Raw genomic sequence first — 225,850 nt, 5'->3', positions numbered from 1 at the left:
TCGCGTTCAGCGACTGGGCAAGGACAAGGCGACTACCGTCGGGGGCGACGTCGCGGATCAGGTAGTGGTCCTGGCCGTTGGTCAGCATCCGGGGCGGGGCGGAGCCATCGAGCGGTGCGCACCAGACGTTTTCCGTCTCGGACACGCCGGACATGCACCAGAAGGCCCATTTGCCGTCGGCGCTGGCGTGGATGTTGGAGAGCTGCGGGACAGCGGCCCAGAGGCTGGCAAGGTCGGTCATGGGGCATCCGTGAAATGGCAGGCGGCGAGGCGGCCGGGGGCGACCTCCCGCAACTCGGGTCTGGTAGAGCGGCACAGGTCCGCGGCCTTGGGGCAGCGGCTGGCGAAGACGCAGCCGGGGGGCGGGTTGAGGACCGAGGGCAGCTCTCCGGGTAGAGCCGTGCCGATGCGGCCCTTTTCCCGGCGCGGATCGGGTTCGGGGACGGCCTGCATCAGGGCCTGCGAATAGGGGTGCAGCGGTCGGGCGTAGAAGGGACTGCGCGGGGCGTGCTCGACGACGCGGCCAAGGCACATCACCATGAGGTCGTGGCTGATGTGGCGCACGACGGCGAGGTTGTGCGAGATGAAGACAAGGGCGAGGCCCATCTTTTCCTGCAGGTCCATCAGAAGGTTGATGACCTGCGCCTGAATCGACACGTCCAAGGCCGAAACGGGTTCGTCGCAGATGATGAGCTTTGGCTTGCCGACCAGCGCGCGGGCGATGCCGACGCGCTGCGCCTGGCCACCGGACAGCTCATGCGGGTAGCGGTCGGCGAAATCGGCGGAGAGGCCGACAAGGCGCAGGGCCTCCACCGCCCTTTCGCGGGCTTCGCGGCGAGAGAGGCCGGGCTCGAAGGTCGCGAGCGGGCGGCTGACGATGCGGGCGAGGGTCATGCAGGGATCAAGGGCGGCGACCGGGTCCTGGAAGATGATCTGCATCTCGGACCGGCGTTGCCGCAGGTTCGGGATCGTCGCCATGTCCTGACCCTGCCAAAGGACCTGTCCCGCCGTGGGTTCGATCAACCGCAGAAGCGCGCGGCCGAGGGTGGACTTGCCGCAGCCGGATTCGCCGACGACGCCGAGGGTGCGCCCTGGCTCCAGCGTGAAGGAGACGTCATGGACAATGGGTAGCACGCGCGGGCCGGAGAGGAGGCTGCCGCCCGGGACTTTGTAGCCAACGTCAAGATTGCGGACCTCCAGCAGGGTCATTGCGCACCTGTCAGATGGCAGGCGGCGCGGTGGAAGGGGGACAGGTCGCGCAAGGCGGGGCGTTCGGTGGCGCAGTGGGGCAGGCGGACCTCGCAGCGGTCGACAAAGGGGCAACCGCTGACGGTGCCGCCCGACCGGGGCGTGCCGGGGATGGTGCCAAGCCGCGGGGTCAGCGCGGTTTCCAGCCGGGGCATCGCGGCCAGAAGCCCGCGGGTGTAGGGATGAACAGGGGCGTCGTAGAGGGTCTCGGCGCGGGCTTCCTCCATCACGCGGCCACCGTACAGGACCACCACCCGGTCGCAAAGCCGCGCCACGACGCCGAGGTCGTGGGTGACGAGGATGATCGCCGTACCCGTCTCGCGCCCCAGTTCGGCCATCAGGTCGAGAACCTGCGCCTGGATGGTGACGTCAAGGGCTGTGGTCGGTTCATCGGCGAGGAGGAGTTTCGGTTTGGCCAAGAGCGCCATCGCGATCATCACGCGCTGGCGCATGCCGCCGGAGAATTCGTGCGGGTAGCGGCGGGCGCGGGCGGCGGCGTCGGGGATGCGGACGCGGTCGAGCATCCGCACCGCCTCTGCCCCTGCTTGCGCCTTGGAAAGGCCCTTGTGGACGATCAGTCCCTCGGCCAGCTGGTCGCCCACGCGCATGTAGGGGTTTAGGCTGGTCATCGGGTCCTGGAAGATCATCGACAGAGCGTCGCCGCGCACCCGGTCGAGGTCGCGGGGGGGCAGCGTCAGAAGGTCCTGGCCCTGGAACAGCACCTGACCTTCGGCCCGACCGTTCGCGGCCAGAAGGCCCATCATCGCATAAAGGATTTGGCTTTTGCCCGAACCGCTTTCTCCGACAATGCCCATGACTTCGCCGGGGGCGAGGTCCAGCGACACTCTGTCCACCGCCGTCGTTTCGCCCTGCGGCAGGCGGAAGCGGACGGTGAGGTCCCGTATGGACAGAAGGCTATCGGTCATTGGGATCAAAGGCGTCACGCAAGCCATCGGCGATGAAGTTGAGGCAGAGGAGGACCACGGCCAGAAGGCCACCCGGCAGCAGGAGAAGCCGCAGGTCGGTATCCATTGCCGACGTACCGGCCTGGATCAGGTTCCCCCAGCTTGCCTGCGGTTCCTTGATGCCGATGCCGAGGAAGGAGAGAAACGACTCGGACAGGATCACCTCGGGCACGAGGAGCGAGCCGTAGACGAGGACGGTGGACATGCAGTTCGGCACGATATGCTGCAGGACGATGGCCGGGCCGGTCATGCCCCCGGCGCGGGCGGCCTGCACGAACTCGCGCTGGGCCAGCGACTGGGCTTGCGCGCGGACGATTACGGCGGGGGTCAGCCAGAGGGTGAAGACGATGGCGGCGAACAGGGCCAGGGTGCCGCCGCCCAAGAGGATGCTGAGGAGGATGACGAGGATCACGTAAGGAAAGCCGTAGAGGATCTCGACCAGCCGCATCATAACCCCGTCGGTGCGACCGCCCACATAGCCCGCGATGGCCCCGTACAGGACGCCGATCACGCCCGCGACCAGCGCACCGAGAAAGCCGATGGTGAGGGAGACCTGCCCGCCTTCCAGCACCCGGACCAGAAGGTCGCGCCCGAAGTCGTCGGTGCCGAAAAGATGGGGCCAAGTGAGCTCGGCCGGGGCCGAGATGAAGTCGAAATCTGCGTCCTCTCCCGTGAAGGGGAAGGCGTAGGGGCCAAGGAAGCAAAGCGCGACGATCAGCGCCAGCACCACGACCGAGACCATCGCCAGCCGGTTCTGCCGGAAGCGCCGCAGTTGCAGCTGGAACGTGGACGCACTGCGGGCAGGGGCGAGATCAACGCTCATTCCGGATCCTCGGGTCAAGGATTGCGCGGACGACGTCGGTGGCGATGTTGAAGAGGATGAGCATCCCGCCGTAGAGGAGGGTAATGCCCATCACCAAGGGATAGTCGCGGTTCAGGGCAGCGTCCACGAAGTGCCGGCCGATGCCGGGGACGGCGAAGATCGTCTCGATCAGGATCGACCCGGTGATGATCGCGGCGGTGGCGGGGCCCAGGTAGGCGATGACCGGGAGAAGTGCTCCGGTCAAGGTATGGCGCCAGAGGGTGCGACGCCAGCCGATGCCCTTGGCGCGCGCGGTGCGGACGTAGTTTTCGCGCAACGTCTCGATCATCGACGCGCGTGTCAGGCGGCTGATGTAGGCGATGTTGGGCAGGGCGAGGACGACCACCGGCAGGACCAGCGACCGCCAGGTTCCATCCCAGCCGCCGATGGGCAGCCATCCCAGCCTCAGACCGAAAATCACCTGCATCACCGGGCCGATCACGAAAATCGGGATGGCGATGCCCACAACCCCCACCGTGCCCGCCACGTAGTCGGTCATGCCGTTTCGCCGCAGCGCCCCGGCTATGCCAAGGGCTACGCCGACCAGCGAGGCGACGACGATGGCCCAGAAGCCGATGGTCAGCGAATAGGGCAGACCGCTGGCGATGAGGTCGTTCACCGAGTAGTCGCGGTGCCGGGTGGACGGCCCGAGGTCCAGCCGCAACACGCCCCAGACAAAGCGGGCGAACTGCTGCCAGAGCGGTTCATCCAGATGGAAGGCCGCCTCGATGTTGGCCTGCACTTCGGGGCTGATCTTGCGGTTGCGGGAAAACGGCCCGCCGGGGGCAAGGCGCATGACGAAGAAGGTCAGCGTGACCAATGCGGCCAGTGTCCATGCTCCGTACCAGAGCCTGCGCCCGACGAACCGCAGCATGTCAGGGTGCGAGCGTCAGGAACTGGCTGTTGATGTAGTCGGTGACCGAGGGCGTGTAGCCGCCGACCTTCGGGCTGACCAGACGACGCAAGGGCTCCTTGGCGATGGGCGCAAAGATCACGTCATCCAGCAGGATCTTCTCGGCCTTTGCGAGTTCGGCATTCCGGCTGGCGGCATCCGGCATCGTCGCCGCCACATCCATCTGCGCGTCATATTCTGGCTTCACCCAGTTGTAGCCGGGTTCAGCACTGGGGCGCATGTAGGCAAGGAAGGTCTCGGCCCCGGCGAAGTCGCCCACGAGGTTGTCGGCGAAGACGTCCCAGGTGCCCGCGTAGAAGGCATCAAGCCAGGCCTTGCGCTCCATCGGTTCGACTGTCGCCTCGACACCCAGCACTTGCTTCCACATCAGGGACACGCCCTGCGCCAGGCGCACGCGGTCTTCGGCGACGGTCGTCACGATGGTCAGCTTCAACGGGTTGTCCGGCCCGTATCCGGCGGCGGCCATCAGTTCTTTCGCCTTGGTCTCGCGCTCTTCCTGGCTCAGCTCGAACCCGGGCATCATCGGCCCCTCGTAGGCCGGATCGAAGCCGCCCGCATAGGAATAGGCCGGGATCGCGCCACCCTTCACGATCTTTTCCTGCAGAAGCTCGCGGTTGATCGCCATCGACAGCGCGGTGCGGACGTTGATGTCCTGCAGTTCCGGCTTGGTCAGGTTGAAGCTGTAGTAGGTCGTTTCGGTCGAGGGCGTGATGAAGACCTGATCCGGCATCGAGGCCTTCACCTCTTCGATCTGGTTGACCGGGATGTCATAGGTGATGTCGATCTCGCCGGCCTGGAACCGCTTGAACTCGGTCGAGACGTCCTCGGTGACGTGATACTTTACCGTCTCGATGGCCACGTTCGCCGCATCCCAGTAGTTCGGGTTCTTTTTCAAGAGCACATGGCTTTGCGGGACGACTTCGGCAAAGACGTAGGCGCCGTTTGACACCACCTTGGCCGGGTCCACGAAGCCCGCCGCGCCGTTTGCCGCGTAGGATGGACCGTGCAGGGGCGGGATCTGGAAGGCGCCCATGATGTTCAGGATATGGGGTGCGGGCGTCTCAAGTTCGATCACCACCGTCCGGTCGTCCGGGGCAGTCACGCCAAGCCCGCTGGCATCCTTGGTCTCGCCATTCGCGATCGCTTCGGCGCCTTTGATCTTCACCACCGAGTAGAAGTAATAGCCCTTCTCGCTGACCGTATCCGGGTTCAACGTGCGCAGGACAGAGTCGACGAATTCCTGTGCCTTGATCGGGTCGCCGTTCGACCACTTCAGCCCCTCGCGCAGCGTGAAGGTATAGGTCTTGCCGTCCTCGCTGGCGGTCCAGCTTTCGGCAGCGCCCGGTTGCACACCGCCACCCAGGCCGTAGGTCACCAGGCCTTCGTAGGCATCCATCATGATCCAGCCCGCGGCGGCATCGAAATTCACCTGCGGGTCAAGCGAGGACCATTCGCTGCCGATCCCCCGATCCAGCACTCCGTCTGCCAGTGCCGGGGTCACAGCCAAAGCCAGCGCCATGGTCGCACCGGCCAGCCAGCGCGACATCCTTCCTGCCTTACCGATCATCTCGCGTCACTCCCTGTTCTGGTTGGTTCAGTTGGACAGCAGGTTGCCCTGCCGCCGGATTTCCTTGCCCGCCACATGGCAGAGGCCTTGCCCTTTCAAGCAGCTGGTCCAAAGCTCTTGCCGAAAGAGAAGCCCCGTCGTTGGAGCGGTGATCTCCACCCGCTGCCGGGACGCCGCGTCGGTGACGTGGCCCAGCACCTGGCCTTCGGTCACGCGGTCGCCGGGTTGCGTCACCCAGCTGACAATTCCGCCAATGGGGGCCATGTATTCTACGGCCCCGGCGAGCGGCAGTTCTTCCGCCGGACCATGCGCCGGAGCAGGGCCGTCCGTCAGCGCGCCGACGGCTGCAAGGAAGGCCATCAGGCCTTCGGCATCCTGCGCGGCAGTCGTGTCGTCAACGTCCAGCTGCCCGCGATATTCCAGCGTGGTCGAGAAGCAAGGTTGCGGCACCGCATCGCCGTAGCGGTCGCGCAGCGCTCTCCAAGGGGCGGTATGCGCCTCGTCGAAGGCGTTGCCGCCCGAGACATCCTCGATCAATGCAAGGGTCGATCCGGTGCAGCGGCCGAGAAGGTCAGTGATGTCGGGGCGTGCCGTCGAGGCATAGAAGTGCATCACCGCCCGATGGTCGCAGTGGAGATCCAGCACGATGTCGGCGTCATGCGAGACCTCCATAAGCCGGATGCGAAGCTCATCCACCTCGGTCTCGATCTTGGCCTCGGCCAGGGCTTGCGCAAAGGCCGCCCGGATGATCCGAGCATTCGCCGCAGGGTCGGGTCCCAGCTTCCCTTCCAGCGCATCACCTGCAAGCGCCGCCAGATCGGGATAGCCGCGGTTGAAGTTGTTTGCGCCTTCAAGGTCGCGCCGCCCGACGGGTTTGTGCAGCAGCCATTCGGACAAGCCGATGGGATTGGCAAGCGGGACGACGATGACATGCCCGGCGACGCGTCCCTCCGCCTCGGCCTGATCCAGCAGGTTCATCAGGTGGAACAGTGTCAGCGGACCGGGCATCTCGTCGGCATGAAGACCGCCCTGAAGGTAGACTTTGGGCCTGGCCCCTTCGCGCCCCCAGTGGTAGCGGGTCAGGGTCCGCGTTGTGCCTGGACTTGGCCCGCTCAAGGGCACGGATTCGACTCTCATGCACACCTCTGGCCGGGCGGGGCCAATTCACCAAAGCTTGCTGCGGCCTTGTGGCTCAAGTCAACTCTCCCGTGCCGGGTGAGGGGGCGCGTCAGATATGGTCACGCGGAATCTCCTCGGCCCATGTCTTGCGGGCGATTTCGTGCCCGTTTTCGAGGATGACGGTTTCGGCCCACAGGTGAAAATGCATTTCATCGCAAGTCATCCTGCTGCGGCTTTCGTGGGTGAAGACCCCGTCCGCGCGGGTCTGCACCACGCGATAGGCGGTTTCCATCGTGGCGCTAAGCGGGTCGCCTTCGGTGATCAGGTACCGCGCGTGGCCATCGCTGGCCTGGCGGATGCCGATGTCCGGGAACTCGTGGTCGTAGCACCATCGCGGGAAGTCCACGATGATCCGTCCCGACAACAGGTCGCGCGTCACCCGGCGCGGATGGGCGGGGGTGACTGGGTGGTGGATGACCGGGCTGTCCGGGGCCATTTCGGGCGGGTCGAAAGCGCGCAAAGTGTCGTCCTCCGGGCGGGGAGGGCGGACGGGCAGCGTCAGGTGGGTTGCGGCAAGGTCGACGGTCAGCGTCGCCAGCGCGGGCGAGGGCCAGGCAATGGGCCAGTAGACCGAGGAGAGCGACAGCCCGATCCGGTGGCCAGCCGGGAAGCTGTGTGCGATGTCGTCAAGTTCGACGACCACATCGACCGGCTGGCCCGGGAGCAGCGCCTGCGGCCGGTCGTGGCCAAGGTGATGCGTCAGGTTCAGGACGCCCAGCGTGACCCGTGTCGAGGACCCATCCGGCGCGATGTCGTTCAGCCGCACGGCAACCAGGGCCAGTGGTTTGTCGGAAGCGACGCGCAGGTGCAGCCGTGCCGCGCCAAGGATTTCGATGGGTTCGGGCAAAGGTTCGGTTGTCCAGACCAGCGACCCGCCGTCATCCTCGCGCTGGTCGGTGGGCCAGTCGGCCTCATCGCCGTAGCGCCCGATCTCGCCAGCAGCGGCACCCACCCAGAGGGGGGAGCAGATGCGCGCCGCGCCCGGTTGCGGAGTTTCGGACAGCCCGCCCGGGCCGGGAAAGAGCCGCCAGTCGCGGATGCGGGGGCTGGGCCATGTGTCCTCGCCAACCCAGCGACCGGGGCGGTGGGTGTAGCAGGTCCGGGGTGGCACAGAGTCCTGCATCCAGACCCGCAGGGCCGGTTCGTCCATGATCCCGACATTGCGACCTTTCATCCAGTGGTCACACCAGCGGATCACCTCCTGCAGCCAGCCAATGGCCGGGCCGACTGTCACATCCATCGGGAAGGAATGGGCCCAGGGCCCGATAAGGCCGCGGCATTCTTCGGGACCAAGGCCCGCCAGCAGGCGCGGAACGGCTTCGGAGTAGTTGTCGGCCCAGCCCGAGACGGCGTAGACCGGGACCTTGATCGCTGCGAAATCCTCGCAGACTGACCCGTGCCGCCAATAACCGTCGCGGCGCTGATGGTGCATCCAGATCAGGCCCCAGGGCCGGTTCGCCTCGATGCGTTGCAGCCAGAGGTCGCGCCAGGCCGCGCCGTGCAAGGCAGGGTCGGGCGGCAGGTCCATCCCCGCGACCATCGTCCCCGACCAGTCCAAGTTGTCCTTGGACAGACAACCGCCGATGTAGTGGACGTCCGTGGCATAGCGGTCGTCGGTGAAGCCCACGGCGATCACCGTCTTCAGTGCCGGGGGCTGGCGGGCCGCGATCTGCAAGCCATTGAAGCCGCCCCAGCTGATCCCGATCGTCGCCACCTGCCCGTCGCACCAGTCTTGCGCGGCGATCCAGGCGATGACGTCGCAGCCATCCGCCAGTTCGATTTCAGAGTATTCGTCGTGGATAAGCCCCTCGCTTTCGCCGCAGCCCCGGATGTCGACCCGCAGGCAGGCATAGCCGTGACCCGCCAGGTACATGTGCATTCCCTGGTCGCGCGACCGGGTCCCATCATGCTTGCGGTAGGGCAGGTATTCCAGGATCGCGGGATGCCGCCCTTCGGCCGGACGCCACAGCTTTGCTGCCAGCCGCGTGCCATCCGGCAGGGGAATCCACAGGTTTTCGACAACCTCGACGGGATGCGGGAAATCGCTGCGGATCAGGGGCATCTACTTGCTTCCCTTTTGGCCATCCCGGTCGATTCGGGCAGTTTTTTCTGTCCGCCCGCGGTTACTATACAAATGTTCAACAAGCTGGCTATCCCCGTTTGCCGGGTTCGACGTCTGGGTGTTCACAACTTTGACTTTTCAGTCAGTCAGTTTTGTGCTCTCGTAATCGTGAGACCTGATACCGGGTGAAGCTGAGGGGAGTGGCATGATCAGGGTTGTAGCGGCGGCAGCGGCAATCGCTGCCTTGGGCGCGGGTAGCGCGGGTGGCGCGGTGGCACAGGACTTCACTGTCTACGGCGGGGCCGAGCTTGAGTTCACCTTCGATGAGTTCGGGCCGGATACGGGAACAGGGACCTATCTGTCGGGCTACATTGAACTGGAAAGCCGCGGCTTCTATGCGGGCCTCTGGGGACAGGTCGCGGATGACGACACGCTGAACGAGGTGGATATCTACCTCGGCTACCGGAACGAGCTGGCGTCCGGGTTGTCTTATGACTTCGGCTACACGCGATACATCTATCCGAACGCCGGCGGGGATTGCTGTGGCGAGTTGACAGCGAGTCTGGGCGTTCCGATTGGCGACAAGCTGAGCACGTCGCTGGACCTAGCCTATGATCCCGACGCCTCGTTGGGCAATGCCTATCTCGGAGTGGCCTACCAGGCGACCGACACGTTTGGACTGTCAGCCAACTATGGCGTCTACGAGGTCGCCGATGCCCCGTCGGAACAGGAGTGGGACTTCGGTGTCACCTACTCGTTTACCGACGAAGCGGCGGTCGACCTGCGCTATTATGATGGGTCGGAGTATGTCGACAGCTACATCGGGTTAAGCGTAACCTTCGATACGACGATCTTCGAGCCCTGAGGGGGTTGATCTTCCGCCAGTGCAGACCGCTGACGGCAGACATCTTCCTTCAGCGGGTCGAAACCTCCGGCCCGGCGATGTGGACGGCCAGCAGGCAGCCGTTCGGCGTGTAGGAGTGGTGTTCGGTCCCATCGCGGTAGAACACAAGGTCGCCGGGCTTCAAGATGCGACCATCGTCTTCGATCAACTCGCCCTCCAGGATCAGGAACTGTTCGTGCCCGTTGTGGATGTGGCGGCGCGTCGTCATGCCGGGCGGCATGCGGTAGACGTGGAACCCCTCACCTAGCGGCATGTCGGTGTCGAGCTGCAGGATGTCATCGCCGAAGGCCTGGCCATCGGGGTAGACGAAGGGGCGGTATTCGGCGTCGTGGATGTTGGCGATCTTGCGATCTTGGTCTGAGAAGGTCATGGGCGGTCTCCGTCATGGTCGGGCAGGGGAAGGTTGCGGTCGGTGAGGAAAGGGTCCGGCGGCAGGCGGTCATGTGCAGCTGCCACGCGGTAGGCCTCAAGCTGGGCAGAGGACAGCCTGCCCTCCACAAAAAGCGCCATAGCGCGGGCATAGCGGTCGCGGCCCGAGCCCTTGGGGCCAAGCGGAATGCCCAGAAGCGCGGTCATCCGTTCGCCCGGAAGGCCAGGCGTTCGTCGGCGAGCCTGCGCGCCTCGGCCCGGTTCATCACGATCCCGGCGATGACGACGCAGAGCCCCACGGTCACGACCATCAGTGTGGCCAGCGCGTTGATGTCGGGCGTGACGCCAAGTTTGACCTTGGACCAGATCAGGAGGGGCAGGGTGGTGGACCCGGGACCAGTGGTGAAGGAGGTGATCACCACATCGTCCAGCGAAATGGTGAAGGCCAGAAGCCAGCCTGACAGGATAGCGGGAGAAATCACCGGCAAAGTGATGTCGAACAGCACCTGCCAGGGCTTGGAGCCGAGGTCCATTGCGGCCTCTTCGATCGTGCGGTCGAACTGCAGGAGGCGGGCCTGGACAATGGTTGTGACGAAGACCATGGAAAAAGTGATGTGTGCCAGCGTGATCGTGGTGAAGCCGCGCTGCGATGGCCAGCCGATCCACTGCGCCAGAAGCAGGAAGAAGATCAGCGACGAGACGCCGGTGATGACCTCGGGCATGATAAGGGGCGCCGTCGTCAGGCCGCTGAACAGCGTCCGGCCCCGGAACTTTCCCATCCGGACCAGGGCAATGGCCGCCATCGTGCCCAGGATCGTCGCGATGGAGGCCGAGACCAGCGCGATCTTCAGCGACAGGATCAGCGCGTCGATCACCTGGGTGTTGGACCACAGGGACATATACCACTTTGTCGAGAACCCGCCCCAGACGGTGGCCAGCCGCGAGGCGTTGAAGGAATAGACGATCATCGACAGGATGGGCACATAGAAGAAGGCAAACCCGAAACCGAGGACCGTCAGAAGGAAGACCGGGCGACGGTTCATTTCAACCCCTCCGCCCGGGCCTGGTAGTGGTTGTAGGCCATGGTCGGGATGACCATGATCGCCAAAAGCGCCACCGCGACCGAGGATGCCATCGGCCAGTCCCGCGCCTGACTGAACTGGTCCGAGATGACGCGCCCGATCATCGGCGACGCGGCATCGCCGACGAGGGTAGGGATGACCAGCTCTCCCGCCGCCGGGATGAACACCAGAAGGCCCCCCGCGATGATCCCGGGAATCGATTGCGGCAGGGTCACGTCGAGGAACACCTGCCACGGGCGCGATCCTAGGTCGAGCGCGGCTTCGTCCAGCGTGGGGTCGAGGCGTTCGAGGCTCGCATACAAGGGCAGGATCATGAAGGGCAGATAAGTGTAGACCATCACCAGGATGACGGCGAAGTTCGAATGCATCATCGGGATCGACTTCACCGCCCAGTCGATGGGGACGACCCAGTTCCACAGGTCGGTCAGACCGGTATTGAACCAGCTCGACTTGCCCATCAGTCCCATCCAAGCATAGACCCGCAAGAGGAATGAGGTCCAGAAGGGCAGGATCACCAGCATCAGCAGGATGTTGCGCCAACTGCGCGACACGCGGGTCAGGGCAAGCGCCATCGGGTAGCCGATGAGAAGGCAGAACACTGTCGCCAGCGCCGCATTGCCCAGCGAGATCAGGAACGCCCGCACATACAGCGCGTCGCCGAAGATGCGCGCATATCCGTCGAAGTTGATCCAAGGATGCTCGCCGCCGAACGAAAATGGGGGCGCGGTCGGTGTCTTGGTCGCGACCGACATGGCGACGACGATCAGGAAAGGCAGCAGGAAGAAGAGGACCAGCCACAGGTAGGGCAGGCCGACGATCAGATCGGCCCAGCCGCGCCGGTCGAACCATGCTTTCAGGGCCGCCACCTCAGGCCTCCAGCACGATGGCCGAGGCCGGATCAAACGACAGCCAGACCCGGTCGTCCCAATCGGCGACCCGCGCGCCCTCGTCCCCGCGGCGGGCGTTCACCGCATGCGCTTGCACCAAGGCACCCGAGGGTAGGGTGATCCGGTAAAGGCTGTCCTTGCCGAAATACGCGAGGTCCTTGACCACCCCTTCCACCGCATTCGTCCCCGGCGCGGGCAGCTTCGAGATCACGATCTTCTCAGGCCGCAGCGCCAGCGTCACCTTCTGCCCTTCGCCCACCGAAGGCACATCCCGCGCCAGAACTTCCGTCCCGAAATCAGGAATGTGCAGCCGCAGCAGGCCGTCGGTGCGGCCCCTTACTTCGGCCTCGAAGCTGGTGATCGACCCGATGAAGGACGCCACGAAGCGGTTCGTCGGGAATTCGTAGATTTCCGTCGGGCTGCCTACCTGTCGAACTTCGCCCCGGTCCATCACCGCGATCCGGTCGGCCAGCGTCATTGCCTCTTCCTGGTCATGCGTGACCACGATGAAGGTGACGCCAGTGCGTTCCTGGATCGACATCAGTTCGAACTGCGTGTGCTCGCGCAGCTTCTTGTCCAAGGCCGCCAGCGGCTCGTCCAGCAACAGCAACTTCGGCTGCCGCGCGAGCGCCCGGGCCAGCGCTACTCGCTGCCGTTGCCCGCCCGAAATCTGGTGCGGCTTCCGCGCCGCGAAAGGGGTCAGTTGCACCAGGTCCAGCATCTCGCGCACCCTTGCCGCGCGGTCGGTCTTGGATATCGCCTCGTGCTTCAAGCCATAGGCGATGTTGGCTTCGACCGTCATGTGCGGGAACAGGGCATAGGACTGGAACATCATGTGGACGGGGCGCTCCCACGGCGGGACGCCGGCCATGTCCTTCCCGTCCAGGTAGATGCGCCCGGTCGAGGGTTTCTCAAACCCCGCGAGCATCCGCAGAAGCGTCGTTTTCCCACAGCCCGACCCGCCCAGAAGCGCGAAGATCTCGCCCCTTGAGACCGACAGCGACACATCCCGGACCGCCTGGAACGACCCAAAGGTCTTTGAGACGCCCTCGATCCGCAGAAAGGCGTCGTCAGCCACCGGTCTTGATCTCGGTCCAGATGCGGTTCAGCTGCTCTTCCTGTTCAGGTGTCTGTGGCTTGGGCGTGTAGAGGCGCGACAGGGTCTCAGCATCCGGGTAGACGGCCGGATCGCCCGAGATCGCCGGATCGACCAGCGGCGTCGCGGCCTTGTTGGCATTGGCGTAGCCGATGAAGTCCGTGCACTTGGCGATGACGTCCGGGCGCAAAAGGAAGTCGATGAACTTGTAGCCGTTGTCGACGTTGGCCGCGTCCGACGGCATCGACCACAGGTCGAACCAGGCCGGAGCCCCCGTCTTTGGCACGAAATATGCAAAGTCGATCTCGATACCGGCCTCAGCCGCACGGGCCTTGGCCACGCCATAGTCGCCTGACCAGCTGTTCACTGCGCAGACCTCGCCATTCGGCAGCGTGGTCATGTAGTTGGTGTTGTCAAAGGTAGTGATGTAGTCGCGGATTGGCGCGACCAGGTCGACGATCTTGCGATAGTCCGCCTCGGTCGCGGTGTCGCTGTCGATGCCCAGATAGCGCAGCGCCATGTAGCCGAAATCCGTGGGGCTATCGAGGATCGAGAGACCGCATTCGGCCAGCTTCGCTGCGTTCTCGGGCTTGAAGATCGTGTCCAGCGATTCCAGGTCGGCATCGGGCAGAAGCTCATTTACCAGGCCGCGGTTGTAAGTGATCCCGACTGATCCCCAGGTATAGGGCGCGCCATGTTCGTGTCCGGGATCGAAGCCTTCGACGATTTTCAGGATATCGGGGTCGAGGTTGGCCCAACCCGGAAGCTTGGCCCGGTCAAGCTTTTGGTAGACCCCCGCCTTGACCATCATCGGCAATGTCAGCCCGGACTGCAGCACCACGTCATAGCCCGTCGCCCCCGCCAGCATCTTGGCCTGCGCCTCCTCGCTGCTGGCATACATGTCGTAGACCACCTCGATCCCGGTCTCGGCGGTGAAGTCAGCCAGTGTCGTCTCGCCGATGTAATCGGCCCAGTTGTAGACGAAGACGGTGCCGCCCTGTGCCCAGGAGGGGCGGACCCAGGGGGCCGATAGGCCGGCACCAAGGCCGAGAAGCGCAGAGCGGCGGGTCAGTCGCATGTGTCTTCCTCCATTCGTCGCGCCACAGCCGGGCGCCAAGGTCAAAGTGAACCCGGTATCAGCCTTGGTCCAGCAGTTCGGCATTTAGGCGGGCGATTTCCGCTTCGGGCGGTGCATCGGCAAGTCGCATCACCGGGATAAGGTCGCGCAAGCGATCGTGGTGGGCGCGCAGCCCGTATTCCAGGTCCGACAGATGGAACCCGTCGAAGGCACGGCTGGCCATGGACTCGTTCGACCAGATCGTCAGCTGCTGATCCTCGGCCGAAGTCTCCCGGTCAATCCGCTGCGCCAGATAGCGTGCCAGCCGCTGCTGCCGTGTCTCATCCGGATAGCGATAAAGCCGCCCGGTCAGCCGGGTGCGACCGGCTGACAGCGGGATCTCGTGATAGAACTGCGCGCCTTCCGGAGTGAAGGCGAAGACTGTCGCAGGGAACAGGCCATAATAGGTCCAGGCCTTTTGAAGATGCGGCAGAAGCCATGGGGGGTCCTCACTGAACCTGACATAGTTCCTGACTGACCACGTCCGCCCCGGCTTGTCGCCGAACGCACCGCGCGAGAAGTTGATGCCGTCGGCCAACTGGTGATCTAGGTAGTCCCGGCCGTAAAGGTCCTGCAGGCCGGGATGGGCCAGCGGCACGTGGTAGCCCTCGTTGTCCACGTCGCGCACCGACTTCCAGTTCACCGGCAGTTCCGTGATCCAGCGCGACGGGCCGTCCGAGACCAACTCGGCGCTGCGGTATGACGCGAAATCCGCGGCGAAGGGGGCCAGAAGGTCGGCAACCGGCGGCTGCGGACCGGGCTCGAAGCGCAGGAAGATGAAGCCGTGGAAAATTTCCATCTCAATGGGCTTCAATCCGAACCGCTCACGGTCAAGCTCGCCGAAGCTTTCCGGCCGCGCCGCGCCGCGCAGGCTACCGTCCAGATTGTAGACCCAGCCATGGAAAGGGCAGACGATCGCCCCGCGGCAACTGCCTTGCGCCCCGTCAACAACCCGCGCGCCCCGGTGGCGGCAGAGGTTGTGGAAGGCCCGCACATCGCCGTCCTGGCCGCGCATCACGACCGCGCGTTCGCCCAGGATATCGAAGGACAGCCAGTCGCCGGGGTTCGGCAAGTCCCCGATATGGCCGACAACCTGCCAATGGGTCAGGAAAACGCTTGACCGCTCCAGCGCGAAGACCGCATCGGAATGATAGGTCCAAGCAGGAAGACCACTGCGCTCCCATGTGTTAGGAATGGCTTGCGTCGGAAAAGGCAACTGGATGCTCATGCCCGAAGTCCCCATACGGTCCCGCCGGATCGTCGCCTCTTGGAAAGCCGCTCCGGTCTGGCTACAACTATACGCTAACGACTGACTGAACTGTCAATCAGTTTTCATTCACGCAGGTGGACCGCTTTGGAAGAGACGATGGACAAGCCCCGGCGCACGCTTGCGCGCGACCAGCGGCGACAGCAGGTGATCGAGGCGACCCTGACGGTCATCGCGACCCGTGGGCTGGCGCGGCTGACCCTTACCGACGTCGCCCGTGAGGCTGGGATCAGCCACGGGCTGGTCCTGTTCCATTTCGACAGCAAGGAAAATCTTCTGTCGGACGTGCTGGCCTATCTTGCGGACGAGTATCAGAGGAACTGGGAAAGCGCAGTCCTCGCAGCGGGTCCCAAGGCCGCAGACCAACTGTTGGCGATGATCGAGGCCGACTTCCATCCTGCCGTCACAACCCCGGCCCGTCTCGCCGCCTGGTGTGCGTTCTGGGGCGAGGCGCAAAGCCGACCGGCATACCAGGAGATCTGCGGCGCACGGGACGCAGCCCAGATTGCGCGAATGGAAGGGCTTTGCGCGGCCGTGGTAAAGGATGGCGACTACGCGTTGGACCCGATCCATTGCGCCAGGATCTTGCGACTGGTCATCGAGGGAATCTGGCTGGACATGATGACGTCCGAAAGCCCTTATTCGTCCGAGGAGGGACGACGCACCGTCCAAACCGCGCTTTCGCTGTGCTTTCCGGGGCATTTCGCGGGGCCAACTGATTCCGGGCGCCAGTAGAATTACGCTGATGCGAACCTCCGAACATGCGTCTGACGTCTTCGGGTGTCCGAGCCATTGTGCCCGAACAATTATCCGCACCATCAGGCCGATGGCCAGATGAATTGGCAATCGGTTGACCTTGGTCCTCGTTTGAAGCCGGATTGCATCCAGGTGCTACTTTGTGAAGGACCCGATACCGGGGCCAAAAAACGCAGAGAATTGCACCGAGAAACTTCTTGGATTTCTTGGTGAAAAATTGCGGAGGGGATGGGCCTGAAATCCAATTTTCTCCACCCGCGATGCGCGACAGGTCTCTGGTAACCTGGGAAGTCTGCGTGAGTTCAAGTGCAGGGTCTCTCGCCCGCAAACCATGGAGAGGCTCAAAAAGAGGGTGCAGGAAGTAACCACAGACCGTAACAAATGAAGCGATAGTCGGCTCATCCCCCCTGGATCAGGGCTTCCGGAAAGACGTAGCGTTCGTCGCCGATGCGGATCGTGAACTCATCGCCAGATTTCTCGTGGCTCAGCGGCAGGTCGGCGTTTGTCGAGACCGGTGCTCCGCCTTCGAACAGGATCTGGCGTTCCTGGCCGTTTCCAAGTGCGATCCAGAGGCCGGCATTGCCAGGGCCATCGCGCACCACGCCGAAGGGACAGGTCCGCATCGCCTCTCCCGGTGCGATGGCGCAGTTGACGAGGCCGGTCGCGTCGAAGGGCGTGCCGTTGCCGACCGGGCCACCCTGGGGCACAGTCGGCATCGCGGGCGCCGCGGCCTCCACCAGGAACTTCCCGGCCACCCAGCCCGAGACACCCGAGCCGTCTACCCGGACACTGCACCAGCGCGTGCCCCGGGTCAGGCGGCAGCCGCGGTTCTGCATGACCTCGCCATTCTGCGCTTTGCCGACGACCGGAAAGCGCGTGTCGGGGCCGGACCGGATATTCAAGGCCCCTGCGCTCAGGCCTGCCACCTTCCACCAATCGGGCCCCCCCGCCAATCCATCGGCGAAATCGCCGCCCGAAAGGCCGATCCCCAGCGCATAGTCCGCGCCTTCGTCGCGCCGCGCGGCGTTGCGCATCAGGTAAACACGAACAATGTAGACGCCTGCCGCCGGGATCGGGATGTCGGCGACATTGCCGGACGTCGAGCCGATGAAGATCGCCTCATCCGATCCCCGGGGAAGAACGTTGAAATACAGGCTGTCATTCGTGGTCGAGACATCGACCGAAAGTCGCTGTCCTGCCTCGGCCGTGACGAGATAGTCGATGGTTTCGTCGCCCCAAATGGTCCCGCGGAACACCGTTCCGCTGGCTGCGGCGGCGGCTGCAACCGTCTCGGTCCGGGGGCTCTGGGCGAGACTGGCCGTGGCAAGTCCGATGGCCACGGTAGACCCAGCCAGGACTGACAAGAGGATGCGGGCGTGAGACATTTCGAGCTCTCTCCTTCCGGGATAACCGGCAGATGTGGACCGCGAGTATTCCGCCGAAGGGTCCGTAGCACTATCCGAAAGGCGAAGGGGACGCAGGGGGCGAGGCGCTGGTCAGTAGCGGCCGGGTTTCGCGTTGCGGATATTGGACCGCGCCAGTGCCGCTAGGCTAGGACCGTGTGGCGGACGAATGCGCCGCGTGTGCACTCGGGATCTAGGGAAGACAGCCATGAACAAACGCCTCGCGCTCGCCTTGCTGGCCTTCGTCTGCTGGCTGGCGATCACGATCGTCGTCGGGAACATCGCCAACGGGGGTGAAACCGATCTTGGGGAAGGGGTGCAGAGAGGCATCGGCTGGGCGTGGCTCGCTGCCGGCGGGTTCATCCTGGCCGTGGTCTTGTGGCAGGGCTGGCACGACGTCGCGCTGAATTGCTGGCCGGAAGCAAGGGCGTGGCGACTGACCTGGTTGCCGATGATCTATATCGTCATCGCCTTGGGTGTCTCGATCTTCTTTAGTCTGCCACCGGCAATGACCTTGCTGATCATCCTATTCAACACGCTGCTGGTCGGGTTTTCAGAGGAACTGATGCTGCGCGGCGCGCTGCTACAAGGGTTCCGTCACACTGTGTCGATCTTGCCCGCGGTCCTGCTGACCTCGGTCGCCTTCGGTGCGATGCATAGCCTGAACGTCTTTGTGACGGGCAACCTGTGGGCGGCGCTGCTGCAATCCTGCGCGGCTTTCCTGAGCGGCATCGTCTTCATCGCCCTGCGCCTGCGGACAGGCTCGCTCTGGCCGTCAGTCATCGTCCATGCCCTGTGGGATTTCGCGACCTTTACCCTTGGCGCGGCGGTCGGCCATGCCTCATCGCACGGGACCATGCCGGCCGAGGCGGTGACGCCCGCCCCGGGGTCGGGCCTGACGCAGTTCCTGCCGATCCTTCTGGTGCTGCCCAATGCGATCTACGGGCTCTGGCTGATGCGGAACATCAGCCGGACACATGCGAACCCCGAGACCTGACCGTCAGTCCGGCAAATCAAACGCCCGGGTCAGGCGGAAGTTGCCGGACCCGAGCGTCGGTGGCATGGTGTCGGCATCCAGTGCCGTTTCAAAACCGGGGGATGGATAGGCTGCGACGGCGATTGCGCCGTCATCGCTGACCTCGATCCAGGTGAAGCTCTGGGCACTGACCGCAGTCTCCCCAATCAGCTTGCGCGGTCCGCTGCCAAGGGCGGCTTGCGCCACGAACAGTATTCCGCCCGCCTGCCCGCTGTAGAAAGCGTGGTGGTGCCCGGACAACCAGAGGTCCACGTCTGCGCCCTGCGCCAGATCGAACAGGGCGGGATCAGCGAGCACGTCGCCCTCGCGCCCTTGCGAGATCGGCATCAGCGGCAGATGACCGAAAAGGATCACGGCCCGGTGCTGCGCTGCCTGCAACGCAAGGAGGTTGCGCAGCCAGACCATGTCTTCGTCAGGCAGAGGGCCGGACCGGGTTGCATCGATCCCGACCAGAAGGACGCCGTTCACCGACCAGGCCCCGCGGAAAGGCCAATTGTCGCTGTCGAGTGCCGACAGGTCGGGCACCCGGTCGACCCAGGCTTCGGCAAAGGCTGTCCGCTCGGCCTCGAACCCGGGATAGGCCGAGGCATCGTGGTTGCCGGGCGTCGCCAGCAGCGGCAGGCCAGCCCGCGCCAGCGGGTCGCTGACCGTGGCATGGAAGGACGCCCACATCCCTGCAAGCTCGGCCGGCGTGAGCGTCGGCTCCAGGCGTTGGCCTGCCACCATGTCGCCGGTGCTGATGACGAGATCGGGCCGCAGCGTGATGATGCGGTCGATGGCAGCGGAAACCTCCGGCCCGTAATCGGTCGAGCCATAGCTGCCGTTCAGGTCCGAGATCACGGCGATCCGCAGGGATTCCGCTGTTACGGGCTTCGCAAGAACCAGAACCAGCAGGGCAACGGTGAGGCGGCGCACCTTACGGTGCCCCGCAATCGACCGTCTCGGGGGTGGCGGTGCCGGTCAGGATGAAGGTCTCCGGGTCAAGGTCGAACTGGATCGCGCCGGCCTGACATTGCATCCGCAGGGTTGCGGCGGCAAGGAGCGTGTTCTTCACCAGCTGCGCGAACTGGCGCTCGGACAGGCCGAAGGAGGATTTCAGATAAGCGTGCAGAGGACCCTCGGCCTTCAGGTCGGCCTCAAGCGCCATCAGTTGCCGCCAGGTGGCAGCGGGGAAGTGGTGCAGGTCGTCCAGCATGCCGGTGGACTTGGCGAAGTTGGCATACTCCAACCGCGCACCGGCGTCGTTGTCGTTCAGATGGGTCCGCTTAAGCTTCACCGCTCCTTCGGGAAGCGGCTCGGTCTCGTCCCCATGAGCCACTGCCTTGCGCGACTTCAGCGCGCCATTCTCGATCCAATACCAATGCTCGACGTAGTCGATGTTTCCGACGCGGTCCTGCTGCGAAAGGATGAAGTCCAAAAGCGCGATGTTGGTCAGGTCGGTCATCCACGACACGATCTGGCGCGGATCGACGCTTTCAGCCATGTCACGCCGGATCTGCGGGTCCTTCAACGCCTCGGCCACACCCTCGGCGACTGCTTCGGCCAGGGGCTTCTGCGAGCGCAGAGCCAGAAAGGGGGCGGTGCCCTGGAAATCGTAGTTCTGCCCCTCGCCCCAGCCCGAGGCACGCGTGCCGTTCAGTTCGGAATTGTAGCGGCTGCCCTTCGCGCGCAGCATCACGCCGTAAAGCGCCGTGCGGTCGGCGGTGAACAGGTCGTCCGTGGGGCTGTAGCTGTCTGGCTTCTGGTCCGCCTCGACCAGCACCTGCCAGCCGGTCCGGTTCATGTCCGAGGAATGGCTATGGCCCGAGATCGCCACGCCGGGGCGGGCCACTTCGGTCAAGTGCATTTCGCGGTCCATGCTGCGCCAGACGGCGGGGGGCACGCCGATATCAGCGCCGAAGAAGCGCGAGAGGTGATAGTAAAGCAGCGGCGAGGCCGAGAAGGTGCCCGAGGTGCCGCGCGCGTTCATCGTGGGCTTGAACTTCGCCATTTCACCACCGCCCAGCCCCTTTGCTTCCTTGCCCTCGGGGCAGGCCCGCGTCTCGAACGCCTTGCGGTCGCCCGCATAGGGGCCTGTGGAGATGTCATGCACGATCATGCCGGGGCTTGTGCTCCAGGTCTTGGGGCAAAGCGCGACGGTCGGGGCGTAAAGGTCGATGGCGCAGAACTCGGCCTCGGCCGCAAGATCCTCGTCCGAATAAACGGCCCCCGGCATCGGCGTGATGCGCACGCAGCGCTCGGTCACGCCGTTCGGGCTGGTGTAGAGGGTCTCCTGTCCCTGCACGCTGTCATTGGCCTGAGCGGGGGCGATCAGAGAAGCCGCGATCGCAACGGCAAGAAGGGGGCGATGCATGGGACCTCGTTCATTTCGGGCAGATCGCGGCCTGTTGAGCGGCTGTCAGCGTTAGAGAGGGGTCGTGTCGAAGGTATCGAAGTGGTGGTCGATCCAGGCCTCGCAGCCATCGGCGCAGTCGGCGCCGTTGCGGGCTTCGTCCCAATAGGCCTTGGCGCGCTCTTCGCTCCAGCCGCAGAACTGCACCAGCGCCATGGCCGAAATCGCGCCCGAGGAATGCACGCCCCACATGCAATGCACGACCATCGGCCCACGGCCCGGGTTCTTGATGATGTCTTGGATCTCGCGCATCACGTCGGCCGGGCGGGTGGACTTGCCCGGCGAATAGGTCAGCTTGCCCTTGCCACAGGAGGTAGTGCCGTAATCGGTATTCTTGCCGAAATCGATGTAGCGGGCGCTGGAGAACCCGGCTTCACACAGCTCTGTCCGCTGCGTTGAGGACAGACCCGTGCGAGCCTTGTCGCCGCCTTTGAACCCGGCACGATAAAGCACCCCTGACAGGACCGGGCGGAAGAAGGCCATGCCCTCGGCCGGAGAGTGCCCGCGCCCGACCATCTCGGACATCGCCGGGCCGCCCTTGCGCCCGGTGTAGGTGTCGGCCCCTGCCTGGCTGAAAGCGCCGACCAGCAGCAGCGCCACGGCAATAGCGCGAAATCGGGGTGTTCGCATGGGGTCTCTCCCTTCTTTGCAGTTCAATCGTCGGCCAGCAGCGCCCGCCAGATCACCGCGCCGATCGCGGCACCAGCCAGCGGGGCGACCCAGAACAGCCAGAGCTGCGCTAGGGCCGCGCCGTCGGCGAACAGCGCCACTCCGGTCGACCGTGCCGGATTGACCGAGGTGTTGGTGACCGGGATCGAGACGAGGTGGATCAGCGTCAGGCAAAGCCCGATGGCGATGGGGGCGAACCCCGCTGGGGCCGCTTTGGACGTGGCGCCAAGGATCACGATCAGGAAGAAGGCCGTCATCACCACTTCGGTCACCAAGGCCGAGGTAATCCCGAACCCGCCCGGCGAGGCTGCTCCGTAGCCGTTCGAGGCAAAGCCACCCACGCCTGCAAAGTCCGCCTTGCCTGCGACGATGACATAAAGCACGGCCGCCGCCGCAATGGCGCCTGCCAATTGCGCGACCCAGTATGGAACGAGGTTGCGCATCTCGAACCGCCCGGCCAGCGCCAGGCCAAGGCTGACCGCCGGGTTGAAATGCCCGCCTGAGATGCCGCCCACGGCATAGGCCATGGTCAGGACGGTCAGGCCGAAAGCCAACGACACGCCCATGAGGCCGATGCCGACTTCGGGGAAGGCCGCAGCCAGGACGGCGCTGCCGCAGCCCCCAAGGACCAGCCAGAAAGTGCCGAAGGCTTCAGCCGAAAGTTGCCGGATCATGATGACTCCCTGTGATCCAAATTCTCCCAGTGGTCCCGCAGGCAGCGCAGGCCCCGCTCGTGAAGATGACTGTGAGGCCCTACAGCCTGCCGCCGCGCGCCGAGATGACTTCGCCGGTATCGCGCATCACACAGACCAGGTGCTCGTGACCGACGCTGGCTTCGATCTCCCATTCATGTTTGCGGGGTGAGCGGGCCTTGATGATATGCACCGCATGGGTCCCGACCGCGAAGTTCGTGGCCATCAGGTTGGCGCAACCCTTTACCGCCATCGGCGGGGCCTTCTGTTCGGCCGAGGTGTTCTGACGGTGCGCCCGGGCCTTTTCACGTTCCGCATTGCCGGCCTGCCAGCCTTCTGCACAGTCGCGGGTGCTTTCGGTGTAGGCATAGCCATGCAAACCGTCGCGATAGCAGGTCTCGAAATCGCCTGCGTGTTCAGCTGCCGCCGGGGAATACCCGTCTTTGTAGTGGTGCTTGTTGTGCAGCAAGGTCGCGATGCCCAGAAGTGCCGCCGCCGCTGCTACCTTCTCGTCATGGCTCATCTCGGCCTTGGCCGGAGCCATGCCAAGCTGGAGGCACAGGGCCGCGGTTCCGAGCATGGTGAGCGACAGTCTGATCATCGGACAATCCTCCTGTTTGGGGTTTCGGGTCCCGGGCGCCGACGCGCCCGGGAAACTGCGGAAACCGTATTGGCGCCCGCGCGTGCCCACTATCCGCAACACGAAAGCCTTCAATCGATGCCGAGAAGACGCCCCCGCGCATTGAACCGGCAATTGAACTCCTGCGTTGTCACGTTGCTTTGCACGAAGACCTCGAACCCGCGTCCGGCGGGCTGGGCGGGATAGGCGGTCAGCGACCGGATCGGCAGATCGAAGTCCTCGGCCACCGCGGCGCGGCAGGTTTCGGACAAAAGCGCCTGGACGACGCCGCCCCCAGCGGCGGGGGCGCCGGATTCGCGCAGAAAACGACCTGAGGCCCAGCCGGTGAAGCTGCCATCCGCGGCCGAGACTTTGCACCAGCGCGTCCGTCCCTCGCCCACGCAACCGCCGTTGCGCAGGACAGTTCCGTTGGCGACGCGCGCTATCACCCGGTCATTCACGGAAGGACCTTGCCGCACATTCAGCGCATCATTCGCCCCGACGCCGGTCACGGCCCACCAGTCGGGACCGCTGGCCGCCGCGTCCCCACCTCCGGCGGGCGGCTGGGTGGCTGCCCCCCGGCCCTCGATGCTGATCGACAGTCGGTAGTTTGCCGCCTCGCCCCGCCGCGCGGCATTGCGCATCAGGTAGACCTGCACCACCCAGTCCCCGCCCGAGGGCAAGGTAACCGTGGTGATGTTGCCGTTGATCGACCCGTTGTAGATCGCCGTGTCCGACCCGCTGCGGCGAATGTTGAAATAGGCGCTGGCGTTGTCGGTGGTCATCGCCACGGTCATACGCTGCCCGGCCGAGGCGCCGAGGACGTAGTTCACCCCCCGAGAGCCGACGATCCGGTCGCGCAGGACCGTGCCCGTCGCTCCGGCCGCGAAACTGACCCGCTCGGTCCGGTCCTGGGCTGCGGCGGGGCCGGTCCCTGTCAGGCAGACGGCGGCGGCAAGGAAGGCTGCGGTCAGGAGGGGAAAGCGGAAGGGTGGCATCGAGCAGTCTCCGTTCAGAGGATCCGGGGCCTTGGGCCGTTGGACACAGGTGCATCGTCCACCACTTTCCCCGCTGCACTATCCGCATTGCGAAATGCCTTCTGAACAGGCTGGGCATGGCTGCCAGTTCGCCTTTCGGATAGCGCGCAAGGCCAGCTTTCCGCACCTTTGCCGCAGTTCAGAAAGCACGGGGTTCCGGGACCAGAATGACGCGTCTTCTCCGGCTCTTCAGTGGCCTGACCCTGGTCCTGGTCGTCGTCTGGTTTACCGGTGTGGCAGGGGCGCAAACTGCGCCGGGTTTCGATTCTGCTCGGATTGATGCGGTGCTGGGCGCGGCTGAGTTCCTGCTTGACGCCGATGCCTCCCCGGACGCCACCACGCTGGAGGCGCAGCGGGCGAGCGTGGCTGCCCTGCGCGACGATCTGCGTGACTTCAACGCCTCTGACACGCTGGAGGCGCGCGCGCTGCAGGCCCAGCTTGACGCGCTCGGACCCCCTCCGGCCGAGGGCGTCAGCGAAGCTGCCGCCACGGCGGACCGGCGGCGCCAGTTGCTGGAAGCCATCGCCATCACCAATGCCCCGGCCCTTGCCGCCCGCGAAGCCCTGACCCGGGCCGAGGTCATTCTGCAGGAGCTCGACGCCCGGATCACCGCCACGGGAACGCGCGAGTTGCTGCGGCAGTATCCCATGCCGCTGTCCCCCTCCAGCCTTGCCATCGCAGCGGGCGACATCTCGAGTGTGGCGGCCACTGCGCAGGACGGATTGCGCCGGAGCTTCGGCCAGCCGGAGGAGCGGGCTGACCTGATCTCTGCCCTGCCGATTGCGGCGGTGCTGCTGGTCGTGGGCCTGTTCCTTCTGGCCATCGCGCAGCCCTGGCTATCCCGGCGCATGCTTGCGGCGGCGAACGCGGCCCGGTCGACGTGGCAGCGCTTGCTGCTTCTGGCCGGGGCGAATCTGGTGCTTCTGGCCTTGCCCGCCCTGGGCGTCTTTGCCCTGATCCTGATCCTGCCTGTGCTCTATCCGGCATCCCTGCAGTCGACGGGCCTTCTGTCCACCCTCATCTGGGTCGCAGCCATCCTGATCCTTGCCAACTGGCTGTCCGTCACGCTGTTCGCCGCCACCCCGGTCTCTGGCCCCGGAATGTCGCGCCGCGCGGCGACCTTGACCCGGCTTCTCGGTCTTGCCATCGCGCTGGAGCTGATCGCAGAACGCCTGTCGCGCCAAGCCTGGATGAGCGAGACGACGACCGCCGTCCTCTCCCTGCCGGTCGTGGGGCTGTCCGCCTGGCTTTTGTGGCACATGGCGAAGGTCATGCTTGCCTTGCGGGAGGAGAAGGCGGCGACCCAGGCCCATGCGACCGATGCGGGCCTGACGCGCTTCGTCGCCTATGCGGTGCAGGTCCTGGCGCTGCTGGCCGCGGGGCTGGCGGTTCTGGGCTTTGTGAACCTGGCGCGTGCGGTCCTTGTGCCGGTGCTGATGACGCTGGCCCTCCTCGGATTGGCGATCTTTCTGCACCGCGCAATCCTTCGGCTGATTGCCGCACTGACCTCGCACGGGACCGATGACCAGGCGCTGTCCGGCTCCCTCATTCCCATAGGCGTGGTGATCGTGCTGGCGCTGGCCCTGTCGCCGATCCTGGCTGTCATCTGGGGCAGTCGGCCCGAGGACGTGGCTGAGGTCTGGCGCAGTCTGACCGAAGGTGTCGTCGTGGGCGACATGCGGCTTTCACTGGACGGCCTGCTGGTGCTGGTCCTTGTCCTGCTTGCGGGCGTCCTGATCACGCGCTGGCTGCAGCGGGTGCTTCGTCTGACCATCCTGCCCCGCACCCGTCTGGATGCGGGCGCTCAGGCCGCGCTGAACAAGGGCGTAGGCTACCTGGGGATCGTGATCTCGGCACTGGTCGCGGTCTCGGCGGCGGGGTTGAACCTGTCGAACCTTGCCGTGGTGATCGGCGCGCTGTCGGTTGGCATCGGGCTTGGCCTGCAGAACATCGTGTCGAACTTCGTCTCTGGCATCATCCTCCTCGTCGAACGTCCGATCAAGGAAGGCGACCTCATCGAGGTTTCGGGCAAGACCGGCATCGTCCGTAAGATCGCCGTCCGCTCAACCAGGATCGAGACCGCCGACCGCCATGACGTCATCGTGCCGAACCTGGACCTTGTCTCCGGCACCGTCACCAACCTCACGCTGACGACCTCGACAGGGCGGCTGATCCTGCCCATCGGTCTGGCCTATGGCAGCGACGTCCACCGCGCCCGCGACATCATCCTGGACCTTGCCCGAGCACATCCGCTGGTCCTGCGCGACCCCGCGCCGTCGGTCCTGTTCGCCAACCTTGGCGACAGCGCGCTGGAGTTTCAGCTGACCTGCTTTGTCGTAGAAGAGGCGCAATCCGCCGTCATCCGGTCAGACCTCTTGTTTGCCATCCACGCGGGTCTGCAAAAGGCGGGGATCGAGATTCCCTACCTGCAGCGCGACATCCGGCTTCGCGACATCGACGCGCTGGTCAAGGCGCTTGGGTCAAGCCAAAGGACCGCACGTTCGGACTGATGGTGCGGCGGCGCGGGAATTCCCTCCCGCGCCGACCGTCAGGTTCAGCCCTGACCGGAATACATGACCTGGGACACGCGACCGTTGCGGTCGGTGCGGCAGATCCAGGGGGCCTCTGCGCCCGCAACAGACGCCTGCGCGACATTCCCGGCCTCGGATTCCACGACGTCGAAGATTGCCACGTCGCTGATGTTGCGGTTCATCTCGCGCGCGATGGCGGCGCGGCAATTCGTGGCCGTCGTGCCAGTCAGGTTTCCGCCGGTCACGGCGACGGGCTCCATCGGGGTCGTCTCGACGCATGCCGAAAGGCCCAGGAGTGCGAATGTGGCAACGAGGACGAAGGGAGATTTCATGCTTGGCAGCTTTCCTGTTGAGTTATGATCCAGGACGTTGCGACTACACAAAAGCGGCATTGCGCCAAGTTGGCGTTCAACGAGCACCCCTTGCCACTACGCGAAGCCACACTAGCTACACGCCCAGCTTGGGTGGCTCATCGACACTTTAACTCTTTGTTGCATCGCCCTGGCTCCAAAGAAGGCCCGAAACAGTGCAGCTCGGCTATCCGATTTGCGAAAAATGGTGCGGTAGAAGTTTAGACTTTGACCACTGTATCAGTAAGGCCTACGGACATAGCTTATCAGTGTATCCTTGTATGGATCGGAGGAAATGAACATCAGGAAGAGTCCGTAAATGGGATCATCAGCCGCGTTCTATGAGAAGATGCTGCTATCCGGCACTTCAAAAAGCGCGCGCGCAAATTCAGGGCCTGACCCAACCAGCTTTGCTGTGACGTTTGACGATCCTGAAGGGCATGTCTTTTATGAGGCGTTCAGATTTGAACCGGACCATGCCCTCATCAGCCGTGTATCGTCGACCGGATACCAGGCAAAGTGGCGCGACGACGACAATTTTACCTTCGTCTTTCAGCGGGTCGGCCGGTATGATGTTCAGATTGCCGGATTAGACTACGGAATGTCTCAGGGAAGCTTGCTGGCCTACCGCCCGGGCGAGCGACAGTCTCGAATACGGACTGGCAAGGGCGGGCTGCGCAATGGCGCTACACTACAGGTGCCGGTAACCCTGATGAACGCCCTCGCTCAATCCATGGAAACGACGCCGGACAAGGTCCTTTCTGTGGACGGAACAGCTTTGACGGGAGAGGTCGGTCATGCGCTTTCGCGCGTGCTGCCACAGCTTGCCGATGACCTGATGCTGCGCCCGTCCGAGACGCCACCTCCGCGGATGGTTCGTGCAATCAAGCTTCTCGTCGAAGATGTGCTTTGCGAAATGATGGGCAAGATCATCGAGCAGCAGTCATGGCGGCGCGTCTTTCCGGCTTTTCATCGGGTGCGGCAAGCCGAGGAGATCATGCATGCAAACAGCGATGAACCACTGTCCATGCAGGAAATAGCTCAGGTGCTCGGGGTCAGCTTGCGCAGCCTGCAACTGGCTTTTGCCGAAGTCTATGGCGGCCTCAGCCCCCGTGACGTGCTGAACCGGATCCGGCTGGAAAAGGCACGGGCCCGGCTGCTGGCCGCCGATGGCAACGCGCAAGTCACCACCGTTGCGATGGATAGCGGGTTGTTCCACCTCGGTCGCTTTTCGCAGGCCTATGCCCGAGCGTTTGGCGAGAAGCCCAGCGAAACGCTGCTGCGGCGCCGGGTCTCCTAGCCCGGGGGCAAGACCCACTGTGGTTTCAGGCTTTCGATGCAGCCGATAGCAAGGTCAGCGCCGGGTTGTTCGATGAATGCCATGCCGATGTCCTTGGCGCATTGCGAAAAGATCAGCGCGCCGTGGCCTGCCTCCGGGAAACCAAGGGCCCGCGCATTGCCCAAGTTGGCCGCCGTGTCCAGCGCATCGGCCGAGGATGTCTGCGTGTCGTTCAGGCCATAAAGGATCAGCGCCGGGATTGCGCTTTTCACCGGCTCGTGTTGGCCCTCGCGCGGAACGGGCGTGAACAATTCGCACAGGTCGAACATCTGCGCCTGAGAGCCGGTGTTGCGTTTCAGAAACGGAAATTTCACCGAGGCATTGAAGCTCTCGAAGCCTGCGCGCGAATTGAACGGCAAGGATTCCTGACAGGCTACGACGAACAGGTCGATCGCGCCCACCATGTTGCCGAACGCGCCCCTTGCCTGGCCGGACACATCAGCGAAAAACGCGGTCACGTCGGCTTCGGTCATCACATCCAGCACGGCCAGGATGTGCGGCTGGTCCGCGCTGGGAACATGCGTGATGATCAGGTCGCGCAACGCCTGCCGCGATGGTGCAGTCGGGACCAAAGCAGCGACCGCCTTCAGGAAGGCCAGCATGTCGTCTTTCGACCGGGTGCCGACGATCGCCGCCTGCATCATACCGCCCAGCCGACCCGAAAGGTCGCTTGCGCCGGTCGCCCGCGCCTTCAGCGACGCGGCCAGCGCCTGTACCGCGGCAGCCTGTGCTTGATCTTCCCGCGTCTCGTTCGCGGCCATCTCGAACAACATTCCGGCAAGGGTCTGCTGATCCGGGGTCAGTCGGGCGGCAAAGGGGTTCACCCTCTGGGCCGTGCTCGGCTGCGCGTTTGTCGCGCCCGAGATCAGGAGATCCCAGGTTGTCGTCTCGCCCCGGTCCCATTCGGTCAGGATCAGCGGGATCAGCTGGGTTGCATTCGGCAGGCGGCCGAACTGGTTGCGCTTGGCGAAAAGGTCGATCAGCGACTGGATCGTCACCTCTGGCTTGCCGCGCGCAGCCGGGATCGGCGCCTTCTCTAGCTGTTCGGCCACCCGGAACAGCACCGCTTCCAGGTCAGGATAAGCTTTCGCGCAGGCCGCATCTGCTGCGCACTGGTCGAGGACGGCTTGGATGGACTCGACCTCGGGCTTGATGTTCTCGTCATAGACCTTCGCTTGCGGTGGGCTGACACTGTCCAGCACGACCGAACGCACTCCTTCCGGCGCGGACCGCATCACCTCCAGCCCCAAGGTCGTGCCGTAGGAGACGCCGTAGATGTTGTAGTCAGTGTAACCCAGGGCCAGCATCAGCGCCCGGACATCCTGTGCGTTCTGGTAGGTGTTGTAGGCGGTAAGGTCGTTGCCCTTAGCGGCCAGCTCGGCCACGCAATCCTTGAAGAACTCGACCTGCATGTCGTCGGCCGCCGCCGTCGGAACGAGCAGCTCGAAGATGTTGCCGCCCAGTGTGTCGAAGCAGGTCACCATGTCCGAGGAAATCCCCGCCGCCCGCTGGTCGAAGGTCACCACGTCGCGGCGAGTCCGGTAGCCGTCGAACTGGGGATGCACGATGCCGGCAAGCCCCATGATCGCACCGCCGCCCGGACCGCCATGCAAGTAGATCACCGGGTCGGGCACCGGGCTGAGCGTCCGAGCCTTGAGCACCGCAAAGGCAAGGTCGATGCGCGTGCCGTCGGGCTTTGCATGGTCCTCGGGCACGTTTACCCGGCCGCAGATGACTGTGCGGCCCTCGACCTCGGTCGGAGGAACGGCGTTCGGTGGACAGGCATCGAGCGCGAGCGGATAGCGAGGATCGGCTCCACCGGACCGGAGCATCGGAAAGGCGGACAGGTCAGGCTCGCCCGATAGCAACGCAGTCACGACAGCGATGATCTGGTCTGGGGTCATGGGGTCAGTCCTGTCATGAGCAAAGCAGCTAAACTCGCCCCGTGCCCGCCGAAGAGGTCACGGCTGGCACAGAGCGAGGCACTCGTTACGGTTCACAAGCCAGGGTCAGGTCAGTTCATCTCTACCCAGTCCACGATCGACCCTTTGTCCGAAACGGTGCAGGCAACCCGGCGCGCGCTATTCGTTTCCTTCATGATGATCTCATGGAACCCCGGCCGCAGCTTCGAGACCTTCTCTACCTTGACCGGGACGCCCATCATGTCGGTGCAGGCTCGCTGAGCCGTTCGGGGCGCCGAACTCGCCGCCTCGGTGTGGTGGCCGTGGTGACCCTTCATGTTGAGACCAAGGTAGGACCTTTTGCTATCATACTGGCACTCGAACGAGGTGACGTCCGATCCCGAGGCCGGATACTGGCCGTAGACATGGTATTTTCCCCCTGACCGTTCGACCGGAAGGGTCAGCACATCATTCATCATCACGCCCAGTTCCGTGGCGGCAGCTTCGGCGCAATGCGACGCCATCGCCGGTTCGGCAACGATCTTGGCGGTGGCGGGCAGGGCCGCCGACAGGAGTGCGGCAGCAGAGATGGCAAACAGGGTGCGCAAGATGTGGTCTCCTTGATTTCTGGGCTGACGCGGCTCGCGCCCGATGTTCGGACACGACTGACTGAAGGGTGTTTCCGCCCTGGCTGCTTGGCTATCCGCTATGCGAAATCGGGCTGAGAACAGCTTTGCGAACGAGGGTCGCGCAGGGAGCGGGAGTGGACCTGATGTCTCCGACAGATCGCTACAGCAAAACAGTCTCACGACAACAGCGTTCCACCGATCACCACCAGGTCATGTGCAGCGCTGCGCGGTATCTTCGGGAAATGAGCTCCGAGGGCGAAGCACCTAGCTTCAGACTGCCCACGGCCCCAGCAGCGGGATCGTGGGACCACCGGACACATGACGAGCAGACTTGGATCGAGTTCATCCGCTTCAACTCCTGCGGCTCTGACCCCAAGATGACACCGGACCGGGTGCGACCGCTGAGGAAGCTTCTGGAACAGCCCTGAAACGGTGATGGGCGAAATGTCTGCCGTTCCCCGATTTTTCGGGAACACCTAGGAATGCGGCCCCGATACCTATTTGCCTAAGGTCACTCGCATTGAGTGAGCTTGACGCAAGCAAATTTATGCCCGCATTGCGCTACACTGTGTCCGTTGATCCAACCTGCATAGGAAAAGGACCGGTCAGTCCTGCTGAACGATCGCTGAGCCGCGAACCCGTAACAAGCGCGGCGAAGAGAAGCGCGAGAGGACCGACAGATAAGCAGCGCGAGATGGGCGTTCCTTTCAGGGCTGGCACGGTCACTCCAACGGCACGAAGTCGTAGGCGGTTGCACCCTCTCCGAAGGTAAGCACGCAGGTCTCGGACTCGTATGCGATCGGGTAGGTGAAGAGCGGTCCCTCCCAGATGACCCAGCGACCCGGCTGGCGCGGATCAATCCTGAGCTCGCCGGAAAACTCTCCGATGTCGAGGACTAGGCGTCCGCGTTCACGCACAAGCGACACCTCTCCGAGGACCGGCGAGTGGTAGCGACCCTCGGCTGCATGCGCCGACCCGGACGGGATCGGGGCAGCCCCGGCAAGTTCGTTCGCCTGGCGGGTGGCCTCGGTCCGCGCGATCAGGGCACCATCGTGATGGCTTTGGGGTTGCTCGAATAGGATTTCGAGGAACCGTGTCCGAACTGCCCGCACGAAGTCGTTGGCGCGCCCGGCATTGGTCAAGATGACGATCCCGGCGCCGGCTTCGGGCAGGAATGCCAGTTCGCTGGTGAAACCAAAGGTGTTCCCGCCGTGGTGGATCAGCCGCTGGCCGCGCCAAGTCTCGACGAACCAGCCCAGCCCATAGGACATCGAGGCGCTGACCGGAACCTGCGGCGTAGTCAGATGAGCGAAGCTTTCCGGTGCGATCAGTCCGTCAGCAGTGCCAACCGCAAGGAGCGCTTGCAGGTAACGTGCCATGTCTGCGCCCGTGGACCAGTGCGCGCCCGCAGGAGCAACTGGCAGCAATGCAGCCTCGGTCTGGACTTTGAGTCCGCGCCGCTGGCCAGAGCCATGCGGCGCATGGGGCACTGCGTAGTCGCCGTCGGCCTGCACCTCGTCGAAGTCCAGAGTCGAGCGCGTCATGCCCAAAGGTTCGAACACACGCTTGGCCAGTGCCGTTGCATACCCGTCGTCGAGATCGCCCCAACGAGACCCCGCTGCCGCCGCTGCAACCCAACCGCCGGTCGCAACCAGCTGGTTTGAATACTGGAAGGCTTCTCCGAAGGCCGTGAAGAATTCGAAGCTGGCCAGGGAGGCGATCACCGCCTCGGCATCCAGTTCGCGTGCATTGAACAGGAACTCCATGTCACGGCGTGGCACTCCCGAACAGGCGCAGACGAGGTTCTCGACGGTGATCGTCTTCGAGAGCTCGGGATCGGCCACGGCAAAGTCGGGCAGGATGTCCTGCACCGGCTGGTTCCAGTCCAGCAGACCTTCCTCGACCAGCCCTGCCATCAGGAGCGTCGTCATGGACTTGCCGACCGAGCCGATCATCATGCGGGTGTCAGGGGTCACAAGTTCAGTGCCGCCGGCCGACCGAAGGCCGAAACCCTGCACCAGCAGCACTTCGCCATCCTGCACCACGGCCACAACCGCGCCGGGGACATCGAAGAGAACCCGGTTCTCTTCGACGTAGCTGCCAAGCGCCGCCAAGTCGGCGGCATCCAACTGGCTTGGCACAACGCCCGTCAGGTCAATGCCTGCCGCGTCAGTCGGCTGGAAACCCGTTACGGCGATGTTGACCTGGGCTCCACGGCGTTCCAGCGCGGCAAGGGAGCCACGGAGCAGTGTGACGAAGAGCTGGCCATCCAATTCTTCCACCACGGCCTGCCGGAACTGGCCGTCTGCAGGCGGATATACGAAAGCGGTTGCCTTGTCGAAACCCTCTCGCGTGGGCGCCGGCACGATGGTCTGCGGGTCAGGCGCGACCTCACCAGCGGCCCACCAGGCGGAGGTCACTGCGTCGGTCGCTTGCTTGGCGTCGGACATTCCAAACCAGAGGGCAATGTCACCCTCGGGACTGGTCAGTGCAACCAGAGGCCCGGCGGCGTATGTCTGCCAGCCCTCTGGCTTGATCAGGGAGAAACGGCCTTGTGGGTCGGTATACGGGGTCATGCGTGTCTCATCCGCGAGAAGCTGGATTGGCAGAAGATTAAGGGCAACCGCCATCGCGGTCGCCGAGAGAAGAGCGCGGGTCATATGTTGTGCTGCCTGACTTGTGATCACCGCCATGCCATCATCGCGATCCGCGCGGCAACGTCACTGGGTTGGAGCGGGCTATCGCCGTGCGGCGGCAGACCAATATCGATGCGCCGCCGATCGTCCAGATGGTCGATAGCAGCCACGGTCGAACGCCTTGTCGCCCAATCGGCCAGACGGTCGAGAAGAGGAAAGGCCAAGGGCACGCGGAGGCGAGTTCTTGTGAGAGAGGTCATTTCTGATTTCCTTGCGAATGTAATCAGTTGGAAAAGCGGGCGCGAGCTCGAGCCAGCGACAGCGGCTCGGACGCACCTTGCGGCGTGTGCCCATCGGGTATCCCGCGGCCCAGTGCGGTCACGACCGGCAACACGCCGCCCCAGAGCCCGAGTGTATAGTCGCTGGCGTCATCCACGGGCGGCCCACTGCGGACCTTGGCGGATGCGGCCTCGATGGTCAGGGCGATGACGCCGGTGGCCTTGCGTTCCTGGGCGGTCATGGGGCGGATCTCGGCGTAACGTCCCGGCAGAAGATGCTCGGTGATCGCCTTCAGCGCTGCCTCGAACTCCTCCGGCTCCGTCACGGCTCGGCCCTTGCCATGCACCACCGCCGAGCGGTAGTTGACCGAGTGATTGAAGCCCGACCGCGCCGCAACGATGCCATCCACCAGGGTGACGGTCATGGTCAGGGCCGCCTCATCCGCCAGCTTGACGATCCGCGCCTTCGACGCGCCATGCAGCCATATGCAGCCTGGCCCCCGGGCATAGGCCATGGGCATGACCATCGGTCGCTCCTCGGCGATGAAGCCCACATGCCCGACCAAGCCGGAGTCCAGAATCGCGTTGACGGTCGCCTCGTCATAAAGCGCTCGTTTCGGATTTCGGGCCCGGTTGAAGCGGGGATGGTCGGTCATGGCACTTCTCCATCTTTCGGACGGGTGCCTTTTGCCCCATGATCCGGCTCCATGGAGGAGCCAGTCAGAAGGCGTTTCATGGAACCAGCAATCTTTTCGAGCCTCGTCAGGCTGAAGCCGGAGGGACCCGACACTCTGGTTGTGCAACTCTACCGTGGCATTCGCAGTGCTGTGCTAGACCGACGGCTGATCGCAGGCGAAGCCTTGCCCTCGTCCCGAGCCGCCGCAGCGCTGCTTGGCGTTGGGCGCAACACGGTGAATGCGGCCTATGATCTGCTGGTGGCCGAAGGCATGATCGAGGTGCGGCCAGGTGCACAGCCCCGGGTGGCAACGCTGGATCTGGGCAAACCGGGCGGTGTGGCTGATCCCATCCGCCTGTCGGAACGCGCATTGGCGGCCATGGTGCCCCGTCGCCGTGGGCTCTCCGAAGGCCGCCTCGCCCCTGGGTCTCCCGATCCCGCCCTGTTTCCCGCCGATGCTTGGGGTGGCGTCCTACGCCGGGCTGCACGCCACAGGCAGGATGGCGCCGAGGGTTACGCTCATTTCGAAGGACTGCCCGAGCTTCGGAAAGTTCTGGCGGACCAACTTCACCGTCATCGCGGTCTTGTCTTCACGCCGGACGACATCGTCGTAACCCCGGGAACACAGGCGAGCCTGATGATCGCTGCTGCCACCTTCGCGGACCCGGGCGACAGCGCGTTGATCGAAAGCCCGGGATACATCAGCGCCAGGGCAACGTTTCAGGCAGCGGGGCTTAACTGCATGGCTTTGCCGGTGGATGCTCAGGGTGCCAATCCGGCGCTAGCAGACTTCAGCAATGCACGGCTGGTCTATGTCACCCCTTCTACCCAATATCCGACCGGTGTCAGGATGCCGGTGAGCCGTCGGCTTGCGGTGCTGGAAGCCGCGCGAGGCGCAGATTCGATCGTTGTCGAGGACGATTACGACAGCGAGTTCCTGTGGGAAGGCCGGGGCATTGCGGCGCTTGCCGCGCTGCCCGATGCCGGCCATGTCGTGTACCTCGGCAGCGCCGCGAAGAGCCTTTTGCCCGGTCTGCGCATCGGTTGGATCGTCGCGCCCCAAGGGAGCGCAAGCGCAATTCGTGCGGTCCAGCGTCGGCTGGGTCTTGCGGCAAATGTCCATGCACAGGCCGCGCTGGCCGAGTTCATGGCGCAGGGTGCCTATCGCGCGCACATCGGCGCAATTTCGTCGGCCTATCACGACAGGCTCGGGATCGTCGTCTCGGCGCTGACGGGAGCCCTCGGGGACCGGATCAAGCTGTCTCGTCCAGATGGCGGACTCCAGTTGACCGCACTCCTGCCGGAGGTCGCCGATGACGGCCCCTTGCGAGAAAGTCTGAATGCGGATGGTTTCGCGGTGTCGTCGCTCTCGGACTATTTCCTGGACAGACCAGAACAGGGCCTTGTCATCGGCTTCGGCACCGCGACGAGCCGAGATGCGCGTCGCTTCGCCGAAGCACTCGCGCGCCATCTGGACAGTTAAAGGGGATCTTGAGGCCATTCCGGTCCCCCTGAACTGGTCGAGACTGGTTCTTTGCACGGCTGCGCTTCCAGTGCATGAGCCATCGCTGACCTTCAAATCACCGCGAGCACATCGATGAAGAAAGCGAGACAGATTACAGAAGACCGCCAGCGTGCCGTCTGGATTGATCGTCTGCGCGCAGGTCTGATCGTTCTGGTGATCCTCCACCATGCCGCGATCACCTACGGTGCAAGCGGCAGTTGGTTCTTCAAGGCAACCGAGGTGACGAACCTTCCGCTCACCTTTCTTGCCGCCGTAAACCAAGCCTTCTTCATGGGGCTGTTCTTCATGATCTCGGGCGCGTTGGCGCCCACCTCGCTGGAGCGCAAGGGAACAATAGGCTTCCTTGGTGATCGCGCGCTCCGTCTCGGAGTGCCGGTTCTTCTGTTTGGCTTCTTCTTGGGACCGTTGACCGTTGCGCTGGCGAGCGCACCTTTCGGCGAGATCGTCCCGGACACCGTCGATCGCATCCTGCGCGGCAGCTTCATCCTCGGCCCGCTGTGGTTCCCGGCTGCTTTGTTGATCTTCTCGATAATCCTCGCGCTCTGGCCGGTGCTCGGCAGCGCATCCCGACCAGTGCCACCCTTCGCGAACTGGCTCAGTCTTGCGCTGCTCACCGGTCTTTCGGCCTTGCTGATCCGGCAGGTCGTGCCTGTCGGCGCCTCTGTCTCGGGTTTCCAACTTGGCTATTTCGCCTCCTACATCGTGCTTTTCACCGTCGGTGTGCAGGCGGGGCGGAATGGCTGGCTCGACCGTCTGCCCACCCGAAGTCTTTGGCTGGCGATAACGGTCGGTCTTGCCGCGCTGCCGGTGCTGCCCGCGGCGCTGCTGTCTATAGATGCCCCGCGCTTCGAAACAGGTTTCTCCGTTGCGGCCGTCGCCTATGCCTTCTGGGAACCCTTTGTAGCCTTGGGCGCGATCGCTGGGCTGATCTTCTGGAGCCAGCGCCGGGGCAACCGCGCGGCTGCCTTCTGGTCCTGGGCGGCGGCGAACAGCTACGGCGCGTTCATCCTGCACGCGCCGATCCTCGTAGCAGTCAGCCGCGCGCTTGATGCCCACGGCACAGCATATGGTTTGGCCCTGCCGCTGTCCGTTGTCACAACGACACTTATGGCCTTTTGGCTGTCGGCACTGCTGCGCCGGTCCGCGCTGGTGCGGCGTGTGGTCTGACGGGATCATCGGGTGCCTTAGTAGAGGTCGCGCTGCCACTCGGCATAACCACCGTCTTCGGTGGCGGCATTGCGCCGCCCTTCAGCGGCGGCAGCGTGGAAGGCGCCCTTCGGTTGAACGACGGCTCGGGGCCAGGAGCGACCCGGCTCATGCGAAGGGCGGAAAGCGGACCTTTGTCCTTTGTTCGGCCGAGCAAATCGGCACCGGATCTGACCGTCAGGTCGGGAATCGGTCTCGGGTTCGATTGGCAAAGGCCACAAGCGACAGCATGACCGGCACTTCGACCAGCACGCCGACAACGGTGGCCAGTGCGGCACCCGAGTTCAGTCCGAAAAGCCCGATCGCCACAGCGACCGCCAGTTCGAAGAAGTTCGATGTGCCGATCAAGGCGCAGGGCGCAGCCACCTTGTGGGGCAGCTTCCACGCGAACGCCCAGGCATAGCCAAGCGCGAAGATGCCGTAGGACTGGATGATGATCGGCACGGCGATCAAGGCGATCAGCAACGGCTGGGCAATGATGACCGGACCCTGGAAGCCGAACAGCAGCACCACGGTCAACAGCAGACCGAGGACCGATGCCGGTTTGATGCGGGCGGTGAACGCCTCGACCGATCCGCCCCGTGCGAGGAGCGCGCGCCGCGTCAACGCGCCGGCGATCAGCGGGATGACGATATAGAGGACGACCGACAGGATCAGCGTCTCCCACGGCACTTCGATGTCGGTGACACCCAGAAGGAAGGCCACGATCGGTGCGAAAGCCACGACCATGATCAGATCGTTCACCGACACTTGGACAAGCGTGTAGTTCGCGTCGCCTTTGGTCAGCTGGGACCAGACGAAGACCATCGCCGTGCAGGGCGCAGCGCCCAGCAGGATCAGGCCCGCGATGTATTCGGGTGCCTTTGCCGGGTCCATCAGTCCGGCGAAGAGGTGGTTGAAGAACAACACGCCAAGGGCTGCCATGGTGAAGGGCTTGATCAGCCAGTTGATCACAAGCGTGATCACCAGGCCCTTCGGCCGCTGGCCGACCTCTTTCAGTGAGCCGAAGTCGATGGCGATCATCATCGGATAGACCATCGCCCAGATCAGCACGGCCACCACGAGGTTGACCGAGGCGTATTCGAGGCGGGCCAGCGCAGCGAAGACGCCTGGCATCAGGTTGCCCAGCACAAGCCCCGCAAGGATACCCAGGGCCACCCAGAGGGTCAGCCAGCGTTCAAAGAGGCTCATGTCGGGTCCTTGGCTATCGGCAGGGCTTCAGCGCCGTCTCGAACTCCGATTTGACGGATCATCCTGCAAGGATCAAGCTTGCCTGTGCCAAGGTGCCGACAGGTGCAGCGCAAACTGCGGAGGACGAAGTGCACACCCGGCGAAGCGCAATACTGGCGGGAGCGGCCTTCTGCGCGGCGCCGATGGTGCGTGCGCAAAGTGATGCGCCGTTCCGCTTTGCCCTGACGCCGGTCTTTCTGGACAATGACGCTGCGGTGATCTCCGCGCTTCGCACCGCTTTGGGCGAGGCGGTGGGGCGCGAGATCGAACTGGTCCAGCGCCGGACTTATCAGGAGATCACCGGTGCCTTGCTGGATGGGTCGGTCGATGCGGCCTGGACCTGCGGCTATCCCTATCTGCAGCACCGCGATCAGCTCTCGTTGTTGGGGGTGCCAGTCTGGCGGGGCGCGCCGCTTTATCAGTCCTATCTGATCGTCGCTGTAGACGATGCCGCGACCAGTTTGGCCGATCTGCAAGGTGGCGCACATGCCTTTTCAGACCCCGACAGCAATTCCGGCTACCTTGTCACCGCGTCGGACCTGGCACGGATCGGCACGACGCCGGACGGTTACTTTTCCCGCTCGATCTTCACCTACGGGCACCGCAATGTCGTGCGCGCGGTTGCCGGAGGCCTGACCCGGTCGGGCAGTGTCGACGGCTATGTCTGGGAAGTCCTGAACAGTGTCGAGCCCGGCCTGACAGCACGCACGCGTGTGATTTCGCGGTCCGAGGATCTGGGATTTCCGCCCTTCGTCGCGCGCAGCGACCGGATGGACGAGGCCGGGATCATGGCCTGCAGGACTGCCTTGCAGGGCCTGGGAAAGGCAGACAAGGGCCGGGAGGTTCTGCGCCTGCTGTTCCTTGATGCCGTTGTCCCGGCGGACCCGGCGCTGTTCAACGGCATCGCGGCACGCATGGCCGCGCTGGCTGGCGGATGATTGCAATGCTGCGCTTTCGCAACTTGCCAGTGACTGTCCGCGTGCCCCTGATCACAGCCGCGCTGATGATCATCCTTGCCCTGGTCGCCAGCCAGGGTGTTCTGGGCGCGCTTGGCCGGGTGCAGGATGCGCGCCTGTCCGAAACCGCGCGGCTGCATGTCGAAGGCCTGGCGGTCGCGCTGGGTCCTTCCGTCCTGCGGCAGGACGTCTGGGAGGTCTACGACATTCTGGACCGCGCGCGCCAAGCCAGTGACGGACAGCGGCTTTTGCTGACTGTGGTGGCGGATGAACGGGGGCGGGTGCTGGCGGCGACCGATCCCCACCGTGCGCCGGTGGGTGAAGATGCAGCAGAATTCGGCCTCGGCGCCGTGGCCCCCGAGGCGCTGCGGATGACGGGTGATCCCGTTCTGCGGGTCACCTCTCCCCTGCAATATCAGGGGCGAACCATAGGCGGGATCGTCACCGAACTGGATGTGACGGACCTTCTGGCCGAGCGGCGGCAGGTGACGCTGTGGCTTCTGTTCGGCAATGCGCTGGCGACAGGGGTGTTGGCCTTTGGTGGCTGGCTTGCGGTTGCGCGCATCCTTCGGCCGGTCGGCGCGCTCGTGCAGGCGATGGACGCCTCGGGCGGGGCACCGCGCCCGATCCCGACGACCGAGATTCCCCATGGCGACCCTGGCCTCGCGCGGCTGATCGAGACTTACAACCAGATGACCACCGCGGTCGAGGAACGGGCCGAGGCCGAACGCCGTCTCGCTGACCGGGAGCGATTTGTCAGTCTCGGGCGGCTTTCATCGGCCTTGGCGCACGAAGTGAACAACCCGCTGGGCGGTCTCTTGAACGCCGCAGACACGATCCGCACCTACGCCGACCGACCTGATGTCGTGCGCCAGTCCGCCGAACTGATGCAGCGCGGTCTTGGGCACCTGCGCGACGTCACGCGGGCGATGCTGGATCAGAACCGGCTGGACCGCGCCGGGCAACCCTTGCGGCCCGAGGATTTCGAGGACCTGCGGCTGTTGTTCGAGCCCGAGGCGCACAGCCGCAATCTGGCGCTGGAATGGGAGGTGGAGGCAGGCGCCGAGGCCCTTGCCTGCCAACCCGCCGCTCCGGTGCGACAGGTGGCGCTTAACCTTCTCTTGAATGCCGGGGCCGCTGCCGGAAAGGGTGGAGAGGTCGGTCTCAAGGTCAGCAATGGCGGAGACCGGCTGTCAATCGCGGTCAGCAATACGGGCAACGCGATGGGCGACGCTGACCTCAGGCGTCTTCTGGCCTCGGGCCCGCTGCCCCCGGGCGGCGGGGTCGGCCTGCGGTTGGTGCATGACATCGTGTCGGGACTTGGCGGCACGCTGCACCACGACCGGGCGGAAGGGTGGACGATGATCCGCGTTGATCTGCCTGTGACGGGGTCCGGTCATGCTTGAAGGCCGCCGCATCGTTCTGGTCGAGGATGACGAGATCATGGGGGCCTCGCTTCTCCAGCGCCTGACGCTGGAGGGGGCCGAGGTGCAGTGGCACCGCCAAATTGCCCGCGCTTTGCCCGCGATCCGCACGCCGCGAAAAAGTCTGGACGCGGTCATTTGCGACATTCGCCTGCCCGACGGAACGGGGGAAGAGCTTTACGACACTCTGACGCGCACCTCGCATCCGCCGCCCTTCCTGTTCATCACCGGGCAGGGCGGAATCGACCAGGCCGTGCGGCTGATCCGGTCGGGGGCCGCGGACTACATCGCCAAGCCCTTCGACATCGCGGCGTTCCTGATCCGGCTGGCAACCGTCATGCGACCGCGCGCAGATCAGGAGATGCCGCCCGAAACCGGCATCTCAGCCGCCGCCCGCAACGTGGACCGTCAAGTGGCCGAGGCGGCAACCCGCGACACGCCTCTGCTGATCCGGGGCGCTCAGGGGCTGGGGAAGCTGCGGCTGGCGCGTCGCCTCCATGATCTGTCTGAGCGTCGGGCCGCGCCGATCCTCGTCTGCAACGCATTGCGCGACCGCGTTGGCCGAACAGAGCTACAGTCAGCGGTAGCCGAAGTCGGCGAGGGCACTCTTGTGGTGGTCGGGATCGGAGATCTGGAGCCCGCTGCGCAGGACAGTCTGATGGCTGCCCTCAGGGCAGCACAGTTCAGGCTGATTGCCACATTGGGACTGCAAGTCGATGATGTTCCTCATAGCTTGCGGGCCGACCTTCTGTCCCTGTTGCAGTCGCACGAAATCGTCGTTCCCCCCTTGGCGGATCGGCCCGACGACGCGGTCTGGCTGGCGGCCCAACTTTTCCCAGGTCTGAACGCCCGCCGGAAGGTCCCACTGACCGGGATCGCGGCGACGGCGGCGGAGGCGATCCGCGCCCACGGCTGGCCCGGCAACGGCCGCGAGTTGCGTGCCCGGCTGATGCGGGCGGTCGAGGCTGCAGAAGGCGGGATGGTGATGACCGCCGATCTTTTCGCGGAACGCGCAGCAGATGAGGCGATGCGGCCCCTCTCTGAAGTCCGCGATGCTGCCGAAAAGGCGCAGATCATGGCAGCCCTTGACCGGACACAGGGCCAAGTCGGCGAAGCGGCGCGGCTTCTGCGGGTGTCGCGGACGACGCTGTGGGAGAAGATGCAGAAGCTGGGGTTGTAAGCTTGGCCCGTGTTCGGAAATCCGAACGCCCAAAATTCGTGCATGTTTGGAATGGCTTGCTGCGCTGCGGCAGGTGCGGCAACGCAGTCCTGGCTGCACCACCTCTGCGCTAACCTTGGACAAAAGGGAGCCAAGGGAGGTTTAGCCACCATGAAATGCAATCGGTTGGTCGATGTCGGCCGCCGCCAGTTCTTGCGCGGGGGTGTTCTCGGCGCTGCAGGAGCTGCGGCGGCAACGGTCTTGCCTGCGAGGCAGGCTCAGGCGCAGTCGCTCGCCATGCTGGACTATCCGTCCACCAAGCTTGGCAATGTCGCGGACCTGAAGGTGAACGAGCCGATGGACATCGGATATCCGGACGCCGACAGCCCGGGCATCCTCTTGAAGCTGGGCAGCGCCGTCGAAGGCGGGGCCGGACCGGACGGCGACATCGTCGCGTATTCCGTCCTCTGCCCGCACAAGGGCTTCTACATGTCCTACCACGCTGAAGACAAAACCCTGAACTGCCCCGGCCACTTCAGCCGCTTCGACTGTGAAAAGGGCGGCCAGCAGGTCTGGGGCCATGCCACGCAGAACCTGCCGCAGTTCGCGCTGCGGGTGGACGACAAGGGCGACATCTATGCCGAAGGTGCGGACGAGCTGATCTACGGCCGTCTGTCCAACGTGCTGCAAGGGTAAGGGGGCGATCATGGCTTACAAACGCAACATCGACCGCCTGCCGATCATTCCCGCAGGCGCCAAGGAACACAACGTCACCTGCCACTACTGCATCGTCGGCTGTGGCTACAAAGCCTACACCTGGCCCTTGAAGACGCAAGGAAGGGTCGACAGCAACTGGATCGGCGAGGACCTGTCCAAGCAGCAGGGCGCCGAAACCGAGGCGTGGTATGCGCCCTCGATGTACAACGTGGTCAAGCAGAACGGCCAGGACGTGCATCTGGTCATCAAGCCGGACGTGGCTTGCGAGGTGAACTCGGGCCTTGGCTCGGTGCGCGGGGCGCGGATGGCCGAGAACCGGCGGTCCGATATCACCGGCACGCAGGCACAGCGCCTGACCGAGCCGATGGTCTGGCGCTATGGCACCTGGCAGCCGACCAGTTGGGACGATGCGCTGGACCTTGTCGCCCGGGTAACGGCCCGCGTGATCGACAAGGACAACGAGAACGATCTTTACGTCTCGATGTTCGACCATGGCGGCAGCGCTGGCGGCTACGAGAACACCTGGGGCACCGGCAAGCTTTACTTCGGGTCGATGAAGGTGAAGCACTGCCGGATTCACAACCGGCCCGCCTATAACTCCGAAGTGCACAGCACCCGCGACATGGGTGTGGACGAGCTGAACTATTCCTATTCCGACTATCAGGTTGCCGACACGATCATGCTGGTCGGCACCAACCCGATGGAGTGCCAGACCAATCTGTTCCTGAACCATATGGTCAAGGGGATGCAGAACGGGGCGAAGGTGATCGTCGTCGATCCCCGCCGCACCGTGACAGTGGACAGCTGCGAACAGGTGGCCGGGGCCGAAAACGTGCTGCATCTGGCGATTGCCAGCGGCTCGGACCTTGCGCTGTTCAATACCCTCTTCACCTACATCGCCGATCAGGGCTGGGTCGATGCAGACTTCATCGCCAAATCGACCTTCCAGGGCGACGTGGCGGTGCCCGAGGATGCCGCCCATCCGGCCTCGCTGGGGTCATTCGTGGCGGCAAAAGCGGCTTGCAAGATGAGCCTCGCTGATGGTGCAGCCGTCACTGGGCTGACCGAAGCACAGATCATCCAGGCCGCCGAATGGATCGCCAAGCCCAAGGACGATGGCAGCCGTCGCAAGACGGTGACTGGCTATGAGAAGGGCATCATCTGGGGCAACGACAACTACCGTGTCATCGGCGCCCTGGTGAACATCGGCCTTGCAACTGGCAACATCGGGCGTGAAGGCGGCGGCGTCTGCCGTCTGGGTGGCCACCAGGAAGGTTACTTCCGCCCCTCGGACGCGCATGTTGGACGCCCGGCCCCCTACATCGACCAGCTGATCATCGCCGGCGGTGGCAAGGTCCATCACATCTGGGCCAACGACCATTACAAGACCACGCTCAACGCTGCCGAGTTCAAGCGGGTCTACAACCGACGCACCAACATGGTGAAGGAAGCCATGGACGCCCGCGCCGGGGCCACGCGCGAAGAGCTGGTGGATGCCATCGTCGGCGCGATCAACGCGGGCGGGATCTTTTCGGTCAACGTCGACATCATCCACAGCCAGATCGGACAGGCCGCGCATGTGATCCTGCCTGCGGTGGAATCGGGCGAGATGAACCTGACCTCGATGAACGGCGAACGCCGCCTGCGGCTGGTCGAGAAATACATGGATGCCCCCGGCTCGGCCCAGCCCGACTGCATCATCGCCGCCCAGCTGGCCAACCATCTGAAACGTGTCCTGCGCGATGAGGGCCGGACGGACTATGCCGACCAGTTCAAGGGCTTCGACTGGAAGACCGAGGAAGACGCCTTCATGGACGGCTATAACTCGGGCAACCCGGAGGTGACTTACGAACGCCTACGGGCAGCTGGCAACAACGGAGTGCAAGAGCCGGTCAAAGGTTACGAAAACGGCGCCTTGGTCGGGACGAAGCGCCTCTATGAGGACGGCGTCTTCACCCGCCACGGTCGCGAAGACGGCAAGGCGCTGTTCTGCATGGGGTCTTGGCGTGGTCTGCAAGCACCAGGCAAGGCGCAGCAGCAGGCTAACCACCGCTTCCTGATCAACAATGGGCGAGCGAACCTGAACTGGCAGAACTGGTTCCTGGATCAGAAGAACGACTTCGTCATGGACCGCCTGCCCGCGCCCTTCATCCAGATCCATCCCGACGACATGGCAGAACTGGGCCTGAAGCCGGGCGATATGGTCGAGGTGTTCAACGATGTCGGTGCCACACAGGCCCTTGCCTATCCCGAACCTACCGCGCGGAAGAACGAGACCTTCATGGTCTTCGGGGCCCCGAACGGCGCGCAGGGGAACGTGATCAACGCTGGCACCAACGAGCTGATCCTGCCGAACTACAAGCAGACCTGGGCCAACATCCGCAAGATCTCGGATGCGACCCCGGCTGCGGCGCGGGTCTCCTTCAAGTCGTGGGAAGTAGAACTCTGAAGACCAGGCCCGCCCGGTCACTCCGGGCGGGCCTTTCGACGCGGGAGGGAAAGATGCGCATAGCCTATATCAGCCTGCAAGGCAGGGGCCGAACTGACCAGCTGATCGCCGAGGTCGCGGACCGGCTGACCGCCGAAGGTCTGCGGCTCGCCGGAACCGTGCAGTCGAACCACGAACGCCCCAACCGCAAGAAATGCGACATGGACCTGCGGGTCCTGCCCGATGGCCCTGTTGTCCGCATCAGCGAGGACCGGGGCGAATTGGCGCGTGGCTGCATCCTAGACAGTGGTGCGCTCGAACAGACCGTGCATGAAGTCGAACGCAGGCTGGACGGCGCGGACATCCTGATCGTCAACAAGTTCGGCAAGCGCGAGGCCGAGGGCAAGGGGCTTGCCCCGGTGATCGCCGAAGCCCTGCATCGTGGCTTGTCGGTGCTTGTCGGGGTGAACGGACTGAACCTTGCGGCTCTCCTGTCCTTTGCCGAGGAAGACATCCAGGGTCTTCCCACCAGTGCCGAGGCGGTCGCCGACTGGTGCCTTGCGGGCGTGGTCCGTCTGCCAGCCTGAGGCAAGCTCAGGTCAGAGCCAGCAATCTCGGGATACCGACCGGCGGGTCTGCGAGAAAGGGCAGCAGATACAGGCGCTGCGCCAGCCCGCTGCGGATGCGTTCGATCTGAGCCGCCTCGCCCCTGATCCGCCTTTGCAGCAAGGGGTCGGTCGTCCCTGTTTGCGCCAGCGACCTGTTGACCACCCAGGCCCAGGGCTCGATCCTTGCGCGGCGCAAGTCATCCTGCAGGCTGGCCGCTTCGGAGACGGGAGTCGTCTCCGGCAGGGCCACGAGAATGACCTTCGTATAGTCAGGGTCCTGCAGACGCATCAGCGGAGTGACGATCCGGCCCTGAACCGGTCCCATGTCCTGCGTCATCTGACGGTGGTATGCGCCCGTGGCGTCCAGAAGCAGCAGCGTATGCCCGGTCGGCGCGGTGTCCATCACGACAAAGGCCCCCCGCGCCTCGGCCACGATGCGCGAAAAGGCATGGAAGACCGCCACCTCCTCGGTGCAGGGCGAGGCAAGGTCTTCCCGCATCAGCGCGCGGTCGGCCTCGTCCAGATCGCGGCCCTTTGTGGCCATGACCTTTTCAATGTAGCGCGCGGTCTCGATGCTGGGGTCGATCCGGTCCACCACCAGCCCGTCAAGGCTGCCGTCCACCACCAACGAGACATGGGCGGCGGGGTCTGTCGTTGTCAGGTGCACCCGATGCCCGCGCTTCACCAGCCCGACGGCAATCGCGGCAGCCACCGTCGTCTTGCCTACGCCACCCTTGCCCATCACCATCACCAGCCCGCGCCCGGTATTGGCCAGAGCGTCAACCATCATCGACAGGCCGGGTTCATCAAGATCAGCGGAAGCTGTCGGCGTCGCCCCTACCGATGTCTCCTCCCGGAAGAGGGCGCGCAAGGCAGGCAGTCCCACCATGTCAAAAGAACGCAGGGGCACCTCCGTTCTGGGCAACGAGGCAAGGTTCGTCGGCAAGGTCGCAATCACCTCGGCATGGTCACGGGCAAGCCCGTCCGCAACCGCATCACCGTGGGCTGCAGCATGGAAGACTCCATTGACGACAAGCTGCTGGTTGCCCAGCCCAAGCGCCCGCAACTCGTCCGAGGTCCGCGCCGCCTCACGCACGGCACCACGATCCGCTCGTGTCACCAGAATGATGGACGTGGTCGCCGGATCGCCCAGCGTTTTGAGGGCAGTGCGGAAGCGTTCCTCCTGCATCTTCAGCCCGGAATGCGGACCAAGACAGGACGCGCCTCGGTCGTTGCCCTGAAGAAAGCCGGTCCAGGCGCGTGGCAGGCTGAGAAGGCGAAGCGTATGCCCGGTCGGAGCCGTATCGAAGATGACGTGGTCATATTCTGCCGCATCGCCCGCCAGGAGCCCGACGAATTCGTCGAAGGCGGCAATCTCGGTCGTGCAGGCCCCCGAAAGCTGCTCGCGCACAGTGTCCCGCTCCGCCTCGGCAGCACCCGGCCCCAACTGCTCCAGAACCCGGAGCCGATAGTCCTCGGCTGCCTTGTCGGGATCGATGTTCATCGCAGACAGGTTGTGGGCACCGGGGATGGCAGCAGGCTGATCCGACAGTCTCACGCCAAGCATCTCATCCAGGTTCGACGCGGGGTCGGTGCTGACCAACAGCACCCGCTGGCCCTGATCGGCCATGGTCAAGGCAGCAGCACAGCTGAGTGAGGTCTTCCCCACCCCACCCTTGCCTGTGAAGAACAGAAAACGCGTCGGCTGTTGCAGCAGAGTAAGGTCGTTCATTGCCTGTGCCTCGCTAGAGTGGGGGCCAAATGACAGGCCAGCCACATCTCCGCGATGACATGCATCAACATTGGCTCAACTGTGCAACTCTTCTTTCATCTTGGCGGAATGGGAGTGGAGGATTCGCCCGCAGAGGCTCATCGCGAAGCATGCTTGAAGCTGGCTCTCATGCTCCAGGAGGTCAGGCATGCGCCAGCAGGTGCAGTTCGGCGCGACCCGGACGGGAGCGGCGAAGTCGCCATTCAACTTCCAGCGCCAGATGCTGTCGGTGGAAACTCCTTATCTCTCAGCAAACTGTTTGTCCGTGAGGAAGGGGTTCTCGAGTGGGAGGACTTGATTCATGCCAAAGCTACTTCTGGAAAGAGGCGCGAGCATTTCACGCCGATAGGAGTAAATTGTGCAGGAAGACGAATTCGGCCGTTTGGGATCAGCGGAAAACTTCGAGGTTCAAGCACGCTCATGCGTGGTACTCGAAAGCCAAGAACTGTTGTTGGTACTCATGTTTGCAGTCGGAAGTCTTTATCCGAAAACTGAAACAATGCAATCGCTTAAAATGCTTTATGGCGGACAGTGAGTGCGCCATATGGCTTTCGCTTTATCCATAAACTATTGATTATAAAGGATAAAATTTTTCAGCGTTTCCAAAATGTGTCACAAAATGTGTCACGTTTTTCCATGGGAGATCGGCATGCTGCAGCATAGAGGGTGCGGCAACCGTCCGCCATACTTGCATGACTCTTCGCCTGTTGAGACGACGGCAGAGCTCCTCGGGCCGATCATCTGGCAAGGTCGTCAGTGGGCCGTGACCAGCTTTGGACTTGAAGCCCGCGATGGTCGCTATCCGATCAGCGCCCGCCACCTCTCAGAGCTAGCACCCGGCGAACTCGGGCTCATCGCGAACATGTCGATAAAGCCTTGGCTAGACCTGCCCGATTTCGTCGCCGCTCTTGCAGTGGCGCGCATGTTCCACGCGGGCCGCGACCGGGAGTCGGCGGCAATTTTCAAAGCCTTCGCCACCAAGCATGACGTGCCCGGCTTCAACCGTCCCAAGGGAAGGCCGGGGACCTTCTGAAAAGCAAACGGGCGAACCCGCCACAGGTCCGCCCGTCCAATTCAACGACGAAAGAGCAAGTTTCGCCATGCCTAAATCTAGAACATCAGCCGTCGCCGATCAACGCGAAAGGCCAGACCGCAGGGCGGCTATCTTGCGCCTAGTGGGCGAGTCCGATGAACAACCTCGAACCCGCAGACGTGTTCCCGACCGGGAAGAAACCCGCGAGCCGGTGTATCCGGAAGCGATAACCTGGGACCCCCTTCAAGAGTTCAACTCTGCTAGAGTTCCTCCTCGCCTGAAGGTCGATGATGTTCCTAATCATCTTCTCATGATCCCGGGCGTCCTGGGGCAAGCGGTTGACCACTACAACGCTTGCAGTACGACCACCCAACCGCAGTTCGCGGTACAGACAGCTCTCGCGCTTGGGTCGGTAATCTGCGGCCGGTACTGGGTCAGCGACCACGGCAACTACACCTCCCTACAACTCGCCAATCTCGGGCCGACAGGTTGCGGGAAAGAGTACGCAGAGACCTTCATCGGCAACGCCCTGAAAGAAGCTGGACTCGATCTGAGCGGACCACGCGGCTACGCGTCCGAAGCTGCGGTGATGGGGCAACTGGAATGCCAGCCGCGGCATATAGCCGTCGTCGATGAATTTGGCATGTTGATGAACTCCACGCAGAGCGGTGGCAGCACCAACCTAAGAGACGCTCGCAAGATACTCATGTCAGCGACGACCAAGTTGGGGACTCGAATTTCGCCGCAGTCCTATTCGATCAGGGGTCAAAGCAGGGAACAGATCGAAGCTATGCGCAGCGCCCGCGTTGAGCGCCCTGCGATCACCCTTCTTGGCCTGTCGACGGCATCAACGTTCTTTGAAGCACTGTCTCACAGGGACGTGGACTCGGGCTTCCTCAATCGGATCCTTGTCGTCTACAGCGACCTGCCTTTCCGGGTGGAAGAGCCTCGGGTGTGGCGACCTATCCCGACACGCCTCAAGCGATGGATGCGCAACAAGGGCACAGCGCCAGATGACATGATCGGCGACCCGGGCCGGGAAGATCCCTTGGACGTCTGCGAGCCGACGGTTGTGAAGTTCACCGCCGCGGCTCTAGAGCGGCTTCAAGAGATGAAGGCTACCCAAGTCGAATGGCGCAACCATCTCAGGGAACAAGAGCTGGACGGGCAATGGAGCCGCGCGGTTGAACTCGCCATGCGGATTGCCCTGATCGTCGCCTTGTCACTCGATGAAAGGACGGGGGACCGGGAAGGCCACACCTATCAGATTGACGCCCCGGAGCTGAATTGGGCGTGGGATTATGTGAAGTTCTACACCCGGCGCATGGTCGAGCATGTGACCTCTGAGCTAGGGGGCTCAGCACTTATCAAGATTACTGATCACCTGGCGGAGATGATTGCCGAGACGGAAGGCAAGGGCATCACCATGAGTCAGATGTGCAGGCGGTACGCCCCGTTCGACAAGCTGAGTGAGAGAGAGCGCAAGGAAGTAATCGAACGCCTGGCATCGGTACACCAGATCGCAGCGGCTGCACCTGTGAACCCGAAAGGGGGGCGTCCAACCAAGGTGTACGTCGAAGAGAAGTACATTTCAGCACGGAAGAGTCAGCGATGAAGGGGTTATTGCGGGGTTTTTTCAACGTTTCTGCACCTGATTTTCGCAGATACTTGCGCGTAAAAACACATGGATATCAATTACTTAATCGCCAATGCGGGGGTTTCTGTAGTTTCTGCAACGGTTTGCGCCCCCGAGGTCGGGACCGAGTGACTCCGCACACTCATCCGAAAACACAGGCACACAGGGAAGCACTGCAACAACTACATAAACCTACATACATATATACTATATATATGTTTTTATTAAGTTTTTCTCGGGCAGGTTTCTGCAATCGGCCTTCGAAGAAACCCGCACAAACCCGCAGATACCCCCATCAAGCTGGGGACCCCCTTTGCCAGAATGGAATCCGTTCATGAAGCTGAACGTCTACAACGTCGGACCGATAGCGCACCTTGCCTGGAACCCGCCCAAACGGGGCGCACGCCAGTTCATCGATACCCCCGATCGGGCTCAGGTGCCGGTCTACCTTCTGGAGTCCATCCCCCGTGTTGATGGAGCCTTTGATCTTGTGTGGATGGAAGACCTCCCTCGGGTAGCACTGAAGCGCGGCTTTGAACCGGAGATGTTCGCAACCGGGCCTCACCTACGTGCAGCAATGCCATTCGATGATTGGCTGAAGCGCTATCAGCGCACGCGGAGTCTTCTGTGACACACAGAGACACACAGAGACACAAGCAGGCGCCAAGAGGCGTGCCGGGACACCCTACATGGGTCCTTCCCGGTGGGGCGGGTGTCGGGGGGGACATAGACCCCGACTCCTCACGCTTCACAGAATTTTCCAAACATGAATCGGGACTCGAAAATGCGCGACCGTAAGCGTGATCTTGAAGAGCTTGTTGGCATTCGACGCCCGGGCCGTCCCCGAAAACCCGCACCTGAGGCGGGAAGCATTGAAGCCCAGCTTGCAGAAGCCCGACTCCGTCGCACCTTGGCCGATGCAGAGAAGATCGAACAAGAGACCGCGCGCCGCGGCGGTGAACTCTTAGAGGCTGCAGCCGTCGAACGGGCCTGGGCAGGAGTCCTACGCGACGTCCGGGCCGCGATGCTGGCGATACCGGGCCGCATGGCAGCGCACCTGTCGAAGGCTGACGTTGCGCACCTTGACCGTGAAATCCGCTCCACCTTGAAAGGGCTAGTCGAATGAGCGCCCCACTCTCACCGTTGACCGAACCGCCACTAGGGCCGGACGCCGTGTATCTCTTGCGGGTATCATTGTTGAAGCCGGACGGAACGCTAACCGGACCATTCGGGCCATACTCGAACGCGGAAGACGTCAATATTCCGCACTACGGCAGCTTTCTCGACCTCAACGGAAGAGGCATTTACGGCGTTGTCGGCAATACGCACCATCGGGCGTTTAGTATCGTCAATAGACTTGGTGCGGATGTTGTGGCGAGGCGTTATCGCTTTCAGGTTATATCGAGTCTGAAAGACGACATCGAACCTGACAGGACGCACCCTTTCTCAAGAAGCACTAAGCGAGCCTGGGTAATTTTTACTGCTGATGAAGCTCATGCGAGAATGTGTATGCATATTCTCATAAATAAGTTTCCTAGCGCAACGCACGAAATGAGTAAGGAACGCCAGTGGGATCGATACCCTTTTGGCGCACTAAAAAATGACCATTGAAACCGTCCGCCGCAACGCACTTCGCGCGCTTCTGCCGCCCGCCGATCTGCCGCTTGTCGATTGGGTGGAGGAGTCCGTGTTCATCCCGTCCAGTGCCAGCGCAACGCCTGGCAGGATGCGCCTTTGGTCATATCAGAGGGGCATCCTCGACGCGGTAGATGATCCCGAGATTGAGCGTATCACCGTCAGCAAGGGCGCACGCATCGGTTTCACTGCCTTGGGCAACGCGATTGTCGCCTCATTCGTCGCCGTGCAGCCCAGCCCGATCCTGTACATTCAACCGACTGCAGACGACGCCCGAGACTCCAGTGTGGAGTTCGAGTCGATGATGGAGGCGAGTCCTGCCCTTCGCGGCCTTCTGAGCGATGAAGCCGATGAAGCGGGCCGGTCGACCATGATGGCCCGCCGTTTCGCCGGCGGCAGCTTGAAGTTTCTTGCAGCGAAGGCGCCCCGCACCTTGCGTCGGCATTCCGCCCGCGTCGTGTTTGGCGATGAGATCGACGCTTGGGAAGTGAGTGCAGAAGGATCCCCTATCGAACTCGCCACCATGCGAACTCTGACTTTCAGCAACCGGAAACTGATATTCGGCGGGACTCCAATCTTTGATCATGGGGCCGTGACGACGCTCTATGCCCAATCAGATCAGCGCGTATTTGAGCTGCCTTGCCCTGAGTGTGGTGAGTTCCGGGAAATCGCCTGGACGGATATCCGGTGGCCCGAGGGGAAGCCTGAGGAAGCCGCGTGGTGTTGCCCTGGCTGCGGTAGCGTCATTGAGGAGCGGTACAAGCCCCTGATGGTGCAAAAGGGGCGGTGGCGGGCTACAGTGACGGGGCAGCGAGGCCATGCAGGTTTCCGGGTCAATTGCCTGGTGTCGCCTCATCCTAACGCAGCGTGGGGCAAGCTGGCGGCCGAGTTCCTCATTGCGAAGCGAGCGCCCGAGACCCTACAGACCTTCACAAACCTCATTCTCGGGGAACCTTGGCGGACGCAGGGCGATGAGATCGATGACGCGACTTTGAGAGGCAGGGCTGAGCCCTTCAGCTTGGACGCACTGCCGCGCGACGTGCTGTTGATCACCGTCGGAGTCGACTGTCAGGATGACCGGCTAGAGGCCGTCACGCTGGGGCACGCGAAAGATGGAACCGTGTTCACCCTAGATCATCGGACCTTCTGGGGCAGGATCGAGACCGAGACGCCTTGGGCTGAGCTAGACGACCATCTCAAGAGCCGATGGCAGCACCCCGCGGGCGGGACTATAGGCGTCGACGCGGCCGCAGTAGATGAGGGCTCAGGCGGGCATGTCGAGCGCGTGCGGGCGTTTTGCCGCCCTCGCTTCGCCCGGCGCATCGTCAACGTGAAGGGGGTTCCCGGCTTCGCCCGGCCCTTTATGGAGCGTTCGGGCAGCAAGAGCGCGACCCTTTGGCTTGCAGGCGTCGACGCCCTGAAGAGCGCCCTTTTCGCGCGCCTCGACGCGGGGCAGGGCGTCCGCTTCTCTCAAGCCCTTCCGCCCGTTTTCTATGAGCAACTAGTCAGTGAGCGGCGGGTCGTGCGCTATAGCCGGGGAGTGCCGCAAGCACGGTTCGAAAGGATTCCCGGCCGTCGAGCGGAAGCCCTCGACGCCTTCAACTATGCGATGGCAGCGCGGCAGATTATCGGTGGCAATCTAGAACGGCGTGAGGCGGAGGTTTCCAGCCCGGCCGCTCCAACGAAAGCGCCGATCGTCAGTCGGTCTAAGTGGTTGTCAGGGGGCTGAGTATTCACTTGAAGTTCGTCCGTCCCGCCGCAATCTATGTCAATCGAGGAAGTCCCCATGACAGACCCTGAGGATTCTGGCGAGAACTGGATCACCTCCTTGGTGCAAGGAGGGCTACCTCAACTATTGGCAGGTCCCGCAGGTAAGGCGATCAGTAGGCTGGTCGGCGCCGGCGTTGAAATCCCAGCCTCATTCCTAGAAGGGATTGCACAAGGGATCCGTGACAAGTCTGAAGCGCGCAGCGAGATTTCGCGGGCGATAGCTATGCACGCCGCGACTATGGCCACCGCGGATCCTAAAGTGATGGAACGGGCTCTAACATCGATGTTGGATCGTTCGTATAGGGCACAAAAGAACAAAGATGCCGTCGCGGCTGCTGCACTAAAAGACCTCAACGACAGTCCTCCACCCGAAGACAGCGAAGGGCCTTCGGAAGATTGGCTGACAAAATTTGAGAAATATGCGGAGGACGCGTCAGGCGATGACCTCAGGATCATGTTTGGAAAACTGTTAGCTGGTGAAGTAAGGAAACCAGGCTCAATTTCTAGGGCTACTCTGCACTTTGCTTCTGTGCTTGATGGTCAAACCGCAAAGTTAGTCGAACGCGCCCTTCCAGTGTGCATCACTCACGGCATCGCCTTCGTGGACTGCCTAGATCCGAAGATGAACGCTGCAGAAATCGCCTTTGTCGAGCAGTCAGGGTTCTGGAGTTCAGAGAAGACCTTCACATTAAGGTTCGACAATAGGGGAATGAAGCTTCAGTCTATAGATGAAAAAGGCAATGCCTTCGCAATCCGCGGTCAGCCAGATTCGCAAATTAAACTGGATGTTGCGGTACTCTCAAGAGCTGGCTCTGACCTAACGAAGATCATCTCGCTTCCGTTTGACTATCAATCCTTTGCCAACGCTATTCTAGAAAAGCCAGGAGTCACGAACTTCTATTTCGGAAAGGCCGTCTCCTCCGGGAATGGTGTTTCTATCCCGTATCCAACTGAATTATTTAAGCAGTGAGACATCCCGCCACCTGATACAGGAATCCGACCGACCGCGCATCATTAGATGAAGCCGCTTGCTTGATCGCTTCCACCAGGGCGGGAAGATCGCCCGTTTCTCTCGCTGCCTCGATAGCCTTCGCAGCTTCCGCCCGACCTGCCTTGTTTCCGTTCGTCCAGTCCATGTGATTCGCTCCTTTTTGCTGGTGTCAGGATGGCACCTTCGGTCGATCACTACTCGATTCCTTTTAAAGTGATTGGCTCGGACCTGTGTCAGGACGTTTCAGGGTGTATCAGTAGGTGTCTTTCAAGGGGTGACTTGTCACAAATAAAGTGAATAAAAACATACACTTGACTCATGATCCCCTTTCTGGCCCCCTTTTGACACGCCAAAAAGGAAGCCGAACTTGTTCAGCCCCAATGCTGCAATCTGTATTTGCCGGGAACCTTGGGACAACGAATCCGGGGCGCGGCAACGGATTTACGCATATGCAGCCAAGGGCCTTGTGTTGCGGGTGGAAGGCACGGGCCGCGATATCCGCTTTGCCGCGCGCGACCTGGCAGTTATTCGCACCCTTGAAGCTGGACGGGTGAACACCGAAAGGGCCGACACAGAGCTTCTGACTGCAATCAGCGAAGCGATGTACTTTCGCCGCGCACCTGATGGCACGCATCAACCCGGAGCCCCGATCTATTGGGCCGCACGCGCCCTTCTGGACGGTAGCGCAGAGCCTATGGTGAGTGCCGCGCGCATTGTCCTGCCCGATGGCGACAAGCCCGAGTGGAAAGCACTGGTCCACGACTCCGCACAAAGGCCGGATGCACCGAAGGACTTCCAGATCATCGCGCTTTTCGCGATCCCACTGGCACGCCCTTTCTCGCCCGTCTTGCCGTACTTCAACCTTGAGGGCGGCAAATGAAACTCCCCTTTGGCATCACGATCAGCCGCACCGCCGCCGCGCTGGTCAAGCGTTCATTCGACGGCGCGACGGGCGGACGCCGCGGCTTCGGACTTCACCGCTTCGGCCCGATCAACTCGGAAGTCGCTGCAGGGGGCTCCACGCTTCGCAGCCGCGCCCGGCACCTAGCCGTTAACAACCCGCTGATCGCCTCGGGTGTCCGCAACCTTGCAGTTGCTTTGACCGGCGCGGGCATCGTCCCAACAAGCCTCGCCAAGGGCAAACGCCGAAAGGCTCAGATGGCCCTAGCGTGGCAGGCCTTCTGTCGCGTCGCCGATGCTGACGACCGCACCGACTTCAACGGGCTGCAAGCTGCAGTCGCGCGGGGCCTGATCGTCGACGGCGAAGTTTTTACCCAGATCGTCGACGGCGAAGGGGAATTGCCAGCGCTGCGCTTGATCCCACCAGAACACGTCGACGAGTCCATGACGCGCCCTGTCGACGGTGGCGGCTACATCGTGCAGGGCATCGAATTTGACGCCATCGGGCGCCGCGTCGCCTATCACGTCTTCCCGCAGAAGCCGACTGACCTCTTCACCACTTACGCCCCGCCTGTCCGCATCCCCGCGGCAGAGATGCTGCACATCTTCGAACCGGTTGCGGCTGGGCAGGTTCGGGGCGTGTCCTGGTTGGCACCCGTGATCCTGACCGCTTCCGAGTTTGATCAGCTCTGCGATGCCCTGCTTATGGGCGTCAAGGTTGCTGCCATGTTCGCAGGTGTTCTGACCAATCAAAACGACACGACTGCTGAAGACCCGTTTGGCGGTGACGAAGCCCCAAGCATCGAGCCTGGGACAATTCTGAAGATTGCCGGAGGCTGGGACTACAAGACGATCACCCCGCAACAGGCGCAGCAAACGGGCGAGTTCGTCAAAGCCCAGATCAGGCAGCTTGCGGCTGGCCTTGGCGTCCCGTCGCATTGGCTGGACGGTGATCTTACCGGGGCGAACTACAGCTCTCTTCGCGCTGGCCTTCTGCCCGTTCGCGCCCGCTGCGAACAAGTCCAGTACCTCACCATCGTGCCGCAGTTCCTGAATCCCGTCTGGGCAGAAGTCTTCCCGGATGATCAGGATGGGGCAGATTGGCTGCCCCCGGCCTGGCAACAGGTTGACCCGCTCAAACAGGTGCAGGCCGACGCCGCGGAACTTGAGGCGGGGCTCACCAGCCGTCGCAAGCTGATCGCCGCACGGGGCTGGACGCTTGAAGACGTCGACGCCGAACGCGCGGCAGACCCGCTCAAGCCCGCCCCTTCCAAGCCTCAACCCGAGAACAAGGAAGACGACGAATGAGCCGCTTCACCAGATCGGCGACCTTCGCCCCTTCGACCTTCGATGCCCAAGCCCTGACTGTCGAAGCGATTGCCAGCACCTTCGCCGATGTGATCCGCCGCGATGCCCGGGGGCCGTTCATTGAGCGCCTGGACCCCGCAACGCTGGACTTGTCGGGCCTCAATGGCGCCCCGCTCTTGAACTCGCACAAGAGCGGCGACTCCCGTGACGTTGTGGGCGTCGTGACAGGGCATCGCATCGAAGAGGGCAAGCTGATTGTCGGGCTGCGTCTCTCGCAAGCTGCGGATGCCGCACCGACCGTGCAGCGCATCCTTGAACGCACCATTCGCGGACTGTCGATCGGCTATGTCGTCAGTGCGTGGAACGAGACCGTGGAGAACGGCACCCGCGTGAAGACGGCCGCGCGGTGGCGGGTTTCGGAAGTGAGCGCCGTAGCCATCCCTGCGGACGCGGGGGCAACCTTCCGAAACAAGGAATCCACGATGAACGCCGAAGAACTAGCCGCCCTGATGGGCAACCTGTCGCGCCGCATGACGCTGCCAGACGACTTCGCAACCCGCGCCGCCGATCTGCCGCTTGCCGAGGTGTTGGCCCTTGCCGAGGAAGAGGGCGAAGAGATCCAGCCCGAACCGAAACCCAAAAAGCGCACCGCGCCCGTGATCCGGACGGCAACCCCGCAGAACGATGATCCTGCAGTGATCGTGCGCCGTCAGTCGGATGCGCTCATTGCCCGTGCGACCGGAACCGCCGCGCCTGCAGATGCGCAGGAGTATCGCCATCTCTCACTGATGGACTTTGCCCGCGATGCCCTGACACGTTCGGGCACCAGCCATCGCGGCATGTCGAATGACGAGGTGCTGCATCGGGCTGCGCATGGCACGTCGGACTTCCCGCTTGTCGTGTCGAACATGGCCGGGAAGATGGCCCTCGATGCCTACCGTGCAGCCGAGACGCCCCTCAAGCGTCTCTCACGGAAGCGCAGCCTGTCGAACTTCAAGGAGTCGACCTCGATCCGTATGGGCGGCATGGGCCGTCTTGAACCGCTGACTGAGTCCGGTGAGTTCAAGGCTACCAGCCGCGCCGAGAGCGGCGAGAAGATGAAGCTGGGCACGTTCGGACGTCGGTTCGATATTTCGCGCCAACTCATCATCGACGACGACCTCGGGCTCATGAGCGATACAGTTTCTGCCTTGGGTCAAGGTGCAGCCCAAACCGAAGCCGATATCCTGGTCGACCTTCTGCTCAATCCCCCCGTCATGTCCGATGAAGTTGCCGTGTTCCACGCGTCTCGCGGCAACGTGCATGACGTGGTGCTCGCAGCGACTTCGGACGGTTGGGATGGTCTGTCGGAGATGCGCGCCGCCATGCGCAAGGTGACCGATCTGGACGGCAAGACGATCATCGGCGCTGCACCGAAGTTCCTTCTGATCGGCCCTGATCTTGAAGGCGAAGCGGAAAAGCTGATGGCTGCGAACCTGTCGCCGATTGCGCCAGGCGACGTGAACCCCGTTCGGCTGGAAATCCTGGTTGAACCGCGTCTCGCAGACTCCGTCGAGTTCTGGCTTTTTGCCGATCCGGCAACCCGTCCGACGCTGGCACATGCCTACTTGTCGGGCGCGGAAGGCGTCCAGATTCAGCGGCAAGAGGCGTGGAACACCCTCGGGCTTTCCTTCCGGGCCTTCCTCGACTTCGGCGCTGCCTGGTTCGACTGGCGGGGTGCTTCGAAGTCGACGGGCACGGCTCCGGGTTGACGATGGACACGCTGGCCGAAAATCAGCGTCGTCTCGATGAGCTTCGCGCCTTGCGGGCCGATGGCATCAAGAGCCTACGCGACCAGAACGGGGAAGAGATCACCTACAAATCCGACCGCGAACTCGCAGCGGCGATTTCTTCCCTTGAAGCCCACATCGAGCGTGCCCGTGGGGGCCGCTCATCCCAAATCCGCCTTCAGACCTCGAAAGGACTTCTCTGATGCGCAACTACGTTCAACCCGGTGACACGCTCACCATTCCTGCACCCGCTGCCATTGCCTCGGGCGCTGTCGTGATCGCCGACAAGATCATCGGCATTGCGGCCGGCGCGGCTGCCTCTGGCAAGCCCGTCGACGTCGTGACGGTCGGAGTCTTCGAACTTCCGAAGGTGGGTGCGAACGCCTTCACCCTGGGCGCCGACGTGTATTGGGATGCTGAAGACGACCTCGCTACCACAACCGCTTCCGGGAACACGCGCCTGGGCGTCGCCGTTGCCGCGGCTGGTGCAGGCGTCGCAACAGTCAAGGTTCGCCTTACCGGCTTCTGAGAAACCCCCAAAGCGTCCTGATGGTGGGGCGCCAAGGGGAAGGCAGGGCGGCTTTTCCTTCAGATGTGTCGCCATTGCCTTTAGGGGCGCGGAGTTCTGCCAGAGTTCGCCGCGCCCCTTCCTACTTTCAAACCCGTGGACTCAATCATGCAACTGACCATCACGCCCGAAGAGATCCGAGCCGCCCGTGACAAGGTGGCAGAACTCGCGATGGTAAACCCGATGCTCACGCCCGTGTTCGACCGCTTGGACCGAGAGTACGAACTTGCGAAGGCAGGGCGTCATCCTGTCAGCCGCTTGGAAGCTGCCGCCGCGCGTCGCCGTCGCACCCGCGACCTGATCTAGAGCGCAATCTTGAGAAGCTGGGAATGCTTATGCTCCAAAGTCGCGCCATCGCCGTAGCGTTCTCTCCCGATGGCATGCCCGAACAGATCAGCCTTGAATCTCTCGGGCCAGTCCGCCGCAATCATCCGATCTTCAAAGCCGTGCCGCAGTCCGTAGAGCGTATGGTCGGGCGTTTCCAAGAGCCCGTTTTCGGCAAGGAACTTGTTCGCTACAGCGCTGATCGCATCCTTGCCGAAGTACCGGGGGAACAGTTCATCCCGCCCCTTCGGTGCAGTTTCGAGATAGGCTTTCAACGCGTCCAGACTGCAGCCGACAAGCGGGATGGTCCGCGCCGATGCCGCGTTCTTCAACTGCCTGCCCTCGGGTGCAATTGCGATGTAGGGCACCTTTCCTTCAAGGTGGACATGCTTCCGCATCAGACCCGCTATTTCGCTGGGCCGCGCACCCGTGTTGACGCACATCAGGACGATAGTTCGGGCCTCGATGTTGAGCCCGTCCAGCGCGCCGGGCGCGAGGATCTTTTCCTTGATCCACGTCGCACTAAACGCCTTCCGCTGAGCCTTCGGAGTGGCCTTGATGCGCAGCCCGTTCAAGGGCAATGCCAGCTCCAAGCCGAGGGCATCGTTCACCGTCTTGAAGGTGTGGGACAGGTGCGTGAAATCCTTGTTCGCGCTGTTGGCAGACAAGCCTTTCTTGTCGATCTGATCATTCCACCAGTCGCGAAACTTGCGGGCGTCCGCCCGAGAAAGCGCCTTCAGTTCCTTGTCGCCGATGACTGCAACAAAGTTCTCGACTGCCTTCTTGCGGGGATTTTGCCAGCGGCGAACCTGATCCTCTGTCTTGCCCCGGGTCTGGTCGACTGTGATCTTCCAGAATTCTTCCAGCGCCTGCCGAACGGTAAGCCCCGGCTGCACCACACCGCCGAGAAGGGCGTCGCCGATGCTCTGGTTGGGGGCGCCCGCCGCCGTCGCTGGCACCGTCTGGACACGTTGCAGGATATCGGAGAGGGGCAACGCGGCGACCTGATCAACAGGCAGGAAGCTGAAGCCGCGTCGATCGGCGATGGCCCTGGCCGCTTCCCAACGGGCAGACCCGTTCACGTTGTCACCACGCAAGGCAGCTTCCCAACCCTCGATCAGGTGACTCCACATCTGGTCAGCCTTCTGCCGGGCAATCGTCTTGCTGTCGGTATGGAGAGAGAAGGCCACGATTTCTCGCGGTTCGACGTCGCGAAACCGGCGCGGGACGCGCTTGCGCAGATGGTAAGTATTGGCCCGAATGTAGATCGTCATGGGTGCAGAATAGCAACCGATGAGGACACGACAAGGCGCCGTTGTGCACAAAATGTGTCACGAAATGTGTTACAAACGCAAACCAATTCCCCGATATTATCGTTTATTTTCAGTGATTTATGGGGAATTTGGTGGCGGACAGTGAGGGATTCGAACCCTCGAGACGGTTCCCCGCCTACACACTTTCCAGGCGTGCGCCTTCGACCACTCGGCCAACTGTCCGTCGGGCGCTGATACTCCGGCTTTGACCGGCCTTTCAAGGGGCTATCTGGACCGGGTGAAGATTTCGATGGCGCCAGCGTCCTGCCCGCAATCGGTGCAACGTCCTGCTCAGGCCAGGTTGATCGACACGCGGCGGTTCTGGCGGCCCTTTTTCTCGATCTTGCCGATCTCGACGCGGCCGATCTCGCCAGTGTGGCGGACATGGGTTCCGCCGCAGGGCTGCAGATCAATCTGGGCCGCGCCGTCGCTGATCCGGACCAGGCGGACCCGGCCCTGGCCCATCGGCGGGCGGACGGACATCGTCTTGACCAGACCGGGGTTGGCCAGAAGCTCGTCGTCGGTGATCCACTGGTCGCTGACGGTCAGGTTGCGGTCGATCAGGGTGTTCAAAGCCTCCTCCAGCGCGGCCACATCGCCGGGCGGCTCGGGCATGTCGAAGTCGAGCCGACCCTTGTCAGTGGCGATCTGGCCGCCGGTCACCGGCAGCGGGATCACGACCGACAGAAGGTGCAGCGCGGTGTGGACGCGCATGTGGCGGTGGCGACGGCCCCAGTCGATCTGCTGGCGGGCCGGGGCGCCGACCGGGGGCATCGGCATCGGCTCGGCCGGGATCAGGGCGATGCCGCCGTCGACCTTCAGCGCGGTCGCGATCGGCATGCGGGTCCCGGCCCAGTCGAGGACCCCGCTGTCGCCGGGCTGGCCGCCGCTTGTCGCATAGAAGACCGACCGGTCAACGATCAGCCCGCCTTCGGGCGTGTGGCCGATCACGCGGCAATCGGCAGTGGTCAGGTAGGCATCGTCGCGGAACAGAAGTTCGGTCACCGGTCGGCCCCTTTCACATCGGTTGCAGCCACCGCAACGCCGGTCTTGCGGCGGGACACGGGCGCCTTGTCCCGGTCGACCAGGTCGGCGAGCGCGAGGACGGTTTCCGCGGTCTTGACCGGATCAGGCTCGGCCGGCGGGGCAGGGGGCGGCACAATGTGGATGCCCTCTGCAGCCAGGCGTTCGATGATCCGGTGGTACATGTCGCTGCGGACCTGCACCCCGAAGTTCACGTCACGCAGGATCACGCGGATCTCGAAGTTCATCTGCGTCGCGGTATAGCCCATGAAGGCCACCACGGGCGGCGGGTTCAGGATCGCCAGCGGCTGCTCTTCGGCGATTTCCTTCAGGAGCTTTTCCACACGGCGCGTATCCGAGCCCATGGCGACGGCCACCGGCACGATGATCCGGCCTGACAGGTTGAAGCGCGTCCAGTTCGTCACCCGGCCGGTAATCAGGTCGGCGTTCGGCACGATGACGTCGTTGCGGTCGAAGGTCTCGATCCGGGTCGAGCGGACGGAAATGGCACGCACCTTGCCCTGCACGCCGCCGACCTCGATCCAGTCGCCTTCGCTGACCGGACGCTCGACCAGAAGGATGATGCCCGAGATGAAGTTCGACACGATGTTCTGCAGGCCGAAACCGATACCGACCGACAGGGCACCGGCGACGATGGCGAGGCCCGACAGGTCCAGTCCCGCCGCATTGATCGCGATGAGGGCCGCGAGGAAGACGCCGACATAGCCGACGCCCGCCACCAGCGCTGTCTGTCCGCCGGGCTCCATCCTGGTCTTGGGCAGGATCGTCGTGCGCAGCGCGCCCTGGAACAGGCGGGTCAGCATGTAGCCGATCACGAAGACGACGGCGAAGATCAGGAAGTTCGAGGGCGAGATCTTCGTGCCGCCAAACTGATAGCCTTCGGTAAAGCGTGTCCAGAGCTCGGTCAGGTCGGAAAGCCGCGCGCCCCAGATCAGTGAAAGAAGCGGCAGGGCGGCAATGGACAGCGCGAATCCCGCCAGCACCGGCACCAGAGCATCGCGGGCGGTCTCATCCGACTTGGTGATCAGCGCCCAGGCGTCGCCGATCAGGCGTTGCAGGATGAACAGGAAGGCGACCAGCGCGAAGGACATCATTGCGGGATAGATCACCGCCTCGGCCGCCTGGACGTAGCCGAATCCGGCCAGGACCGGTCCGATGATCCCCAGCACCGTCAGGCCGCGCGCCAGCAGCTGGATCAGCCGCAACCCATAGTTTGCAGACTTCTCATCCCCGTCGCGTGTCTTGCGCAAGGTCCTGCCCAGGCGGATCAACAACAGGCCGCCGGTCAGCAAGATCGGGAAAGACATCACCGAGGTTGTCGCATCCGAATAGGCCTGCGCATCCATCGCTGCGGCGCGCAGCATTTCGGCGGCGATCACCAGACCCATCATCACCGACAGGAAGCGCCCCTCGGCCCGTCTCTCGGGCGGCAGGGGCAGCACGGCGTTATCGTCCTGCATGCGCGGGAAGGCGCGCGCGCCGAGCCAGGCCATCGAGAAGATCACCAGTCCGGCAAAGGGCAGCGCCAGCGCGATCAGTGTGCCGGTATCGCCCAGCAAGCCGCTGGCCAGCAGTGCCCAGGACAGGGCCACCACGCCCAGCGTCGGCAGGACAATCCCGCCCAACGAGGCGATGAGCGCCCAGAAATGCCGACCGCGCACCGAGGCGCCGGCCTGCAATCGTTCGGCGAAAAGCTCGATCCAGCGCCGAACGTAGATCACCAGTGCCCCGGCGACGAGCAGGAGCACCAGGATCAGCGGCAGGTTGTCGAACAGCTCCTCCCGCGCCTTCGGGTCGTTCCAGGCTTCCGAAACCTCGTCCCACAGCCGCTGGACCGTGTCGGCAAAGCCGATGGCCGCTTCGGGCCAGTTGCCGGGGTTCAGGGGCGAGGGCCAGAGCTGCAAGAGCTTGTCGGCCTGCCGGTCGCGCAGGGTGCGGTCGATCTCGCGGATCAACCCGTCGGCGCGGCGATAACCTTCCTCGGCCGCAATGCCAGGCGCCTGCAGCTTGACCAGCTGCTGCGCTAGTTCCTGACGGCGGCTTGAAATCTCATCAGCCTCGGTCTCGCCCTCGGCAGGCGCAGGCCCCAGGGCGGCGATCTGTTCGCGGACTGTCGCGATCCGGGCCGAATTCGCATTCTGCGCCGTGAGCAACGCCGCGCGCCACTGCGCCAGATTGCCCCGCATCTCTTCCAGCCGCTCGTCGGGGGTGTTGCGCTCGGCGATTTCCGCCTCGGCCCGACCAGCCATCTGGTCCCAGTCGCCGTAGTTCAGCACCGAGCCGTCGCCGACAATCTGGTCAAGGTCCGGCGGCCCCGCCAGATCCTGCGCCGCCAGCGGACCGGCCGCCAGTGTCAGGATCAGCAGGAACCCCCGGAGAAACCGGATCATGCGTCTTCGTAGACTGGCGGGATCGGCCGGGCGGGACGATCCAGCCAGTCGGGCACCGGCAGGCCCTTTTCGCGCAGGAAGGTCGGGTTGTAGATCTTGGACTGATAGCGGCTGCCATAGTCGCACAGGATCGTCACGATGGTCTTGCCCGGCCCCATCTCCTTGGCCATCCGGACTGCGCCCGCGATGTTGATGCCCGTAGACCCGCCCATGCACAGGCCTTCATCCATCAGAAGGTCGAAGATAATCGGCAGCGCCTCGGCATCGGGGATGCGGTAGCTGAAGTCCGGGGTGAAGCCTTCGAGGTTCGCGGTGATCCGCCCCTGACCGATGCCTTCGGTGATCGAGTTGCCGGGCGCTTCCAGCTTGCCCGTGGTATAGAAGGCATGCAACGCAGCGCCTTCGGGGTCGGCCAGGCCGATCTTCACGCCCTTCGGCTGCAGGGCTGCAGCCACCCCGGCGAGCGTCCCGCCGCTGCCCACGGCGCAAATGAAGCCGTCGACTTTACCACCGGTCTGTTCCCAGATTTCCGGGCCCGTCGTTTCGACATGCGCCTGCCGGTTGGCCACGTTGTCGAATTGGTTGGCCCAGATCGCGCCGTTGGGTTCGGTCTTGGCCAGCGCCTCGGCCAGGCGGCCGGAATAGCGGACGTAGTTGTTCGGGTTGCGATAGGGCGCCGCCGGGACCTGCACCAGCTCGGCCCCCGCCAACCGCAACATGTCCTTCTTCTCCTGGCTCTGCGTCTCGGGGATCACGATCACCGTGCGGAAGCCCATCGACGCGCCCACCAGCGCCAGCCCGATGCCAGTGTTGCCCGCCGTGCCCTCGACAATCGTCCCGCCCGGTTTCAGCAGGCCCTTCGCCACCGCGTCCTTGATGATGTACAGCGCGGCGCGATCCTTGACCGACTGGCCGGGGTTCATGAACTCGGCCTTGCCAAGGATGGTGCAGCCGGTGATTTCCGAGGCCTTCTTCAGCTTGAGAAGCGGCGTGTTCCCGATCGTGTCGGCGAGGTCCTGATGAATGCGCATGGAGAACGGTCCTTCCTTGGTCATCAAGGTGTATGTGCGTCGCCAGGCAAACTCAAGCCACGAGGGGATGGTCCCTCGGTTCGGGTCAGGGACCGTTGCGGGTAGCGCAGGGAAGGGCCTGACATCCAACCTTCTCCACCTTTCCGCAGAAGTCGAGGCCCGTCAATTTCGATGCGGCTCTGCGTCTTTTGCCGATGAGCCCCGGTCACAGTCAACGCTGTGCAGCGAGCTCGGAAACTCTGAGCCTCAGACGGTGCGGACGTTCGGGAGGGTGAAAACGGATTGTGCCAGCAGACATCTTCGGACTAGCATGTTCATGTCAAAAGAGACGCCCGTCAGGTGGCGCAAGACACGACACATAGTTCTGGGAGGAACACCATGATGAAACGCACTTTCGCAGCTGCGCTGACGTCCGCAACCGCGCTGTCGGGCACGGCCGCGCTGGCCGATCTGAACCTATACTGCTCGGCACAAGAAGAATGGTGCCAGATCATGGAGAAAAGCTTCGAGGAGGCGACCGGGATTGACGTGGCGATGACCCGCAAATCCTCGGGTGAGACCTTCGCCCAGATTCAGGCAGAAGCAAGCAACCCGAAAGGCGATGTCTGGTGGGGCGGAACCGGCGACCCGCACCTGCAGGCGGCCGAGGAGGACCTGACGGAGCCCTATGTCAGCCCGATGCGCGACCAGTTGCATCCCTGGGCCATCGCCCAGGCGGAAAGCGCCGGCGACAAGACCATCGGAATCTATTCCGGGGCCCTCGGCTTTGGTTACAACTCGGAAATGCTTGAAAAGGCTGGACTGCCCGCCCCAGCCTGCTGGGAAGACCTGACCAAGCCAGAATACAAGGGCATGGTGCAGATGGCGAACCCGAACTCGTCGGGCACGGCCTATACCACGCTGGCCTCGATGGTGCAGATGTTCGGAGAAGACGGCGGCTTTGACTACATGAAGCGGCTGCATGCCAACATCAACCAGTACACCAAATCCGGCTCTGCCCCGATCAAGGCGGCAGGTCAGGGCGAAACTCTGATCGGAATTGTCTTCATGCACGACGCCGTGGCCACGACCGTCGCAGGCTTTCCCGTTGTTACGGTCGCCCCATGTGAAGGCACCGGCTACGAGATCGGTTCGATGTCGATCATCAAGGGCGCACGCAACATGGACGAGGCCAAGGCATTTTACGACTGGGCGCTGTCCAAGGAAGCTCAGGATCTGGCGTTGCAGGTTAATGCGTTCCAGGTGATGTCGAACGTGGGCGCGACCAAATCGGACAAGGCGCCGGACTTGGCCTCGATCAAGCTGATCGACTATGATTTCAAGAAGTACGGGTCCAGTGACGAACGCAAGCGCCTGTTGTCGAAGTGGGACACCGAAGTGTCGACCCTGCCGCAGTAAGCCCTATTGCGCACAGTCAGCCTTGAGCAGACGACCCACCCGGTCCTGATATTCTGGATCATCGCCGGGTGGGTCGGCTATTGCATCCTGCCGTGGTATGGGGTCGAGGGGTTCTGGTCGTTCGAATGGCTGGTCGATGGTTGGCCGCTGGATGACGATTACGCGCCTGCCGCTGTGCTGGTCGGCGTTGGGCAGAAGCTGTGGCTCGCGCCAATGTTGTTGGCCCTTGCGGCGCCGCTTCTGGTGTTGGGGCGACGCAAGACCGATCCACTGTACGCGCAGGTTCTGATAGCTGCGGGAGGGTTCGGCTTTGCCTGGCTGGTGGCGCAAGGACTTGGCATCGGATTGCGCGGTTTCACCGCCGAATGGCTGACGACCCTGTTCGGCACCCTGGACGACCGACAGTTCGGCATGGGCTATGGCGCGATGGTGACAGCGTCGGCTTTCCTGTTCCTGTTTACTCACGGTATTGCAGCGCGCGGGGCAATCAACGGCGACGTCTTCGTGACATCCGCAATCGGCGGGGTCATTGCGGTCGTAACGATCTTTGTCTTCTTCCCCATCACCAAAATGCTGTTGGCTGCTTTTGCGACCGATGACGGTGGTTACTCGGTCCTGGGTTTTTTCCCCAAATTTTTCGATGACCGCATCTGGGGCTTGGATTGCCTGTCAGGCGGGCGGTGCGGAGTGGCTTGGAATTCGCTGCTGCTTGCGGTGCTGGTCGGTGTCTTGACCACGCTACTTGGCCTGGCCTTTGCGCTGGTGCTGACGCGGTCGGGGTTCCGCTACAAGCGCCTCTTGCGGGCGCTGACTGTCTTGCCGATCATCACGCCGCCGTTCGTGATCGGCTTGGCAATCATTCTGCTTTTCGGTTTGTCCGGCACAGTCACCACCTCTTTGGCCGCGATGTTCGGGGTCGAGGCGACGCGCTGGATCTATGGCCTGCCGGGCATCCTGATCGCGCAGTTGCTGGCCTTTACTCCGATCGCGTTTCTGGTGCTGATCGGCGTGGTTGAAGGCGTCAGTCCGTCGATGGAGGAGGCGGCACAGACCCTGCGCGCCAACCGCTGGCAGACCTTCCGAACCGTCAGCTGGCCCCTGATGCGTCCCGGCCTGGCCAATGCCTTCCTCCTGGGTTTCATCGAAAGCATGGCCGATTTCGGCAACCCGCTGGTGCTGGGCGGCAACTTCGACGTGCTGTCGACCGAGATCTTCTTCGCGATCGTCGGGGCGCAGTATGACCAAAGCCGGGCTGCCATCCTAGCCGTGGTCCTTTTGGGCTTCACGCTTGGGGCGTTCTACCTGCAACGGTTCTGGCTGGGGCGCAAAAGCTATACCACCGTCACGGGCAAGGGCGACGCTGGGGTGCATCCGCCGATGCCGAACGGGCTGGCCTATCCTGTCTATGCCGTGGTGGCGCTTTGGTCGGCATTTACGCTCGTGGTCTACGGGATGATCCTCTACGGGTCCGTCGTCCAGCTTTGGGGTGTCGATGACACGCTGACCTTCAAGCACTATCTGACGGCTTTCCGCATCGACTGGACCGAGGACGGCCTGCGCTGGACTGGATCAGCTTGGGACAGCTTCTGGACCACGATGACGATCGCAACACTGGCCGCCCCCCTGACCGCAGCCATCGGCCTGATCACCGCCTACCTGCTTACCCGGCAAACCTTCGCGGGCAAGCGGGCCTTCGAGTTCGGTACCATGCTGTCCTTCGCGATCCCCGGCACAGTCATCGGCGTGGCCTATATCCTGGCCTTCAACGTACCACCGATCGAGATCACGGGAACCGGCCTGATCCTGGTGATCAGCTTCATCTTCCGCAACATGCCGGTGGGAGTGCGGGCCGGCATCGCCTCGATGAGCCAGCTGGACAAGTCGCTGGACGAAAGCTCGCTGACACTGGGCGCGAACTCGTGGCAGACCTTCCGCGCGGTGATCCTGCCCTTGCTGCGCCCCGCCATCCTTGCCGCGCTGGTCTACAGCTTCGTCCGGGCGATGACCGCGATTTCGGCGGTGATCTTCCTGGTCTCGGCCCGCTATGACATGTCCACAAGCTACATCATCGGGCGAGTGGAAAACAACGACTACGGCTTGGCTATCGCGTATTCCACGGCGCTGATCTTCGTCATGCTGGCTGCCGTGGGCCTACTGCAACTGCTGGTGGGGCGCACTCGGATCGGCAGGCGCACCAGCCATGGGGAAATCCACTAAATGACGGGTATCAACGCCAAGGCCGCCTCGGTCCGGTTCGAGAATGTGTCCAAGGTCTACGGCACCAAGGTGACCGCCGTCGACAACATCAGCCTTGAGGTCAGGGCGGGCACGCTGGTCACCCTGCTGGGGCCGTCCGGCTGTGGCAAGACCACGACCTTGCGGATGATCGCCGGGCTGGAGATGGCGACACGGGGCCGCATCTTCATCGGCGAAAAGGATGTGACAAAGCTGCCCGCCACCGACCGCGATGTTTCGATGGTGTTCCAGAGCTACGCCCTTTTCCCGCACATGACGGTGATGGAAAACGTCAGCTACGGGCTGAAGTTCTCGGGCTTTGACAAGGCGGAAACGAAGGACAAGGCCTTGGCAGGACTGGGGCTGGTCGGCTTGACCGGCTACGGCGATCGGCTGCCGTCGGAACTGTCAGGTGGCCAGCAGCAACGCGTCGCCGTGGCGCGCGCCCTGGTACTGGAACCGCAGGTTTTGCTTTTCGACGAACCACTGTCCAACCTTGATGCCAAGCTGCGTCGTCAGGTCCGGGAAGAAATCCGCGAGATCCAGCAGAACCTCGGCCTTACCGTGGTCTATGTCACCCACGATCAGGAAGAGGCGCTGGCAGTGTCGGACGAAATCGTCGTCATGCGCAATGCTGCGATTGCACAAAAGGGTACGCCGAGAGAGCTTTACGAGGCCCCCGCCGATGCCTTTGTCGCCGACTTCATCGGGGAAGCGAACCTGATCCCGGTGGATATCGTCGCTCTGGACGGTGACACGGCAACGGTCAGGATCGCCGACTATACGCACCGGCTGCCGTCTCGTGGTTTGCCCCAGGGCCCAGCCAAGCTGGCCGTGCGGCCATCGAGGATGCGGCTGGTCGCGGGGGTGGGTGATGGGGTGCCGGCGGTGATCGACAAGGCCACCTACGTTGGCAGCCGGATGGAATACACCGTCACCGCAGCCTTCGGGACGGTCTTTGCGGTGCTCGACGATGTGACCACCCCGTTCCGGATTGGGGATGCCGTCACCATTTCCTTCGCCGCTTCGGGCCCGGTGTTGATCCCGGCCAGTCAGCCGTCATAGGCCGCTTCTGCAAGTGCATGCACCGCGTCAAACACCGCGGCCCCCGCGACGACCACACGGCCGCCATTGGCAATCGCGTCGTCGGCGTTGACCGGCTCGACCCTTCCCCCCGCTTCGGCCACAATCAGATGGCCGGCCAGGAAATCCCAGGCATTCATGTGTTCCTCGACATAGCCAAGGATCCGCCCCGTCGCGACATAGGCCAGCGACAGGCCGCCCGATCCGTTGCGCCAGAACACGGTGCCGGCATCGGTTGCAAGGTTGACCAACGCCTTGATTCCGCCGCTGCGCGTGCGCGCAGAGAATCCAACCCCCAAAGATCCCTCCTGCAAAGAGGTCTTGGCCGTGCAGCGGATTGGCCGGTCGTTACAGAACGCCCCGGCGCCCAGACGCGCGTGATGCATCTCATCATGCACCGGGTCATGCACGACACCGATTACCGTTTGCCCCTGATGAACGCAGGCAATGATCACACACCACTGTGGAATGCCGTTGATGAAGTTCGTGGTGCCGTCGATTGGGTCGATGACCCAAGTATAGCCGCTGGAGCCTGGCCTAGCCTCGTCTTCCTCGCCCACAATCCCGTCATCGGGAAAGGTCTGCGCCAAGGCCGCGCGGACGGCCAGTTCGACATTTCGGTCCGCCTCGGATACGAAATCCTGATGCCCCTTCACGTCGATCGTCAGTTGATCCCACTTGCGGAAGTAGTCCAGCGCCAGTGCCCCTGCCGTGCTGGCAATCTGGCGGGCGGCCGTGTAACGGGCTGCAAGGTCGGTCATTGCGTTTTCCCTATTGAACTTCCGCCGGACCCTACCAGCTTGGACCAGCCATGGGAATTGTTCGCATGAACCTGACCCTATACCGCGCCGCGATCTTCGATCTGGATGGCACGCTGGTCCACAGCGAACCCGCTTGGGAGGCTGCAAAGCGCCGCGTCCTCGACCGTCTTGGGGTTGATGTTCCTCAGGCGACATATGACGCTTTCGTGGGTCGGGGCCTACGCGGCTTTCTGACCGAGGTTCTGGGCCCCGACTTGACCGACGCCCTGCGCACGGAGCTTGCAAACGAGATTGGCGCGGAAGCGGATATCCTCCTGCCGCTTCTGCGCCAGCCCATCCCCGGGGCCGCATCGTCGGTCAATCGGCTGGCCGAAGCGGGTGTTCGTATAGCGGTCTGCTCTTCCTCGCCCCGTCGGCATATCCACGCGGCGCTGTACCAGCTGGGACTTGGGGACCGTATCGCTGCAATTGTGTCTGGCGCTGACTTGCCGCGCGGCAAACCCGACCCGCTGCCCTACTTGGAAACCCTCCGCCTGCTGGGCCTTGATCCTTCCGATGCCTTCGCGGTCGAAGACGCTCTGCCCGGCGTGATTTCGGCCCACGCCGCGGGCCTGAAGGTCATCGCAATCGGCCGCGAATGTGGGAACCCCGGCTTTGCTCCGTATTGCAGCATTCGGGTGCCGGACTATGCAAGCTTTGACCAAATGATCCAGTCTTGATGCGACCTCGCCAACTGCTCTGATAATGCCCAGTCCTTGTGACAGGTGACTGCATGCAAACCACTACCGAACGAGGTACGCGCGCGTGACATGCCTCGGACGGTACCTGACCCATCCCGAAATGATCATTGATCCCGACATTGCGATATCCGAATGGGGGCTTTCCGACCGGGGGCGAACAAGGGTTCAACGGCTCGTCACTAGTGACCTGCTCCGCTGAAACTTCCCCACTCCGAGGTTAGTCGTTTCCTCGACAGAGGAGGCATACGACGAAGCGCAGCAGGTGCAGCGAAGAACAGGTCATTGGCATCCTGAAGGAGCAGCAGGCCGGACTGAGCGCGGTGGAACTCTGCCGCGAGCACGGTGTCAGAGAGGCTGCGCGAGATGCTCGGAAAAACTTCCGAGGCCCGGTTTGAGGAGGTCTGCCGTGAACTCGGCCATTGCCGAGAAGGGCTCTTCCGAGAGGCGCGCCCGTGCCCTCGTCGGGATCGATCCGCTGGTCTATCGGTATCGTTCGACGCGGGGTGACGACGGGGCCCTGCGACACCGCCTGCGCGAGTTGTCCACCGAGCGGCGACGGCTCGGATAGCGGCGCTTGCATATCCTGCTCCGCCGTGAGGGCTTGGAAGCCAATTGGAAGAAGCTCTACCGCATCTATCGAAAAAGGGGAACCGGCGACCGTCCTGAACCCAAGGCATGTCTTCATGAGGCCATCCGATTACCTGTTTCGGAATCAGTCTCGACTAGTGTTAACTCCTGAGGTGGCCGACAAGTCGCGGGAAGGGTCCGATGGGTTTTAGATGCTTGCTTTCTGCCGTTGCAATCGCAATGGGAACAGTGCTTCCCGCCTTGGCGGAGTCAAATGTGACGTCACTCGCCGCAAAGCTGCAGAGCTGGCGTGATGCCTGCAGTGACCCGAACCCGGATTTGGTCATCGGATACCTCGCGGACGCAATGGCGACCGGAAACATCGATGTGCGGAAAGCCTGCCTTCGCCAAGTTCTTGCCAATGACAATGTTGATGTACAAAGCGCTGCCCTTCGGGTCATCGTCGCCGGTCTGCCGGTCATCCGCTTTCGCCTAGGTGAATTGGTGAAGGGTCGGGCAGGCGGGCGGGCAGACGAAATCATCACTTCGTTGCAGCACGGGCTGATCTTTCATGGGTCTGATGGCGACGCTGCATCCGGGACTGCGCAATGGATGCCGCTGGTGCGCAACGCAACGCCGGTCGAGGGGACAGTCGGCACGGTCACCGTCTTTGGCTCTTCGATCCAATGGGCCGGAAAATGCTATTACGACGACCGCAATCTCTTCGACTGTCAGTTGTCCGCTGATCTTGCCGAGGGTGGCACGCTGACAGGGACCTTTACGCTGTGGGACATGCAGTTTCCGGCTTCGGCAAGCCTCTTCGACTGAAGGCAGCTAGGTTTAACGGAGCGAAAGCTCCGAAATGCCGATGACACCCTTTGGAACAAGCGCACGGAACCTGAGTTCCAGCGGGCCTGTGGCTCCGACCCGACAAAGGCTTGGCTTTTGGTTGAGAGGGCAATTGGTGTTCAGAGTTGTCCAGCCCGCGCCCTTGTTGACCTCGATTGACAGACTGGTTGCTGGACCGCAGGACGGATCGGTCCGAAGGCGGATCTCGGACACCCGCACCGAAGCCGTGATCTGAAGAACAAATTCCACCGAACGTTGCCCGGCGGGAGCGGCCGCCTGCCAGCAGCCTCCGGGCGGGATCGAGGAAAGCATCGCCGACCCAGGGCTCGCCGTGGCAAGGAGGCGCGAGATTTCGAACGAAATACTATCAGAGACAGCCTCGGGTTCGGTCGGCGCGACTTTCTGCAGGGACGCCTCGATCACTTCGAATGCGGCCCTGATGCGATCAAAGCGCACCACTCGTGCATGTTCTTCTCCCCCGGGAACTTCCAGAACCATTGCCGCGGGCAGGGCGTTCCCTTCCCAGTCAAGCAGCACGGTTGCTCCGCTTAGACCGCCTTGAAGGAACGCCCGGTCGTCCCGTTGCAGCGGGCGGACCAGGAACAGGCTGCCCCGCGCGTCATCCGTCAAGGACCTGTAGCGTTCGACCCTAAAGGTGACGATCGACGCCTCTTGCATGTAGGTTACGCCAAGATCGACCGATTTGTTCAGCACGTCGACATAGGCCTCGGTCGGCAATCCCAACCGAGACGTGCAATCCCCGGAGGTGCGACCGGCTGTGACCCGCGCGAACGCCAGATCGTCGACGCCTCCAGCCGCTTCCAAGGCACCGGGCACGGCCGAGACGTGGATCGGCACACCGGATTCGCCGCTGCGCCCAGACTGGTCGCGAAACGCGAACGGAGTGCCAGAGGCGGTGGTCTTGTCGCTGACGACATGCCAGGGCAGCACGATCCAACAACTGCCGTCACTGCGGGAACCGAATAGCCAGCCGTTGCCAACCTCTCGATAGGCCGCGCTGACAAAGACGGTCTCGCCCCTTGCCGTCGTTGTCATCAGGGTAAGGACAATAGCCAGAAGCGGGGCAATACGGTTCATCTGCGCTTCTGTTTCTCGGGGATCAGTCCGGCAAGTGCACAGAGCGTCTGCACAAGGAACGAAAAGATCGCGATGCAGGTCAAGATCGAAACCAGAGCTGGGTTGCCGAACGCCCGGGCAACAGCCCCGGCACCGAGGCTTTCTACCTGACTGCCCGCTCCGACACGGTACAATTGAAGCTCGGTCGCCTCCACGGTCACTTCGATGTCCAGCGCCTCGTCTTCGCCTGTTGCCATCACCGTTCCCACAAGAGTGGATTCAACGTTGTTCGTTGCGAGCCTACTACCGCGCGGCACGATGAACTCTGCCCCTGAAATCGGGTAAAGCTCTCCGTCGTCAAGGAGGGTTGCGGTCCGGCCGAAAAGCCGCACGGTAGCGCCGAAGAGCAGTGGCCCAGGGGCACGACGAACGGCGTTTGCTGGAAATCTGTCATCGCCCGTCACCGGCAATCCAGGATTGGCGAGTTCTGCCCCGATTTCGCCCCGGCCAATGATTGGAAACGGTTGATGGTCATTCAGCCGATCCTGCGGAACCAGCAAGACCAGCCGTTGCCCGGACATTCTGCAATCTGGGCGGGACTTCACCGATAGCTCCGGAGTCGGCAACCGGTCGGGTGTGTCGAGGGTGATTTGCAGATGGCTACGGTGCCGCATGTAGGAAACCTTGGTTCCCTTGCGAGGCGCAACCAGCCCGGTGAAGCGGTTATTGGCATCGAGAAATCCCTCGCAGAACGCAGTCGGGTCAATCACTTCTGCATCATGGACCAGGAATTTGGACACCGTGTCCCGCTGGATCTCAAAAGTTATGTAGTTTGAGCGCGCATTGATCAGCGCAAGCGGGACTTGATCAAGGAAGTAGTGCCGCATCGACCAGAAGATCACGGCCGTCAATACCGCAGAGACGGCCACGAAGCCCAGTGGACGTCGGATGCCCCTTATGAAATCGCCGAGCTGGGACGAAAAAGTCATGGCTTGGCGGGTAGCCTGATGGTGTAGGTTTCCGTTTCTACGCCTAGACCGTCGTCAAAGTTGATCAGAAGGGTGCCCTCCATCGGCTCTTGGCCAAGCGTGACATTCAGGCCGCAAATTCTATCGAAGGCAATCCGGGCTTCGTTCTCAGGTGGGATGCACTCCTCCTCGAACGGACCCGCGCCCATCTCCAGCCGCACCGAGACGTTTCGATTGCCGGAATTGGCCATTATTTCAATGCGGGTAGGATTGCCGCCAGGGATCAAGGCAGGAAGCACGACAGCAACATCATCCAGACAGTCTGCGCTGGTTGACAGCGAAGCCACGATTCCAATGTCGGTTTCGTCGAACTGCTGCAGTTGATCGCCCAGTTCGGCAGTGAAGGGCTGCAGACGCAGACGGTCACCGGGGTCCGAGTCTGCTTCATACGGCGTGCGCATCCAGTAGAGCCCGTCGCGGCTGATGGCGCGCACGCAGACGATGCCACCCACGCCTGGATTGACGATCTGGACATCCGCCGCGCGAAAGGGGCGAGAAGTCGCTGCGCCAAGCCGGACACCTACCAGGCGACTGCCGCCAGTCTTTGCAGAGGAGTCGAAGTTTTCATTGACCACCCCGTTCAACGCAGTTGCTACAGGGACCTCCTGCGCGAGAGCAGGAAGCGAGACGAGTGCCACCAGAAAAGTTGGAAGGATTCTGTGCATTCGTTATTCTCCGGACCTCAATCATTTCCTCACATCTACCAGTCTGTCCAGAGGAAGAGCTATGCGCCACTCAAGATGTTCAGTCATGTTCGAACCGTCGTGGACACCCCATTGAAGGCTGCTTCTTGGTTTCAATCCCATCTCTAGACAGGAGAGCGGTCGAAATGGCGAAGTCCTGTCAAAAATGTGCAATAAAAACATAATATTATGCCCGCCCACATAATCGGCATAGTCATGAGGAATGAAGAATACTGGCCTCGACAGGCCACTTCTTGGCCGCCCGGCCCGGTCGTCGGTGCTCCTCCCATCCCGCATAACTCCTTAAAACAACGAGGAAATCCAGCCGCAGCCAGATTGGGAGAACGTTCTCGCGGGGGCGAGTGGCGGAAGCGGTGGGATTCGAACCCACGGTGGAGTTCCCCCCACGCTGGTTTTCAAGACCAGAGCCTTAAACCACTCGGCCACACTTCCTTGCGACCCGGGCCTGGGCAGGGGTCGGCGCGCTGGGCATAACTGGCGCAGCACGATTCTGAAAGGCCGTCCGTAACGCCTGGCGGTGGCGAAATCCGCTGATCGTGAAGGGGCCCTGACTGCTCTACCCTTCCCACCGCTTGCGCAAGGCGGTATGCTAACCGCAAAATCAGGCGTGCCCTGTGGAAAAGCGGCGTTACAGGCCGCGGGCGGACGGGCCCGGACCACGGGGAAATCAGGTGTCAAGCGCGGCGAACAGACCGCGCGTTTCTGAGGGCGGAAGATGGCAAGAGCGGGGCTTCGGTTCACGATTTTCGGTCTGGCGGCAGCGGGCCTCTTGATGGGCTGCGTCGAAGGGGGCGGCAAGGCCAGCCCGGGCGATGGGTCCGGCATCGCGGCCGCGCCCGGCAAGAAGAAGGGCGCCGCGCAGGACGTCGAGGCGCCCGAGGTCTTCCAGACCACGGACAGCGCGCTCTGGGATGGGCGTCCGTCGCTGGGCGGGATCTGGGTCGCCTCGCCCGAAGTGACCAATCCTGAACGCGTCCTGATCTTCAACCCGGCCACTGGAAAGTCGATCACCGGCGCGCTGTTCAAGCGGGAACGCGAGAACCCCGGTCCGCGGCTGCAACTGTCATCGGATGCCGCCGAGGCGCTGGGTATCCTCGCCGGGCAGCCGACCGAGATCCGGGTGACGGCTCTGCGCAAGGCCGAGGAGGCAGCTGCGCCCGAAGCTGACGTTGCCGCTGAAGGGGCTGCCGTGGCGGACGCCGAAGCCGGGGCAACGACAGATCCTGCCAAGAAGGATGAGGGCGAGGCCGCGGCGATTGCCTCGGCGGCGCTGGCTGCTGTCGATGCGGGAAAACCCGCCGCCGACCCTGCCGCAGCGCCCGCGGATCCGGCCGATCCTGCGGCTGCTGCGGTTGCCGGGGCGGCGGTCGCCGCCGATGGCGTCGCTGCGGCGGTCGATGAAAAGCCCAAGCGCAAGACCTGGAAGGAACGCCGGGCCGAGGCCAAGGCCGCGCGTGAGGCGAAGAAACGCGCCGCGGCCGAAGCCGCCGCTGCCGCCTCGGCCGCCGAGGCCGATGCCGCGATGGCGGCGGGGGAAGTCCCGGCTGCGACCGCCGACAGCGCCGCTGTCGCCCCGATCGAATCTGCCCCGCTGGACGCCCGCAACCCGGAGGCGGTCGCCGCAAAGCCCGCGGCCAAGTCCGAGCGCAAGACCGTGGGCGATGCCCCGGCGCCCGCAGCTGCGGCCCCCGCTGAAGCCGCCCCGGCGGTTGCAGGCGGCCCGGTGCGGCCGATCCAGGTCGCCTCGTTCTCGAAAGAGGACAATGCCAAGCGCGCGGCCGAGGCCCTGGCCAAGATCGGCGTAACCGCCACGCCGCAGAAGTCCGAAAAAGGCGGCAAGGCCGTCTGGGGCGTGATCGTCCAGGGCGACGAGGCCATGCTGAAGAAGATCAAGGACGCCGGTTTCGCCGACGCCTATTTCCTGAAATGACCTGGGAACCCGCCCGATGTTGAACCGACTGCGCCCCGTTCTGATCTGTCTTGCCCTGGTTCTGGCCGCCCTTCCGGCCCGCGCCTTCGAGACGGCCGCTTCGGCCGCCTGGGTTTATGACATGACGACGGGGACGGTCCTGATGGACAAGAACGCCGACGAGCCGCTGCCCCCCGCCTCGATGTCCAAGCTCATGACCATCAACATGCTGTTTGAGGCGCTGAAGGACGGCCGCGTGACCATGGACACGCAATTCGCCGTCTCTTCGCGCGCCAAGGCGATGGGTGGCTCGACCATGTTCCTGCAGGAAACCGACCGCCCGACGGTCAGCGACCTGATCCACGGCATGATCGTCAACTCGGGCAACGATGCCTGCGTCGTGGTGGCCGAAGGGCTGGCCGGGACGGAAGAGGCCTTTGCCGCGCAGATGACCGAACGCGGCAAGGCGCTTGGCATGACGGCCTCGACCTTCATCAACTCCAGCGGCTGGCCCGAACCCGGTCACCGGATGTCGATGCGCGACCTTGGTGTTCTGGGCAAGCGGCTCATCGAGGATTTCCCCGAATACTACCCGATCTTCTCGGAATCCGAGTTCAACTTCATGGATCGCGCCCCGGCCAATTCCCGGAACCGCAATCCGCTGCTTGAACTCGGGGTCGGCGCGGATGGTCTCAAGACCGGCCATACGTCCGAGGCGGGCTATGGCCTTGTCGGTTCGGCCAAGCAGGGCGACCGCAGGATAATCTTTGTCATCACCGGCCTGCCCAGCGAACAGGCCCGCGCCGAAGAGGCCGAGCGGATCGTCGGCTGGGCCTTCCGGCAGTTTTCGGAAAAGACCGTCGCCAAGGGCGGTGTGCGGGTGGCCGAGGCCGAAGTGCACCTGGGCGCGGCCGAAACCGTGGGTCTTGTGCCGGCCGAAGACGTGCGCCTGCTGGTGCCTGCCCTTGTCCAGGACAGCGTGACGGCGGAAGTGGTCTACAACGGCCCGCTGATCGCCCCGGTGGTCAAGGGCACCGCCGTGGCCGAACTGATCGTCCATTCCCCCGATCTGCCTGACCGCCGCGTGCCGCTGGTGGCCGAGGCCGACGTCGGCAAGGCCGGTTTTGTCAAGCGCCTGACCACCGCCGCCGGGGCGCTGTATGACCGCTATCTCGGGGCCCCGGCCAGCTGAATGGCCGGGCTGTTCGTCTCTCTGGAAGGCATCGACGGTTCGGGCAAGTCCACGCAGGGCCGCAAGATTGCCGAAACCCTGCGCGCCCGTGGCCATGCGGTCACGCTGACCCGCGAACCCGGTGGCAGTCCCGGCGCCGAGGAAATCCGCCGTCTGGTGCTGGAGGGCGACGTCGACCGCTGGTCGGCCGAGACAGAAATCCTCCTCTTCACCGCCGCCCGCCGTGACCATCTGGAAAAGACCATCCGGCCCGCGCTGGACCGGGGCGAGATCGTCATCACCGACCGCTTCGCCGATTCGACGCGCATCTTTCAGGGCATCACCCGCGGCGACCTGTCGGAAACCGTTGACCGGCTGCACGCCCTGATGATCGGGGTCGAACCCGACCTGACCCTGCTTTTCGACCTTGATCCCGCGCTTGGCCTGTCACGCGCCCATGCCCGCGCCGGAACCGAATTGCGGTTCGAGGACATGGGGCTTGGCTTTCAGGAAAAGGCCCGCGCCGGGTTTCTGGCGCTGGCCGCGCGGCACGCCCGCTTTCGCGTGATCGATGCCGATGGTGATGCAGATACCGTCGCTGCCCGTGTCCTCGCCGCCCTCGCCGTGCATCTGCCAGCGGTCTGAACGCGCGACCTGCTGCCGAAAATTTGTGCAACTGGTCACCCGGCGGGCGCATTCCTTCCGGGAAGGGCTTTTCCCAGCGCTTTGGCTCTGCTCTAGTCGGCTCAGGACCAGCAGGGGGAATGGGTGAGCCAGTTCAACGAGATGTACCAGGGGAGCTCGGTCCGCATGCCCTATGCCCGGCTGCAGGACTGGGTCGCGACGATGCCCGAGGAACTCCGCAGCCTGAAACAGGCCGAAGCCGAGGCCCTGTTCCGCCGCATCGGCATCACCTTCGCGGTCTACGGTGAAGGCGGCGACCCGGACCGGCTGATCCCCTTCGACATGTTCCCTCGCGTCTTTTCCGGCGCCGAATGGTCCAAGCTGGAACGCGGCATCAAGCAGCGCGCCCGCGCCCTGAACGCCTTCCTCGTCGACGTCTATGGTCGGGGAGAGATCATCCGCGCTGGCCGAATTCCCGGTCGCCTCGTCTACCAGAACGAGGCCTACGAAAAGGCCGTCTCCGGGTTCGTGCCGCCGAAGGGTGTCTATTCCCACATCGTCGGAGTCGACATCGTGCGCACCGGACCGGATGAGTTCTACGTCCTGGAAGACAATTGCCGCACGCCCAGCGGAGTCAGCTACATGCTGGAATCCCGCGAGATCATGATGCGGATGTTCCCCGACCTGTTCCGCGAAAACCGGATCGAGCCGGTCGACAACTACTCCGAGAAGCTGCGCCGCACGCTGGCCAGCGTCGCGCCAGCCAAGTGCAAGGGCGAGCCGACGGTGGTGATCCTCACGCCGGGTCATTTCAATTCGGCCTACTACGAACACTCGCTTCTGGCCGACCTGATGGGCGTGGAACTGGTCGAAGGCCAGGACCTCTTTGTCGACGGTGAATACGTCTACATGCGAACGACCGAAGGACCGCAACGCGTCGATGTGATCTACCGCCGCATCGACGACGCCTACCTCGACCCCCTCTGCTTCCGGCCAGATTCCATGCTGGGCATTCCGGGCCTGATGGATGTCTACCGCTCGGGCGGCGTCTCGATCTGTTCCGCACCCGGGGCAGGGGTGGCGGATGACAAGGCGGTCTACACCTATGTCCCCGACATGGTCCGCTTCTACCTTGGCGAGGAGCCGATCCTGCAGAACGTCCCCACCTGGCAATGCGGCCGCGAGGACGACCTGAAGCACGTCCTTGCGAACTTGCCGGAACTGGTGGTCAAGGAAGTCCACGGCTCGGGCGGCTACGGCATGCTGGTCGGGCCCAAGGCCTCGAAAGATGACATCGAACGTTTCCGACTGAAGCTGACCGAGGACCCCGGCAACTATATCGCCCAGCCCACTCTGGCCCTGTCCACTGTCCCTACCTTCGTCGAGGAAGGCGTCGCCCCCCGCCACGTCGACCTGCGGCCCTATTGCCTGGTCGGCGAGCGCATTGAACTCGTCCCCGGCGGCCTGACCCGTGTTGCGCTGAAGGAAGGCTCGCTGGTGGTGAACTCGTCGCAGGGCGGCGGGGTCAAGGATACCTGGGTTCTGGCGGAGTGACAAAATGCTAAGCCGCACCGCCGACAACCTCTACTGGATCGCCCGCTACATGGAGCGCGCCGATACCGTCGCCCGCCTGCTGGAGGTTGGCTCCCGCATCAGCCTGCTTCCCAGCGCCCAGGGCTACCGTAGCGAATGGGACAGCCTGCTGCAGGCCACCGGCATGGCCCATGCCTTCGCGCAGAAATACGGCGACCCGGTGCAGCGCAACATCGAAAGCTTCCTGTTCTTCGACCGCGACAACCCGTCCTCCATTGCCTCCTGCATCACTGCCGCGCGGGAAAACGGCCGCATCGTCCGCACCGCGCTGACCACCCAGGTCTGGGACGCGCTGAACACAGCGTTTCAGGAGCTGCGCCAGCTGGAACGCTCGGCGCGGTCCTCACTGGAACTGTCGCGGCTGACCGACTGGACCATGCGCCACGCCGCGATGCTGCGAGGGGCCATCGACGCGACGCTTCTGCGCGATGACGGCTTCAACTTCCTGAACATCGGCTACTATCTTGAACGCGGCGACAACACCGCGCGCCTGATGGACGTGAAGTACTACGTCCTGCTGCCGCGGGTCGATTTCGTGGGTTCGGGCCTGGATAACTACCAATGGACCACGCTTCTGCGCGCAATGGGGGCGCAGCGGGCCTTCCACTGGGCCTACGGCGGCGATGTCACCGCGATGAAGATCGCCGACTTCCTGATCCGCAACCCGCAGTCACCCCGGTCGCTGGCCACCTGCACGGCCGGCCTCATGAACCACCTCGGCCGCCTTGCCAAGGCTTACGGGCGTGAGACAGAGGCGCAGGACAAGGCCCGCCACCTTGCCAGCGGCATCGAGACCGCGACCGTCGAGGCGATCTTCGACGAAGGCCTGCACGAATTCCTCACCCGCTATATCGCCGAGGCCGCCCAACTGGCCAACGCGATCCATGACTCCTACCTCAGCGGAGAGATGCGCTGATGCGGCTGACCGTCGATCATGTGACCCGCTACCGCTATGACGCGCCGGTCCGGTCCGTCGTGCAAAGCCATCGCCTGACACCATCCAGCTTCTCTGGGCAGAAGCTCATCGACTGGGAGGTCACCGTCTCGGCCGGCATCAAGGGCGCGCGGCATCGCGATGGGGCAGGGGATGTGGTTCAGGGCTGGACCATCGCCGGCCCGGTGGCCGAGGTCACCGTCCATGTCCGCGGCACCGTGGACACCGAGGACCTTGCCGGTGTCCTGCGCGGCCACCGCGAGACGGTCGCGCCGGACTGCTATCTGCGGGAAACCCTGCCGACCCGGATCGACGTTGCGCTGGCAGACCTCGCCTCCAAGGCCTCCGGCCCCGACACCCTCGCCTTGGCTCATGCCCTCTCCGCAGCCGTCTCGGACGCCATCGCCTACCGCCCCGGTGTCACCCATGCCCACACCACCGCCGCCGAGGCGCTGGCCCTTGGTGAAGGCGTCTGCCAGGACCACGCTCATGCCCTTATGGCCTGCGCCCGCAGCCGAGGCATCCCGGCGCGCTATGTCTCGGGCTACCTGTTCGCCGATGCCGATGGCCAGGCACATGAGGCCGCGCATGCCTGGGCCGAACTGCATGTCGCGGGCCTCGGCTGGGTCGGCTTTGACCCCGCCAACCGCTGTTGCCCGGACGCCCGCTACATCCGCCTTGGGTCAGGTTTCGACGCCCAGGACGCCGCCCCGATCCGAGGCATCGCGCGTGGTGGCGGACACGAAGACATGGATGTGACGGTTGCGATCCAGCAGGCGGCCCAATAGGCTGCAGCGCAAACGCGGGCCGGGGACACAAGGCCGCGAATCCGAGGGACGATGAATGACCTACTGCGTGGGCCTCTTGCTGCATGAAGGCATGGTGCTCCTGTCGGACACCCGCACGAACGCGGGGCTCGACAATATCTCGACCTATCGCAAGATGTTCACCTTCGAGGAACCGGGCGAGCGGGTCATCGTCATCATGACCGCCGGAAGCCTGTCCGTGTCGCAGACCACCCTTGCACAGCTGCGCGAGGCGATCGAGGACCCCGAGGCCACGCCGGATACCTCGATCATGCTGGCCCCGACCATGCTGAAGGTTGCCGAGATCGTCGGCGACCGTCTGGCCAAGGTGCGCGAGGAGATCGACCACAAGCTCTCGGCCGCGCAAGGGGCGAGTGCGAGCATGATCGTCGCGGGACAGCGCAAGGGCGGTGCGATGCGGCTGTTCCTGATCTACCCCGAGGGCAACTTCATCGAGGCGACCGAGGACGCCCCCTTCCTGCAGATCGGCGAGCACAAATACGGCAAGCCGATCCTCGACCGGGTGGTGAAGCCGTCTACCAGCCTGTCGGATGCGCAAAAGGCGGTGCTGCTGTCCATGGACTCGACGCTGCGGTCGAACTTGTCGGTGGGGATGCCGCTGGACCTGGCTGTGGTCGAACGTGACGCCTGCAAGGTCACGCTGCGCCGCCGGATCGAGGCAGGCGACCCGCAGTTCCGCGCGATGTCCGAGGCATGGTCCAACGCCCTGCGTGACGGCTTTGCCAAGATCGTGATCTGACGGCCTACAGCGCCTGACCCGCGGCCCAGCCGCTCGACCAGGCCCACTGGAAATTGTAGCCGCCCAGCCAGCCCGTCACGTCGACCACTTCTCCGATGAAATAGAGGCCCGGCACCCCCTTGGCTTCCATCGTCCGCCCGTCCAGTGCCCGGGTGTCAACCCCGCCCAACGTCACCTCAGCCGTGCGATAGCCCTCTGACCCGACCGGGACCAGCCGCCACGCATTGATGCCACCCGCGATCCGGTCGAGCGCAGCGCCTGACAGTTCCGCCATCACGCCGGTGACGCCGGCCGCCTCTTCCAGATGTCGGGCCAGCCGTTCGGGCAGCCAGCGCCCCAGCACCGTGCGCAGCGCGGATTTGCCTTGCGCCGCCTTCGCCGCCCGCAAGCCCGCCGCCAGGTCCTGCCCCGGCACCAGATCGACCACCACCGGATCGCCCTCGCGCCAGTAGGATGACACCTGCAGGATCGCCGGTCCAGACAGCCCGCGATGGGTAAACAGCACCGCTTCGTCGAACCCCGTCCGTCCCGCCGTCACCCGCGCGTTGACCGAAACCCCCGCGAGGGGCCGCATCCAGGCCAGCTCCTGCTCGGCAAAGGTCAGGGGCACCAGCGCGGGCCGGGTCTCGACCACGGGCAGGCCGAACTGTTCGGCCAGCAGATAGCCAAAGCCCGTCGCCCCCATCTTCGGGATCGACTTGCCGCCACTGGCCACCACCACGGTCTTCGTCCGCTGCGGCCCCCGCGCAGTCTCGACCGTAAAGCCCGTGCCCTCGCGCCGCACTTCGCCCACCGCGCAGTCCAGCCACAGCGCGACCCCGGCCCGCTCCATATCGCGGACCAGCATCGCGACCACCTGCGTCGCCGGGCCGTCACAGAACAGCTGCCCCAGCGTCTTCTCGTGCCAGGCAATCCCGGCCGCATCCATCCGCGCGATGAAATCCCACTGCGTGAACCGCTTCAGCGCCGACAGCGCAAAGCGCGGGTTCTGCGACAGGAACCGGTCCGGCGCGATCCCGAGGTTGGTGAAATTGCAGCGTCCCCCGCCCGAGATGCGGATCTTTTCCCCCGGCGCCTTGGCGTGGTCGATGACCAGGACGCGGCGTCCACGCCGCCCCGCCTCGATCGCGGCCATCATGCCGGCGGCGCCAGCGCCCAGAATGATCGCGTCCCATGCCATGCCCTGTCCTAGCTTCGGGTGCCGCGCCCGGCAAGCCGCGAAACGTGACCGAAATTTTCGGCGCGGGGGCCTTGCACGCCCCAATGCCCTTCGCTAAACACCCCCGCACGGTTGGGGCGTCGCCAAGTGGTAAGGCAGCGGTTTTTGGTACCGCCATACCTAGGTTCGAATCCTAGCGCCCCAGCCAACCTTTCCCTGTAGCTGTGACTCACGAACCTGCCGCTCGCGGTCGGGGTCATGGCAGGCTTCAGCTGATCCCCAAGTCAAATTGGCGCTTGTCCACACCTGACGGCGAATTGGCCATTTCAGCGCAGCGGGTTCTCCTTCGCCAGCCTGTCGAACTGCATCAGGCTTTCGACCAGCGCAGGCATCTGATCGAGCAGGATCATGTTCGGCTTGCTGTCTGCGTTTTCCGCGATCCTGGGCAGGGGGTGTCTTCAGAATGCCCCAGAAAGTGCCCCAACGGGTGGTGCGGCTTGCTTGACGGAATGTCAGGCCGGGCTAGTCTCCGTTCACGGGGGATCACAATCATGAAAAGAGAGCTGGCTCTACTAGACTCCGAGGTCTTTTCACGCACGACGGCGATCTTCTCGGCAAAGCGGGCGACCCTGGCCCCGGAAGCGGTCGAAGCCGTGGCAAGCGACATAGTTCGCAGGCTTGCCAGGTCTCCCTCACGGATTCCAGATCTGGATGTCCCGCAGATCAGTGAAGAGAGCGCTGACGCGTTCTGCGACGCACTCATCCTGCCGGATTCCAATACTGCCCTGCGCTTCATTGAGGATCGCCGTGCCGAGGGCATGTCACTTCCCGGCGTGTATCTTGGATACATTTCGGGCGGAGCGCGGCGCCTGGGCGAGCGGTGGGAACGGGACGAGCTGTCCTTCTTCCAGGTCACCTGCGGAACAGGCCACCTCTATGCGCTCATGCGCGCGCTTAGGACGGAGATCCCACTTACTTACCGCAAGTTCGACAACCGTCGCGTTGCTCTCTTTGCAACGGTTCCTGGCGAAGACCACGGCATTGGTATCACTGTAGCCGCAGATCTGTTTCGCGAGGCGGGATGGGAGATCGACCTCGAAACAGGCACTGACCATGAGGAGCTGATCGCTCATGTCGAACAGACCTTGCCGCACATCATCGGATTTTCGTTCAGCACAGAGCAGAGGCTGGATGCTCTGGTTCGTCTGGTCGTAGCGACGCGTATTGTCATACCGGATGCGATTATCGGCGTTGCCCCCTCGTCCAGCATCGGTGCGGAAAGGCTGCATGACCTGGTGGACATCGACCTGGTATTCTCTGACGCACCATCAGCCTTCCGTGAACTCGATCGGCTCATCAGGCTCCGTAGCTGATCCATCTCGCTATCACAGGGATCGCGTGTGGCTTGCCCGCAAGGATGCGATCATGATCTTCGACGCCGCTCTTTTGAAGTCTGATTAGGATTAAGTCTGTCAGACGCGGCGGGTCCCTGTTCGCAGGGAGGCAGAGCACTCATCTCCTGCAGCTGGACCCTGAACTTGGCAGTCGGCGGACTTCCTTCGCCGGACGAGCGAAATTCCGTACAGATGGGGTCTTGCATTATATAGCTTCAAAGCTTTATAGATATACAAATAGAATTGGAGCCTCCCCCATGCCCCGCCTGTCTCCTGCACTGCTCCTCTGCGCCATCCTCGGATCAAGCGTCCTCCCGGTTTCCGCCGACCCTCTCACGCTGGCGCCGGTCACGGTCACCGACTGGAAAGCGGTCTTCGGAACCGTGGAAGCGCGTGATCGCAGTCCGGCCCGGGCGCGGATCGGGGGAACCCTGGTCGAGTTGACGGTGGCCGAGGGTGACGAGGTGACGGCCGGGCAGGTTCTGGCCCGGATCGTCGATGACAAACTCGACTTCCAGCTTGCGGCGCTGTCGGCCCAGCAACAGGCGCTGGCAGCACAGTTGACCAATGCCGAGGCGGACCTGCAGCGCGGCGAGGACCTGTTGAAGAACGGGGTCACCACGACCCAGCGCGTTGATGCCTTGCGGACGCAAGTCGATGTGCTGAAGGGCCAGATCGCCTCGCTCGTGGCGCAAGCTGATGTGGTGGCGCAACAGGCGAAAGAGGGGGTCGTGCTGTCCCCGGTCGCAGGTCGCGTCCTTGACGTGCCGCTGACCAAAGGCGCGGTCCTGATGCCTGGCGAGGTCGTTGCAGTGATCGGTGGCGGCGGCACCTACCTGCGGATCGCAGTGCCGGAACGCCATGCGACGGCACTGCAGACCGGGGATGCGATCCAGGTTTCGGGCGCATCCGGCGACCTGACCGGGACGCTCGCCCGGGTCTATCCGCTGATCGAGGGCGGCCGCGTCGTCGCCGATGTCGAAATCGCGGGCCTGCCCGACACCTTTGTCGGCGCGCGGATGCTAGTGCGTCTGCCGGTGGGGGAACGTGAAGCGCTTCTGGTGCCGAAAGCAGATGTGCTGACCCGGTCGGGTCTGGATTTTGTCAGTGTGCAGGGGGCGGAAGGGCCGGTCCTGCAGTCCATCGTGCCGGGCGTCGTACGGATCGTCGACGGGGTCGAGATGGTCGAGGTCCTCAGCGGTCTGACTGCCGGTGACGTGGTCGTCTCAGCCTCCGAGGTGAGCCATGAGTAAGCATCCGCTCGGACTTGCCGGGGGACTGACAAAGGCGTTCATCGCCTCGGCCCTGACCCCCTTGTTCATCCTCGCGGCATTGGCGGCGGGCGTCGTCGCGCTCATCAGCCTGCCGCGCGAGGAGGAGCCGCAGATTTCGGTCCCCTTGGTCGACATCCATGTGATGGCACAGGGGCTGAAGGCCGAGGACGCGGTCAAGCTGGTGACCGAGCCGCTGGAGGTCATCGTCAAGGGCATCAACGACGTCGAGCATGTCTATTCTTCCACGCGCGACGATGCCGCGATGGTGACCGCGCGGTTCGAGGTCGGCACCCGGTCCGAAGATGCGATCCTGCGGGTGCATGACAAGGTGCGCGCGAACATGGGCGCAATCCCGGTCGGCATCCCCGAACCCCTGATCGTGGGCCGGGGCATCGACGACGTGGCGATCCTGACCCTGACCCTGTCCGCCGAGGACATGACGGCCAACGACCTGACCCGCATCGCCCGCACCTTGCAGACCGAGGTGGCAAAGACCGAAGATGTGGGCCTGACCTACCTTGTCGGCGACGCGCAGGACGCGATCCGGATTGAACCCGACCCGGACCGGCTGGCGCTCTATGGCGTGACGCTGCAACAGCTGGCGGGCAAGGTCGCTCAGGCGAACCGCACGCTGAACACCGGGAAGCTGCGCGATCAGGGCCAGATGGTGGACCTCGTGGCGGGCGAGACGCTGACCGCTCCGGCGGAAGTCGAGCATCTCCTCCTGACCACGCGGGACGGCCGCCCGGTCTATGTCTCGGACGTGGCGACGGTGGCTTATGTCGAGAACTCCAGGGACGCCATCGTCTCGCATCTGGCGAAGGACGGGGCGGGTGGCCCGGCGGTGACGCTGGCGATTGCCAAGCGGGCAGGGGCGAATGCGGTGGTGGTGGCCGAGGCGGTGCTGCACCGGGTCCATGCCCTGGAAGACAAGCTGATCCCCGAAGGCGTGACGGTGACGATCACCCGCGACTACGGCGAGACGGCGAACGAGAAGGCCAATGAACTGCTGTTCCACCTGGGCCTGGCGACGGTGTCGATCATCCTGCTGGTGTGGCTGGCCATCGGCTGGCGCGAGGCGGGCGTGGTCGCCATCGTGATCCCGGTGACGATCCTGCTCACGCTGTTCGCAGCCTGGGTCATGGGCTTCACGCTGAACCGGGTGTCGCTCTTCGCGCTCATCTTCTCCATCGGCATCCTGGTCGATGACGCCATCGTCGTGATCGAGAACATCGACCGCCACTGGGGCATGGACCGCCGCAAGCCGCGGATTCAGGCCGCCATCGAGGCGGTGGCCGAGGTCGGCAACCCGACCATCGTGGCGACGCTGACGGTGGTGGTGGCGCTTCTGCCCATGCTCTTCGTCAGCGGGCTGATGGGCCCCTACATGTCGCCGATCCCGGCCAATGCCAGCGCCGCGATGATCTTTTCCTTCTTCGTCGCGGTCATCATCACGCCCTGGCTGATGGTCAAGATCGCCGGCCGCGCGGATATGCACGACCACGCGCAGGATGACGAATACGGCGGCCATCACGGCGGCTGGCTGGAGCGCAGCTACACGGCGGTGGCAAGGCCGATCCTGAAGTCCAAGGGCCGCAGCCTCGGGTTCCTGCTTGTCACGGCGGCCCTGTCCTTCGGCTCGCTGGCGGCGCTTTATACACGGGACGTGACGGTGAAGTTGCTGCCCTTCGACAACAAGTCAGAGCTGTCGGTGGTAATCGACCTGCCCGAAGGCTCCTCCATCGAGGCGACGGACCGGGTGGCGCGGGATGTGGCGGATGTGGTGATGGGCCTGGAAGAAGTTACTTCCGTGCAGACCTATGCCGGGACGCCCGCGCCGTTCAACTTCAACGGGTTGGTGCGGCACTACTACCTGCGGTCCGAACCGCAGCTGGGCGAGGTTGCGATCAACCTGACGCCGAAGACCGACCGTGACCGCGCAAGCCATGACATCGCGCTTGACCTGCGCGAGCGGCTCGCCGACCTTTCGGTGCCTGCCGGGACCAGCCTGAAGGTGGTGGAGCCGCCGCCCGGGCCGCCGGTGATCTCGACCCTTCTGGCCGAGGTCTATGGACCCGATGCTGAAACTCGGCGCGAAGCGGCGCGTCTCATTCGGCAGGCGTTCGAAGCGGTGCCGTTCATCGTGGACGTGGACGACAGTTTTGGCGAACAGGCGCGGCGGCTGCGGGCGACGATTTCCTCGGACGACCTCGATTTCTATGCCGTGCAGGAGCAGGACGTGTTCGACACGCTGGCTCTTCTGAATGGCGGCCAGACCGTGGGCTACTCCCACCGGGGCGAAGGCCGCCTGCCGATCCCGCTGGTCGTCGGTCGTGACAAGTCGGACCGGGTGCTGGACGAACGCTTCCTGACCACACCCATCCCCGCCAACGCCCTACCTGGCGCGCGCGGCGTGGTCGAACTCGGCGACGTCATCCGCATCGAGGAAGAAGCGGCAAGCTTCCCGATCTTCCGCCACAACGGTCGCGATGCCGAGATGGTCACCGCCGAACTGGCGGGCGCGTTCGAGGCTCCGCTTTACGGGATGCTCGCCGTCGCCGACCAGATCGAACAGATGGACTGGCCCGAAGGCACCAAGCCCGAGATTTCGCTCCACGGTCAGCCCGAGGACGAGGGTAAGGTGACCCTCCTCTGGGACGGCGAATGGGAAGTGACCTTCGTCACCTTCCGCGACATGGGGGCGGCCTTCGGTATTGCACTTCTGGGCATCTACATCCTGGTCGTGGCGCAGTTCGGGTCGTTCAAGCTGCCGCTGGTGATTCTCACGCCGATCCCTTTGACTTTCCTCGGGATCATGCTGGGCCACTGGCTGTTCGGCGCCCCGTTTTCGGCCACGTCAATGATCGGCTTCATTGCGCTGGCCGGGATCATCGTGCGCAACTCAATCCTGCTGGTGGACTTCATCCGCCACGGAAAGGGGGACACGGTGACCGTGGATCTCTTGATCGAGGCCGGGGCGATCCGGTTCAAGCCGATCCTTCTGACCGCCATCGCCGCCATGATCGGCGCGGTGGTGATCCTGGCGGACCCGATCTTCCAGGGTCTCGCGATTTCCCTGCTGTTCGGTCTGCTGAGTTCGACCCTGCTGACCGTCCTTGTCATCCCGGCGATCTACCGCGTGTTCCGCACTGAGGCGGGCACGGCGACAGACGCCACAGCCTGATCAGAGGAGGAGACTGAAATGGCACATGTCGTTGTACTCGGGGCCGGACTTGGCGGCGCCATCATGGCTTACGAGCTGAAGGACCAGCTCAGGCCCGAAGACAAGGTGACGGTGGTCACCAAGGACCCGAAGTATCACTTCGTGCCCTCGAACCCCTGGATTGCCGTCGGCTGGCGCGACCGCGAGGATATCACGGTGGACCTGGCGCCAGTCATGCAGAAGAAGGGGATCGACTTCATCCCGGTGGCCGCCGAAAAGCTGCATGCCGAGGAAAACCGGATCGAGCTGGTCGATGGCAAGTCGGTGGCCTACGACTACCTCGTGATTGCGACAGGGCCGGAACTGGCCTTTGACGAGGTTCCGGGTCTGGGTCCGCATGGCGGCTTCACCCAGTCAATCTGCCATATCGACCATGCCGAGTCGGCGAAGGCGGTATTCGAAAAGCTTCTCGCCAACCCCGGCCCGGTCGTCATCGGCGCGGCACAGGGGGCCAGCTGCTTTGGCCCAGCCTACGAGTTCCTCTTCATCCTGGAAACCGCGCTGCGCCGCGCCAAGATCCGCGACCGGGTGCCGATGACCTTTGTCACCCCCGAGCCTTACGTCGGCCATCTGGGGCTGGACGGGGTAGGGGATACCAAGGGCCTCCTCGAATCCCAGATGCGCGAGAAGCACATCAAGTGGATGACCAACACCCGTATCAAGCGGGTCGAAGACGGCCACATGTTCGTGGAGGAAGTGGGCGAGGATGGTCAGGTCAAGGCCGAAAAGGACCTCCCCTTCGCCTTCTCGATGATGCTGCCCGCCTTCCGGGGCATCAAGCCGGTCGCAGGGATCGAGGGCCTGAGCAATCCGCGCGGCTTCACCATCGTCGACAAGCACCAGCAGAACCCGAAGTACAAGAACGTCTTCGCCGTGGGCGTCTGCGTGGCGATCCCTCCGATGGGGCCGACGCCCGTGCCCTGCGGCGTACCGAAGACCGGGTTCATGATTGAATCGATGGTCACGGCGACCGCCCACAACATCGGCAACATCGTGCGCGGGAAAGAGCCCGACAGCGTCGGCACCTGGAACGCCGTCTGCCTGGCCGACTTCGGCGACGGGGGCATCGCCTTTGTCGCGCAACCGCAGATCCCGCCCCGCAATGTCAACTGGTCGTCCAGCGGGAAATGGGTCCACCTCGCCAAGGCGGGCTTCGAGAAATACTTCATCCGCAAGCTGCGGAAAGGCACCTCGGAGCCCTTCTACGAAAGCCTCGCGCTGAAAGTGCTTGGCATCGACAAGCTTAAAGAAACCACGAAAGGATAAATCATGTCGATCGATACCGCCGTTCTGCGTTTTGCCGGGGTCATGGTGCTTCTCAGCGTGCTCTTGACCGCCTATGTATCTCCCCTGTTCGTCTGGTTCACCGTCTTCATAGGTCTGAACCTGTTGCAATCGTCCTTTACCGGCTTCTGCCCGGCGGCGATGGTGTTCCGGGCGATGGGCGTCAAGAAGGGCTGCGCCTTCGAATGAAACCGGGTGAGTAGGAGCATCTGATGGCCGAGATTCTGGAAGGCTTCGGCGGAACGGCCGCGCAGGCCGCGAAGGCGGTGGCACTCTTGAAGTCGCTGTCGCACGAGGGGCGGCTGCAGATGCTCTGCTGCCTCGTCGATGGCGATCTGAACGTCACCCAACTGGCCGAGGCGCTTGGCACCAGTCCGGTCAGCGTCTCGCAGCAACTGATGCGGCTGCGTGCCGAAGGGATCGTCACCACCCGGCGCGAGGGAAAAAGCGTCTACTACCACCTTGCCAACACCGAAGTGGCCGCGATCGTGGCAGTCCTGCGCGATACCTTCTGCAAACTGCACTAGGTCAGCCCAGGGAAGGCCGCCACCTCGGGGGGCGGATCATGCGTCAGGCTGGTGTCTCCGGAAGGCACCAGCCTGCATGCGTCCAGCAGGATGGCCTGTTCCGGTTCAGGTGCTGTTCCCCGGCACTAGGCCTGCGCGACCTCTAGACCCGCAGCGGGTTCGCCTTGGCCAGCCGGTCGAAGGCCATCAGGCTGTCCACCAGCGCGGGCATCTCGTTCAGCGGGATCATGTTCGGCCCGTCCGACGGCGCGCGGTCGGGGTCCTCATGCGTCTCGATGAAGACGCCCGCGATCCCCAGCGCCACCGCGGCGCGGGCCATGACCGGCGCAAACTCGCGCTGTCCGCCCGACGAATTGCCCTGGCCCCCGGGCTGCTGCACCGAATGGGTGGCGTCCATGATTACCGGCCAGCCGGTCCGTGCCATGATCGGTAGCGCCCGCATGTCGGCGACCAGCGTGTTGTAGCCGAAACTGACCCCGCGCTCGGTCAGAAGGATGCGCTCGTTCCCGGTCGAGGCGACCTTGGCCGCGACGTTCGCCATGTCCCATGGAGCCAGGAACTGGCCCTTCTTCACGTTCACCACCGCCCCGGTCTCGCCAGCGGCCAGCAACAGATCGGTCTGGCGGCACAGGAAGGCCGGGATCTGGATCACGTCGACCACGCCCGCCGCCTCGCGCGCCTGCCCCGCATCATGCACGTCGGTCAGGACCGGCATCCCCATCGCCCGCACCGCGCCCAGGACCTTCAGCCCCGCCTCCACGCCAAGCCCGCGCTTGCCCGTCAGCGAGGTGCGGTTCGCCTTGTCGTAGCTGGCCTTGAACACATACTGCGCGCCCGCGGCCCGGCAGGCCTCGGCCATCTTCCCCGCAATCATCTGGGCATGGTCCAGGCTTTCCAGTTGGCACGGACCCGCGATCACCAGAAGCGGCCGGTCGTTGCCGACGGTCAGCCCGCCAATCGAGACGTCCTTCATGCGCGGGTCCTTACGACGAGACCTGTTCCCGCAGGATCGCGGCGGTCATCGAGACCATGAGGTAAATCCCCAGAAGGATCAACATGGTGACCAGCGTGTTCTCGAAGGCGCGGGGGTATGAAGGTTCGTCGGGCGGGATCGGACTGACCGACAGCGACAGATAGCGGACCTGCCGGTTGGCTTCGACCCTCGCGGTTTCCATCGATTGCAGGGCCTGGGCCAGAAGCATCTGCCGGGTCGTCATGTCCGACTGGGCAATCAGAAGCTCACCCTGAATCTCGGCCAGGCTTGACGCTTCCGCCGAATCCTCGGTCAGGCGCGCGCGCAGCAGCGCGACTTCGCTTTCCAGCGTGGCGATCCGGCGCTTGATCGGTTCCATCCGGGCCTGGTTCGGCTCGGGGTTGGCTTCCATCTGCGCCAGCGACAGGCGTTCCTGGGTGATCTGGTTCTCAAGCCCGCTGATCTGGCCCACGATCAGCCCGACTTCGGTTTCCGAGGAGATGATCTTGAACTTTTCCTGCAGCTTGATCAGCGTTCGCTGCGAGGTCATCAGCGCCTCTTGCGCCGCGTCATATCCGGCCTGCGCATCCCGCATCTGGTCCTCGCGCAGGCGCTGCGTCAGATGATCGACCTGACCTTCGGCGTACTTGATCAGCTGGCGCGACCATTCCGCCGCGATCTGCGGATCGGCGGCCATCACGTCCATCCGGATGACGCCTTCCGTCGTGTCGAACGAGATCTTCAGGTACTTCTTGTAGACCTTGTAGGCCGCCTCCAGCGTCGCATCCTGATCCAGGCGCTGCAGCGGGTCGATCGTTTCCTGCTGGAAATGCTTGCGGAAGCCCAGGTCCTGGTCCAGCCGACCCATCGCCTCGCGCGATTGCAGGTAGCCTTGCACGGCAATCGAATCCTGCGAGGTCGCGAATGCCGTTCCAGAGAACAGCCCGCCCAGCGAACCGCCCGACGAGGCGGGCCCCGCCTGCTGGATCACGAATTCCGAGCGCACCGAATAGATCGGGGTGGCGACCATGTAGAAGTACCAGCCCGCCAGGAAGGTGGGCAGCATGACGAAGGCGAACATCCGGGCTGCCAGCAGCGCCAGACGCCGCCGCCGCCGCCGTGCGATGTCTTTCTGCATCCGCAGGATTTCTGCCGCCTGGTTGACCTCGGCCCGCTGTTCGGTCGAGGGCAGCGCGACAGGTTTCGCGCGCTTTGGCAGTTGCACCGTGTCGCCGGGCAGGCGGGTCAGCTCGCGGCTGCCCTCGCGCGGTGCGGCAGGTTCCACGGGGGGCACTTCGGCCTCGGAACTGACGATCCGCAGCATCGAGGCGCGCGAGAACGGGTCGATCCCGGCCTCGCGCAGCAGGCGGACAGCGTCGTATTCAGATTTCGGGGTGATCTGATGCTTCTGCGCAATCAGAAGCGCGCGGCGCAACTGGCGGCTGGTCAGCCCCTCGGCCGCAATCGCCGCCAGGGCAGCCTCGATCTGTTCCGGCGTTTCGGCCTTGGGGACCGGCTGCTGCACGCCCGACGTGACCGGATCGGCCGCTTCCCCTTGCATGGCCATCGCCGCGGCCGCCTCGGCGCCAGACAGCACGGGCTGACCCGGCTGCGCGCCCGCATCCGTCTCGTCCTGCGGCACGGAAGGACAATCTTCCTCGCGCCGGAAGTCCAGGTTCCCGAAGCCGTCTTCCTCGGTGTCGAACAGCCCAGCACCCGACCCGTCCGCCTGCGACGGCGCAGGCCGTTCCACCCGGCGGATGTGGTAGCGCGCAGCCTTAGGATTGGTAGTCATAAAGACGTTTCGCTTCTTCAAGGGTCTCGAACTGATAGAGCTTGCCGTCCTTCAGCACCGCCGCTGACCGGCAGAACCTTTCCAGCGTCTTGGGTGAGTGCGAGACGATGATGACCGTGGAATTCTTCAGCCGTTCCTGAAGAATGTTCCCGGCCTTGCGGTTGAATTCGACATCCGCCGTGGCGGGCATGCCTTCGTCGATCAGGTAGATGTCGAACTCGATCGACAACAGAAGCGAGAACGAGAACCGGCTGCGCATGCCCGAGGAATAGGTGGCAAGCGGCATCTCGAAATACTCGCCAAGTCCGCAGACCCATCGGCAGAAGCTTTCGACATAGTCGGGGTCAAGGCCGTAGAGGCGGGCGATATAGCGGCAGTTTTCCTTGGCGGAGTGCTTGTTGTTCACGCCGCCCATGAAGCCCAGCGGGAACGACACCCGCGAGGTCTTCCGGATCGTGCCCTCATCGGGTTTTTCCAGGCCCGCCATCATGTTGATGATCGTGGTCTTTCCCGTGCCGTTCGAGGCCAGGATGCCCATCGAATTGCCAAGCTCCACCCGAAACGAGGCGCGGTCAAGGATCACCTTGCGCTGCGTTCCGGTCCAGAACGACTTGGACACATTTCGAAACTCGATCATTGTTGCCTCGGCGCCCCGATGTCAGGCGTCTGCGTCCTGATTACCGGCATATCGTTAACATCCGGTTTGTGGCCTTAAAAGGGCCGCGTCAGGTCGGAACGCGGCGTCGCGCGGGGAACGGCCCATCGCTCACGCATCCGTGCCGGGTGCGCGGGGGCGGGTCAGGAAGGCCAGCGCACCGGCAACAAGGCTGATGGCAAGTCCAAGCCGCGCCGCCTCCTGCATCGCGCCTCCGGGCAACGCGCTGTCCAGTGCAAGGACCGGGACCGTGAAGCCCATCCCCAGGATCAGCGCCACGCGGAGGATGTCGCGCAGGCTGACCCCCTGCGGCAGACGCAGGCCCAAGGCCGCGATCAGCCCGAGGCCCAGGATCAGCATCCCCAGCGGCCGCCCCAGCCACAGCGCGGCCAGTGTGGTCAAGGTGGTCGGCGTAAAGGCCGACAGATCGACCCCGCCCCGCGTCAGGCCGAACAGGAACAGGATCGCCGTCAGGGGCCAGGCCAGCGCATGCGCCAGCCGGTTCAGCGGGTCATGCAGCAGTTCCTCCACCTCGGCAAACAGGCCGAAGCTGCGGTCGGCATGGGCAATGGCCGGGATCACTGGCAACAGCCCAAGCGCCGGCGGCAGGCCCGAGGCCGCCACCCCGATCCAGGACAGAAGCCCCGCCAGCACATAGGGCAGCAACCCTTCGCGCGCCCGGCGATGCGTTTCCGATGCGCCCGCGGGCGGGGCGCGGCCGAACAGCTGCCAGACCGCCAGCGCCGCGACCACCGGCAGACTGAGCCAGGCCAGCCGCAAGGAGACATCCGGATGGGTCAGCCCCGCGATCAGCAGCGCCAGGATGTCCGTCGCGATGGCCAACAGCAAAAGCAGATGCAGCGCCAGATGCCCGCGTGGAAAGATCGCCCGCCCGACCAGATAGCACAGCACGACGTCGGACCCGAGCGGCACCTGCCAGCCCGTCGCAAAGCCTGCCTCCTCGGCGGTCTCGATCAGGCTGCCAACCGTGATCCAGACAAGAGCCGCACCGATCATGCCGCCCAGCGTCATGCCTACCGGCAGTATCGCCTGCCGCCCCCGCAGCGCGCCATGCTCCAGGGTCAGCGCCTCCCACAACTCCTTGCCGATGCTGAACAGGAACAGCGCCATCAGCCCGTCGGACACCAGGTTCATCGGCGTCAGGCTGAAGGGCAGGGGGGCCAGCCAGCCCGGCAGCTCAAGATCGAGCAGCCGCCATTCGATGCTGTCGTAATAGCTGGCCGGGTGCAGGTTCACCCACAGCGTCGCCACAAGGGCGCCACCCAGCAAGGCCTGGGCAAAGCGGGGCACGAATGAGGAGACACGATACATGCGGCAGGTTCCCCCGGGCTCTTGCGGCCATTTGACCCGGAATTCCGTCCCCTGCAATGGCAGCGGCGTGAAACCGTCAGTGATTGCCGCCGACCGCCCGGCAATCCTCGCCGAAAGGGTTCCGCCTTGCACCCCGCCCGGCAAAACGCCAGCCTTCGCCGCATGGACCTTGCCGACGACATCCGTGCCTGCCGCCTCTGCGCCGACCGCTTTGCCGCGACCGCAACCGCCCACGCGCCCCGCCCGGTGGTCTGGTTCCGGCCAGGTGCCCGGATCCTGATTGCGGGCCAGGCCCCCGGGGCGCGGGTGCATGACAGCGGACAGCCCTTCACCGACCGCTCGGGCGACCGCCTCCGCGACTGGACGGGCCTGTCCGAAGCCGAGTTCTACGACCTCTCTCGCGTGGCTATCGTGCCGATGGCCTTCTGCTTTCCGGGCTACGATGCCAAGGGCTCCGATCTTCCCCCGCCGGCGGTCTGCGCCGCGACCTGGCGCAGGCAAGTGATGCAATGCCTCGGACCGATGCCGCTCACACTTCTTGTCGGCGGCGCGGCGATCCGCTGGCATCTGGGCCTGCGCGACGTGACTGCAGCCGTGGCCGATTGGCGCGCCCCGGCCGCGCGCGGCGTCTTTCCCTTGCCGCATCCGTCCTGGCGGAATACGGGGTGGCTGAAACGCAATCCCTGGTTCGCGGCCGAGCATCTCCCGGCCCTGCGCGCCCGCGTGCGGGAGGTGATGGATGTCTGATGTCGTGACCCTGCTGGATGCCGCCTACGCTGCGGTCTCTGCCGACCCCGAGAACGAGGCCCTGCGCCTGCGCTTCTTCGAACGGCTGGCCGATGGCGAGATGGTCATCCTCCTGGAACGGGAGGCGGAAGGCGAGAAGCTTGAGCCGAAAGTCTTCGATCTTGAGGACGGCCCGGTGGTCCTGGTCTTCGACCGCGAGGAGCGGCTGGCGAACTTCACCGGCGGCATCGCCCCCTACGCCGCCTTGCCGGGCAGGGTGATCGCGGGTCTCCTGAAAGGGCAGGGGATCGGCATGGGCGTGAACCTCGGCGTCGCGCCCTCGTCGATGATGCTCCCGCCCGAGGCGATGGACTGGCTGGCCGAGACGCTGGACGAGTCCCCCGAAGAGGTCGAGGCCAAGCCGGTCGAATTCACTGCGCCTGCCGTCCCCGAAGCGGTCATCACCGCGCTGGACGCCAAACTTGCGCGGGCCGGAGGGTTGGCGGCTGCGGCCCTGCTGGCGGGAGTGGTCTACGAAGGCGGTCGACGGGGGCACCTTCTGGCGCTGATCGACGCCGCCAACGGGGCCGAGGGCGCGCTGGCCCGGGCGATGAACGAGGCGCTGGTCTTTTCCGGCATCGAGGCGGGGGAGCTGGACGTGGTCTTCCTGCGCACCGGCGACCCCGCGACCGAAGCGCTCGCCCGTGTGGCCCTGCGCTTCGACCTGCCCGAGCCAGACGTCCAGGACCTTGCCCCAGCCGCGCCTGGGATGGATCCCTCGCGCCCGCCGAAGCTGCGCTAACCAGATTGAGCGCCTTGGGGCGCAAGCCCCTTGTCTCGCCTCTGGCCGTTCCGGCCAACCGGCTCGGGATGCCTCCGGCGGGAGTATTTGCGACATGGGCAAGGCAAAGTGCGTGGGGTAAAATGATACCGTTATCGCAAGCCAATGTTTTTGAATGATTAAATCTTGGTTTCCCTGCTTGACGCTGCACAAGCCTTCGGCGATAAGCCCGCATCCGAGATTCCGGGGGCGCTTGTGCCCCCTTCTTCATTGGGACACACGATGAAAACCTTCACCGCTACTCCGGCGGACATCGAGAAGAAGTGGATCCTGATCGACGCCGAGGGCGTCGTTCTGGGCCGCCTCGCCACGATCGTCGCCAACATCCTGCGCGGCAAGAACAAGCCGACCTTCACCCCCCATATGGACATGGGTGACAACGTCATCGTCATCAACGCCGACAAGGTGCAGATGACCGGCAAGAAGCGCGACGACAAGGTCTACTACTGGCACACCGGCCACCCGGGCGGCATCAAGCAGCGGACCGCGCGTCAGGTGCTGGAAGGCGCCCACCCCGAGCGTGTGGTGGAAAAGGCCGTCGAACGCATGATCACCCGCAACCGTCTGGGCCGTCAGCAGATGACGAACCTGCGCGTCTATGCCGGGGCCGCCCATCCGCATGAAGCACAGCAGCCCACCGTTCTGGACGTCAAGGTCCTGAACCCGAAGAACACCCGGAGCGCGTGATCATGGCCGATATCAAATCTCTCGATGACCTGAAGTCGGCCGTCGGCTCTGCTCCCACCGCCGTGGAAGCTGCCCCCCGCGTTCCGGTCCGTGACAAGCTGGGCCGTTCCTACGCGACCGGCAAGCGCAAGGACGCGGTCGCCCGTGTCTGGGTCAAGCCGGGTTCCGGCAAGGTCGTGGTCAACGGCAAGGAAATGGCGGTCTACTTCGCCCGCCCCGTGCTGCAGATGATCCTGAAGCAGCCGTTCACCGTCGCCAACGTGGAAGGCCAGTTCGACGTCTACGCGACCGTCGCCGGTGGCGGGCTTTCGGGCCAGGCTGGCGCTGTGAAGCACGGCATCTCGAAGGCGCTGCAGTTGTACGAACCCGCCCTGCGCGGTGCTCTGAAAGCCGCAGGCTTCCTGACCCGCGACAGCCGCGTCGTCGAACGGAAGAAGTACGGCAAGCCGAAGGCCCGCCGCTCGTTCCAGTTCTCGAAGCGCTGATCAGCCCTTCTCGACAGTTTCGGAAAACGCGGTACACCAGTGCCGCGTTTTTCATTTTCCGGCCATGATGGGGCAGGGCTGTGCAGTACCGGCGTGAAATCGACGGCCGTCGGGCGCTGGCTGTGGTGCCGGTCATCCTGTTCCATGCCCATGTCCCCTGGCTTTCCGGTGGTTTTGTCGGCGTCGACATCTTCTTTGTCATCTCCGGCTTCCTGATCACCTCGCTTCTGGCAGAAGACCTGTCGTCGGGCCGCTACAGCCTCTCCGCCTTCTACGAACGCCGGGCGCGCCGCATCCTGCCCGCGCTCACCGTCGTGCTGGTCGCCACCCTTCCTGCGGCTTTTCTTCTGCTCCTGCCCTCCCAGATCGAGGACTTCTCGGCCAGCCTTGCTGCCGTGGTCGTCTTCCTGTCCAGCTTCTTCTTTCTCAGCCAGGTCGGCTATTTCTCGCCCGATGCGGAACTGCAGCCGCTCCTGCACACCTGGAGCCTGGCGGTCGAAGAGCAGTACTACCTTCTCTTCCCGCCGCTTCTCGCCCTCTTGTGGCGCAAGGGCAGGCGCGTGATCCTTGCCGCGCTCGCTCTGCTGGCGCTGCTGTCCTTCGGGATCAGCCTCTGGGGCGCGGTCGAGAATCCGGCCCGCAACTTCTTCTTCACCGGCTCCCGCGTGTGGGAGCTTCTGGCAGGCGCCATTGCCGCGCTGGTCTTTCGCTCGGGTCGGTGCGGGGCAACGACGTCCTGGCCCTGACCGGAACTGCCGCGGTAGTCGGCGCCATTGTGCTTTGGGACCCCGCAACCCCAGCGCCCGGGGGCTGGATGCTGATCCCCGTCACCGGGACGGTCCTGATCCTGCTGTTTGCCCAGCCGGAAACCCGCACGGCGCGGATCCTGGCGCTGCCTGTCTTCGTGGGCATCGGGCTGGTCAGCTATTCCGCCTATCTCTGGCACCAGCCGCTTTTTGCCTTCGCGCGCCACGCCTTTGTCGCCGAGCCTCCCGCGCCGGTCATGGCCGGGCTGATCCTCATGACCTTTGCCCTCGCCTGGGCCACCTGGGCCTTCGTCGAGCAACCTTTCCGCCGCAGGACCAACCCCGTGCTGCCGCGCCGCCGCTCGCTCTTCCTGTGCGCCGGGCTGGTCGGCTGCCTGCTGTTTGCCATCGGTGCAGCGTGCAAGTCGACCGACGGCTTCCGCGATCTCTGGCTCCGCGCCTGGCCTGACCGCGCCGCAATCCTGCAGGTGGTCGAGACCGCCCAAACGGTCATGCCGGTCCAGGACGACGGCGCCTGCCGGTTCAATATCGAGGTCGCCGACGCGACCGTCGCCGACCGCATCCGCGCCTGTCACGACCGGCACGGACCGGGCGTTGCGATCCTCGGCGACAGCCACGCCATCGACCTTTTCGGCATCGTCGCCGCCAACCCCGACCGCCCCTTCGTGATTGGCTTTACCAAGCCCTCCTGCCGCCCGGGCACGACCGACCGCGAATGCCCCTACGCCAGCTTCGAAGCCTTCGTGACCGCCAACCCGCAGGCATTCGCCATCGTCCTGTTCGAGATGTCGGGTGCCTATCTCATGACGGGCGAGGATGGCCTCCCCGGCGTGCAGACGGTAATCGAACGAATGCCGCTCGATGCCCGTGTGCCTGACTATCCACTCGCGCTTGACAAGATTGCCCATGCAAGCCGCGCGCTTTCGGACCTCGCGCGCAAGGTCCCTCTGGTCTGGGTCGGCCCCCGCATCGAACCCCAGGTCCAGCTTGAATGGCTGGTGACCCGTGGATGCAGGGCAGGGCTCGCCATACGCGCGGGAACCGAGGCGAACTACCAGCGCCTCGATGCCCACCTCGCCACGGCAAGCCCAGTGCCCTACCTGTCGCAGAATGCCCTGTTCCGGCTGGAATTCCCGCGCGATCTTGGCGGATGCGACGGGCTTCTCTGGAAGGACGGAGACCACTTCAGCGCCCTCGGGGTGGCCGAGATGGCCCGTCGCGCCGACATTGCCGCGGCGGCATTGCAGGCGATAAGGCCCTGACTTCGCCGGAAGCGCAGGCCCGGATGCAACACTGGCAGTGTCCGAGGCGCTTGGACCCGCGCGCCGGACTTGCAATGGCCGGTCCGCGACCCCACGGTGCCGCCAAAGCGCATCAGCCGGACAGGATCATGGACAGCGAAGACGATCACGCCAGCCCGGCAGAGGTATCCAGCGACGGCGTCACCCGCTACAACGTCGGCAACTCCCGGGTTCAGATCGGGCGCTACACCTATGGCACGAAAAAGCTTGCCATCATGCAGTGGCGCGAAGGGGCCAGCCTGACCATAGGGTCCTTCTGCTCGGTTTCGGGCCGGATGGTTGTCTACCTTGGCGGCAATCACCGCGTCGACTGGGGCACCACCTATCCCTTCGGCCATGTCTTCGTCGGCGCCTTCGGAGGACGGGAGATCGTCGGACACCCGCACACCAACGGCGACGTGGTCATCGGCAATGACGTCTGGATCGGGATGAACGTCACCGTCATGTCCGGCGTGACCATCGGGGACGGGGCGGTGATCGCCGCCAACTCCACGGTCGGGAAGTCGGTCGGTCCTTACGAGATCTGGGGCGGAAATCCGGCCCGCCTCATCAAGCCCCGCTTTCCCGAAGACATCGCCCGCCGCCTGCATGCGCTGCGCTGGTGGGACTGCTCCGTCGGCACGATCCGCGAGCTTGCGCCGCTGCTGTCGGTGCCCCCGGACCATCACATTCTCGACCGGCTGGAAGAGATCGTTTCCCGCGATCCGGCAAAAAAAGAGGGGCCGGTTTGACCCGGCCCAGTCAGGGGTAAGAGCGAAGAGTCGCTCGGGGAATGAGGGTCTCAGGATTTCCAGAACGGCTTGGCGCATTCGCTTTCGGCCGTCTGCGAATCCAGGCCGATGTCGCGCAACAGATGCGGGTCCAGCGCGGCCAGCTGAAGGCGCTCGCGCCGCCGCAGGGCCGCGGTGCGGACAACGTCCAGCAGTCGGGCAAGAACATTGCCGCGGCGACGAAGGGGAAGGGCAATCTGGGTCTGGGGCATTTGTGCCTCCTGCGATTTGTATTGATACAATGCCTGTGTTTCGGTAGGAACAATGTAGCGAAGTTCCCGAATGAGTCGCCAGAGGATTATTGTGACTGATACAAGTTGGGCGCCTGATCTGACTCAATTCCCCGGGCCGAAGTATCTGGCTCTGTCGCGCGCCCTGCGTGACGCCATCCGCTCTGGTGACCTTCCAGCCAATTCGCAGCTTCCCACGGTCCGCGATCTGGCCTGGCGCCTGCAGTTGACGCCCGGAACGGTGGCGCGGGCCTATCAGCTGGCCACGCAGGAAGGTCTGCTTGCAGCGACGGTCGGGCGGGGCACCTTTGTAGCGGCACAATCGCCGCGTCTCGGGCCGACCCAGCCGCTTTATACCGAACGCATCACTGGCGGGGCGACCGGCCTTGTCGACCTGCGCGCGCCGCAAGTGCCCGACATGGGCCAGTCCCAGGCCTTCCGGCAGGCGCTGCTGGAAATGGCCGAAGGCACGGGGCAGGGCTGGCTCGACTACACCAGCCAGAGCGGAGAGCTCGCGCTCCGCCGTGAGGTCGTCGGCTGGATGGGCGACCGCATCCTTGGCCCGGTCGGGCCGGATGATGTGGCGCTGACCCATGGCGGGCAGAACGCGATCCACCTGATCTTCGACTGCTGCCTGCGCGGCGAACGCCCCGTCGTCCTGATCGAGGACCTCGCCTATCCCGGCTTCCGCTATGCCGCCCGTGCCGCCCGTGCCGAAGTCGTGCCGGTCGAGATCGACGAACACGGCATCGTGCCAGCCGCGCTCGAGGCCGCCTGCCGTCGCCACGGCGCGCAGGTGCTGTGCCTGACGACCGAAGCGCAGAACCCCACCACTGGCCGGATGCCGGTCAAGCGCCGTCAGGAAATCGCCGAGATCGCCCGCGCCTACGACCTGCAGATTCTCGAAGATGACTGCTATTCCGTCGCCGTCTCCGACATTCCCTCCTTGCGCGCGCTGGCGCCCGAGCGGGTCTGGCTGGTCGGCTCGGTGTCCAAGACCCTCTCGGCGGCGCTGCGGTTTGGCTATGTGATCTGTCCCGCGGGCATGGGCGAGGCGGGGCGGCTGACCGCGCAACACGGCTTCTTCGCTCTGTCGCGCCCGGTGGCCGAAATGATGCTGCGCCTGTTCCAGTCCGGCGATGCCGCCCGCATCCGCGAACGGGTTCAGGCCGAGTTTGCCGCGCGCCAGCAGATCCTGGTGAATCACCTCGGCGCCTTCGATCTTGGTTGGCAGCCCGGTGTACCCTTCGTCTGGCTCCGCCTGCCGCAGGGTTGGCGTGCCTCGACCTTCCTGCGCACCGCCGAAACCCGCGGCGTCCTCGTCCGCTCCGCCGACGAATACGCCCTAGTTCACGGCCGCGCCCCGAACGCCGTCCGCATTGCCATCGCCGCCAGCCTGCCGCGAGACGCCTTTGAAACCGCGATGCGCACCCTGGCCGAACTCCTTGCCCGGCCGCCCTCCGACCTTCTGGTCTGAAATTCCTGACCTGTTGCAAATCAGACTCGCTCACGCGGATTTGCCCGGCGCGGGAGTTGACCCAGGGACACCCCTTGCCGCACCTTCGCGGCACGAGCAGTCAAAAAGAGAGCCCGAAAAATGGGACTTCAACATACCTTCCACGCGCCGCACGGCGGCGCGGATTTTCTTGGTTGGCGCAAGAACCGGCACGGCAGCACGGAAATCGTCTACGATGACGGCGTTGCGCGCCGGATGCTCTGGCGGGTTGCCACCACCGACCCGTCCGAGGCGCGCATCGCCGAAGCGCTCCGCGTCGCAGTCGGCTCGATCCGCGTGGTGCCGACGCTTTACGACGAGCTGAAGAAACGGGCGATCGCCATCGAGCGCGTCGCCACCTGACACCGCATCGGCCCGGGATGCCTTATTCCCGGGCCGATCCGCCTCCAAGGTTGATTCCAGCGCCGTTTGATGACCCTCTTGCCTTGACGAGATCGTCCGGACTAGGTTTGATCAAATCACAAGGCCGCCGAAGCGTGGTCGAACAGGGGGAAATATGGCTGCAACGCCAGGTTCCGAGGCCAGGGCCGGCCTCAAGCTGATCTCACCGACAGCGATCTATGTGATTCTCCTGCTCGCGGTGCCGCTGGCAACCGTGCTCATCTACTCGGTGATGACCGGGGGCAGGGGCAACGTGTCGCTCCCCCTCACCATCGAGAACTACACCGAGCTCGCCTCCAAGTCGGTTTACGGCTACATCCTCCTCAAGTCGCTGCTGGTTGCTCTGACCGTGACCGCGATCACTGTGCTGCTGGCCTATCCGGTGGCCTACTTCGTCAGCTTCCATGTCAAGCCGGAACGGAAAAGCCTCTGGCTGTTCCTGATCACCATCCCGTTCTGGACCAGCTACATCATCCGCGTCAGCCTCTGGTTCGTGATCCTGGGCTACGGCGGCATCGTCGATTCCGCGCTCGCCTCCATCGGCCTGCCGCCCCTGAACATCGCCAGCTACTCGATCCTGTCGATCATCATCGTGCTCGCCCACGCCTACGCACCCTTCGCGGTCCTGCCGATCTTCGTGAGCCTGGAAAAGGTCGACCGCTCGCTCCTCGAGGCCGGGCAGGACCTCGGCGAAAGCCGCTGGGTCACCTTCCTGCGCGTCACGCTGCCGCTGTCGATGCCAGGCGTGATCGCCGCCGCGCTGATCGTCTTCATCCCGACCGTGGGTGACTATGTGACCCCCGAACTTGTCGGCGACGGCAAGGAACCGATGATTGCCAACCTGATCGAAACCCAGCTCCTGAAGCTGCAGAACTTCCCGCAAGGGTCAGCCTTCGCTGTGGTCTCGATGCTGATGGTCGGCATCGTCTCGGTCGTCTTCGTCCTGTGGAACCGCCGCTACATCGGGGGGTCGAAATGAAAGCCCCGTACCTGCGTGCCTTCACGCTCTTCTACCTTCTGTTCCTCTACAGCCCGATCCTGCTGCTCCCGATCTTCGCCTTCAACGACGGCAGGGTTGTGGCCTTCCCGCTGCAGGGCTTCACCACCGCCTGGTTCGCCGAGATGTTCGCCGACCAGAACCTGCGCATCGCCGCCAAGAACAGCCTGGTCATCGCGCTCTCGGTCGCGACGCTCTCCACCGTCCTCGGCATCTTCGCCGCCCGTGCCAGCGTCCGCTACCGCTTCCCGGGCAAGGCGCCGCTGATGGGCCTCATCATGCTGCCCCTCGTCCTGCCCGAGATGATCGTGGCCATGGCGCTCCTCGTCGTCCTGCTGTCGATGGGCATCCCGCTGTCGCTCTTCACCGTGATCGTCGGGCAGGTGCTGATCTGCACCCCCTTCGCCGTGGCGATCCTGACCTCGGCCTTCCAGTCGCTCGACCGCTCGCTGGAAGAGGCGGCGCTGGACCTCGGCGAAACCCCCTGGTCAACCTTCCGCCTGATCGTCCTGCCCTTGGTGATGCCCGGGATCATGGCGAGCTTCCTGATCTGCTTCACCATCTCGTTCGACGAATTCATCATCGCGAACTTCCTCGGCTCGGGCCAACCGATCCTGTCGGTCTACATCTTCGGCCAGTTCCGCTTTCCCGCCAAAGTGCCCTCGATGCTGGCGCTGGGAACCGTGCTTGTCTGTTTCTCGATCATCCTGCTTGGCTTTGCCGAGTACATGCGCCGCCGTGGCATCGCCAAGGCGGGTGGCAAAGATTCCGGAGGCTTCCTGTGACCTTTTCCGATGACCGCCCGACCATGATCGAGTTCAAGGACGTCCACAAATACTACGGCGACTACCACGCCCTGCGTGGGATCAACGGCACGATCAAGGCCGGTGAGTTCTTCTCGCTCCTCGGCCCGTCCGGATGCGGCAAGACCACGCTTCTGCGCACCATCGCGGGGTTCGAGGACATCTCCTCGGGCGTGATCATGATCGACGGCAAGGACATGGCGAATGTTGCCGCCAACGTCCGTCCGACGAACATGGTGTTCCAGTCTTACGCGATCTTCCCGCACATGAGCGTCGAGGAAAACGTAGGCTTCGGCCTTCGCAAGGACCCGCGTTCGAAGGAAGAAAAGGCAAAGGCCGTCGCCGAAGCGCTGGAGATGGTCGGCCTCAAGGGCTACGGCAAGCGTGCCGCCCATGCGCTGTCCGGTGGCCAGCGGCAAAGGGTTGCCCTTGCCCGTGCGCTGATCCTGAAGCCGAAGGTCCTCCTCCTCGACGAACCCCTCTCCGCGCTCGACAAGAAGATGCGCGAACACATGCAGGTTGAACTCATAAAGCTCCAGCGCCAGGTGGGCATCACCTTCATCCTCGTCACCCATGACCAGGAAGAGGCGCTGGTCATGTCCGACCGCATCGCCGTCATGTTCGAGGGCGAGATCGCCCAGTTGGCCGACCCCGAGACGCTCTACCGTCGCCCAGCAACCCGCAAGGTGGCAGACTTCATCGGCACGATGAACTTCATCCCGGCCGAGATCCTGACTGAAGCGGGCGACAAGGTGGAAGTGAACGCCAAGGGCCTCGGACACGTAGCGCTCGACATCGCGCAAGCGCCCGAAAAAACCGGCGAAAGTCCCGTCGTGGGCCTTCGCCCGGAAACGCTGACGCTCCTCTACGATGACCAGAAAGCACCCGAGCGCGAGACGGACGGCGTGATCGACGAAGTGATCTACTTCGGCGACATGACCTATTACGACGTCTATCTCGGCGGCACCGACGTTGAAGTGCGCCTGTCGATGCGCAACGTCCCGGGCCGCCCGGTCCTCGACGTCGGCACCAAGGTCCGCGTCGCCTGGAGCCCCTCGGCCCTGGTCCTGTTCCGGTAAGGCGAACACTCCTCGTTCGACTGCGTCTCCTCGTCGTCGCGCAACGCAGCGAGAAGGGACGCAGTCCCCGACGAGCGGTCTAGTGGCTCTCGTCCTCGGCGCCGGCCATGTAGGCGTCGAAGACCCAGCCCACGGCATTGTCGCCGGACCATTTCTCGACATAGAGCCAGGGCTTGCCTTCGTGCATCCGACGTGCGCTGGCCCGCACGACGGTTCCGTCGCGCAGCGTGGCAAATATCTCGCCGCCGGGTGCGGCGCGGGCATTCAACGGCGTATCGGTCGGATCGGCGACCGTGCAGGGGATCGGTTCGGCTTCCGTCGTATACGGCTCCTCTGGCAGGCCTTCGGTCGCGACCGTGCAGTCCAGATAATTCCCGAAGACCCAGGCGCCCTGGAAATCGGCCTCAAGCTCGCCCGTCTCGAACCGCTCGACAAGCGCCCAGAGCTTGCCGTCGACCTCACGGTGTTCGACAAACAGCAGTTCCGTCCCGTTCTTCGCCGTGCCGACAACCGGGCCGTTGGGCGACAGCCGGATGTTCAAGGGTGTGCCGGTTGGGTCCTTGACCGTGCAGATCGGCGCGCCGCCACAGGCCAGCGCGACGCCTGTCGTGGCAGCAAGGACCAGCGGCAGGCCGATAAGACGCAGGTACATGAGGTCTTTCCCTTGCTGCAGCGGGATCACACCCACAGGATGGGGGTACTCTGGCTGCTGGCATCCGTGTTGTCACCTGAGGACTCCCTGACCCACAGCACTTGTCAGACAAAGCGCAACGCTCGCCCCAGACGTTCCCTCTCCCCTCGGGGGAGATAGTCAGGGTGAGGGGTAAACCCGCTTTCCAGAAGGTTGCGAAATTCTTAACGTCCGCGGCGAAGCCACTGATTTCACAATACGTCTTGTGTTTGTTCACCGTGGACGCTTTCTCACCTGTCCGGTGACAACAACCCCAGCCCGCGCAGATAGATCCCGATCCCGGTTTCCAGCAGGTCCTCCGGCGGCCAGGGTTGCGGCCCCCCGTTCCCCCGCAGGAACAGTTCCACCACCCCGTGGCTGACTGCCCAGACATGGGCCGACACCATGCTCGCCGGCGGTCGCCTTCCCTCTGGCAACCCCCGCACCAGCCCCTCCGCCGCCCGGTCCATCGTCGCCCGCGCCTTTCCCGATACCTGCGCCAGGTCCGGGTGCTTCCCCGGCTGCAGCCCGCTTTCGAACATCGCCTGGTAATGGCCGGGATACTTCCGGGCAAAGGCCAGATAAGCCCGCCCCGTCGCCTCGAAGGCCGCAAGCGGGGACGGCCGCCCTTCATCGTAGGCATACTCCAAGAGCGCAGCGAAGATATCAAACCCCTGCCGCGCGACCTCCGCCAACAGGTCATCCCGCCCAGCGAAATGCCGGTAGACCGCCGCCGGCGTCACATCCGCCGCCTTCGCCGCCTCGGACAGGGTGAAGCCCTGCGGCCCCTTCTCGGCGATCAGCTCCAGCGCCGCCTCGACGAGCGCCTGCCGCAGGTTGCCGTGGTGGTATCCCCGCTTCATGCCCGAAGCTTCGGCCCGCCGCAGATCTTGCCATCGACCTTGCCAATCGCCGCCGCATCCTTCCCGGCATAGTCGACTGACCCAAGGATCGTCTGAATCGCCGCAATCCGCGCGCGTTTCTTGTCGTCGGACAGGATCACCGTCCAGGGCGCCTGCTTGAAATGGGTCCGCTCCATCGTCTCGTCGATGGCCGCGCAGTAGTCATCCCACTTCGCCAGCCCATCCACGTCGATCTGGCTCAGTTTCCACTGCTTCAGAAGGTCGCCCTCGCGGTCAAGGAAACGCTTCAGCTGCTCCGCCCGCCCAACTTCCAGCCATATCTTCCGGAAGATGATCCCTTCGTCGACGATCATCTGCTCGAACTCGGGCAGCTGGCGGAAGAACTTCTCGCGCTGCTCCGGCTTGCAGAAGCCGAACACATGCTCGATCATCGCGCGGTTGTACCAGCTGCGGTCGTAAAGCGCGACCTCGCCCTTGGCCGGAAACCAGTCGACATAGCGCTGGAAATACCACTGCTGGCTTTCCCGCTCGGTCGGCTTGGGCAGGGCCACGACATAGGCCTGGCGGGGGTTCATGTTCTCGGTCACCGCCTTGATCGTCCCGCCCTTGCCCGCCGCATCGCGGCCCTCGAAGACAACGATCAGCCGCTGCCCTGTGGCCTTGATCCCGGCTTGCATCTTCGCAAGCTCGATCTGCAACCCCTCCATCCGGGCGTCATACTCCTTGCCCTTCATCTCCTCCCGGTAGGGGTAGGAGGTAGTCATGATCTCGTCCTTGCCCGCCTTCTCGATCGCCTTGCGCACCTCTTTCGGCGCACCTTCACGGAAATAGCGGCTGATCGCGCCGTCGAAGGGAAGTTGGGTCATGGATCGGTCCTCCTGCCCGGCAGAGTAGAGGGAACGCCGGGCAGAAGGAAGCGGGCACGATCAGCCGGGAGGCGTGACCATGCCGATCCCATGCCGGGCCATGGCAGCCGCGATGGCGGGGAAATCGGGCATTTCGCCGGGGGCCAGCGGGGTATCGCGGCCGATGTCACGGAAGAAGGCGATCATGCTGTCGTCCAGCATCACGAGAAACCGCACCGGCCTGTCGCCTTCATTGGCGTAGTTGTGCGGCTCCATGCTGCTGACGGCGGCGCTTTCGCCGGGGGCCAGCCGGATGGTCGTCACGCCCTCTGGCCCGAAGCTGCGGACGGTAAGCGTGCCCTCGACCACCACGAATAGCTCGGGCGAGGCATGGGTGTGGGGCGGGGTGCCCGAGCCGGGAGGCGCCTCGACTTCGATCAGGTGGTTCGCGGTCCCGGGCAACTGGCCCAGAAAACGCAGGTGGTCGGTGACCACCCAATGGGTCTCAATCCGCTCGCGCGGGGTAATGGTGATCGTCATGATTTGGTCCTTCGGATGTGGATCAGTCCGCGTCGGCGGGGGTGCTGGCGGCAGCGGACAGAAGCCGTTCCAGCGCCCATGCGGCGGTCTGGCCGGCTTCCGCGCCGGTCAGTCCCCCGTAGTCCTTCAGCACCTCCCAGGCGGCGGCGCTGTAAAGCAGATGGGCCAGCGCCTCGATCCGCGCCTTGTCGGCGGCGGGAAGGCTGGCCGTAATCGGCGCGAGGCTGGCCGCAAAGGCCGCCTGACGCCGGGGAAGGTTTGCAAGCCGCATGTCGCGGCCCGCGCGGGAATGAAGACCGGCCCGAACCGCGCCCTCAAGGCTGTCCATCCGGGCGAAACCGTCGCGGATCGCCTTGACCAGCGCGGCAGGGTCACCCGGTGCCACGATGACACCCAGCCGGTCGTTCAGCCACTGGAAGGCAGCCCCCAAGAGCGCCTCGCGTGTTTCGAAATGGCGAAAGACGGTGCGACGTTCGACCCCCGCCGCCTTGGCGATGGCATCCATCGAGGCATCTTCCTCGGTCTGCATCAGTTCGACCGCCGCGGCGAGGATCCGGTCACGGGTCGCCTTCGCCTGCTCTTCGCGGACAGCGGATTTGTAGGGCCGGGGGGAATCAGACATCGTCGCCTCACATTTGATGGCACTGTATGTGACATCAAATTGCAGGGCTGTCAATTGGTGTAACTTACAGTGTCACGAATTTTCGTTGGCGCGGTCGATGGCCTGGATCACATGGTCGGAATGGGAATGATGCGGCATGTGTCCCGCGCCGACGAGCGTCGTGAGACTGGCATTCGGCAGAAGCCGCAGAAGCGGGCGCGAGTGGATGTCGATCGGCACAATAGTGTCGGCGGTGCCATGAACCAGCTCGATCGGCAGGGTTAGCGTGGGGTAGCGCGGCTCCATTGTCACCAGTTCGGCCCGAAGTGCATTGACCTGCGCCGTGTTCGTGGCCAGCGTCTCGCGGCGCAGGGTAAGCGCTGCACCCAGCCAGTCGTCATAGCCTTCGGGAACGGGATCGGGCGCGAAGACCGAGGCGGTGGCCTGTCTGACATAGGCAGCGGGCACAAAGGCCGAGGCAAGGGGGACGGCCACTGCGCGGCCAAGGCGCGTCGAGGTCGCGCGATACCAGATGTCCAGCGTTCCAGGCCACGGCATCGAGGGCGAGCCGACAAGCACCAGCGCGCGGGGTCCGCCATCCAGGGCCCAGGCAAGCGCAACTGCTCCGCCATAGCTTTGCCCCAGGACCACCGGCTCGGCGACCCCAAGCTGTGCAAGCCCGGCCTTGATATGCCGGGCCTGCGACAGAAGGCTCGTCTCTGGCAGAGGGTCGGAATGGCCAAGCCCGGGCCGGTCGACAACGATGACCCGGTAGCGGTCGGTCAACTGGTCGCGCAACGAGAAGGTTAGATCGCGCAGCGAACCACTTGCGCCGTGGATCATGACAAGGTCGGGACCAGTTCCGGCCACTTCGTAGTGCAACTGCAGACCGTCAACCGTCACGAACTGCCCTGTCGGCGGGAAGGCCGCCTCCGCCGCAGCCTCTCGCGCCGAGGCCCGCCAGTGGGTGACACCGGCAAGGCCAAGCGCAGCGATGAGGAGGCTAGTTGCCAATCTGCGAAATGTCATAAGGCGTGGACTGATAGATCTCGTTGATCCAGTTGCCATATAGCAGGTGGGCGTGGCTTCTCCACCGGTTCAGCGGCGGCCGCGCGGGGTTGTCATCCGGGTAGTAGTTCAGGGGCACGTTGATCGGCGTGCCATTGGCCACGTCGCGGTCGTATTCCTGCTTCAGCGTATCGCTGTCGTATTCGAAGTGGTTGAAGATATAAAGCGCCCGGTGCGCTGCATCCTCGACCAGGCAGGGGCCGACCTCGTCCGACCCGAGCAGGGTTTTCAGCCCAGGGGCCGCGTCGATCTCGGCCTGTTTCATCTCGGTCCAGCGGCTGACCGGGATGACGAAATCATCCGAGAACCCCCGCAAGTAGGGCGAGGTCGGGGCCAGGTTCTGGTGGCGGAAGCAGCCGAAGGCCTTGTGGTCCAACATGTGCTTCTGCACGCCGTGGAAATGGTTGATCATCGCCATGCCGCCCCAGCAGACGCCGAAGGTCGACTGCACGTTGGTCTGGGTCCAGTCCATGACCTCGCACAACTCATCCCAATAGGTGACTTCTTCGAACGGCAGATGCTCGATTGGCGCGCCGGTGATAATGAGACCGTCGAACTTCTCGCCCTTCACCGCCTGAAAGGGGCGGTAGAAGGTGGCCATATGCTCGGCGGCGGTGTTCTTCGTCGTGTGTTCCGACATGCGGATCAGGTGCAGGTCGATCTGCAGCGGCGTGGCGCCGATCAGCCGGGCGAACTGGTTTTCCGTCTGGATCTTCTTCGGCATCAGGTTCAACAGCCCGATCCGCAAGGGCCGGATATCCTGGTGCGCGGCGCGGTCGGGGGACATGACCATGACGCCCTCGGACCGCAGCACGTCATAGGCGGGCAGGGTTTCGGGAAGCGTGATTGGCATGGTCGAGGTCCTTGGGCGACTGAGCCGACAGAGCTAGGGGAAATTCGCGGTCTCAGCAAGGCCGGGTGGCTTGCCAGGCCTGCACGGCTCTTGCAGGATCAAGGGAAAGTATGAGGTGCGCATGGGTCGGGTCCTGGTCTTGATGCTGCTGCTGTGCCCTGGGGTCGCCCTGGCGCAGGATGACGACGCGATGGAGGTCCAGCGCTGCGTCTGGCGTTGCCTGGCCGACAGTCCGGGGGCGGAGAGTGCGGAATACCAGCAATGCGTGGCCGCAAGATGCAACGACCCGGTCGCCACCCCAGCACCGCAGCCGGTTGCTCCGCCTGTGGTCCCTGCCGGTCCGCCCTGGGGCAGCGGGGCGACCCAGGACGGGCAGGGCTTCTTCGCCGGCCAGTATGCGGCCGAAACCGACAACTTCCTCTACTACACCTGCGACGCCAGCGGCACGCAGAACCTGCTCCTGACCGGGCAGGTCGAAGGCCCCGCCGCCGTCATTTCGGTGGACATCGACGGGCAGGTGCTGGGCCTGTGGTTCGACGTCTCGGCCGGGGGCTACACCTCGCGGCTAGACCCGGGTTCGCCGCTGCCGGGCCTTATTGCCCTGGCAAGGCGGGTTGAGCTGCGGAATGGCGCGGGCTGGTCGCTTGGGCAGTTCGGCATGGCCGGTGCCCAGGAGGCCATCAGCGCCGCTCGGGCCGCCTGCGGGCTTTAGGCCCGGTCGATGGCGCGGGCCAGAAGCGTATCGAAATCCGCCGCCGTGCTGACCTCTGCCACCTCCTCGGCCGTGACCGTCACGCCCCAGCGGGCCATGGCGGCGTAGCGGGGCTGGCGATGGGCCAGGGCGCGGGCGTAAGTCCAGCGGACAAAATGGTCGGGATCGCAGGTTTCTTCGGAAACATAATGGGTTGCGCGGTATTCCTCCCAGGCCGCATGAAGGAAATGCGGCTGGTAGTACATCGGCTTCGGCGCACGATCAAAGCGGCGCACGAGTTCCGCCGTGTGGGCGTCCGAGCCCTTGATCCAGACCAGAAGCAGCGTGTCTGCCAGTTGCCGCATCACCGGATCTTGCGGATCCTCGGCCTCGACCACTTCGCAGATCGACCCCGAAGTATCGCCGACAAAGTTCGGATAGCCGTATATCTCCTCTGCGCGTTCCATGAACCGTGCCGTATCCAGCGTCGCAGCCACTTCCGCGACCCGATGCTGCTCTTGCCGCTTCATGTATTCGGCAAAGGGCACGCCCCCCTTGGCCGGATCGCCGGGCTTGCCCAGATAGGTCGACAGCGGCGCAAGGTTGTCGAACGTGATGTTCGACGCGATATAGACAGAATCGGTCATCAGAAGCTCACGCAGAAGCGGGACCTTCATCGCCTCGCGCTTGAAGTTGTCGGCGATGTATTCACCCATGTAGCGGGTGCCGATCCGGTAATCGACCGAGTAGTGGAACCAGTCGCCCCGGGCGCGCAAGAGGTTGGAAAGATACGTCTTTCCCAGACCGGACATGCCGAACAGCATGACACGCTTGCGCGGGGCGGCCAGATAGTCGCGGCCAGAAGGATAGATCATCGCGTCACCTCATCGCGCCCCTGTTAGCGCCGGGACGGAGCCTTCACAACGAAAAACCCCGCCCGGGCGAAGGGGCGGGGTGTGTTTGTGGAAGACGATCGGTTCAGAAGGAATAGCCGATCTTGATGCCGACGCCGACCCCGCTGTTGTCGGTGAACACGCCACTGACCGGCGGATTGGTGGTCGCATCGCCAAGATCGACATAGCGGACGCCGCCAGTGATCTTCATGTTGTCCATCGTATAGGTCGCGGCCAGGCCGATGCTTCTCATTCCGTCGGTCGGGCCTAGGTTTCCAGTCGTCGCCCCATCCGGCCGTTCGTAACCAACTGTCACCGCTGCCGACCAGTTCTCATTGAACCGGCGACCGACGCCAAGGTTGTAGGTCACGCGGTCGCTTGCGTAGTCGACAAGGTTGCCAAGCGGCGCCGGATAGGCCGGCGGGTCGATAATGAAGGCCGTCCAGTCAACCCAACGGATCGAGCCGAACAGAAGGGTGTCCTTGGCGATCCCGGTCTGGAACTCCAGGTTGACAGACTGCGGCACCTCGGTGTCGAAGCCCGCCGTAGTCACCCCACCTTCGACCGATTGCAGCGAATGATTGATCGCAGAGTTGTACGTCAGCGCAACCCGGGCGGCGATTTCAGGCTTTTCCCAAGCAACACCCACAACATAGCCCAGTTCGGAGTCGTGGTTGGTGTCCAGGGTGTACCCAAGGAAGGGCAGCGCGACTTCGCCATGCACGGTTTCATAGCGAAGGCCGCCATAAACCGAGACATTGTTGTCAAACTGGTAGCTCAGAAGCGCAGTCAGCGCGCTGGAGGTCAGCTTTGCGGTCGATCCGGCGAGCGGATAGGGCGCCGCGCTGGCCGGATAGTTCACATCCGCGCCGATCGGCTGATCCAGGATCATCGCAAAGGCCATGCGATCGCCGATGTCCATCTTGTAGCCAAGGCTCCAGGAGTTGTAGCCCCCCGCCATGTCGCCCGAGGAAATGATCCCCCCCGGTCCGACACCGCCCGTGACGCTCGGATCAAAGCGTCCAAAACTCAGTTCGGCATAGCGGCCCTGTTCGAACAGGATAGCGACCGACTGCGTTGACCGTTCAACGCCGCCTGCCAGGGCCCCCGTTGCACCTGTGACCACGGCGACTGACGCCATGAGAATTCGTTTCATCCTGGTATCCCTCAACTTGAACCCCCACCCGGGAATTCCCCCTGTAGAAAAGGCTAAGCCCTGCGACATTTTGGGTCAATCAATGACGCCACGTCACGGTTTTGTGACCTCTGCGCCCTGTGGCCGGGACGCCCCACCCCCCAGAGTCAGCCAGATGCCCAGGAAGATTAGCCCCGCGCCAGCAAACAATGCCAGCTCAAGGGGTTCATTGTAGAAGGCTGCCCCGACAACCGCGATGATTGGCAGGCGGGCAAAGTCCACCGGAACCACGACGCTGGCCGGGGCCAGGCTCAGGGCGGTGGTCAGGCACAGATGCGCGGTGATCCCGGCAATGGCGATCAGCACCAGCCAGGGAACGGTGGCGGACGTGGGCAAGATGACCGGGCCATGCAAGACCATCGCCACAGTGCCGAGGATGGCCTGCATGAGCGTCAGCCAGAACAGGATCGAGATGATCGCCTCACCCCGCGTCAGCGCCTTGGTCATCAGGGCGGTGGCCGCAAAGAACACCGCCGCCCCCGCCGCGGCGATGACGCCGGGCTCGACGGTGCCAAAGCCCGGTCGGGCGACAATCAGCACCCCGGCAAACCCCAGCGCCGCCGCCGCCAGCTTGCGTCGGGTCAGCCGCTCGCCCAGGAACACCGGCGACAAGAGGATCACCCAGATCGGCGAGGTGAATTCCAGCGCGAAGACCTGGGCCAGCGGGATCACGGTCACCGCGTAGAACCACAGCGACTGGCCCGAGAAGTGGAAGAGGTTGCGCAGCACATGGCTACCCAGCCTGTCGGTGCGCACCCGGCCCAACTGACGCAGCGCCAGGCCACAGGCCAGCACGATCACCCAGCCGATCATCGACCGGAAGGCGAGGATCTCGAACGTGTCGTGCACGCCTTTGATCTGCCGCGTCGCAATCGCCATGGCGGTAAAGGCGGCAATGGCCCCGGTCATCCAGGCGGCGGCGGCAAGCGGGCGGTTCGGGACGGTCATGGGCGCAAGGTCGCCCCGCGGCCCGGAAATGTCCAGTCCAGCCCCGCGCGCTGCGTCAGTCTCCCTGACCGGGAAGCACCAGAACCTTCACTTCGCCCTGGCGGGCTGGCTCCGCGATGGCGCGCGCCGCATCCCCCAGGCCCACCCGGAGTGAGATCAGCGGCCCGACCTCGACCTGCCCAAGCCGCAGCATGTCGATGGCACGCGACTGGGTGAACGGGTTCAGAAAGCTGTGCAAAACATTGATCTCGCGGAACAAAAGGTCGAACGGCTCGATCCTCACCCTTTCCCCCTTTGGCAGCACACCCAGAACCACGATCCGCCCTCCGGCGCGTGTCACCCGGGGCGCCATTTCCACCGTCTCCGCCACCCCGGCACATTCCAGAACCAGATCGGCCCCACCCGGCAGGATCGCCAGAGCATTTTCCAGCGTCGCTGCGGTTGCCCTGGCCCCCAGTCTCTCGGCCAACTGCCGTTTGTCCGGGTGACGGGTGACCAGCACCACCTCGGCCCCCGCGTTCCGCGCCAGTTGAACCGCCAAAAGCCCGATGACCCCGCCGCCCAGCACCACCACCTTTTCCCCCGGAACCGGCGCGCCGATGTCCAGCCCGTGCAGCGTGCAGGCCAGGGGCTCGGCAAAGGCCGCCGTCTCGGGGTCAAGATCGCCGACCGGCAAGGCGCGATGGGCGGGCAGGGTGGCAAACTCGGAAAAGCCGCCGTTGCGATGGATGCCGATGGCGACGTTCCGCGCGCAGAGGTTCACCCTCCCGCGCAGGCACGCGTCGCAGGTGCCGCAGGCGATGTTCGGGTCGCAAGCGATGCGCGTGCCTATCGGCATCGTGACGCCCTCGCCGACCGCGATCACCTCGCCGCAGAATTCATGCCCCAGGGTCACGGGAGGCGCACAGGGGAACTCGCCCTTAAGCAGGTGCCGGTCGGTCCCGCAGATCCCTGCTGCCAGAACGCGCACCAGAACCTCTCCCGCCTTTGGCTCTGGGTCCGGGACCTCGACCGCGGCGATGTCGCCGACTCCTCGCAACTGAACTGCCCGCATGCGCCCATCCTCCCGTCACCGGCGCGATGATGGCATGGCCGCAGGGCCCTGTCGCCGGGGATATGTGCGCAGGCACACAGGCGTTCGCAGCGCAGCGCGGTTGCCTTGCGCCCATGGCGACCCTACCTCCCGTCAAAGCACTGGAAGGACCCCCCTTGATGAGCCTTGATCTGACCCCGACCCGCCAGCCCGACCATCCCGTCGCGCCGCAGTTTCCGGGCCGCTGGTCACCCCGGTCCTTCACCGACCGCGCCCTGAGCGAGGCCGAGGTGATGTCGCTGCTTGAGGCTGCCCGCTGGGCCCCTTCGGCCTCGAACCACCAACCCTGGCGGCTGGTCTGGGCGCGGCGGGGCGAGGCCGCGTTCGACAGCCTGCATGCCTGCCTGACCGGCAACAACCTGATCTGGACCGGCAAGGCCGCTGCGCTGGTCGTCGTAGCCTCGAAAGACACGATGCTGAACCGCGACGGGGTCGAGGTTCCAAATCGCACCGCCGGTTTCGACACCGGCGCCGCCTGGATGAGCCTGGCGCTGCAGGCGCATGCGATGGGACTGGTCGCCCATGCGATGGGCGGGTTCGACAGGGACCGGCTCGCAGCCGCCGTGCAACTGCCCGCGGGGCACACGCTGCACTGCGCCGTGGCGGTCGGGGAACAGGGCCCGGTCGAGGCGCTGCCGGACGACCTTGCCGCCCGGGAAAAGCCCAGCGGCCGGAAAGCCATGGCCGAAATCGCTCGGCATGGGCGTTTCTGACGGCGGTCAGTCTTCGCGGATTTTGAAATCGCGTTTCAGACCGGCGGTCGCTTCATACCAGACTGAAACTCTCGTCCGGGTCTGATGCGCGGCAAAGGCGGCCTGATCGACAAAGCTTTCGTCCAGCCGCCAGACCAGCGGGTCATCGGTCGGATCGACGTTGAACGTCAGACAGCCCGGTTCGGCCCGGCTAAGCCGGATATGCTCGGGCAAATGCTGCCGGACAAGGTCAGCGTCCTCGACCGTCGAACAGGTCAGGGTTCCGGTGACCCGGATCATTCCAACTCAATCGTCCCGGGCGGCTTCGAGGTGCAGTCGTAGAAGACGCGGTTGACGCCCTTGACCTCGTTGATGATCCTTGTGGCAGTCTCGCCCAGGAAGTCGTGGGTGAACGGGTAATAGTCGGCGGTCATGCCATCCACGCTCGTAACGGCGCGCAGCGCCAGCGCATAGTCATAGGTCCGCCCGTCGCCCATTACCCCCACGGTCCGCATCGGCAGGATCGCGGCGAAGGCCTGCCAGATCTCGTCGTACAGCCCGTGCTTGCGGATCTGATCGATGTAGACCGCATCCGCCCGGCGCAGGATGTCGAGCTTCTCTTTGGTGATCTCGCCGGGGCAGCGGATGGCAAGGCCTGGGCCGGGAAAGGGATGGCGGCCGATGAAGCTGGCCGGCAGGCCCAGTTCGCGGCCAAGGGCGCGGACCTCGTCCTTGAACAGCTCGCGCAGCGGTTCGACCAGCTTCAGCCCCATCTTCTCCGGCAGGCCGCCCACGTTGTGGTGCGACTTGATCGTCACCGACGGCCCGCCGCTGAACGACACGCTTTCGATCACGTCCGGATACAGCGTCCCCTGCGCCAGGAACTTCGCGCCGCCGACCTCGTTCGCGTGCTTCTGGAACACGTCGATGAACAGCTTGCCAATGGTCTTGCGTTTCACCTCGGGGTCGGAAACCCCCTCCAGCGCGCCAAGAAAGAGGTCACTCTCATCGGCATGGATCAGCGGCATGTTGTAATGGTCGCGGAACATGGTCACGACCTGCTCGGCCTCGCCCAGCCGCAGAAGGCCGTGGTCGACGAAGACGCAAGTCAGCTGGTCGCCGATCGCCTCGTGGATCAGCACCGCCGCGACAGAGGAATCCACTCCGCCCGACAGCCCGCAGATCACCTTGGCATCGCCCACCTGTTCGCGGATCTTGCGGATCGCCTCCTCGCGGTAGGCGCCCATCGTCCAGTCGCCCTTGAAGCCCGCCAGCCGAACGAAATTTTCGTACAGCTGTGCGCCTTTTGGGGTGTGGTGCACCTCGGGGTGGAACTGGACAGCGTAGAAATGCCGCTGGGGGTCCGCCGTGATCGCGAAAGGTGCGTTGGGCGAGGTGCCATAAACCGCGAAACCCGGAGCGATCTTCGACACATGATCGCCATGGCTCATCCAGACCTGTTCCTGCGCCTGCGGGCCTGCCTCGGGCGGGAACCAGCCAGCCAGGAAAGGATGCGTCAGGTCCGTGGGCGTCACGAACGCCTTGCCGAATTCCGCCGTGCCATGCCCGCCTTCGACGTGGCCCCCAAGGCAATGCATCATCACCTGCTGACCGTAGCAGATCCCCAGGATCGGGACCCCCAGATCGAAGACGCCCTTGGGCGGCATCGGCGCGTTGTCCCAGTAGACAGAGGCCGGGCCGCCCGAGAAGATCACCGCCTTTGGGCCGAAGGCCTGCAGAAAGGCCTCGTCCACGCGGTTGTAGGGGTGGATTTCGCAGTAGACATTCAGCTCGCGCAGGCGCCGCGCGATCAGCTGCGTCACCTGAGAACCGAAGTCGATGATGAGAAGGCGGTCATGGGCTTGGGTCATGCGCCCGCGTAAGCGATGGGGGCCGGAATCGCAAGGGGGCGGTCGTCAGGATAGGGCGGTCAAAGCAGGGGAAATCAGCGCCGCATCCCGTTCGCGGCGCTGTCGCACGACCTGTTCCAGATGCGCCACCATCGCGCGCAGTCGGGCAGGTGGGCGGGGAAGTCGTCGGGTCAGCAGCGACAGGTCTGGTCCCGGATCAATGTGGTCGGTCAGCACCGGCACCAGCCGACCCGAGGCGATCGGGTCCGCAAGCGCATAGGAGATGTTCTGCATCACGCCCGCTCCGCCCATGCAGGCGGCAATGGCGCTTTCCGAGCTTTCGAACGACAGGCCGGCCCGACCCGGCCGTGGCACATGCCGCCCGTACCGCTGGAAGCGCCAGTCGAGGACCCGTCCTGTCGTCGCGGACAGGATGTCGATCTGGCGGTGCCGGTCGATCTCCTCGATGGTCTGCGGCGCTCCATGCCGGGCGATGTAGTCGGGCGAGGCGACCGTCAGGATCGGGAACCGACCCAGACTGCGCAAGGAAAGGCTGCTGTCGGGCAGGGGGCCGGTGTAGACGAACAGGTCGATGGGCTCGGCGATCATGTCCGGCAGCCGGTCGCGCGAAATGACGCGCAGCGTCAGCGCCGGGTGCCGGTCGAGGAAATCCCCAAGGCTTGGCGACAGGACCAGACGCGCGAAGGCCGCCGGGACCTGCAACGTCAGCGACCCCGTGACCTTGCCCCGTCCCTCGGCAAAGGCTTCGTCCAGCGCGTCGACTTCCGACAGGATGCGGCGCGCGCGGTCCAGGTATTCCTCGCCCGCCTCCGTCAGTGCCATGCGCCGGGTGGTGCGGCGGATCAGTTCCACGCCCAACCGCATTTCCAGCGCCTTGATCGCGGCCGAGGCCATGCCATGCGACAGACCGAAATCGACCGCAGCGCCGGAAAAGCTGCCGCGTTCCACGACCCTGACAAAAAGCCGCATCGTACGAAGCGTGTCCATTGTCTGATCCTGACGGATAGTCTTTTTGAACATTACCCAAAGATCAAAGAATGGCCAGCGGCGTATCAGGGACCCACCGGCACTTGCGCCGGAGATCAAGGAGCCATCATGACGAAGACAGCTTACACTCCCGTCCCCGGTCGCCACGACCTTTACCGCGCCGTCCACCGTGGTCTGCGGCTTGGCCATTGCCAGGTGCTGACCCGGCTGGCCACCACCGACTTCGCCGAACCGGCCGAGGCCCGCGAAGCCATCGGGGCGCTGCGGGGGTATCTCGATCTGGCCTCTGGCCATCTTGCCAGCGAAGAGACCAAGATCCACCCGGCCGTCGCTGCCCGCGACCCCGCCGCCTTGGTCGAAGCCGAGGAAGACCATGCCGACCACTCCCGCGCCTTCGAGGAACTGGAGACCCTGTGCCGTGCGCTTGAGGATGCCGCGGCGGACCAGGCACCTGCCATCGGCGAACGGCTCTATCTCCGCTACGCGCGGTTTCTCGGCGATGACCTCCATCACATGGCCGAAGAGGAAAGCCAGCTACTCGGTGCCCTCCACGCACTTTTCACCGACGAAGAGCTGCAGGGCATCGAAGGCAGCATCGTCACGGCCCTGTCCTGGCCGCGCCTCTGTGGCTACATGGGCCTGATCGTCGGCGCGCTCTGCCACCGCGAACGGGCGGCGATGTTGTCGGCCATGCGCGGGTCGATGCCGTTCGAGGTCTTCTCTGCGCTCTTGACCGAAGCCGTGCGCCCGGCGCTCTCGCCCGAAGACTGGGCGCGTCTGGTTTCGACGGTGCAGCAGGGGAAGGCGGCCTGATCCCACATCCTGCCTGCGGTCTGCCGGAACCAGACCGCGACCGCAGGCAGCAGAAAGCGCCATTTGCGACTGTGGCGCATGTCGGTTTTGGAAAGGATAGGACGGTTTCGGGGGGCGTTGCGCGACCGATTGGCGGCATAAGGACCCCAGACATCTCCCGGAGGCAGACATGAACGAAGTTGCAGGGCGCCGGTCGCGCAGTGGCGGGGGCGCAAGCCGCCGGGCGGAACGCACCGCGATCAGCTTCGAGACCGCGCGCTACATCCAGCGCAACATCCCGAACTTCGAAATCCTGAACGAGGAAGCGCTCCAGATCATCGAGCACAATGCCGAGACGGTGCTGGAAGAGATCGGCGTCAACTTCGTGGAAAACCCCGCCGCCCTGCAGCGCTGGCGCGATGCGGGCGCGGATGTGAAGGGCGAACGCGTCCACATTCCCCGCGGCCTTGCACGCAAGCTGATCTCGACTGCGCCGAAAACCTACACCCAGCACGCTCGGAACCCTGAACGGAACGTCGAAGTCGGCGGGCGCAACCTCGTTCTGGCCCCGGTCTACGGCCCGCCCTTCGTCCGCGACATGGAAGGCGGCCGCCGTTATGCCACGCTGGAGGATTTCCAGAACTTCGTGAAGCTGGGCTACATGTCGAAGTGGCTGCACCATTCCGGCGGCACCGTGTGTGAGCCGACCGACATCCCGGTGAACAAGCGCCACCTCGACATGCTGCTTGCGCACATGACGCTGTCGGACAAGCCCTTCATGGGCTCGGTCACCGAACCCAGTCGCGCGCAGGATTCGGTCGACATGGCCAAGCTTCTGTTCGGCGCAGATTTCGTCGACCAGAACACGGTGATGACCTCGCTCATCAACATCAACTCGCCGATGGTGTTCGATGGGATCATGATGGGCGCGCTGGAGGTCTATGCCGCCAACAATCAGGCCAGCATCGTCTCGCCCTTCATCGTCGGTGGCGCTATGGCCCCGGTGACGGTGGCTGGCACGCTGACCCAGGTCCTGGCGGAAATCCTGGCGGGGGTAAGCTACTCGCAGCTGATCCGTCCCGGCTCGCCGGTGATCGCGGGGGCCTTCGTGACCTCGATCGACATGAACTCGGGCGCGCCGACCTTCGGGACGCCGGAAGCCGCCCATATCACCTATGGCGCAGGCCAGTTGGTGCGGCGGCTTGGGCTGCCCTACCGCTCGGGCGGGTCGTTCTGCGGATCGAAGCTGCCGGACGCTCAGGCCGCCTACGAGACCGCGAACAGCTTGAACATGGCGCTGCTCGCCGGCGTCAACTTCATGCTCCACGCCTGCGGCTGGCTGGAGGGCGGCCTCGTGTCGTCCTACGAAAAGTTCGTGATGGATGCCGACCAGCTTGGCACGCTCCATCACCTTGCGCAGGGCATCCAGATCGACACCAACGGTCAGGCGATGGACGCGATCCGCGAGGTTGGCCCCGGCGGCCACTACCTCGGCTGCGCGCATACCCAGGCGAACTTCAAGTCGGCCTTCTGGCGCTCCGACCTCTTCGACTACAAGCCCTTCGAAACCTGGGCCGAAGAAGGCGCCCGCGACACGCAGACGCTGGCCAATGAACGGGTTCGCAAGCAGTTGGCCGATTACCAGGCCCCCGACCTTGACCCCGGCATCCGGGAATCGCTTGAAGCCTATGTGGCCAAGCGCAAGTCCGAGATGCCGGACGCCTTCATCTGAACAAGAAAAAGGGGCGGATCTTCCGCCCCTTTCCATTTCTTCTGCACTCAGGCCATTTCGCCGCGGCGCAGGAACTGGGCTTCGGCCAGAATCGCGATCAACACCTCGATATGGCGGGCCACCGAATAGGCCGCATCGCCCGCGATCCGCGTGGCCTCCAGCCCCGCCTCCACCGTCATCAGCGATGTCACCGTCTCCTCTGGCGAGCCCGCCCTGTCGACATAACGGCGCAGGTCGCGGTCGCGGCGATAGTCGCTCAGGCCAAAGCGGGCCGCGCGCATCAGAAGCCGGGGGCGGCGCAGGGTGGCAAGCAGGGTGCGACAGTCAGTCATGGGGGATCCTCCGTAGCTGGACGGAGCGATCCTGACCCAATACAACCTGGCGTTGCGCAAACAGCGAAGCAGCGCGCGGAGGTTACCGAAGAGTTTAAGAATTTCGTCGAATTGTTGAGACCAGCCGCAAGCTTAACAAACAGGTAACCATTTCTACCCAAGGTTGCAATTGTCCAAGGCTGGACGGATTGCAGCCGATGTGTGGACAAATACAGGACGACTGAAGTGTCAGAATTGACTGCCGCCAGCCTGCCAGACTGGCTTCCTGCTGCTGTGCGCCATTACCTGGATCATACCGAAGACGGCACATCATTACGGGAGCTGGCACGGCGCGAAGGCCTGCATGCCTCGACCATCCTGCGCCAGGTCCGTCGGTTCGAGAACCGCCGCGAGGACCCGCTGATGGACGAGGCGCTGTCCGCCATCTCTCGACGTGTTCCCCGCCAGTCCGATGCAACAGCCCAGAAGGATGCTCTGCCCATGTCTGTCCACCCGCGCCTTACGCCGCCTGAAGACCAGCCCGAGGTCTGCGACGAACAGGCCCTTGTCCGCGAAGGCATGCGCGTCCTGCGCCGCCTCGCCGAACCCAGCGCCGTGATGGCCATTGCCCCCGATCTCGACAAGGCCGTGGTGATCCGCGAGCTTCCCGACGGGAAAAGCCTGCGCACCGCTGTCCTTGAACGCTCCGTCGCCCATGCCTTTGCGCTGAAGGACTGGGTCGCCTGCCGCAAGCCCGGTCGCGTCTCGACCTATGAGATCACCTCGGCCGGCCGCGCCGCGCTGAAACGCATGGTGGACGAGGAAGACCGCCGCCGTCAGGGCATGGCCGAAGCCGCGACGCCCTTTGGCGACCAGCACCGCGTCTGGGGCGACCGCGAGGTGATGGATGACGCAGGCCCCCGCCGGGTCCGCTACAACATGGCCGAAAGTCCGGTGGCGCTGCTGGGTCGCCGCCGGGACCGCGATGGCAAGCCATTCCTCGAACCCGAACTCGTGGCCGCTGCCGAACGGCTGCGCGAGGACTTCGAACTCGCGCAGATGGGCCCGCGCGTGGCGCAGAACTGGGACCGCTTCCTGACCGGCGGCGACCGGGGCGCGTTCCAGCCCGACAGCGGCCTTGGCGAAGGCCCGTCCACCGCCCGGTCCCGTGTCGCCGCCGCCCTGCGCGATCTGGGGCCGGGCCTCGGCGATGTGGCCTTGCGCTGCTGCTGTTTCCTCGAAGGCCTTGAGGTCGCCGAAAAGCGCATGGGCTGGGCGGCACGCTCGGGCAAGATCGTCCTGCGCATCGCCCTCATGCGCCTGCGGCGACACTACGAGGAGACCTACGGCAAGTCAGGCCCGCTGATCGGTTAGGCTCCGGTTCCGCGGATCATCAGCAAGACCGAAATCGCCGCCAGCCAGACCGAAGCCAGCCGCCGCAGCACGAACAGCGCGCGCGGCTGGCCGACCGCGCCGCGACGCAGGAAGGCCCCCGCAGCGGCCCAGAGCGCGGCCACCAGCACCACCAATCCGGCAAAAAGCGCAAGGTTCAGCACCAGCCGGTCAGGGGACGGCAGCAGCACCAGCCCGAAGATCAGCGCCTTTGGATTCAGTGCCGTCGTGACTAACAGCATCCGCGCGGCCACCGACTGCCCACCCTTTACGGCCGCAAGCGGTTGCCACAGCCTCACCGCCAGCACTGCAACCCAGACGGCAGCTGCAAGCGTGACGGCCTTTTGCAGGCCCGCGTGATCGGACAGGACCACTGCCCCGACCAGGGTCAGCGGCAGGACTGTCAGGAAATACCCTGCAAGCTCGGCCGGAACCAGCCGCATCGCACCCGTCCAGCCCCGCTCTGCCCCCGCCACAAGGACCAGCGAGTTCGTCGGCCCGGGGGTAAGGAGCAGAAGCAGGACAGCAAGGGAAAGCTCGGCTGCGGACATCATCACCTCGAATGGTAGGGCTCTCATGACTGTTCGGAAAGGGTTCTTCCTTGATCCGCATCAAGACCGGGACCGGCAAAAGCGGAAGGGGGGACACCGCAACCGGCATCCCCCCTTCGTCCGGGGCTTCCCCATCCCCGGATCGCGCACCAGGCCTGTGTCAGGCGGCGCGCGTGTCTCCAATCCCGTTCTTCGGCCGAAGAAACCCTTCGACCTCGCCCTGACCCGCATTGCACTGCGCGCAACGGGCTGCGGCGCGGTCTGACCGGCTCGTTCCGTTGCCTTGCGCGTCATTTCGGCTTATCTGAGAGGTAGCCACGCGGTCAGGGGGAAATTTCCGTGCGCGACCTCAAGATTCCCGAAGGACGTCACCCCGAAAAGGCGCATCGCCCGGACAACGCCCAGCCGAAGAAGCCGTCCTGGATCCGGGTCAAGGCCCCCACCTCCGAGGGCTACAAGAAGACCCGCGACATCCTGCGCGAGAAAAAGCTGGTGACCGTCTGTGAAGAGGCCGGCTGCCCGAACGTGGGCGAATGCTGGTCGCAGGGCCACGCCACCATGATGATCATGGGCGAAATCTGCACCCGCGGCTGCACCTTCTGCAACGTGGCCACCGGCAAGCCGCAGACGCTCGACGCCTTTGAACCTGGCCGTGTCGCCCACGCCGTCTCCGAACTCGGCCTATCGCACGTCGTCGTCACCTCGGTCGATCGCGATGACCTTGACGATGGCGGGGCCGATCACTTCGCCCAGACCATCCGCGCGATCCGGCATCGCTCACCGGCAACGACGATCGAAGTCCTGACCCCCGACTTCCTGAAATGCCCGCCCGCGGCGCTGGAAAAGGTGGTCGAGGCGCGGCCCGACGTCTTCAACCACAACCTCGAAACCGTCCCCGGCCTGTATCACGAGGTCCGCCCCGGCGCCCGCTACTTCCACAGCTTGCGTCTTCTGCAACGGGTCAAGGAACTGGATCCGATGATGTTCACCAAGTCTGGCATCATGGTCGGACTTGGCGAAGAACGTCAGGCCGTCCTGCAGGTGATGGACGACATGCGGTCAGCGAAAGTCGATTTCCTGACTATTGGCCAATACCTGCAGCCGACGCCCAAACACCACGCCGTCGCCCGCTTTGTCACGCCCGAGGAGTTCAAGGCCTATGAAACCGCCGCCTGGGGCAAGGGCTTCCTGATGGTCTCGGCCACGCCCCTGACCCGGTCCAGCTACCATGCCGGTGACGACTTCGCCCGGATGCGCGCCGCGCGGCAGGCCGGCAACGGCTGATCGCAACGAAAAAGGGCCGCGCAATGGCGGCCCTTTGATTGCGGATCGGGTTCGGGATCAGAACTTGAAGCCGACACCGATGTCGTAGATTTCGGGCCCGTTGTGGATCTTGCTGCCGCCACCTTCGACGAACAGCCCGTTTTCCATCCCGTAGGTCGCGGACAGCGAATAGATGTCATCCGAATCCTGGATCATCAGCACATCGCCGCGCAGGGTCAGAGACGACATCACGTCATAGGCGCCATAGAACCGCAGCGTATGCGTGGTGTCGGAAGAATCGAGCTGCGTGAAGGCCGCGCCAAGGTCGAAACGCTCTGCATCGTGGAACGCGCCGATCTGCAGCAGGCTGACATTCGGGCCTTCGACATCGGCAAACTCGCCGCTGATGAAGAAGGTCGTCGCGCCAGACTTGTACTGCATCACGCCTTCCAGAATGTCGACGTTGTCGCCGTCATTCAGGTGGTGATAGCCGCCGCCGTAGGTCAGGTTGCCCGAGGTGTTCACATAGGTCAGACCCGGGGTCAGACCATTGTCCTGCGTGCTGGCCAGCGAGGTGAGCGGTCCGCGCAGGAAGCTGGTCTCAAGGTCAAGCACGCGCGAGGACGAGAAGCCGGGCATCGGGTCCAGACGGTCGACCAGCGGGCGCGGTGCACCCACGGCAAACTCGCCCGCGCCCGTCGAGAGGACCAGCGCCGCCCAGTAGTTGGTCAGGTCGGTACCGTCGTCGAGATAGGTCGTGTCCACTGACGCGTCAAAGCCCAGAAGGCCACCTGACCGCCAGCTCATCGAGACATCGCCATCAAAGGCCCAGAGATGCGACGAGGACGAATCAAGGTATTCCAGCTTCACTTCGCCGCCGAAGGAAAGGCCATTGCTGTCCTGGGCCGCGGCGGGAAATGCGGAAAGCGCCAAAAGGGCGGGAACAATCAGTCTGGTCATGTGTGGTATCCGTTCTGCTCGGTTTTTTTATTCTTTTATCGCAAAACCGTGACCAAGGAAAGGCATGACGATCAATATCTTGTGCCGGTAACGCAGTCTTGTGCCCGCCTTCTGCACCGGAACGGGCGGCGTTTCCCCCACCCGCCAGCACTTCGCGATCAGAGCCTACTCCACGCTTGGAACGGCCAGCATGTATTCCGCCACGGCCTGCCGGTCGCTTTCCGGCAACCGGGCCATGTTCTCGACGACATGCGCCATGTGGCCGCCCACGCTGTCATACTCCGGCGTGAACCCGGTCGTCAGGTACTGCACGATGTCCGCCGCCGCCCAGCCCAGCTTGCCCGGCGTGACGTTCGGGATGCGCCCGTCGCCCGAAGGGTTCGGCGCCCCGCCCAGCCAGCGGGAGGTGTCCATCGCGCCCAGCAGATTCCGTGGTGTATGACATTCCCCGCAATGCGCCATCGCCTCGGCGATATAGCGCCCCCGGGCGACGGTGGGCGTCAGGTTGCCGGGCAACACCCAGTCATCCGACAGGAACAGAAGCTTCCAGCCGCCAATGGCCTCGCGGATGTTGAAGGGAAAACCCAGCTCATGCGGCTGGCTTGGGGTCGGGTCGGCGGGCAGAGTCTTCATGAACGCATACAGGTCCGCGACGTCCTGCATCTGCATCTTCGCATAGGACGCATAGGGCAGGGCAGGGTAGTAATGCTCGCCCTCCGGGCTGACGCCGCGCGTGATCGCATTGGCCAGGTCCAGCATCGACCAATTGCCGATGCCCTGCTCGGGGTCCTGGCTGATGTTCGGCGCGATGAAGGTGCCGAAGTCGGACGGAAAGCGTTGCCCGCCCGACAGGACCAGCTGGGCGTCACCCTCGGCCTTGTCCGCCATGTGACAGGACGCGCAGCCCGTGGCCCAGAACACCAGCTCACCCTTGGCCGCATCTCCGGTCAGGTTCGCCACCGCAGCAGCGGCCAGCGGTTTCGGCCGGGCCATGACGTAAAGCCCACCCGCCGCGACCAGCCCAAGAACGACCAGCCAGCGCATGATCCGCATCATTTCTCTCCGTTTTCAACCTGGCGGCGAGCCTATCTGACGAAACGCTCGCGTCCAATCACGGTTTCTGGCGCAGGCTGTCCACCGTCATCCAGTCCGGCCAGCCAAAGAAATACTCGATGCCCGCGATCACCAGACAGATCGCAATGACCCCGAACACCAGCTTGACCCGGCCCTCGGACGGCGGGTTCTGTACCCAGCGCTTGGCGCGCATCAGCCAGTGCAACTGGTTCATGCGTCCCCCGTGAACCGCACCTTGCCGATGTAGGGCAGGTTGCGGTTGCGCTGCGCAAAGTCGATGCCATAGCCCACCACGAACTCGTCGGGGATCTCGAATCCTGTCCAGTCCGCCTTGACTGGCACCTCCCGGCGTGAGGGCTTGTCCAGAAGCGCGCAGACCTTCAGCCGCTTCGGCTCGCGCGCCTGCAGCAGGTGGATGACGTGGTGCAGCGTGAACCCGGTATCGACGATATCCTCGACCAGCAGCACATCCCGCCCTGCGATTTCGCCCCGCAGGTCCTTCAGGATGCGCACTTCGCGGCTGGAATGCATCGAATCCCCGTAGGACGACGCCTCCAGGAAATCGACCTCGACCGGCAGCTCGATCTCACGGACAAGGTCGGCGATGAACACGAACGACCCGCGCAACAGGCCCACGACCACCAGCTTGTCCGTGCCCTTGAAATGCGTCGTGATCTCGCGCGCCAGCGCCTCGACCCGCGCTGCAATCGACTTGGCGCTGATCATCTGGTCGATCACGTAGGCAGGCGCGGGCGGGTGGTCAGGCATCGGCGGCTTCCGGTTGTTGCGACCCCTTCCTAGCCGTCAAAGCCACAGTTGCATAGGCCGTGACATGACGCCCGCTTGATCTTGCGCGCCGGTCGGGCCACATCTCGGGCAAAGAGACACTGATGCCCACCCATTCCGAGACCAAGCGCCTGCCTTACACCGCCCAGCAGATGTACGATCTGGTGGCCGACGTCGCATCCTACCCGAAGTTCCTGCCCTGGAACTCCGCCGCCCGCATCCGGTCGCGCACTCCCGTCGCCGGGGGCGGTGAGCTGATGGAGGCCGACCTCGTCATCAGCTTCAAGGTCTTCCGCGAACGCTTCGGCAGCCGCGTCACCCTCTGGCCCGACGCCCAGAAGATCGACACCGAATACCTCGACGGTCCCTTTCGACACATGCGCTCGAACTGGGCCTTCCGCGATATTCCGGGCGGCTGCGAGGTCGACTTCCACGTCGACTTCGAATTCCGCAACGCGATCCTGCAGGGGATCATCGGCGTGGTCTTCAACGACGCCATGCAGCGCGTCGTCCGCGCCTTTGAACGCCGCGCGGCAGAACTTTACGGCCCCGCGCTGTGAAACTTGCGCGGCAAGCGTAGGGCAGGGCGCCCGCCTGCGTATGTCCCTGAAACAACCGTCGAGGGACCCATGCGCCTGATTGCCTTTCTGCTCGCCCTTTGCCTCGCCCTTCCGGCCGCTGCCGAGACCATCCGCCTCGGTGACCGCTGGTATGACATCGCCCTGCCTCGGAACGCCAAGGGTGCCCCGCTGATTCTTGCGCTGCACGGCGGCGGCGGCGACCCGTCGCAGTTCGCCAGCGCCTCTGGCTTCGGGGCCGCCGCCACGCGGGCGGGCTATGCCGTGGCGTTCCCGGCCGGCAGCGGGCGGCGCGGCGAACGACTGCTCACCTGGAACGGCGGCTACTGCTGCGGCTATGCGCAGCGCGCGGGCGTCGATGACATCGGCTTCCTGAAATCCGTCATCAAGGACGCCCGCGACCGCTATGGTCTTTCTGACCGGGTGTTCCTGACCGGCATGTCGAACGGCTCGGTCATGTCGGAAACCTTTGCCGCGCAAAACCCCGACCTCGTCCGCGCTGTCGCCGGGGTGGCAGGCACAATGGACACCGGCCGCATCAGGGTCGCCGGACCTGTCCCCGCCCTCATCATCCACGGCACGGCCGACACGATGGTTCCCTATGAGGGCGGCAAGGGCGATACCAGCCTCACCCGCACCAACTTTGCCTCGGTCGCCTCCGTCGTCAGCGCCTTCCTTGCGCCCTGGGGCGGCGGGCTTTCGGAAACCACCCGCGAGATCAACCGGAAAGAGGACGGCACCACCGTCATCGTCACCAACTACGCCAAGGGCGACCGCCTGGTCCTGCGGCTGATGACTGTCGAGGGCGGCGCGCACCACTGGCCCGGCGGGCGCAAGGCGCGACTGTCCGAAGGCAAGACGCAGGAGATCGACGCAAACACCGAGATCCTGCGCTTCTTCGATCTTTTCAAGTAGTTACGACGTCAGCTCATAGGCCCGCTCGCCGTGGACCGACAGATCAAGACCATTGGTCTCAGTCTCAAGGTCCACGCGCAGCGGCGTCACCAGCGCGACCAGCTTGACCAGCGCAAAGGTCAGGACCACCGTCCACAGCCCCACCACCGCCAGCCCTCCCAGCTGCGCGGCCCAGGTCCCGGCCCCAAACACCGCGACCATCACTGTGCCGAAAATGCCACCCACGCCGTGGACGGCAAAGACGTCCAGCGTGTCGTCGATCTTCAACCGGGTGCGGATCAGACTGACCGCCTCTTGGCAGAGCACGCCCGCTACCCCGCCGATCACCAGCGCTTCGACCGGCCCGACGAACCCGCTTGCGGGGGTGATCGAGGCCAGCCCCGCGATCGTCCCCGTCACCAGACCCACCAATGAGGCGCGGCCGAACTTGATCCTCTCCCAAAGTGCCCAGGTCAGGCTGGCCGCCGCCGCCGACAGATGCGTCACGGTCAGCGCCATCGCCGCCGTCCCGTTCGCAGCCAAGGCGGACCCCCCGTTGAACCCGAACCAGCCCACCCACAGCATCGCAGCACCAATCATCACCATCCCCGGCTGGTGCGGCGGGGTGGTGCGGTGCTTCCTTGGCCCCAGCACCACCGCGATGACCAGCGCCGCGAGACCTGCCGTCTCGTGCACCACGATCCCGCCCGCAAAGTCCCGCACGCCGGTTGCGCCGAAGATGCCGCCGTCTGCCATCACCCCGCCGCCCCAGATCCAGTGCGCGACCGGCGCATAGACCACCAGCATCCATAGGGCCGAGAACAGAAGCACAAAGCCGAACCCGATCCGCTCGACATAGGCGCCGACGATCAGCGCCGGGGTGATGATCGCGAAGGTCATCTGATAGGCGAAGAACAGAACCTCGGGCAGGGTGCCGGTCAGGCTGTCCACCGTCACCCCGGACAGGAAGGCCTTCCCCAACCCGCCCCACCAGCCACCGGCCTCACCGAAGGCGATGGAGTAGCCTGCCACGAACCACAGGACACTCATCAGGCAGGCTACGGCAAAACAGTGCATGAAGACCGACAGCACGTTCCGCGCCCGCACCAGCCCGCCATAGAACAGCGCCAGACCCGGCAACGTCATGAACAGGACCAGAGCGGTTGCAATCAGGATAAAGGCCGTATCGGCAGCGTTCATGTCCGTCCCCCGGGATGTTTTCCGGCTGTCAAACCGGGATCAACCCGCCCAAGGAAGAAGCAATGCTCCTCAAACCCGCCCGCAAAAGCGGCAATTCCTGAAACGCATAAGAAAAGGGCGAAAAATCGAGCAATTTGCTTAAACGACGGGCGCTTCGCGGATCACGCCATCGCGCGGACCAAAAGCCCCAGCGCATGCTCGGTTGCCGCCTTGCGCACCTTCGCCCGACCCAAAGCGCCGAACTCCACCGTTTCCACCCGCGTCTCCCGGCCGGTGCGCGCGACGCCAAAGCAGACCCGCCCCTCCGGCTTGAACTCTGACCCGCCGGGCCCCGCGATCCCGGTGATCGACACCGCCAGATCAGCCGCCGAATGCGCCAGCGCCCCCTCGGCCATCTCGCGCGCCACCGCTTCCGACACCGCGCCGTGGCCTGCAAGCGTCTCCTCCGACACCCCCAGCATCTCCACCTTCGCGGCATTGGAATAGGTTACGAACCCACGCTCGAAAACGTCCGACGACCCCGCCACATCGGTCAGCGCCGCCGCGACCATGCCGCCCGTGCAGCTTTCCGCCGTGGCGATCCTCAACCCCCAATACCGCGCCTCTGCCAACAGCGCGGCCACATCTATCCCAGCCATGGCTCCACAACCCCATGATAGACGCCCGCCAACCCCATCGAGACGATCCCGGCGAAAAGCCCCGCCAAAAGATCGTCCAGCATCACGCCCGTCGCCCCCTCCATCCGGTCGGCCCGGCCCACGAGCCAGGGCTTCCAGATGTCGAACAGCCGAAACAGCAGGAACGGCGCCACCCATGCGGGCCACGCGCCAAGCAGCAGGTCCGGCACCCCATGCGACCAGAGCGGGATCAGCGTAAAGCTGAGCGCCAGCCACTGACCGGCCACTTCGTCGATCACGACCTCCGACGGGTCCGCGCTCAGCTGTCCTTGCAGAAACTTGGGCAGGGCCAGAAGCCCCGCGATCGTGGCCAGCACGGCGGCAAGCGGCACCAGAAGCGCGCCGCCCGCCTCATAGGCGACAATCGCCAGCACGACCGCGATGGCCGAGGCCCAGGTCCCCGGCGCCGGTCGCAGATGCCCCGCGCCAAAGACTGTGGCGATGGCCCATCTCATGCCTTCACCAGCGTTGCCGTGGCTATCGCCGCGATGCCTTCCTCGCGGCCCGTGAAGCCCAGCCGTTCCGAGGTCGTCGCCTTCACCGACACCCGCCCCGCATCCACCCCCATGATCCGCGCCAATTCCTGTTGCATTGCAATGGCATGCGGCCCGATCTTTGGACGCTCACAAACCAGCGTCACGTCGCAGTTCCCCAGCCGATAGCCCCGTTCCGCAGCCAGCCTGATGGCATGCGCCAGAAAGATATGGCTCGCCGCGCCCTGCCATTGCGGGTCACTGGGAGGGAAATGCCGCCCGACATCCCCCTCGGCCAGCGCGCCATAAATCGCGTCGGTCAAGGCATGCATCCCCACGTCCGCGTCGGAATGGCCCAGCAAGCCCTTCCCATGCGGCACCTTCACCCCGCACAGCCAGACATGATCCCCCTCGCAGAAGGCATGCACGTCATAGCCATTGCCCAACCGCACATCCATCTCACGCCCCTTCAGGATCGCCTCGGCCCGTGCGAAATCGCCGGGAAAGGTCAGCTTCAGATTGGCTTCCTCGCCCTCGACGATCACCACGTCAAGTCCCGCCGCCCGCGCCACCTCCACATCGTCCGCCGCCCCGCCCGGATGCGCAAGATGAGCCTCCAGAATCGGCGCAAACCGAAACGCCTGCGGCGTCTGCGCCCGCCACAGCCCCGCCCGATCCACCGTCCCCGCGACCAGCCCCGCCGCCCCCCGCCACAGCGCATCGGTCACCGCCACCGCCGGTGCCGCCCCGTCATGCGCCTCCAGCGCCACGACCAATCTTTCCACCAGCGCACGAGACACCAGCGGCCGCGCCCCGTCATGGATCAGCACCGCCTCGACCCCGGTCCCCTCCAGCGCCCGCAGCCCCGCCAGCACAGAGGCGTCCCGCGTCGCCCCACCCTCAACCAGCGGCACCCCCAGGGCCTCGGCCCGCGCCCGGTCGTCGGGATGGATCACCAGCAGCACCTGCATCCCCGCAAAGGCCGCAACCGTATGGGCCAGCACGGGTTTGCCCGCCAGCAACTGCCATTGCTTCGGAACCTCGCCGCCCATGCGGCTTCCGCGACCGGCGGCAACGATGAGGACGGCTGTGCGCATGACGGCTCCTTTCCCTTCTGCCTAGTCCAGCCCGACCTGCATGACAATCTGGCGCTCTCACCCATCGGATGCCTAAAATTTGTGCATCGCATGTTTTTCAGTCATAATCGCCCCGCGCTGCCTTGGTCCCGTGACCTTGCAGGGCTAGCACCATAAGCAACTGCACAAGGAAAAGGCTTTGCCCGTCCCCCTCGGCCCGCTCACGCTCGATCCTCCGGTCTTCCTTGCGCCCCTGGCCGGAATCACCGACCTGCCGTTCCGCCGGCTGGTGTCGCGGTTTAATGCGGGGTTGGTCGTCAGTGAGATGGTGGCCAGCGAAGAGGTCGTTCGCAACCGCCCCGAAGCCCGTGCCCGCGCCGAACTGGGATTTGGCGAACAGGCCACCTCCGTTCAACTCGCTGGCCGCGACCCGCACTGGATGGCCGAAGGCGCCAAATTCGTCGAAGGGCAGGGTGCCCGCGTCATCGACATCAACATGGGCTGCCCGTCGAAACGGGTGACTACCGGCCTCTGCGGTTCGGCCCTCCTCCGCGACCTCGATCTTGCGCTGAAGCTCATCGAAGCGGTGGTGAAAGCCGTCAAGGTTCCGGTTACCGTGAAAACCCGCCTCGGCTGGGACGACACGCTGCACAACGCCCCCGACCTTGCGAAACGCGCCGAACATGCGGGCGTGCAGATGATCACCATCCACGGCCGCACCCGCTGTCAGTTCTACAAGGGCAATGCCAACTGGGCCGCGATCCGCGCCGTGAAAGAGGCGGTCAAGATCCCCGTCATCGCCAATGGCGACATCACCGATACCGCCACCGCGCGCGAGGCCCTAAGCCAAAGCGGAGCCGACGGCATCATGATCGGCCGCGGCGCGCAAGGTGCCCCCTGGAAACTCGCGCAAGTGGCCCACGACCTGTACGGCACGCCCGCCCCAAAGATCCCCGACGGGGGTCGTCTCGGCCGCATGATCCTCGACCATTATGACGACATGCTCACTTTCTACGGCCGCGAGCTTGGCCTGCGCATGGCGCGCAAGCACCTTGGCTGGTATCTGGAGGAAGCTGGCCTCCCCCATGCCCGCGAAGCGATCCTCACCTCGACCGACCCGGCCGAAGTGATCCAGCTGATCGAGCTGGCCTTCGCGGAACTGGAGCTTGCCGCATGACCCCCTACCGCGCGCCATACCCGGTGCCGGGCGTCATCTGGGCCTCGCTGCCGTTCCCGACGCTGCTCATCGACCAGAACGCGACCATCCTGGAGGTGAACCCGGCGGGGGAGACCTTCCTCAACGCCTCGCAGCGCAGCCTGACCGGCCAGCCGGTGTTCGACCGCCTGTCGATCGAGGCCCCGATGGAAGAGGCCCTGTCCCGCGTCCGCGCCAACCAGTCGCCGCTCAACATCAACGACGTGGACGTCACCACCGGCGAACGCCCGCCCGTGCAATGCACGATTCATCTCGCGCCGATGCACGACAATCCCGGCATCGTCATGCTGATCCTGTCGCCCCGCGAACTCGCCGACCGCATGGGCCGGTCCATGGGCGCCAAGACCGCCGCCCGCTCGGCCATCGGCATGGCCGAAATGCTGGCGCACGAAATCAAGAACCCGCTCGCGGGCATCTCCGGTGCCGCCCAGCTCCTCTCGATGAACCTTACCCCCGAAGATCAGGAACTTACCGACCTGATCGTGGAAGAAACCCGCCGCATCGTGAAGCTTCTGGAGCAGGTTGAGCAGTTCGGCAACATCCGCCCGCCGGACCGCAAGCCCGTCAACATCCACGACGCCCTTGATCGTGCAAGGAAATCCGCCCTCGTCGGCTTTGCCGCCCACATGTCGATTGTCGAGGATTACGACCCCTCGCTGCCGCCCACTTTCGCCGACAGCGACCAGTTGATGCAGGTCTTCCTGAACCTCATCAAGAACGCCGCCGAAGCCTGCAAGGACGGCGGCACGATCCGCCTTCACACCTTCTACGACCTCTCCCTGCGCCTCCGCCGCAAGGACGGCCCCTCTGCCGCACTGCCGCTGAACGTGGAAATCATCGACGACGGTCCCGGCATCAAGCCCGAGATCGCCGCGAACATCTTCGAGCCCTTCGTCTCGGGCCGCGAAAACGGCACCGGCCTTGGCCTCGCTCTCGTCTCCAAGATCATCACCGACCATGACGGCTGGATCTCTGTCGATTCCGTGCCTGGTCGCACCGTTTTCCGCGTGTCGCTGCCCATGGCGCCGCGCGAGAAGAAGAAGGAAACCCGCTGATGGATGGCACCATTCTTGTCGCCGACGACGACCGCACGATCCGCACCGTCCTGACCCAGGCGCTGACCCGCGCGGGCTGCAAGGTTCATGCGACCTCGTCGCTCATGACGCTGATGCGCTGGGTCGAGGAAGGGAAGGGCGACCTTGTCATTTCCGACGTCATCATGCCTGACGGCAATGGCCTTGATGCACTGCCCCGCATTTCCAAGATGCGCCCCGGCCTGCCGGTGATTGTGATCTCGGCCCAGAACACCATCATGACCGCGATCCAGGCGGCTGAGGCTGAAGCCTTCGACTACCTGCCAAAGCCCTTCGACCTGCCGGACCTGATGAAGCGATCCGCCAAGGCGCTGGACCAGAAACGCCGCGCGCCCAAGGTGGTCGTGGCTCCGCGCGAACCCGGCGACGACCTGCCTTTGGTCGGTCGCACCCCCGCGATGCAGGCGCTCTACCGCCTTGTCGCCCGCGTGATGAACACCGAACTCGCCGTCCTCATCACCGGCGAATCCGGCACCGGAAAGTCACTTATCGCCCGCGCGATCCATGATTTCTCCGACCGTCGCACACTCCCCTTCGTCGTGGCCCAGGCCGCCGACCTTGCGGGCATCGACGGCCCCGCGACGCTCCTCTCCCGCGCCCGCGGCGGCTCCATCGTCTTTGACGAGGTTGCCGACTACGACGCCGACACTCAGGCCCGCGTCGTCCGCATGCTCGACATGCTGGGCGACAAGGCCCCCCGCGTGATGGCCACCAGCCAGACCGACCTCTCCGCCCGGATGGAGGCGGGCCAGTTCCGCCAGGATCTCTACTACCGCCTTGGCGGCGTGACCCTCCACGTCCCCTCCTTGCGCGAACGGGTCGAGGACATCCCGCTTCTGGCCGAACACTTCCTTGCCAAGGGTGAACGTGACCTGGGTGCCGTCCGCCGCCTTTCCCAAGGCGCCGCCGACCTGATCCGCGCCTATTCCTGGCCGGGCAACGTCCGCCAGCTGGAAAACACCATCCGCCGCCTGCTGGTCACCGCGACCGAAACCGACATCGCCCGCTCCGAAGTGGAACAGGTCCTCGGCCAGCAGCCCAGCCCCGAGCCGATGACCGGCCTTGTCGAAGGCGACAAGCTTTCTGCCTCGGTCGCCCGCCACCTGAAACGCTACTTCGACCTGCACGGCGGTCAGCTGCCACCGCCCGGCGTCTACCAGCGCATCCTGCGCGAGGTCGAACTTCCCCTGATCGAGATCGCGCTGGACGCGACTGCGGGAAACCAGGCGAAATGCGCCGACCTCCTGGGCATCAACCGCAACACGCTGCGCAAGAAGATCACCGATCTCGACATCCGCGTGACCCGTCGCCGCAAGCTGATGTAGCAATGCAACGCCGACCTGTGTCTTTTGGGTTTCACCTGATCGCGCAGCTAGATATAGTAGCGAAGGGTGGGCAAACCACCGGCTTACGCGCAGGGCAGGGTGGAACGGGCGGTCACTAGGGATGTCTGGTTAAGGTTCTCCCGCCTGCGACGGCAACGCCGCGTGCAGACGGCGGTCACCCTTGGCCTCGTCTTCCTCGGTCCCGTCCTCGCGGTTGCAACCTTCCTCGCCCTCGGCACGATCAACACCAGCGCTGCCTCGCCCGTCCTGCGGCTGATCCTTCTGGCCGACCTGATCTACGTCCTGGTCATCGCCGCCCTCGTCCTGGCCCGCGTCGCCCGCCTCATCACCGAACGCCGCTCCCGCTCTGCCGGGTCGCGGCTGCACATGCGCCTCTCCGGCGTCTTCATGCTGATCGCCCTGATCCCCACGGTCCTTGTCGCCGTCTTCGCCGTCCTGTCGATCAACATCGGCCTCGAGGGCTGGTTCTCCGACCGCGTCCGCTCCGTCGTCGGCTCCTCGCTTTCCGCCGCCCAGGCCTACGAGGCGGTGCAGCGTGACGACCTCGCCGCCGACGTGGTCACCCTGGCCGGATACCTCAACGACGCCAAGCGCCAGTCCCCCTTCATCCGCGACGACCAGCTGCGCCCGCTCCTCTCCCAGGCCCAGGCCGTAGTCCAGCGCGGGCTGAAAGAGGCCTACCTCGTCGACGGCACCGGGGCGCTCAAGACCCGGGGCGAGAAGTCCTACCTCTTCGACTTCGAAGCCCTGACCGACGAACACCTTCGCCTTGCCCGCGAAGGCAACACCGTCCTGATCCCGGACTGGTCCAACAATGAATTCCGCGCCCTGGTCCTGCTTGACGCCTACACCGACCGCTACCTCTACGTTACACGCGCGGTCGACGGCTCGATCCTGTCGCTCCTCGACGAAACTCAGGAAACCGTCCAGCTTTACAACCAGTTGGAAAGCGAACGCGGGCGGCTGCTGTTCAACTTCGGCCTGATCTACCTGGGCTTTGCGCTCATCCTGATCCTCGCCGCGATCTGGCTGGGCCTCTGGTTCGCCGAACGCCTGTCGCGCCCCGTGGGACGCCTGGCCGGGGCCGCCGAAAGGGTAGGGGGCGGGGACCTTGACGTGCAGATCACCGAAGAGGAAGGCGACGATGAAATCGCTTCCCTCGGCCGCCTCTTCAACCAGATGACCCGCCAGCTCAAGGGCCAGCGCGAGGCGCTTCTCCACAGCAACGCCCAGACCGAATCCCGCCGACGCCTGTTCGATTCCGTGCTGTCGAACGTGACCGCAGGCGTCATCGGCCTCGACTCGGACGGCGACATCGACTTCGTCAACCGCGCCGCCGAACGGCTGCTCGACTTCGCTGACGGCCAGTCCGACATCCCGCTCGCCGCCGCCGTCCCGGAGTTTGCGCCGCTCTTTGACCGCCTCCGCGACAACGGCAGCAACGCCGTGCAGGAAGAGGTCCGCCTCACCCGCAAGGGCAAGCTGGAAAGCCTCCTCGTCCGCATGTCCACCCGCCGCAGCGGCGACGGCGCGCTGGAAGGCTACGTTGTCGCCTTCGACGACGTGACCGACCTCGTTTCTGCCCAGCGTATGGCTGCCTGGGGCGACGTCGCCCGCCGCATCGCGCATGAAATCAAGAACCCGCTCACGCCGATCCAGCTCTCCGCCGAACGGATCAAGCGCAAGTTCGCAAGCCAGGTCCGCGACCACGAAGACCTTGAACAATACACCGACGTGATCGTGCGCCAGACCAACGACCTGCGCCGGATCGTCGACGAATTCTCGAAATTCGCCCGCATGCCCGAACCCGACCGCCGCGACTGTGACCTTGCCGCGCTTCTGAAAGGCGCGGTCCTGTTGCAGGAAAACGGCCAGCCCGGCGTGCGCTTCGTCAAGGACATCCCGGCCGGGGAACTTCACCTCGATCTCGACGCCACAATGATAGGTCAGGCCTTCACAAACCTGATCAAGAACGCAGGCGAAGCGATTGAATCATATCAGGAAAAGGCGAAGCCGCAGAACTTCGTCCCCGAAATCCGCATCTCGCTTGCGGCTGACGACACCGAAGCCGTGATCCGCATCAGCGACAACGGTACGGGCCTGCCCCCCGACCGCGCGCGCCTGTTCGAGCCCTACGTCACCACCCGCGAAAAGGGCACTGGCCTTGGCCTGCCCATTGTCAAGAAGATCATCGAGGAACACGGCGGCACGCTCGCTCTCCTCGATGCCCCCGTCTTCGACGGAAACGACCACCCCGGCGCCATGGCCGAGATCCGCCTGCCGCGCGCGCTGCGCAAGCGGTCGCGCACCCATATCCCGCTGGGGGCCGCGCCCGCCGACAAGCCACACGAGAAGGAAGCCCACAAATGAGCATTCTCATCGTCGACGACGAACAGGACATCCGCGAACTGATCGGCGACATCCTGCGCGACGAAGGCTACACCACACGTCTCGCCGCCAATTCCGATGACTGCATGGCGGAAATCAACGCCGATCCGCCGTCGCTGATGATCCTCGACATCTGGCTCAAGGACAGCCGAATGGACGGGATCGACATCCTCAAGACGGTAAAGCGCGACAATCCTGACATTCCGGTGGTGATTATCTCGGGACACGGAAACATTGAGATCGCCGTCGCCGCGATCAAGCAGGGCGCCTACGACTTCATCGAAAAGCCCTTCAACATTGACCAGCTGATGGTCGTCGTCGCCCGGGCCATGGAAACCGCGCGGCTGCGCCGGGAAAACCAGGAACTGCGCCGCCGCGACGTGACTTCGGCGGAAATGGTCGGCTCCTCGCTGGCCTTCAAGACGCTGAAGGCCAACCTCGACAAGGTGACCAAGTCCAACGCCCGGGTGATGCTGACGGGCGAACCCGGCACCGGCAAGGAAATGGCCGCGCGCTACATCCACATGCAGTCGAACCGCGCTGCCTCCCCTTTTGTCACCGTCTCCTCGGCCTCGATCGAACCCGAGCGGATGGAAGAAGTCCTCTTCGGCCGCGAGACCCCCGAACGCGGGGTGGAGCCCGGCCTTCTGGAGCAGGCCCATGGCGGCATCGTCTACTTCGACGAGGTCGCCGACATGCCGCTCGGCACGCAAGGCAAGATCCTCCGCGTCCTGACCGAACAGCAGTTCACCCGTGCGGGCGGCACCGACAAGGTGCGCGTCGACCTGCGCGTCATCTCATCGACCTGCCGCGACCTGCGCGCCGAAATCGGCCTCGGCCGGTTCCGGCAGGAACTTTACGACCGGCTGAACGTCGTCCCGATTGCGGTTCCTTCGCTCGCCGCCCGGCGCGAGGATGTGCCCGAGCTGACCCGGCACTTCATCGACTGGTTCCACAAGACCCAAGGCCTGCCGAACCGCACCCTGTCGGAAGAGGCTGACACCGTACTCCAGACGCTGCCCTGGCCCGGTAACATCCGCCAACTGCGCAACGTGATCGAACGGATCCTGATCCTCGGTGACGGGGCCGGCCCGATCGAAGCCTCCGAAATCCCCGGGACCGAGCCCAAGGTCGAAACCGAAAGCGCGCTGTCGCTCTCCGGCACCATCGCGACGCTGCCCCTGCGCGAGGCGCGCGAATTGTTCGAACGCGAATACCTCCTGACCCAGATCAACCGCTTCGGCGGCAACATCAGCCGCACGGCCAGCTTCGTCGGCATGGAACGCTCCGCGTTGCACCGCAAACTGAAGTCGCTTGGGGTGGTGGGGTCGACGCGCGGGGGCAGGGGGTTCTCCGACTTCGAGGAGTAGCTCTCTCCCCCTCACCCTAGCCCTCTCCCGCGTGGGGAGAGGGGACCTGTTGCGCCCCGTGGCAGAGGTCGTTCATCGTCCTGCCGACAGCAAAGACACTCGACTTGACCGCTGCCGGGGTAACCGGACCTTAACCTTCGATGCGCAACGCTGGCCCCAGGCCTCCCCTCTCCCCCCGGGGGAGAGGGTCAGGGTGAGGGGGTATCAATGCAGCAGACCGACCTGTCCAAATCGCGCGCCCGTCACATGCGCAAGGAAATAACACCCGCCGAACGCGCCCTGTGGTCCGTCTTGCGAAACCTCCGCTTCAAGGGCCTGAAAGTCCGCCGCCAGGTGCCCATTGGCCCATACATCGCCGACTTCTACTGCGCGGACCACCGCCTCATCATCGAAGCCGACGGCTCCGGCCACGGCTCACCCCGCGATGCCCAACGCGACCAATGGCTCGCCACCCAAGGCTTCCGCGTCCTGCGGCTGTGGAACCAGGAGGTCCTTACCAACCTCCCCGGCTGCCTCGCCACCATCACCTGCCATACCCCTGAACATTGACCCTCCGCCCCCGATCTGACATGCAGTCCCAGACGACGGGTCGCGGGGAATCTGATGAAGGTCATCATCTGCGGGGCGGGGCAGGTCGGCTGGCAGATCGCCCGCCATCTCTCCGGCGAGAAGAACGACGTCACCCTCGTGGACATGAACGCCGATCTCGTGCGCCGCGCCACCGACACTCTGGACGTCCAGGGCGTGGTGGGTTTTGCCAGCCATCCGGACGTGCTGGAAAAGGCCGGCGCGCGCGACGCCGACATGCTGATCGCCGCCACCCATTCCGATGAGGTGAACATGGTCACCTGCCAGGTGGCCCACACCGTCTTCAACATCACCCGCAAGATCGCCCGCATCCGCGCGCAGAACTACCTTGATCCGCTCTACGGCAACCTGACCAACCAGGACGGCCTTGCCATCGACGTCGTGATCTCCCCCGAACGCGAGGTTGCCGAGGCCGCGCTCCAGCGCCTTGCCGCGCCTGCGACCTTCGACACCGAAAGCTTCATGAACGGCCGCGCCCAGCTTCTCGGCATCCAGCTGACCGAAGACTGCCCGGTCCTGAACACCCCCCTCCGCCAGCTGAACGAGCTGTTCTCCACCCTCCGCGCCATCGTCGTCGGCATCCGCCGCGAGGATCGCCTCTTCGCCCCCGACCCCGGCGACCAGCTTTATGCCGAAGACCAGATCTACGTCTTCACCCATTTCGAGGACGTGAACCGCGCCCTGGAAATCTTTGGCAAGAAGACGAAAAAGCAGGAACGCGTCGTCATCGTCGGTGGCGGCAACGTCGGCCTTGCCGTCGCCCGTGCGCTCGAAACCCGAACCGACCGGATCCGCGCCAAGATCATTGAAAAGAACCGCGCCACTGCCGAAATTGCCGCCGACTCGCTCGAACGTACAATCGTCCTGAACGGCGACGGGATGGACATTGACCTTCTGATGGAAGCCTCGATCGACCGCGCTGACGCGATCCTTGCGGTCACCGACGACGACAAGACCAACCTCCTCGTCGCGGTCCGCGCCAAGCAGGCCGGCTGCCCAATGACCATCGCCTTGGTCAACGACCCGACCCTTGCCCCCCTGATGGCGCCGCTCGACATCGACGCCTACATCAACCCGCGCGCCACCACCGTTTCCTCGATCCTCCGCCACATCCGCCACGGAAGGGTCCGCGCGGTCTACTCCATCGGCGATGCCGAGGCCGAGATGATCGAGGCGCAGGTCCTCTCCACCTCACCCCTCTCCGGCCGCCTGGTCCGCGACATCGAGTTTCCCGAGGGCGTCCTCGTCGGCGCCGTCATGAAGGGCGACAAGGTCTTGAAGCCCACCGGAGACCTTCGGATCGAAGCCGGCGACGTCATCGCGCTTTTCGCCATGGCCAAGGACGTGCCCGAGGTCGAACGCCTCCTGCAAGTCTCCATCGACTTCTTCTGATGGTGACCCGGCTGGCAGAACTGCCGCTTCTGGTGGTCCTCCTGGGCTTCAGCGGTCTTATCGCCCTTGTACCAGCGCTCTTTGCCCTTGGGGCGAACGACCACGAACACGCCCGCGATTTCCTTTATTCCGCGCTCATCCTTCTGGTCATCACCGTGATGCTGGGGATTGCCACCGCCGCCTACAGCCCGCGCGATCCCGCCCGCAGCCACCTTGCCGCCCTTGTCCTGGCCTATGTCGTCCTGCCCTTCGCCCTTGCCCTTCCCCTGGCCGAAGCGCTGCCCGACACCACGCTGATCAACGCCTGGTTCGAGATGATGTCCGCCTTCACCACGACCGGCGCCAGCGTCTACCAGCCCGACCGGCTGGCGGATTCCGTCCATCTCTGGCGCGCCACGGTGGGCTGGTTCGGCGGCTTCCTGGTCCTGCTCGCCGCCTACGCCATCCTTGCCCCCCTCAATCTTGGCGGCAACGAAGTCATTTCCGGCCGTGTCCCGGGCCGGGGCACCGTCGGCACCGCGCAGGTCACCCGCACTGCCGATCCCGCGCAACGCCTCTCCCGCTTTGCCCTGACGTTGTTCCCGGTCTACACCGCGCTGACCCTCCTGCTCTGGGGCGTGCTTCTGGTTCTCGGAGAATCCGGCATCACCGCGCTGATCCACGCGATGGGCACGCTGTCCACTTCGGGCATCACCGGCCAGCTTCCGTTTCAGGCGTCCGGGGCGGGCCTCGCCGGTGAAGCGGCGGTCTTCTTCTTCCTGATCTTCGCCATCACCCGCCGCGCCCTTCCCGGAATCCGCCTTGCCGAAAACCGCCGCCCGCTCCTGCAGGACCCCGAGCTTCGGCTGGCTGCCCTCCTCCTCGTCTCGGTGACCCTGCTTCTCTTCTTCCGCCACTGGTACGTCGTAAGCGAGACCGGCGCCCTGACCGAGGCGGACGCCCTGAATTCTCTCTGGGGCATCCTCTTCACCTCCGCCTCGTTCCTGACCACCACCGGCTATGTCTCGTCAGACTGGCAAACCGCGGCCGACTGGTCCGGGATCGGCACCTCCGGCCTCGTGCTTCTGGGCCTTGCGATCCTTGGGGGCGGCACCGCGACCACCGCGGGCGGGGTCAAGCTTCTGCGCGTGCATGCCCTCTTGCGGCAGGGGGAACGCGAGCTTGAGAAGATCATCCATCCCAACTCCATCGGGCGCGGTGGGGCCGAAGCGCGACGGATGCGCCGCGAAGGCGCACAACTCGCCTGGGTCTTCTTCATGATGTTCGCCATCTCGATTGCAGTCGTGATGGCCTTCCTGCTGTTGGTCGGGATGGAGTTCGAGCCCGCCATGGTCCTTGCCATTGCCAGCCTGACCACCACCGGCCAGTTGGCCCAGATCGCCGCACCCCAGCCGGTGGACTATGCAACCCTGACCGATCCGGTGAAACTGATCCTTGGCATCGCCATGGTGGTCGGGCGGCTCGAGACCCTGGCGCTTCTCGCCCTGATCCTGCCGGGACAAGGCCGCCGCTAGGTTTTCCCGGCGCTCGGTCCGTCGCATAACAGCCTGATTTTTGCGCTGGAAACTCCCGCGCGGCCACGACATACTCGATTTACCGTGTTAGGCGGTAAGACAGGGCTCAACGACAAACGACCACGACGCGACAGTGAAGCGATAGAAAAACAAGGCACAACAACGATGGCCGCTGACAAGCAAAACCTGCAGGACGCCTTTCTGAACCACGTCCGAAAAGCCAAGGTTCCGGTGACGATCTTCCTCATCAACGGTGTCAAGCTGCAGGGCGTGATCACCTGGTTTGACAATTTCTGCGTGCTTCTGCGCCGGGATGGACAATCGCAGCTCGTCTACAAGCATGCCATTTCGACGATCATGCCGGGCGCGCCGATCAGCCTCTACGAAGGGGAAGACTGATCTCCCGACCGCCCCAGGACGACGACGATCTTCTCGCCAAAAGGGAAGGCCAGCGCCTGCGTGATACCGCCGCAGCTGCAACGCGCGCCTATGTCCTGCACCCGGCCCTGAAATCCGCCAATGCCCGGCGCCTGCCCGAACATGGCCTTGCCGAGGCTGTCTCGCTCGCAGCGGCGTTGCCCGAGCTTGACGTGCAGGGCTCCGAAGTCGTGCGCCTGTCCCGCGTGACGCCCGCAACCCTGCTCGGGTCGGGCAAGGTGGCTGAACTGAAGCAACTTTTTCTCGACCAGAAGATCGACCTTGTCCTGATCGACGGCACCGTTTCTCCGGTCCAGCAGCGCAATCTGGAAAAGGAATGGGGCGTCAAACTTCTCGACCGGACCTCCCTCATCCTGGAGATCTTCGCCGACCGCGCCCGCACCCGTGAAGGTGTGCTGCAGGTCGAACTCGCGGCGCTCTCCTACCAGCGCACCCGCCTTGTCCGCGCCTGGACCCACCTCGAACGCCAGCGCGGCGGCTTCGGCTTTGTCGGCGGCCCGGGCGAAACCCAGATCGAAAGCGACCGCCGCGCCATCGACGACCAGGTGGTCAAGCTGAAGCGTCAGCTCGACCAGGTGGTCAAGACGCGCGAACTGCATCGCGCCGCCCGCGCCAAGGTGCCGTTCCCGATCGTGGCCCTTGTGGGCTACACCAACGCCGGCAAGTCCACGCTCTTCAACCGCATCACCGGGGCCGAGGTCCTGGCCAAGGACATGCTCTTCGCCACGCTCGACCCGACCATGCGCGGCGTGACGCTCCCTTCCGGTGCCAAGATGATCCTCTCCGACACCGTGGGCTTCATCTCGGACCTGCCCACCCAGCTTGTCGCCGCCTTCCGCGCCACGCTGGAAGAGGTGCTTTCTGCCGACCTCATCCTCCATGTCCGCGACATCAGCCACCCCGAAACCGTGGAACAGGCCGCCGACGTGTCCGACATCCTTGCCTCCCTCGGCGTGGGCGAGGACACCCCCCAGATTGAGGTCTGGAACAAGCTCGACCTCGTCGACGCCTCCCAGCGCGAGGCCCTGACCGCGCAAGCGGCGCAGCGACCGATGGTGCTGCCGGTCTCCGCCCTGACCGGGGAGGGGGTGGAGAGGCTCCTCGCCCTCATCTCCACCACCCTCGATGCGGACCGGTCCGAGGCCACGTTGACTGTCCCCTTCGCCGATGGCCGCCGCCGCGCCTGGCTGCACGACCAGAACATCGTCCAGCACGAGGTCGAGGCGGATGACGGCTGGCACCTCACCGTCCGCTGGACCCTGCGCCAGGAAAGGCGCTACCGCGACCTCTGACCGCGGGCATTTCTTGCCAAATCGTTACCGTCCGCGGCCAACCCATTGAAGAACAATGATACGGACGGCCGGTCCACCGTGGACACTACTCCTCCGGCGTCAGCACCATCACCCCCGCCGCTGCCGCCCGCGCCAGCTCCGGGTCCAGCGACATCGGGATGTATTCTCCCCTCCGCCACAGCTCGCCCAGGTCGTCATAGTGGCGGCTCAAGGGATGTCCCGACTGCCCCGTCGCCGTGATGAACACCGACGAATCCGGGTCCGCGAAATCGTAGACCCCCCGATACCCGGCCGAGTGCACGTTCTGATAGGGCTCCGGCCCCTCACCCCGCGTCACCCCCCGCATCAGCGTGTCGTCCCCGCCGGACGTCGACTGCCGGATGTTCACGAAATACCGCAGGAACGGCACCTCGCCCAGCACCAGATGGTCATGCGTCGCCTGATGCGCGTCCCCCCAGCGCCAGCTTTCCAGGTTCGGCCCGTAGCGCTCGGTCAGCTGCAGCAGCGCCTCATCCAGCGCCTGCCGCGACACATCGGTGCAGCTTTCCACCGCCGCCGACTGGATCACGTCGCACCACACGCTCGCCCCGCCGACGTTGCGATAGACCCGCTCGATGAACACCGGCGAGAAATGGGTGAAGCTGTCCGCCATCGCCCCCAGCTCGTCCCGGATCAGCCGGTCCATCAGCGCCCGCATCCAGGCCTCGGCGATTAGCGGCTCCGGCAGATGCTCGTTCATCTCGCCGTTCCATTCCGCCAGCAAGACCAGGGCTCGCTGTCGCAGCCGTTCCGGCGTGCCCTCGGGCGCCGCTTCGCCGGTGAACCACAGATCCGCCCCGATCAGCGGCAACAAGGACCGTGCCGTCGGGTTCACCGTATCCAGCTGCGCCTCGATGAAGCTTTCCCGCGTATGCACCTCGCGCGCCTGCATCAGCGTCAGCCAGCGCTGGATCCGCTGCGTGTCGCCCCAGTCGAAACTGACGTGGCGAGGGAAGGGCCGGTCCACCGTCTTGTTGTTGGTGTTGCCCAGAAGGCCCGAGGTCGGGTTGCGAAAGCTCGGGTTGTCGGCATAGGGCAGCACCCCCCGGAACCCGACAGCGGGGTCCGACCCCAGCGCCGGAAGCCGCCCCTGCGACGGATGCTCCGGGTCCCGCGCAGGCAGCGCCCCCATGACCTGCATCGCAATCCCGGTCTCATCCGCCAGCATCACGTTCTGCGCCGGCGCCATCACCAGCTTGCCTGCCTCCAGCGCCTCTGGAATATCCTTCGACCGCATCAACGCCATCGCCCCGCTGATCGAAGTGTCGGCCCCCGACAGCGCGGTCCAGCTGATCGCCGCCACATGGCCCGCAGGTGTGATCGAGCCGAGGTCGTAATGCCCTCCCGGCAGGATCGGGCCGTTCCGCGACCAGCGCAGGGTCAGGGTCACCGGGTCGGCATCCTTGACCTTGATGATCGACTGGCGGCTTTCGAATTCCGCCCAGCCTTCGGGCGTCTGGTATTCTTCGGGATTGGCCGGGTTCACAGCCTCGATCACCACGTCCTGATCGTCGACATAGGCCGTGGTCAGCCCCCAGCCGAGCTTCTCCGACCGCCCGACCAGCACCACCGGCACCCCGGGGATCGTCCCGCCGATGACTCCGCCGCTCTGCAGCTCCAACCGCGCGAGATACCAGATCGTCGGCGCGGTCAGCCCCAGATGGGGATCGTTCGCCAGAAGGCTTCCCCCCGCCGCCGATCGCCCCGGCATCGCCGCCCAGGAATTCGACGCCCCCGACATTCCCGGCTCGGCCACCGGCGAGAACGGCCCTTCGGCAAAATCGACAGGGGCCATCAGCGGCGCCACGCCGGGCACCAGACTGGCATAGTCGGGCAGCGCGGCGACACCCTGGCTCGGGTCGTCGGGCAGGATGTCGGCCAGGCGTGCGGGCGACAACAGCAGCGACACTCGTGCCCGCATGACCTCGGTCTGCAAGGACCCGGACAGTTGCAGCGCCATCAGCTTCAATATCGCAATCGAATCCGCCGGGGCCCAGGCCGAAATCTCGGGTTCGAACAGGAAGAATTCCGGCGCGCCGCGCCCCCGCGCACCCTTGTTGACCTCGCCGATCCAGGCGTTCACCCCGGCTGCATAGGCCTCCAATGCGCGGCGGGTCTGGCCGCCCTGAGCATCCACGGACTGCAACGCAAGCCCATACAGGTCATAGCGCCGCATCAGCTCGTCGACCTTCACTGTTGCCGGACCGAACAGTTCCGAAAGCCGCCCCTGAGCCGTCCGCCGCAGCATCGTCATCTGCCATAACCGGTCCTGCGCATGGGCAAAACCCAGGGCGAAGAACACGTCTTCGTCGGTGCGCCCGAAGATATGCGGCACGTTGTCGTTGTTGCGGACGATCTCGACCGGGGCCGAGATTCCGGCCACAGAGAAGTCCTCGCTGTAATCGACCAGCGACCGCGACAGGATGTAGTAGGCCAGCAGGGCCGCAAGGACGCCAAGGGCGATCAGTCCGGTGAGGATCCGGATCAGCCAGCGAAAGGCAGTCAGCATGTGGGCCTGTCCATGGGGGCTGTCCTTGACGGCAGGGGGCGGATCGGTTCCTAGTCCATGCACCGGACAAGGGCAACACGCGGGGGGCGCATATGGCGAAAGTGGCATTTCTTGGCTTGGGAGTCATGGGATTCCCGATGGCAGGCCACCTTGCCGCCAAAGGGCATGACGTGACGGTCTACAACCGCACCGCTGCCAAGACCGAGGCCTGGGTTGCCCGGCACAAGGGCGCTTCAGCTGCCACTCCGGCCCTTGCCGCCAAGGGGGCCGAATTCGTGATGGCCTGCGTCGGCAACGACGACGACCTGCGCCAGGTCTGCACCGGACCTGATGGGGCTTTCTCTGCCATGTCTCCCGGCGCCGTCTTCGTGGATCACACCACGGTTTCGGCCAACATCACCCGGAAACTCGCCGCGCAGGCTCAGTCCTCGGGCCTTGCCTTCGTCGACGCGCCGGTCTCGGGCGGGCAGGCCGGGGCCGAGAATGGCCAGCTGTCAATCATGTGTGGCGGCGATCCGGCCGATTATGCCCGGGCTGAGCCGGTGATGGCCTCTTACGCGCGCATCTGCCGTCTGATCGGCGACAGCGGGGCAGGGCAGTTGGCCAAGATGATGAACCAGATCTGCATCGCGGGCCTGATGCAGGGCCTGTCCGAAGCGCTGGCTTTTGGTCAGAAGGCGGGTCTCGACGGCGAAAAAGTGGTCGAGGTCATCTCTCAGGGTGCGGCCGGGTCATGGCAGATGGTGAACCGGCACAAGACCATGCTGGCCGACAGCTTCGACTTCGGCTTTGCGGTGGACTGGATGCGCAAGGACCTTGGCATCTGTCTGGATACTGCTGACGAGATCGGTGCACGCCTGCCGGTGACGGCCTTGGTCGACCAGTTCTACAAGGACGTGCAACTGATGGGCGGCGGTCGGAACGACACTTCCAGCCTGATCCGGCGTCTGAAGTAGGTCGGGCTTCAGCCCGACTCGTTCACGCCAAAGCGACTTAAGGAAAGGTGAACGTCCGCGCGCAAGCATTTGATTGCGCGCGAAAATCAGAAAATGTCCACCGTGGACAAAACTCAGGGAATGATCCGCGTATACTTGACCCCGGCCAGAGAGGCCCCCGCGATCAGCCCCTGCTGCCCGAACACAAGCGCGATCACGTCGTTCAGCTCGGTCGACTCCTTGCCGATCGAGGCACCTTCTTCCGGGCTCGCATAGCGAACGTCCGCCCCGACCGCCCAGCCCGAGGACCGGCGGAACTTCTCCAGCGAGTCCGGGGTCATGAAGAACAGGGCGTGGGCATACTGCTGCGCCCCGATCTGCAGCCCGAACGACCCCTTCGCGGCCGCATAGTAATCCACCGTCGCCCCCTGGATCCGCAGCGCGCCGCGCCCGAAAGCCCCGCCAAACCCGGCGCCGACCTCGGTCATCAGCGGCATGTACAGCACCCCGGCCGCCCGCGAGGCGAGGTCCCGGGTGCCGGGGTATTGCGAGAACAGGAAGCTCTCGGTCGCCGCAACCCGCGCCTCGATCTGGCTCGCCCCGTTCGACCCGATCCCGTTGTTGCAGGCCGCCAAAGCAAAGGCCCCCGCGCCGACCATCAGCCCGCGCCGCGTCATCATCATCTCGGTCATGTCTGTCCGCCCTTTCATGCCTCGTGGGGTCTCACTCGCCCCTTGCCCAGCAAACTAACCGCTTTCCCGCCGCCTGTCATGCCCGAAACCCGGACCCGGCAACCCCGCGCCTAAGGGGCCAGCGTCTGGTAAAGCGCGAAATCCTCGGTCGCGAAGTCGCGCAACAGGGCCGCTGTCCCCGCCGACAACTCCGTCGCGCCGGGCGGCGAGACGTTGAGGCGCGGCAGGAGGATCTCGCAGCCGAGCCGCTCTTCCAGAAAGTGCACGAAGGTCCCGATCTCCTCGTAGCGGAACAGTCGGTCCACTCCCTCGCCCTGCCGCGGCCGCAGGAACTTGGCCTGGCTGCCCACATCGGCGAAGTCCGGCCTCTGGTCCTGACACCAGGCGCGGACGAAGTCATCGAAACTGATGCCCCGCGTCGACTTGCCGGCGTCCGTCTCCTCGCGCTGCCGGAACCGGTACCAGGACCCCAGCCAATCTGTCGGCTCGCGCATCAGGGCGACGACCGTGAAGCTGTCCTTCGAAGCAGCCTCCAGGAAGGGTCCGATGAATCGTCGGTAGCGATGCACTGTTGTGTGCTTCAGCAAGGGCGGCCGCTGTATCGACACTGCCGCCAGCGATTCGAGAGCCGCCGCAATGGCCGTGGATCCGGTCTTGGGTGTGGCAAGAAATGCGAGCCTCTGCTCAAAGAAAACCAGCATTTCCTGTCTCCCGTCACGCTTTTCGCGGTCACCTGTCACTAATCCTGCAACCCCGTCAACAATCCCTTAACCAAACCTCGTTCAGACTGCCACTACGAGAATAAGGTTGAAATGTTCTCCTTTTGTCCGCATAAGGGCGAGAACACTTGGGGAACATAAGGCTGGTTGCCGCTTGGATGCGGCTATGAAATAAGGAGAACGACATGGCGGTGGCTAACCTTCTGGACCTCGGGAGCAAGCGGGATATGGACAAGGCGAAGGCTCTGGAATCGGCGCTTGCGCAGATCGAACGGCAGTTCGGCAAGGGCTCGATCATGAAGCTTGGCGCTGACAGCCCGGCGATGGATATCGAGGCGACCTCGACCGGCTCGCTCGGACTCGACATCGCGCTCGGGATCGGCGGGCTGCCCAAGGGCCGCATCATAGAGATCTACGGACCCGAAAGCTCGGGCAAGACGACGCTGACCCTGCATGTCGTTGCCGAGGAACAGAAAAAAGGTGGTGTTTGCGCCTTTGTCGACGCCGAACACGCGCTTGATCCGCAATACGCCAAGAAGCTGGGCGTGAACCTTGACGAGCTTCTGATCTCGCAGCCCGACACCGGCGAACAGGCGCTGGAGATTGTGGATACCCTCGTCCGCTCGGGTGCTGTCAGCCTGGTCGTTGTCGACTCTGTCGCAGCACTGGTGCCAAAGTCGGAAATCGAAGGCGACATGGGCGACATGCAGATGGGGTCACAGGCCCGCCTGATGTCCCAGGCGATGCGGAAGCTGACGGCCAGCATTGGCCGCTCGAACTGCATGGTGATCTTCATCAACCAGATCCGCCAGAAGATCGGCGTGATGTTCGGCAACCCGGAAACCACCACCGGCGGCAACGCGCTGAAGTTCTACGCCTCGGTCCGTCTGGATATCCGCCGCATCGGCGCGATCAAGGACCGCGAGGAAGTCGTCGGCAACACCACCCGCGTCAAGGTCGTCAAGAACAAGGTCGCACCGCCCTTCAAGCAGGTCGAGTTCGACATCATGTACGGCGAAGGCATCTCGAAGACCGGCGAGCTGATCGACATCGGCGTGAAGGCCGGGGTCGTGGAGAAGTCGGGCGCCTGGTATTCCTTCAAGGATGAACGCATCGGGCAAGGGCGTGAGAACGCAAAGTCCTTCCTGAAGCAGAACCCGTCTGTCGCGCTGGAGATCGAGGACAAGATCCGCGCCGCCAATGGCCTGGACTTCACCATGGCAGGCGAAGACGGCGGGGATGTACTGGACGAGTGACCTCGCACGTCACCCATGACGAGCTGATGGCCGCGCTGCCGGGGGTGCTTTCAGCGCCAAAGACCGGCAGCGCCGTGGAGTTGCTTTGCCTTCGACCGGATTTTGGCAAACGCACCTTCGTCGATGCGATTGCCGTGACCAGGGCGCTTGGCATTCCGGGTGAGCGCTGGGGCAGCATGCCCTGGCTGAAGCTTCCCGATGGCACCGGACATCCGGGCATCCAGGTCTCGATCCTGCCGCGCCGGGTGCTGGATCTTGTCTGGCGCGACCGGGACAGCGTGGTGCATCCCGGTGACACGTTTGTCTGCGATCTGGACATGACCGAGGCGAACCTGCCTGCCGGAACACTTCTGGCGGTGGGCACCTCGCTCCTCAGGGTCTCCGAGGTCTGGAACGATGCCTGCGCGAAATGGAAAGTGCGCCACGGCGAGGCGGCTTTCGACTGGGTGCGGGCGCATCCGCAGCTTCGGCTGCGCGGCGTCCTGTGTTCCATCGAACAGGATGGGATGATCCGCAATGGCGACGCGGTTGAAGTCCTGCGCTGACCGCCTTTTTTCCGTGAGAGAATGCCCGACTGTGGACAGGCCCCTTGCGCGGGGCTAGATGGGGGACCGAACTCCCGCATCCTGTCCAAGGACCGCCCCAGAATGGCTTCGCTGAACGACATCCGCTCGACCTTCCTCGACTTCTTCCGCCGCAACGACCACCGGGTGGTGGACAGTTCGCCCCTCGTGCCGCGGAACGACCCGACGTTGATGTTCACCAACTCGGGCATGGTTCAGTTCAAGAACCTCTTCACCGGGGTCGAGACGCGGGACTACAAGCGCGCAACGACGGCGCAGAAGTGCGTGCGGGCAGGGGGCAAGCACAACGATCTGGACAACGTGGGCTACACCGCGCGGCACCATACCTTCTTTGAAATGCTGGGGAATTTCTCCTTCGGCGACTATTTCAAGGAACAGGCCATCGCCTTCGCGTGGGAGCTTCTGACGAAGGACTTCGGTCTTGCCAAGGACAAGCTTCTCGTCACCGTCTACCATACTGATGATGAGGCGGCGGGAATCTGGAAGAAGGTCTCGGGCCTGACCGACGACCGGATCATCCGCATCGCTTCCGACGACAACTTCTGGCGGATGGGCCCCACGGGTCCTTGCGGCCCTTGCACCGAGATCTTCTACGACCATGGCCCGCATATTTGGGGCGGCCCTCCGGGCTCGGCTGAGGAGGACGGCGACCGGTTCATCGAGATCTGGAACAACGTCTTCATGCAGAACGAACAGTTCGCCGACGGGCGGCTGGTTCCCCTGGAGATGCAGTCGATTGACACTGGAATGGGGCTGGAGCGGATCGGGGCGCTGCTGCAGGGCAAGCACGACAATTACGATACCGATCTGATGCGCAGCCTGATCGAGGCCAGCGCGAACGTCACCAGCCAAGACCCTGATGGTCCTGGGAAAATTCACCACCGTGTGATTGCCGACCACCTGCGGTCGACCTCCTTCCTGATCGCGGATGGTGTCATGCCTTCGAACGAAGGCCGGGGCTATGTCCTCCGCCGCATCATGCGCCGCGCGATGCGCCACGCCCACATGCTTGGCTCGCAGGACCCGGTTATGCACCGCCTTGTCCCGGCGCTGGTCCGCCAGATGGGCGGGGCCTATCCGGAGCTTTCCCGCGCCCAGTCGCTGATCGAAGAGACCCTGCGCACCGAGGAAACCAAGTTCAAACAGACCCTCGACCGGGGTTTGCGTCTTTTGGACGACGAACTTTCCGGCTTGGCAGAGGGTGCAGCACTCCCGGGTGCTGCGGCTTTCAAGCTTTACGACACCTATGGCTTCCCGCTGGACCTGACCCAAGATGCGCTCCGCGAGAAGGGGCGCGAGGTGGACGTGCAGGGCTTCGACGCCGCGATGGCCGAACAGAAGGCCAAGGCCCGCGCCGCATGGTCGGGCACCGGGGCGGCGGGCGATGCGAAGATCTGGTTCGATCTGGCGGAGGAGCACGGGATCACTGAATTCCTCGGCTACGACACCGAGACGGCCGAAGGTGTGATTACTGCGCTGGTCCGCGACGGCACGACTGTGGGGCAGGCCGAGACCGGCCAGACCGTGCAGATCGTGGTCAACCAGACCCCGTTCTACGCCGAATCCGGCGGCCAGGTCGGCGATGCGGGCCTGATCCGCACGCAGACCGGGTTGGCCGAGGTGACCGATGTGAAGAAGGCCGCCGGAGTCTTCATTCACATCGCGAAGGTCATGGAAGGCACGGTTCTGAAAGGGCAACCCGCGAAGCTGGAGGTTGCGCATAGTCGCCGGTCGGCAATCCGCGCCAACCATTCCGCAACGCACCTCCTTCATGAGGCTCTCCGCCGCACCCTCGGCGATCACGTCGCCCAGCGGGGGTCTTTGAATGCAGCCGACCGCCTGCGTTTCGACTTCAGCCATTCGGCGGCGATTTCGGCCCCGGACCTGCAGACGATTGAGGCGGAGGTCAACGCCTTCATCCGCCAGAACTCGCCCGTCGAGACGCGGATCATGACCCCCGACGATGCCCGTGCCATCGGGGCTCAGGCTTTGTTTGGCGAGAAGTATGGCGAAGAGGTCCGTGTCGTATCGATGGGGACGCTGGAAGGCTCGGGCAAGGGGACGGACAGAAAGACCTATTCGCTGGAGCTTTGCGGCGGCACGCATGTCGGTCGCACTGGGGACATCGGGTCGATGGTGATCCTGTCGGAAAGCGCTTCCTCCGCTGGCGTCCGCCGGATCGAGGCACTGACGGGGCAGGCGGCGCTTGACCACTTGCGCCAGCAGGATGCGCGGCTGAACGACATTGCCGCGATCATCAAGGCTCCGGCGAGCGAGCTTGCGGATCGCATCCGTGCGCTGTTCGATGAACGGAAGGCGCTCGCGAACGAGGTTGCGCAACTGCGGCGCGAGGTTGCTATGGGCGGAAGGGCCGCTGGCCCAGAAGCCAAGGAAATCAACGGGGTGAAGTTCATTGCTCAAGTGCTTTCGGGCGTTTCGGGCAAGGACCTTCCGGCGCTGATCGACGAGATGAAGGCGCGCCTCGGTTCGGGCGCGGTGCTGCTGATCGCCGACACAGGCGCGAAGCCTGCCGTGGCCGCAGGCGTGACCCAGGATCTGACCGCGAAGCTTTCGGCGGTGACATTGGTCAAGGCCGCAGCCGAGGCGATGGGCGGCAAGGGCGGCGGTGGCCGCCCCGACATGGCGCAGGCCGGTGGGGCGGATATCGCCCAGGCCGATGCGGCGATCAAGGCGGCTGAAGCCGCGATGGGGGCCTGACATGCCGACCGCACTCTGGATCGCCCACGTCCATGTCACCGACGCCGAGGCCTATGGCCGCTATGCCAAGGAGGCCGGTCCCGCCATCGCAGCCCATGGCGGGGTCTTCCTTGCCCGCGGTGGCCGATATGTGCAGCTGGAAGGGAACGACCGCGCCCGCAACGTGGTCGCCCGCTTCCCGAGCCTGGAGAAAGCGGTGGAGTGCTACAATTCCGCCGCCTATCAGGCCGCCTTGGCGCACGCGAAAGGTGCTTCGGCCCGCGACCTGATGGTCGTCGAGGAGATCGAGTAAGGTTTTCCTTGATTTGATTGGATTATCTCTCCCGGCCCGTTCGATTTCTGCTAGACTTCGTCGAAAAAGAAGGCGTGAGCAGATGATCCATTTCGCAAATGAGGCACGCTGATGTGCCGTTGGGCCGCGTACACCGGCGCGCCGATCTTCCTGGAGGAGATCGTCAGCCGCCCCGGTCATTCTCTCATCCACCAGTCGCATTGCGCCACCCAGTGCCACACCGCGATTAACGCCGACGGCTTCGGTATCGCCTGGTACGGCATGAAGCCTGAACCCGGCCTTTTCCGCGACGTGCTGCCCGCCTGGTCCGACCCGAATCTGCGCAGCCTGACCGCACAAGTCCAGTCGCACCTGTTCCTTGCCCATGTCCGCGCGAGTACAGGCACCGCCACCAGCCGCAACAACTGCCATCCCTTCACCCATGGAAGGTGGAGCTTCATGCACAACGGTCAGGTCGGCGGCTATGACGCCTTTCGCCGCGACGCCGACATGATGATCCCGGAAAGCCTTTATCCCCACCGCAAGGGTGCGACGGACAGTGAGGCCCTGTTTCTGGTGGCCCTGGCCGAGGGGCTGAACGAAGACCCGCGCGGCGCGTTGGAGCGGGCTGCGGCGCGCTTTATCGGGCTTGCCCGGCAGAAGGGGGCAGCTCCGCATCTCCGGATGACCGCAGCGCTGTCGGACGGGCAAAGACTTTATGCAGTGCGCTATGCCACCGACGCTGCGGCGCCGTCCCTGTATCACCGCTGGTCCGATACCCGACAGGGCCGGGCGGTCGTGTCCGAGCCGCTGGAGGCTGAGGAGGGCGGTTGGGAGGAAGTTCCGCCGTCCAGTTTCTGTACCTTCGACGGCGCAGAGGTGCGCGTGGAGGACTTCTTGCCCTGTCGACTGGCTGCAGCGGCCTGATCCAGAGGACAGGGTCAGGCCTACACGCTGGTCACGGTCCCGCAACCGCTTTCGCGTCCAGCCGGTCGAGGAAGATGCGCTGCACTTCAGTCAGCAGGGCATCGACGCTTGCCCGAAAATCGTCCATCGCCCTTTCCGCATCGCCACGCACATAGGGACGCGCGCCGGCTGCGCTGACAATGGCCTCGCGCGCCTGGACCACGTCGCGCAGAAGGGGGCGAAGGCTGCGCATCTCGCCACGCAGGGCAATGCGAAGCTCTTGTCGCAGCTCACCCGGCAGGCGTGCCGCTGCCGCCTCGGGGCCGAGAAGCTCGGCCCGGGCCTCGCGAATCCGGATCCAGGCGCCGACGGCCACCGCATTGCCAAGAAGTGACAGGACCAGTGCACAAATCAGGGCAATGCGCCCCCAGGATCGGCGCGGCGACGGAGAGGCGGGAGCAGGTGTCGTCATCTCAGAACCCCAGACCAAGCAGCTCGGCGATTGCGGTGATTTCGTCTGGGGCGGCGGGGCCGGCGGCATAGCCCAGGATGGCGGCCAACCCGAGAAGGCCGACGAAGAGGGCGGCTGCAGGAAACGGCTGAACGAGGACTTCGGCAAGCTGCGACGTTCGGGTGGGGGAAGGCTTTGCAAGCCGCGTCAGAACGGCGCGTGACAGCGGGGCCACATCCTCGGCCTCGGGACCCAGCGCCTTGGCAAGGGCCTTGTCCATCGCATCGTCATCTGTCTGTGTCATTCCATCTCCCCCATCATGATGGTGCGAAGCGCGGACCGTGCCCGCACCAGCAATTGCTCCACCGCCCCCGAACTGATCCCCAATGTGGCGGCTATTTCCGAATTCGAAAGCCCGGCGGTCGCCCGCAGCAGCAAGGCTCGTCTTTGTCGGTCCGGCAAGGTTGCAAGGGCCAGATGCGTCCGGGCAAGCGCTTGCCGCGCGGCGATGTCCCGGTCGGCGCCCGGCTGATCGTCAACCGGTTCCGGTGCGGCATCAAGACCGAGAAAACGGCGAAAGCCGGTGCGACGGTTGCGGTCGATCGCCAGGCGCAGGGCAATCCGGTAGACCCAGGTCGCTGGTGAGGCCAGTGTCGGGTCGTAGCGGGCTGCGGCGGCCCAGACCCGCAGGAAGGTCTCCTGCGCCATATCCTCGGCTTCGTGTGGGTTGTCCAGGACCCCGGCAAGAAAGCGCCGCAATCCCGGACCATGCCTCCGGATCAGGACAGCCATCGCCTGCCGGTCTCCGGCGGCAAGTGCTGCCATAGTCTGCCGATCCTCGTCCGCCGTCACACCTGTCACCGCCGGTTCCTGGGCCGAAGCTTGGTCATTCCATGCCGGGAGGCAAGCCCCGGCACGGCACCTGTCGGCCTGAGAAATCAGTCGCCGCGGGTGAAGCTGCGGTCGCGCGTCCGGGTGTTGCCCTTGGGCCCGGTCACCTCGATGCTGGTCGAGAAGAAGCCACGCTCGGCCGTCCGAATCCGGGTTTTCGACGCGGTCTTGCCTTCGGGGCCAGTGAGCAGGGACTGCGTCGTGCAGACCGCCTGGACTTCGCCACGCTCGCAGTCGCGCGAGATCACGGCACTGCCGCCGCGATCATTGGTGACGGTGACATCGGCGAGGGCCGGGGTGACCGAGAAGGCCAACAGGCCAAGCAGGAAAACGCTGCGCATGATCTGATCCTTGTGGAAGTTCGGTTGGGTCAAGCGTGTCACGGCGCAAGGTCATCCCGCGTCGTATCTGGTCATACGGCGGCGCTTCGACCTCCCTACGGGGCTGGACGCAATAAAGTTGGGCACAGGGGATTGGTGCGCTATCTGGTATTCCGTTGCATGCCGATAAAAGCATGGATTTCCACGGAAAATCTGGATATGCGCGAAACTGACCTGCCTGTGTCCGGACTTGGATTGATGCCGATCATTGACCATCCCCTGCGCTATGCCACGGTGAACGAACTGCATGCGCGGCCGTTCCCGTCGCTCGAAGTGCCCTCGACCGCGGTCTATGTCGCGATCAAGGAGCCGGTTCAGGCGCAGAACCGGGACCGGGGCCGCGATCTTGCGCATCTGCTGGCGCTGCTGGACCGCAATGGCTCGGCCCATCCGCAACCCGGGGCGACGCATTTCCAGGGCCCGATCGGGCGGGCGGAACTCAAATGGGAAAGCCATACCGAGTTCGTGACCTATACCGCCTTCACCAAGGGCGTCTCGGCCCGGCCGTTCGATCCGAGCGAGGCCGAGGTACTGCCCGAGGACTGGCTGTCCCAGGCCCCCGGCAAGCGCCTGACCTCGGTGCTGATCCGCGTCGAGACGATGCCTGCCAATGATGAGGAATTGCTCAAGAGGATCGACGACTGGTTTGTTCCGGAAAGCCTGGCGGTCAGTCGGGTGGTGGACGGGGCAGCGGTCGTAGCGGGGGATTTCCGGATCGATCCGGCAGGGCACATGCGCTTTGCGGTCTTTGTCTCGCCTGGGACGGGGACACGCCGGGTGGGTCGCATCGTGCAGCGACTTTGCGAGATCGAGACCTATCGGGCGATGTCGATGCTGGGACTGATGCGGTCGCGCGACCTGTCCGCACGGCTGAATACGCTGGACCCGAAGCTGTCGGCGCTGGTTTCTGGCCTCGACAACGCAGAACCCGCGCCAGAGGTGGCACTGCACAATCTTCTGACGATCTCGGCCGAACTGGAGAGCCTTGCGGTGCAGTTTTCCTTCCGGTTCGGGGCGACCGCGGCCTATGAGGCCATCGTCAACCAGAGGATCGAGGTCCTGCGCGAACAGCGGATCGAGGGGCGGCAGACTTTCGCCGAATTCATGATGCGCCGGTATGACCCGGCGATGCGAACGGTGAAATCATCGGAAAGCCGACTGGCCGCGATGGCCGAACGGGCGGAGCGGGCTGCGGAACTGCTCAGGACCCGGGTGGACGTCGAACGCTCGGCCCAGAACCAGAAGCTTCTGGAAAGCATGGACCAGCGGGCGGACCTGCAGTTACGGCTGCAGCGCACGGTCGAGGGGTTGTCGACGGTGGCGATCAGCTATTACGCAGTCAATCTTGCTGCCTATTTCCTGGAGCCGGCCGCGCATGCCTTGCACATCAGCCACGGGGCGTTGCTGGCTGGGCTGGTGCCGGTCGTGGTGCTGGCGGTCTGGCTGATGGTCCGGCGCATCCGCAAAACGTTGCATTAGATCAGCTAGGGCGTCCTCGTCGGGGGCCGCATGCGACGAGGAACGAAGTCACCGAGGAGCCTTACCGGCCCCGGATGCGCGGGTCGAGTGCGTCGCGGAGGCCGTCGCCGATGTAGTTGACCGAGAGCACCGTCAGCGAGATCGCTAGGCCCGGCCAGACCACGCGTTCGGGGTAGACCTGCATGTACTGCAGGCCGTCGAACAGAAGCCGCCCCCAGGTCGGGAAGTCCGGCGGGAACCCAAGGCCAAGGAACGAAAGCACGGATTCGGTGATGATCGCTTCGGCCACACCCAAAGTGGCGGCGACCATGACGGGCGAGACCACGTTCGGCAGGATGTGCCGCAGGATGATGCGGTTGGGCTTTGCCCCGATCGAGCGGGCAGCAAGCACATACTCGCGTTCCTTCAGCGTCAGTACTTCGCCCCGCACAATCCGTGCCGTGGCCATCCAGGAGGTGATCCCGATGGCAAAGACGATCAGCGTGAAGGCCCCGAGTTCCGGCCCGATGATCCCGGCAATCCGGTCGCGGAACAGCATCACCATGACCAGAAGCAGCGGGATCAGCGGCAGGGCCAGGAACATGTCGGTCAGCCGCATCAGCGGCCCGTCAAGACGACGGAAATAGCCCGCGAGGATCCCTATGAAGGTCCCGAAGACGATGGCGATGACCATTGCCACAAGGCCCACGGCAAGCGACACCCGGCCCGCAAGCAGCATCCGGGCCAGCATGTCGCGCCCAAGCTGGTCAGTGCCAAGCGGAAAGCGCAAAGACGGCCCCTGGTTCTTCAGCTTGATTGCCTCGGCTACCGACAGCTTCTCTGGGATCCACAGATAGGGGCCGATCAGGACGGCGACGATCAGGAAGCCCAGCGTGATTAGCCCGAACAGTGCGCCCTTGTGGGTGCGGAACTGGCTCCAGACGTCGCGAAGCTGGCTGGAGGGTTTCGGCTGCGCCGCGCTTGCGTCAGTCATAGCGGATCCGGGGGTCAAGAAGGCCGTAAAGGATGTCGGCGATCAGGTTGAAAAGGACGATCAGCACCGCAAAGATGAAGGCCAGCGTCTGGACCATCGGGATGTCGTTGGCGTGGATCGCGCCGATCAGGGCCGCGCCGATGCCGTTAACGCCGAACAGGTTCTCGGTGATGATGGCGCCGCCGAAGATGGCAGGGATGCCCAGGGCAATCACCGTGACGACCGGGATAAGCGAGTTGCGCAGGACGTGCTTCAGGACGACAGTGCGTTCCGACATCCCCTTGGCGCGGGCGGTGCGGACATAGTCCATGCCCATGTTGTCCAGCATCGAAGACCGCATGTACCGGCTGATCGCGGCGGCATTGGCCAGGCCAAGCGTCATGACCGGCAGGGCCATCTGCTTGATCTGCTTGACGAAGCTTTCCCAGTCATTGACCACAAGCTGCGTGTCGTACTTCGTCGGGAACCAGCCCAGCCAGACGGCGAAGATTATGATGAACAGGGTGCCGGAGAAGAAGGTCGGCACCGAAAAGCCGATCATCGCAAACAGCGTGCCCGCCTGGTCGAAGACCGAATACTGGCGGTAGGCGGAATAGATGCCGATGGGCACGGCGATCAGGATGCCGACCAGATAGGCGGTGCCGATGACAGTCATGGTCTGAGGCAGGCGCTGGCCGATGATGGTGAAGACGGGGCTGCGCGACTGCCATGACAGGATGCGCTGTTCGCCTTCCGCCCAGGTCGTGCCGAACCAGCTGTCGATCAGGGCCGCAGGCTCCACCCAGAAGAACTGCCGCAGCCAAAGGAAATACCGAACGAAGACCGGCTGATCGGCGCCGAGCGCTTCAATCATCTTCTGGCGGACGTCCGGTGGCACGGTCAGCGGAATTTCGGACATAGGCGAGCCGGGAGCCAGATCGACCAGAAGGAAGATCACCAGAGAGATGACCAACAGGGTCGGTATGGCCAGCAGTAACCTGCGAAGCGTAAAGGTAAGCATGCGCGGCGCGCCTTGGATCGGGGGTGCGAAGGAAGGTGCGGGGCCGGATCGCTCCGGCCCCGCAAGGTCAGGTCACTTGACGCGGAACCAGTCCGCGACGTTCCAGGTTTCCATGTCCCAGGCGTTGATCTGCACGCCGCCAAGGGTGTTGGAATGTGCCGAGAGCGTTCCGCGGTGCACCAGCGGGACCACGATCATGGAGTCCTTCGTCACCATGTCGTTCAGCTTCTTGGCGATCTCCTGCCGCTTGGCCAGATCGGTGGTCTGGGTCAGTTCGGCATGCAGCGCGTCATAGGCCGGGTCGCAGAAGCGGTTGATGTTCTCGCCCTGCCACTGGGTTTCCGGGGTCGGCGCGTTCTTGCACTGGTACTGGCCCAGATAGGTCTCCGGGTCCGGGTTGTCAGAGTTGTTGGCATACATCTCGACGTCGGCATAGAACTTCTGGAAAGTGTCGGGCGAGCCCGGGTCACCGCCGAAGAAGACGCCCGGATCGATGGCTTTCAGCTCGACCTCGACACCCAGTTCGGTCCACCAGTCCTTGATCAGCGCCTGGAAGTCCTGGCGGATCGGGTTGACGGTCGATTGATACAGGATCGACAGCTTCTTGCCGTCCTTGTCGCGGATGCCATCGCCGTCGCTGTCGGTCCAGCCTGCCTCATCAAGCAGCGCTTTCGCGCCTTCCATGTCCTGCGCGATGCAGCCCTGGTTGTCCGATGCCCAAGCTTCCGGTCCGGGGATCACGTTGCAGGTCGGCCGACCGCCTTCGCCATAGCCGACCTCGACCAGGATCGTGCGGTCGATGGCCTTGGACAGCGCGGTGCGCACCTTGATGTCCGACAGGATCGGGTGGGGATGCTTGGCGGTCGAACGCTCGCCTTCGGGCAGTGACGGCGAGGGGTCGGTCGTGTTCATCTCGAGACGCTCGACCAGCGTGCCGAATGCGACGACGAACTGACCCTTGCCGGCGGCAGCCATCGCGGCCTGGCTGTCCGGCGGGATCTGGGTGTTCCAGGCGTAGTCGAATTCGCCGGTCTCCATCACCGCGCGGGCCGAGCCTTCGGCATCACCGCCGCCCTTGATAACGGCCGTGGCAAAGGCGGGCTTGGCCGGGTCACGGTAGTTCGGGTTTGCCGTCATCGAGACGGTGTCGTTGACGGTGAAGCCGGTCACCATGAACGGACCGGTCCCGATCGGCATGTTGTTGGCATCGGTGCAGGTCGGAGCCGCAGCGCCGAGGCAGGCCTCGAACTGCTTCTTCTGCAGGATCGGCGACAGGCCGCTGACGAAGGCGGTGTAGGGATTGGGCTTCGGCGCTGCGAAGTTCACCTTGATGGTGGAAGCGTCGACCGCCTCGACCGAGGCGACACCTTCATACTTGGTCGCCTGGCTGCAGCCGCCTTCGGGGTGGGTGCAGTACTGCCAGGTGAAGACAGCGTCATCGGCGGTGACCGGGGTGCCGTCCGACCAAAGAAGGCCAGGCTGCAGCTTCCAGGTGATCGACATCATGTCAGCGGACACGCCACCGTTTTCCATCGTCGGGATCTCGACCGCGAGGCGCGGGACGAGCACGCCGTCCGGATCGACAACGGCCAGGGGCTCCACCACCATCGCCGCGGCCAGAATGTCCTTGGTCCCGCCCGACAGGTAGGGGTTCATGATCGACACGGCCTGCGGGAAGGTGAGCTTCACCTCACCATCGGTGCCGCGCTCGGCAAAGGCCGCCGGGGCTAGCCCCATCACGGCCACAGCGCCCATAAGGGCTGCTCTCAGTTTCATCGGGTCTCTCCTTGTTGGTTACGCTCGTTGGCCTCGGATCCGCCGGTTGATCCGGCGGCAGGTGTGTATAGATGGCAGGCGACCAGGCGGCCCGGCTCGACTTCTGCAAGCGACGGCTTCACGTTGCGACAGATGTCCATCACCTTCGGGCAGCGGGTGCAGAAGTTGCAGCCTTTCGGCGGATTGGCCGGCGAGGGCACGTCACCCTTGAGGATGATCCGGTTGCGCCGCGCGGCGAGCTCCGGGTCAGGCTCGTTCACGGCGGACAGCAGGGCCTCGGCATAGGGATGAAGGGGGCGCGCATAGAGGTCGCGCGACGGGGACAGTTCCGCGATCCGACCCAGGTACATCACGGCCACCCGCTGCGCCAGATGGCGGACCATCGACAGGTCGTGGCTGATGAAAAGATAGGTCAGGCCCAGCTTTTCCTGCAGGTCCTCCAGCAGGTTGACGACCTGCGCCTGGATCGAGACGTCCAGCGCCGCAATGGGTTCGTCGCAAACGATGAAGCGGGGCTTCAGGGCCAACGCACGGGCGATGCCGATCCGCTGGCGCTGGCCGCCCGAGAATTCATGCGGGAAGCGGTTCACGAAGCGGCGGTTGAGACCGACCTGGTCCATCAGTTCGTAGACGCGCTCCAGCTTCCTGTCGCGGGTCCAGTCGGTGTGTTCGTCCAGGGGTTCGGAGACGATGTCGGCAAGCGTCATTCGGGGATTGAGGCTGGCCTGCGGATCCTGAAAGACCATCTGCATCGTCGGACGTTTCCGGCGCAGAGCCTCGGGTGCGAGTTTCGCCACATCGTCGCCGTCGATGATGACGCGGCCAGCGGTGGGTTCATAAAGCCGCAGCATGGCCCTGCCTACGGTAGACTTGCCGCAGCCGGATTCGCCGACAAGGCCCAGGGTCTGCCCGGCCGTGATATCGAATGACACCCCGTCCACCGCCTTCACGTCGCCGGTGTGCTTGCGGAAGATCCCGGTGTATATCGGGAAGTGCATCTTCAGGTCTTCGACCTGCACAAGCGGCGGTGCGCCCGCGTCAAGCATGGGCGACCTCCGCGCTTGCCGGGGCATGCCAATGGCAGGCGACATCATGCCCCTTGCCAAGCGGCAGCCCGTCGATGGGCCGGCGGGCCGGGTTCAGCTGGTCGCAGGTGTCGTGGCGGAACTCACACCGCGCGCGGAACGGGCAGGCGGTCAGTGGGCCTGACAGGATCGGAGGCTGGCCCTCGATCACCTTGAGCCGCGCATCCCGGGGACCGGAAATGCGGGGGATCGTCTGGAGAAGCGCCCGGGTATACGGGTGCTGCGGGTTCGCGAAAAGCTCGCGCACGGGGGCCTGTTCGACGATCTGCCCGCCATACATAACCATCACCCTGTCTGCGATGCCTGCGATGACGCCAAGGTCGTGCGTGATCCAGATGATCGCCATCCCCAGTTTCTGACGCAGCTCGCGCACCAGTTCCAGAATCTGGGCCTGGATCGTCACATCAAGCGCTGTCGTCGGCTCGTCTGCGATCAGCACATCAGGGTCGCAGGCCAGGGCAATGGCGATCATCACACGCTGGCGCATCCCTCCGGAAAACTGGTGCGGGTACTGATAGAGCCGACGCCTCGCATCCGGAATGCCGACCAGTTCCAGAAGCTCGACGGCCCTGGCTTCGGCCTGGGCTTTCGACATCTTCATGTGCTTGATGAGCGGCTCCATGATCTGGTTGCCCAGGGTGAAGACCGGGTTGAGCGAGGTCATCGGGTCCTGGAACACGAATCCGACCTTGGCCCCACGGACCGACCGCAACTCCTCATCGCTCATCGAAATCAGATCGCGCCCGTTCAGAAACGCCTGACCGCCGCGAACTTCGGCAGGCGGCATCGGCAAAAGCCGCAGCAGCGACATCATCGTGACCGACTTGCCCGAGCCACTTTCTCCGACCACACCCAGCAGCTCACCCTTCCGAAGATGGAAGCTGACATCGTTCACGGCATGAATTTCGCCGCCACGGGTGCGGAAAACGGTCTTTAGGTCCCTGACTTCAAGGACAGACGCGGCCGGTTCGGCCATTCAGTACTCCCCGCGACATTCTTAGGTCTTGTTATTGTTAGCTGTTTTTTCAGCTGTGCAGCTTGTGGTTGCTGCCTTGTCGTCAACTCTTTCCGATTCTCGGTCTTCTATCAATCCCGATTTGGCGCGCGATTCCAGACTGTTCATCAGGCAGAATGACCGAACCTTACGTCACTTTGCCAGATATTGACTTGGCCTGGACCCGAAGACAGGCTGGCTACCAAATGTAGTCATGGCAAGGGAAATCGCGATGGCCGTGCTGACGCCGCGTCAGATTCTGGATCAGTTGGTCAAATTTCCGACGGTCAGCCGCGAATCGAACCTAGAGCTCGTCGACTGGCTTGAGGGTTATCTGACGGGGCAGGGGGTGAAGTGCTTCCGGCACTGGAACGAGGACCGGCAGAAGGCGGCGCTGATTGCCCATGCGGGCCCGTGGGTGGAAGGCGCGGTGGTCCTGTCAGGCCATTCCGACGTGGTGCCGGTGGACGGGCAGGACTGGACTTCGGACCCCTGGACAGTGGTTGAACGCGACGGTCGCCTTTACGGGCGCGGGACCTGTGACATGAAGGGCTATGTGGCGCTGGCAGTCTGGGCTGTGGTCGAGGCCCAGTCGCGGGGCGTGGCACGGCCGTTGCAACTGGCGCTGTCCTACGACGAGGAGGTGGGTTGCACAGGCGCCCCGCCAATGATCCGCACGATGCAGGAGGTGGTGCCGAAGGGTGAGATCGCGCTGATCGGCGAACCCTCGCGGATGAAGGTCATCACCGGGCACAAGGGGGGCACCGGCTATGCGGTGCATGTGAAGGGGTATGAAGTGCATTCCTCGCTGTTGCCCGAGGGCGTTTCGGCGGTGATGGAGGCGGCGCGGCTGATCCAGTGGGTCAACGACCACAATGATGCGATCCAGGCGAAGGCGCCGGGCGCTATCGGCGCACGGTTCCATCCGCCGTTCACGACGCTGCATGTGGGGCGGATCCATGGCGGGACAGCGGACAACATCACGGCAGGGGACTGCCGGTTCGCGGTCGAGATGCGCTGCGTGCCTGACGACAACATCGAGGCTCATGCCGGGGCGTTCCGCGAGGCGGCAATGGCTTTGGACAGGGCGCTGAAGGCGAAGCGCCCCGAGGCGGGCGTTCATCTGAACAAGTTCTTCGACGTGTCCCCCCTGCGGCCCGAGGTGGACGGGGCGGCCGACGCCTTGGCGCGGGCCTTGACCGGGGACAATGCAACCGGCGTGGTCTCCTATGGCACGGAAGCCGGGCAGTTCCAGGATGCGGGCTACTCGGCAGTGGTGATCGGACCGGGCGACATCGCCCAGGCGCATCAGGCGGACGAGTATCTGGAGGTGTCCGAGTTCCAGGCGGGCCACCGCTTCATGGATCGGCTGCTGGAGCGTTGCGCATGAGCTTCCCGATTTCGGAGACCTCTCCGGTCCGCTTTGCCGGGGCGTTGCCGCCGCGCGCGGATGTTGTTGTGGTGGGCGGGGGCGTCATCGGGGTGATGACGGCGTGGTTCCTTCGCGAGAAGGGCCTTTCGGTTGTCGTCTGCGAGAAGGGGCACATCGCCGGGGAGCAATCGGGGCGGAACTGGGGCTGGGTGCGCCAGCAGGGCAGGGACCCGGGCGAATTGCCGATCATGGTCGAAAGCCTGTCGATCTGGAAGCGCCTCGCGGCCGAGATGGGCGAAGGGCTGGGCTTCAAGCAGACCGGTGTGCTGTACTTGGCGAAAACCGAGCGTGAGATCGAGGGCTTCGAGGCCTGGACAGAGCATTCCCGCGCGCACCAGCTTGATACGCGGCTGCTGACCGCCGGTGAGACTATGGCAATGCTGAAGGGGGCCGCCGCGCCGTGGAAAGGCGCGCTTTGGACCGCCTCGGACGCACGCGCCGAGCCCTGGGTGGCGGTCCCGGCTTTGGCGGCGGTGGCTGAGGAGAAGGGCGTTGTGATCCGCGAGGCCTGCGCGGTGCGGGGGCTGGACCTGGCGGCGGGCCGGGTCGCGGGGGTGGTGACCGAGGCAGGGCGCATCGCCTGCGACCATGTCGTCGTGGCGGCAGGGGCCTGGTCGCGGCTGTTCCTCGGTGCGCACGGGATCAGCATCCCGCAGCTGTCGGTTCTGGCTTCGGTGGCGGCAACCGAACCGATGCCGGAGATATTTCCGGGCAATGCGGCGGACGATGACTTCGCCTTCCGGCGGCGTGCGGACGGGGGCTATTCGATTGCCCCTGGCGCGCGACACGACTTCTTCATCGGGCGCGATGCTTTCCGCAGTTTCGGTGTCTATCTGCCCGTTCTGAAAAAGGATTTCCGGTCGACCAATTTCCGTCTGGCGGCCCCGAAAGGCTTCCCGGACGCCTGGGGCACCCCGCGCCGCTGGTCGATGGATGCGCCCAGCCCCTTTGAGCGGCGGCGCATCCTGAACCCTGCGCCGAACATGCAGACCCTGGGCGAGGTGCAGGAAAATTTCGCCAGGGCCTTCCCCTCGCTGGGCCGACCGAAGCTGAAGACCGCCTGGGCCGGCATGATCGACAGCCTGCCGGATGTGGTGCCCATCGTCGACCACGCCCCGATCCCCGGCCTGACCATCGCCACCGGGATGAGCGGGCACGGCTTCGGGATCGGGCCGGGCATGGGGCGCGTCGTAGCGGATCTGGTGATGGGCCGACCCGTGGGCCACGACCTCAGCCGCTTTCGCCTGTCGCGGTTCAGTGATGTCAGCCGGATAGAACCGGGCCCGAGTCTTTAGTCGACGGTCGCAGGGTAGCCTGCATCGTCCAGCGCCTTCAACCGCGCGGCGGCGGGGGCCGTGCCGATCACTTCGACCTTGCGGGTTCCAAGGTCGACCTTGACCTCGCTGACCTGCGGCACGGTGCCAAGCGCGGATTCGACCGTGGCCTTGCAGTGGCCGCAGCTCATGTCGGGAACGGAAAGTGTGGTCATGGGCCTGTCCTCTTCACCGGCGATTGGGTCTCAGCTTTGTCGCCGCGTCAAGGGCTTGTGCGGGAAGTGCGACATCGCTGCCGATCTTCCGCGAATTTCGCCGAATCGGATTTCCAAACCGCTTTAAATCAACTAAATGGACTTAATGTTTGCGGTAACAGGTCGTTTTGACCGCAAGCCCCCGAAAGCTTGCTTGACCGCCGTCCTGCGGCGCTTAGGCTTCCTCAGGAGTAGACCTTGCTGGATAAGCCCGTGACCGACCTCAGTGTGACCCCGAACCTTCTGCAGGCCGACATCCTGCGCCATCTGACCTTCACGGTGGGCAAGGACGCCCCGCATGCGTCTGTCCATGACTGGCGCATGGCGCTAAGCCACGCGATCCGCGACCAGATCGTCGAGCCGTGGTTCGCGTCTACCCGACGGACCTGGGCCGAAGACAAGAAGCGCGTCTACTATCTGTCGATGGAGTTCTTGATCGGTCGGATCCTTGAGGACGCGACGATCAACCTCGGGCTCTATGATGCGGCCAACGAGGCGATGGCTGCCGTGGGCGTCGATTTGCGTGCCGTGATCGACGACGAACCCGACGCGGCGCTTGGGAATGGCGGCTTGGGGCGGCTGGCGGCCTGCTTCATGGAATCGATGGCAACGCTGGGCTGCCCTGCCTATGGCTACGGGATCCGGTATGAGCATGGCCTCTTCCGCCAGCACTTCGATCACGGCCGCCAGATCGAAACGCCGGAAAATTGGCTTGCACAGGCGCATCCGTGGGAATTTGCGCGACCCGAAAGCGCCTACACCGTGGGTTTCAAGGGTCATGTCGAAAGCCGCGATGGAAAGGACGTCTGGTATCAGCAGGAGACGGTGACCGCCGAGGCCTACGATACCCCCGTCATCGGCTGGCAGGGAAAATGGGCAAATACCCTGCGGCTCTGGGGGGCGAAGGGGACGACGAACTTCGACCTCGAACGCTTCAACCGTGGGGACTACACGGCTGCAGCAGAACCGGAGACGCTGGCGCGGACCCTGTCGCGCGTGCTCTACCCGGATGACACCACCTACCAGGGCAAGGAGTTGCGGCTGAAGCAGGAGTTCTTCCTGACTTCGGCCGCCCTGCAGGACATCCTGCGGCGCTATCTGTCCAACCATGCGGACCTCCGCGCCCTGCCGCGGCACGTCGCGATCCAGATGAACGACACCCACCCGGCGATAGCAGGCCCGGAACTGATCCGCCTTCTGTCGGACGAACATGGACTGCCCTTCGATGAGGCCCTGACCATCGCGCGGGCCTGTCTGGGCTATACCAACCATACCTTGTTGCCGGAAGCCCTTGAAAGATGGGCCACTTTCACGTTCGGGAATGTGCTGCCACGCCACATGCAGATCGTCGAGAGGATCGACAGCTGGCACCGCCGCGCCTATCCGAACCGGCCGCACTATGTGGGCATCGTCAAGCACCAGGAAGTGCGGATGGGCGAACTCGCCTTCATCATGAGCCACAAGGTGAATGGCGTCTCAGCGCTGCATTCGGATCTGGTGAAGAAGAACCTGTTCCCGGAACTGAACGGCCTGCATCCCGGACGGATCATCAACCAGACCAACGGCGTGACGCCACGCCGTTGGCTGCGCATGGCGAACCGACCACTGTCCTCGCTTATTACCGAGACAATCGGTGCGGGCTGGGAAGCAGACCTCGACCACTTGCGCGCGCTGGAACCGCATATTGCGGACAAGGGTTTCCGCCAGGGGTTTGCTGCGGCAAAACGCGAAAACAAGGTGGTGCTGTCGAACTGGATCGGGCGCGAGATGGGGATTTCGGTGTCGCCCGATGCGCTGTTCGACGTGCAGATCAAGCGGATTCATGAATACAAACGGCAGTTGCTGAACATCCTGGAAACCATAGCGCACTGGCACAAGGTGCGGTCGAACCCCAAGGCGGGATGGGTCCCGCGGGTGAAGGTTTTCGGTGGGAAGGCCGCGCCAGGCTATGCGGTTGCAAAGGAAATCATCCGTCTTATCAACGACGTGGCCGAGGTCGTTAATTCTGACCCCGTGTCAGGCGATCTGCTGAAGATCATCTACCCGCCAAACTACAACGTCACCATGGCGGAACGGGTGATCCCGGCGGCAGATCTGTCAGAGCAGATTTCGACGGCGGGGAAAGAGGCATCCGGCACCGGGAACATGAAGTTCATGATGAACGGCGCGCCGACGATCGGGACGCTGGACGGGGCCAACGTGGAAATCCTGCAGGAGGTCGGTGCGGAGAACTTCTTCCTGTTCGGCCTGACCGCCGAGGAAGTTGCCAAGCGGCGCGAAGACCCTGACCATGCCAAGAAGGCGATCGAGGCGAGCCAGCCACTGATGGATGTGTTGCAGATGATTGCCGAAGGCCGGTTCTCGCCCGATGAGCCGGAGCGGTATCATGGCCTTGTGCACCGGGTCTGGCACCACGACTACTTCCTGGTGGCCGCCGATTTCGCGGCCTACCACGCCGCGCAGGGCGAGGTGGACAAGGCCTATCTTGACCGCGATCGCTGGTGGAAGATGGCGGCGATGAACACGGCGCGGAGCGGGTTCTTCTCGTCCGACCGGACGATCCGCAGTTACATGGAAGAGATCTGGCAGGCGACGTCTGCCCTCTGACACGCTTTCGGGAGGGGGAGCATGGCTGAGACGACACTCGACAGGGGAGCGGCCGAGGCGATTGCCGGGGGCTGGCATGGCGATCCCTTTGGCGTTCTCGGACCGCATAAGGGGGCCAAAGGCTGGGAGATACGGGCCTTCGTTCCGGGGGCCGAGCGGCTTTGGGTGCTGTCAGGCAAGACGGTGGCGGAGGCGTCGCCCTATCCGGGCCTCCCGGGGCTTTTCACGCATCAGCTGGCGCGGAAGGCGAACTACAGGTTTCGTGCGGAAGGCTTTGGCAATACTTGGGAATTCGAGGATCCCTATCGCTTTGCTCCAGTCCTTGGAGAGATGGACGAATACCTTCTGGGTGAGGGGAGCCACCAGCGGCTTTGGCAGGCGCTCGGCGCGCATGTCATCAACCACGAAGGCGTGGACGGCGTGCATTTCGCGGTCTGGGCCCCGAATGCCGAACGGGTCTCGGTGGTGGGCGATTTCAACGTCTGGGACGGCCGCCGCAACCCGATGCGCCGCCGGGGCGGGACGGGGGTCTGGGAGATTTTCATCCCGAGCCTGACCGAAGGCACAGCCTACAAGTACGAGATCAAGGGGCCGGGCGGCGCAGTGATGCCGCTCAAGGCCGATCCGGTCGGGTTCGGATCTGAACATCCGCCCGCAAATGCTTCGGTTGTCAGGACAATTCGTGGCGACTGGCATGATGGCGCATGGATGGAGGCGCGGGCCGGAAAGCATACGGTAGACGCACCGATCAGCGTCTACGAGGTGCATCTGGGATCGTGGAAGCGCGCGCCGGGCAACCGGATGCTGAGCTATCAGGAACTGGCCGAACAGCTGGTCGACTATGCCGCCGACATGGGCTTCACCCATATCGAGTGTCTTCCGGTCAGCGAGTATCCGTTCGACGGCTCCTGGGGCTATCAACCCGTGGGCATGTTTGCCCCCACGATCCGCCACGGCACGCCGTCCGAATTCCGCGCCTTCGTCGATGCGGCGCACCGCAAGGGCCTTGGCGTCATCCTCGACTGGGTGCCGGGGCATTTCCCCACGGATGCGCATGGACTTGGCCGCTTTGACGGCACGGCGCTTTACGAACACCAGGACCCGCGCGAAGGCTTCCATCAGGACTGGAATACGCTGATCTACAACTACGGTCGGGTCGAGGTGAAGAACTACCTCGTCTCCAACGCCTTGTATTGGCTGGAGGAATACCACATCGACGGTCTCCGCGTGGATGCCGTCGCCTCTATGCTCTACCGCGATTACAGCCGCAAGCACGGCGAGTGGGTGCCGAACAAGGATGGCGGTCGGGAGAACTACGAGGCCATCGATGTGCTGCGGTCGATGAACATCACCGCCTACGGCGAATGCCCCGGCATCATGACGGTTGCCGAGGAATCGACGGCCTTTCCGGGCGTCAGCCGCCCGGCGAACTGGGGCGGCCTTGGCTTTGGGTTCAAGTGGAACATGGGGTGGATGAACGACACCCTGTCCTACATGCAGAAGGACCCGATCTACCGGAAGTATCATCACCACCAGATGACCTTCGGCCTCGTCTATGCCTGGTCCGAAAACTACATCCTGCCGATCAGCCATGACGAGGTTGTCCATGGCAAGGGCAGCATGCTGGCGAAAATGCCGGGCAACGGGTGGGAGAAATTCGCCAACCTGCGCGCCTACTACGGGTTCATGTGGGCCCATCCTGGCAAAAAGCTTCTGTTCATGGGGCAGGAGTTTGCGCAGGGGGCCGAGTGGAACCACAACCAGAGCCTCGACTGGCATCAGCTTGATATTGCTGAACATCGGGGCATGCAGCAGTTGGTGCGGGACCTGAACCGCGTCTACCGCGAGACCCATGCGCTGCACGTCAACGACACCCGGCCCGAGGGTTTTGCCTGGATCGAGTCGAACGATGCCGAGGCCGGGGTCTATTCCTGGGTGCGGAAGGGCAACGAGGGCGACCCGCAGGTCGTCGCGGTCGTCAACATGACCCCGCTGGAGCGCAAATACCGGCTGGGCCTGCCTGCCGCGGGCAAGTGGCATGAAATCCTGAACACCGACGCCGAAGCCTATGGCGGGGGCAACCGTGGCAACCTGGGAGGGGTGACCACGGAAAAGACGCCCTGGCATGGCCAGACGCAATCGGCGCTTGTCACGCTGCCGCCCTTGTCGGCAGTCTATCTGCAACAGGACTGAACATCAGGCGGCAATGACCGCCCATCCGGGGAGGGATGTGATGAAACCAAGACCGAACCAGCGTCTGTCGTCTCAGGCCATGGCCTTTGTTCTGGCCGGCGGCCGCGGCAGTCGCCTCAAGGAACTGACCGACCGGCGTGCAAAACCGGCGGTCTATTTCGGCGGCAAGACCCGGATCATCGACTTCGCGCTGTCGAACGCGCTGAACTCCGGCATCCGGAAGATGGCGATTGCGACGCAGTACAAGGCCCACTCCCTGATCCGCCACGTCCAGCGAGGCTGGGGCTTCTTCCGGGCGGAACGGAACGAATACCTCGACATCCTGCCCGCCTCACAGCGGATGGATGAGGTGAATTGGTATCGCGGCACGGCGGACGCCATCGCGCAGAACATCGACATCGTCGACAGCTACGGGATCAAGTACGTGATCGTGCTGGCGGGCGACCACATCTACAAGATGGACTACGAAGTCATGCTCCGCCAGCATGTCGAGGCCGGGGCGGATGTGACCATCGGCTGCCTGACCGTTCCCCGGATGGAGGCGACCGCTTTCGGCGTCATGCATGTCGACAAGACGATGCGGATCACCGATTTTCTGGAAAAGCCGAAGGATCCGCCGGCGATCCCGGGCGATCCGGACCATGCGCTGGCCAGCATGGGGATCTATGTCTTCGACTGGGCCTTCCTGCGCGACCTGTTGATCCGCGACATGCAGGACGACAACTCGACCCATGACTTCGGCTTCGACCTGATCCCGTCCATCGTGAAGAACGGCAAGGCGGTGGCGCACAAGTTCTCGGACAGTTGCGTGACCTCCGGCCTGGAAACCGAGCCCTACTGGCGTGACGTGGGAACCATCGACGCCTTCTGGCAGGCGAACATCGATCTGACCGACTTCATCCCGAAACTCGACATCTACGACAGTTCCTGGCCGATCTGGACATATGCCGAGATCGTGCCGCCCGCAAAGTTCATCCACGATGAGGACGGGCGAAGGGGCATGGCGGTCTCCTCGCTCGTCTCGGGCGATTGCATCGTTTCAGGATCCGAGGTGCGGAATTCGCTGCTGTTCACCGGCGTCCGGACGCACAGCTTCTCCAGCCTGGAATACGTCGTCGCGCTGCCGCAGGTGACGGTGAACCGCAAGGCGCAGCTGAAGAACTGCGTGATCGACCGGGGCGTGGTCATCCCGGAAGGTCTGGTCATCGGCGAGGACCCGGAGGCCGATGCCAAGTGGTTCCGCCGGACCGACAACGGGATCGTTCTGGTCACCCAGGACATGCTGAACGCCCGGGCGAAGGCTCTGGGCTGACTGGACCTTGCCCGGAGTTGACGTTAACTCCGGGCGGGAAGTTACGGAAAGGCAAGGCGAATGGGCAGAGTGCTGTCGGTGGCCTCGGAATGCGTGCCCCTGGTCAAGACCGGGGGTCTCGCCGATGTGGTGGGGGCGCTGCCCGCCGCGCTGAAGGCCACGGGCTGGGACATGCGCGTGCTGCTGCCTGCCTATCGCGCCTTGCGGGCGCGGACGAAGGGCTGGCCGGTCGTCTGGGAAGAACCCGATCTTTGGGGCGGGCCGGGCAAGGTGCATGCGGGCGACGTCGATGGCGTGCCGCTTCTGCTGCTGGACGCACCGCATCTTTATGACCGCGAGGGAGGGCCGTATTCGGGACCTCTGGGAGAGCATCCGGACAATGCGATCCGTTTTGCGGCGCTGTCTTGGGTGGCCGCCCGGATCGCGCGCGAAGGGCTGGCGGATTGGAAGCCGGACGTCCTGCACGCGCATGACTGGCAGGCGGGGCTGGCCCCGGCCTATCTGGCCTATCATGGCAACGGTGGCTGCAAGTCCGTCATCACAATCCACAACATTGCCTTCCAGGGCTGGGCTCCGGCCCATCTGCTGGGCGTCTTGCGGCTGCCGGGCCATGCCTTCCACCCCGAGGCTCTGGAGTATTACGGCGGGATTTCGACCCTGAAGGCGGCGCTTGTCACGTCGGACTGGATCACCACCGTTTCGCCCACCTACGCCGCCGAGATCATGCGTCCGGAATTCGGCATGGGCCTGCAGGGGGTGATTTCCAGTCGCGCGCCGGTCGTCTCGGGTATCCTGAACGGGGTGGATACGTCCGTTTGGGATCCATCGCGTGAGGACACGGCCTTTGATCGAAAGGCGATCTCGGGCAAGACCGCCGCGCGTGAGAGGCTGTGCCAGGACTTCGGGCTGGACGTTCCGGGGCCGCTGGCCATCGTCGTCAGTCGCCTGACCGACCAGAAGGGGATCGACCTTCTGCCTGCCGTCGTCCCGGACTTTGTCCTGGGCGGCGGTGGGTTGATCGTGCTCGGCTCTGGCGATCCCGGGATGGAGGCGCAGGTGCGCAACCTGGCTGACCGCTTTCCGGGCCGGGTCGCGGTGCGGATCGGCTATGACGAGGGGCTGAGTCACCGGCTTTTCGCCGGGGCTGATGCCGTGCTCGTCCCCAGCCGGTTCGAGCCCTGCGGGCTGACGCAGATGTACGGGCTGCGCTACGGGACGCTTCCCGTCGTCAGCATGGTGGGCGGACTTGCCGACACGGTGATCGGGGCGAATCCGGCCACGCTGGCGGCAGGGGCGGCGACGGGGGTGACATTCCACCCGGTCGATGCGCTCGCCTTCGGGCGTGCCTTGTCGCAGCTTCTCGACCTGCACCGTCAGCCGAAACTCTGGGCCAAGCTGCGGTCGAACGCGATGGCACATCCGGTGGGCTGGGAAACCTCGGCTGTCGCCTATGCAAACCTTTACGAAGGGCTGACCGCGTGACACCGCAGGCGGTATCGCTGCCGGCCAGGCTGCAGGGACATGCTGTCAGTGCAGGGCGACCCTGGCCGATGGGTGCCAGCCTGACCGGCGACGGGGTTAACTTCGCCGTCTTCTCGGCCCATGCCGAACGGATCGAACTGTGCCTGTTCACCCCCGATGGCCGTAAGGAACTCGCCCGCCTGCCGATCCCGGAACGCGATGGCGACATCTGGCACATCCATGTCGGCGGGCTGACCGTCGGGACGGTCTACGGCTTTCGCGCCTATGGACCCTATGCCCCCGAACAGGGTCACCGCTTCAATCCGCACAAACTGCTTCTCGACCCCTACGCCCGCGCGCTGGAAGGTCGACTGAAATGGTCCGACGCGCTGATGGGTTACAAGATCGGCTCGGCGCGTGGGGATCTGTCCTTCGACACCCGCGACAGCGCCTTTGCGGTCCCGAAGGCCGTGGTCACCGACAGCTCCTTCACCTGGGGCAACGATCAGGCCCCGCGCACGCCGCGGGTCGACACGCTGATCTACGAGGCGCATGTCAAGTCGATGACTGCGCTGCATCCCGGTGTCGACAAGGGATTGCGCGGGACCTACCTCGGCCTCTCCTCCGATCCGGTGATCGAGCATCTGCACAAGCTGGGCGTCACCGCGATCGAGCTTCTGCCCGTCCAGGCCTACATCGACGACCGCTTTCTGGTGTCGAAGGGCCTTCGGAACCATTGGGGCTACAACACCCTCTGCTTCTTCGCCCCCGAAGCCCGGTACATGTCCCAAGGCGCGCTCTGGGAGTTCCAGACCATGGTCCGCCGCTTTCATGCGGCCGGGATCGAGGTGATCCTCGACGTGGTCTACAACCACACGGCGGAAGGGGATGAGTGGGGTCCGACAGTCTGCTACCGCGGGCTCGACAACGCTAGTTACTACCGCCTCGCCGGTGGCGGACGGTACTATGTCAACGACGCGGGCACCGGAAACACGCTGAACCTGACCCACCCGATGGTGCTGCGGATGGTGATGGATTCCCTGCGCTACTGGGTGGAAGCGGCCCACGTCGACGGCTTCCGTTTTGACCTGGCCACGGCCTTGGGGCGCGAGGCGCATGGCTTCGACCCGAACGGCGGGTTCTTCGATGCCATCCGGCAGGACCCGGTCCTGTCTCGCGTCAAACTGATCGCCGAGCCTTGGGACATCGGTCCCGGCGGCTATCAGCTTGGCGCCTATCCGCACCCGTTCCACGAATGGAACGACCGCTTCCGCGACGGGGTCCGGCGGTTCTGGAAGGGCGACGCCGGAATGACACGCGACCTTGCGGCGCGGCTTCTGGGCAGTGCCGAACGCTTCGACCATTCCGGCCGCGCGGCGACATCTTCAGTCAACTTCGTCACCAGCCACGACGGCTTCACTCTCGCCGATCTGGTCAGCTTCACCGTCAAGCGCAATTTCGCCAACGGTGAAGACAACCGCGACGGCCACCACGAGAACCACTCGGACAACCTTGGCGTCGAAGGGCCGACCAGGGATGCCAAGGTCCTGGCGGCGCGCGCCTTGCGCAAGCGCAACCTTCTGGCCACTCTGATGCTCTCGCAGGGCGTTCCAATGCTTCTGGCGGGGGACGAGATCGGCCATAGCCAGGGCGGCAACAACAACGCCTATGCCCAGGACAACGAAACATCCTGGCTCGATTGGTCAAAGGCCGATGCGTCGTTCCTGGAGTTCGTCCAGCGGCTCGCTGCCCTGCGCCGCTCCTTGCCCGTCCTGCGTCAGCGCCGCTTCCTGCATTCACGGCCGCGACCGTCGGACGAAATTCCGGATGTCATCTGGCGCCGGGCGAATGGCACTGTCCCGCAGTTCGAGGAATGGCATGATCCCGCCTTTCGCTGCCTCTGCGTCGAGCTGCGCATGGCGGCCGAGGGCGGCGACCCCAGCCCGGATGCGATCTTTGCCGTCTTCAACACCGGCGCGGCGACGCCTCTGCACTTGCCCGACACCGCGCCGGGCTGGGTGCTGGTGCTTGACACTACCCGGCCGACGCTGCCCGAAGCGACCGCTCCCATCCGGGATTTCGCCGAGGCGCCGGCCCATTCCGTTCTGCTTTTCCGGTCCGTCACCAGCACTTCAAGGGGAACCGAGCCATGACCCAGATCACCACTGTCGCGACTGAAGCCATCGCAGGGCAGAAGCCGGGGACCAGCGGGCTGCGAAAGAAGACGCCGGTCTTCATGGGCCGCCACTATCTGGAGAATTTCGTCCAGTCGATCTTCGACGTGGTCGGCGCTGGGGGCAAGACCTTCGTCCTTGGTGGCGACGGGCGCTATTTCAACGACCGCGCGGCACAGGTGATCCTGCGCATGGCGGCGGCGAACGGGGCGGCGCGGGTGATCGTGGGGCAAGGCGCGATCCTTTCAACTCCGGCCGCCAGCCATCTGATAAGGCTGAACAAAACCGATGGCGGGATCATCATGTCCGCCAGCCACAATCCAGGCGGGCCGAATGAGGATTTCGGGGTCAAGTTCAACATGCCGAACGGTGGCCCGGCGCCCGAGGGCGTGACCGAGGCGATGTACACGCGGACGACCGAGATCACCGAATACAAGGTGCTGGAGGCTCAGGATGTCGATCTGGGGACCGTCGGACGGCACCAGCTGGGTTCGATGGTGGTCGATGTGGTTGACCCCGTGACCGACTACGCCGCGCTGATGGAGACGCTGTTCGACTTCCCCGCGATTCGGGCGATGTTCGCGGGCGGCTTCCGGGTGCGGATGGATTCGATGTGCGCCGTCACCGGTCCCTATGCCGTTGAAATCATTGAGAACCGGCTTGGGGCGCCGAAGGGGACTTGCGTCAACGCGACCCCGTTGCCGGATTTCGGCGGCATGCACCCCGACCCGAACCCGACCTGGGCCAAGGCGCTGATGGACGAGATGTTCTCGGACGCCGCCCCGGATTTTGGCGCGGCGAGCGACGGGGACGGGGACCGGAACATGGTTGTGGGACGGGGCATATATGTCTCGCCGTCCGACAGCCTTGCGGTGTTGGCCGCGAACGCGCATCTCGCGCCGGGTTACGCCAAGGGGCTGAAAGGCGTGGCGCGGTCGATGCCGACCTCGGCTGCGGCAGACCGGGTGGCGGATGCCCTGGGGATCGGGAAGTACGAGACGCCAACGGGGTGGAAATTCTTCGGGAACCTCCTCGACGCCGGGCGCGCGACGATCTGCGGCGAGGAAAGCTTTGGCACCGGCTCGGATCATGTCCGGGAAAAGGACGGACTTTGGGCGATCCTGCTTTGGTTGAACATCCTGGCGGTCCGGAAGCAGTCGGTGGCCGACATCCTGCGCGAACACTGGTCGATGTACGGGCGCAACTACTATAGCCGTCATGACTTCGAGGCGATCGAGACGGCGAAGGCGGATGCCATGTTCGCCGCTTTGCGCGGGTCGCTGGCAAGCCTGCCGGGGCAGCAGGTCGAGGGTATGACGGTTCAGGCGGCGGATGACTTTGCCTACACGGATCCGGTCGATGGCTCGGTCAGCCAGAAGCAGGGGGTGCGGGTGCTGTTCGAGGATGGCAGCCGCATCGTCTACCGCCTTTCGGGCACAGGTACGGAAGGTGCCACCTTGCGGGTCTATCTGGAGCGTTACGCGGTAGGCCCCGGCGGCCTTGATCTTGACGCGCAAGAGGCGCTGGCCCCGGTGATCCGGGCGGCGCACCAGATCGCCGGGATATCGGGGCACACCGGCCGGACGGAGCCTGATGTCGTGACCTAACCGCAATCGGGCGTTTCCTGACCTTCAGGAGTCGTGATCTGACCAGCCTTGTGGGCCGTTTGCGACAAACCTGACACTACTGTCGAGTTCTGGAGGGCGGGGATGGGCGAGGTCAGGGTCAGGTCGGGACGTCAGGCGCGGCAGGCGGAGCGGGCGCAGAAGGGTGGCGGGATGGGGCGACCCTACATCGTCCGCAACATCCCGACCTATGACGTGCTCTCCGAGGAGAATCTCGTCCGCATCGAAAAGGCGGCCGACCGGGTCCTTGCCGAGACGGGCATCGAGTTCCGCGATGATCCGGTGGCGTTGGATCACTGGAAGCGGGCGGGGGCCAAGGTCGACGGGCTGCTTGTCAAGTTTGACCCCGGGATGCTGCGGGAAATCCTGAAGTCCGCGCCATCCGTCTTCACCCAGCACGCCCGCAACCCGGCCAATTCGGTGCAGATCGGGGGGAAGAACGTCGTCTTTTCGCCCGCCTATGGCAGCCCTTTCGTGATGGACCTTGACCGCGGCCGTCGGTTCGGGACCATCGAGGACTTCCGCAACTTCATCAAACTCGCGCAGTCCAGCCCCAACTTCCACCACTCGGGCGGGACGATCTGTGAGCCGACGGATGTGGCAGTGAACAAGCGGCACCTTGATATGGTTCTGGCCCATATCGAGCTGTCGGACCGGCCCTACATGGGCTCGGTCACCGCCGAAAGTCGGGCGGAAGACAGCATCGAGATGAGCCGGATCGTCTTCGGCCGCGACTTCGTCGACCAGAACTGCGTGATCCTGGGCAACGTCAACGTGAACTCGCCACTGGTGTGGGACGGGACGATGACGAACGCGCTGCGGGCCTATGCGCGGGCCAATCAGGCGGCGGTGATCGTCCCGTTCATCCTGGGCGGGGCGATGGGGCCGGTCACGAACGCGGGCGGGATCGTGCAGTCGCTGGCCGAGACAATGGCCGGCTGCGCGCTGACGCAGCTGGAGCGGAAGGGGGCTCCGGTCATCTTCGGGAACTTCCTGTCGTCGATGAGCCTGCGGTCCGGCTCGCCTACCTTCGGGACGCCGGAACCGGCGATTGGCAGTCAGGTGATCGGTCAACTGGCCCGCCGCCTGAACCTGCCGCTGCGGTGTTCGGGGAACTTCACGACCTCCAAGCTGCCGGACGGGCAGGCGATGATGGAAGGGACGATGTCGATGCTGGCGGCTGTCCATTGCGGGGCGAACTTCATCCTGCATTCGGCGGGGTTCCTGGATGGTCTCCTCAGCATGTCCTACGAGAAGTTCATGCTGGATGCCGACCTTTGCGGGGCGCTGCATGCCTATCTGGACGGGATCAGGATCGACGACGATCAGCTGGCCGTCGATGCCTTTGCCGAGGTCGGGCCGGGCAACCATTTTTTCGGCTGTTCCCACACGATGAAACACTACGAGACGGCGTTCTGGGACAGTGAGTTGTCCGACAACGAGCCCTTCGAGAAGTGGGAGGCGGCGGGGTCGACCGATGCCGCAACCCGGGCCAACAAGCTGTGGAAGAAGCGGCTGGCGGAGTATGAGGCTCCGGCGCTGGACGACGGCATCAGGGAGGCCCTGCATGACTTCGTTGGGCGGAAAAAGGCCGGGATGGCGGATGCGTGGTACTGAGTGTCCACGGTGGACAAAACCGGGATACAATTGAGAATCAATGACTTGGCCGCGGACGTTAAGGATTTGGCAACTTCTGCCATTCCAGCCCCGGACGAGTGTAAGTGACGGATGGGGCGGCTGAGAATCCCTCCTCACCGGAGGCGCAAATCCAGCTTTCGACGGTGATCTGTCCGGTGCCGAGCGTGACCAACGCCAGGTCATTGGCGCCGGTCTTCAGTCGGGTCGACAGTGCCGTGCCGACCTGTAGGAACAGGACCCCCGCGGCGGTTTCGGCAAAGCCGGTGTGGGGCATGTGCGTGTGTCCCGACAGGACGACATCGGCGCCTGCATCCGCGAGCGCGGCGAGAGTTTCGGCCGGATCGGCGATGTCGGCGGGCGTGCCATCGGCTGCAGGGACCGGGGCATGGTGCATCACGACGACGCGCCAGCGTTCCTTTGGCGCAGCGGCAAAGGTCTGCCGCAATTGTGCAACCGAGGAGCTTCGCAGACGCCCAGACTTCCAGACCAGCGGATTGGCGGTGTTCACGCCTTGCACCACCGCATCGGGCAGGTGGACCTGCGGCTGGGTATTGCGCCCGAAGGCCCGACGGTAGCCGACGAAAGGGGCCAGAAGCCGCAGCGGCAGGTTCTCCAGCGGCATGTCGTGGTTTCCGGGCACAACCAGCACGGGGCCGGGCAGCCGGGCCATAAAATCTCGCGCTGCCCGGAACTGGTCTGCCCGCGCGCGTTGGGTGAGGTCTCCCGAGATCACGCAGAGATCGGGCTGCATGCGATGCGCAAGGTCAAGACAGGGCTGCACCAGCCGGTCATCGACGGTGCCGAAATGCGGATCGGAAAGGTGGAGAATGCGGCTCATAGAGGGTCATCGATCTTGGCCGGGGGCAGGATGACCTGCAGGACATGGTCGTTCAGCTGGATGCGCAGGGGCAGGCGCATGCGCAGTTTTTCACCATCCAGCGCCACGGAAATCTTCCGCCGCCCGCGCACGGCAACGGCGATGCGCCGCGGGGTCGAGACGATGACGTCGCGGCCGTGATCCACCCGTTTTCGGATCAGCCGCCAGGCCAGGCGCAAAAAGCCAAGCCGGGTCTGCTGATGCGCAAGGAACATGACGAACCGGTCATCTGAAATCGCATCGCCGCCTTCCAGCCCGAACTGGTCCAGCTGATAGGCCGAGCGGGCGACAAACAGCATCGGCGTGCGGATGCGATGGCGGGTGTCGTCCTGATAAAGTTCCATCCGGTACGGCTGCTGAAAGCGCAGGATTGTGCGCAATGACGCCAGATGAGCCAGAAGGCGATAGCGGCCAAAGCGGGCATAGGCGGCTTCGCGTTCTTCCAGGATCGCCGGGTAGATGCCGATGGCGATGTTGTTCAGAAAGACCCGGCCATTCAGCGTGCCGACGTTGATGTCATGGCGCTGGCCGTCGAGGATGGCACGCGCTGCGGCCTCGGGGTCCTCGGGCATCTTCAGGCCGCGGGCGAAGTAGTTGAAGGTGCCAAGCGGCAAGACGGCGAGGGCGCAGCCGGTACCAGCAAGCGCATGGGCGACGCCCGCGACCGAGCCGTCGCCGCCTGCGGCAACCACGATGCGGAAGCCGTCGCGGACCGCGCGAGCGGCTTCATCGGCGGGGTCGCCTGAGAACGGGCGCAATTCCGCCCGCGGCCCGAAGACCGCCATGGCCCGGTCGACCGCGCCGGGATTGCGCAGCGAAGTCCCTGATTTCGGGTTGGACAGAACGCAGATGTCGGGTTGGGCCTTCGACTGTGCCATCAGGTCCGTCCTGCGCTTCACCAATGATGGCTCAACACCTAGGTGCGCAGGCCGGTTTCCTTCAAGAGGCCCATTCTTTTTGCCTCGTAGTAATAGCCCTTGGCATACCACATCACGGCGCGGTCCTGCGACCCGCCCGAAACCAGCCAGGCCCCGCGCAGATACTTGCCCGCGTACATCAGGTTGGTTTCGGCATCGAGCAGGCCCTCGGGCGGCCCCTGATAGCCCATGGTGCGCGCAGTCTGCGGCAGGATCTGCATCAGCCCGTAGTAGGGGCCGTTCCGGGCGCCCGGGTTGTAATCGCTTTCCCGCTGGATGACACGGTGCAGCAGGCTTTCGGGGATGTCGTGGATGGCGGCGTACTTGCGGATCAGGGCGCGCATCTCGGGCGTCTCGCCGTGGTGCAGGTCAGAGGACGAGACCGCAACCGGGGCGGCGCGGCGACCGCAGGCCGCGACAAGGGCCAGGGCCGGGGCAAGGATCAGGACACGGCGGGACAGGGTCATTGGCGGCGCTCCACTTGCGTCATTTCCCCTTGGGGTTGCGGCCTGATACCGGGAAGGCAAGGGGGCTGACAACCCTGACACGCGCGGTATGGGCAGCATCTGGCCGGGCAATTGTGCGCAACTGCCCAAGATATCGTCATTCCGGTGTTACCCGGCTTTGGCAGAAGGCCTGTGGACAAGCCCCGAACACACTCAGATGCTTGGGGGTTGCCATGGGCAGAACGCCAGATATAGTTCGGACAACGGGGCGGGACTCCCCGCCCTGCGGTCGGATGGCTGACAGGCGAAGGGTGGAGTCTTTGACGTGATGGACGGCGATTTCAGAACCCAGTTCGTGCGCGATCCGGCCGCGCTGAAGCACTATCCTGCGCTGGTGCTGAATGCCGACTATCGGCCGCTGTCCTATTATCCCTTGTCGCTGTGGCCCTGGCAGGAGGCGATCAAGGCGGCCTTCCTGGACCGGGTGCAGATCGTCGCCGAATATGACGCGGTGGTGCACAGCCAGCGACAGGAGTTCCGGATACCCTCGGTCGTTGTGCTGAAAGAGTTCGTAAGACCCCAGAAGCGCGTGGCATTCACGCGCTTCAATCTTTTTTTGCGGGACGAATTCTGCTGCCAGTATTGCGGGGCGAAGGGCGATCTGACCTTTGACCATGTTCTGCCGCGGTCGAAGGGCGGAATCACCAGCTGGGAGAATGTCGTCGCAGCCTGTTCCCCCTGCAACCTGCGCAAGGGCTCGCGCACGCTGAAGCAGGCCGGGATGTACCTGAACCGTCTGCCGCGCGCGCCCTCGGCCGAGGAGATGCAGTCGCATGGCCGCCGGTTCCCGCCGAACCATCTGCACGAAAGCTGGATGGATTATCTGTACTGGGACGCCGAACTGGAGGCGTGACGTCGCTGTCGGGCGTTACAATGCCGTTACAAAAGCTTCACAATCCGGCGGTGTGGTGATTGTCTGCGGGTTTTCCACCCGGAGCACGCCCTTGTTCACCCCCCTGGAAACGTCCGCGATCAATCTGTTCACTGCGCTGGCCTGCGGGGCGGTCATCGGGTCGGAGCGCCAGGTGCGGCAACGGATGGCGGGGCTGCGGACGAATGCTCTGGTGGCGCTGGGGGCGGCGAGCTTTGTCATCTTCTCGGGCCTCTATCCCGATGAGGTGAGCCCGACGCGGGTTGCGGCGCAGATCGTGTCAGGCATCGGCTTCCTGGGGGCCGGGATCATCTTTCGCGACGGCTTCAACGTGCACGGGCTGAACACCGCCGCCACGCTGTGGTGTTCGGCGGGGGTGGGCATGATGGCCGGGCATGGCGCCTGGGAGCATGCCCTGCTGCTGACCGGCCTCGTGGTTTTCGTGAACCTGGGACTTCGGCCGCTGGTCAAGTTGCTGAAGCGCTATACCCGTGCCGGGGTGCCAGTGGTCAAGGCCTACCGGGTACAGGTGGCGGTCGACCCGGCGCAGGAGGCAGAGGTGCGAGGGCTGATGCTGCGAACCCTGACGTTGGGAGGGCTACATCTGTCCGAGATCGGGGTGGGTCAGGCGGAAGCGGGCAGGGGTCTTGACCTGTCTGCGACGGTGACGGCCGAAGGGGTCGGCGAGACGGGTCTGGAGCAGGCGGTGCAGCGCCTTGCCGCCGAGCCCGGGCTTTTGCGGGTGCGTTGGGAAGCGCTTGATGACAGCTGATGTTCCCCCCCGGGTTCAGCGATGCTAGACAGAAGGGCATGCAGGCTGTATGACGGCGCCGTTAGCGCTAACAGCGCCTTCCTGGGAGACGGTCATGGTTTCGCGTGTCATTCCGGTCGATGTCTTCGATCTGGTGATCTTCGGGGGGACCGGCGATCTGGCCCGCCGCAAGATCCTGCCGGGGCTCTATCGTCGCTTCATGGCCGGGCAGATGGTGGCCGAGAGCCGGATCATCGGCGCGGCGCGGGCCGATCTGACGGACGAGTCGTTCCGCCAGCAGGTGCGTGAGGCGATTGCCGAGTTCGTCCCGAAGGCGCGGCAGGATGCGACAGCGATCGAAGCGTTCCTGGAGCGCATCCACTATGTCGCGATTGATGCGACCGGAACGAATGGCTGGGCCGCACTGAAGGCCCTGATGCGCGAGAACGTGGTGCGGGCCTTCTATTTCTCGGTCGCGCCCAGCCTGTTCGGTGACATTGCGCAAAGGCTGTCCGAGAACGGCATTGCGGATGCGTGGAGCCGGATCGTGGTGGAAAAGCCCTTTGGGCGGGACCTGGCGAGTGCTAAGGCCCTGAACGAGGTGCTGGCCAAGCATTTCAACGAGACGCAGATCTATCGCATCGACCATTATCTGGGGAAGGAAACCGTCCAGAACCTGATGGCGGTGCGCTTCGCCAATATCCTGTTCGAGCCGCTGTGGAAGGCCGAATACATAGACCACGTCCAGATCACCGTGGCCGAGACGGTGGGGGTCGACGGGCGCGGGGCCTATTACGACAAGTCGGGCGCGATGCGGGACATGGTGCAGAACCACCTGATGCAGCTTCTTTGCTTGATCGCGATGGAGCCTCCATACCATTTCGATCCTGACGCGGTGCGGGACGAAAAGCTGAAGGTCATCCGCGCGCTGAAGCCGGTCACGCATGAAGATATCGTGCGCGGACAGTATGGCGGGGGGAAAGGCGAGAAATCTTACGTCGTCCATTCCGAGAACCCGGCCTCGAGGACGGAAAGCTACATCGCGCTGAAGGTGCAGATTTCCAACTGGCGCTGGCAGGGGGTGCCGTTCTACCTGCGGACGGGCAAGCGGCTGCGGGCGCGGGCCAGCGAAATCGCCATCACCTTCAAGCAGCCGCCACACGCCATCTTCGATGATGCGTCGGGCTGGCACGAGAACGTGCTGGTGATCCGGCTGCAGCCGAACGAAGGCATGAACCTGATGGTGATGATCAAGGAGCCGGGACCGGGCGGCATGCGCCTGATGCAGGTGCCGCTCGACATGTCCTTTGCCGATGCCATCGACGATGCCGAGGACGTGCCCGACGCCTATGAGCGCCTGATCATGGACGTGATCCGGGGCAACCAGACCCTGTTCATGCGCGGGGATGAAGTCGAGGCCGCCTGGGCCTGGACCGACCCTATCATCCAGGGCTGGGAAGCCCGCGGCGACAAGCCTCAGACCTATGACCCCGGATCCTCGGGCCCCGAAGATGCGTTGATGCTGATGCACCGCGACGGGCGGCGCTGGCGGGAGATACGCGAATGAAGCTGGAAACCTATCCTGACCGGGAATTCCTGATGCTTGGGCTGGCGAATACCATCGCCGGACAACTGGCGGATTTCCTGCGGCGGGAAGGGAAGGCGACCCTTTCGGTGCCGGGCGGGACCACGCCGGGGCCGATCTTTGACACGCTGTCAGGGGTGGACATCGACTGGGCCAATGTCGCGGTCGTTCTGAACGACGAACGCTGGGTGCCGGAATCCTCGGATCGCTCGAACACGCGGCTTTTGCGCGAGCGGCTTCTGCGCGGTCGTGCGGCGCAGGCGCGGCTTGTGCCACTCTATGCTCCGGCCGAGCAGCCGGAGGAAATGCTGGAGGCTCTGGAAGATGGGCTGCGGCCGCATCTGCCGATCTCGGTCCTGCTTCTGGGCATGGGGGCCGACATGCATACGGCGAGCCTCTTCCCCGGCGCGGACCGGCTGGAGGAGGCGCTGTCGGCAAGCGCACCGCTTCTGCTGCCGATGCGGGCCGAGGCGGCGGGGGAACCCCGGATCACGTTGACGGCCCCGGTCCTGCGCGGGGCGTTCAACATCCATGTCCTGATTACTGGGCAGGAAAAGCGCGACGCGCTGGAGCGAGCGCTAACCCTGACCCTGATGGAAGCGCCTGTTCGGGCGGTTCTGGACAACGCAACCGTGCATTGGGCGGAATGACATGACGAAATGGGCAGATCTGCAGCGGCTTCACGACGTGAACAAGGGCCGTCAAATTCTTGATCTCTTTCATGAAAGCCGGGCAGGCGATTTCTCGGTCAGAGCCGACGGGCTGCTGTTCGACTATTCCAAGACCAACATCGACGCGGCGACACGTGCGGCTCTGGTGAAACTTGCCGAGGTCTCGGGCGTGTCCGAAAAGCGCGCCGCGATGTTCGGGGGGGAGAAGATCAACGACACGGAAGGTCGGGCCGTCCTGCATGTCGCGCTGCGGGCGGGCGAGGCGGAGGTCATCAAGGTCGACGGCAAGGACGTGCTGCCCGAGGTGCGCCGGATCCGGGCGACCTGTGCTGCTTTCGCACGGGATGTGCGGTCGGGTGCGTTCAAGGGCCAGGGCGGCAAGATCACCGATGTGGTGAACATCGGGATCGGCGGGTCGGACCTTGGGCCGGCGATGGCCTATCTGGCGCTGGCGCCGTTTGCCGACGGGCCGCGCTGCCATTTCGTGTCTAACGTGGATGGCGCGCACATTCACGACGTGCTGCGAAGCCTTGATCCGGCGACGACTTTGGTGATCGTGGCCTCGAAAACCTTCACCACCATCGAGACGATGACCAACGCCGATACGGCGAAGCGGTGGATGTCTGGGCGTGTGGCGAACCCTGCCGCGCAGTTTGTGGCAGTCAGCACGGCGGGTGACAAGACTGCCGCCTATGGCATTGATCCGGCGCGGGTTTTCGGGTTCGAGGATTGGGTTGGCGGGCGCTATTCGATGTGGGGGCCGATCGGCCTGTCTCTGATGATCGCGGTGGGGCCGGAGGCGTTCGATCAGTTCCTGGCCGGTGGCCGGGCGATGGACCAGCACTTCCTGACGGCTCCGTTTGCGCAGAATATGCCGATGATGCTGGCACTGGTCGGCATCTGGCACAATCAGCTTTGCGGCCATGCCACGCGGGCGGTTCTGCCTTACGATCAGCGGCTTAGCCGCCTTCCGGCATATCTGCAGCAGCTGGAGATGGAGTCAAACGGCAAGCGGGTGGCGGTGGATGGGTCGGACCTGACCACAAACTCCGGCCCCGTGGTCTGGGGCGAGCCGGGAACGAACGGCCAGCACGCGTTCTACCAGTTGATCCATCAGGGGACGCGGGTGGTTCCCTGCGAGTTCCTGGTGGCGAAGCGGGGCTATGAGCCGGACCTGGCGCATCAGCATCTGCTTCTGGTGTCGAACTGCCTGGCGCAGGCCGAGGCGCTGCTCCGCGGTCGGTCGCTGGACGAAGCGCGGGCGATCATGGCGAAGAAGGGCCTGACCGGGGCCGAGCTGGAACGCCAGGCGCGGCATCGGGTATTCCCGGGGAACCGGCCGTCGACGGTGCTGGCCTATGAGCAACTGACGCCCTTCGTGCTGGGCCAGATCATCGCGCTTTATGAACACCGGGTGTTCGTCGAAGGCGTGATCCTTGGGATCAACTCTTACGACCAGTGGGGCGTGGAGCTGGGCAAGGAGCTGGCGCTGGCCTTGCAGCCGGTGCTGGAAGGCAAGGCCGACACGACGGGCAAGGACGGGTCCACGGCGGCGCTGGTGGACTTCCTGCGCTGACGAAAAAGGACCGGAGCCTGAGGCGTCCGGTCCTTTTATCAACAGCTTGCAGGCCGAAGTTACTTCAACGCGGCGGTCACGATGATCTCGACCTTGTAGTCGGGGGTGGCCAGCTTCGCCTCACCCGTGGCGCGGGCCGGGGTGTGGCCCTGCGGGACCCAGGTGTCCCAGACCGAGTTCATCTCGGCAAAGGTGCCCATGTCCGCAAGCCAGATCTGGACGGACAGGATGCGCGTCTTGTCGGTCCCGGCTTCGGCGAGGATGCGGTCGACCTCGGCCAGGGCTTCACGGGTCTGGTCGGCAACGCCGCCCTTGGGCTGGCCCAGCTGGCCCGCAACCCAGAGGATGCCGTTGTAGGCCACGGCCTCGGACATGCGGGGGCCGGTGCCGTAGCGGGTGATGTCGGTGTTCATGGGTGTCTCCCTGTTGGCGTCGGGCGGCTGGTTAGCCGGTTCCGCGCCGGAACGGAAGCTACTTCACGCGGCGGCAGTTGAACTGGTCGCCCGAGGCGCCCGAGATCCAGGTCAGCCCGGTTTCGGTAACGGCTGCAAGAGCGATGACATAGCCGTTCGCAAAGCCGAGCGAGTAGTTGCGGCCGTCGCGGCGCACGGACTGGATCGGGTAGGTTGTATCGCCGTTGTTGTAGGTGGTGCTGGTGAAGGTGAAGGTCTCGACCCCGCAATCCCAGCTGCCGACGAAGGCATAGGGTTCGGACGGGCCCGAAGGTTCGGACACGCAGGCGGGCACAAGAAGGAGAAGCGGCAGGAGGAGAAGGCGAGGGGACATCGTGGGCTCCGGCAATGGTGACGCAAGCGTCAACCGCGGCAGGACCGATGTCAATTCCTTCGATGCAAGGTTGGAGCGGGTGAAGGGAATCGAACCCTCGTCGTAAGCTTGGGAAGCTTCTGCTCTACCATTGAGCTACACCCGCATGAGGGTGATTTAGCCAACCTGCCCGGGGTTGGCAAGGCGGCAAATCGGCGACGGCGATGTGACATCGCCCGCCACCGGGGTCACAGATACCAGTCGTATTCGCGCGGCAGGACCTCGGCCATGAAGGCGTCGAACTCGCTGCGCTTGATCGCGGCATAGGCGGCAGGGTAGCGGGGGCCGAAATACCGGGCCATCAGGGCAGACTGCTCCAGCCGGTCCAGCGCAGACCAGAGCCGCAGAGGCATTTCGGGGTCGGCTTCCTCGCCCGCGTTGCCGGTCGAGGGCGGGGTGGGTTCAAGCACGTTCGACAGCCCGTGGTGAAAGCCTGCCAGCACCGCCGCCATCACCAGATAGGGGTTCGCCTCGGCCCCGGCGATGCGATGCTCGATGCGTCGCGCGCGGCCGCCGCCCATCGGCACGCGGAACGAGACCGAGCGGTTGTTGTAGCCCCAGGAGGTGTTGACGGGGACGAACTGGTTCGGGGCAAAGCGGCGATAGGCGTTCAGGTTGGGGGCGAAGAAGGCGATGGCGTCATAGGTCGTGGCCTGCAGACCGGCGATGGCGTGGCCAAGCAGGCGGTCGCCGTCGGGCGTCGTCTCGTCAAACACGTTGCGACCCTGATCGTCCACCAGGCTTGCGTGGACATGCAGGCCCGAGCCCGACTGGTCGGCAAAGGGCTTCGACATGAAGGTCGCCTCAAGCCCGTGCCGTGCGGCCACGCCCTTGACGATGCGGCGCAGCATCAGCGCGTGGTCGCAGGCCAGCACCGGATCGTCGAGATGGCCGAGGTTCACCTCGAACTGCGCGCCGCCGTATTCGGCGGTGGCGGCCCCTGCGGGCACGCCCTGCACAAGGCAGGCGGCGTCGATCTCGGCCAGAAGTCCGGCCCATTCGTCCAGCTTGTCGAAAGCAAGGACGCGGGGCGCTTCGGGCGCACGGCCAAGGCGGGCGGGTTGGGCAGGGGAAATCCGGCCCCTGTCGTCGCGCCGGGGATCGACGAAATAGAATTCCAGCTCGTTTGCCACGACAGGTTTCAGGCCCAGTTCGCCAAAGCGCGCAACGACCGAGGCAAGGATCGCGCGGGGGTCGAACCACCAGTGCGGGGCGTCCGGCGGCGGGGCCGGAGCGATCTGGACCTGCGCGGTGGGCACTTCGGCCCAGGGCACAGGGACCACGGTGCCGGGCAGGGGGTAGCTGGTCGCGTCCGGGTCGCCGTCCGAGAACCCGATCCCGTTCACGTCCCAGCAAGCGCCAAGCGCGTCAAGCGTCGTGATCCCCGCACAGAAGGCCACGCCGCCCGACCAGAGCTTCGCCGCATCCCGTACGGGAACGCGCTTGCCAATGGCCGTGCCACAAAGGTCGTACAGCACCGCATCGACAAAGCGGGTATCGGGGTGGTGGTCGAGATAGGCGGCCAGTTCGGAGGGCAGGGTCATGCCAGGATGGAAGCAAACGCCTCGCACGCTGTAAAGCGGGATTTCAGGCAGCGCCCGGCAGGCGAGTGGTCGCACCTTGCAGCGTCCAAGGTGGCATCAGCCGGGCAGGACGTCCGCCAGAAACGGGTTCGGGAACCGCCGTTCCCGGGTGACGGCGAAGAAGGTTTCCACGATACCGTCCAGCCGACTGGCCTCGACCAGCGCACCTGACTGAAGCTCGTCCTGCACGACGATCGGGGGGATGACCGCTAGCCCCGCATCGGCGCGGGCCAGAAGGCGGATCATCGCCATGTCGTCCACTTCGGCGGCGTAGTTCGGGGTGACCTGCAGCCGGGCGGCAAGGGCGTCGAAGGCTGCGCGCAGTCCAGTGGAGCGGGTGGGCACGACAAGGGGCTGCGTGGCAAGCAGGTCGGGCAGGGAGGGGGTCGATTTCCCGACGCGTGCCGGTGTTCCGACCAGGCTGACGGGCTGTTCGTCCAGCCGGTGGACCAGCCAGTGACTGGTGGCATCGCGCGAGGGCGCGACGTTCGTGAGGATCACGTCCAGCGCCAGCTCTTCCAGCCCGCGCAGAAGTTCCTCTTGCGAGCCCGAGATCAGCACCACCTCGACATCCGCCCGGCCGATCAGCGGGCGCAGGAACTGCAACTGGAAGTTTCTCGACAGGGTGGCCAGCGCGCCCACGCGTAGTGCCCGCCGGGTCCGGCCGGTTTCGCGCAAGGTCGCCGTCAGGTCATCAGCGGTGCGGAAGATCGCCTCGGCGTGGTCAAGCGCGATTCGGCCCGCTTCGGTCAGGACCAGCCCGCGTCCGCGGCGTTCGAAAAGCTCCTGCCCCAGCGATGCCTCAAGCGCCTTCAACTGGGTGGAGAGGGCCGACTGCGAGAGGTTCAGGCCCCGTGCAGCGCCGGTCAGGGTGCCATCGCTGGCGACCGCACGGAACAGGCGCAGGTGATGCAGGTTCAGAGGAGCCATAGTTCCATTGTATAGAACGAATACGCAAAGTATATGTAATTTTCTAAATGACAGGCAGGCGCTAGATCGCTTGGCAGCGTCGAGACCACGGAGATTGCGATGATGCACCTGCCGCTGACCTTCCTCTCCCCTCTGCTCTTGCTGGCTGCGGCCCTGCCATTGGCGTTTACCCCGGGGCGCCGCCCGGGACGATTGCCGCGGCTGGCGGAAGTAGCGGCGCATGCCGCCCTTGGGCTGGCACTGGCGGGGGTGGGTCAGCTTTGGTTGACCGGCGCGCAGACCCTGGACGTGGCTGGCTTGCCGGTTGCGCGGCTGGATGCAGTCAGCGTGACGATGGCGGTGCTGGTGGCCTTTGTGGGCTGGGTCGTCGTCCGCTACGCCCGCCGCTATCTGGACGGCGAGGACCGGGAGGGGCGCTTTCACTGTTTGACGCTGATTGCGGTGGCCTCGGTCCTGCTGCTGATCCAGGCGGCAAGCCTGCCGGTGCTGGTGGCGGGTTTCGTCGCGACGGGTCTGGTCCTGCGGCAGCTTCTGCTGTTCTACCCCGACCGACCCGAAGCGCAGCGGGCGGCGGCCAAGTTCATCCGGGTCTGGGGCGCGGGCGATCTGGCGCTGATCGCGGGGTCAGTCCTCTTGTGGACCGCCTTTGGCACGGTCGAGATCGCCGCCCTGACCCAGGTCCCGGGCTTGGGTGCGCTGGGGCAGGGGGCGGTCGCGCTGATCGTCCTTGCTGCGGTCCTGAAGACGGCGGCCTTCCCGTTGCACGGCTGGCTGACCGAGGTGATGGAGGCCCCGACGCCGGTCTCGGCACTGCTGCACGCGGGGATCATCAACTCTGGCGGGGTCCTGCTGATCACGCTGGCGGGGCTGGTGCAGCACAGTGCAGGCGCGATGGCGGCGCTGGTGGTGCTGGGCGGGTTCACCGCGCTGTTCGGCGCGCTGGTGATGCTGACGCAAAGCGCGGTGAAGACGGCGCTGGCCTGGTCCACGGTGGCGCAGATGGGCTTCATGCTGCTGCAATGCGGGCTGGGTCTCTGGGCGCTGGCCTTGCTGCACATCGTTGCCCATTCGCTGTACAAGGCGCACGCGTTCCTGTCCTCGGGCGGGGCGGTCAAGGCGGTGAACGCGGTCCGGAAGCCTGGTCCCGTGGCGGTGCCCGGGCTGTGGGCGGTGGCGCGGTCCTTTGCGCTGGCGCTGGCCTTGTATGTGGCGGTCGCCGCAGCCTTCACGGCGCTTATGGGCGAGAAGTCGCCGCAGGCGCTGGCGCTTGGCACCATACTGATCTTCGGGGTGTCCTACCTGATCGCGCAAGGCCTGGCCGATGCCGCGCCCGGAGCCCTGACCCGGCGCACCGTTGCGGCCTCGCTGGCGGCGGCGCTGGCCTATTTCAGCTTCCAGGTCGTGGCCCAGCATGTCTGGGGTGCCTTCCTGCCCGCCGTCCCGGTAGCGGGTCCGCTGGAATGGGCGCTGATCGTGCTGGCGGTCCTGTCCTTCGCGCTGGTGGCCTTTGCCCAGGCGCTGTTCCCCTTGTGGGCGCACCACCCCTCGACCGCCGGGCTGCGGGTGCATCTGGCGAACGGGTTGTACCTCAACGCGCTTCTGGACCGCATGATCGGCGGGTTCCGGACGGCCGCGAAGAACTGACCCCAAAATCCTGACCTGATGGAGGCCAAGATGTTTCTCAAGCACACGCAGATCGCCCCTTCGCTTGCCTCGCAACTCCTGACTGCTGCCGAGGCGGCGGCACGTGCGATCCCGCCGGCTTTCCCACTGGACGCGACTGTCGCGGTGAACCCCTTTCTGGGTCAGACCGGCGAGGATCTGGCCCAGGCCTCGGCCCGGCTGGCCCGGGTGGCGGGGGTGAGGTTGACCCAGCCGCGCGCTGATCTCGCCGCGAAAGTGATTGCGGAAGAGATCACGGATGATGATCTGGCTGCCGCCCTGATCGCCTCGCCCTCGCCGGTGAAGCCGCGCGATCTGGTCCTGCTCAAGGCGCGGATGCACAGCCCGGCGCCAGCGGTGCAGGCGCTGCCTACGGTGGCGGAACTGGCGGCGAACGCCACCGGCACCGACTGGCCTGCCGTCATCGCGCGCAGCTTCGGGCTTTGGGCGGCGGGGTTCTTCGACCGGGGGCAGGCCTTGTGGACACCGCGGCCGGGGCACGGGGCATACGCCGCCTGGCGGGAATGGGCGACGCATGATCTGACGCCCGAGATCGCCGGGCTGACCGGCTTCTGCGCCCATGTGTCGGAGGCGCCCGACACCGCCGACCGTGCCGTCCTGCGCGCGGCCGAGCGGCTGGGGCTGACGGTGGAGGCGGCTGAAACGGCTCTTCACCGGCTGCTTGTCGACCTGGGTGGCTGGCCGATGCATGCGCGCTGGCTGTTGTGGCAGGCAGAGCTGCAAGGCGGGACCGATGCCACGCTGACCGATCTTCTGGCGATCCGGCTGGTCTGGGAGGAGGCGCTGCTGGCGCAGTGCCCGGGCGTCGCGGATGACTGGCAGGCAGTGGTTCAGGCGCATGGCGCGCCGCTCATGGCCTCGGCCGATCAGGCGCTGGATGCGGTGCTGCAGGATGCGGCCGAGCGGGCACATCAGCGCAGGCTAGCGGGGCTTCTTTCCGGCCCGCAGGTCCGGGCGGGGCGGGCCAGCCTGCAGGCGGCCTTCTGCATCGACGTGCGTTCGGAAGTCCTGCGCCGGGCGCTGGAGGCGCAGGACCAAGGGATCGAGACCATCGGTTTCGCAGGCTTCTTCGGCCTGCCCGTGGCGCACCGGCCGGAAGGCACGGACGAGGTGCAGAAGCACCTGCCTGCGCTGTTGAACGCCGCGCTGATCTCGACCAGCCACGGCGACGAGGCACATGAGACGGAAACCCGGATCAAGGCCCGGGCCAAGCGCGCCTGGGGCCGGTTCCGGCAGGCGGCGGTATCCTCTTTCGCCTTCGTCGAGGCGGCGGGGCCGGGCTATGGCGCAAAGCTGGTGAAGGACGCGCTGGGGCTGGGGGCCGAAGGGCTTACCCGCGGCCCGATGCCACGGATCGAGGGCGGGCTGTCGCCCGAGGCCAAGGCCAGGACGGCGGCGGCGGTCCTTCGGGCGATGAGCCTGACCGAAGGCCACGCGCGACTGGTCCTGCTGATAGGCCACGGGGCACAGGTGACGAACAACCCGCATGAAAGCGCCTATCATTGCGGGGCCTGCTGCGGCCAGACCGGGGAGGTGTCGGCGCGGCTGCTGGCGGCGCTGCTGAACGACCCCGAGACAAGGGCGGGCCTTCCGGCGCAGGGTCTGTCCTTGCGCGACGACACGTTGTTCGTGGCAGGGCTGCACGACACGGTGACGGACAAGGTGACGCTTTTCCGCGACACGCCCGCGCCGGATCATGCGGCGGAGCTGCGGCAGGCCGAAGCCTGGCTGGCAAGGGCGGGAAAGCTGTCGCGGGCGGAACGGTCCCTGCGGCTGCCGGGGGCCGGCGGAGAGGATCTGGCGAAGCGGGCCGCGGACTGGGCCGAGGTGCGGCCCGAATGGGGGCTGGCGGGCTGCGGGGCCTTCATTGCGGCGCCGCGCGCGGCGACCTCGGGCCGCGATTTGCAGGGCCGGGCGTTCCTGCACAGCTATGACTGGCAGGCGGACAAGGGTTTTGCCACGCTGGAGCTGATCCTGACCGCGCCGGTCGTCGTCGCCAGCTGGATCAGCCTGCAATACTACGGCTCGACCGTCGCGCCGCAGCTGTTCGGCGGCGGCAACAAGCTGATCCACAATGTTGTCGGCGGGATCGGGGTGGTCGAGGGCAACGGCGGCTTGCTGCGCCCTGGCCTGCCGATCCAGTCGGTGCATGACGGCGAGCGTCCGGCGCATGAGGCGCTGCGGCTGTCGGTGATGATCGAGGCGCCGGTGCAGGCGATGACGGAGGTCCTGCGCAAGCATCAGGGCGTGCGGCAGCTGTTCGACAACGGCTGGCTGCATCTCTTTGCGCTGAAGGAGGGCCGGGTCCATGCCCGCTATGTGACAGGGCTGCTGTGGGAGCCTGCCCAGACGCAGGACCGGACGTCTGCGGCAGCATAAGGGCCGAGAGCAGCCGGATGGTGTCGGGCGTGCGGACCGAAGCCACGGAGGGGCTGAGAACGTCGCGGCTTTGCGCCAACCTCGGTCCAGCCACTGGCGCAGGCGGCGGGGGCGACCATTGCGGCTATTGCCTGCCGTTTCGGAGGGAAAGACGGCTTGCGGCTGGCTTGCGCCGAGGAGTTCGGTCGCCGGATGAGCCTTGCCGCAGGGTCGGTAACCTTTGGTCCCGGTCACAGCCCGAAAGCCTCGCGAGAAGACCTTCGGCAGTGGATGAAGCTTTTCGCGGACGCAGGACCAGTGGTGCCCCACATGGACCCCGAGTCCGAGGGCCGACGGCTGGAGCGGGAACTGGTGCGGGCAACTGAGGAGCGCGATACCTCTAAGGAGGATGAGCTTCGGTACGTCACTGCCGCCACATTGGCGGCACACGCGGTTTTCAAGTGCGAACGTCGACAAAGCCTTCTTCAGCCAGTCGGCCAAGCAGCGTCATCGTGTCTTCCAGCAAACTCTGCGACGGTTCGTTCGGGAACAGACTGCTGAGGTGGCGAGCGATTGTCCGTGCCGTGGTAGGTCGCGCCAGAAGGGACCAGATGGCTTGGGCGGTCGGGTTGAGGTGCCACAGCATGCCGTCGCCTACTCGCCACAGGAAGGCCGCATCGCCTATGCGGCGTGTCGCTGTTCCCACGGAACGGCGGCAGCGGACAGATGGAGCAAGGCCCGGGTCCGAATGGGTCGCGGATGGAACTGACCGAATCGGTTGGGCTACAGCCACAGCATCCGCGACGTTTCTTCCATCTGCCGGAAATGCGCCCAGCAGAAGGGCAGCGGCCTCATCCAGGTCGGAGTAGACCAGGCGCAGTCCCACCAATCGGGACGAAAGCTCCCTTGCAGCGTCGAACATTGCTTCGGGTCCGACAGGCCCGGCGATGCTGCGCTCCACCACAGTGCGCAGAAGCTCATCGGCGGGCAGCGCGTGCAGCGCGGCCGGAGCAGCAGGTCGACGGTCGAGCAGGATGAGGGCCTCGGCCTTCACGCGCCGACCATGGGGTGCAAGCGCCGGCGTCAACAGGTATCCGTAGCGGTCGTCAAAGGGTCCCAGCCACTGCTTCACATAGGTCGTGAAGTGAGGTGTCGCTGTATCCGGAAGCGGAAGCCGCAGGCGGGGAGCCAGGCCAAGGCCGACGACACTGCCGTCAGCCACGACCGGGAGAACATCATCGCCCAGCAGCTCGGTCCCCGCTTCGCTGGAAAGCCGGGCTACCAGAGTGGATTTGCCAGCCCGCCGCTCTCCAGCCAGGATGACGCCGCGCCCGCCGATCAAGACCCCACCACAATGCAGACCGAACACATGGTCGCCGGTCAGGTCCGAGTAGGCCTGCGACAGGTCCGCCAACACAACGCAAATGGCTGTCGCCGGAAAGAGATTGTCGAGCGGCTCGTCAAGATAACGGGAATGGGCCCGGAACCGCCCTTGTCCCCGAGGCTCGATCACACAGAGTGGAGGAGTGGACCCACCCTGTTCGGCGGAAAGGGGCACACGGCGGTATGGCCAACCGACAATACATTGGTCGAATGCATGCAACACAGACGGATCATCGGGCAGGACCACGGGCGATGGGACACCCGCGAAATGCATCTCGCAAAGGTCTGGCACGGAGAGCGTCTCGCCCTCCGTGCCCGAAATGCCATTGGAATCGGTCCCGGCCATGTCAGCTGCCTTGCAGCAGTCGCCGCAACCACAGCGGAATTTCATCACCGCTGCGCTGTCCGCTGCGCGAGGGGCGAGAATTGCCGCCGCGGGAAGGACCCGAGTTGCCGCCACGCGACGGACCCGAGTTGGCGCTACTCGAGGGGCTGGAATTGCCGCTGCTCGAGGGACCCGAGTTTCCGCCGGATGACCCCGAGCTGCCGCTGGCGCGCGCAGCATCCAGCCCGATCATTGCAGGGGCGACGTAGACTGCACCTGCTGCAAGGCCGACACGCGCAAGCAGACGACGGCGGGTCATCGGGTTCGAGGGGTTGGGATTCTTCTTCATCATCATGTCCTTTCGATGCTGCGGTTCATTTCAGGTAGAAGGACAACGATCCGGGATGCGGCTTTATTCCCCGCTCAGTCGATATTCTTCCACCATTCCGTCGGCAGAGTCCGCAAGGCATTGATTTGGCGACGATACGATGCCGTACCCGAAGATCGGGTCGCGCCCGGGCTCGCCCAGGTCCAGGGCGCAGCGGGACAGTTCGGCTACAGCTTCCGCCATTGGCTTCGCCGGAACCCGCAGCTGCTCAACCGCGAGGGCGGCCGTCACGAAGGGCGCGGCATAGGATGTTCCCGACCTGAGACGCCCACCGCTGATGGAAGCGGCGGTCCAAAGGTTCACCCCCGGCGCGGCAAATGCCACATGAGTGCCCCGCGCCGCTTGTCGATAGGTCTTCAGGTCGGAATCGACGGCTGTAACCGCAAGGACGCCCGGCCAGGCAGCCGGATAGGCGGGTGGCGCCCCCGGGCCGTCATTTCCCACGGCAGCCACAAGGCCGATGTCCTGCGCAAGCGCCTCTGCCACAACCCGCCCGAACACCGCGTTCTCAGGCCCTGAAAACGACAGGTTCACCACCTGCACCCTGGCGTCGATCAGCTGCTGTAGTGCATCGGCAAGTGCAAAGGCATCTGCCGCTTCGCCAGTGCCACCCTGGTGAAACGCCTCGACGGCGATCAGTTCGGCATAGGGCAAAAGTCCGGGAACCCTGCTGTCCAGTCGGCCGATCAGCATGGCCGCGATGGCTGTGCCATGCTGACGTCCGGCTGCGTTCCGCTCGGCCAGGTTGGCTTGCAGAACGGTCAGCTTCTGACCGGAGAGCGCGTCGTGATCGACGTTGACCCCGGTGTCAATCATGCCCAACCGTGGGGCAAGTGCACTGGGCCAACCGCTCCAGCCAACCGTTGCATGCGCGTCGCACAGACCGTCGCGGCACAAGAAGTCATCCGGTGTGTAAAGATGGTTCAGATCTGCCGTTGTCCCCGGCAAGAGTTGCGCCAGTTCGGCGATGGCCTCTGCCGGCGTCCTCCCTGCAGGCAGCGCTATGCGCAAGAGGTCGGTCCCGACCACGCCGGACCGTTCTGACAGGACGACATAGCCTGCTGCGAGCGCTGCTTCTCGTGTCAGTCCGGAAGGAACCAGCGCCACCACTTCGGGTGGCGGCGGCGGAACTGCCCGCACAGTGCGCCTTGGCGGCTCTCGCCGTGCCGGCGCGGGCCGAGAGGCGCCGGACCCGCCTCCGGAGGACCCACCGCTTGGTCCGCTGTCGCCACCGCTGGTGCTGGCGCGCGCGGTCGAAACCGGCGTAAGTGACGGCGCAACATAGATCATTGCGCTAGCCAGCCCCAACCGCTTGAGCAAGGCGCGGCGGCCGCGGTCTTCGGGCTGATCCGTTGGCATCCTGAAAACTCCTTCTTCATGTCCGTGCCTGTGCGCGACAGACAGCAATCCGCTACGTAAACGGCATTGAGAGGCGATCTATTCCGCAATCTCTGTGGAAAAAGTTGCGCGACGCCGATTTGGGCAGAGAAACTCTTTGCGTCCTACGGAATAATTCCAGCCGTCAGCCGTTCTTCATTGGCAAGTTCGGATACGGAACCACCGGGGCACGGATGCAAGACGACATCAGGGACGAGATGATCCGCCTGCTGCCCAGACTGCGTGCATTTGCAAGGAGTCTGACGCGCTCGGCCGATGCGGCGGACGACCTTGTGCAGCAGTGCTGCGAAAGGGCTTTGGGCCGGATTGCTTCGTTCCAGCCGGGTACAAGACTGGATGTCTGGTTGTTCCGCATCTTGCGCAACAGCTGGATCGACACCTTGCGTACGCGGCGCGCAACCGTTGCACTGGATGACCTGGAGTCTGGCGGGATCGAGCTGATTGGCGAAGATGGCCGCCGCACGGTCGAGGCCCGTCTGCATCTGTCGGCCGTGGAGCGTGCAATGTCAGCCTTGCCGCAGGACCAGCAGGACGTGCTCTCTGCAGTGTGCGTGGCTGGCCTTGGCTACCGCGAGGCAGCGGACCTGCTTGGCTTGCCGCAAGGCACCGTCATGAGTCGGCTTTCGCGCGCGCGCCAGGCATTGCACCAGGCGCTGAACTCGAATGTCGCCGAACTACGTCCCCGGACCTCCAAGATGCGGACCTGACCCGATGCAAGACCCCAGTGACGACATGCTTATGGCACTTGCCGATAACCAACTTCACGGCCCCGACGCCGATGCCCTGCGGCGATCAATCAATGCCGATCCGGCGCTGGCAGCCCGGTTCGCCGTCTTTGCGGACAGCCGGGCCGCACTGCAGGATGCCTTCGCGCCGGGGGCTACGCCGGATTGGCTGGAGGCATCGATCCGCAATGCGCCGATTGGTGATACGCGTCCGGGTGCCACTCTGGTCAGGTTTCCCCCGCGACGGGTAACGGCACCGACACTTGCGCTGGCGGCTTCGCTTCTGCTTGCCGTCGGAGTGGGCAGTTTTGTGGTCGGGCGTTCAGTTGCGCCCGCTTCAGCCACGGCCGACCCCGCGGCCCTTGCAGCGGCTGCGCTTGCGACCCTTGGTACCGGCGCGGAAACCATGCTTCCCGAGGTCGGAGTGGCACGCGTTCTGGGAAGCTACCAGACCGATCAAGGCCTGTGTCGGCTTCTGGATCTGGATCTGTCCGATGACCGATCCGAGCGTGCAGTCGTATGCCAAACGCCGGACCGAAGCTGGACGGTTGTAGCTGCAATCGCCGCAGGACAAACTGAAGTCTACATTCCGGCGTCTGATACCGCTGCCGCAGTAATCGATCAGGTGTTGGACGATCTTGGCGCAGGCTCGGCGCTGGATCTGGCCGAAGAGGCAGAGGCCTTGTCGCGCAATTGACGTTGAAAACCGACAGGATGTCTTTCGGACTCCTGAAAGCTGCTGCGCGGGCGCATTCCGGATAGCCGGGACGGTGACTCAATCTAGGGTCAGGACCCATCAATCGGCTTGAGACCGCCCGGCCTGCGTGATTCAAGCACCCGAAGTTGCGGGGGTGGTGACGAGCAGCCTTTTCTGGCTTGCCGGGGAGCATTTGGCACGGTTTAAGCCGTTTTTCCCGATAAATCCTGGCAAGCCGCATGTCGATGACCGGCGGGTGATGATTGGCATAATCTTCATCAATCGCAATGGATTGAGGTGGTGCGATGGTGAGGGGTGGGCCTGCCATCGGTTCGAGGGCCAGCCCGAACCGTGAGTATGGCCCGCCCAAGACGCGTTATGGGGGATCGCGGACCGGGGGTTATCGAGGCGGTGAGCGCCACCGGTTCGAGCGAACCGGCGAGGGACGGCTGGTTCCGAGAAGCGTTGAAAGACAAGGGGATACGAGCCTGCATCCCTGGTTGGACGTCGCGTGGCAAAGCTGTCCGCTACGACAAGCGCCGCTACCGCCGCCGCAACCGGATCGAGATCATGTTCGGCCGGCTGAAGGACCGGCGCAAAGTCGCAACCCGCAACGACAGATGTGCTAAGACCTTACTGTCCGCCGTCGCACTCGCCGAAACGGTCATGTTGTGGCTTTTGCTATCAATGAGTCTGGACCCTAGGGTCGCCCATCTAAGTATCCAAAATTTATTGGATTTTTTGGCTCCGGCGGTAGGCGTGTAGGGGTCTAACTTAACAGCGCAACACTCTCGGTATTTCGTTCAATATCAAGGGCTTGAGATAGCCACTGTCCTTCCCGATGGTCGGCCGTGTGTGCCTGACGTGGTGAATTTGTGTGCCTATACTCCTGCATCACAACGAGCAAGGCAAGCTCCGCCTTGGCCCGAATAGCTTGCCCGCGTCGGACAACCCTTTTTTACCTTCGCTTCGAAGCGGCTTGTATTGACGGGAGCTGACCGAACGGTAGCGCTGATACTTCGCTGAGGGTAAGCCCTTCAAAGATTTCGGCGCGCCAATCCAGCAAACCTCGAATGTCGTGAGCGAAGCCAAACTCCTCTACGCGAACTCGAAGCTCCTTGTAGGTGCTCCCGTCCTTCTGAATTTCAACAATTTGATCTTCGGTTTGCTGTGATCTGAACGACGCTACGATTACCCCAATAACCGTTTCGTCCAAAGTAAATATCGGCCCTCCACTCGACCCTGGGCCAGTAAGGAAGCTTAGCTCAAACCCATTGGGATGAGTGCCGATCACGATATCTCTGGGGACCGTGGGCCGCTGGATGTGACCTTTGTAGCCTCTTACATTCATCCATAGTGTTTGCTGATCAATTACTGCTGCGCTGTCAGGGTAGCCCAAGCCAGCGACATCAGTCCAAACACTTACCTGCGCATTTGCGACCTTCAATGGCGTTGGGGGGAAATATCCCGACTTTCCGGCTGTTATGTCATAGGGCGCAGGGGCATGTTCATACGTTTTCAGTGGGATAATAGTGCTTTGCTCTTGTCGGCCTTGGTCCGCCTTGACAACCAAGCCGACAAGGTGGCCTTTCTCATCCGCGAAACTCTGTGCCTCGTCGACCACGTGCCTTGCCGTGAGAAAGAAGCCATTGTTGCCGAAATAGAAGGCCGTTCCAAACAGCTTCTTAAGATCGGCTTCTTCCTCGTGAATGGTGTAGCTGCAGATTGGCACAACATAGCTTTGAAGATAACTCATGAGGGTCTTCCGGAGGTGGCAGCGAAACTGGGAGCCGACTTCAGCGCAAAATCGGCTCGGCTGATCACTACTACGTTTATAGGCAAGAAATCAGCGAAAAAATCTGAGGGCCTGACCTGAACAGGTGAAGCCGCGCAGTCCCCCCGGTGGCCCCCTTCAATCCATCATCCGGGACACCCCACACTGCGCCCAGCCATAGCCTCGCAGGGCACGGTCTAGCGGGACGCCTCACGGTATCCCTCACGGTGTCCCATACGAATGGTCTTGACGATTTGAGACAAGGTCGTGTATCAGGTCTAAGACCCAGTGAGACAGGAGACGCTCGCCATGCTGATCGGATACGCCCGAACCTCCACCCTTGACCAGAAGGCCGGGCTTGAAGCCCAGGAACGCGACCTTGCCACGGCAGGGTGCGAGAGGTTCTTTGTGGAGCAAGTGTCCAGCGTGGACGTAGCGATGCGGGAGAAGCTGGCAGAGGCCCTCTTGTTCGCCCGTCAGGGTGACACACTGGTAGTCACTAAGCTGGACCGCTTGGCCCGCTCTGTGGCCCATCTGGTGGACCTCTTGGGGCAGCTAGAGGCAAAGGGGGTGGCCCTCCGTATACTCGCTATGGGCATTGATACCTCGACCCCCACGGGGAAGCTGATGCTGACCATCCTCGGTGGCGTGGCGGAGTTTGAACGGGAGATCATGCTTGAGCGCCAGCGGGAAGGTATCGCCAAGGCGAAGGCCGAAGGCAAATACAAGGGCAGGGCACCCACCGCACGGGCCAAGGCCGATGACGTGGTGAAGCTGCACCGGCAGGGCATCGGCGGGACAGAGATCGCCAAGCGCCTCGGCATCGGTCGGGCCAGCGTCTACCGCATCCTTGATGGCGTTCAGGGCGACGGGGTCTAGGCGATGGAGATGGCGCTGCAAGTCATCGGATGGGCTGTCATCATCGGCATGACTGCCGGGGCGATTGGTTCGGTTTGGCTGAACCTGTGAGCGGAGGGGACAGAATACGGAGCGGAAATGCATCACTCTGTCCCTCCATCTGTCTCATCATCCTGACCCCCAGAGATCACCTCGGGGGTGCACCCTCTGGACACGAATACTTCATCCCCATACGGGCAAAATCGTAGCCCTCACACGGCACCCCGTACACGAGCCTTGGCTCCACTTGTCCCCACGCGGGAACCAGCCCTTCCGCATATCGCAACCATCCCCATCTGCGTAGAGGTCCAGGAAACGCTCTTGCCGCGTGTTCCAGCGCAGTGCGTCAATCTCTTGAACGCAAAGCTCGGATGAAGCTCGAGAGGCGCAAGCGTGAAAACGACGGGTTCCGTATGAACGCAAGTGCTATCATCGCGAGTAGAAAAGCCCCAAGGCCGCTCCCGTGTACGAACCCGATCGTAAGGTCTGCCTGTGATATCAGCAAAACGATGCGATCGAAGCGATCAACTGTGTCGGGTGGTAGCACTGCGGCCTCCTTACGCTCAAGAGCGATATGCAACGCCAGGAAGCCGTTGTTGCATGAATACGATTATCATCGAAGCATCCGGCCTGTCAACATCGCTAAGGGTTGCTCCCCACATACTGAGGAGAGGTGCACACGTGCGTTCGACTGCGGAGGCACGCCTTGGGTTGAGATGCGCCGAGCAAATCTCTCTTAACTAAAGGGGCCGACCATGTGGGATGGTTGAATTTCTCTATGGTAGAGATCGAAGGTTCGCGTTCAAATGCGACAGGAGATTCGTGTATGAGGCATTCGCGAAATGTTTGGCAGAGAGATACTCGCTTACGCTGACGCGTTGACGGATGAACTTAAGGCTCCGGCAAATTGGGTTGCGGCATACGTCGACAGCTCTCTGGCCTGGCCTGTAACGCCGCAAAAGATCATCTACCTTGGCACTGAATTCTGGGTCATTCCAGCCACTACGGACGCATATCCGGGAATAGCAGTGAAGTCTCCACGCGGGGAAAATCAGGCCGCAAAAGAGGCGATCTTGAGATTCCTCAGTGTGTTGGCATGGGTGGAGGGCAAGGGGCTAATTCCAGTTCACTATGGCGGTGGGGGCAGACTCTACGCTTTTATTCGGCCAAAAGGCGCCATGCTGAACGTTCGAGACAAGTTCGATTTGAGATATCTACCCGAGGTAACGGATCATAAACAGAAACTTGCAATTGCGCTAATGAGAGAGGCGCGCGGGCTACAGCACGTCGCATTCTCCTTCCTCTCATTCTATCGTGTTCTAGAGGTCGCTGTCGGGAAGAAGAAAATTGCGACTTGGATCGCTGGCGCTCTGGGGCGGCTGAGGGACGGAAGAGCAAAGGATTCTCTGAATAAACTCCATGCTTCTGGAATAGCAGACATTGCAAGTCATTTGTATGTCTCTGGCCGATGCGCTATTGCTCATGCGGGGGGTAATCCTATTGTTGATCCTGATGACCCGACCGACGCTGCTAGGCTATATGAGGAGCGCCCTCTGATAGAAGGTCTAGCCGAGCTTGCGATCGAAGAAGAATTGGGTCTTCAAACAGCACGCACTGTGTATCGGGAGCATCTTTACGAACTCGCGGGCTTCAAGGCGAAGTTTGGTCCCGCGATTGTTCGATCTCTACAGGCCGGTGAAGCTGTAGGGCCCGCTTTGGTTGACATTCCGACGATAGATTTCCAGCTTGAGGGTCGTGGGCCGTTTGAAGCACTCAAGAGTCTCCAGCCCAAGATGTTTGCCCAAGAGGGGAAGATTGTGCACGTTGAATACGAGAATCGCGTCAACGGGCTGTGTGTGAAATTTAACCTTAACTTCGAGACCGAGCGCCTTGATTTCGATATCCACAACGGAATCTTTGGGCAATCCGACGACGGAAGTGCAGCCTACGCTCAGAGTAAGGCAGAGGTCATGGAATTCATGAAGTGGTACTATGCAAATGGTTGCTTAAGACTTACCGATTCGGCCACCGGTGATTTAATTTCACGCAAGGATGAGTTTATTCCCGTGAATGTCATGATGGATCATGACGTAATGGACGCTCAAATTGATGAGTGGCGGAAGCTTGCTGAAGTTCGGCGCAAGGACCAATAGCTGGGGAGCACGCGGCGAAGCTAGAACGGAGCGCGATATTAGATCGCGAATATCGTCTACGTCTCGAGTTCCGACTTTGCTATCCCAGTGAAAGTATGCGCTTCCAAACCGCTGATTATGAAGGTGCAATGCAAGCGGAAGACGGACCAAACCTCGAGGCCTGACGCGGGCCAGTTGCTGGGCACCTTTGGGGAGGGGGAGTATGGGCTTTATGTGAACCTTGGGTCCTACAGCCGCAGCGCCGTGGAGTTGGAACGGAATCGCGCGAAGCTGCGCCTGATCGACGGAGAGCAGTTTGTCGAAATGGTGCTGAGCAACTATGCGAAGCTCGCGCCGCGCTACCGCTCGCTCATCCCGCTCAAGCAGATATACGTTCCCGACCTGACAGACGGGTGAGGGGCGATTACCCCGCATCTTAGGGGTGGGTCGATTACCGCCTATCTTAGGACGAAGCGAATTTCCCTTATCTTAGGAAAGCCGATTACCACCCATCTTAGGTAAGCGGGTGATACCGCCTATCCTAAGAACGATTGGATTACCCCTCCGCTTAGGGACTGGCGGTTTGGGGGATCGCCGATTTCCACTCCGTTTAGGAGTAGTCTGTAAGCCTTCACTCCCCGCGCCGGTTACTCCCCCTGTTTCGGGCTGCAATTACCCCTTCGCCTAGGAGAGGCACCGATGACCGCTCATCCTAAGACGCATGTGGGCCCAGCCTTCCCGCGCCGGTAGCTCGCGCACTGCAACCACCACAGCGCAACGATTGTCCTTCCAACCTCCCCCGTCTCCCCCGGGGAACACTCACGCTCACCAAATCGAAAGACCAGAAAATGAACCACCAGACCATGACAAAGCCTACCTACGAAAACCTACCCCCCGCAAACGCAAGCGGTGCCCAGCCCTCCGAGGGCCAGACCCGCATTTCGATCTATTCTGATGGATCATCCATCGGGAACCCCGGCTATGGCGGCTATGGCGTTGTCATCCTCCGCCTGGACGCCTCCGGCGAAGTGATCAAGAGACGTGAAATCTCCGGCCCTGCCGACGAGATCACCACGAACATCCGCATGGAAATGACCGCCGTGTGCGTTGCCATTGAGAGCCTTGGGTCCGTCACCGACGAACCGATCACGGCCCACTGTGACGCCAACCTGATCCCCAACGCGATGAACCTTTGGCTGCCCAACTGGAAAGCAAGGGGCTGGCGCAAGGGGGATGGGAAGCCTGTGGAGAATCCTGACCTCTGGGAGCGCCTTGAGCGGGCCGCAAAGGGGCGCAACATCACTTGGGCGTGGGTTCGCGGCCACAACGGCTCCGAGCATAACGAGCGGGCCGACAGGCTGGCATACCGTGCTGCCCGGAAGGCAGAGGCCAAGGCTACCGAGGGGCGCTGATGCCATTCGACGCAATGGGGCAGGGGGTGGCGATATGCTGCCCTCGCTGCCAAGTGGACTTTTTGCCCGGTCGCAAGAACCAGAAGTATTGCAGCCAACCCTGCCAGAAGTCTGCATCCCGCAACGCCGCCAGAGGCACCCGCACAGTGGACGCCAGCCCCGACCTTCGGAGACGGTCGCTGGTGCACTACGACACCGCCATGCGGCTGGCAGAGATGGTCTACACGGCACCACCGAACAAGCGGCTCGGGCTGATGTCAGACCTGATCCGGCGGGCAAGGGGTGGCGACAGGAAGTTGCGAAACATCTTGACCGATCCGACGCTCTTGCGCGCCAGCCCAGACGACAAGAGCCTATTCTTTCGCCGCGCCCCTGCCAGCTACCGGACTATCGCTCAAGCCGCAGACGCCTATTGCAGGATGTTCTGGGGACAGGGCGTCCGGGCGGTTGTGTCCGGCGAATGCCCTGAGCCTCCGACCGGGGAGGCGGGAGACACCGAAGGTCACGCCCCTTCACGTCCCGACCGCCAAAGGAAGGCCCCGTGCCGTCCCGAAGGCTGGGACTTTGCCGACACCTTGCGGCCCATCTGCAAGGGTTTCCTTTGGCTTACCTTGGGCAGGGCCAAGACCCGTGAGCTACGAGCGTTGGGCGGCTGTCCTGAAATCCGCCCTCCGCATACGTAGTAATGCATCTAGAGGGGGCCGACCACGGGCCCTTGAGTTGTCATTGAAGGGCATCAACGACCGACGCCCCCCCTTAATCGGCTACCTCCGACAAGCCGAAAGCCCGCCTCATCGCCCGTGTCGTAACACGTAGCTTGGCAGCGTCCCCACCATAGACCCGTTCCCCCACGCCGCCCAAGGCGTGACCAAGGATTAGGTTCTGGTCTAGGGACGCGACCTCGGCCAGCATGAGCCTGTCTTTTATGTTGTGCCGGAGGGAGTGGACAACGTGCTTGGGGTCTGTGGTCACGGCTCTGACGTGTTTCATCAACGCCGCAGAGGCCGCATCGCCGCCCCTGACGTGCCCATAGTCGGCGAACAGAAGGTTGCCCTCACGGGGCAGCTTGAGGGCTTCCTTGGCCGCTTTCAGCGCGTCCCCGACCAACGGGACATACCGGCTAGAGGCGTCGGTCTTAAGCCTCCGGTTTTCGTGCCACGTCACCCGGATATGCGGGAGATCTCTGGTCACGTCCACGTCCTCCACCCGAAGGCCAGACACCTCGGACAAACGACACCCGGTCCCCTCAAGAAGCCGCCAGATCAGCGCCAAGTCACGCTTGGCATGACCTACGATCCTCTCCCTTGCCGCCTTCAACACCTTCTCGGGCAGTGGGTCGCGGTTCTCACTCTCCACCGACCGACCCCGCGTCTTGCCAACCGACAGGCCACTGAACGGGTTCTGAAAGGTGGCCGGGAGGGGCATTTCCCTGGCCGTGAAGTTGATGACGGCATTCAGGCCATTCAGGTCCCGTGCGACCGAAGCCGGGGAGATGGGCTTGCCCGTCACGGTCAACCGATCAAGCATGTAGTCGCGCACATTGCGGGCATCGTCACGGGTGAGGCTGGTAAGCACGGGGTCACGCCCCAGGGCTTCCTTCACCCTGCCGATGATCCGATCGGTATCGACTTCAAAGCGCCGGATTGCCTCAGGGGGTTCGTCGCTCCCACGTTCCTTGAGATAGAAGGCCTTGGCATCGCCCAAGGTGGGCTCCGGGGCCCTGTGTCCCTCTGGCCCGTGGCGAAGCAGGTTGATCATGTGTCGCTCTACCGGGGGCACCCCCTGCGGCTCATATTCATCCTGCGGATACGCCTCCGCCATGCTGTCAGCCGTCAATGCCAAATCCCGGTCACTGGCACCCGCTGCCACCAGATCAGCCCGACGCCGCAGCGCCTCCGCATACGCCTCACGCTCCGACGCTCCGGCCTTGGAAGCCGCCTCCGACCGCACACGACCCAACCGGGCCTCGGCAATCTCACGCTCCACCTCGGCATGATACCGGGGATAGGCCGCAAGCGCCTCTCGCTCCGACTCGCCCAGCTTCCGCTTGAACTCCCTCTTGGTGATGTTCGCGGAGACTTCCTTGGGCACCCTTCGGCGATACTGCCAACTGCCCGATTTGGTCCGTTCGACGTGCTTCAAAATGAGCCCCATGTGTGCCTCGCGTGTGCCCAAGTGTGCACCGAGAGGGACAGTAAGTCACTCAAGTCCTTGATATATTTCCAGTATCTTGTGGGAAACTGGCTCCGGCGGTAGGGATCGAACCTACGACCAATTGATTAACAGTCAACTGCTCTACCGCTGAGCTACGCCGGAACACCGCGGGGTCTATAGCAAGGCATCTCGGGGGCGGCAAGGGGCAAATCCGGGGAAAATGCAGTGCGTCTTATGTTCGGAAGAATTCTGCGTCGGGGTGCAGGGCAGGGCGGGCTGCAACCAGCTTTCTGTCTGCCAGATCAATGAGATGCGCCAGCACGTTCCGGGCGGCGGCTGGCAGCAGATGGCGCGGCGTCCCGGCATAGATCCGGTCCGCAAGCTGCGGGATGCGGGCCGGTCCCTCGGCCAGGGCGGCAAGGATCTGCATCTCGCGGCCCTCGCGATGGGTGATGAGGTCCGCCAGCCGTTTCCCGGGGTCGGCGATCTCGGCGCCATGTCCGGGCAGGAAGCGGTCCCAGCGCGTCGCGGCCAGCCGGTGCAGCGAGGCCATGTAGGCCCCCATGTCACCATCGGGCGGCGACACGATCGAGGTCGACCAGCCCATGACATGATCGCCCGAAAACAGGGTCGCGCCCAAGGCGAGGCACAGATGTCCTCCGAGGTGGCCGGGGGTGTGGATCGCCTGCAGCGCCCAGTCGGGGCCGGTCAGCGTGTCGCCGTCGGCAAGCGTGCGGTCCGGCGCGAAGCCATGGTCCAGACCCTCGCCATGCGCGGGCAGGCTGTCCGCTAGCCTCGCCATCACCGCGCTGCGCCCCGAGGTGGCGGGACCGAAGGCGTGGACCGGGGCGCCCGTCAAGGCCGCCAGCCGGGGGGCAAGGGCGGAATGGTCCAGATGGGCATGGGTGACGATGATCCGTTCGATCCATTGCCCGGGACCGACTGCGGCCAGGATCGCATGCAGATGCAAGGCGTCGTCCGGACCGGGATCGATCACGGCAAGCCCCGTGGCCCCGACCAGCCAGGTGTTCGTCCCGGTCCCGGTCAGGGGCGAGGGGTTCGGCGCAAGAAGGCAGCGGACCTTTGGATCTGACGGCATTCGGCGTTCCGGTCGGGTGGCTTTCCAAAGAAGCGGGGGGCGGTTAGGCTTGGCAGTGATGTCGGTCGTTCAACGTATCCTTCCCAGGGGCCTTTACGGCCGCGCGGCGCTGATCCTGATCGTGCCGATCCTTGCCATTCAGCTGGTTTTCTCGACCGAGTTCATCCAGCGCTTCTATGAAGACGTGACTGGGCAGATGACGCAAGGGGTCGCGATCGACCTGCGCTTCCTGATGGACGAAATCGCTGCCAGCCCGTCCCTGGAAGCCGCCCGCGCCCGGGTGACACCCCTGGCTGAGGCACTGGAGATCACCCTGACCCTGCCTGCGGGGGCGGACGCGCCCCTGGCGGACCGGAAGAACCTGATCGATCTGTCCGGCAACACGATCATCACCACTTTGCACGACCGGTTGCCGGGCCTGGTGGCGGTCGACCTGACGGATGAGGAGCGCATGGTCAGGCTGCGTTTCGACAGTCCCCTTGGTCCGGTTCAGGCCGAGGTCAGTCGGCGGCGGATGTCGGCGACCAACCCGCACCAGCTGATCGTGCTGATGATCTTTGCCTCGATCCTTCTGACGGTCATCGCCTATTACTTCCTGCGTCGGCAGTTGCGCCCGATCACCAAGCTTGCCGAAGCGGCCGAGGAATTCGGGAAGGGCAGGACGGTGATGTACCGCCCGCGCGGCGCGTTGGAGGTGCGGGCTGCAGGTCGGGCGTTTCTGGACATGCGGGCCCGGATTGAACGGCAGATCGAGCAGCGGACCCTGATGCTGTCCGGGGTCAGCCATGACTTGCGCACGCCCCTGACCCGGATGCGTCTTGCACTGTCGCTGTTGCCCGAGGACCCCGAAGTCGCGGCCCTGCAGGCGGATGTCATGCAGATGGAGCGGATGGTCGACGAGTTTCTGGCCTTCGTGCGTGGCGATGCAATGGAGGGGTCTGAGCCGACCGACGCGGTCGCTCTGGTCCGGGGCGTGGCGGACCGGGCCGGAGCGCACTTCGCCGGGGTCGAGGGGCAGGCAGAGCCGGTGATGATGCGCCCGCAGGCCATCGTGCGGGCGGTCGAGAACCTGGTCAGCAATGCGCAGCGCTTTGGCAGCCGGGTCGAGCTGCGCCTGGTGTTTCAGGACCGAAGCCTGCGCATTGTCGTCGAGGATGACGGGCCGGGCATTCCGGCAGGCCGTCGCGACGAAGCGTTGCGTCCCTTCACCCGGCTCGACGCCTCACGCGATCCCAATCGCGGTGCGGGGGTCGGGCTTGGGCTGTCGATCGCGTCCGACATCGCGCTTAGCCACGGCGGGGCCTTGCGGTTGTCGGAAAGCGAGTCCCTTGGCGGGTTGAAGGTCGAACTGGTGATCGCGCGCTGATTACTTCGACGCGCCGACCACGATGATCCAGTGCAGCTTGTTGTCGGGGGCCGGGCTCAGCGCAATGCCGACGCCCACTTCCCGGGCCTTGCGCAACAGGATGTTGTCCTTGTGCTTGGGCGAATTCATCCACCATTCCACCGCGCGGGCGCCGCTGCCAAAACCGCGTCCGGTGTTTTCGGCGGCGGTCCGGAAGGAATAGCCTGCGCGGCGCAGCCGAGTCTTCAGCGTGCCGCCGTCCGACGAGGTGTGGCTGATCGACTTGCGCTTGGCATTGTCGCAGGCATGGCCTTGGGCGGCCTTGTCCAGTTTGGCCGACAGCGTCAGCGCCGATAGCCCGCGCGCCTTGCGTTCGGCGTTCAGGTGGCTCAGCAGCTCCTTCTGCAACGCATCGGCGTTCGACGGGATCGAGCATCCAGCCTGTGCCGCGGCACCAAGGCAGATCATTGCAGAAGCGGCAACCGCCGCAAACGTCAGGCGCAGAAACATGGCAGCTCCCCAGCGTAAGGCACATTTCCAGATTCCAGACCAGTTGGGCCAGAATCTGGCAGAATGTAGCACAATTGGTGATTTACGCGAGAATTGTCATCCAATGCATTCATCTTCCGGTCGAGTAGGCAAAGTCTGGCCAAGCGATCGGCAGAAACCCGCGGAAAGTTGACTTCCCTCGGGCGGGACAACCGGAAAGGATGGGCCGGAGCGAGGGTGGGTGATGCTGGACGGTTTGATGCGCGGGGTGATCGACGCCCCATTGAACGAAAGCGGGCGCTGGCTGGCAGCACGCGGGGCCTCGGCAAATACGGTTACCCTTGCCGGGCTGGCACTGGGGCTGGCTGCGGCGGGGCTGATCGCGGCGGGTTGGTCGGGCGTCTGGGTCGCTCTGGTGCTGCTGGCCAGCCGCCTGGCCGACGGGCTGGATGGCGCGGTGGCGCGGGCGCGGGGCAAGACCGATTTCGGCGGCTTCCTCGACATCGTCTGCGACTTCGCCTTCTACGGCGCGGTGCCGCTGGCCTTCGTGCTGCACGACCCGTCGGCAAACGGCGTGGCGGGGGCCTTCCTCTTGTTCAGCTTCTACGTCAACGCCGCGACCTTCCTTGGCTATGCGATCCTGGCCGAAAAGAAGGGGCTGGAAACCCGCAGCCGGGGCGAGAAGTCGCTGTATTTCACTGCCGGGCTGATGGAGGGGACAGAGACGATCCTCTTCTTCGTCATCCTTGCGCTCTGGCCCGCGCTGTTTGCGCCCCTGGCCTGGGTCTTTGGGGTTCTGTGTCTGCTGACAGCCACCGCACGGGTCCTGCTGGCGGCGCGCACCTTCCGGTAAGGGCGGGCCGCTAGCCCATCACCGCCTCGCGGAACCGGAAGAAGCCGTGCGTGGCATGTGGCCACGCCAGGCGGTCATGGTCGCGCAGGATGCGGGTCAGGGTCAGTCCCTGCGGCTCGGCCAAACGGGCCAGGTCGTTCAGGGCACTGGCAACGGGGCCGGTCGGGGCGTAGGGGGTCACAATCTGTGTCGCACCCGCCTCTGTGGCAAGGCGCAAAAGGGCGGGCAGGTGTCCGGGCGAAAAGCGCGGCGCGTCCGGGGCGCCAAGGCGTGCGAGTGCGTCCCGGATCGCGCCTTCCGTGAAGCGGTGCACCGGTTCGGCCACCGGCAAGGGCGAGCGACCCGCGACATCGGTCAGGACGGCAACGCCCGTTGGATGAAGCCCCTGATCCAGCAGGAACTCGGGCGACAGGTCCTCTTCCGTGACCAACAGCAGGCTGGGGGCCGTGGGGTCCAGCCGGTCGCCCTCGGGGGCCACGCGCGGGGCGGGAACCGGAAGCATCGGCAGGGCAGGGGCCTCGGGTGCCAGTCCCTCGGGGCGGAACCGTCCGCGCGTGTTCTTCGCGATGTTCTCTGCCGTCGCCAGATAGGTCTTGCCCGGCGTGTGCAGCCCCGCGACCCAGCGCCAGGACAGGGTGTTTGACGCCGGATCGCCGTCGATAAGGTGTCGGAGGAAGAAATCCGCCCCCAGTTCCCACGGCAGCCGCAGGGTGAAGATCCAGATCGAGGCGAACCACATCCGCGCGTGGTTGTGCAGATAGCCCGTCGCCACCAGCTCCCGCGCCCAGTCGTCGAACCCCTCGATCCCCGTCTCGCCCAGCATTGCCGCCTCGGCCCGTGCTGCCAGGCCCGGTTCCACCGCCAACCGGTTCAACCCCGCCTGCACCTCCTGGCGGTAGGCCGACCAGACCCCCGGCCGCAACTCCAGCCAGCCCTTCCAGTAGGTCCGCCACCAGACCTCGGCCAGGAACTTCTCCGCCCCCTGGGGATGGCGGCGCAGAACCGCATCCACCACCTCGGCCTCGGTCACCAGTCGGTGCCGCAGCCAGGGTGACAGGGTCGAGACATGCGGATGGCCGGGCAGGTCGAGATTGCGAAGTTGGGCATAGTCGCGGCCTGCGCGGGGCAGGAAGTCGGACAGGCGATCAAGGCCTGCGGCGCGGTTGGGTGTGAACATCAGTGGGGTTTAGGGCAGCAAGCCCCGGTTTCAAGGCCGCACAGGTGCAGACCCAAATCGCAGGGAGGTGCCCTTGCAGCCCCCGTTTCACCCCACTAAGACTCTGGCAATACATTCGACGATATTCCTCGAGCGACTGAAAGAGGCAGGCACCGATGCGCGATCCCGTTGACCATTACATGAACACGCTCGTCCCCATGGTCGTCGAACAGACGAGCCGGGGCGAACGCGCCTATGACATCTTCAGCCGCATGCTGAAGGAACGGATCATCTTCCTGGGCGGCCCGGTGCATGACGGCATGTCCAGCCTGATCTGCGCCCAGCTTCTGTTCCTTGAATCGGAAAACCCGACCAAGGAAATCTCGATGTATATCAACTCGCCCGGCGGCGTTGTGACCTCGGGTCTGTCGATCTACGACACCATGCAGTACATCCGCCCCAAGGTTTCGACCCTGGTGATCGGCCAGGCGGCCTCGATGGGCTCGCTGCTGCTGACCGCGGGCGAAAAGGGGATGCGCTTCTCTCTCCCGAACAGCCGCGTAATGGTCCACCAGCCCTCGGGCGGCTACCAGGGCCAGGCCACCGACATCATGATCCACGCCCGCGAAACCGAAAAGCTGAAGCGTCGGTTGAACGAGATCTACGTCAAGCACACCGGCAACGACTATGAGACGGTCGAGGCCGCGCTGGAACGCGACAACTTCATGTCGGCCGAAGATGCCAAGGCCTGGGGCCTGATCGACCAGATTCTGGAAAGCCGTGGAAAGGCCGACGATACGTCGAAATGACGCCCCTTTTCCCGCCGAGTTTCCGGTTGGGTTTTTCGGATTGTGGTGCCTTGGGGGTTGGCCTAAACTTACCCACAAGACACCGGCCCTGCGACGCAGGGATTTGGGTGAAAAGTTAGAGGACTGCGGATGGCGAACAACACCGGCGGCGACAGCAAGAACACGCTCTACTGCTCGTTCTGTGGCAAAAGCCAGCATGAAGTGCGCAAGCTGATCGCGGGGCCGACCGTCTTCATCTGCGACGAATGCGTCGAACTCTGCATGGACATCATCCGCGAGGAGACGAAGACCACGGGTCTGAAATCTTCGGATGGCGTGCCGACCCCCCGCGAAATCTGCAAGGTGCTGGACGACTATGTGATCGGACAGATCCATGCCAAGCGCGTGCTGTCGGTCGCGGTTCACAACCATTACAAGCGGCTGAACCATTCTTCGAAGACCGACATCGAACTGTCGAAGTCCAACATCCTGCTGATCGGCCCGACGGGCTGCGGCAAGACCCTGCTGGCGCAGACCCTCGCGCGCATCCTGGACGTGCCCTTCACGATGGCCGACGCCACCACGCTGACCGAGGCGGGGTATGTCGGCGAAGACGTCGAGAACATCATCCTCAAGCTTTTGCAGGCCTCCGAATACAACGTCGAACGCGCGCAGCGCGGGATCGTCTACATCGACGAGGTCGACAAGATCACCCGCAAGTCCGACAACCCCAGCATCACCCGCGACGTGAGCGGCGAGGGCGTCCAGCAGGCGCTGCTGAAGATCATGGAAGGAACCGTGGCCAGCGTGCCCCCGCAGGGCGGCCGCAAGCATCCGCAGCAGGAATTCCTGCAGGTGGACACCACGAACATCCTTTTCATCTGCGGCGGCGCCTTTGCCGGTCTGGAAAAGATCATCGCACAGCGCAACAAGGGCTCGGGCATCGGCTTCGGCGCCGATGTGAAAGGCCCCGAAGAACGCACCGTGGGTGAGCTGTTCAAGGAGCTGGAACCTGAGGATCTGCTCAAGTTCGGCCTGATCCCGGAGTTCGTCGGTCGTCTGCCGGTCATCGCCACGCTGACCGACCTCGACGAGGCCGCGCTGGTCACCATCCTGACCGAACCGAAGAACGCGCTGGTCAAGCAGTACCAGCGTCTGTTCGAGATCGAGGGCGTCAAGCTGACCTTCACCTCGGATGCCCTGACCGCCATCGCCAAGCGCGCGATCAAGCGCAAGACCGGCGCACGCGGCCTGCGCTCGATCATGGAGGACATCCTCCTCGACACCATGTTCGAACTGCCGGGCATGGACGGGGTCGAGGAAGTCGTCGTCAAGGACGAGGCGGTGAATTCGGGCGCGAAGCCAATGCTCGTCTACACCGAGACCAAGAAGAAGGAACCGGTGAAGGCCTGATCCGGGCCTTTCGCCGCGGTCCTTTCAAGGCGGGACCATGCTGCGGGTTGTGACGGTAACGGTGCTGGGGGCCTTTGTCCTCCTTTACGCTGGGCTTGGCCGCTCTCCGCTGTCCTATCTCGAATCCATCAACCGTTCGATCGGCGGCCGGGACTTTTCGTCGGCATTCCATGGCATCGTTCCGTTCGACAGCGTCGTCGTATCGGCGACCGACTATTCCAGCAATCTCGTCAAGGACTCCTGCCTGGTGGTGGTCGTCCGCCTGTCCGCAGATGCACCGTCCGAACCACCCAAGCAGACCCGCAGCGCTGACGGGCGGTTCGTCATCGGCGGCCGCTGGCGCGAAACGCCGGAACGGATGAAGCTGGCCTCGGCCCCCGACCTGCTGGAAACCTGCGGCCATCTGATCGACGCCGATACCATCCTCTACCTGGGCAGCTCGCTGGAGCAGCCAGGCAACTTCGTCATCCGCGACTGGCGCAAGGGCGTCATGCAGCTCTATGCACCGGAGGTGCGCCTTGCCGCCTACCTGAGTTACGGGCCCGCCCGACCCTAGCGGCTTGCCGCAACTTTGCCTTGCCCGCCCTAGACCTTTCTTTCCGCTTCCGGCATAAGTGCCGCAAACGGAGGCCACCCATGTATTTCCTCAAGCGCCTGCTGACCTGGTGGAACAGCCAGACCATCGGCACCCAGATCTTCACCTCGCGCAAGGGCGTCAAGGTGGGCCAGGATGACGCGGGCAACACCTTCTATCAGACCCGCGACGGCAAGCGGCGCTGGGTGATCTACAACGGCGAGATGGAGGCTTCCCGCGTCTCGCCCGACTGGCATGGCTGGCTGCACCACACCTGGGATGAACCGCCGACCAAGGCTCCGCTCAAGCACAAGGCCTGGGAAAAGCCGCATCAGGAGAACCTGACCGGCACCGAGGCCGCCTATGTGCCCCCAGGGTCCATCCGTCGCGCCGCGCCCGTCGCACGGGCCGACTACGAGGCCTGGCAGCCCGAGTAATGGCTTACGAACGCGCAGAAATCCTGGCCGGGGCGGCGGTTCTGGCCGTGGCCTTGGGCTTCACGCTTTACGCCGCGCGCGGGGCGGGGATCGGGACCCAGTCCGACAGCTATCCGCTGACCGCCAGCTTCCGCTCGGTCGAGGGCGTCAGCATCGGCACCGATGTGCGTCTTGCGGGCGTCAAGGTCGGCACCGTAACCGACCTCAGGCTCAACCCGGAAACCTACTTTGCCGATGCCACGATCTCGATGCGCAAGGACGTCGCGGTCCCGGTCGATTCGACCATCCTGATCTCCTCCGAGGGCCTTCTGGGTGGCACGTTTGTCGAGGTCCAACCCGGCGGCGCGCTGGAAAGCCTGGAACCGGGCGGCGAGATCGAGGACACCCAGGGCGCGGTCAGCCTGATCAACCTGCTGATGAAATTCGCAAGTGGCGGCGATGGCAGTGCCCCGGCCGAGGGAACCACGACGCCATGAGGGCGCTTGTCCTGCTGCTCGCTTTGGTGCTTCCCGCCCAGGCGCAAGAGGCCGCGCCGGAATTCACCGAATCCGACGGCGCCGCGCTGCGGTTCCTCGACAAGCTGACCAGCGAGACCGGCGACGTTACCCTGTCGCGCGGGCAGTCGGCCAAGTTTGGCCGTCTGGTGGTGCAACTCGACAGCTGCCGCTATCCGACCGGCAACCCTGCCTCGGATGCCGAGGCGCATCTGACCATCCTGGAAGTGGCGACCGAGACGCCTCTGTTCACCGGCTGGATGCTCGCCTCTTCGCCCGCGTTGTCGGCGCTGGACCATCCGCGCTATGACGTCTGGGTCCTGTCCTGCGTTCTGCCCGAAGCCCCGGCGCCCGAGGCCACCGATCCCGCCGAAGGCGAATAGCCCGCCGGATCGAAGGCCGCACTATTTGCCACAGCCTCGGCCAGCAGCCGATGATACTCGGCGCGCGGAATCTCCTTGCCGCCCAGCGAGGCCAGATGCGGCGTCAGGAACTGCGTGTCGAACAGCCGGAACCCCCCGGCCCGCAGGCGATGCACAGCATGCGCCAGCGCTACCTTCGACGCATCGGTCCGGCGCGAGAACATGCTTTCGCCAAAGAACGCCGCGCCCAGCGTCACGCCATAGACCCCGCCTACCAGGGCCTCGCCCTCCCAGACCTCGAGGCTGTGGGCAAAACCCAGCCGGTGAAGCTGCAGGTAAAGCCGCTGGATGCGCCGGCTGATCCAGGTCTCCCCCCGGTCGGCGCAGGCCTCGACCACCGCGTCAAAGGCGGTATCCGTCGTGATGCGGAACCGGCCGGACCGGATGCATTTGGCCAGCGACCGCGAGATGTGGAACCCGTCCAGCGGCAGGATCCCCCGGTGGCGCGGGTCAACCCAGTGGATCTCGGGGTCGTCGCGCCCGTCGGACATCGGGAAGATGCCCATCGCATAGGCGCGAAGCAGGATGTCGGGAGTGATCTCGTCGGCTGTCCCGTGCACCGCAAAATCCTTCAAAGGATTTTGCAAAAGTTTTCAGAAACTTTTGCGGTAGGGCGCCCGACACCGGACGCCCCTTCAACTCAGGCGAACTGCTTCTCCAGCCACTTTTCCAGCCAGTGAATGTTGTATTCGCCGTTCTGGATGTCGGGCTCGGCCAGCAGCATGTGGAAAAGCGGGATCGAGGTGTCGATGCCGTCGATGATAAGTTCGGACAAGGCCCGCTTCAGCCGAGCCAAGGCCTCGGGCCGGTCGCGGCCGTGGACGATCAGCTTGCCGATCAGGCTGTCGTAATAGGGCGGGATGCGGTAGCCGTCGTAGATCGCAGAATCCATCCGTACACCCAGACCGCCCGGCGCATGGAACTGGGTGATCCGGCCGGGGCAGGGGCTGAAGGCCGGGATCTTCTCGGCGTTGATCCGGACTTCGATGCAGTGGCCGTTGATCTCCAGCTCATCCTGCGTGAACGACAGGTCCATGCCACTGGCGACGCGGATCTGTTCGCGCACGAGGTCGACACCGAAGATGCCTTCGGTGACGGGGTGTTCCACCTGCAGCCGGGTGTTCATCTCGATGAAGTAGAACTTGCCGTCCTCGTACAGGAACTCGATCGTGCCCGCGCCGATATACTTCAGCTTTTTCATCGCGTTGGCGCATATCATGCCGATCTCGGACCGCAGCTTCGGCGTGATGGCCGGGCCGGGGGCTTCCTCGAACACCTTCTGGTGGCGGCGCTGCAAGGAACAGTCACGCTCGCCCAGATGCACCGCACCACCCTTGCCATCGCCGAAGACCTGGATCTCGATATGGCGAGGACGCTGGAGGTATTTCTCCATGTAGACTTCGTCGTTGCCGAAGGCGGCCTTGGCCTCGGACCGGGCGGTGCGGAAGGCGATCTCAAGCTCGCTTGCGTCCTTGGCGACCTTCATCCCACGCCCACCGCCCCCGGCGGTGGCCTTGATGATGACCGGATAGCCGATCTGGTCGGCCACAGTCTTGGCCGTCTCGAAGTCCGGCACGCCGCCATCACTGCCCGGCACCACGGGGATGCCCAGCTCCTTGGCGGTTTCCTTCGCGGTGATCTTGTCGCCCATGATGCGGATATGTTCCGCGCTGGGGCCGATGAAGGTGATGCCGTGATCTTCAAGCGCCTGGGCGAAGGCCGCGTTTTCCGACAGGAAGCCGTAGCCCGGATGAACGGCTTGCGCGCCGGTGATCTCGCAGGCCGAGATGATCGCGGCCTTCGACAGATAGCTGGCAGAGGAGGGGGCAGGACCAATGCAGACGGATTCGTCAGCCATGCGGACATGCATCGCATCGGTATCGGCGGTGGAATGGACGGCGACCGATTTGATCCCCATCTCGCGGGCGGCACGGATCACGCGAAGGGCGATCTCCCCCCGGTTGGCGATCAGGATTTTATCGAACATGGGTTCTCGCCCCTTATTCGATGATCATCAGGGGGGCGCCGTATTCGACGGGGTGGCCATCCTCGACCAGGATGCGCTTCACCGTGCCTGCCTTCGGGGCAGGGATATGGTTCATTGTCTTCATCGCTTCGATGATAAGGACGGTCTGGCCTTCGCTGACCTGGGATCCGACCGCGACAAAGGGCGAGGCTCCGGGTTCCGCGGCAAGGTAGACCGTGCCGACCATGGGCGAGGTCACGGCGCCTGGATGCTGGGCCGGGTCCTCGTTTGCAGGCGCTGCCGCTGGGGCAGCCGCCGTGGGCGCAGCGGCAGGGGCCGGGGCATAGGCGACGGGGGCAGGGGCCGCAGCCATCGTCACGACAGTCGCCTGCTTGACGACGCGGACCTCCAGGCTGTCGTCCTCGCCATATTCCCGCTTCACCGACAGTTCGGTCAGGTCGTTCTTGTTCAGAAGCTCGGCCAGTGCCGAGATGAAGGCGACATCGGTGTCGGTGTTCTGCTTGCTCATCGGGTCCTCTGTTCTTCTCTGCCCTGGGCGCGCGCGGTTGGGCGGCTTAGCCCCCCGCAGTCTGGTATCCGGCGCTTATACGCGACCCGGTGAAGGCTGAAAAGCCGCGAAAGCGCGGGCCGCTCCAGTGCGGCGGCATGCGTCCTGGTCGTGCACTGCCTGCAAAACGGGCACGCCCGTGAAAATCTGCAGGGACAGAAAATTTACCGTTTGATAAAAAAACTGACCTGTGCCAGCCTTCGACAAAACGATAAGCCAGGGAGGCCCCCAGCCCATGTCGAACAGCCCGCTTACGCCCGGAATCGTCCCCGGCCGCCTGCCCGCGGATGCCATCGCACGAAACTTCTCCGACCACGAGCCTGCGCTTGACCGGCACGAGGCGCGCGTGGCCGCCGACCGCTGCTACTTCTGCCACGATGCGCCCTGCATCACGGCCTGCCCGACCTCGATCGACATCCCGCTCTTCATCCGCCAGATCGCGACCGGCACGCCCGAGGCCGCCGCCACGACGATCTGGAGCCAGAACATCCTCGGCGGCATCTGCGCCCGGGTCTGCCCCACCGAAACCCTGTGCGAAGATGCCTGCGTCCGCGAGGCCGCCGAGGGCAAGCCGGTCGAGATCGGCCGCCTCCAGCGCTTTGCAACCGATGTGGCGATGGCAAAGGGCTTGCACCCTTTCACCCGCGGCGCGCCCACCGGCAAACGCATCGCTGTCGTCGGGGCAGGGCCTGCGGGCCTGTCCTGCGCGCATCGTCTGGCGATGCATGGCCACGACGTCGTGGTGCTGGAACGCCGCCCCAAGGCGGGGGGCCTGAACGAATACGGCATCGCCAGCTACAAGGCGACCGGCGGTTTTGCGCAGAAAGAGGTCGACTGGCTCCTGTCGATCGGCGGGATCGAGATCCGCAACGGCGTGGAGCTTGGCCGCGACGTGACACTTGACCAGCTGCAGGCCGACTACGACGCCGTCTTCCTTGGCATCGGCCTGGCCGGCGTCAACGCGCTGCGGGCCGAGGGCGAGGACAAGGCCGGCGTCCGCGATGCCGTCGACTTCATCGCCGAACTGCGCCAGACCTCCGACTTGACGCAATTGCCCGTCGGCCGCGATGTCGTCGTCATCGGCGGCGGCATGACGGCCGTGGACGCCGCCGTCCAGTCCAAGCTTCTGGGCGCCGAGAACGTCACCATCGTCTACCGCCGGGGGCAGGAAAAGATGTCGGCTTCGGGCTATGAACAGGACCACGCGGTCCAGTCCGGCGTCCGCATCATCCACAACGCGGCGCCCTTGCGCATCCTTGGCAACGGCCACGCCGAAGCCGTGGAATTCGCCTATACCCAGGATGGCCCGAACGGGCTGACGATCTCGTCCGAGACCTTCACCCTGAAGGCCGACCAGGTCTTCAAGGCCATCGGCCAGTCGCTGGCCGGTGCGCCGGCAGGGCTGCAGGTCGACGGTGGCAAGTTCTCCGGCCCCTCGGGCAAGGTCTGGGTCGGCGGCGATTGCGCGGCGGGGGGCGAGGACCTGACGGTGACCGCCGTCGCCGAAGGCCGCGACGCCGCCGAGGCGATCCATGCGCGGCTGACGGGGGCCTGATGGCCATGCAATCCCCTTGCCTTCGCCTTTGGGCCGGGCCAGAAGGGGCGCCGGAAAGGGCGCCCCGTGGAAGCATTCGCCGAAAGTGTCATCACCTTCATCGAGCAGAACCAGGCCTGGTTTCCGGTCATCATGGTGCTGTTTGCGGCGGCAGAGACGACGGCCTTCCTGTCGATTGTCATCCCCTCGACGCCAGTGCTGGCGGCCGTCGGCGCACTGGCCGCGACCGGGGCGCTGTCCTTCTGGTCGCTCTGGATCGGCGCCACGATCGGCGCGCTGATCGGGTCGACCTTCAGCTACTGGTTGGGCTGGCGCTACGGCGCAGCCGTGCTGAAGATGCGCCCGCTCAGCGACCATCCCGAATGGGTCGAAAAGGCGCAGGCGTCCTTCGACAAGTACGGGCCGGTCACCATCCTGATCGGGCATTTCACCACGATCTTTCGCCCCGTGGTCTTCCTGTTGGCGGGAATGAGCGGGATGACCTTCGCCCGCTTCGCTTTCTGGAACACGCTCGGCTGCGTGGCCTGGGCCTTCATCGTGCCGAAGCTTGGCCAGTATGGCGGCGATCTGATCGGCTGGATCTGGTCGCTGTTCTGACGGCCCTGCCGCCTTCAAGGCATGGTGGGCGCAGCGCCCACCCTACATTCCTCGCATCCCCCTCAGCTGTCGCCAAGGAGGCATCCCATGGCTAACCTCGCGTCCAATTTCATCGGCATCAAATCCCCAAACCCGTTCTGGCTGGCTTCGGCCCCGCCGACGGACAAGAAGTACAACGTCGAACGCGCCTTCGAGGCGGGTTGGG

213 protein-coding genes, 5 tRNA genes and 4 pseudogenes (2 of these 222 running past the window's edge) are annotated in these 225,850 nt (G+C 64.2%); 118 read left to right on the top strand and 104 right to left on the bottom strand.

The genetic code is table 11. From position 1 onward, the window contains the following. From E8M84_RS18530 to E8M84_RS18495, 8 genes are all read right to left on the bottom strand, one after another. A protein-coding gene (locus E8M84_RS18530; RefSeq protein WP_137112660.1) for a prolyl oligopeptidase family serine peptidase crosses the window boundary here: on the bottom strand, positions 1-241 show its 5' end (the start). The gene continues 1,574 nt to the left of window position 1, outside the view; only the first 241 of its 1,815 coding nucleotides appear in the window; the start codon lies at positions 239-241; its stop codon lies beyond the left edge, outside the window. Continuing rightward, positions 238-1,209: an ABC transporter ATP-binding protein gene (locus E8M84_RS18525; protein WP_137112659.1), complete on the bottom strand. Its 972-nt coding sequence runs from the start codon at positions 1,207-1,209 to the stop codon at positions 238-240. The genes E8M84_RS18530 and E8M84_RS18525 overlap by 4 nt, the downstream gene beginning before the upstream one ends. Then, positions 1,206-2,174: an ABC transporter ATP-binding protein gene (locus tag E8M84_RS18520; RefSeq protein WP_137112658.1), complete on the bottom strand. Its 969-nt coding sequence runs from the start codon at positions 2,172-2,174 to the stop codon at positions 1,206-1,208. The genes E8M84_RS18525 and E8M84_RS18520 overlap by 4 nt, the downstream gene beginning before the upstream one ends. Next, positions 2,164-3,036: an ABC transporter permease gene (locus E8M84_RS18515; RefSeq protein WP_137112657.1), complete on the bottom strand. Its 873-nt coding sequence runs from the start codon at positions 3,034-3,036 to the stop codon at positions 2,164-2,166. The genes E8M84_RS18520 and E8M84_RS18515 overlap by 11 nt, the downstream gene beginning before the upstream one ends. Next, complete coding sequence (locus E8M84_RS18510; RefSeq protein WP_137112656.1) at positions 3,026-3,949, bottom strand: ABC transporter permease; 924 nt, start codon at positions 3,947-3,949, stop codon at positions 3,026-3,028. The genes E8M84_RS18515 and E8M84_RS18510 overlap by 11 nt, the downstream gene beginning before the upstream one ends. Position 3,950: 1 nt before the next feature. Next, positions 3,951-5,555: a peptide ABC transporter substrate-binding protein gene (locus tag E8M84_RS18505; RefSeq protein ID WP_137112655.1), complete on the bottom strand. Its 1,605-nt coding sequence runs from the start codon at positions 5,553-5,555 to the stop codon at positions 3,951-3,953. A 27-nt stretch (positions 5,556-5,582) separates the two neighbouring features. Further along, positions 5,583-6,692 (bottom strand): succinylglutamate desuccinylase/aspartoacylase family protein, encoded by a 1,110-nt coding sequence (locus E8M84_RS18500; protein WP_137112654.1) that lies wholly within the window; start codon positions 6,690-6,692, stop codon positions 5,583-5,585. 91 nt (positions 6,693-6,783) lie between these two features. Further along, positions 6,784-8,796, bottom strand: coding sequence for a CocE/NonD family hydrolase (locus E8M84_RS18495; RefSeq protein ID WP_137112653.1), 2,013 nt, complete (start codon positions 8,794-8,796; stop codon positions 6,784-6,786). Positions 8,797-9,001: 205 nt separating this feature from the next. Here E8M84_RS18495 and E8M84_RS18490 point away from each other — a divergent pair, with 205 nt between their 5' ends. Beyond that, positions 9,002-9,661, top strand: a complete 660-nt coding sequence (locus E8M84_RS18490; protein WP_137112652.1) for a TorF family putative porin — start codon at positions 9,002-9,004, stop codon at positions 9,659-9,661. Positions 9,662-9,710: 49 nt separating this feature from the next. Here the strand turns inward: E8M84_RS18490 and E8M84_RS18485 are convergent, their stop codons facing one another. The 7 genes from E8M84_RS18485 to E8M84_RS18455 are packed head-to-tail and all read right to left on the bottom strand — an operon-like array spanning position 9,711 to position 15,479. Beyond that, complete coding sequence (locus E8M84_RS18485; protein WP_137112651.1) at positions 9,711-10,070, bottom strand: cupin domain-containing protein; 360 nt, start codon at positions 10,068-10,070, stop codon at positions 9,711-9,713. Further along, on the bottom strand, positions 10,067-10,276 hold the full coding sequence (locus tag E8M84_RS18480) for a hypothetical protein (protein WP_137112650.1): 210 nt from the start codon (positions 10,274-10,276) through the stop codon (positions 10,067-10,069). Before E8M84_RS18480 ends, E8M84_RS18485 begins: the two co-directional genes overlap by 4 nt. Then, positions 10,273-11,112, bottom strand: a complete 840-nt coding sequence (locus E8M84_RS18475) for an ABC transporter permease subunit (protein ID WP_137112649.1) — start codon at positions 11,110-11,112, stop codon at positions 10,273-10,275. The genes E8M84_RS18480 and E8M84_RS18475 overlap by 4 nt, the downstream gene beginning before the upstream one ends. After that, positions 11,109-12,017, bottom strand: coding sequence for an ABC transporter permease (locus E8M84_RS18470; RefSeq protein ID WP_205914637.1), 909 nt, complete (start codon positions 12,015-12,017; stop codon positions 11,109-11,111). The genes E8M84_RS18475 and E8M84_RS18470 overlap by 4 nt, the downstream gene beginning before the upstream one ends. A 1-nt stretch (position 12,018) precedes the next feature. Beyond that, positions 12,019-13,116, bottom strand: a complete 1,098-nt coding sequence (locus E8M84_RS18465) for an ABC transporter ATP-binding protein (RefSeq protein WP_137112648.1) — start codon at positions 13,114-13,116, stop codon at positions 12,019-12,021. After that, entirely contained in the window at positions 13,109-14,212 is a 1,104-nt protein-coding gene (locus E8M84_RS18460; RefSeq protein ID WP_137112647.1) for a polyamine ABC transporter substrate-binding protein, read from the bottom strand. The genes E8M84_RS18465 and E8M84_RS18460 overlap by 8 nt, the downstream gene beginning before the upstream one ends. 58 nt (positions 14,213-14,270) lie before the next feature. Further along, a complete protein-coding gene (locus tag E8M84_RS18455) occupies positions 14,271-15,479 on the bottom strand; it encodes an aromatic ring-hydroxylating dioxygenase subunit alpha (RefSeq protein WP_137112646.1) in 1,209 nt (402 codons plus the stop codon). A 138-nt stretch (positions 15,480-15,617) separates the two neighbouring features. Here E8M84_RS18455 and E8M84_RS18450 point away from each other — a divergent pair, with 138 nt between their 5' ends. Further along, positions 15,618-16,253, top strand: coding sequence for a TetR/AcrR family transcriptional regulator (locus E8M84_RS18450; RefSeq protein WP_137112645.1), 636 nt, complete (start codon positions 15,618-15,620; stop codon positions 16,251-16,253). 419 nt (positions 16,254-16,672) lie between these two features. Here the strand turns inward: E8M84_RS18450 and E8M84_RS18445 are convergent, their stop codons facing one another. Then, entirely contained in the window at positions 16,673-17,659 is a 987-nt protein-coding gene (locus tag E8M84_RS18445; RefSeq protein WP_137112644.1) for an SH3 domain-containing protein, read from the bottom strand. A 226-nt stretch (positions 17,660-17,885) separates the two neighbouring features. Here E8M84_RS18445 and E8M84_RS18440 point away from each other — a divergent pair, with 226 nt between their 5' ends. Further along, positions 17,886-18,674 carry a CPBP family intramembrane glutamic endopeptidase gene (locus tag E8M84_RS18440; protein WP_170971995.1) on the top strand — a complete coding sequence of 263 codons (789 nt, stop codon included), beginning with the start codon at positions 17,886-17,888 and terminating at the stop codon, positions 18,672-18,674. Between the two features lie 3 nt (positions 18,675-18,677). Here E8M84_RS18440 and E8M84_RS18435 read toward each other — a convergent pair whose 3' ends face one another. From E8M84_RS18435 to E8M84_RS21725, 6 genes are all read right to left on the bottom strand, one after another. Continuing rightward, on the bottom strand, positions 18,678-19,628 hold the full coding sequence (locus tag E8M84_RS18435; protein ID WP_170971994.1) for a metallophosphoesterase: 951 nt from the start codon (positions 19,626-19,628) through the stop codon (positions 18,678-18,680). Position 19,629: 1 nt separating this feature from the next. Beyond that, on the bottom strand, positions 19,630-21,066 hold the full coding sequence (locus E8M84_RS18430; RefSeq protein WP_137112641.1) for a hypothetical protein: 1,437 nt from the start codon (positions 21,064-21,066) through the stop codon (positions 19,630-19,632). Positions 21,067-21,117: 51 nt separating this feature from the next. After that, positions 21,118-21,735, bottom strand: a complete 618-nt coding sequence (locus E8M84_RS18425) for a hypothetical protein (RefSeq protein ID WP_137112640.1) — start codon at positions 21,733-21,735, stop codon at positions 21,118-21,120. Between the two features lie 23 nt (positions 21,736-21,758). Beyond that, positions 21,759-22,448, bottom strand: a complete 690-nt coding sequence (gene aqpZ, locus E8M84_RS18420; RefSeq protein WP_137112639.1) for an aquaporin Z — start codon at positions 22,446-22,448, stop codon at positions 21,759-21,761. A 79-nt stretch (positions 22,449-22,527) separates the two neighbouring features. Continuing rightward, positions 22,528-23,067, bottom strand: a complete 540-nt coding sequence (locus E8M84_RS18415) for a hypothetical protein (protein WP_205914636.1) — start codon at positions 23,065-23,067, stop codon at positions 22,528-22,530. Between the two features lie 110 nt (positions 23,068-23,177). Beyond that, positions 23,178-24,083, bottom strand: coding sequence for an SH3 domain-containing protein (locus E8M84_RS21725; RefSeq protein ID WP_240790446.1), 906 nt, complete (start codon positions 24,081-24,083; stop codon positions 23,178-23,180). Positions 24,084-24,289: 206 nt separating this feature from the next. On the opposite strand from E8M84_RS21725, the gene E8M84_RS18405 reads away from it, so the two are divergent. Continuing rightward, entirely contained in the window at positions 24,290-26,632 is a 2,343-nt protein-coding gene (locus E8M84_RS18405) for a mechanosensitive ion channel domain-containing protein (protein ID WP_137112638.1), read from the top strand. Positions 26,633-26,676: 44 nt separating this feature from the next. Here E8M84_RS18405 and E8M84_RS18400 read toward each other — a convergent pair whose 3' ends face one another. Beyond that, positions 26,677-26,985 carry a hypothetical protein gene (locus tag E8M84_RS18400; protein ID WP_137112637.1) on the bottom strand — a complete coding sequence of 103 codons (309 nt, stop codon included), beginning with the start codon at positions 26,983-26,985 and terminating at the stop codon, positions 26,677-26,679. A gap of 337 nt (positions 26,986-27,322) precedes the next feature. On the opposite strand from E8M84_RS18400, the gene E8M84_RS18395 reads away from it, so the two are divergent. Next, positions 27,323-28,303 carry a helix-turn-helix domain-containing protein gene (locus tag E8M84_RS18395; protein WP_137112636.1) on the top strand — a complete coding sequence of 327 codons (981 nt, stop codon included), beginning with the start codon at positions 27,323-27,325 and terminating at the stop codon, positions 28,301-28,303. On the opposite strand, the gene E8M84_RS18390 is transcribed toward E8M84_RS18395, so the two are convergent. From E8M84_RS18390 to E8M84_RS18370, 5 genes are all read right to left on the bottom strand, one after another. Continuing rightward, positions 28,300-30,246 carry an alpha/beta fold hydrolase gene (locus E8M84_RS18390; RefSeq protein ID WP_137112635.1) on the bottom strand — a complete coding sequence of 649 codons (1,947 nt, stop codon included), beginning with the start codon at positions 30,244-30,246 and terminating at the stop codon, positions 28,300-28,302. The two genes, E8M84_RS18395 and E8M84_RS18390, sit on opposite strands and share 4 nt — an antisense overlap. Positions 30,247-30,356: 110 nt before the next feature. Beyond that, entirely contained in the window at positions 30,357-30,851 is a 495-nt protein-coding gene (locus tag E8M84_RS18385; RefSeq protein WP_137112634.1) for a hypothetical protein, read from the bottom strand. 743 nt (positions 30,852-31,594) lie between these two features. After that, on the bottom strand, positions 31,595-33,448 hold the full coding sequence (locus tag E8M84_RS18380) for a serine hydrolase (RefSeq protein WP_170971993.1): 1,854 nt from the start codon (positions 33,446-33,448) through the stop codon (positions 31,595-31,597). 107 nt (positions 33,449-33,555) lie between these two features. After that, positions 33,556-33,768 carry a DUF1127 domain-containing protein gene (locus E8M84_RS18375; protein WP_137112632.1) on the bottom strand — a complete coding sequence of 71 codons (213 nt, stop codon included), beginning with the start codon at positions 33,766-33,768 and terminating at the stop codon, positions 33,556-33,558. A 23-nt stretch (positions 33,769-33,791) separates the two neighbouring features. Beyond that, positions 33,792-34,442 (bottom strand): pyridoxamine 5'-phosphate oxidase family protein, encoded by a 651-nt coding sequence (locus tag E8M84_RS18370; RefSeq protein ID WP_137112631.1) that lies wholly within the window; start codon positions 34,440-34,442, stop codon positions 33,792-33,794. A 78-nt stretch (positions 34,443-34,520) separates the two neighbouring features. On the opposite strand from E8M84_RS18370, the gene E8M84_RS18365 reads away from it, so the two are divergent. Both E8M84_RS18365 and E8M84_RS18360 read left to right on the top strand, forming a co-directional pair. Continuing rightward, positions 34,521-35,945: a PLP-dependent aminotransferase family protein gene (locus tag E8M84_RS18365; protein WP_170971992.1), complete on the top strand. Its 1,425-nt coding sequence runs from the start codon at positions 34,521-34,523 to the stop codon at positions 35,943-35,945. 114 nt (positions 35,946-36,059) lie between these two features. Next, on the top strand, positions 36,060-37,154 hold the full coding sequence (locus tag E8M84_RS18360; RefSeq protein ID WP_137112629.1) for an acyltransferase: 1,095 nt from the start codon (positions 36,060-36,062) through the stop codon (positions 37,152-37,154). Between the two features lie 216 nt (positions 37,155-37,370). Here E8M84_RS18360 and arsB read toward each other — a convergent pair whose 3' ends face one another. Further along, a complete protein-coding gene (arsB, locus tag E8M84_RS18355; RefSeq protein ID WP_137112628.1) occupies positions 37,371-38,384 on the bottom strand; it encodes an ACR3 family arsenite efflux transporter in 1,014 nt (337 codons plus the stop codon). 128 nt (positions 38,385-38,512) lie between these two features. Between arsB and E8M84_RS18350 the strand changes: the two genes are divergently transcribed. From E8M84_RS18350 to E8M84_RS18325, 6 genes are all read left to right on the top strand, one after another. Then, on the top strand, positions 38,513-39,361 hold the full coding sequence (locus E8M84_RS18350; RefSeq protein ID WP_240790445.1) for a PhnD/SsuA/transferrin family substrate-binding protein: 849 nt from the start codon (positions 38,513-38,515) through the stop codon (positions 39,359-39,361). 41 nt (positions 39,362-39,402) lie between these two features. Next, complete coding sequence (locus tag E8M84_RS18345) at positions 39,403-40,785, top strand: ATP-binding protein (protein ID WP_240790444.1); 1,383 nt, start codon at positions 39,403-39,405, stop codon at positions 40,783-40,785. Beyond that, positions 40,778-41,983 carry a sigma-54 dependent transcriptional regulator gene (locus E8M84_RS18340; protein ID WP_137112627.1) on the top strand — a complete coding sequence of 402 codons (1,206 nt, stop codon included), beginning with the start codon at positions 40,778-40,780 and terminating at the stop codon, positions 41,981-41,983. Before E8M84_RS18345 ends, E8M84_RS18340 begins: the two co-directional genes overlap by 8 nt. Before the next feature lie 150 nt (positions 41,984-42,133). Continuing rightward, positions 42,134-42,658, top strand: coding sequence for an arsenate reductase (azurin) small subunit (locus tag E8M84_RS18335; protein ID WP_137112626.1), 525 nt, complete (start codon positions 42,134-42,136; stop codon positions 42,656-42,658). 10 nt (positions 42,659-42,668) lie between these two features. Next, positions 42,669-45,128, top strand: coding sequence for an arsenate reductase (azurin) large subunit (locus E8M84_RS18330; RefSeq protein ID WP_137112625.1), 2,460 nt, complete (start codon positions 42,669-42,671; stop codon positions 45,126-45,128). A 53-nt stretch (positions 45,129-45,181) separates the two neighbouring features. Beyond that, entirely contained in the window at positions 45,182-45,694 is a 513-nt protein-coding gene (locus E8M84_RS18325; RefSeq protein WP_137112624.1) for a DUF2478 domain-containing protein, read from the top strand. A gap of 7 nt (positions 45,695-45,701) precedes the next feature. Here the strand turns inward: E8M84_RS18325 and arsA are convergent, their stop codons facing one another. Beyond that, positions 45,702-47,447, bottom strand: coding sequence for an arsenical pump-driving ATPase (arsA, locus tag E8M84_RS18320; protein WP_137112623.1), 1,746 nt, complete (start codon positions 47,445-47,447; stop codon positions 45,702-45,704). Between the two features lie 658 nt (positions 47,448-48,105). On the opposite strand from arsA, the gene E8M84_RS18315 reads away from it, so the two are divergent. From E8M84_RS18315 to E8M84_RS18290, 7 genes are all read left to right on the top strand, one after another. Continuing rightward, positions 48,106-48,519: a hypothetical protein gene (locus E8M84_RS18315; protein ID WP_137112622.1), complete on the top strand. Its 414-nt coding sequence runs from the start codon at positions 48,106-48,108 to the stop codon at positions 48,517-48,519. Between the two features lie 133 nt (positions 48,520-48,652). Continuing rightward, positions 48,653-50,134, top strand: coding sequence for a DUF3987 domain-containing protein (locus tag E8M84_RS18310; RefSeq protein WP_137112621.1), 1,482 nt, complete (start codon positions 48,653-48,655; stop codon positions 50,132-50,134). 355 nt (positions 50,135-50,489) lie between these two features. Beyond that, entirely contained in the window at positions 50,490-50,786 is a 297-nt protein-coding gene (locus E8M84_RS18305) for a hypothetical protein (protein ID WP_137112620.1), read from the top strand. Between the two features lie 153 nt (positions 50,787-50,939). Next, a complete protein-coding gene (locus tag E8M84_RS18300) occupies positions 50,940-51,281 on the top strand; it encodes a hypothetical protein (RefSeq protein ID WP_137112619.1) in 342 nt (113 codons plus the stop codon). Positions 51,282-51,298: 17 nt separating this feature from the next. Next, positions 51,299-51,766 (top strand): hypothetical protein, encoded by a 468-nt coding sequence (locus E8M84_RS21575; RefSeq protein WP_170971991.1) that lies wholly within the window; start codon positions 51,299-51,301, stop codon positions 51,764-51,766. Continuing rightward, positions 51,756-53,519 carry a phage terminase large subunit family protein gene (locus E8M84_RS18295; RefSeq protein ID WP_137112618.1) on the top strand — a complete coding sequence of 588 codons (1,764 nt, stop codon included), beginning with the start codon at positions 51,756-51,758 and terminating at the stop codon, positions 53,517-53,519. The genes E8M84_RS21575 and E8M84_RS18295 overlap by 11 nt, the downstream gene beginning before the upstream one ends. Before the next feature lie 57 nt (positions 53,520-53,576). Then, entirely contained in the window at positions 53,577-54,530 is a 954-nt protein-coding gene (locus E8M84_RS18290; protein WP_170971990.1) for a DUF2806 domain-containing protein, read from the top strand. Here the strand turns inward: E8M84_RS18290 and E8M84_RS21570 are convergent. Then, a complete protein-coding gene (locus E8M84_RS21570; protein WP_170971989.1) occupies positions 54,520-54,696 on the bottom strand; it encodes a hypothetical protein in 177 nt (58 codons plus the stop codon). The two genes, E8M84_RS18290 and E8M84_RS21570, sit on opposite strands and share 11 nt — an antisense overlap. A gap of 330 nt (positions 54,697-55,026) precedes the next feature. Here E8M84_RS21570 and E8M84_RS18285 point away from each other — a divergent pair, with 330 nt between their 5' ends. The 6 genes from E8M84_RS18285 to E8M84_RS18260 all read left to right on the top strand — a co-directional run bounded on the left by E8M84_RS18285 (position 55,027) and on the right by E8M84_RS18260 (position 59,402). Next, positions 55,027-55,431, top strand: coding sequence for a hypothetical protein (locus E8M84_RS18285; protein WP_137112616.1), 405 nt, complete (start codon positions 55,027-55,029; stop codon positions 55,429-55,431). Beyond that, positions 55,428-56,759 (top strand): phage portal protein, encoded by a 1,332-nt coding sequence (locus E8M84_RS18280; RefSeq protein ID WP_137112615.1) that lies wholly within the window; start codon positions 55,428-55,430, stop codon positions 56,757-56,759. Before E8M84_RS18285 ends, E8M84_RS18280 begins: the two co-directional genes overlap by 4 nt. Continuing rightward, on the top strand, positions 56,756-58,510 hold the full coding sequence (locus E8M84_RS18275; protein ID WP_137112614.1) for an HK97 family phage prohead protease: 1,755 nt from the start codon (positions 56,756-56,758) through the stop codon (positions 58,508-58,510). Before E8M84_RS18280 ends, E8M84_RS18275 begins: the two co-directional genes overlap by 4 nt. A gap of 2 nt (positions 58,511-58,512) precedes the next feature. After that, entirely contained in the window at positions 58,513-58,731 is a 219-nt protein-coding gene (locus E8M84_RS18270) for a phage head-tail joining protein (protein ID WP_137112613.1), read from the top strand. Beyond that, positions 58,731-59,057, top strand: coding sequence for a DUF2190 family protein (locus E8M84_RS18265; protein ID WP_137112612.1), 327 nt, complete (start codon positions 58,731-58,733; stop codon positions 59,055-59,057). Before E8M84_RS18270 ends, E8M84_RS18265 begins: the two co-directional genes overlap by 1 nt. Positions 59,058-59,204: 147 nt before the next feature. Continuing rightward, positions 59,205-59,402: a hypothetical protein gene (locus E8M84_RS18260; protein WP_137112611.1), complete on the top strand. Its 198-nt coding sequence runs from the start codon at positions 59,205-59,207 to the stop codon at positions 59,400-59,402. On the opposite strand, the gene E8M84_RS18255 is transcribed toward E8M84_RS18260, so the two are convergent. From E8M84_RS18255 to E8M84_RS18235, 5 genes are all read right to left on the bottom strand, one after another. Continuing rightward, positions 59,399-60,694, bottom strand: a complete 1,296-nt coding sequence (locus tag E8M84_RS18255; protein ID WP_137112610.1) for a tyrosine-type recombinase/integrase — start codon at positions 60,692-60,694, stop codon at positions 59,399-59,401. The genes E8M84_RS18260 and E8M84_RS18255 overlap by 4 nt on opposite strands. Before the next feature lie 132 nt (positions 60,695-60,826). Continuing rightward, positions 60,827-60,916 (bottom strand) — tRNA-Ser (locus tag E8M84_RS18250). A 108-nt stretch (positions 60,917-61,024) separates the two neighbouring features. Then, complete coding sequence (locus tag E8M84_RS18245; RefSeq protein WP_137112609.1) at positions 61,025-61,738, bottom strand: alanyl-tRNA editing protein; 714 nt, start codon at positions 61,736-61,738, stop codon at positions 61,025-61,027. Beyond that, positions 61,735-64,167, bottom strand: a complete 2,433-nt coding sequence (locus E8M84_RS18240) for a DUF3772 domain-containing protein (protein WP_137112608.1) — start codon at positions 64,165-64,167, stop codon at positions 61,735-61,737. The genes E8M84_RS18245 and E8M84_RS18240 overlap by 4 nt, the downstream gene beginning before the upstream one ends. Further along, a complete protein-coding gene (locus tag E8M84_RS18235) occupies positions 64,164-65,198 on the bottom strand; it encodes a cysteine synthase A (RefSeq protein ID WP_137112607.1) in 1,035 nt (344 codons plus the stop codon). Before E8M84_RS18235 ends, E8M84_RS18240 begins: the two co-directional genes overlap by 4 nt. Positions 65,199-65,579: 381 nt before the next feature. Here E8M84_RS18235 and E8M84_RS18230 point away from each other — a divergent pair, with 381 nt between their 5' ends. Genes E8M84_RS18230 through E8M84_RS18220 form a run of 3 tightly spaced genes read left to right on the top strand, consistent with a single transcriptional unit; the run spans position 65,580 to position 69,896 of the window. Then, positions 65,580-66,596 carry an ABC transporter substrate-binding protein gene (locus E8M84_RS18230; RefSeq protein ID WP_137112820.1) on the top strand — a complete coding sequence of 339 codons (1,017 nt, stop codon included), beginning with the start codon at positions 65,580-65,582 and terminating at the stop codon, positions 66,594-66,596. 6 nt (positions 66,597-66,602) lie between these two features. Further along, positions 66,603-68,813 carry an iron ABC transporter permease gene (locus E8M84_RS18225; protein ID WP_137112606.1) on the top strand — a complete coding sequence of 737 codons (2,211 nt, stop codon included), beginning with the start codon at positions 66,603-66,605 and terminating at the stop codon, positions 68,811-68,813. Beyond that, positions 68,814-69,896 carry an ABC transporter ATP-binding protein gene (locus E8M84_RS18220; RefSeq protein WP_137112605.1) on the top strand — a complete coding sequence of 361 codons (1,083 nt, stop codon included), beginning with the start codon at positions 68,814-68,816 and terminating at the stop codon, positions 69,894-69,896. Here the strand turns inward: E8M84_RS18220 and E8M84_RS18215 are convergent. Further along, a complete protein-coding gene (locus tag E8M84_RS18215; RefSeq protein ID WP_137112604.1) occupies positions 69,884-70,675 on the bottom strand; it encodes an inositol monophosphatase in 792 nt (263 codons plus the stop codon). The two genes, E8M84_RS18220 and E8M84_RS18215, sit on opposite strands and share 13 nt — an antisense overlap. A gap of 65 nt (positions 70,676-70,740) precedes the next feature. Here E8M84_RS18215 and E8M84_RS18210 point away from each other — a divergent pair, with 65 nt between their 5' ends. The 3 genes and pseudogenes from E8M84_RS18210 to E8M84_RS18200 all read left to right on the top strand — a co-directional run bounded on the left by E8M84_RS18210 (position 70,741) and on the right by E8M84_RS18200 (position 72,810). Beyond that, on the top strand, positions 70,741-71,394 hold the full coding sequence (locus tag E8M84_RS18210; protein WP_170971988.1) for an HAD family phosphatase: 654 nt from the start codon (positions 70,741-70,743) through the stop codon (positions 71,392-71,394). 302 nt (positions 71,395-71,696) lie between these two features. Beyond that, positions 71,697-72,064, top strand: a pseudogene (locus E8M84_RS21720) (IS3 family transposase); the annotation flags it as partial. A gap of 194 nt (positions 72,065-72,258) precedes the next feature. After that, a complete protein-coding gene (locus tag E8M84_RS18200; protein WP_137112602.1) occupies positions 72,259-72,810 on the top strand; it encodes a hypothetical protein in 552 nt (183 codons plus the stop codon). Positions 72,811-72,822: 12 nt separating this feature from the next. On the opposite strand, the gene E8M84_RS18195 is transcribed toward E8M84_RS18200, so the two are convergent. From E8M84_RS18195 to E8M84_RS18180, 4 genes are all read right to left on the bottom strand, one after another. Next, a complete protein-coding gene (locus E8M84_RS18195; protein WP_137112601.1) occupies positions 72,823-73,929 on the bottom strand; it encodes a hypothetical protein in 1,107 nt (368 codons plus the stop codon). Continuing rightward, positions 73,926-74,897: a hypothetical protein gene (locus E8M84_RS18190; protein ID WP_137112600.1), complete on the bottom strand. Its 972-nt coding sequence runs from the start codon at positions 74,895-74,897 to the stop codon at positions 73,926-73,928. Before E8M84_RS18190 ends, E8M84_RS18195 begins: the two co-directional genes overlap by 4 nt. Beyond that, positions 74,894-75,601, bottom strand: coding sequence for a hypothetical protein (locus tag E8M84_RS18185; RefSeq protein ID WP_137112599.1), 708 nt, complete (start codon positions 75,599-75,601; stop codon positions 74,894-74,896). Before E8M84_RS18185 ends, E8M84_RS18190 begins: the two co-directional genes overlap by 4 nt. Positions 75,602-75,982: 381 nt before the next feature. Beyond that, positions 75,983-76,072 (bottom strand) — tRNA-Ser (locus tag E8M84_RS18180). Between the two features lie 283 nt (positions 76,073-76,355). Between E8M84_RS18180 and E8M84_RS21890 the strand changes: the two genes are divergently transcribed. The 7 genes from E8M84_RS21890 (at position 76,356) to E8M84_RS18145 (ending at position 83,437) form a co-directional block, all read left to right on the top strand. Further along, a complete protein-coding gene (locus E8M84_RS21890; protein WP_137112598.1) occupies positions 76,356-77,570 on the top strand; it encodes an SPOR domain-containing protein in 1,215 nt (404 codons plus the stop codon). Positions 77,571-77,586: 16 nt separating this feature from the next. Beyond that, positions 77,587-78,741, top strand: a complete 1,155-nt coding sequence (locus E8M84_RS18170) for a D-alanyl-D-alanine carboxypeptidase family protein (protein ID WP_137112597.1) — start codon at positions 77,587-77,589, stop codon at positions 78,739-78,741. Beyond that, positions 78,742-79,365: a dTMP kinase gene (gene tmk / locus E8M84_RS18165; RefSeq protein ID WP_137112596.1), complete on the top strand. Its 624-nt coding sequence runs from the start codon at positions 78,742-78,744 to the stop codon at positions 79,363-79,365. Positions 79,366-79,506: 141 nt separating this feature from the next. Further along, on the top strand, positions 79,507-80,898 hold the full coding sequence (locus E8M84_RS18160; protein ID WP_137112819.1) for a circularly permuted type 2 ATP-grasp protein: 1,392 nt from the start codon (positions 79,507-79,509) through the stop codon (positions 80,896-80,898). 4 nt (positions 80,899-80,902) lie between these two features. Continuing rightward, positions 80,903-81,853, top strand: a complete 951-nt coding sequence (locus E8M84_RS18155; RefSeq protein WP_137112595.1) for an alpha-E domain-containing protein — start codon at positions 80,903-80,905, stop codon at positions 81,851-81,853. Further along, positions 81,853-82,659, top strand: coding sequence for a transglutaminase family protein (locus E8M84_RS18150; RefSeq protein WP_137112594.1), 807 nt, complete (start codon positions 81,853-81,855; stop codon positions 82,657-82,659). Before E8M84_RS18155 ends, E8M84_RS18150 begins: the two co-directional genes overlap by 1 nt. A 55-nt stretch (positions 82,660-82,714) precedes the next feature. Further along, the gene (locus tag E8M84_RS18145) at positions 82,715-83,437 is read left to right on the top strand and encodes a proteasome-type protease (RefSeq protein ID WP_137112593.1); all 723 of its coding nucleotides are present in this window, start codon (positions 82,715-82,717) and stop codon (positions 83,435-83,437) included. 4 nt (positions 83,438-83,441) lie between these two features. Here E8M84_RS18145 and E8M84_RS18140 read toward each other — a convergent pair whose 3' ends face one another. Beyond that, entirely contained in the window at positions 83,442-84,617 is a 1,176-nt protein-coding gene (locus E8M84_RS18140; RefSeq protein WP_137112592.1) for an NAD(P)/FAD-dependent oxidoreductase, read from the bottom strand. A 112-nt stretch (positions 84,618-84,729) separates the two neighbouring features. On the opposite strand from E8M84_RS18140, the gene E8M84_RS18135 reads away from it, so the two are divergent. After that, positions 84,730-84,804 (top strand) — tRNA-Gln (locus tag E8M84_RS18135). A gap of 118 nt (positions 84,805-84,922) precedes the next feature. Here the strand turns inward: E8M84_RS18135 and E8M84_RS21705 are convergent. Then, a pseudogene (locus E8M84_RS21705) lies at positions 84,923-85,030 on the bottom strand (3-deoxy-8-phosphooctulonate synthase); the annotation flags it as partial. Positions 85,031-85,147: 117 nt separating this feature from the next. Here E8M84_RS21705 and E8M84_RS18130 point away from each other — a divergent pair. The 6 genes from E8M84_RS18130 to E8M84_RS18105 all read left to right on the top strand — a co-directional run bounded on the left by E8M84_RS18130 (position 85,148) and on the right by E8M84_RS18105 (position 92,298). Beyond that, a complete protein-coding gene (locus E8M84_RS18130; RefSeq protein ID WP_170971987.1) occupies positions 85,148-85,969 on the top strand; it encodes a B12-binding domain-containing protein in 822 nt (273 codons plus the stop codon). Positions 85,970-86,247: 278 nt separating this feature from the next. Then, the gene (locus E8M84_RS18125; RefSeq protein ID WP_137112590.1) at positions 86,248-87,243 is read left to right on the top strand and encodes an efflux RND transporter periplasmic adaptor subunit; all 996 of its coding nucleotides are present in this window, start codon (positions 86,248-86,250) and stop codon (positions 87,241-87,243) included. Continuing rightward, on the top strand, positions 87,236-90,448 hold the full coding sequence (locus tag E8M84_RS18120) for an efflux RND transporter permease subunit (protein ID WP_137112589.1): 3,213 nt from the start codon (positions 87,236-87,238) through the stop codon (positions 90,446-90,448). Before E8M84_RS18125 ends, E8M84_RS18120 begins: the two co-directional genes overlap by 8 nt. Before the next feature lie 18 nt (positions 90,449-90,466). After that, positions 90,467-91,753, top strand: coding sequence for an NAD(P)/FAD-dependent oxidoreductase (locus tag E8M84_RS18115; protein ID WP_137112588.1), 1,287 nt, complete (start codon positions 90,467-90,469; stop codon positions 91,751-91,753). Between the two features lie 3 nt (positions 91,754-91,756). Further along, positions 91,757-91,960, top strand: a complete 204-nt coding sequence (locus E8M84_RS18110; RefSeq protein ID WP_137112587.1) for a DUF2892 domain-containing protein — start codon at positions 91,757-91,759, stop codon at positions 91,958-91,960. Between the two features lie 23 nt (positions 91,961-91,983). Continuing rightward, positions 91,984-92,298: a helix-turn-helix transcriptional regulator gene (locus E8M84_RS18105; RefSeq protein WP_137112586.1), complete on the top strand. Its 315-nt coding sequence runs from the start codon at positions 91,984-91,986 to the stop codon at positions 92,296-92,298. 142 nt (positions 92,299-92,440) lie between these two features. On the opposite strand, the gene kdsA is transcribed toward E8M84_RS18105, so the two are convergent. The 4 genes from kdsA to E8M84_RS18085 form a co-directional block, all read right to left on the bottom strand. Further along, positions 92,441-93,271, bottom strand: coding sequence for a 3-deoxy-8-phosphooctulonate synthase (gene kdsA / locus E8M84_RS18100; RefSeq protein ID WP_137112585.1), 831 nt, complete (start codon positions 93,269-93,271; stop codon positions 92,441-92,443). Positions 93,272-93,281: 10 nt separating this feature from the next. Next, the gene (locus E8M84_RS18095) at positions 93,282-95,066 is read right to left on the bottom strand and encodes a capsule biosynthesis protein (RefSeq protein ID WP_137112584.1); all 1,785 of its coding nucleotides are present in this window, start codon (positions 95,064-95,066) and stop codon (positions 93,282-93,284) included. Next, entirely contained in the window at positions 95,050-95,703 is a 654-nt protein-coding gene (locus E8M84_RS18090; RefSeq protein WP_137112583.1) for an ABC transporter ATP-binding protein, read from the bottom strand. Before E8M84_RS18090 ends, E8M84_RS18095 begins: the two co-directional genes overlap by 17 nt. Positions 95,704-95,832: 129 nt before the next feature. Then, on the bottom strand, positions 95,833-97,053 hold the full coding sequence (locus E8M84_RS18085; RefSeq protein ID WP_137112582.1) for a Na+/H+ antiporter NhaA: 1,221 nt from the start codon (positions 97,051-97,053) through the stop codon (positions 95,833-95,835). Between the two features lie 162 nt (positions 97,054-97,215). Between E8M84_RS18085 and E8M84_RS18080 the strand changes: the two genes are divergently transcribed. The 7 genes from E8M84_RS18080 (at position 97,216) to E8M84_RS18050 (ending at position 102,591) form a co-directional block, all read left to right on the top strand. Continuing rightward, entirely contained in the window at positions 97,216-97,800 is a 585-nt protein-coding gene (locus tag E8M84_RS18080; RefSeq protein WP_137112581.1) for a uracil-DNA glycosylase family protein, read from the top strand. Between the two features lie 4 nt (positions 97,801-97,804). Continuing rightward, on the top strand, positions 97,805-98,581 hold the full coding sequence (locus E8M84_RS18075) for an SseB family protein (protein ID WP_137112818.1): 777 nt from the start codon (positions 97,805-97,807) through the stop codon (positions 98,579-98,581). Between the two features lie 261 nt (positions 98,582-98,842). Continuing rightward, positions 98,843-99,307, top strand: a complete 465-nt coding sequence (rplM, locus tag E8M84_RS18070) for a 50S ribosomal protein L13 (protein ID WP_137112580.1) — start codon at positions 98,843-98,845, stop codon at positions 99,305-99,307. 2 nt (positions 99,308-99,309) lie between these two features. Beyond that, positions 99,310-99,792, top strand: a complete 483-nt coding sequence (gene rpsI, locus E8M84_RS18065) for a 30S ribosomal protein S9 (RefSeq protein ID WP_137112579.1) — start codon at positions 99,310-99,312, stop codon at positions 99,790-99,792. A gap of 80 nt (positions 99,793-99,872) precedes the next feature. Further along, the gene (locus E8M84_RS18060) at positions 99,873-100,538 is read left to right on the top strand and encodes an acyltransferase (protein ID WP_137112578.1); all 666 of its coding nucleotides are present in this window, start codon (positions 99,873-99,875) and stop codon (positions 100,536-100,538) included. 68 nt (positions 100,539-100,606) lie between these two features. Beyond that, the gene (locus E8M84_RS18055) at positions 100,607-101,821 is read left to right on the top strand and encodes an acyltransferase family protein (protein ID WP_137112577.1); all 1,215 of its coding nucleotides are present in this window, start codon (positions 100,607-100,609) and stop codon (positions 101,819-101,821) included. Between the two features lie 128 nt (positions 101,822-101,949). Further along, positions 101,950-102,591, top strand: a complete 642-nt coding sequence (locus E8M84_RS18050) for a CatB-related O-acetyltransferase (RefSeq protein ID WP_205914635.1) — start codon at positions 101,950-101,952, stop codon at positions 102,589-102,591. A 50-nt stretch (positions 102,592-102,641) separates the two neighbouring features. Here the strand turns inward: E8M84_RS18050 and E8M84_RS18045 are convergent, their stop codons facing one another. Further along, the gene (locus E8M84_RS18045) at positions 102,642-102,842 is read right to left on the bottom strand and encodes a DUF1127 domain-containing protein (protein WP_137112576.1); all 201 of its coding nucleotides are present in this window, start codon (positions 102,840-102,842) and stop codon (positions 102,642-102,644) included. 91 nt (positions 102,843-102,933) lie between these two features. On the opposite strand from E8M84_RS18045, the gene E8M84_RS18040 reads away from it, so the two are divergent. The 5 genes from E8M84_RS18040 (at position 102,934) to E8M84_RS18020 (ending at position 107,636) form a co-directional block, all read left to right on the top strand. Further along, positions 102,934-104,337: a PLP-dependent aminotransferase family protein gene (locus E8M84_RS18040; RefSeq protein WP_137112575.1), complete on the top strand. Its 1,404-nt coding sequence runs from the start codon at positions 102,934-102,936 to the stop codon at positions 104,335-104,337. Positions 104,338-104,457: 120 nt separating this feature from the next. Then, positions 104,458-104,718 carry a hypothetical protein gene (locus E8M84_RS18035; protein WP_137112574.1) on the top strand — a complete coding sequence of 87 codons (261 nt, stop codon included), beginning with the start codon at positions 104,458-104,460 and terminating at the stop codon, positions 104,716-104,718. Between the two features lie 154 nt (positions 104,719-104,872). Further along, positions 104,873-105,736 carry an ABC transporter permease gene (locus tag E8M84_RS18030; RefSeq protein ID WP_137112573.1) on the top strand — a complete coding sequence of 288 codons (864 nt, stop codon included), beginning with the start codon at positions 104,873-104,875 and terminating at the stop codon, positions 105,734-105,736. Next, positions 105,733-106,539 carry an ABC transporter permease gene (locus E8M84_RS18025; RefSeq protein WP_137112572.1) on the top strand — a complete coding sequence of 269 codons (807 nt, stop codon included), beginning with the start codon at positions 105,733-105,735 and terminating at the stop codon, positions 106,537-106,539. The genes E8M84_RS18030 and E8M84_RS18025 overlap by 4 nt, the downstream gene beginning before the upstream one ends. Before the next feature lie 23 nt (positions 106,540-106,562). Further along, on the top strand, positions 106,563-107,636 hold the full coding sequence (locus E8M84_RS18020; protein WP_170971986.1) for an ABC transporter ATP-binding protein: 1,074 nt from the start codon (positions 106,563-106,565) through the stop codon (positions 107,634-107,636). A gap of 79 nt (positions 107,637-107,715) precedes the next feature. Here E8M84_RS18020 and E8M84_RS18015 read toward each other — a convergent pair whose 3' ends face one another. The 7 genes from E8M84_RS18015 to metA form a co-directional block, all read right to left on the bottom strand. Beyond that, complete coding sequence (locus E8M84_RS18015) at positions 107,716-108,288, bottom strand: SH3 domain-containing protein (protein WP_137112570.1); 573 nt, start codon at positions 108,286-108,288, stop codon at positions 107,716-107,718. Positions 108,289-108,557: 269 nt separating this feature from the next. Continuing rightward, the gene (locus E8M84_RS18010; protein ID WP_137112569.1) at positions 108,558-109,169 is read right to left on the bottom strand and encodes a TetR/AcrR family transcriptional regulator; all 612 of its coding nucleotides are present in this window, start codon (positions 109,167-109,169) and stop codon (positions 108,558-108,560) included. Then, positions 109,166-110,035: a polyphosphate kinase 2 gene (gene ppk2 / locus E8M84_RS18005; RefSeq protein WP_137112568.1), complete on the bottom strand. Its 870-nt coding sequence runs from the start codon at positions 110,033-110,035 to the stop codon at positions 109,166-109,168. Before ppk2 ends, E8M84_RS18010 begins: the two co-directional genes overlap by 4 nt. A gap of 60 nt (positions 110,036-110,095) precedes the next feature. Continuing rightward, positions 110,096-110,554, bottom strand: coding sequence for a cupin domain-containing protein (locus E8M84_RS18000; protein WP_137112567.1), 459 nt, complete (start codon positions 110,552-110,554; stop codon positions 110,096-110,098). A gap of 22 nt (positions 110,555-110,576) precedes the next feature. Next, the gene (locus E8M84_RS17995) at positions 110,577-111,176 is read right to left on the bottom strand and encodes a TetR/AcrR family transcriptional regulator (RefSeq protein WP_137112566.1); all 600 of its coding nucleotides are present in this window, start codon (positions 111,174-111,176) and stop codon (positions 110,577-110,579) included. Positions 111,177-111,248: 72 nt separating this feature from the next. Next, on the bottom strand, positions 111,249-112,169 hold the full coding sequence (locus tag E8M84_RS17990; protein ID WP_170971985.1) for an alpha/beta fold hydrolase: 921 nt from the start codon (positions 112,167-112,169) through the stop codon (positions 111,249-111,251). Continuing rightward, positions 112,159-113,076 (bottom strand): homoserine O-succinyltransferase, encoded by a 918-nt coding sequence (metA, locus tag E8M84_RS17985; protein ID WP_137112564.1) that lies wholly within the window; start codon positions 113,074-113,076, stop codon positions 112,159-112,161. The genes E8M84_RS17990 and metA overlap by 11 nt, the downstream gene beginning before the upstream one ends. A 121-nt stretch (positions 113,077-113,197) precedes the next feature. Here metA and E8M84_RS17980 point away from each other — a divergent pair, with 121 nt between their 5' ends. Beyond that, positions 113,198-113,788 carry a hypothetical protein gene (locus E8M84_RS17980; RefSeq protein WP_137112563.1) on the top strand — a complete coding sequence of 197 codons (591 nt, stop codon included), beginning with the start codon at positions 113,198-113,200 and terminating at the stop codon, positions 113,786-113,788. On the opposite strand, the gene E8M84_RS17975 is transcribed toward E8M84_RS17980, so the two are convergent. The 4 genes from E8M84_RS17975 to E8M84_RS17960 form a co-directional block, all read right to left on the bottom strand. Continuing rightward, complete coding sequence (locus E8M84_RS17975; RefSeq protein WP_137112562.1) at positions 113,785-114,642, bottom strand: ATPase; 858 nt, start codon at positions 114,640-114,642, stop codon at positions 113,785-113,787. The genes E8M84_RS17980 and E8M84_RS17975 overlap by 4 nt on opposite strands. 103 nt (positions 114,643-114,745) lie before the next feature. Beyond that, positions 114,746-115,816 carry a hypothetical protein gene (locus tag E8M84_RS17970; protein WP_137112561.1) on the bottom strand — a complete coding sequence of 357 codons (1,071 nt, stop codon included), beginning with the start codon at positions 115,814-115,816 and terminating at the stop codon, positions 114,746-114,748. A 93-nt stretch (positions 115,817-115,909) separates the two neighbouring features. After that, positions 115,910-116,803 carry a DMT family transporter gene (locus E8M84_RS17965; protein WP_137112560.1) on the bottom strand — a complete coding sequence of 298 codons (894 nt, stop codon included), beginning with the start codon at positions 116,801-116,803 and terminating at the stop codon, positions 115,910-115,912. Positions 116,804-116,858: 55 nt separating this feature from the next. After that, positions 116,859-117,857, bottom strand: a complete 999-nt coding sequence (locus tag E8M84_RS17960) for an alcohol dehydrogenase catalytic domain-containing protein (protein ID WP_137112559.1) — start codon at positions 117,855-117,857, stop codon at positions 116,859-116,861. Between the two features lie 158 nt (positions 117,858-118,015). Between E8M84_RS17960 and E8M84_RS17955 the strand changes: the two genes are divergently transcribed. Further along, on the top strand, positions 118,016-118,609 hold the full coding sequence (locus E8M84_RS17955) for a nitroreductase family protein (protein WP_137112558.1): 594 nt from the start codon (positions 118,016-118,018) through the stop codon (positions 118,607-118,609). Positions 118,610-118,615: 6 nt separating this feature from the next. Here the strand turns inward: E8M84_RS17955 and E8M84_RS17950 are convergent, their stop codons facing one another. The 3 genes from E8M84_RS17950 to E8M84_RS17940 are packed head-to-tail and all read right to left on the bottom strand — an operon-like array spanning position 118,616 to position 121,446. Then, entirely contained in the window at positions 118,616-118,888 is a 273-nt protein-coding gene (locus E8M84_RS17950) for a putative quinol monooxygenase (RefSeq protein ID WP_137112557.1), read from the bottom strand. After that, positions 118,885-120,459, bottom strand: coding sequence for a glutamine-hydrolyzing GMP synthase (gene guaA / locus E8M84_RS17945; RefSeq protein ID WP_137112556.1), 1,575 nt, complete (start codon positions 120,457-120,459; stop codon positions 118,885-118,887). The genes E8M84_RS17950 and guaA overlap by 4 nt, the downstream gene beginning before the upstream one ends. 45 nt (positions 120,460-120,504) lie before the next feature. Beyond that, positions 120,505-121,446, bottom strand: a complete 942-nt coding sequence (locus tag E8M84_RS17940) for a LysR family transcriptional regulator (protein WP_170971984.1) — start codon at positions 121,444-121,446, stop codon at positions 120,505-120,507. A gap of 108 nt (positions 121,447-121,554) precedes the next feature. On the opposite strand from E8M84_RS17940, the gene E8M84_RS17935 reads away from it, so the two are divergent. Both E8M84_RS17935 and E8M84_RS17930 read left to right on the top strand, forming a co-directional pair. Next, entirely contained in the window at positions 121,555-122,259 is a 705-nt protein-coding gene (locus E8M84_RS17935; protein ID WP_170971983.1) for a hemerythrin domain-containing protein, read from the top strand. Between the two features lie 169 nt (positions 122,260-122,428). After that, positions 122,429-123,970 carry a trimethylamine methyltransferase family protein gene (locus E8M84_RS17930; protein ID WP_137112553.1) on the top strand — a complete coding sequence of 514 codons (1,542 nt, stop codon included), beginning with the start codon at positions 122,429-122,431 and terminating at the stop codon, positions 123,968-123,970. Positions 123,971-124,017: 47 nt separating this feature from the next. On the opposite strand, the gene E8M84_RS17925 is transcribed toward E8M84_RS17930, so the two are convergent. Further along, a complete protein-coding gene (locus E8M84_RS17925) occupies positions 124,018-124,302 on the bottom strand; it encodes a DUF6477 family protein (protein WP_137112552.1) in 285 nt (94 codons plus the stop codon). Between the two features lie 225 nt (positions 124,303-124,527). On the opposite strand from E8M84_RS17925, the gene E8M84_RS17920 reads away from it, so the two are divergent. Further along, positions 124,528-125,655 (top strand): DUF6456 domain-containing protein, encoded by a 1,128-nt coding sequence (locus E8M84_RS17920; protein ID WP_240790442.1) that lies wholly within the window; start codon positions 124,528-124,530, stop codon positions 125,653-125,655. Here E8M84_RS17920 and E8M84_RS17915 read toward each other — a convergent pair. After that, a complete protein-coding gene (locus E8M84_RS17915; protein WP_240790441.1) occupies positions 125,652-126,251 on the bottom strand; it encodes a hypothetical protein in 600 nt (199 codons plus the stop codon). The two genes, E8M84_RS17920 and E8M84_RS17915, sit on opposite strands and share 4 nt — an antisense overlap. A gap of 312 nt (positions 126,252-126,563) precedes the next feature. On the opposite strand from E8M84_RS17915, the gene lipA reads away from it, so the two are divergent. Further along, on the top strand, positions 126,564-127,508 hold the full coding sequence (gene lipA, locus E8M84_RS17910; protein WP_137112550.1) for a lipoyl synthase: 945 nt from the start codon (positions 126,564-126,566) through the stop codon (positions 127,506-127,508). Between the two features lie 57 nt (positions 127,509-127,565). On the opposite strand, the gene E8M84_RS17905 is transcribed toward lipA, so the two are convergent. The 4 genes from E8M84_RS17905 to hpt all read right to left on the bottom strand — a co-directional run bounded on the left by E8M84_RS17905 (position 127,566) and on the right by hpt (position 130,289). Next, positions 127,566-128,447 carry a hypothetical protein gene (locus E8M84_RS17905; protein ID WP_137112549.1) on the bottom strand — a complete coding sequence of 294 codons (882 nt, stop codon included), beginning with the start codon at positions 128,445-128,447 and terminating at the stop codon, positions 127,566-127,568. Between the two features lie 165 nt (positions 128,448-128,612). Then, the gene (locus E8M84_RS17900) at positions 128,613-129,500 is read right to left on the bottom strand and encodes a cytochrome c (protein WP_346763698.1); all 888 of its coding nucleotides are present in this window, start codon (positions 129,498-129,500) and stop codon (positions 128,613-128,615) included. A gap of 58 nt (positions 129,501-129,558) precedes the next feature. After that, positions 129,559-129,735, bottom strand: coding sequence for a hypothetical protein (locus tag E8M84_RS21565; RefSeq protein WP_170971982.1), 177 nt, complete (start codon positions 129,733-129,735; stop codon positions 129,559-129,561). Further along, positions 129,732-130,289 carry a hypoxanthine phosphoribosyltransferase gene (gene hpt, locus E8M84_RS17895; protein ID WP_137112547.1) on the bottom strand — a complete coding sequence of 186 codons (558 nt, stop codon included), beginning with the start codon at positions 130,287-130,289 and terminating at the stop codon, positions 129,732-129,734. The genes E8M84_RS21565 and hpt overlap by 4 nt, the downstream gene beginning before the upstream one ends. 122 nt (positions 130,290-130,411) lie before the next feature. Here hpt and E8M84_RS17890 point away from each other — a divergent pair, with 122 nt between their 5' ends. Together E8M84_RS17890 and E8M84_RS17885 are read left to right on the top strand one after the other, a co-directional pair. Further along, the gene (locus E8M84_RS17890) at positions 130,412-130,867 is read left to right on the top strand and encodes a type II toxin-antitoxin system RatA family toxin (protein WP_137112546.1); all 456 of its coding nucleotides are present in this window, start codon (positions 130,412-130,414) and stop codon (positions 130,865-130,867) included. 69 nt (positions 130,868-130,936) lie between these two features. Continuing rightward, positions 130,937-131,800, top strand: a complete 864-nt coding sequence (locus tag E8M84_RS17885) for a PHB depolymerase family esterase (RefSeq protein WP_137112545.1) — start codon at positions 130,937-130,939, stop codon at positions 131,798-131,800. On the opposite strand, the gene E8M84_RS17880 is transcribed toward E8M84_RS17885, so the two are convergent. From E8M84_RS17880 to E8M84_RS17865, 4 genes are all read right to left on the bottom strand, one after another. Beyond that, positions 131,801-132,979: an ammonium transporter gene (locus E8M84_RS17880; protein ID WP_137112544.1), complete on the bottom strand. Its 1,179-nt coding sequence runs from the start codon at positions 132,977-132,979 to the stop codon at positions 131,801-131,803. Positions 132,980-133,140: 161 nt separating this feature from the next. Beyond that, positions 133,141-133,608 (bottom strand): CinA family protein, encoded by a 468-nt coding sequence (locus tag E8M84_RS17875; RefSeq protein WP_137112815.1) that lies wholly within the window; start codon positions 133,606-133,608, stop codon positions 133,141-133,143. Next, complete coding sequence (locus E8M84_RS17870) at positions 133,605-134,111, bottom strand: phosphatidylglycerophosphatase A (RefSeq protein ID WP_137112543.1); 507 nt, start codon at positions 134,109-134,111, stop codon at positions 133,605-133,607. Before E8M84_RS17870 ends, E8M84_RS17875 begins: the two co-directional genes overlap by 4 nt. After that, positions 134,108-135,226, bottom strand: a complete 1,119-nt coding sequence (locus E8M84_RS17865; protein WP_137112542.1) for a bifunctional 2-C-methyl-D-erythritol 4-phosphate cytidylyltransferase/2-C-methyl-D-erythritol 2,4-cyclodiphosphate synthase — start codon at positions 135,224-135,226, stop codon at positions 134,108-134,110. Before E8M84_RS17865 ends, E8M84_RS17870 begins: the two co-directional genes overlap by 4 nt. Before the next feature lie 178 nt (positions 135,227-135,404). Here E8M84_RS17865 and dusB point away from each other — a divergent pair, with 178 nt between their 5' ends. The 10 genes from dusB to hflX all read left to right on the top strand — a co-directional run bounded on the left by dusB (position 135,405) and on the right by hflX (position 147,843). Then, entirely contained in the window at positions 135,405-136,382 is a 978-nt protein-coding gene (gene dusB / locus E8M84_RS17860) for a tRNA dihydrouridine synthase DusB (protein WP_137112541.1), read from the top strand. Then, positions 136,379-137,476 (top strand): nitrogen regulation protein NR(II), encoded by a 1,098-nt coding sequence (locus E8M84_RS17855; RefSeq protein WP_137112540.1) that lies wholly within the window; start codon positions 136,379-136,381, stop codon positions 137,474-137,476. The genes dusB and E8M84_RS17855 overlap by 4 nt, the downstream gene beginning before the upstream one ends. Further along, positions 137,476-138,840: a response regulator gene (locus E8M84_RS17850; RefSeq protein WP_137112539.1), complete on the top strand. Its 1,365-nt coding sequence runs from the start codon at positions 137,476-137,478 to the stop codon at positions 138,838-138,840. The genes E8M84_RS17855 and E8M84_RS17850 overlap by 1 nt, the downstream gene beginning before the upstream one ends. Before the next feature lie 99 nt (positions 138,841-138,939). Further along, the gene (locus E8M84_RS17845; RefSeq protein WP_137112814.1) at positions 138,940-141,231 is read left to right on the top strand and encodes a PAS domain-containing sensor histidine kinase; all 2,292 of its coding nucleotides are present in this window, start codon (positions 138,940-138,942) and stop codon (positions 141,229-141,231) included. After that, positions 141,228-142,619 carry a sigma-54 dependent transcriptional regulator gene (locus E8M84_RS17840; RefSeq protein WP_137112538.1) on the top strand — a complete coding sequence of 464 codons (1,392 nt, stop codon included), beginning with the start codon at positions 141,228-141,230 and terminating at the stop codon, positions 142,617-142,619. The genes E8M84_RS17845 and E8M84_RS17840 overlap by 4 nt, the downstream gene beginning before the upstream one ends. Before the next feature lie 207 nt (positions 142,620-142,826). Next, a complete protein-coding gene (locus E8M84_RS17835; RefSeq protein ID WP_137112537.1) occupies positions 142,827-143,168 on the top strand; it encodes an endonuclease domain-containing protein in 342 nt (113 codons plus the stop codon). Between the two features lie 54 nt (positions 143,169-143,222). Next, complete coding sequence (trkA, locus tag E8M84_RS17830; RefSeq protein WP_137112536.1) at positions 143,223-144,599, top strand: Trk system potassium transporter TrkA; 1,377 nt, start codon at positions 143,223-143,225, stop codon at positions 144,597-144,599. Further along, positions 144,599-146,113 carry a potassium transporter TrkG gene (locus E8M84_RS17825; RefSeq protein ID WP_240790440.1) on the top strand — a complete coding sequence of 505 codons (1,515 nt, stop codon included), beginning with the start codon at positions 144,599-144,601 and terminating at the stop codon, positions 146,111-146,113. The genes trkA and E8M84_RS17825 overlap by 1 nt, the downstream gene beginning before the upstream one ends. Before the next feature lie 165 nt (positions 146,114-146,278). Further along, positions 146,279-146,512: an RNA chaperone Hfq gene (gene hfq, locus E8M84_RS17820; protein WP_008028786.1), complete on the top strand. Its 234-nt coding sequence runs from the start codon at positions 146,279-146,281 to the stop codon at positions 146,510-146,512. Positions 146,513-146,568: 56 nt separating this feature from the next. After that, positions 146,569-147,843, top strand: a complete 1,275-nt coding sequence (gene hflX / locus E8M84_RS17815; RefSeq protein ID WP_137112535.1) for a GTPase HflX — start codon at positions 146,569-146,571, stop codon at positions 147,841-147,843. Positions 147,844-147,928: 85 nt separating this feature from the next. Here hflX and E8M84_RS17810 read toward each other — a convergent pair whose 3' ends face one another. Beyond that, positions 147,929-150,391, bottom strand: coding sequence for a penicillin acylase family protein (locus E8M84_RS17810; RefSeq protein WP_137112534.1), 2,463 nt, complete (start codon positions 150,389-150,391; stop codon positions 147,929-147,931). A gap of 92 nt (positions 150,392-150,483) precedes the next feature. Here E8M84_RS17810 and E8M84_RS17805 point away from each other — a divergent pair, with 92 nt between their 5' ends. Then, entirely contained in the window at positions 150,484-151,347 is an 864-nt protein-coding gene (locus E8M84_RS17805) for an NAD(P)-dependent oxidoreductase (RefSeq protein ID WP_137112533.1), read from the top strand. A gap of 113 nt (positions 151,348-151,460) precedes the next feature. Here the strand turns inward: E8M84_RS17805 and E8M84_RS17800 are convergent, their stop codons facing one another. Beyond that, a complete protein-coding gene (locus E8M84_RS17800) occupies positions 151,461-152,009 on the bottom strand; it encodes a YSC84-related protein (RefSeq protein ID WP_137112812.1) in 549 nt (182 codons plus the stop codon). 119 nt (positions 152,010-152,128) lie between these two features. Beyond that, entirely contained in the window at positions 152,129-152,719 is a 591-nt protein-coding gene (locus E8M84_RS17795; RefSeq protein WP_137112532.1) for a hypothetical protein, read from the bottom strand. A 203-nt stretch (positions 152,720-152,922) separates the two neighbouring features. Between E8M84_RS17795 and recA the strand changes: the two genes are divergently transcribed. The 5 genes from recA to E8M84_RS17770 all read left to right on the top strand — a co-directional run bounded on the left by recA (position 152,923) and on the right by E8M84_RS17770 (position 158,493). After that, positions 152,923-153,993: a recombinase RecA gene (recA, locus tag E8M84_RS17790; RefSeq protein ID WP_137112531.1), complete on the top strand. Its 1,071-nt coding sequence runs from the start codon at positions 152,923-152,925 to the stop codon at positions 153,991-153,993. Positions 153,994-154,019: 26 nt separating this feature from the next. Further along, a complete protein-coding gene (locus tag E8M84_RS17785; protein WP_137112811.1) occupies positions 154,020-154,538 on the top strand; it encodes an MOSC domain-containing protein in 519 nt (172 codons plus the stop codon). A 102-nt stretch (positions 154,539-154,640) separates the two neighbouring features. Further along, positions 154,641-157,295, top strand: coding sequence for an alanine--tRNA ligase (gene alaS / locus E8M84_RS17780; protein WP_137112530.1), 2,655 nt, complete (start codon positions 154,641-154,643; stop codon positions 157,293-157,295). 1 nt (position 157,296) lies between these two features. Then, entirely contained in the window at positions 157,297-157,587 is a 291-nt protein-coding gene (locus E8M84_RS17775) for a DUF1330 domain-containing protein (RefSeq protein ID WP_137112529.1), read from the top strand. A gap of 111 nt (positions 157,588-157,698) precedes the next feature. Beyond that, on the top strand, positions 157,699-158,493 hold the full coding sequence (locus E8M84_RS17770) for a class II glutamine amidotransferase (protein ID WP_137112528.1): 795 nt from the start codon (positions 157,699-157,701) through the stop codon (positions 158,491-158,493). A gap of 31 nt (positions 158,494-158,524) precedes the next feature. Here E8M84_RS17770 and E8M84_RS17765 read toward each other — a convergent pair whose 3' ends face one another. The 4 genes from E8M84_RS17765 to E8M84_RS17750 all read right to left on the bottom strand — a co-directional run bounded on the left by E8M84_RS17765 (position 158,525) and on the right by E8M84_RS17750 (position 160,155). After that, positions 158,525-158,944: a periplasmic heavy metal sensor gene (locus E8M84_RS17765; RefSeq protein WP_170971981.1), complete on the bottom strand. Its 420-nt coding sequence runs from the start codon at positions 158,942-158,944 to the stop codon at positions 158,525-158,527. Between the two features lies 1 nt (position 158,945). After that, entirely contained in the window at positions 158,946-159,227 is a 282-nt protein-coding gene (locus E8M84_RS17760) for a hypothetical protein (RefSeq protein ID WP_137112526.1), read from the bottom strand. After that, positions 159,224-159,748, bottom strand: a complete 525-nt coding sequence (locus E8M84_RS17755; protein WP_137112525.1) for an RNA polymerase sigma factor — start codon at positions 159,746-159,748, stop codon at positions 159,224-159,226. The genes E8M84_RS17760 and E8M84_RS17755 overlap by 4 nt, the downstream gene beginning before the upstream one ends. Positions 159,749-159,861: 113 nt before the next feature. Beyond that, on the bottom strand, positions 159,862-160,155 hold the full coding sequence (locus E8M84_RS17750) for a hypothetical protein (RefSeq protein WP_137112524.1): 294 nt from the start codon (positions 160,153-160,155) through the stop codon (positions 159,862-159,864). Positions 160,156-160,389: 234 nt separating this feature from the next. Between E8M84_RS17750 and E8M84_RS17745 the strand changes: the two genes are divergently transcribed. Beyond that, positions 160,390-161,673, top strand: a complete 1,284-nt coding sequence (locus tag E8M84_RS17745; RefSeq protein ID WP_137112810.1) for a DUF3422 family protein — start codon at positions 160,390-160,392, stop codon at positions 161,671-161,673. A gap of 61 nt (positions 161,674-161,734) precedes the next feature. On the opposite strand, the gene E8M84_RS17740 is transcribed toward E8M84_RS17745, so the two are convergent. The 5 genes from E8M84_RS17740 to E8M84_RS17720 all read right to left on the bottom strand — a co-directional run bounded on the left by E8M84_RS17740 (position 161,735) and on the right by E8M84_RS17720 (position 167,483). After that, entirely contained in the window at positions 161,735-162,646 is a 912-nt protein-coding gene (locus tag E8M84_RS17740) for an ABC transporter permease (protein ID WP_137112523.1), read from the bottom strand. Next, entirely contained in the window at positions 162,639-163,646 is a 1,008-nt protein-coding gene (locus E8M84_RS17735) for an ABC transporter permease (RefSeq protein ID WP_137112522.1), read from the bottom strand. The genes E8M84_RS17740 and E8M84_RS17735 overlap by 8 nt, the downstream gene beginning before the upstream one ends. A gap of 72 nt (positions 163,647-163,718) precedes the next feature. After that, positions 163,719-165,422 (bottom strand): peptide ABC transporter substrate-binding protein, encoded by a 1,704-nt coding sequence (locus E8M84_RS17730; protein ID WP_137112521.1) that lies wholly within the window; start codon positions 165,420-165,422, stop codon positions 163,719-163,721. Further along, a complete protein-coding gene (locus E8M84_RS17725) occupies positions 165,419-166,468 on the bottom strand; it encodes an ABC transporter ATP-binding protein (RefSeq protein WP_137112520.1) in 1,050 nt (349 codons plus the stop codon). The genes E8M84_RS17730 and E8M84_RS17725 overlap by 4 nt, the downstream gene beginning before the upstream one ends. After that, positions 166,461-167,483: an ABC transporter ATP-binding protein gene (locus E8M84_RS17720; RefSeq protein WP_137112519.1), complete on the bottom strand. Its 1,023-nt coding sequence runs from the start codon at positions 167,481-167,483 to the stop codon at positions 166,461-166,463. The genes E8M84_RS17725 and E8M84_RS17720 overlap by 8 nt, the downstream gene beginning before the upstream one ends. A gap of 232 nt (positions 167,484-167,715) precedes the next feature. Between E8M84_RS17720 and argE the strand changes: the two genes are divergently transcribed. Then, positions 167,716-168,891, top strand: coding sequence for an acetylornithine deacetylase (gene argE / locus E8M84_RS17715; RefSeq protein WP_240790439.1), 1,176 nt, complete (start codon positions 167,716-167,718; stop codon positions 168,889-168,891). Beyond that, positions 168,888-170,228: an FAD-binding oxidoreductase gene (locus E8M84_RS17710; protein WP_137112518.1), complete on the top strand. Its 1,341-nt coding sequence runs from the start codon at positions 168,888-168,890 to the stop codon at positions 170,226-170,228. Before argE ends, E8M84_RS17710 begins: the two co-directional genes overlap by 4 nt. On the opposite strand, the gene E8M84_RS17705 is transcribed toward E8M84_RS17710, so the two are convergent. Continuing rightward, positions 170,225-170,422, bottom strand: coding sequence for a heavy-metal-associated domain-containing protein (locus E8M84_RS17705; RefSeq protein ID WP_137112517.1), 198 nt, complete (start codon positions 170,420-170,422; stop codon positions 170,225-170,227). The genes E8M84_RS17710 and E8M84_RS17705 overlap by 4 nt on opposite strands. Before the next feature lie 252 nt (positions 170,423-170,674). On the opposite strand from E8M84_RS17705, the gene E8M84_RS17700 reads away from it, so the two are divergent. The 7 genes from E8M84_RS17700 to E8M84_RS17670 all read left to right on the top strand — a co-directional run bounded on the left by E8M84_RS17700 (position 170,675) and on the right by E8M84_RS17670 (position 183,450). Then, positions 170,675-173,068, top strand: coding sequence for a glycogen/starch/alpha-glucan phosphorylase (locus E8M84_RS17700; protein ID WP_170971980.1), 2,394 nt, complete (start codon positions 170,675-170,677; stop codon positions 173,066-173,068). A 21-nt stretch (positions 173,069-173,089) separates the two neighbouring features. Next, positions 173,090-175,261 carry a 1,4-alpha-glucan branching protein GlgB gene (gene glgB, locus E8M84_RS17695; RefSeq protein ID WP_137112516.1) on the top strand — a complete coding sequence of 724 codons (2,172 nt, stop codon included), beginning with the start codon at positions 173,090-173,092 and terminating at the stop codon, positions 175,259-175,261. A gap of 40 nt (positions 175,262-175,301) precedes the next feature. Next, on the top strand, positions 175,302-176,573 hold the full coding sequence (gene glgC, locus E8M84_RS17690; protein WP_137112515.1) for a glucose-1-phosphate adenylyltransferase: 1,272 nt from the start codon (positions 175,302-175,304) through the stop codon (positions 176,571-176,573). A 60-nt stretch (positions 176,574-176,633) separates the two neighbouring features. Beyond that, positions 176,634-178,055 (top strand): glycogen synthase GlgA, encoded by a 1,422-nt coding sequence (gene glgA, locus E8M84_RS17685; RefSeq protein ID WP_137112514.1) that lies wholly within the window; start codon positions 176,634-176,636, stop codon positions 178,053-178,055. 29 nt (positions 178,056-178,084) lie between these two features. Beyond that, a complete protein-coding gene (gene glgX / locus E8M84_RS17680; RefSeq protein ID WP_276607134.1) occupies positions 178,085-180,187 on the top strand; it encodes a glycogen debranching protein GlgX in 2,103 nt (700 codons plus the stop codon). Continuing rightward, positions 180,184-181,815 carry an alpha-D-glucose phosphate-specific phosphoglucomutase gene (locus E8M84_RS17675; RefSeq protein WP_137112512.1) on the top strand — a complete coding sequence of 544 codons (1,632 nt, stop codon included), beginning with the start codon at positions 180,184-180,186 and terminating at the stop codon, positions 181,813-181,815. The genes glgX and E8M84_RS17675 overlap by 4 nt, the downstream gene beginning before the upstream one ends. Before the next feature lie 102 nt (positions 181,816-181,917). Further along, positions 181,918-183,450, top strand: coding sequence for a trimethylamine methyltransferase family protein (locus E8M84_RS17670; protein ID WP_137112511.1), 1,533 nt, complete (start codon positions 181,918-181,920; stop codon positions 183,448-183,450). Positions 183,451-183,508: 58 nt separating this feature from the next. Here E8M84_RS17670 and E8M84_RS17665 read toward each other — a convergent pair whose 3' ends face one another. From E8M84_RS17665 to E8M84_RS17655, 3 genes are read right to left on the bottom strand one after another with little or no spacing between them, the layout of a single operon-like run. Beyond that, on the bottom strand, positions 183,509-184,309 hold the full coding sequence (locus E8M84_RS17665; RefSeq protein WP_137112510.1) for a metallophosphoesterase: 801 nt from the start codon (positions 184,307-184,309) through the stop codon (positions 183,509-183,511). Next, the gene (locus E8M84_RS17660) at positions 184,306-185,226 is read right to left on the bottom strand and encodes a diacylglycerol kinase family protein (RefSeq protein WP_137112509.1); all 921 of its coding nucleotides are present in this window, start codon (positions 185,224-185,226) and stop codon (positions 184,306-184,308) included. Before E8M84_RS17660 ends, E8M84_RS17665 begins: the two co-directional genes overlap by 4 nt. A gap of 38 nt (positions 185,227-185,264) precedes the next feature. Further along, positions 185,265-185,732 carry a lytic transglycosylase domain-containing protein gene (locus tag E8M84_RS17655; protein ID WP_137112508.1) on the bottom strand — a complete coding sequence of 156 codons (468 nt, stop codon included), beginning with the start codon at positions 185,730-185,732 and terminating at the stop codon, positions 185,265-185,267. A gap of 307 nt (positions 185,733-186,039) precedes the next feature. Between E8M84_RS17655 and E8M84_RS17650 the strand changes: the two genes are divergently transcribed. The 5 genes from E8M84_RS17650 (at position 186,040) to pgi (ending at position 191,225) form a co-directional block, all read left to right on the top strand. Beyond that, positions 186,040-186,624, top strand: a complete 585-nt coding sequence (locus E8M84_RS17650) for an HNH endonuclease (RefSeq protein ID WP_137112507.1) — start codon at positions 186,040-186,042, stop codon at positions 186,622-186,624. A gap of 91 nt (positions 186,625-186,715) precedes the next feature. Beyond that, entirely contained in the window at positions 186,716-187,414 is a 699-nt protein-coding gene (locus E8M84_RS17645) for an MgtC/SapB family protein (protein ID WP_205914634.1), read from the top strand. A gap of 94 nt (positions 187,415-187,508) precedes the next feature. Then, entirely contained in the window at positions 187,509-188,960 is a 1,452-nt protein-coding gene (gene zwf / locus E8M84_RS17640) for a glucose-6-phosphate dehydrogenase (RefSeq protein WP_137112505.1), read from the top strand. Continuing rightward, positions 188,957-189,628 carry a 6-phosphogluconolactonase gene (gene pgl, locus E8M84_RS17635; RefSeq protein ID WP_137112504.1) on the top strand — a complete coding sequence of 224 codons (672 nt, stop codon included), beginning with the start codon at positions 188,957-188,959 and terminating at the stop codon, positions 189,626-189,628. The genes zwf and pgl overlap by 4 nt, the downstream gene beginning before the upstream one ends. A gap of 1 nt (position 189,629) precedes the next feature. After that, on the top strand, positions 189,630-191,225 hold the full coding sequence (gene pgi / locus E8M84_RS17630; RefSeq protein ID WP_137112503.1) for a glucose-6-phosphate isomerase: 1,596 nt from the start codon (positions 189,630-189,632) through the stop codon (positions 191,223-191,225). Positions 191,226-191,284: 59 nt separating this feature from the next. On the opposite strand, the gene E8M84_RS17625 is transcribed toward pgi, so the two are convergent. The 5 genes from E8M84_RS17625 to E8M84_RS17605 form a co-directional block, all read right to left on the bottom strand. Further along, positions 191,285-191,638, bottom strand: coding sequence for a RidA family protein (locus tag E8M84_RS17625; RefSeq protein WP_137112502.1), 354 nt, complete (start codon positions 191,636-191,638; stop codon positions 191,285-191,287). Between the two features lie 58 nt (positions 191,639-191,696). Further along, positions 191,697-192,011, bottom strand: a complete 315-nt coding sequence (locus tag E8M84_RS17620; protein WP_137112501.1) for a hypothetical protein — start codon at positions 192,009-192,011, stop codon at positions 191,697-191,699. Positions 192,012-192,082: 71 nt separating this feature from the next. Beyond that, positions 192,083-192,156: transfer RNA gene (locus E8M84_RS17615), tRNA-Gly, on the bottom strand. A gap of 82 nt (positions 192,157-192,238) precedes the next feature. After that, complete coding sequence (locus tag E8M84_RS17610; protein WP_137112500.1) at positions 192,239-193,594, bottom strand: glutamine synthetase family protein; 1,356 nt, start codon at positions 193,592-193,594, stop codon at positions 192,239-192,241. A gap of 96 nt (positions 193,595-193,690) precedes the next feature. Then, entirely contained in the window at positions 193,691-194,563 is an 873-nt protein-coding gene (locus tag E8M84_RS17605; protein WP_137112499.1) for a LysR family transcriptional regulator, read from the bottom strand. A gap of 99 nt (positions 194,564-194,662) precedes the next feature. Between E8M84_RS17605 and E8M84_RS17600 the strand changes: the two genes are divergently transcribed. From E8M84_RS17600 to E8M84_RS21975, 3 genes and pseudogenes are all read left to right on the top strand, one after another. Then, positions 194,663-196,207: a proton-conducting transporter membrane subunit gene (locus E8M84_RS17600; RefSeq protein ID WP_205914633.1), complete on the top strand. Its 1,545-nt coding sequence runs from the start codon at positions 194,663-194,665 to the stop codon at positions 196,205-196,207. Between the two features lie 30 nt (positions 196,208-196,237). Continuing rightward, the gene (locus E8M84_RS17595) at positions 196,238-198,625 is read left to right on the top strand and encodes a YbcC family protein (RefSeq protein ID WP_137112497.1); all 2,388 of its coding nucleotides are present in this window, start codon (positions 196,238-196,240) and stop codon (positions 198,623-198,625) included. A gap of 72 nt (positions 198,626-198,697) precedes the next feature. Then, a pseudogene (locus E8M84_RS21975) lies at positions 198,698-199,165 on the top strand (hypothetical protein); the annotation flags it as partial. On the opposite strand, the gene E8M84_RS17585 reads toward E8M84_RS21975, so the two are convergent. Both E8M84_RS17585 and E8M84_RS21700 read right to left on the bottom strand, forming a co-directional pair. After that, positions 199,062-200,333, bottom strand: a complete 1,272-nt coding sequence (locus E8M84_RS17585; RefSeq protein WP_170971979.1) for a PqqD family protein — start codon at positions 200,331-200,333, stop codon at positions 199,062-199,064. The pseudogene E8M84_RS21975 and the gene E8M84_RS17585 overlap by 104 nt on opposite strands. A 391-nt stretch (positions 200,334-200,724) precedes the next feature. Then, positions 200,725-201,516, bottom strand: coding sequence for a S8 family serine peptidase (locus tag E8M84_RS21700; RefSeq protein WP_240790438.1), 792 nt, complete (start codon positions 201,514-201,516; stop codon positions 200,725-200,727). A 647-nt stretch (positions 201,517-202,163) separates the two neighbouring features. Here E8M84_RS21700 and E8M84_RS17575 point away from each other — a divergent pair. The 3 genes and pseudogenes from E8M84_RS17575 to E8M84_RS21970 all read left to right on the top strand — a co-directional run. Further along, on the top strand, positions 202,164-202,805 hold the full coding sequence (locus E8M84_RS17575; RefSeq protein ID WP_240790437.1) for an RNA polymerase sigma factor: 642 nt from the start codon (positions 202,164-202,166) through the stop codon (positions 202,803-202,805). A gap of 31 nt (positions 202,806-202,836) precedes the next feature. After that, the gene (locus E8M84_RS17570) at positions 202,837-203,520 is read left to right on the top strand and encodes a hypothetical protein (protein WP_137112494.1); all 684 of its coding nucleotides are present in this window, start codon (positions 202,837-202,839) and stop codon (positions 203,518-203,520) included. 157 nt (positions 203,521-203,677) lie between these two features. Continuing rightward, positions 203,678-204,198: pseudogene (locus E8M84_RS21970) on the top strand (transposase); the annotation flags it as partial. Positions 204,199-204,478: 280 nt separating this feature from the next. Here the strand turns inward: E8M84_RS21970 and E8M84_RS17555 are convergent. Beyond that, positions 204,479-205,276: a serine protease gene (locus E8M84_RS17555; RefSeq protein ID WP_137112493.1), complete on the bottom strand. Its 798-nt coding sequence runs from the start codon at positions 205,274-205,276 to the stop codon at positions 204,479-204,481. 327 nt (positions 205,277-205,603) lie between these two features. Between E8M84_RS17555 and E8M84_RS17550 the strand changes: the two genes are divergently transcribed. The 4 genes from E8M84_RS17550 (at position 205,604) to E8M84_RS17535 (ending at position 209,735) form a co-directional block, all read left to right on the top strand. Beyond that, positions 205,604-206,173 (top strand): recombinase family protein, encoded by a 570-nt coding sequence (locus E8M84_RS17550; protein ID WP_137112492.1) that lies wholly within the window; start codon positions 205,604-205,606, stop codon positions 206,171-206,173. 860 nt (positions 206,174-207,033) lie between these two features. Next, the gene (gene mauJ, locus E8M84_RS17545) at positions 207,034-208,344 is read left to right on the top strand and encodes a methylamine utilization protein MauJ (RefSeq protein ID WP_137112491.1); all 1,311 of its coding nucleotides are present in this window, start codon (positions 207,034-207,036) and stop codon (positions 208,342-208,344) included. Positions 208,345-208,461: 117 nt separating this feature from the next. Next, complete coding sequence (locus tag E8M84_RS17540) at positions 208,462-208,740, top strand: restriction endonuclease (RefSeq protein ID WP_137112490.1); 279 nt, start codon at positions 208,462-208,464, stop codon at positions 208,738-208,740. 446 nt (positions 208,741-209,186) lie between these two features. Next, on the top strand, positions 209,187-209,735 hold the full coding sequence (locus tag E8M84_RS17535; RefSeq protein WP_137112489.1) for a ribonuclease H: 549 nt from the start codon (positions 209,187-209,189) through the stop codon (positions 209,733-209,735). 756 nt (positions 209,736-210,491) lie between these two features. Here the strand turns inward: E8M84_RS17535 and E8M84_RS17530 are convergent. The 3 genes from E8M84_RS17530 to E8M84_RS17520 form a co-directional block, all read right to left on the bottom strand. Next, positions 210,492-211,826: a tyrosine-type recombinase/integrase gene (locus tag E8M84_RS17530; RefSeq protein ID WP_170971978.1), complete on the bottom strand. Its 1,335-nt coding sequence runs from the start codon at positions 211,824-211,826 to the stop codon at positions 210,492-210,494. Between the two features lie 150 nt (positions 211,827-211,976). Further along, positions 211,977-212,051: transfer RNA gene (locus E8M84_RS17525), tRNA-Asn, on the bottom strand. Positions 212,052-212,121: 70 nt separating this feature from the next. Then, positions 212,122-212,988 (bottom strand): MBL fold metallo-hydrolase, encoded by an 867-nt coding sequence (locus E8M84_RS17520; RefSeq protein ID WP_137112487.1) that lies wholly within the window; start codon positions 212,986-212,988, stop codon positions 212,122-212,124. Between the two features lie 55 nt (positions 212,989-213,043). Between E8M84_RS17520 and E8M84_RS17515 the strand changes: the two genes are divergently transcribed. Then, complete coding sequence (locus tag E8M84_RS17515; protein WP_137112805.1) at positions 213,044-214,354, top strand: ATP-binding protein; 1,311 nt, start codon at positions 213,044-213,046, stop codon at positions 214,352-214,354. Here E8M84_RS17515 and E8M84_RS17510 read toward each other — a convergent pair whose 3' ends face one another. After that, positions 214,355-214,843 carry a CAP domain-containing protein gene (locus E8M84_RS17510; RefSeq protein ID WP_137112486.1) on the bottom strand — a complete coding sequence of 163 codons (489 nt, stop codon included), beginning with the start codon at positions 214,841-214,843 and terminating at the stop codon, positions 214,355-214,357. A gap of 223 nt (positions 214,844-215,066) precedes the next feature. Here E8M84_RS17510 and E8M84_RS17505 point away from each other — a divergent pair, with 223 nt between their 5' ends. Continuing rightward, a complete protein-coding gene (locus E8M84_RS17505; RefSeq protein WP_137112485.1) occupies positions 215,067-215,675 on the top strand; it encodes a CDP-alcohol phosphatidyltransferase family protein in 609 nt (202 codons plus the stop codon). Between the two features lie 10 nt (positions 215,676-215,685). On the opposite strand, the gene E8M84_RS17500 is transcribed toward E8M84_RS17505, so the two are convergent. Beyond that, entirely contained in the window at positions 215,686-216,852 is a 1,167-nt protein-coding gene (locus tag E8M84_RS17500; protein ID WP_137112484.1) for an FAD-binding domain-containing protein, read from the bottom strand. Between the two features lie 155 nt (positions 216,853-217,007). Here E8M84_RS17500 and E8M84_RS17495 point away from each other — a divergent pair, with 155 nt between their 5' ends. The 6 genes from E8M84_RS17495 (at position 217,008) to E8M84_RS17470 (ending at position 220,920) form a co-directional block, all read left to right on the top strand. After that, the gene (locus E8M84_RS17495) at positions 217,008-217,640 is read left to right on the top strand and encodes an ATP-dependent Clp protease proteolytic subunit (protein ID WP_137112483.1); all 633 of its coding nucleotides are present in this window, start codon (positions 217,008-217,010) and stop codon (positions 217,638-217,640) included. Between the two features lie 129 nt (positions 217,641-217,769). Then, positions 217,770-219,032: an ATP-dependent Clp protease ATP-binding subunit ClpX gene (gene clpX / locus E8M84_RS17490; RefSeq protein WP_137112482.1), complete on the top strand. Its 1,263-nt coding sequence runs from the start codon at positions 217,770-217,772 to the stop codon at positions 219,030-219,032. 37 nt (positions 219,033-219,069) lie between these two features. After that, a complete protein-coding gene (locus E8M84_RS17485) occupies positions 219,070-219,588 on the top strand; it encodes a hypothetical protein (protein WP_137112481.1) in 519 nt (172 codons plus the stop codon). 80 nt (positions 219,589-219,668) lie between these two features. Then, positions 219,669-220,043, top strand: a complete 375-nt coding sequence (locus tag E8M84_RS17480) for an NADH:ubiquinone oxidoreductase subunit NDUFA12 (protein ID WP_137112480.1) — start codon at positions 219,669-219,671, stop codon at positions 220,041-220,043. After that, positions 220,043-220,519, top strand: a complete 477-nt coding sequence (gene mlaD, locus E8M84_RS17475; RefSeq protein ID WP_137112479.1) for an outer membrane lipid asymmetry maintenance protein MlaD — start codon at positions 220,043-220,045, stop codon at positions 220,517-220,519. Before E8M84_RS17480 ends, mlaD begins: the two co-directional genes overlap by 1 nt. Then, a complete protein-coding gene (locus E8M84_RS17470; RefSeq protein ID WP_137112478.1) occupies positions 220,516-220,920 on the top strand; it encodes a DUF2155 domain-containing protein in 405 nt (134 codons plus the stop codon). Before mlaD ends, E8M84_RS17470 begins: the two co-directional genes overlap by 4 nt. Here E8M84_RS17470 and aat read toward each other — a convergent pair. The 3 genes from aat to accB form a co-directional block, all read right to left on the bottom strand. Further along, positions 220,842-221,519 (bottom strand): leucyl/phenylalanyl-tRNA--protein transferase, encoded by a 678-nt coding sequence (aat, locus tag E8M84_RS17465; RefSeq protein ID WP_276607133.1) that lies wholly within the window; start codon positions 221,517-221,519, stop codon positions 220,842-220,844. The two genes, E8M84_RS17470 and aat, sit on opposite strands and share 79 nt — an antisense overlap. Before the next feature lie 80 nt (positions 221,520-221,599). Further along, positions 221,600-222,946: an acetyl-CoA carboxylase biotin carboxylase subunit gene (gene accC, locus E8M84_RS17460; RefSeq protein ID WP_137112477.1), complete on the bottom strand. Its 1,347-nt coding sequence runs from the start codon at positions 222,944-222,946 to the stop codon at positions 221,600-221,602. A gap of 13 nt (positions 222,947-222,959) precedes the next feature. Then, a complete protein-coding gene (gene accB, locus E8M84_RS17455) occupies positions 222,960-223,454 on the bottom strand; it encodes an acetyl-CoA carboxylase biotin carboxyl carrier protein (protein WP_137112476.1) in 495 nt (164 codons plus the stop codon). A 274-nt stretch (positions 223,455-223,728) separates the two neighbouring features. On the opposite strand from accB, the gene E8M84_RS17450 reads away from it, so the two are divergent. The 3 genes from E8M84_RS17450 to preA form a co-directional block, all read left to right on the top strand. Next, the gene (locus tag E8M84_RS17450; protein ID WP_137112475.1) at positions 223,729-225,048 is read left to right on the top strand and encodes an NAD(P)-dependent oxidoreductase; all 1,320 of its coding nucleotides are present in this window, start codon (positions 223,729-223,731) and stop codon (positions 225,046-225,048) included. Positions 225,049-225,114: 66 nt separating this feature from the next. After that, positions 225,115-225,645, top strand: a complete 531-nt coding sequence (locus tag E8M84_RS17445) for a DedA family protein (RefSeq protein WP_137112474.1) — start codon at positions 225,115-225,117, stop codon at positions 225,643-225,645. A gap of 87 nt (positions 225,646-225,732) precedes the next feature. Continuing rightward, positions 225,733-225,850, top strand: the 5' end (the start) of a protein-coding gene (preA, locus tag E8M84_RS17440) for an NAD-dependent dihydropyrimidine dehydrogenase subunit PreA (protein ID WP_137112473.1). 1,178 nt of this gene lie beyond the right edge of the window; 118 of the gene's 1,296 nt are visible here — the first part of the coding sequence; its start codon is at positions 225,733-225,735; its stop codon lies off the right edge, out of view.

The organism is Rhodobacter sp. SY28-1 (assembly GCF_005222785.1).
GTDB lineage: Bacteria > Pseudomonadota > Alphaproteobacteria > Rhodobacterales > Rhodobacteraceae > Tabrizicola.
Note: the sequence above shows the minus strand (reverse complement) of the source record. Positions and strands in the feature narration are given on the sequence as shown.

Bases quoted from the DNA above. Each gene is read 5' to 3' on its own strand.
- E8M84_RS18525 (WP_137112659.1), bottom strand. From the start codon at position 1,209: ATGACCCTGCTGGAGGTCCGCAATCTTGACGTTGGCTACAAAGTCCCG.
- E8M84_RS18520 (WP_137112658.1), bottom strand. From the start codon at position 2,174: ATGACCGATAGCCTTCTGTCCATACGGGACCTCACCGTCCGCTTCCGC.
- E8M84_RS18515 (WP_137112657.1), bottom strand. From the start codon at position 3,036: ATGAGCGTTGATCTCGCCCCTGCCCGCAGTGCGTCCACGTTCCAGCTG.
- E8M84_RS18510 (WP_137112656.1), bottom strand. From the start codon at position 3,949: ATGCTGCGGTTCGTCGGGCGCAGGCTCTGGTACGGAGCATGGACACTG.
- E8M84_RS18505 (WP_137112655.1), bottom strand. From the start codon at position 5,555: ATGATCGGTAAGGCAGGAAGGATGTCGCGCTGGCTGGCCGGTGCGACC.
- E8M84_RS18500 (WP_137112654.1), bottom strand. From the start codon at position 6,692: ATGAGAGTCGAATCCGTGCCCTTGAGCGGGCCAAGTCCAGGCACAACG.
- E8M84_RS18495 (WP_137112653.1), bottom strand. From the start codon at position 8,796: ATGCCCCTGATCCGCAGCGATTTCCCGCATCCCGTCGAGGTTGTCGAA.
- E8M84_RS18490 (WP_137112652.1), top strand. From the start codon at position 9,002: ATGATCAGGGTTGTAGCGGCGGCAGCGGCAATCGCTGCCTTGGGCGCG.
- E8M84_RS18485 (WP_137112651.1), bottom strand. From the start codon at position 10,070: ATGACCTTCTCAGACCAAGATCGCAAGATCGCCAACATCCACGACGCC.
- E8M84_RS18480 (WP_137112650.1), bottom strand. From the start codon at position 10,276: ATGACCGCGCTTCTGGGCATTCCGCTTGGCCCCAAGGGCTCGGGCCGC.
- E8M84_RS18475 (WP_137112649.1), bottom strand. From the start codon at position 11,112: ATGAACCGTCGCCCGGTCTTCCTTCTGACGGTCCTCGGTTTCGGGTTT.
- E8M84_RS18460 (WP_137112647.1), bottom strand. From the start codon at position 14,212: ATGCGACTGACCCGCCGCTCTGCGCTTCTCGGCCTTGGTGCCGGCCTA.
- E8M84_RS18455 (WP_137112646.1), bottom strand. From the start codon at position 15,479: ATGAGCATCCAGTTGCCTTTTCCGACGCAAGCCATTCCTAACACATGG.
- E8M84_RS18450 (WP_137112645.1), top strand. From the start codon at position 15,618: ATGGACAAGCCCCGGCGCACGCTTGCGCGCGACCAGCGGCGACAGCAG.
- E8M84_RS18445 (WP_137112644.1), bottom strand. From the start codon at position 17,659: ATGTCTCACGCCCGCATCCTCTTGTCAGTCCTGGCTGGGTCTACCGTG.
- E8M84_RS18440 (WP_170971995.1), top strand. From the start codon at position 17,886: ATGAACAAACGCCTCGCGCTCGCCTTGCTGGCCTTCGTCTGCTGGCTG.
- E8M84_RS18430 (WP_137112641.1), bottom strand. From the start codon at position 21,066: ATGCATCGCCCCCTTCTTGCCGTTGCGATCGCGGCTTCTCTGATCGCC.
- E8M84_RS18425 (WP_137112640.1), bottom strand. From the start codon at position 21,735: ATGCGAACACCCCGATTTCGCGCTATTGCCGTGGCGCTGCTGCTGGTC.
- aqpZ (WP_137112639.1), bottom strand. From the start codon at position 22,448: ATGATCCGGCAACTTTCGGCTGAAGCCTTCGGCACTTTCTGGCTGGTC.
- E8M84_RS18415 (WP_205914636.1), bottom strand. From the start codon at position 23,067: ATGATCAGACTGTCGCTCACCATGCTCGGAACCGCGGCCCTGTGCCTC.
- E8M84_RS21725 (WP_240790446.1), bottom strand. From the start codon at position 24,083: ATGCCACCCTTCCGCTTTCCCCTCCTGACCGCAGCCTTCCTTGCCGCC.
- E8M84_RS18405 (WP_137112638.1), top strand. From the start codon at position 24,290: ATGACGCGTCTTCTCCGGCTCTTCAGTGGCCTGACCCTGGTCCTGGTC.
- E8M84_RS18400 (WP_137112637.1), bottom strand. From the start codon at position 26,985: ATGAAATCTCCCTTCGTCCTCGTTGCCACATTCGCACTCCTGGGCCTT.
- E8M84_RS18395 (WP_137112636.1), top strand. From the start codon at position 27,323: ATGGGATCATCAGCCGCGTTCTATGAGAAGATGCTGCTATCCGGCACT.
- E8M84_RS18390 (WP_137112635.1), bottom strand. From the start codon at position 30,246: ATGACCCCAGACCAGATCATCGCTGTCGTGACTGCGTTGCTATCGGGC.
- E8M84_RS18380 (WP_170971993.1), bottom strand. From the start codon at position 33,448: ATGACCCCGTATACCGACCCACAAGGCCGTTTCTCCCTGATCAAGCCA.
- E8M84_RS18375 (WP_137112632.1), bottom strand. From the start codon at position 33,768: ATGACCTCTCTCACAAGAACTCGCCTCCGCGTGCCCTTGGCCTTTCCT.
- E8M84_RS18370 (WP_137112631.1), bottom strand. From the start codon at position 34,442: ATGACCGACCATCCCCGCTTCAACCGGGCCCGAAATCCGAAACGAGCG.
- E8M84_RS18365 (WP_170971992.1), top strand. From the start codon at position 34,521: ATGGAACCAGCAATCTTTTCGAGCCTCGTCAGGCTGAAGCCGGAGGGA.
- E8M84_RS18360 (WP_137112629.1), top strand. From the start codon at position 36,060: ATGAAGAAAGCGAGACAGATTACAGAAGACCGCCAGCGTGCCGTCTGG.
- arsB (WP_137112628.1), bottom strand. From the start codon at position 38,384: ATGAGCCTCTTTGAACGCTGGCTGACCCTCTGGGTGGCCCTGGGTATC.
- E8M84_RS18340 (WP_137112627.1), top strand. From the start codon at position 40,778: ATGCTTGAAGGCCGCCGCATCGTTCTGGTCGAGGATGACGAGATCATG.
- E8M84_RS18335 (WP_137112626.1), top strand. From the start codon at position 42,134: ATGAAATGCAATCGGTTGGTCGATGTCGGCCGCCGCCAGTTCTTGCGC.
- E8M84_RS18330 (WP_137112625.1), top strand. From the start codon at position 42,669: ATGGCTTACAAACGCAACATCGACCGCCTGCCGATCATTCCCGCAGGC.
- E8M84_RS18325 (WP_137112624.1), top strand. From the start codon at position 45,182: ATGCGCATAGCCTATATCAGCCTGCAAGGCAGGGGCCGAACTGACCAG.
- arsA (WP_137112623.1), bottom strand. From the start codon at position 47,447: ATGAACGACCTTACTCTGCTGCAACAGCCGACGCGTTTTCTGTTCTTC.
- E8M84_RS18315 (WP_137112622.1), top strand. From the start codon at position 48,106: ATGTGTCACGTTTTTCCATGGGAGATCGGCATGCTGCAGCATAGAGGG.
- E8M84_RS18305 (WP_137112620.1), top strand. From the start codon at position 50,490: ATGAAGCTGAACGTCTACAACGTCGGACCGATAGCGCACCTTGCCTGG.
- E8M84_RS18300 (WP_137112619.1), top strand. From the start codon at position 50,940: ATGCGCGACCGTAAGCGTGATCTTGAAGAGCTTGTTGGCATTCGACGC.
- E8M84_RS18295 (WP_137112618.1), top strand. From the start codon at position 51,756: ATGACCATTGAAACCGTCCGCCGCAACGCACTTCGCGCGCTTCTGCCG.
- E8M84_RS18290 (WP_170971990.1), top strand. From the start codon at position 53,577: ATGACAGACCCTGAGGATTCTGGCGAGAACTGGATCACCTCCTTGGTG.
- E8M84_RS21570 (WP_170971989.1), bottom strand. From the start codon at position 54,696: ATGGACTGGACGAACGGAAACAAGGCAGGTCGGGCGGAAGCTGCGAAG.
- E8M84_RS18280 (WP_137112615.1), top strand. From the start codon at position 55,428: ATGAAACTCCCCTTTGGCATCACGATCAGCCGCACCGCCGCCGCGCTG.
- E8M84_RS18275 (WP_137112614.1), top strand. From the start codon at position 56,756: ATGAGCCGCTTCACCAGATCGGCGACCTTCGCCCCTTCGACCTTCGAT.
- E8M84_RS18270 (WP_137112613.1), top strand. From the start codon at position 58,513: ATGGACACGCTGGCCGAAAATCAGCGTCGTCTCGATGAGCTTCGCGCC.
- E8M84_RS18265 (WP_137112612.1), top strand. From the start codon at position 58,731: ATGCGCAACTACGTTCAACCCGGTGACACGCTCACCATTCCTGCACCC.
- E8M84_RS18260 (WP_137112611.1), top strand. From the start codon at position 59,205: ATGCAACTGACCATCACGCCCGAAGAGATCCGAGCCGCCCGTGACAAG.
- E8M84_RS18255 (WP_137112610.1), bottom strand. From the start codon at position 60,694: ATGACGATCTACATTCGGGCCAATACTTACCATCTGCGCAAGCGCGTC.
- E8M84_RS18240 (WP_137112608.1), bottom strand. From the start codon at position 64,167: ATGATCCGGTTTCTCCGGGGGTTCCTGCTGATCCTGACACTGGCGGCC.
- E8M84_RS18235 (WP_137112607.1), bottom strand. From the start codon at position 65,198: ATGCGCATTCATCAGGACCTCGCCGACACGATCGGGAACACGCCGCTT.
- E8M84_RS18230 (WP_137112820.1), top strand. From the start codon at position 65,580: ATGAAACGCACTTTCGCAGCTGCGCTGACGTCCGCAACCGCGCTGTCG.
- E8M84_RS18220 (WP_137112605.1), top strand. From the start codon at position 68,814: ATGACGGGTATCAACGCCAAGGCCGCCTCGGTCCGGTTCGAGAATGTG.
- E8M84_RS18215 (WP_137112604.1), bottom strand. From the start codon at position 70,675: ATGACCGACCTTGCAGCCCGTTACACGGCCGCCCGCCAGATTGCCAGC.
- E8M84_RS18210 (WP_170971988.1), top strand. From the start codon at position 70,741: ATGAACCTGACCCTATACCGCGCCGCGATCTTCGATCTGGATGGCACG.
- E8M84_RS18195 (WP_137112601.1), bottom strand. From the start codon at position 73,929: ATGAACCGTATTGCCCCGCTTCTGGCTATTGTCCTTACCCTGATGACA.
- E8M84_RS18190 (WP_137112600.1), bottom strand. From the start codon at position 74,897: ATGACTTTTTCGTCCCAGCTCGGCGATTTCATAAGGGGCATCCGACGT.
- E8M84_RS18185 (WP_137112599.1), bottom strand. From the start codon at position 75,601: ATGCACAGAATCCTTCCAACTTTTCTGGTGGCACTCGTCTCGCTTCCT.
- E8M84_RS21890 (WP_137112598.1), top strand. From the start codon at position 76,356: ATGGCAAGAGCGGGGCTTCGGTTCACGATTTTCGGTCTGGCGGCAGCG.
- E8M84_RS18170 (WP_137112597.1), top strand. From the start codon at position 77,587: ATGTTGAACCGACTGCGCCCCGTTCTGATCTGTCTTGCCCTGGTTCTG.
- tmk (WP_137112596.1), top strand. From the start codon at position 78,742: ATGGCCGGGCTGTTCGTCTCTCTGGAAGGCATCGACGGTTCGGGCAAG.
- E8M84_RS18160 (WP_137112819.1), top strand. From the start codon at position 79,507: ATGTACCAGGGGAGCTCGGTCCGCATGCCCTATGCCCGGCTGCAGGAC.
- E8M84_RS18155 (WP_137112595.1), top strand. From the start codon at position 80,903: ATGCTAAGCCGCACCGCCGACAACCTCTACTGGATCGCCCGCTACATG.
- E8M84_RS18150 (WP_137112594.1), top strand. From the start codon at position 81,853: ATGCGGCTGACCGTCGATCATGTGACCCGCTACCGCTATGACGCGCCG.
- E8M84_RS18145 (WP_137112593.1), top strand. From the start codon at position 82,715: ATGACCTACTGCGTGGGCCTCTTGCTGCATGAAGGCATGGTGCTCCTG.
- E8M84_RS18140 (WP_137112592.1), bottom strand. From the start codon at position 84,617: ATGGCATGGGACGCGATCATTCTGGGCGCTGGCGCCGCCGGCATGATG.
- E8M84_RS18130 (WP_170971987.1), top strand. From the start codon at position 85,148: ATGAAAAGAGAGCTGGCTCTACTAGACTCCGAGGTCTTTTCACGCACG.
- E8M84_RS18125 (WP_137112590.1), top strand. From the start codon at position 86,248: ATGCCCCGCCTGTCTCCTGCACTGCTCCTCTGCGCCATCCTCGGATCA.
- E8M84_RS18120 (WP_137112589.1), top strand. From the start codon at position 87,236: ATGAGTAAGCATCCGCTCGGACTTGCCGGGGGACTGACAAAGGCGTTC.
- E8M84_RS18115 (WP_137112588.1), top strand. From the start codon at position 90,467: ATGGCACATGTCGTTGTACTCGGGGCCGGACTTGGCGGCGCCATCATG.
- E8M84_RS18110 (WP_137112587.1), top strand. From the start codon at position 91,757: ATGTCGATCGATACCGCCGTTCTGCGTTTTGCCGGGGTCATGGTGCTT.
- E8M84_RS18105 (WP_137112586.1), top strand. From the start codon at position 91,984: ATGGCCGAGATTCTGGAAGGCTTCGGCGGAACGGCCGCGCAGGCCGCG.
- kdsA (WP_137112585.1), bottom strand. From the start codon at position 93,271: ATGAAGGACGTCTCGATTGGCGGGCTGACCGTCGGCAACGACCGGCCG.
- E8M84_RS18095 (WP_137112584.1), bottom strand. From the start codon at position 95,066: ATGACTACCAATCCTAAGGCTGCGCGCTACCACATCCGCCGGGTGGAA.
- E8M84_RS18090 (WP_137112583.1), bottom strand. From the start codon at position 95,703: ATGATCGAGTTTCGAAATGTGTCCAAGTCGTTCTGGACCGGAACGCAG.
- E8M84_RS18085 (WP_137112582.1), bottom strand. From the start codon at position 97,053: ATGTATCGTGTCTCCTCATTCGTGCCCCGCTTTGCCCAGGCCTTGCTG.
- E8M84_RS18080 (WP_137112581.1), top strand. From the start codon at position 97,216: ATGGACCTTGCCGACGACATCCGTGCCTGCCGCCTCTGCGCCGACCGC.
- rplM (WP_137112580.1), top strand. From the start codon at position 98,843: ATGAAAACCTTCACCGCTACTCCGGCGGACATCGAGAAGAAGTGGATC.
- rpsI (WP_137112579.1), top strand. From the start codon at position 99,310: ATGGCCGATATCAAATCTCTCGATGACCTGAAGTCGGCCGTCGGCTCT.
- E8M84_RS18055 (WP_137112577.1), top strand. From the start codon at position 100,607: ATGCTGATCCCCGTCACCGGGACGGTCCTGATCCTGCTGTTTGCCCAG.
- E8M84_RS18050 (WP_205914635.1), top strand. From the start codon at position 101,950: ATGGACAGCGAAGACGATCACGCCAGCCCGGCAGAGGTATCCAGCGAC.
- E8M84_RS18045 (WP_137112576.1), bottom strand. From the start codon at position 102,842: ATGCCCCAGACCCAGATTGCCCTTCCCCTTCGTCGCCGCGGCAATGTT.
- E8M84_RS18035 (WP_137112574.1), top strand. From the start codon at position 104,458: ATGGGACTTCAACATACCTTCCACGCGCCGCACGGCGGCGCGGATTTT.
- E8M84_RS18030 (WP_137112573.1), top strand. From the start codon at position 104,873: ATGGCTGCAACGCCAGGTTCCGAGGCCAGGGCCGGCCTCAAGCTGATC.
- E8M84_RS18025 (WP_137112572.1), top strand. From the start codon at position 105,733: ATGAAAGCCCCGTACCTGCGTGCCTTCACGCTCTTCTACCTTCTGTTC.
- E8M84_RS18020 (WP_170971986.1), top strand. From the start codon at position 106,563: ATGATCGAGTTCAAGGACGTCCACAAATACTACGGCGACTACCACGCC.
- E8M84_RS18015 (WP_137112570.1), bottom strand. From the start codon at position 108,288: ATGTACCTGCGTCTTATCGGCCTGCCGCTGGTCCTTGCTGCCACGACA.
- E8M84_RS18010 (WP_137112569.1), bottom strand. From the start codon at position 109,169: ATGAAGCGGGGATACCACCACGGCAACCTGCGGCAGGCGCTCGTCGAG.
- ppk2 (WP_137112568.1), bottom strand. From the start codon at position 110,035: ATGACCCAACTTCCCTTCGACGGCGCGATCAGCCGCTATTTCCGTGAA.
- E8M84_RS18000 (WP_137112567.1), bottom strand. From the start codon at position 110,554: ATGACGATCACCATTACCCCGCGCGAGCGGATTGAGACCCATTGGGTG.
- E8M84_RS17995 (WP_137112566.1), bottom strand. From the start codon at position 111,176: ATGTCTGATTCCCCCCGGCCCTACAAATCCGCTGTCCGCGAAGAGCAG.
- metA (WP_137112564.1), bottom strand. From the start codon at position 113,076: ATGCCAATCACGCTTCCCGAAACCCTGCCCGCCTATGACGTGCTGCGG.
- E8M84_RS17980 (WP_137112563.1), top strand. From the start codon at position 113,198: ATGGGTCGGGTCCTGGTCTTGATGCTGCTGCTGTGCCCTGGGGTCGCC.
- E8M84_RS17975 (WP_137112562.1), bottom strand. From the start codon at position 114,642: ATGATCTATCCTTCTGGCCGCGACTATCTGGCCGCCCCGCGCAAGCGT.
- E8M84_RS17970 (WP_137112561.1), bottom strand. From the start codon at position 115,816: ATGAAACGAATTCTCATGGCGTCAGTCGCCGTGGTCACAGGTGCAACG.
- E8M84_RS17965 (WP_137112560.1), bottom strand. From the start codon at position 116,803: ATGACCGTCCCGAACCGCCCGCTTGCCGCCGCCGCCTGGATGACCGGG.
- E8M84_RS17960 (WP_137112559.1), bottom strand. From the start codon at position 117,857: ATGCGGGCAGTTCAGTTGCGAGGAGTCGGCGACATCGCCGCGGTCGAG.
- E8M84_RS17955 (WP_137112558.1), top strand. From the start codon at position 118,016: ATGAGCCTTGATCTGACCCCGACCCGCCAGCCCGACCATCCCGTCGCG.
- E8M84_RS17950 (WP_137112557.1), bottom strand. From the start codon at position 118,888: ATGATCCGGGTCACCGGAACCCTGACCTGTTCGACGGTCGAGGACGCT.
- guaA (WP_137112556.1), bottom strand. From the start codon at position 120,459: ATGACCCAAGCCCATGACCGCCTTCTCATCATCGACTTCGGTTCTCAG.
- E8M84_RS17940 (WP_170971984.1), bottom strand. From the start codon at position 121,446: ATGGACACGCTTCGTACGATGCGGCTTTTTGTCAGGGTCGTGGAACGC.
- E8M84_RS17935 (WP_170971983.1), top strand. From the start codon at position 121,555: ATGACGAAGACAGCTTACACTCCCGTCCCCGGTCGCCACGACCTTTAC.
- E8M84_RS17930 (WP_137112553.1), top strand. From the start codon at position 122,429: ATGAACGAAGTTGCAGGGCGCCGGTCGCGCAGTGGCGGGGGCGCAAGC.
- E8M84_RS17925 (WP_137112552.1), bottom strand. From the start codon at position 124,302: ATGACTGACTGTCGCACCCTGCTTGCCACCCTGCGCCGCCCCCGGCTT.
- E8M84_RS17915 (WP_240790441.1), bottom strand. From the start codon at position 126,251: ATGAGAGCCCTACCATTCGAGGTGATGATGTCCGCAGCCGAGCTTTCC.
- E8M84_RS17905 (WP_137112549.1), bottom strand. From the start codon at position 128,447: ATGACCAGACTGATTGTTCCCGCCCTTTTGGCGCTTTCCGCATTTCCC.
- E8M84_RS17900 (WP_346763698.1), bottom strand. From the start codon at position 129,500: ATGCGGATCATGCGCTGGCTGGTCGTTCTTGGGCTGGTCGCGGCGGGT.
- E8M84_RS21565 (WP_170971982.1), bottom strand. From the start codon at position 129,735: ATGAACCAGTTGCACTGGCTGATGCGCGCCAAGCGCTGGGTACAGAAC.
- hpt (WP_137112547.1), bottom strand. From the start codon at position 130,289: ATGCCTGACCACCCGCCCGCGCCTGCCTACGTGATCGACCAGATGATC.
- E8M84_RS17890 (WP_137112546.1), top strand. From the start codon at position 130,412: ATGCCCACCCATTCCGAGACCAAGCGCCTGCCTTACACCGCCCAGCAG.
- E8M84_RS17885 (WP_137112545.1), top strand. From the start codon at position 130,937: ATGCGCCTGATTGCCTTTCTGCTCGCCCTTTGCCTCGCCCTTCCGGCC.
- E8M84_RS17880 (WP_137112544.1), bottom strand. From the start codon at position 132,979: ATGAACGCTGCCGATACGGCCTTTATCCTGATTGCAACCGCTCTGGTC.
- E8M84_RS17870 (WP_137112543.1), bottom strand. From the start codon at position 134,111: ATGAGATGGGCCATCGCCACAGTCTTTGGCGCGGGGCATCTGCGACCG.
- E8M84_RS17865 (WP_137112542.1), bottom strand. From the start codon at position 135,226: ATGCGCACAGCCGTCCTCATCGTTGCCGCCGGTCGCGGAAGCCGCATG.
- E8M84_RS17855 (WP_137112540.1), top strand. From the start codon at position 136,379: ATGACCCCCTACCGCGCGCCATACCCGGTGCCGGGCGTCATCTGGGCC.
- E8M84_RS17850 (WP_137112539.1), top strand. From the start codon at position 137,476: ATGGATGGCACCATTCTTGTCGCCGACGACGACCGCACGATCCGCACC.
- E8M84_RS17840 (WP_137112538.1), top strand. From the start codon at position 141,228: ATGAGCATTCTCATCGTCGACGACGAACAGGACATCCGCGAACTGATC.
- E8M84_RS17835 (WP_137112537.1), top strand. From the start codon at position 142,827: ATGCAGCAGACCGACCTGTCCAAATCGCGCGCCCGTCACATGCGCAAG.
- trkA (WP_137112536.1), top strand. From the start codon at position 143,223: ATGAAGGTCATCATCTGCGGGGCGGGGCAGGTCGGCTGGCAGATCGCC.
- E8M84_RS17825 (WP_240790440.1), top strand. From the start codon at position 144,599: ATGGTGACCCGGCTGGCAGAACTGCCGCTTCTGGTGGTCCTCCTGGGC.
- hfq (WP_008028786.1), top strand. From the start codon at position 146,279: ATGGCCGCTGACAAGCAAAACCTGCAGGACGCCTTTCTGAACCACGTC.
- E8M84_RS17810 (WP_137112534.1), bottom strand. From the start codon at position 150,391: ATGCTGACTGCCTTTCGCTGGCTGATCCGGATCCTCACCGGACTGATC.
- E8M84_RS17805 (WP_137112533.1), top strand. From the start codon at position 150,484: ATGGCGAAAGTGGCATTTCTTGGCTTGGGAGTCATGGGATTCCCGATG.
- E8M84_RS17800 (WP_137112812.1), bottom strand. From the start codon at position 152,009: ATGATGATGACGCGGCGCGGGCTGATGGTCGGCGCGGGGGCCTTTGCT.
- E8M84_RS17795 (WP_137112532.1), bottom strand. From the start codon at position 152,719: ATGCTGGTTTTCTTTGAGCAGAGGCTCGCATTTCTTGCCACACCCAAG.
- recA (WP_137112531.1), top strand. From the start codon at position 152,923: ATGGCGGTGGCTAACCTTCTGGACCTCGGGAGCAAGCGGGATATGGAC.
- E8M84_RS17785 (WP_137112811.1), top strand. From the start codon at position 154,020: ATGGCCGCGCTGCCGGGGGTGCTTTCAGCGCCAAAGACCGGCAGCGCC.
- alaS (WP_137112530.1), top strand. From the start codon at position 154,641: ATGGCTTCGCTGAACGACATCCGCTCGACCTTCCTCGACTTCTTCCGC.
- E8M84_RS17775 (WP_137112529.1), top strand. From the start codon at position 157,297: ATGCCGACCGCACTCTGGATCGCCCACGTCCATGTCACCGACGCCGAG.
- E8M84_RS17770 (WP_137112528.1), top strand. From the start codon at position 157,699: ATGTGCCGTTGGGCCGCGTACACCGGCGCGCCGATCTTCCTGGAGGAG.
- E8M84_RS17765 (WP_170971981.1), bottom strand. From the start codon at position 158,944: ATGACGACACCTGCTCCCGCCTCTCCGTCGCCGCGCCGATCCTGGGGG.
- E8M84_RS17760 (WP_137112526.1), bottom strand. From the start codon at position 159,227: ATGACACAGACAGATGACGATGCGATGGACAAGGCCCTTGCCAAGGCG.
- E8M84_RS17755 (WP_137112525.1), bottom strand. From the start codon at position 159,748: ATGGCAGCACTTGCCGCCGGAGACCGGCAGGCGATGGCTGTCCTGATC.
- E8M84_RS17750 (WP_137112524.1), bottom strand. From the start codon at position 160,155: ATGCGCAGCGTTTTCCTGCTTGGCCTGTTGGCCTTCTCGGTCACCCCG.
- E8M84_RS17740 (WP_137112523.1), bottom strand. From the start codon at position 162,646: ATGACTGACGCAAGCGCGGCGCAGCCGAAACCCTCCAGCCAGCTTCGC.
- E8M84_RS17735 (WP_137112522.1), bottom strand. From the start codon at position 163,646: ATGCTTACCTTTACGCTTCGCAGGTTACTGCTGGCCATACCGACCCTG.
- E8M84_RS17730 (WP_137112521.1), bottom strand. From the start codon at position 165,422: ATGAAACTGAGAGCAGCCCTTATGGGCGCTGTGGCCGTGATGGGGCTA.
- E8M84_RS17725 (WP_137112520.1), bottom strand. From the start codon at position 166,468: ATGCTTGACGCGGGCGCACCGCCGCTTGTGCAGGTCGAAGACCTGAAG.
- E8M84_RS17720 (WP_137112519.1), bottom strand. From the start codon at position 167,483: ATGGCCGAACCGGCCGCGTCTGTCCTTGAAGTCAGGGACCTAAAGACC.
- argE (WP_240790439.1), top strand. From the start codon at position 167,716: ATGGCAAGGGAAATCGCGATGGCCGTGCTGACGCCGCGTCAGATTCTG.
- E8M84_RS17710 (WP_137112518.1), top strand. From the start codon at position 168,888: ATGAGCTTCCCGATTTCGGAGACCTCTCCGGTCCGCTTTGCCGGGGCG.
- E8M84_RS17705 (WP_137112517.1), bottom strand. From the start codon at position 170,422: ATGACCACACTTTCCGTTCCCGACATGAGCTGCGGCCACTGCAAGGCC.
- glgB (WP_137112516.1), top strand. From the start codon at position 173,090: ATGGCTGAGACGACACTCGACAGGGGAGCGGCCGAGGCGATTGCCGGG.
- glgC (WP_137112515.1), top strand. From the start codon at position 175,302: ATGAAACCAAGACCGAACCAGCGTCTGTCGTCTCAGGCCATGGCCTTT.
- glgA (WP_137112514.1), top strand. From the start codon at position 176,634: ATGGGCAGAGTGCTGTCGGTGGCCTCGGAATGCGTGCCCCTGGTCAAG.
- E8M84_RS17675 (WP_137112512.1), top strand. From the start codon at position 180,184: ATGACCCAGATCACCACTGTCGCGACTGAAGCCATCGCAGGGCAGAAG.
- E8M84_RS17670 (WP_137112511.1), top strand. From the start codon at position 181,918: ATGGGCGAGGTCAGGGTCAGGTCGGGACGTCAGGCGCGGCAGGCGGAG.
- E8M84_RS17665 (WP_137112510.1), bottom strand. From the start codon at position 184,309: ATGAGCCGCATTCTCCACCTTTCCGATCCGCATTTCGGCACCGTCGAT.
- E8M84_RS17660 (WP_137112509.1), bottom strand. From the start codon at position 185,226: ATGGCACAGTCGAAGGCCCAACCCGACATCTGCGTTCTGTCCAACCCG.
- E8M84_RS17655 (WP_137112508.1), bottom strand. From the start codon at position 185,732: ATGACCCTGTCCCGCCGTGTCCTGATCCTTGCCCCGGCCCTGGCCCTT.
- E8M84_RS17650 (WP_137112507.1), top strand. From the start codon at position 186,040: ATGGACGGCGATTTCAGAACCCAGTTCGTGCGCGATCCGGCCGCGCTG.
- zwf (WP_137112505.1), top strand. From the start codon at position 187,509: ATGGTTTCGCGTGTCATTCCGGTCGATGTCTTCGATCTGGTGATCTTC.
- pgl (WP_137112504.1), top strand. From the start codon at position 188,957: ATGAAGCTGGAAACCTATCCTGACCGGGAATTCCTGATGCTTGGGCTG.
- pgi (WP_137112503.1), top strand. From the start codon at position 189,630: ATGACGAAATGGGCAGATCTGCAGCGGCTTCACGACGTGAACAAGGGC.
- E8M84_RS17625 (WP_137112502.1), bottom strand. From the start codon at position 191,638: ATGAACACCGACATCACCCGCTACGGCACCGGCCCCCGCATGTCCGAG.
- E8M84_RS17620 (WP_137112501.1), bottom strand. From the start codon at position 192,011: ATGTCCCCTCGCCTTCTCCTCCTGCCGCTTCTCCTTCTTGTGCCCGCC.
- E8M84_RS17610 (WP_137112500.1), bottom strand. From the start codon at position 193,594: ATGACCCTGCCCTCCGAACTGGCCGCCTATCTCGACCACCACCCCGAT.
- E8M84_RS17605 (WP_137112499.1), bottom strand. From the start codon at position 194,563: ATGGCTCCTCTGAACCTGCATCACCTGCGCCTGTTCCGTGCGGTCGCC.
- E8M84_RS17600 (WP_205914633.1), top strand. From the start codon at position 194,663: ATGATGCACCTGCCGCTGACCTTCCTCTCCCCTCTGCTCTTGCTGGCT.
- E8M84_RS17595 (WP_137112497.1), top strand. From the start codon at position 196,238: ATGTTTCTCAAGCACACGCAGATCGCCCCTTCGCTTGCCTCGCAACTC.
- E8M84_RS17585 (WP_170971979.1), bottom strand. From the start codon at position 200,333: ATGGCCGGGACCGATTCCAATGGCATTTCGGGCACGGAGGGCGAGACG.
- E8M84_RS21700 (WP_240790438.1), bottom strand. From the start codon at position 201,516: ATGATTGACACCGGGGTCAACGTCGATCACGACGCGCTCTCCGGTCAG.
- E8M84_RS17570 (WP_137112494.1), top strand. From the start codon at position 202,837: ATGGCACTTGCCGATAACCAACTTCACGGCCCCGACGCCGATGCCCTG.
- E8M84_RS17555 (WP_137112493.1), bottom strand. From the start codon at position 205,276: ATGAGTTATCTTCAAAGCTATGTTGTGCCAATCTGCAGCTACACCATT.
- E8M84_RS17550 (WP_137112492.1), top strand. From the start codon at position 205,604: ATGCTGATCGGATACGCCCGAACCTCCACCCTTGACCAGAAGGCCGGG.
- mauJ (WP_137112491.1), top strand. From the start codon at position 207,034: ATGTTTGGCAGAGAGATACTCGCTTACGCTGACGCGTTGACGGATGAA.
- E8M84_RS17540 (WP_137112490.1), top strand. From the start codon at position 208,462: ATGAAGGTGCAATGCAAGCGGAAGACGGACCAAACCTCGAGGCCTGAC.
- E8M84_RS17535 (WP_137112489.1), top strand. From the start codon at position 209,187: ATGACAAAGCCTACCTACGAAAACCTACCCCCCGCAAACGCAAGCGGT.
- E8M84_RS17520 (WP_137112487.1), bottom strand. From the start codon at position 212,988: ATGCCGTCAGATCCAAAGGTCCGCTGCCTTCTTGCGCCGAACCCCTCG.
- E8M84_RS17510 (WP_137112486.1), bottom strand. From the start codon at position 214,843: ATGTTTCTGCGCCTGACGTTTGCGGCGGTTGCCGCTTCTGCAATGATC.
- E8M84_RS17505 (WP_137112485.1), top strand. From the start codon at position 215,067: ATGCTGGACGGTTTGATGCGCGGGGTGATCGACGCCCCATTGAACGAA.
- E8M84_RS17500 (WP_137112484.1), bottom strand. From the start codon at position 216,852: ATGTTCACACCCAACCGCGCCGCAGGCCTTGATCGCCTGTCCGACTTC.
- E8M84_RS17495 (WP_137112483.1), top strand. From the start codon at position 217,008: ATGCGCGATCCCGTTGACCATTACATGAACACGCTCGTCCCCATGGTC.
- clpX (WP_137112482.1), top strand. From the start codon at position 217,770: ATGGCGAACAACACCGGCGGCGACAGCAAGAACACGCTCTACTGCTCG.
- E8M84_RS17485 (WP_137112481.1), top strand. From the start codon at position 219,070: ATGCTGCGGGTTGTGACGGTAACGGTGCTGGGGGCCTTTGTCCTCCTT.
- E8M84_RS17480 (WP_137112480.1), top strand. From the start codon at position 219,669: ATGTATTTCCTCAAGCGCCTGCTGACCTGGTGGAACAGCCAGACCATC.
- mlaD (WP_137112479.1), top strand. From the start codon at position 220,043: ATGGCTTACGAACGCGCAGAAATCCTGGCCGGGGCGGCGGTTCTGGCC.
- E8M84_RS17470 (WP_137112478.1), top strand. From the start codon at position 220,516: ATGAGGGCGCTTGTCCTGCTGCTCGCTTTGGTGCTTCCCGCCCAGGCG.
- accC (WP_137112477.1), bottom strand. From the start codon at position 222,946: ATGTTCGATAAAATCCTGATCGCCAACCGGGGGGAGATCGCCCTTCGC.
- accB (WP_137112476.1), bottom strand. From the start codon at position 223,454: ATGAGCAAGCAGAACACCGACACCGATGTCGCCTTCATCTCGGCACTG.
- E8M84_RS17450 (WP_137112475.1), top strand. From the start codon at position 223,729: ATGTCGAACAGCCCGCTTACGCCCGGAATCGTCCCCGGCCGCCTGCCC.